This window comes from Leptospira brenneri, from assembly GCF_002812125.1.
In the GTDB taxonomy this organism is placed as follows: Bacteria; Spirochaetota; Leptospiria; order Leptospirales; family Leptospiraceae; genus Leptospira_A; species Leptospira_A brenneri.
Map to the genome: position 1 here is coordinate 287,672 of NZ_NPDQ01000003.1, position 230,686 is coordinate 518,357.

A 230,686-nucleotide genomic window follows, 5' to 3' on the forward strand; every position below is an offset into this window, starting at 1 on the left:
TTCTAAACTTTTTGTGAAAGAAGGTGACTATGTCAGTGCTGGGAAAATCATCTCTCGATCCGGTTGTACAGGGTATTGTTTTGGCCCTCACCTCCATTTCGAAATCATCAAAGACGGGAAAAACGTAAATCCCACAAAAATCATCAAAGGATTTTCTTACAAATGAGATCGGTATCTTCTTCTATGAACCAAGTAACCTTCACAAAAAAACATTCAACTTTACTAATATCACTTTGTTTTTTGTTTTTTATCGTAAATTTACTTGTTTCCTGTTCTCCCAAAATTGGTGAAGAGATCAATAAACGAATTGTTGATCCTTTTGATGAAACAAAAATTCTAAATGTTCATTTTGTCACCACTCGTCGTGAAATGACGGTGAAGGATAATTGTGATACCCAAAGTTTTGGATTCATTACCGACATCAACCCTCACTACGGAATTTGTTTGGTAAACATTCCATCCAAACATATCATTGGGGACATCTCTCTCGATAATGCCCAAGATAAAAACCAGTTCTTTCAATTCAAAGGCCGCATCAACACCGATGACAGAGAATTTTTAAATAAAATTAAATCCTCTGCTTCAAATGAAGTTTTGGTTTTTGTTCATGGATTTAATGTCAACTTTGATGAAGCAGTTCTTCGCGCGGGACAAATCAAATATGATCTTAAGTTTCCAGGAGAAGTAGTCGTTTATTCTTGGCCTGCGGGAGCGGATTCTGGGATTTTCGGACAAGTAATGGTCAAGTCAACTTACGACCTAAACTTTACAGAAGCCAAAATCAACAGAGAACCCTTCGCCAAATTTTTAACCGATATCACGGGGCTTGGTAAAAAAATCCATTTAGTAGTTCATAGTATGGGTCACCAAGTGGTTCTACCTTCTGTGGCAAATCTAGCCAAACAAGGAAAAAGTAAATTTTTATCAGAACTCATTTTGAATGCTCCTGACTTTGATAAAAACGAATTTGAACTCATCTTATCTGACTTAACTAAATCTTCAGAACGTGTTACCTTATATTGTTCTCCTGGTGACAATGCCCTTGTTGCCTCTCAAAAAGTAAATGGTGCTCCCAGAGCTGGAATGTGTTTTAAATATTCGGGAGTGGATGTCATCAATGTCAATGAAGTCGATGATCCAGTTCTTGGTGTGGGAGGACTTGGGCATGGTTATTATTCCTCGCGGCCCATCCTCACAGACATCTATCAAGTGTTACTTGGAGTTTCTGTAGAACGAAGACTGTTTATCCGCAAATCAGGCCCTAAAAACGGCGAAAACTTTGTCCTTAGGAAATAATTAAGAAATAAAAACGAAGAAAAGAATCCTCGAAAGTTTCTTTTTCATTCGATAATCCTTGCCTTTTTCAGAATGGTTCTTAGAATTTTTCTAGGTTATGAATTTGAAAAGAAAGGGAAGTCTTTTTTACTTTGGAGAGCGAATTCTCCTAGGAACAGCAGGCATCGTTACAGAACCACATTCTCATTATGCAGTATCCATTTTAGTTTCTTTAACCGATACCTTCCAATTGTATGACAAAGAAAATCTGGCAATCGAGTCTCGAGGAATCATCATCCCACCCAACTATTACCATAAACTGGATGGGTCCCATTCGGAAATGCTCATCATCCAATTAGATCCGAAATCAGATGAATACAAACGAATCGAAATGGACGAGACCCCGAAAACGATCGAAAAAGAAATCCGGTCTAAAATCAAGGCTCTCGCTGAACCACTATTTGGTGAGACATTGACCTGCGAATCGGCTCGTTCCATTTATAATCAAATTTTATCCCTACTTGGTTCCAAAACGATTTCCAAAAAATATGATGAACGAATTGAAATGGCGATCAAAAAGATCAAAAAAGAAATTCCAAGTCCAGTCACTCTTACAGAACTCTCTGAAATTTCGGGAATCTCTACCGACAGATTTATGCATCTATTTAAAGAAAATATGGGCATCCCTCTCCGTCAGTATTTATTATGGCAAAGGCTTCACATTGCCGCCAAACTTTTACAATCGGGAGAAAATCTCACAACTGCTTCTCATGCAGCAGGTTTTAGTGACCAAGCCCATCTATCACGAACCTTCAAAAAGATGTTTGGAGTCAAACCCTCTTTATTTTTAGGAAGTCAGTCTTTGAATAAGGTATGTTTTTGTGAAAATTAATTCGAGGATATTCGAATCTGAACCTGTTTTATTTTTTTGATCCAGATTCGAATATTTACTTATGATTCACGAAATCAAGGTTTGGTGGAGAGTATCCTCCCTCCACCGCCCTGTTTGCCATAGATTTCTTCTTATTTATGCAGCTTTATGTGAGAAGTCTTTCCAAACACCGCGTTCTTTTAGTTCTTTGTCTACAGCGGCTTTCAAATCCAATCGGTATCCGAGTTCAAAGAAAACATCTGCTACTACAAATAGAGGGGCGGATACAAGTGCTTGGAATAAATTATCAAAAAGAGCTGGTCTACTTTTTTCAAAAATAAAATGTCCGTAGAACTGCGCACCCCAACCAATCACTTGCCCTAAACCAAAAATGGTCCAAGCAGTGGTCGCAGGCAATTGAGTTGTGATCCACTCGGAGGTTACAAAAAGACCTCCAAACACTAGAGTCGCCACAAAAGCAAACAACACATCCAAAGTATAGTAATACCCTAGCACTGCTAGAGTGAAGACAAGGGACGCAGACACATGGAAGCCATTGTATTCAAAAAGGCTAAAGCGACTGAGGACAACAAATAGAGTGAAGGTGATCGTAGGGACACCAAGCACGTGGATGAGGACATTGCGTTTTTCCTGATGGTAAGCGGAATAGAACGCCATTTCTTTTGCAAATCTCAAGGGAGACCTCCGAGTGTAAAAACCAATCTTACCAGAAGATTTTCAAAGAGACTTGAACGAACCTGTCATAATTGTAAAAATTCTAAAAAATTATGAATTTCTACCGGAATCAATTAGGAGCTTTCGAAGTGCCAAATTCCTTTTAAAATCCGAAGCAAAGTCTTCGATTAAGATAGGAAACCGGTACGTCCAATTGGATCTGTCTGCCGTTCCTGGAAGATTGATGCGGTGTTTTTCCGGGTTTTCTAAAACATCGGGAACTCCCAACGCTAAATCCTGAAATAGTTGAACGGAAAAAAGACTACTCGTCTTAAAAACAAATTCCAGTAGTCCAAGTAAAATCTCATCATCTGATTCCGGTCTTTTTTTATCTAATCGGTCAAAGAAAAACTGAAGTTTGGATTCCTCATCTCCTTCATTTTTCCACCAGTCCATCACCAAACTAGTATCATGTGTTGATAATACAGAGATTGCATTTTTCCTATATGATTCTTCCTCAATGAACTCACCCGTCGTAAATGATCTTGTCCATCGAACCACATCAATTCCAATCATTTCTCTTTCAAATAAAGAATCACGTATAAAGGAAGGAACAGATCCCAAATCTTCCGCACAAGGAATCATAGAAGAAAAGGATTCGAAAATCTCTAAAATCTTTTCCCCTGATTCTCTCCAATGTTTTTCTTCTTCTTTGATGTGAAGTTCTGATAAAGGATAGAGTCTCGCTTTGGTTTCTTCAGGTAAGTTTTGATAACCAGCCTCTTTCCAAAAATCCCAATAGAAAATATAATGATCTGGTTTGAATTCATGAATGAGCCCAAGTGACTCAAATTCTTTCGGATCCAATCCTTCTTTTTGGAATTCATCTTTTGCGATTCCAAATTGGGGATGAAACCAACCATGAAGTGCCGTGGCATCTGCACTCGGGATGGACCAAATCCGATACATTCCAATCACATGATCAATCCGATAGAGATGAAAAAAATATTCTAAATAAGACAAACGATCTTTCCACCATGAATAGTTTGTTTTTTCTAGAACTTCCCAATTGAGAACAGGAAATCCCCAGGTTTGCCCTGTTTTAGAAAAATCATCTGGCGGAGCTCCCGCTTGCAAATCCATAATGAAAAATTCAGGATGTTCCCAAACATCGCAAGAATTCCTGGAAGTAAGGATTGGCATATCACCTTTCAAATACAATCCCATATCTTCATAATAGGTTTTCACTTCAGATAACTGATCGTAGGCGATTTTTTGTAAATACACCCAAAATAGTGCATCTTCTCTACGTTTGGAAAATATATATTCTTTGGCAAAATTTGGATCTTGGTATTCCTTAGGCCATTCCCACCAACCTTTATCCGTAAACTCTTCATATAAAAGGCGAAAGGCTGCATAAGAATAACACCAATGGTGTTTTTCCAAAAAATAAGTAGCCTCACTCATGGCTTCTTTTTGGTTTTCTGTATAATATTTACGAATGATTTCTAATTTTAGATTCCGAATGCGAATGGGATGGTTTTGTAAAAACCGAATCTCACGTTTGCGAGACTTGGAATTGAAACCTAGTTTGTGTAAAGATATGTAAAGTGGATCGATTGCAAAGGCAGAAATAGCACTGTAAGGTGAGTATCCAAATCCTGTATCGTTTAAGGGTAATAATTGAATGATACTAAAGCCAACATCTTTAGCCCAATCACAAAGTGGATATAAACTATAAATGTCACCACATTCAAATGAATGTTCAGAAATAATTGAGGGCAGAGATACAAGTACCCCTGCCCTTCTTTTTTTTACGTTTCGAAATGATTCCAAGTCTTTTAAGCGACTGTGATCTCTTTCGATAAGTATACGTCTTGGATGGCGTTGAGTAATGCAACCCCGTCCTTCATTGGTTTTTGGAATGCCTTTCTTCCAGAGATAAGTCCCATTCCACCAGCGCGTTTGTTGATCACTGCTGTTTTGATTGCATCCTGTAAATCGTTTTCTCCAGAAGCTCCACCAGAGTTAATCAGACCTGCTCTTCCCATGTAACAATTTGCTACTTGGTAACGAGTGAGGTCAATTGGGTGGTCAGAAGTAAGATCAGAATAGATACGTTTGTCTGTTTTACCATAAGAAGACTCTTGGTTTAACACATTGTATCCACCATTATTCTCAGGTAACTTTTGTTTGATGATATCCGCTTGGATAGTCACACCTAAGTGGTTTGCTTGTCCTGTTAAGTCTGCAGAAACATGGTAGTCTTTGTCTTTTTTGAACGCATTGTTTCTTACATAACACCAAAGAATAGTTGCCATTCCTAGTTCATGAGCCATTTGAAAGATTTTTGAAATCTCTACAATTTCGCGTCCAGAGTCAGCAGAACCAAAATAAATGGTAGCACCGATCGCAACACAACCTTGGTCGTACGCTTGTTTTACAGTAGCGAACAAAATTTGTTCACTTTTGTTTGGGTAGGTTAAAAGTTCATTGTGGTTGATTTTCAAAATGAAAGGAATTTTATGAGCGTACTTTCTTGCCACTGATCCAAGAACACCTAGAGTCGTCGCAACACCGTTACAACCACCTTCGATTGCCAATTTGATGATGTTTTCGCCATCAAAATAGATCGGGTTTTTCGCAAAAGAAGCACCAGCAGAGTGTTCAATCCCTTGGTCTACCGGAAGGATGGAAACATAACCAGTCCCACCAAGGCGACCGCTGCCAAGTAAGGTTTGGATGCTACGAAGCACAGGTACAGACCTGTCTGTCGGAGCAAAAATTCTATCAACCCAGTCAGAGCCAGGCACGTGGATTAGTTCTTTAGCGATTTTTGGCGATTTGAATCCAAGTAGGGATTCCGCGTCGTTTCCAAGATGTTTCGAGATTTCGTCGAAGTTCAAAGTTGTTCTCCTAAAAAATAAATTCTCGGGTTCTTCCAATGTGACAACATCTTTTTTTGCTCGTCGCCCATTCGCTTGGCCCTAACTTGAATTGAGAGGCGAATTTGAGAGGATCAGCACAATTTCGAATGTTTTTTTCCCTGGCTTGGCTTTTCCTCACACTCTCTTTGGGTGTGTGGTGGTGGATTTTAGGGTTCCGCCAAGCAAAAACCATATCAGAAATTTCTATCAGTGCAGAAAGACAGGTGGAACTCGACCGAGTGAACCGGATGTTACAATTGGAAGGATCTTTTTTTCTTTCCATGTTAACTCTTGGTGGAGTAACACTCGCTGTTTTATCTTACAGAGACCACAAACGTTCCAAACTCATTTCTGATTTTTTTTCGACGGTCACTCACGAAATGAAAACACCTATCGCCAGCTTACAGTTGCAAATCGAAGTCCTTCTCGAAGGAACAAAACATCCCGAACTCAAAAGAAAATTAGAAAAAATTTGGAAAGAAAACCAACGCATTGAATCACAAATGGGCAATGCATTTTATCTTGCGAGCCTTATGCAAGGGGAATCTTTGTACTTAGAAACACTTACTCTTACCGATTTACGTGAGTCCTATGCGCATCATGAACCAGATCTCCACTGGAATATTTTAATACCGGAAAAATCGAAAGTCCATCTAGATAAAAAAGCTTTTTTTGCTATGTTGAAAAACTTAAGTGAAAATGCTAAACGCCACGGAAAAGCAAAAACCATCAAACTGACTGTAACCAAAGAAAAAGAATTCATTCACTTTCTTTTAGAAGATGATGGGAATGGATTTGTCGGAAACAAAAAGAATCTCACTCTTCCATTTTTACGACATTCGAAAACCAGTGGGAGTGGAATTGGTTTGTATATCGTTAAAAAATTAATCGAAAAAATGAAAGGGTCTCTTGAATTCCCGAACAGTACGTCCGGATTTCAAGTAAAGCTGATCCTAAAAGAGGTTCCATGAAACCAAGAATTTTGCTTGTTGAGGACGACGAAGGCCTAGGTGAAACTTTAAAAGAACGATTGGAACAAGACAGATACCGTGTCCAATGGGCCAAAACAGCAACAGAAGCAGAAGGTCTATTTTCTCCGAGTTTATTTGATTTGGTGGTACTAGACTTAAGACTTCCTGATGGGAACGGGTTCCAACTAGCAGAACTTTTTGTATCCAAAGAAAAAGACATACCCTTTCTATTTTTAACAGCCCAAGCGGGTGCACAGGAAAGACTTCGTGGCTTTGAACTCGGTGCTGCCGAATTCATTCCCAAACCCTTTCATTTAAAAGAATTTCTCATTCGTTTGGAACGAGTGGTGGCACAAACTCGTCCTCATTTTGGTCAAAAATGGAAAATGAACCAAACAGAAATCCATTTGGATTCTTTTCTTGTAAAACTAGAAGACGGAACTTCCGTCCTTCTATCGAAGCGGGACTGCGCACTACTCGCCCTTCTCCTATCTGATATCAGAAAAGTTTTTAGTCGTTCGGAGATTTTGGACAATATTGTAGGGGAAGAGAGTTTTCCAACGGAACGAACCATAGACAATGCCATTGTCCGACTGCGGGATGCACTGGGCGAAGACTCGATCCGCAACGTGCGAGGGGTTGGGTACCAATGGGTGGCCGAGGTGGTCCCTCTAAAATAAGAATCCTTTGTTGGGGAATCGGGGAATTTTACCGATACTTTTAGAAATGAAACAAGGATTGGTCATTTCTATCGTATTTCTATCCTCCTTGTTTTCGATTTCCCTCGGGGCCTGGGAAACGGACATCGATTACAACTACGAATACGAAAAAAATGGCCCTTATACCAAATTTTCTGATTGGGTACCTTACAAACTCCATAAATGGGAACCAAAATATTTAGAAGATTTTTACGAATTATACAATCTAAAACAACATTATAATGATAATGAAATTAGAAAAAATATCTATTGGTTAAAAATCGCACTAGGAAAGCGGTTTCGCCACCCAAAACATTCCCTCTGTGAAACCAAAACAGAAAAAGAATATTATAAATATCGAAATTTGATGTTTATGCACATCAACATTCAAATCATGCGTTCCTATATGCGACTTGCTTCTAAATTCGACAAACGCCACGTTTATTTTTATAATTTGGATTTTGCCCACGAACTGAAAGAAAGTTTCACAGTTGCGGAAAGTTTCTACAAAGAAGCCATTCCCTACTGGGAAAAAGCAAAAGATTATGCGGACAAAGCCAACGAAGTCCCCGTTGATTTGGATTTAGGAACCATCGAAACAGAACGGTATGAAATTGTTACTGGCAAATTAGATTTCGGACATATCATCGAAAACCATTTGGATAGGCTCGATGGAAAAAAGAAAATTGTATCGGAGTATTTGGCAAAGTATCCAGAAGCTGATGCAAAAGTTTTAGATCTTGCCGACAGAGAGAACTAAAATTCCATAAAAAGAACCGCAATATCATCATGAATGATTCTGTCCTTATCAATGAGGCAATTAGCGATCATTTTTTTAAGTAAACTATCAGCAGAATCAGAAACTGAAATCATTTCAGAAAGTTCCTGTAAAAAAATATCAAGTCCAATATATCCACCGGCCTCTTCTTCCAATTCATAAATTCCATCAGAATACAAAAGCAAACAATCTCCTTCTTCAAAGGTTTTGGAAATGGTTCTGCCTTCCCAAGAGTCAAGAAGAAGGATGGGATACATTTCATCTTTTACAAGTTTCATCACACGTTCATTCTTTTTCCAAAAAACAACAGGGGGATGGCCCGCAAAACTAAACTCAACCCTTCTCTCTTTTGGAAACAAACGAAGGACACAAGCAGATATATGGTGTTTGAAAATAATGGTTTTTAGCTCCAAATGCATGGCAGCTAAAATTTCGGAAGGGCCGAGTTCTAATTTAGAATGTTTTTTAAAGGATACGGCAGCGATTCCTGAAACGAGTGCAGAAGAAATTCCATGACCAGAAATATCTCCAAAAAAAATATCAATACGATCTTCCGTTGTTTTTTCGTATAAAATTAAATCCCCACCGATTTCATCGTAAGGTAAAAACCGAGATTGAATTTTTACATTTGGAATTTCACCAAAATCCTTAGCAACCCAAGCTTCTTGGGTTAACTTAGCAAGTGCTAAATCCTCTTTGATATCAGAATAAAATCTTTGTAAGATTTTTTCTTTTTTCATGAGTTTGATTTCATTTTTAGCACGAACTAACCCTTGCGAAATAAAACCTGCAATCAAACCGAGTAACCGTTTGGTTTCCTCTGACCAATTGCCAACTTGTTTGTAAGTGGTAATTCCAAGAATTCCAATCACAGTTCCTTCATCTCGTAATCCCACAACAAGTAGGGAACGAACTTCCGCACGTTTGAATAAATCCAAATGCCAAGGTTCATCCACCATAAGAGAAGTATCCGCGATATGAATCACACCATCAGAAGCTAAAATCCCCAATCGTTCTGGATTCATTTTTGCGATAGGAAGTTTGGTTCCGACTTGGTAAAGAGAAGGCATTCCTTCCTGCACCCATTCATGAGATACGGACAAAAATTGTTTGTCTGGAGAAATTTCTGCGACAAACACTCTGTCCGCTCGGGAGTATTTACCGAGTTCTTCCAAAGCAAACTGGATGGCATCAGATACAAACTCAGCTTTCGAATGGACAAAGGTTTTAGAAACTTCCGTTACAATCTGGGAAAATTTCAAAAGCCCGGAAAGTTTGACTTCCGATTCCCTGATAGAAGAAATTTCAATTTGTTGGCCCCAAATCCGGACAAGATGTCCATCTTCCACTTGGCCATGGGAATTCATCAGAAAGACCCTTTGGTGTCCGTCGGATAACTCTACAAAGTATTCGTAATTCTCTAATTGGTAAAAATCACGAATGAACTGACGGAGTAAGTCTACACTTTCCAAACGGACTAAATCTTTTAAATACTTACCTATAATTTCTTGGGTAGTTTGATAACCGTAAAACTGAGCCAAAGGTAAATTACAATCTCTGACAATGCTATGGCGCCAAATAAATTCCAACTGTTCTTCTTTTGAAAGAGAGATGGGCATAGGAATGTCCAACTCATAACACCAAATGGCGTCTTTAGAAAGGCGGATGAAGCTCTCTAAATGTTGGTAACGACCATAATCGGGTGTCCGAGAACTCATCTAGATTCTAACCTCTAGGAATCTTCGACCATTGCCATAAAAAAAACATATTTAATTGGAAATCCGAAAATTTTCCGAATTCTCATCGGAAATTAACCGATTCCGTTGACCAAATCATGCGCTTTGTAGATAGTATTTCGAAATGGCGGAAGCTTAAATAGTGCAATTTTGCTAACTATATAAGCGAATGATTCAATTTACTTGCAAATCGTCTAATTTCAAGGCATGAGGTTTCGCTCAATATGCTTAGAAACTCCACGAAACCCTTATATTTAGGTCGAAATGCCTTGGTATAAATCTTGCATTTAAATGGAAATCAGATTACAACAATCAGACCGACCTCTGAAAGAAGGAGAATCAAATGCAGTTCGCAACCCCAAAATTTACTTCCGGAAAGGAAGTGGTTGAGTATGCCAAAAAAAATGGAGTCATTTTCTACGACTTCCGCTTCACGGATATCAAAGGAATGTGGCACCACGTATCGTATTATGTGAATTCCGTTGATGAAGATACATTCAAAGGTATCCCTTTTGATGGATCTTCCATTGCTCGTTGGCAGCCAATCAATGCTTCCGATATGCAATTACACCCAGAAATTTCTACGGCATTTTTAGATCCGTTTACCGCTGACAAAACAATCGTTATGTTTTGTGATGTATGGGATATCTACAAAAAACAATACTATGAAAAATGCCCACGTTCCATTGCAAAAAAAGCATTAGATTTCATGAACAAATCTGGAATTGCAGACACTGCGTATTTTGGTCCAGAAAACGAATTTTTTGTTTTCGACAGCTTACGTGTTCGCGATGAAATCAACTGCCAATACTATGAATTAGATTCCAATGAAGGGATCTGGAACACTCACTCCGAAATTCCAGGAAACAGCAATACAGGAAAAATCAACTTCAACTCTGGACACCGTCCTGGAACGAAAGGTGGTTACTTCCCAGTAGCTCCGATTGACTCACAAGTTGATCTTCGTGCAGAATTTGTAAAAACTCTAGAGTCCATTGGAATGGAAACTTTTGTGGTTCACCACGAAGTAGCACAGGCTCAAGGGGAAATCGGTGTTAAGTTTGGAACTTTAATTGAAGCCGCTGACAACGTTCAAAAGTTAAAATACATCGTTAAGATGGTAGCTCATAAACACGGAAAAACGGCTACTTTCATGCCAAAACCACTTTTTGGTGATAACGGTAACGGTATGCACGTTCATATCTCTCTTTGGAAAGGTGGAAAAAACCTTTTTGCTGGAGATAAATACCAAGGTCTTTCTGACTTCGCATTCAACTATGTTGGTGGAGTTTTAAAATACGCTAGAGCTTGTGCTGCATTCACTAACGCATCAACTAACTCTTACAAACGACTCATCCCTGGATTCGAAGCTCCTTCCATTCTAGCATACTCTGCTCAGAACCGTTCTGCTTCTTGCCGTATTCCTTTTGTGAGCGGTGAAAAAGCGAAACGTGTGGAATTCCGATTCCCAGACTCAACAGCTAACCCATATTTGGCGTTCGCATCGTTACTTATGGCAGGTCTTGCTGGAGTTACAGAAAAAATCGATCCAGGTCCTGCACGTGAAGAAGATCTTTTTGAACTTTCTTTAGATGAAATCCGTGAAAAAGGAATTCGTCAAATGCCTCACACACTTCGTGAAGCTGTGGAAGAAATGCTTGCTCAAAGAGAAATATTCAAACAAGGTGATGTGTTTTCAGAAACCTTTCTACAAACATACCAACACTACAAGTTTGAAACAGAAATTTGGCCATGGGAAGGTCGCCCTCACCCATACGAATTCCTCACTACTTACTCTTGCTAAGAGAAAAAGCCCCGGCAACCGTCGGGGCTTTTTTTTGTTTACCAATCTCATTCTCTCCAAAAAATGACAAAAGAACTAAAGATTTAGTTCAACCAAACGATCTAAGGTTATAGGGCGAGGTAGCTCAGATGGTTAGAGCACAGGATTCATAACCCTGAGGTCACGGGTTCGACTCCCGTCTTCGCTACCAAAGATCGAGAGGACAAGGTATGAAAAAAACAAACCGTTTGTTTTCAATTCTGGTTCTGGTATTATTTACTGGATCCATCCAAGCAGCTGACTTTCCTAAATGTAAAGAGGCCTGCGATAAGTTTTACAGCTGTACAGTGCAAGTGAATCCAAATGCTTCTGAAGAGCAAAAAAACACCCTTAAAAGAGGTTGTGAATTCAACTGTAACCGACCTAAATACTACAATAAAATTGCAGGCTGCTTATCTAGCGGTGATTCTTGCAAAGCATTCTCTTCTTGCATTATGAAAGAAATGCAAGGCAATAAATAACTACAAACCTCTAGAATCAAAAGAAATCAAGGTAAGGCTATCCACATAGCTCTTACCTTTTTTCGCGTACGAAATGGAACCGACTTAGTTGTCAGTTCCGGTTTTTTGTGAGATTTGTTTGGAGAGTGATTTGGCCTCATCCAATCGAAGGGAAAGGATCTTTGAGATTCCTGGTTCTTCGTTGGTGACACCAAAGATGGCATTGGCTCTAGAGATTGTGGACTGAGCATGAGAAACCACAATGAACTGAGTTTTGTCTTTGAACCGGTCAAGGATCTGACAAAATCTAAGTTTGTTTGCCTCGTCAAGTGCTGCATCAATTTCATCTAAAAAGCAGAACGGGCTTGGTTTTACCATGTAGATTGCAAATAGAAGAGCAATCGCAGTAAGAGACTTCTCTCCCCCTGAGAGCAAACGCAAATTCTGAACATGTTTGCCAGGAGGTTCAGCCATAATCTCCACTCCGGAATTGAGAGAGTCTTCTTTTTCCGTAAGTTCCAATGTGGCCCTTCCCCCATTAAATAATGTAGAGAAAGTTTCTTGGAAGTTCTGTTTGATTTTCTCAAAGGTTTCTTGGAAAAGTTTTTCCGATTCTTCGTTGATTCTTTTTAAAACTTCTTCGATATCTTTTTTCGAACTTTCAATATCGATTTTCTGTTTGAGATTGTGTTCGTAGATTTCTTTGATGTTACGATACTCTTCAATCGCCAGTGGGTTGATGGAACCAAGTAACTGGATCTCCGACTTGGAGGATCTAAGCCTTCTCTCTTCTGCTTTTTGGTCTAAATCAAGAGCCCCACGTTCCGTTTCCAATTCGGAATCAGTAAGAGAATAGTCATTATAGAGTTCTTCCACAAGAGAATCGATTTGCACTTTGAGAGCGGAACTCGTTCTTTCTTTTTCAGAAAGTAATGGCAAAAGGTTTTGAAATACTTCTTGGTTTTTAGTGATATTGGATTTGATTCCTGAAATCTCTTCCACGAGAGACTGTAAGGTTTCTTTCTCTGATTCCAAAATCCGACTCATAGAAAGAAATTCTTGGTAAGATTCTTCAATTTCTTTTTCTAAAACTTCGACTTCTTTTTCAAGGCTATCTTTCTTTTCTCGAATGACCGATTCTTGTTCCTTAGCACCTAAAATTCGTTTTTGGATTTCTTCAATTCGTTCATCCAAAACAGCAATTTCTTTCTGTTGGTTTTCCAAACGAGAGTTGGATTCGAGAAGTTTTTTCTCAATTTCTACAATATGAGTTCTAGTTTCTTCCCAATGATTCCTGTGCAGAATGATATTACTTTGATGGTCTCGTATACCGCGAGTTAGGTTTTCGTTTTCTAAAATTAAGTCTTCGATTTCTTGATCGATGGATTCTTTTTTAGAAAGGATTCCATCTTTATCAAAAAGTAGATTTCTAAAATCATCTTCTCGTTTCAAAAACCCTGATAGTTTTTCTGAGTACTGGCCAAAATTGATTTCTTGTAACCGTGAAATACCTTCAGAAACTTGGGTTCTTTCTAAATGGGAAAGAGCCAGCTCTAAGTTTTTACGATACAATTCTAAATCGGAAAGAAGTTCCAATTTGTCGGCATTACGAATCTCTTCACCTTCTTTAGATTCTCTTTTTTTATTTTCTAACTCTTGGATGAGTTCAAAAATTACCGTTTTTTGTTTGTCACGAAGGGTGATATGGCGTTTTTCATTTTCACCAATCCTTCCTTCTTTTTCCTCAATGGACTTTTCTTCTTCCTTGATGGACAATTCCAAAGAAACACGTCGGGATTCTAGGGTTTGGATTTCCTGTTGGAGAGTGGTTTGGATTTCTCTTTGGCGTTCGTTTTCAAGTTCAATCCCACGTTTCTCAACTTCTAGTTTGATTGTGGCTTGGTTTTCTGTTTCTAAAGCAGAAAGGATTTCTCCAATCCGAAGTTCATACTCCAAAATGAATGTTTTGTTTTTGGCTATTTTCTCTTTCTGGATTTGGCTTTTAGAAAGGTGATCGAATAATTTTTTATCAATTTCTGCGATCTCACGTTCCTTTGCTTCTTTGGTAGTTTCCTTTTCGGAAATCAAATTGGTTTCGTTTTGAATGAGAGATAAGATAGATTTGTTTTTTTCACGGATCTCAAGCAGTTCTTCGTCCGATTTTTTCATCCTACGTTTGAAATCTCTCAGTTTTAAAAACCTTAGGTTTTTATCGGACTCATCTAAATCAGATTTAAGTTTGAAATATTGTTCTGCTTTTTCGGATTGTTTTTCTTTAACTTCCAGGTCTTTCACCATGGAATTCATAATGTCTTGGATCCGAAGTAAATTCTGATTGGTATCATCCAACTTCTTAGTGGCTTCTTTCCGATCCAGTTTGAACCGAGACACACCAGCGGCCTCTTCAAAGATGGCCCTTCTTTCTTCTGGTTTGGAATTGAGAATTTGATCCACGCGACCTTGTTCCAAAATACTGTAACTCGACTTACCAATTCCTGTATCGAGAAGTGTTTTTTCGATATCCTTTCTTGTGGTCCTGATATCATTGAGATAGTATTCGTTTTCTCCATCAGGGTATAAACGACGAGTGATTTTGACAGAAGGATAATCTATGTTGAAAAAATGGTCATCATTATCAAACAGAATCGAAACCTCTGAAAACCCAGCAGGCCGCCTACTCTCTGTTCCGTGGAAGATGACATCGTCCATCTTCTCTCCTCGAAGTCCCTTGGCACTTTTTTCTCCAAAGACCCATTTTACGGAATCGACAATATTTGATTTTCCCGAACCATTCGGTCCGACGACAGCAGTAAACCCAGGATCGAAATTGATCTCCGTTTCATCCGCAAATGTTTTGAATCCAACAATACTTAGGCTCTTTAAATGCATATATGTTTCGCCGTTCGATTTCCCTGTTTCCCAGTTGACATTACTTGAGAGACATAAGAAAAAACCTTAGATAGTATTATGTCCCAAATTATCGATCCCATTTCCAGTGAAATTTTTGAAAGGAAGCCATACTTACGAAATTATTTCAGAAACTTCTCTTCTGAAAATCTCTGGGAATTGGGTTCTGCAAAGAAGGAAGGGGAATATTATGTCTCATTAAATGGAGAACCCCTATCCTCTTCCTTCTCTCCCCTAACACAAGCCATCCGTTTGCTCGATACCTATTCTTTAAAGTCTACCGACATTGTCATTTTGTTTGGACTGGGGAACCCTCACCTCATTCAAAAAATCAGTGAAACTTTGGCACCAGGTCAAATTTTAATTCTGATTGGAGACGACGAGACCCTAATCCCCGTTATTTGGGACGAGATTTTAAAACCAGTAATGACGATTCCCGGAAGACATCTATTTTCAGGAGAGGCATTTTTTCCTCTGTTTTTTAACTATCTTGAGTCCTTACCGATCGAACGCGTGAGTGGACTCAAAGTCATCCGTAACCCAACCGATACAAATCGAAACCCAATTTATCGTGAATTAGAAGAAAAAACCCAAACAGTATTTTCGGCAAAGATGAGTGACCTACTCACTAAGTTTGAATTTGAAAGATTATGGATTAAAAATTCCATTTGGAATTTGATTCATGTGGGAAAAACACCACCTGTCCGGTATCCAATTTCTTCACTTAAAGATCAATTTAAAGGTTTAACCGCCGTACTCGTGTCAGCTGGTCCTAGTTTACGAAAGAATCTAACTTGGTTGCAAAATGTGAGAGACAAGGTATTTGTTTTGTCTTGTGATACATCTCTCAAAGTTTTAATCAAAGCTGGGATAGAAGCAGATGGAGTTGTGACTCTGGATGCCCAAACCAATTCCTTTTTTCATTTTATGGGTGAGAGTCTGACAAAAATTCCACTTTTTGCGGACCTAGTTAGTTCCCCCACACTCCTTCGTGAACCAATGTTCAGGTCCGTTGTCCATTCCGTCACAGCCAAATACCAAGTCGATGCGGAAGGAGCTCTGGTTAGGGAAGTCACGGCAGGAGGAGAGCTCGCCGAACAGGTATTTAATGAAGTGGGAGATATTCAGTCAGGTGGGTCTGTGGCAACCACTGCTTTTGATATGTTACGTTTTATGGGATTTACTTCCGTGTATTTTCTTGGCCAAGACCTTGCCTATTCGGGAAGAGAGATCCATTCCACGGGAACCCATCATAACGAGAAATGGCTCACATTACTTAACAGAAAAAATAGTTTAGAACGAATCAATGAAGTGATCATTCGTAAAAGAGAAACTAGGTTTGTGCCAAAAGCAGGTGCAGAAGGCACTGTCCTTACCGATTATGTTTTGGATTTGTATCGACATTGGTTTGAAGAATCCGCAACCAGTGTTTCCGAAATGAAACTCTTCAATGTGAATGAAGATGGGGCAGAGATTGCTGGGATTCCGTCCGTTCGTCCAGACAAAGCGATAGAAAATTTAGAAAACACACCCAATCATAACTATCCTTGGCGAAAGATTGCCATTTGGCAGATGGGCTTCGAGGAAAAGAGAGAATTAGAAACAAGTTCGAAAAATAAATCTCTTTATCCCCAAAAGAAAGAAAAAACCAACCAGGGAAAAGAAGATCATCCAACCTACTTACATCCGAACGGATCTGAAAAACTTTTTCAAACCATTCAAAAAGATTTAGAATTTATGGAACAAGGTCTAAACCAATTTGAGGCGGATCCGGAAAAAAAACCTTTCCAGGATTCGGACCTTTGGATTTGGATTCGCGAACAGTCTTACCTAAGACGAATGGTTCGTAAAACTGAAATTTATATTTTGCGTCATAAAGATTTGGAGTTAGATCGTAAAAACCAACTTTTGATCCAATCCATCAAAAAAGAAATTAGGTATTTAAAACGAAGTCTTTACCCAATGATCGATTCATTTCCAGAAAAAGGATGAAATACAGAATTGTCTTCGAACTCAGGAAAATAATCAAAAAAAAGTTTTTGCGATACCACTCGGTAAGCAAAAGGGTTTTTCTCCGCATAACCATCTGTATAGGGAAGTGCAGGCAATTGGTGAAAATTAATCCTTTCTTCAAAGTTAATAAAATCACGACGGGTTAATTCTGGTCGAAGTTCCAAAACAGTTTCTTTTAATAAGTTCCAATCCAATTTAAAGCTCATCCTTGCCCCACGAAAGGCAGGAGAACGTTCTAATAAATTGACGAGACGTTTCACGGGACAATCTGTATGATAATACTTTGTTAAATATACTTTGACAAACCGAGCGGCAAGTCCCATTGGCTCCCAAATGAGTTCGGACTCTTTCGTTTCTGATTCTTCTTTTTTGATTTCACTAAGAACGACATGTAACTCTGGGACAGATTGTTTTCCCGTCATGATGAGAGAGGATTCTTCCATTCCAAACTCGCCGTAGTACAACCATTTGTAGAAGTCCTGGATTTCTGCTTCCGGATGATCTTCTACAAATTTAGTAAGAAGAAAAAGTTTTTCTTTTTGTGTGAGTACCGATTCTCGTTCAGTTTGCATTCTGTGTTGCTCGTAGTTCTTTGCCTAACACCAAACGTTTGATGTTTTCCCTGTGCGAATAAGAGATTAGAAAAAAAGTAGCAACTAATACAAAAAAGATAAGTGGTTGATATTCCGAATCAGGAATGAGTTTAGAGGATCCAAAATACCAAATTGGCATGGACAGAGTACCAAGAATCGACCCAAGAGATACAAATCCCGAAATCTTATAAACAATGAAAAAAATCACAACCGCACAAACTGTCACAATGGGAACAAGAGTTAGATACACGCCGAGAGCTGTTGCCACACCTTTCCCTCCTTTAAAATGAAGAAAGGGAGTGAAGGTATGCCCAAGGATGGCGAAAGATCCAAGTAAAATTTGAGTCGTAGTTAGGGAATAAGGAGACTCAAGATAAGAAGCGAAGAGAACAGGAATGGCACCTTTCAGTGCATCCAAAAAGAGAGCGATGATTCCATACTTCCAACCAATGACACGACCCACATTGGTCGCTCCAATATTACGGCTTCCGTATTCGCGGATGTCGATCCCGCGCACTTGTTTGGCTAGGAGAAACCCAACCGGAATGCCACCAAAAAGGTAGCTCAATAGGACTGCGGCAAGAATCATTCCCTGCCCTCCTTACCCTCGTTTCTGTTCCGAAGTTCAATTTCAACAGCCAGGCCATCGAGTCCGAACTCCGCTACTATACTCTTTCGGTAAAAGCTTAAAATATTTGACGGAAAGAGTTTCGTATCATTCACGAAGAACAGTATTTTAAAAGGAATCTGGGAGACTTGCGTGGCGTAATACACCTTCGGAGGTCGATTCGATGCCTTCTGAACCTTATTTTTGCCCCCCCACTTGCTTAACCAGTCATTTAAGGCACGGGTAGTGAGCTTTTTCTGGGACTTTTCATAGAGGGCAACCACGGATTCCAGAAGTTTGTGAGTCCTAACCTTCTCTTTCGCGGAGAGAGAAATCAGAGGACGTTCCTTAAGAATGGATAGTTTGGCTTCCATCCGGTCTTTATAGTGTTTCCAGGAATTGGATTCCTTTTCCGGAACCAGATCCCATTTGTTCACAGCCACAATCATGGGTTTTCCGAGTTCTTGGATTTCCCCAAAGATCTTTTTATCGAATTCACCGAGTCCCTTCATCGCATCGACAAGGAGAACCACAACATCGGCCTCCCCTAAGCTATGAAGGGTCCGTTTGTAAGAATAGAATTCCAAACTTTCACCCGTTTTGGATTTTCTACGAATCCCAGCGGTATCGATGATTTCCAATTTTTGGTTTTGAAAATAGAACTGATCGGAAACAGAATCTCTTGTGGTTCCAGGTACATCACTCACTACAGCACGTTTGTATCCAAGAAAGGTATTGAGGAGTGACGACTTACCAGAGTTAGGTTTTCCAATAATGGCAATTTTGCAATAAGGATCTTCCGGCATTTTGATTTTGTCGGGTAGAAAAAAATTAATCTTTTGATAGAGTAGATCAAAATTACGACGCCCGAGTGCCGAGATCGGTAGAAGTTCATTCAAACCCAGTTTGTAAAATGGTTCCAGATCGTATTCATCTTGTTCAGTATCTACCTTGTTGATCAGGGTCAGAACCATTTTGTCTTTTAAAATTTCGTCTTTTTTAAAGAGGTCAATCAACTTGTGATCATACTTACGTAAGTCTTTATGATCGATTACGTGTAGGATTAAATCCGAATTTCGTAAATGTTCAAAAGCGATATCGATGATCTCTTTGGAAATTTCATCAATATTTTCAATATCAAGCCCCGGCGTATCGGACAAAGTGAACGGAATTTTAAATTCAGATCTTTCGACTGTTTTTTGCAAAACGTCTCTTGTGACACCGGCAGTGTTTTCAGTGATCGCACTTTGTGCTCTGAGAATGGCATTAAATAAAGTGGATTTACCCACATTTTGACGACCAACGATGGTAACGACAGGAAGTCCTTTCATTTGCGTAAATGTTCCTTCATGGCTCGTTCCATATCGATTTTGGCTTCCTTCTTTTGAATGTCGTCACGTTTGTCGTAAAGTTTTTTTGGTTTGGCAAGGGCAATGTCGATTTTCACCAAACGATTGTTTTTAAAGAAACAACGAGTCGCCACAAGGACGAGTCCCTTTTCTTTAATCGACCTATCAATTTTTTCAATTTCTTTTGCTTTGAGGAGAAGTTTACGAGGACGAATTTCGGGATGATTCGCATAACCTCCGTTTTTGTATGGAGGAATTTGAAAGTTTTCTAAAAACACTTCCCCGTTCCGAACTTTGGCAAAACAATCGGTGAGGTTTCCTTTTTTTTCCCGAAGGGATTTTACCTCAGAACCTGTGAGTACAACACCAGCCTCGAACGAATCTAATAGTTCGAAATTAAACTTTGCCTTTTTATTGATTAAAGGATCGGTTCCGCGTGGTTTTTCGTCTTTTTTGGTTTTGCCCATGAATATACTTACGACCTGAGGGAATGGTGGATTTGCACTAATCTTGCAATTTCCGCCCCAATGAGATTCGGCATCGAATAAAAGTTATCGGCCGTAATCTGGAGGGAGTCCTGGAATACATGTTCCGCAATGTAACGAGACCCAAGTCCCACCCCTAAAAATACATAATTTTTGTCCTGGTTTTTTAGTACAGCTTCTTTCATCCGACGAGTGTCAAAAGAAGAAAGTTCATCCTCAATATAGGTTTTGGCTCTTTGGCCCCGAAAGTCGGAAAGGATGACAATGATCTTGGTTTGGGCATCGGGGGAAAAATAACGTTCTGCATTGGAAAGAACTTGGTATTCTGGAATGCTATCTCCATGCCAATTTTTACAAAGAGCGTTAAACACCTCTTCTTCTTTTTCTGCCGTATAATCTTCTTCTGCTGACTTTAGATTGTAAATATCCACCGTGTCTTTGGAGTTTTTGATATCACAGAAAGTATGGACACTCGTTTTGATATCGTGTTCATTTAGAATATGTAAACTCACAAGAAGAGCCGAAAGCATCGCAATCGAATACTCGAAGTTAAAGATCCTTCGGCATTTCGATACAAGAAAGGTCACTTCTACACCTTTTAGTTTTTCATCATTTTTTTCGATCGTCGTTTTATCGAAGATTTTGGTATCTCCCCGTCCGCTTTTGTAGGAGATGTATTTCCTTGCATCCACTCTCGATCCTTCGTTTTTATACATACGATGGATGTCGATTTCGGGATCAAAGAGTTGTTCTAAACTTAGTTCTACCTCTTCGAGTTCTTTTCCAAATACGGATTTAAATTCTTCGAGGCCAACCATAATGGAATAGTCCCAAAGGAGACGACGTTTTTTTAAGAATTGTTTATAAAGTTCTTCGGTTCGGTAACCCCAAGCGCCACCACCACCTTGTGGTTCGCCTTGGCCTTGGTTCCCTTGTGTGTCTTGTCCATACCAGGCGTCAGGTCCTTCTTTGGTGCTTCCTCCGGTTTCCGGAGTGTTGATCTCAATTCCACGTTTGGTTTCCGCACCAGAATTGAGTTTTTTGGCAACACCTGTTAGGGGATCCCTTTTATGAAGTTCAGGATCCCACCAATTTTTTCGATTTAGTCCTGACTCAACGGTAAACGTTTTTTTTTTCTCTTCGATTTCCTCGAAGAGTGTTGAGACAACTTCCACACCGGAAAGAAATCCTTCCAAAATGCGTTCGAGTTCCTTTCTTTCTTTGGGATCCGCAATTTGGTTGGTATAATAAATTTTTCCACCACGGATTGCAATGTCTTTAACATCCGTTTGGTTATAGCGGTAAATATGGTTTTTCCATTTTAAAAGGTTGGAGATACCAAAACGGTAAGGCATTAAGTTCGCCGAACCAATGGTCCGTTTTTCAGAAAGTTCCTTGGCCTTGAGGTGAAACCGAGCAAGACTCCGAGGAAGCACACCTTCAGGAAGATAAAATTCTAAAATTTCTTCTAAAACTTTCACATCTTCTAATTCAGGAAAAAGAATTGGTGTGAATCGGTTTCGGAAAGCACGCGAAATGGTTGTTACCGATTTAGAAGCACGAAAGGATTTCATTCCAAATACAATGGATTTTTCTGTAAGTTGGATGGGAAGGTATTCCCCCGATTCAGGAGGAAGTGTGAGAGACCTTGCATCATCGGTTAACATATTCATCTTTTCAACCAGTTCTGCTCCCGCAGACTCAAGACCCGAAATCAGAATGATATGACCTTTTCGAATCGAGCGTGTTAGGGGGCCGTCTACCCAAGTCACACTTTCGATATTCCCTTCTTCTGTAGGTTTGAGTGCTCCCACAACGTCTGAAGTATGCATTCCTTTGGATAACATTACCGATTCGAGTTCAATCCCAGTAAGTTCTGTAAAGAGTGGTAAAAATTCTTGTGGGTCTTGGTCTTCTCGGTATTCGATTAAAATATTTTCTTTGGCTTGGATGGCAGTGAAAACTTGGTCGAGAAAATGTAAAACAGGTTCTGGGGTTGGGTAAGTCGAAAGAAGTGAGATGGTTTTTTTCTCATCCCAGGTTTTGATTTCTTTATCGTTCCAAAAAATAGTAGAACTTTGAACATATCCTTTGGTTGGAACTAGTTTGACTGAACCGCCAAACTCGGATTCAATGAGTTCTCTTTGTTTGGCCTTGTCTTCTTTTTTACGGAAAGGTTCTTCGAATAAGTATAAAGCTTCTCGTGCTGCAACCGTTTTGTCCTTTGCACCAAATAAAACCAAACGGTTACAATACTTTTGCAAAGTCCTTAAGTTGAAGTGGTATTTTTCTAAATCACCCTTTCCGATCTCTCCTGATTTAATCCGGGCTTCCGACTCTAGACTGATCCGAATGATTTGTTTCAGAACTTCTTCCGAAAGCATGGGATAGAGTTTTTTTAAGATAAAAAACATCTCGTCCGGCGAATACGGATCTACATAAACAACAGCAAAGTGTTTTGTAATATCAAAAGGTAATGGTTTTCTTCCTTCAAAACCTTCACTTGGGTTTTGGGTTCCAATAAACCAAAATCCTGTTTTGCCATTTACCCTTTCCCCACTTCCTTCCAATAGGTCTAAGTAGTTCGATTCATAAACAGAGGAAAATCGTTTGATGATGTTGGGAGCACAAAGGTTCATTTCATCGGCAACAAAACTAAGCCCCTCTGAGAGAGCATTGGTGAGCGGACCATTTGACCAAGTAAATCCTTTCCCATCCAGAAGGATTCGGTAAGATCCAATCAGATCTTCGGGGAGGGTGTCTTCATTGAAACTGAACCGAAGGGTAGGTTGTTTACGAAGGGCATTGATATAATAAATAAGAGCGTTTTTTCCGACCCCGGCATCACCTACGAGAAGGACAGGGATCCCTTCTAGCATGGGGTATAGAATTTTTTGTAAGGTAAGTTTTACCGAGTCGGTTTCGACAAGGCTAGAAGGGAAAACGGGAAACTTACTCGTGGGCGGGAGAACCGGCACTTTCACATCAGCGATGGTAACAAATTCCATATCCTTCAGATTTCTACCCATTTCCTAGGTGTAAACCAAATTCTATTGACCCGTACCTCCCTAAAAAACCATGATGATTCCATGGATTTCGCAAATAGAATGTATGGGATTGACTCCTCCCCCATCCGCAAGGCCTTTGAACTTGCACGGAGTATCCAAAATCCGATCAATTTGAGTATCGGCCAGCCGCACTTCCCTTGTCCACCTAACATCATAGAGGTTATGACACAAGCAGCCAGGGATGGCAAAACTTCTTACACTCTCACCGGTGGAATTCCTGAGCTAAAATCTGCCATGGCAGAAAAATACCGAACCCAAAATAAAATTACTTATGCTCATGAAGACAGGATCCTTGCCACTTCGGGAATCTCTTCTGCTTTGTTTTTATTATTCAATGCCCTAGTCAATGAAGGGGATGAATGTTTAGTGATCTCACCCTACTTTCTCATGTACCCTGCTATGTTAAAGTTTTATGGGGGAAAGGTGGTTCCTCTAGAGGAAAGTTTTAAACCAGAAGATTTAGAATCTTTAAAATCTAGAAAATTCAAACTCATCATTTTTTCCAATCCTTCCAATCCCACAGGTAAAGTTCTCTCAAAAGAACAACTAAGGGCTCTAGCGAACCTCGCAGAAACTACGGGAGCTTATCTGATCAGTGATGAAATTTACGAACTCTTTGATTACGATAAACAGTTTTTCTCCATTGGATCGGAGTATGAAAAAACAATTACACTCACTGGGTTTTCCAAAACCTACAATATGACAGGTCTTCGGCTTGCGACCATCCTTGCTGAGGACAAGGTCATCAAGGCCCTTACCACCTTACAACAGTATACTGTTGTTTGTGCTCCTTCCATCACCCAATGGGCCGGAATCGAAGCCTTAAAAACAGATATGAGTGCGTACATCCAAGATTATAAAGAAAAACGTGATTTTGTTTATGAATCTTTAAAAGACTACTATCCCATCCAAAAATCAGGGGGAGCCTTTTATTCCTTCTTCCAAGTTCCCGTCACTGATGATGAGTTCATCCAAAGGGCTGTGAAAAAGGATCTCATTTTGGTTCCTGGATTTATCTTCTGTGACAAAAAGAATTTTGTCAGACTTTCTTTTGCTACGGAATGGGACACTTTGAAACGAGGAATGAAAGCCTTACAGGAACTTTCGAAAGAAAGTTAAACTGGCACTCTGCCAATCTAAGTGGATTAGAAACAAAGAAAGGATTTTTATGAACGATTCGAATTGGTTTTTCCTTTGGAGTCTTTCTGTCTATGGGATCCTTTTTTTCTTTGGAGCTAGTCTCGCCAGTTTCTATACCACACTTGCAGAACGAATTTTACTTTATTGTTACGGCAAAAAAAGAAAGGAAGTTCATGGCTTTTCTCGTTGGAAAACTATTTTTTCCAAACCAAGTCACTGTCCGTCTTGCGGACATTTGGTAACAAAAACAAATCTTATGCCGATTGTTGGTTGGTATTTGACTAAAGGCAAATGTTCCCATTGTAAAATAGAACTCCCAAAACTCTACCCTCTCACAGAATTTCTTTTTGGTCTAATGGCCATCTTTATCTATTTTGTATCAGAAGATATTTTGGGGACCATCACCCTTCTTTTCTTTTTCGGGCATTTACTGATTTCTATGATGACCGACGTGGCTAAATTTTCTCTCGATTATGAAAATCTTCCTTTTCTCGTAGGATTTGGTTTTCTCTCCAACTATCTTCTGTTTGGTGAATTTTTCACAATAGAAACTCTATGGGTCTATTTAGGTTTTTTCAGTTTTTACCTTTTCATTTACCTTTTGTTTCGCGGGGGAACTGGCCTGGGAGATGTGATTTTTTCGCCCGTGTTTGCCACCATTGCGGGCAATCCTTTTTGGATTTTATATTTTAACTCGGCTTACCTACTCGCAGTGGGATTTAGTTTTCTCCTTCGCAAAAAAGGAGAACCCTTAAAAGGGAAAAAAATTCCTATGGGACTTTATTTTTCTCTCGGATTATTTCTAACCTACTTTGCCAAATTACTTGTCCATTACTACAACTGGGAGGGATTCTCTATTTATGGAACCATTGAATGAATTACAAAACATGCGAAGGCTTTACACACGTTCTATTCTATCAGAAGAGACAGCCGGATCCAATCCATTAGAACTATTCCAACTTTGGTTTTCCGAAGCAAAAGAGGAAGGAGAACAAGAGCCAAATGCAATGAGCCTTGCTACAGTGGATCAATCAGGACAACCTTCCGTTCGAACTGTTTTACTGAAAGGACTCATCCGTGAAGAATTCCAATTCTTTACCAATTATGATTCGGATAAAGGAAAAGATATTGCTGAGAACCCCCGTGTGGCTCTCAATTTCTTTTGGCCCAAACTGGAAAGGCAAATTCGAATAGAAGGTCAAGCGACCCGTATTTCCAAAGAAGAGTCGAAAGCCTATTTCCAAGTAAGACCTAGAGAATCACAAATTGGAGCACTAACATCAAATCAAAGTTCGGTGGTTCCTTCCAGAGAATTTTTAGAAGAAAAGTTTGCCTCTCTTACCAAAGAATGGGAAGGAAAAGAAATACCAATGCCAGAAAACTGGGGTGGGTATTCTGTATTCCCTACCAAAATTGAATTTTGGCAAGGAAGGGTGGGAAGACTTCATGATAGAATCCAGTTTGAAAGAAAAGATAAAACAGAAACTTGGGTTCGTGCAAGGCTTTCTCCATAAGTCCAGAGCTATCAATACAGAAACCCTTCGAAAACAAATAAAAGAAATCAATCAGACATTTATTGGTCTCTTCCCTTTATCAAGGAAAAGACCAGGATGATTTTTGGCTAACCGTGTAGATTCAACAAATGTCCGAGTTTTGTTTTTTTAGTTTGTAAATAACGCGAGTTCTCTTCTACAGGATCTATCTCAATAGGAACTCGTTCGGTTACGTGCAAGTTGTATCCTTCGAGTCCCACAATCTTACGAGGGTTATTGGTGATGAGTTTCATTTGTTTCACTCCAATATCCCGTAAAATCTGAGCACCAATTCCATATTCTCTCAAATCAGGAGCAAAACCCAATTTTTCATTGGCTTCTACTGTATCCAGCCCCCCCTCTTGTAAGGAATAGGCTTTGAGTTTGTTGATGATTCCAATCCCACGTCCTTCTTGACGCATATAGAGTAGGACTCCATTCCCTTCTTTTTCAATCATGCGAAGAGCATTGTGGAGCTGCGGCCCGCAGTCACAACGTTGGGAAGAGAAGATATCGCCAGTCAAACATTCGCTATGAACACGAACAAGGACAGGTTTCTCTGGATCAATTTCGCCCTTTACCAAAGCCATGTGAACTTTGTCGTCAATCTGTGTGGAATAAGCTTTGATTTTAAAATCACCAAATTCGGTAGGAAGACTTGCTTCCACTTCTAAATGAATTAATTTCTCTTTGTGTCTTCGGTAACGAATTAAGTCTTCAATGGTGTAAATATTAAGACCATGTGTTTTTGCAAATTTTTCCAAATCAGGAATTCTTGCCATAGACCCATCATCATTCATAATTTCGCAAATCACACCACTTGGATAAAGACCAGCTAATTTAGATAAGTCGACAGCCGCTTCCGTATGCCCTGCCCTTCGTAAAACTCCACCAGTCACGGCTTGTAATGGAAACATATGACCTGGACGTATCAAATCTTCCGATTTGGTTTTGGGGTCTAGGAGTGCTTCGACAGTTTTGGCTCTGTCAGGTGCGGAGATTCCCGTGGAAGTTCCATGTTTCGCATCCACTGATACTGTAAATGCGGTTCCGTGTTTGTCACCTAAGGAAAGATCATCCACCATCTTTCCAAGACCCAAAGTTTGGAGTCTTTCCCTCTCCATGGGGACACAGATAAGACCACGACCATGGGTTGCCATAAAGTTGATTTTGTCTTTATCTGCAAATTGGGAAGCACAGACCAGATCTCCTTCGTTTTCTCTGTCTTCAGAGTCGACTAAGATGATCATTTTGCCTTGGCGGATTTCTTCGATTGCTTCTTCGATCGGACGTATCATGGGGAAAGGCCTCTATATACTAAAACTCTGAAAGCCGTTCCGAATTAAAGAAGATTCCCAAAGAAAGTCATTGATTTTTCCCCTTTCTTTTGTCTAAATGTTCCGGATCGGAGGGGATGTGGAACTGAAACTGAACACAACGGGAAAGATCAAAACCATCGAAATCGCGGGTAAATTTGACATCGAATCCACGGAGGAATTCGAATCTATCTTTGCAAAACTCATTGAACCACATCCGAGCATCGTTTCCATTGAAATGAGTCGCCTGGATTATATAGATTCCTCAGGCATTGGTTCTCTCATCAAAAGCCTTAACTCTCTCAAAAACAAAAAAGGAAAACTAGTCCTTGTGGGGATGAAACCCATGATCCAAAATGTATTTAAATTAGCAAAACTAGATATGTTTTTTGAAATTATGAATGCTAACGATTTCCAAACAAAGTACGTAGCAGATGATAATGATTCTGATATCGACAATCTACTAAAAAGAAACTAAGAACCTGATCTTTGGCTTAAATAGTTTTCGATATATTTGGCCAAAACATCCACTTCGACATTCAATCTCTGGTCTTTTTTCCAGGTTCCAGCATTGGTTTTTTCCATGGTTTCAGGGATGAGGATGAGTTGGATACTCCCATCCTTTACGTCCACAACAGTGAGACTGATCCCATCCAAAGTCACTGATCCTTTTTTTACAAAATAACGACGAAGTTCTTCTGGGATTTCCACCCAGAACTCTTCCACTTCTTTTTCAATTTGTTTTCGAGAAATCACTTTGGCCATTCCGTCCACATGGCCTTGCACCATATGTCCTCCAAAACGTTGTCCCATTGCCATAGCCCTTTCCAAATTGACAGAAGACCCTTCTCCTAACCGAGATAAGTTGGTCAGTTCCAATGATTTAAATGATGCATAAAATTTAAATAGATTCCCTAACTCAGAGAACTCAGTGACTGTCATACAAGCACCGTTGATGGCAATAGAATCCCCTAATTTTAAATCAGGTTTTTCCCATTCCGTTTCCACGGTAAATTGAATTCCCGAATCAATCGGTTCAATAGTGACCACCTTTCCGATAGCTTCAATAAGGCCAGTAAACATAAACTAGGTGCTCCTCTCTGGTTTTCTAATAAAAATACGGTTCGTTCCAACTTGGTATTCCGAAATCAAAAGTTCATTTTGGAAAACAAAAGGAATTCCATCAGGAAAAGATTTATCTTCGTTTCGGATTTCAATGATTCTATCCGTATCTGAGATCTCATCTTCTAAAAATTCAGGGAAAAAATTTCCAGATTCACATAACAAAGTATTAATGCCAAGTTCACCCAAAATTTCGAGAAATTTCCAACCTTCATTTCGACGTAAATAAACTCCTTCAAACCGAGATAGAGGTCTTATCAACCGTTCTAGTTCTACGTCTTCTTCTGTAATCTCATCTGAAATGATAAAAAAAACACATTTTTTTTCGCCATATTTTTCTGTAAGTGCCTGTTGGTTTGCAAAAAAAACATCCGATGGAAGTTTTTTAGGGTCCAAACAAAAAACACGATACGGTTGGTAGAGGTTTTCTTCTAAGTTATGGATTTGGTTTGTATCTTTTGCAAATTGTAAGATGGAAGAAAAAAGTCCAGAGCCGGCTTCAAAAAAAGGTTCTAGTTCGGTGATTCGAATTCCTGGTTTATGTGAGAGAACCATCTCTTCTGTAATTCGGAAGTTAAGTGATGGACAGTCAGAGAGAATGGTTCCTGGGCCAACGGCAACAGCATCTACTTTTGCGCGTAACAACTGTAAGTAGAGATCCACTTCCTGTGAACTCACCCGTTCTTTCTTTTTATCAAAAGAGGCAAAATTTCCCTCTTTTGATGTCGCGGATTTGATCCAAACCCATGGCCTCCCCGTTTGGATTCTGGTTAAAAACCCCTGTAAATAAGGAAGGGAAACCTTTGCAAGCATCGGATCTAGTGCCACTGAGATTCCGGATTTTGTATACGAACTCCAATCACCCGAGACCACAAGAGGATTGGGATCTTTCCATCCTAACTTTACCTCTTTTGGTTTTCTTTCGATCACCAAATCACGGCAAGGTGGTGTTTTTCCGAAATGGGTACAAGGTTCTAAACTAACGGAGAGGATGGTTTGATCAGAAGGGATCTGATCCTGTTTCTCTGAATTCGAAATTTCAAACTCGATTGAGTTTGTATTTTCCTGGGAACCCAAACTGGAAAGATTTGAATTTTCTTTTGGGTCTAAAATTGGTATTTTTGGATAACGGGAATAAAGTTCTCTTTCTGCATGGTTTCCACCAAAGGTTTGGGTGTGAGCGCTAGAGAGAACTTTTCCCTCGGTGTCAGTTAAAACAGCAGAAACAGGTGGATTGGCTCCGGTTTTTCCCATCGCCAAAAATCCAAGTAAGGAATGCAGAGAATAAGTTTCCTTCCGTTTCTCTGCATTCATCGTCAGTCGGTTATACGAATCTTTTTTTCCTGAGTTGGTCGTAAATCTCAGAAATGGGAGCCGCTATGTAAATCGAAGAGTAAGTTCCGACAAGAACCCCAAATAAAAGAACAAATGCAAAGTCATACAACTCTACAGCCCCACCCACAATGATTGCAATGACTGAAATCATCGTCGTAAAAGATGTATTGATTGTTCTACCTAAGGTTTGGCTGATCGAAACATTGATGATATTCGAAAGTGCTAAATTGTCTTTCCCATGTGCATTTTCTCGGATCCGGTCAAACACAACGATTTTATCATTAATGGAATAACCAAGGAGCGTGAGTAGAGCTGCAATGATAGGAACACTTGGTTTGATTTGTAAAAATCCGATGAGTGCCAAGGTCATAAGAATATCATGAACTAGTGCAATGGAAGAGGCTAAAGCAAACTTAAACTGCGAACGAATACTTAAATACAAAAGAATGATCGCAAGAGTTGTGAGTAGAAGTGTGATTCCGACTTCTGTCAACTCACCTCCGACAACTGCCCCCACTTGGTCTGCCGAAAGAACTTTTTCTTTCGGTAGTTTGTATTCATATCTAAGAAGTTGCACAAAACGGTCAATGGCAGAGGTAGAAGTTTCACGATTTTCTTCAGGAATTTCTTTATAAAGGGATTCGATCGTATCTAACGAACCAAGTCCTATATCTAACTGATAGATATTCTTTTCTTTTTCCAAAAGAATCACAACTGCTTCAATGTTTTTAGATTGAAAGTATCCATCTAAATCATTTCGCGTTTTATCTGCCGGAAGTTCAACAACCGTTCTTAAACCGCCGTTAAAGTCTAGTGAGTGAGCAAACCCACCATACTTAGTGAAGGTGATCACAAATCCGGCAACAATTGCTAAAAATGAAAAACTAAGAGTAAAGTATTTATACTTTGTAAAATTGATATTATACATTTGTAGTCTCCTTTTTTCCAAAGAAGAAAGGTCTTAAATTTAAGTGGTGAACACCCATTCTGTTAACAGCTAACTCCATAAACAATCTAGAGAGGAATAGAGATGTAAAAAGAGTGGTAACGATACCCCAACAAAGTGTGATCGCAAAACCTTTGATCGGTCCATTTCCAAGACGAATCATTAGAATCCCTGCAATGAGAGTGGTCACGTTCGCATCCATAATGGTCCAGAATGCGTTTTCGAAACCGCGAGTGACCGCAATGGAAAGTGCCCTGCCCTCTTCGATTTCCTCCCGAATCCTTTCATAGATAATTACGTTCGCATCCACCGCCATACCAGCGGTCAAAATAATCCCTGCAATCCCAGGAAGAGTTAAGGTAAAATCCATAAGAGTCAAAAGAGCAGCAAGGATGATTAAGTTTACAAGAAGGGAAAGGTCAGCAATGAAACCTCCCAAACGGTAATAAAGAATCATATAAGCCATTACTAAAAAGAATCCAATGGCAACCGCTTTTAAACCAACTTCAATCGACTCGATTCCAAGAGTTGGTCCAATGAATCTCATTTCCAAAACAGATAATGGAATCGGAAGTGCTCCTTCAGAGATTACGTTCGCCAAACGAATGGCTTCTTGTTCCGAAAAACTTCCCGAAATTTCTGCACGACCACCAGCAATTGGATCATTGATGACAGGATTAGAAATTACCTTATCTCCCCAAACAATTGCTAGGTTACGTCCGCGATTTTCCGAAGTGAGGTCAAAAAACTTTTCTGCACCGTTGGGAGTAAGAGTAAAACTCACCATCCATCCGTAAGAATTGGAATTATAGGATGGTTGTGCATTGGTCATATCATTTCCAGAAAGGGCAATTTTACGTTCCAAAACTACAAAACTACGTGGAAGGAGAGCCGACTTCGCAGAATTCCCACGAGCCCACATCGCATAAACTTTAAAGTCTTTCGGAATATTGTATTTTTTCTCTAAACCTTCCAAAAACTCATCTTGGGCTTTTTTTCCAGCTTTGTTTTTGACGAGCTCTTGAAAGATAAAGATGTCTGTATCTTCTCGTTTGCCCAGATCCATCATACGACGTTCGTTGTCGGCGATTTGACCTTTGAATACAAAAGGATTTGGTTCTTCTAAACGGTATTCCACAGTTTCCGTGTTTTGTAAAATTTCCAAAATCGCAGCCGAATTGGAAACACCTGGAAGTGAAACTTCAATAGCATCTTGTTCTTTTTGAATCCTTACTTGAGGTTCTGTTAGATTTTGAGTCGTAAGACGATTATCGATAATCATCTTTGCTTTTTCTAACTCTACGATTTTACGCATCGGAGAAAGATCAAAACTAGATTCAATTTCAGAAAGTCTGGATTTTGCTTTTTCTTTGTCTTCTGGTTTCGCTGTTGGATTTTTTAGAGTTAGATTTAACTCAGTTAATTCTTTTGCATAAAGGTCTTTGAGTTTCGAAGTATAATCCTCAAAATCACCTTTTAGAACCACTCGCATACCACCTTGTAAGTCGAGACCCAATTTGATGGATAAAGACTTACCACCTCGAATAGTATTTTCAATCCAAGTTGGTTCTAATTTATTTTTAGACTCACTTACTAAAGATTGATTTTCTTGGGAGATTTGGTTGATCTTTGCGGAAGTAATAAACCTTCCTTTCACAGTATAAAATGGATTTTCCTTGGGAGGAAGAGTTCCTTGTGGTTCGATGGTCCAACCAGAACCTTTGCCATAATCTTTCGCCCAACGTTCAAAGAGTGCATTCACTAAAATTTTTTGATCAGCTTCAGGAAGTGCATACACATCCTCTCTAACAACGATTTTTAAACTACGATCGGCAAAGTTCGGATACAGAATTGTAAAAGAAACCGCCAGAATCAAAAAAGGTAGAATCAATAGTCGATACGATTGCAAGTTAGTTTGCTCCTAAAATTATTATCTTCTATAAGAACGACTGCTAGATCCCGGGCGAGCGGATCTAAGTCTATAAAAAGCAAATAGTATGATAATCCCAAGGATCATCATTGCCTTTTTATATTTAGCAAAAAAATCAGAGAAATTAAAAAGAGATTTCCCCGTTTCCTTACTTGTAGATGGATTTATTTCTGATTGTGAACTTTCTGTTTTCCCAATTTTTAAATCGGCAGAAAAACCAGGAAGACCCGTTGGCTCCACAGAGGTTGTCGAATCCATCCACAATCCTTGATTGACAACCTCTTCTTCTTCAGTCAAAGAAGGCTGTTTTTCTAAACTGGGAAGAGATTTTTCTGTAACTGTGGGATTTTGGTTCAGATTGCTCACAACATTCGTGTTTTGTGGAAGAACATCTGTAGCGAGTTGGTTTTGTTTGGATTTCTTTTTAGATTTCTTCTTTTTGCCTGTACTCACCACTGCCGTATTCACAACGTTAGTTTGTTTTTTGGTTGTGGGTTGGACTGTGTCCTCTTTCGGCTTTGTGGTTGTAGATTTTGGTTTATCGTTTACCTTATCTAAAAAATCCAAGCCCTCTTGTGAATAGAGGGAAGCCGAAAAACAGATGAGTAAAGCACTAAAGAAGATACGCTTCATCTTAAGCTTTCTTCTTTAGAATGGCGCTAGTTTCAAAAGTAACGTTAGTGTTCGCAGCAATACTCAAAACAACTGTTTCATTATTGTCTTTGAACTCTACGATTTTTCCATGAAGGCCACTATTCGTTACAACATTGTCTCCCTTTTGGAGATTGGTGATCATTTCTTTACGTTTCTTCTCTTCTTTTTTGTTCGGAAGGATCACAAGAAAATACATAGCAACTAACATGATCGGAATGATGATGAGTGACTGTAGGGATGACTTTGCACCCTCTTCTTGGGCAAGGATTAGGATTTCTGGTGTTAAAAAGTTAAAATTGAGCATAGCTATTTATCCAATGTTTACAGGCCTTATGTTAAATTCAATGTTTCACGAACGAATCGGAGAACTTTTTTCTCTAAGATACTTGCTTTGGCCGTTTCATATCCTGTTTTGATATCCGAAACCGCACCGAGTAAATACATCGCGATTCCCGCATTTAGAGCCACCATGGCAGTTCCACCTGTGGATTCTTTAGGGTCAAGAACCGCGCGGAAAAGTGCTTCTGCCCCCTCCTTGGAGGAAGAGAACACTGTATTTCTGTCCAATTCTTTAGCGGTTAAGCCGAGTTCTCTAGGATGGAAAGAGAATTCTTTGGTTTCCTTCCCATCAAAATAGGCATAATCAGTCTCTTCAAAGATGGAAAACTCATCCAACCCATCCTGGGAATGACAGACAATCGCTCGTTTGGAGCCAAGCCTTCCTAAAATCTCCGCCATCGGCAAACAGAGAGACTTATCGTAGACCCCCACCATTTGGTGGGAAGGGGCAAACGGATTGGAAAGAGGCCCAATTAGGTTAAAAAAAGTACGAAATCCAAGGGCCGCGCGAACAGGTCCCGCATATTTCATTGCTGGGTGCCAAGCGGGAGCAAATAAAAACACAAATCCTGTGCGTAAAAATTCCTTCTCAGAATCGGCAGTGGATTGGTCCAATTTGTATCCGAGTCCCGATAAAATATCCGAACTTCCAGAGAGAGAAGAAACAGAACGGTTCCCGTGTTTGGCAACTTTGAATCCAAGGCTTGCAAGAGTGAGAGCAGAAAGAGTGGAAACATTCAAAGTTCCCTTTCCATCTCCCCCCGTCCCACAAGTATCTAAAAAATCAAAATCAAATTTCTTTGAAGGTTGGATGGCATGACCACGCATGGCACGCACAAAACCATACAATTCATCTGTAGTTTCCCCTTTCATTTTTAAAGCGGTGAGAAAGGAAGCAAGGACTGGTTCTGAAACCTTTCCATCCATCACTTCACTTAAAAAAAGTTCGGCATGGGTATCCACAAGGTGGTGTCCAGACACAACCTGTCCGAGAATTTCCTTAACTGTTGGAACGGTCATAAAAAATCCTTTTTAGATTTGAGAATGTTAACAACTGATAATTGGTCGCTATATAACGAAGACCAGATATGACTGTGATGAATGTTGTGAATAACATTCCAAAATAAGGAACAAAAGAAGCAATCGAATCAAAAAAATCGGTAAAACTTAAAGTATCGGAAGTGTTGACCATTTTACAAAACTCATTTGCGTGTTGTGCGGCCACTTCATAGGTAGAATAACCTGCAAGTTTCCCCATAGCATAAGTTTCATTGATCATCGCTCTTCTTTTTCCGGAACTCAACATAAACACAACAAGGATGATAAGAATGGCTCCCATCTGGAAGGCAGTTTTTACCTTTCCCATCATTGTGGTTCGAAGGCTATTCCCGGAACGTACGGCAATGTAACGAAGGAAGGTAATGAGCATATCGCGTCCGATGATCAGAACGACCATCCAAACTTCAATGGGTTCATGGATAAAAAGAAAGGTAACAAAACATCCAATGACTAAAAACTTATCAGCTAGTGGATCCAGAAACTTTCCAAACTCAGTTTGTTGGTTCCATTTACGAGCAAGATATCCATCGACTAGATCAGTCAGAGATGCAAGTGCAAAAAGTACAAAGGCAAAGATTTGGTATTCCCATTCCTTTTGGAACAAGGCAAAGATAAAAAACGGAAGTGCAAGAACCCGAAGGACGGTGAGCAAATTCGGGATATTGGCAATGGTTTTCCAATCTTCCAACTTAAGCCACCCAAGTCCCCGACATATCAAGTTCATAGAAAGAATCGACTCGCACCTGACCAAACTGGCCAAGTTTCAAACCATCTTCTTCTACATAGACCACTTCATCAATTTCAGGTGCATCTTGGAAACGACGAACGATTGCTCCTTTTTCCAAAACTTCATCCACAACAGCAGGATAAAGTTTTCCAATTCGATTTTGATGGATGGATTTTAAAGTTCCAAGGTAGGCTTCGCGAACCATATTCACACGACGAGCAATCTCTTTGTCTTTGATTTGCCCATCCATAGTAGCACCCTTTGTTCCCTCTTGTGGGGAATAAGGAAATAGATTTACTTTTTCCGGTTTTACATCTTCCACAAAACGAATGATCTCTTCCACATCGTCCATGGTTTCACCCGGGAAACCTAAGATAAAGGAAGTGCGAATTTCTAGATCAGGACGAAGGTCTCTTGCTTTTTGAAACAAGGATTTGAAATAAGAATATTCACCCGTACGATTCATCGATTTTAAAACAGACTTGGAAACATGTTGTAAGGGGCTTTCCAAATACGGGGCAATTTTGGGAATTTCTCCATAAAGATCGAGTAACTTTTCTGTTTTTTTGTCGGGATAAAGATAGAGAAGTCGGAGAAGCTCGAGTCCATCCACATCCGCCACAGAACGAACCAAATCTAAAAGTTTGTCTGTATCTTTTCCATAAAATACTGTATCTTGTGAAACAAGACAAATTTCTTTGGAGCCTGCTTTGACAGCCAGTTTGGTTTGAGTGAGAACATCTGAGATTTCTGTATCCCGATATTTTCCTCGTAAATTAGGAATGATACAAAAGTGACAACCTCGGTTGCATCCATCAGAAATTTTTACATAAGAATATGGTTTGGAATAGTTCTCAATTCCTTTGCTTGTGGTAAGTCTTTCTAGTAAGTCTTCGTTAAATTCGGAAAGATCTTTGAATTCGAGAGGGAAACTTTTACGCAGGATCTCACCCGCTTTATCATACTTTCCTGTTCCAAAGTGAAGGTCCACTTCAGGGAGGTCGTCGGAAATTTCCTTTCCCGCACGTTCTGCAAAACAACCCACAACAACTAACTTTTGTTTACTTTTCTTTTTGATATCAATGGAATCCAAAATGGTTTGGATGGTTTCTTTTGTTGCATCTTGGATAAAAGTACAGGTATTGACCAAGTGGAAGTCACTGGCTTCTGGCCCTGCTGCAGGAAGGAGACCTTCTTTCAGGAGGGACTGGTGCATGGCCATGGAATCTACGGTGTTTTTAGGACAACCGAGAGTCGTGATAAAAAACGACTTCGGTGTCTCTTCCGTTTTTTCTTTAAGTTTTGGCATTATTCGCCTAACTCTCCAATGATGGATTGAGTGGAATCATAAGGATTTGGTTTACGAATGAAAATCTTTTTCACAAGTTTTCCTGGTTTTCCAAGAACAGAACGTTCTTTTCCATTTTGAACCATTTCTACGGCCCCACCATCACCCACTTTGATTTCGAGTCTGTCACGAGCTTCTAAGTGTTTGACTTCGCCAGCAGAAACAAGTCCCCTCTCCCCCATCTGACCATCTAACACAAATTCCACGTAACTTGGTTTGGAGAAAAATAATGTCACTTGGATCGGAACGTCTCCTACTGGAGATTTGACCGCAGCACCTTCTCTTTCTTCTTTTAAAGTCACAAGAACTTTAGCTGATTTTTCCGTGACCGCTTGAGTAACCACACGGATATCACGACGAAGGGAAGAAAGTTCTTCAATGCGGTAAGAAAGGATGGTTTCCTCTCCTTCTGCTGTTTGGAAAAAATATACATTTTTTTCAGGGAAGATATTAAACCCAAGGTTTGCCTTTCCATTGGAAACACCCTTGATAAACATCTTACATTGTTGGTTGTTCACACTGAAACTCACACCACGGTCTTCTGTTAAAATAAAAGGTACACTGGCATTTTCAGGAACACTTTGTGAAACGAAGTTAATCCCAGAAGGAATGTCGGAACTGGCAACCGTTTCTACAGTGGATCCCACTTCTGTTGTTTCCTCATCCATTGATCCCGATCCGGAATCTTCAAAACTAATATAGATAATATAAGCTGAGATCACAAAAAGAAAAATGGAAACTAGGCTAATGATTTTATTTCGATCTAAGTTTAAGGGAGTCGTTGTTGGACGAGTGAGCTCTTCCAAAGGTGCTTGTGATTCTTCAATTTGTTCTCCACGGTAGAGATTGAGAAGCATAGCCGCATCTAACTTTAAATAACTGGCATAGTTTTTTAAAAACCCAAGAGCAAAAGTCTCCGCAGGAAATTGAGAATAGTCTTCCGTTTCTAAAGCGATAATGTATTTCGCGGCAATGTTTGTTTCTTTAGCGACATCTTTAACGGAAAGTTTTTTATCTTCTCTAGCTTCTCGTAGTATTTGACCGACTCGTTTTGTGTTCAAAATGATATCCTCTTTTTAGTTCTCGGAGACAAGTGGGTTGTTTACAATTTTTGCGTTTCCGCTCATGTGAAAATTGAAAACTCCATCTTGGATTTCTTCAGAAAAATTAATATTGGAAAATGAAATGGTGGTTACTTTCCCGCGACCATCGGTAGCGACTGCTTTTTTGATTAAGTAGGATTCTGAATCTACAAATAGTTTCATCTTTTCGAACCCACCAATTTTCTCTCTTTGGTCTAGATCCAAAACAAAGTATTTGGTCGCATCACCCATAGAACGAGGCTGTTCAATGGTATCAAATTTATAATGGTATTTACGAAAGAGACGGTTCAGACCATCGGGACTGTTCGTTGTAAAGATGGGACCTGATGTATTTTTACGATCAAGAGTTAAATCCTGTTTTCCCACAGCACCTAATCTCTTGATAAAGATATGCAGAGTTTTTCCATCAGATACGATTTCGTCTCCTTCCGGTTCTGCGAAGTTATATCTGATCTTTCCGGGACGTTTGTAGAAACATTTCCCTCGCATCTGTTTTTCTTTTTTGTTGTCTTCTGTTTTGATGAGAAAATCAGCTGAATAAGAATTGATATCACTAAAGTTCTTCTTTATCTTTTTCACCACTTCGGAGGGTGAGTGCCAATTGTGAGCCGGACTTGTTTGGGCACCAAGAGAAACACCCAATACAAGTAACAAAGATCCGATCCATACTTTCATAGATTCCCAGTTTTTCAGACAAACTTCTCTTGTCGATGATTTACGCTGAACGCAGGATTTCTCGGGGTTTGGCCCCTACTTGTGCCGAAACATACCCGCGCATTTCCATAAGCTCCATAAGCCTTGCCGCTTTGTTGTAGCCGATTCGCATCCGTCTTTGTAAGTAACTGGCACTGGCTTTTTTTTCCGTGACGACAATATTCCAAGCCTCATCAAAAAGTTCCTCATCTTCGTCAGAGGCCATTTCGACACTGGTTTCATCATCCCAGTTCATTTCCACATAGGCCGGAGCCCCTTGTTTTTTGGCCTCTTCCACGATGGAATCAATTTCTTTCTCTTCGATAAACGGAGCCTGGATCCGAAGCAGGTCACTCGAAGTCGGAGAACGGTATAAAAAGTCCCCTTTTCCGAGGAGGGTCTCAGCCCCACTGGTATCCAGAATGGTTCTTGAGTCCGTTTTTTGCGCCACTTGGAAAGCCACCCTTGCCGGACAGTTTGCCTTGATGACACCTGTGATCACATCCACAGACGGTCTTTGGGTTGCCATCACCAAATGGATTCCCACGGCTCTTGCTTTTTGGGAAATACGCTGAATTTGTTCTTCGAGATCCTTTCCTGAAACCATCATGAGATCCGCAAGCTCATCAATAAAGATCACAATGTACGGAAGTTTTTGAAATCCTTTGGCATGAGCATATTCATCCACTTTTTCATTAAAACTTTTAAAGTCCCGACTTTTCAATTGGGAGATCATTTGGTAACGGCTCTCCATTTCTTGGATGGCCCAAGAAAGTGCCTTGGTTGCTTTTTTCGGATCAGTGATCACTGGCATGAGAAGGTGTGGGATTCCTTCGTAAAGAGTCATCTCCACCATCTTCGGATCGATCATAATGAATCTTACTTCTTCTGGTGACCTTGTGCAGATAAGACTTGTGATCATCGCATTGATACTCACCGACTTACCAGAACCTGTGGTTCCCGCTACAAGTAAGTGCGGAAGTTTGGCGATATCAATCATCACAAGTTTCCCTGAGATATCTTTTCCGATACAGATCGAAAGGTCTTTGGCCTTTTGTTGGAGGATGGTATCTTTTAAAATCTCAGACAAAAACACATCTTCTCGAATCCGGTTAGGTACTTCGATTCCGATGGAAGCCTTGCCTGGAATTGGTGCCACGATCCGAATGTTTTTCACCTCGAGGTAGGCACGAATTTCATCAGACAACGAAACAATTCGATTCAGTTTGATTCCATTCGGAATGGTAATCTCATAACGAGTGATGATGGGTCCCCTTTCTTTGGTAACTACCTTGGATTCAATTCCAAAATGGCCAGTGGACTCTTCGATTTTACGAGAGATGAGATCGAGCTCCGAATCATTCTTTAAGATATTGGCCACAGGAACCTGGTGCGATACAAGAAGCCTTGGAGAAATATAATACTTTCCTTTTTTTAGTTTGGGTTTCGGAACCATGGAACCAAACATAAGCTCCTGTTGTTCCACTTTCTCTTTAGATTCTGGTTTTTTCTTTCCAAAATTTCCGGAACTCAAGTTAGAACGAACGAGAGGAGAACTTTCCTCGACAGCCAAAGTTTCCAAGGTTTCTTCTTCATATTCGTATGCATCTGTAGTCTCATCTTCTTCTGAAGATTCGTCCCCGCTCGCATCCCAACCTGTTTCTTCCACAAGAGACAATCGAACGGATTCTGGAATGTGAATGGCTTCCGATTCGATAAGAACTTCTTCCTCTGAATGTTCGGACGCATCGTCTGGTTCCGATTCGACGACATCAACCAAATCTTCTTCTGAGTGATACTCTTCATCCATTTCTTCTTCTCTACGATGCAAAGAAGGAGTGGCAAAACCAGACTCACCCAATTGAAAACCCTCTCTAGCAAACGAAGATTGAATCGGCTCCAGTTTAGGAAGTTCCAAACTACCTAGATCAACCTGAGGATCCAACTTTGGTTTCCATTTTGCTTCGGGAAATTGAAATAAAATTTTTGACTCTCTTTCACTTTCTCGTTCTTCCAATTCCTCAGAAAGTCGTCTATTATCTGTTAGTTTTAGTTTAGAGATTAGAATTTCATTTTTTTCTTTTTCTGCGAGTAAATCCAATTTGGACTCCTGCTTTTGAAAACGAAAGACCTTCTCCGATTCATCAAAAAAACCTTCAAATGAAGATACATTACGATAACGAACTTTAGGTGATTTTTTAGAACTTGGAATTCCAGCGGAACCTTTCCCAAGTCCCAAGGAATCTCTTTCTTGATTTAAATAAGAATCAGAAGAAAAACTTACTTTCTCGGAACGGGAACTTGAGGTTCGATTCCCATCTCTTTTTCCATCCGCAACCACATTCCAAAAGTGTTCGGCAATGTCCTCTTTGGTTTCTTCTTCTGTTTGGACTTGGAACCATTGTTTGCCACGAAATTCTTCTATGGGGCCACGACGTGTCGAAACTACTGATTCTAAAAACTGAGGAAGTTTTAAATGGGGAAGGTCATTTCTTCCCCCAAACATTCTATAAATTCCATTGGAGTATTTGTTGATGGCATCAAAGGTAAAAGACCAAGCTCCGTCCTCAAGCCAGATCACAGCAAAGTATAAGTATAAAAAGAAAACGACAAGAATGCGGCCTGTCTCTCCAAAGAGATAAGAAAAAACCCAAGAGAAAAATTGACCCAAGATTCCACCGCTATCTCCCACGTGACCCAAAGGTGTTTCGAGTAAGTTCAAACTCACAGTAGTCGCCACAAGAAAAAGTGGGAAAAAGAGTGCCTTCCCTAACCGATCAAAGTCAGGGTTTCGTAAAGAAAGAACACCTAACATCAAAACAAAACCTGCGAGTAAAAAGGAGGACTTACCTAAAATATAAAACAGTGTAAAGGCGATGTAATGCCCGAGCCTTCCAAACCAATTGAAAAGCGATCCGTCCTCTCCTTCCTGAAAGGAAAAAAGCGAGAGAAGTAAAAACACGCCAGAAAATACAAATAGATACGGAAGGAAGTCTTTACGAGGCAAAGTCCATCCCCATACGGATTTTTTAGGGTCCATACGGGAAATATCGGACGGTTTTGAGACATAGACCGAAAAAAATTGGAAGCAGAAAGGTCCAAAATTTAAGGTAAAATTCTACCCCTTAAAATTCGTAAAATTGGCATCAAAATTGAAATTGGCGTTCCGGATGGCGGCCATCACCTCTTGCAAATCGTCCTTTTTTTTGCCCACAACCCGAACCGAATCCCCTTGGATGGAAGCCTGAACCTTTAGTTTTTGGTCTTTGATGAGGGTCGTAATTTGTTTGGTTTGTTCTTTGTCCAAACCGTTTTGGATTTTCACCTTTTGGCGCACCGTTTGGCCTGTCGCTGCCTCAATTTTGGATTCAAAATCAAAGGCCTTGAGGCTGATTCCCCTTTTGGCCATTTTGGTTGTCAAAACGTCGATGACCTGTTTAAGTTTGATCTCGTTTTCCGAGGTCAAAACCAAACTATCTTCGGTAAGTTTGATTTCCGAATTCGAACCCTTAAAATCAAACCTGGTTTGGATTTCTGTCATGGCTTGAGCCACAGCATTCTGCAATTCCGGTCTTTCTAATTTTGATACAATGTCAAATGATGGATCTTGTGCCATATGAATTCTCCTAACCTAACTTGAGTTTTTATCCTAATTTCTTTTTGGAAAGCTCCAAAGCAAATTCCAATGCAGCCTGAAGACTTTCTGGTTTTTTACCACCACCTTGTGCCATATCAGGTCTTCCCCCACCTTTTCCATCTAACAGAACCAAGGTTTCTTTTAAAAGATCTCCACAGTGGATCCCTCTTTCATTCAGAACCTTATTACACATAAACACTAAGGTACTCACATCTCCATCGCTGGATCCAAATAGACAAAGGATTTCTGGTTCTTTGGCTTTGAGGCTATCGGCAAGATCCTTCAATGACTTTGCATCCACAGAAGAAAAAACTTCCGTAACCACCTTTCCCTTTGCCAGTGAATGTGCTTTTTTGAGAAGTCCATCCACAAGTTCTGGATTCATTTGAAACTGGAGTTGTTCCTTTTTCTTTTTGGCTTTAAAGAGTGCACTGGATTTTTCTTCCAGTTCTCTTTCTAGATCCTCACGAAGTTTACGTAAAAATAAAACGGTAGAATTTCCTTCTTTTGCAAATCGATTTTGTAAATCTTCAGGTGCTGGAACCACTGTTGTAATTCCAAACTCTTTTAGATCACCAAATGTTTCTTTGGCGGATAAGTTATGAGTTTCTACTTTTGCTGCGATTGTTTGGAACTCGGACAAAAAGTATTCGATGACAGAATCCCCACAAATCGCTTCTACCCTTCTGTTACCGGCCCCTGGACTTCCTTCTTTGATGATGGCAAAGTATCCAATTTCTTTTGTGTTCGATACATGAGTTCCCCCACAAAATTCTTTGGACTTATCACCCATAGAAATCACACGAACCAAATTTCCATACTTCTCATCAAACATGGACAAGGCCCCAGATTTTTTTGCGGCCTCAATATCCAACACTTCCGTATTGACTGGAATTTTTGCATTCACAGCTTCGTTCACATCTTTTTCGATAGAGATGATCTCCTCTTCCGAAAGAGCTTTGGGATGAGAAAAATCAAATCGTAAATAATCCGAAGAAACAATGGAACCTTTCTGGGCCACATGTGTTCCCAAAATTCTTCGGAGTGCACCGTTTAACAAATGTGTACCGGAATGGTGGTTGGCTAGGTTTTGCCGCCGAGAGGTATCAATCTCTGCTTCTAAATTTTCTCCCACAGAGATGGTTCCTTTTAAGATCATGCCTAAATGCAGGAAAGTTTCGTTTTCTTTTTGTGTGTCTTGGACTTGGAACTGGAATCCTTCTTTTTTTAAATATCCCCAGTCTCCAATTTGCCCACCACCTTCTGCATAAAACGGTGTTTTATCAAGAACCACAACGGCTTCTTCCCCTTGTTTGGCGGAAGTTACAGATTTACCATCCACAAAGAGATATAAAATCTTGGCCGAGGACTTAGCTTCCGTATATCCTAAAAATTCGGTTTTGAGTTCTGGAGTTGCCGTAAGCCCAGTTAAATACTGAACCTTTTTTCCTTTCCAGCTGGCACGAGAAAGGTCACGATCTTTTTCCAGTTCTAATTCAAATCCTTTATCATCAAAACTAAAACCACGATCTTCCACTAGTTCCTTTGTCATCTCACGTGGGAACCCATAAGTGGAATACAAACGAAAACCTTCCTTCCCCGTAACAACAGTTTGTTGATTCTCCGACAAATGACCCAAAAGAGATTCGAGTTCCTCAAGTCCCACTTCTAAAGTATGTAAGAATAACTCTTCTTCTTTTTTTAAGATGGATTCGATGTCTTTTGCTTTGTCTTTTAATTCTGGATATCGAACCGAATATAAATCTCGAAGGGTGGGAATGAGTTTGAATAAAAACGGTTCGTGAATCCCTAGTTTCCGTGCAAAAAGTGATGCTCTTCGGATGAGCCTACGGATCACATACCCACGTCCCGTCCGGTCAGGATAAATCCCATCACCTAACGAAAAAAACACGGAACGTGAATGATCGGTAATCACTCGAAAAGATTGTTTTGTGGATTCGTCGTAAGTTTTCCCAGAAAGTTCTTCGATTTTACGAATGATGGATTTTAGTTCATCCGTGTCATAAACCGAGTCCACTTCTTGTAATAACATGGCGACCCTTTCGAGGCCAGATCCAGTATCGATCCCAGTTTGTTTTAAAGGGAGGAGTTCCCCAGAAACAGTTTGGTTAAATTGGTTAAATACCAAATTCCAATATTCTAAATAACGATCACAATCACAACCCGGTTTACAATCGGGATTGTTCCCACAATTGGGTCCCCCTTTTTCTGGACCCCGATCCAAATACAATTCCGAACAAGGACCACAAGCCCCACTATCTCCTGCAGGTCCCCAAAAGTTGTCTTTTTTTCCAAGGCGAACAATTCGTTCTTCCGGAACACCTTGGTCCATCCAAATCTTTTTGGCTTCATCATCATCTAAGTAAATCGTTACCCAAATTTTATCTTTGGGAATGTGTAGATGGTTTAAAGAAAAATCTAACGCATATTCAATGGCTTCTTTTTTGAAATAATCTCCAAAGGAGAAGTTACCAAGCATTTCAAAAAAGGTACAATGCCTTTCTGTTTTTCCCACGACTTCTAGGTCAGTAGTACGAACACATTTTTGTACGGAAGCTGCACGGGTATAAGGTAACTCTACGGCTCCCGTAAACAAAGGTTTGAACTGAACCATTCCGGCGGTTGTAAATAAAAGAGTGGGATCCCCTTTGGGGATAAGGCTTGAGGAAGGCACAATTGTATGGCCTTTCCCTTTAAAGTAACTAGTATACAACTCTGCAATTTCGCGGACAGTTTTCGACATCATACACTTACAGCGAAATCGGGTTTGCCTCCTAGGGCAAGGAAATTAGAAGTTAACTCTGCCTTAATTCCTTATATTGGAGAAAAGAAAAAAGTCCAAAACAGAGAAATCCCGCGCCAAGAAGACCAAATGTCATTTGGGAACCGACCGTGTCCGCCAATAATGCCGAAAGAAATCCAGAAACAGCCGGCGTAAACTGGAAACAAACCGTATAAAGTGAAAGGACTCGTCCCCGAATTCCATCCTCAGTCCGTTTTTGCAAAATGGCTGGAAGGAGGCTAGAAAGCACCCCTCCGGACACCCCAAAACAAAACAAAAAGAAAGAAGTAATATAGGCCTTTCCAAAAGGAACAAATCCCAAAAAGGAAAGGGAAGAGAGAGAAAAAACAATGAGTAAAACCAAACCCTTTCGTTCTAGATGGTGGAAGAGAATGGTGAGAACCCCGCCAAGAAAGAGTCCAGGCCCAAGAAAAACGAGAACCGTTCCGCGAGCAAGCTCCCCTAACCCAAGTTCCATGCGTACATACTTCGGCAAAACCACTTGGATGGGACCGAGTGCTAGCATACTAAGAATGGTCATGTACATGACCTGCCTAGATACCTTGTCCCCTTTTAGAAATTCCCAAATGGCATGGAAATTTTTGGTAAGGGAAGGAAGTCCTTTCTCCTGTTTTTGTTTTACTTCATGATTTGTAATCTTTAACAAAGTAAAGGCGACCATGGACAGAAGATGAAACCCAGAGATCCAAAGAAATAAATTTGGATAATCGTTGAATTCTCGAAACCAACCCACAGCCAGAGGACTCATTCCAAAAGCAAAAATCAAAAGAAGATTACCGGCTATGGTATGAAAGACCAACCGATGAGATTCCATTACCTCACGTAAAATAGCCATTCTTCCTGGAAGGACGGTTGTCATTCCGATCCCATTCACAAAAGCCAGAGGGAGTAACCAAATAGGATATGATTGGAAAAACTTAGTTTCGGTTCCCAAAAGAAAACTCGCGATAAAAAGAAAGAACTGAAAACTCACCACCACCCATTTTTTGGAATAATGATCGAGTAAGTAACCCGTGTATAAGAAAAAAATCGGAAAGGGCAAAAAGAGAAAAAAGAAAACAATCCCAGAGAAACCTTTCATCGCCTCTAAGGTTTGGCAAAAAATGACAATGGAATATAAAAAACAGCTACTGGCAAAAGTGCCCATAGCAAAGGCAAAATAGAATACGAGTTGGTTCAAATTGTACCTACCTAAAAAAAAAGCCTCCCGTAGGAGGCTTCGTATCGGAAAAAAAGAGGAATTCCGATTAACGTTTTGAGAACTGAGTTCCTCGACGTGCTTTGCGTAGACCGTATTTTTTACGTTCCACCATACGGCTATCACGAGTGAGAAAACCTTCTTTTTTCAAAGTAGGTTTTAAAGACTCATTGAAAGCCACAAGTGCACGAGCCACTGCATGTCGGATGGCTCCTACTTGACCAACAACACCACCACCAGTTACATTGAGTGCGATATCATACTTGTCACGAGCATCTAAAACGAGAAGAGGCTCAAGAGCACGACGAACTAAGTGTTCGCCATTTTTGATATAATCTTTTACATCTTTGTGGTTTACTGTGATTTTACCTGTTCCAGATGCGATTTTTGCACGTGCAACGGATGTTTTGCGTCGGCCTACTGCCCAAACTGCTTTTTGCGCCATATTATTTCAACTCCAGTTTTAGGGGCTTTTGAGCTCCCAAGTTGTGGTCATTGCCAGCAAATACACGGCAATTTCTCAACATTTGATCACCTAACTTAGATTTAGGTAACATTCCTTTCACAGCTTCCATGATCACTCTTTCAGGATTTTCTTGGATGAGTTTATGGAAAGCAATGGCAGTCATACCACCTGGGTAACGTGAGTGGTGGTAGTAAATTTTTTGTTCTCTTTTGCGACCAGTAACAGCCACTTTAGAAGCATTAACGATAATGATATTATCACCACAATCCTGGTTAGGAGTGAAGGTAGATTTGTGTTTTCCGCGAAGTCGGGAAGCTACTTGACTTGCCAATCTTCCGAGAGTCTTATCAGTTGCATCCACAACAAACCACTGTTTTTGTACGGCTTCTTTTGCGATAGAAGGGGTCTTGTGGGCTTTAGACAATAGTTCCATAAGTACGAGATTTTCCTCTTTTATGTCAGGATTTTCGGTTTTCACACCGGGTCAAACAAATTTATTGGGATCTAACTTTGAAAGAATCTGAAATTATACGCACTTTGTTTGGAACCACCCCTCCTCCTGAGGATGACTGTTACTTTCTGGCTCCGAACCGTCTGGTGACAACGGACTCTTTGTCCGAAGGCACTCATTTCCTCCACGACTGGTCCTCTCCAGAGATTTTGGCAAAGAAACTCGTGGAAGTGAATGTATCCGACATCATTGCCTCTGGCGGAAACCCAAAAGAGTGTTTTCTCAACCTTGGTCTCTCTCCCCTATCCCGTAAAAAAGAATGGATTCGAGCGTTTTCGAAAGAACTTCGTAAATCTTTAAACCAATATGGGATGAAACTGGCAGGAGGCGATACCTTTTCTGCCTCCAAAACCCAACTCACACTCACAGTTGTCGGAACCGTGGAAAAACCCTGGCTCCGTTCTGGGGGAAAACCGGGAGATTATCTGTATATCACAGGTTCCCTCGGACAAAGCCAACTGGGATATCATTGTTTACGGAAAAAAAAGAGAGAGAAGAAATACAAAGAAGCCATAGAACGCCACCTATCACCAAACTCTCGCTTCATGGTATTCCCGTATTTACAAAACTTTAGAATCAATGCCTGTATGGACATTACTGATGGACTCATTCAAGATGCAGAACGACTGGCACATGCTTCTCACGGGAAATTAAAGATTCAAATGGAATCCCTTCCCTTGGATCCTTTGGCATTAGCAGAACTTGGACTGGATTTGTGTTTGGGTTCTGGTGAAGAACTAGAACTTCTATTTTTGTCCCCAGATATTTTACCAACAAAACTAGCGGGCGTTCCTGTCACTATGGTCGGTAGGCTGGAAAAAGGAAAACCGGGAATACAATTTAAAAAAGAAGGAAAAACCTACCTTCCCAAATCGAAAGGATTCCTTCACTTTTCTGAGGAAGAGTAAGGAAGGAAAATCTTAAACTCAATTTTAATTTCTTTAACTTCGCTGACATGATCAATTAAGTTAAAAGCAGAAATCGTCCCACCAAATTTCTGCACTGTTTGTTTTACAAAACTAAGTCCAATTCCAAAATCCAAAGACCCATGTTTTTCATAAACATTTTTGTTCAATCGAAAAAACGGTTCAAAGATCAATTCCAGATGTTCATTGGAGATTCCAGTGGAAACAAATCTTTCGTCTCCATAGGAATTGACGATCGACAGATAAATCCCATCGTCATCAAAGTTGAGTATAAAATAAATTTTACTAGATGCACCAGAAAACCTCATTGCATTTAACAAAAGTTCATGTAGTATTTTCTGAAAATAAAACTGATTCCAAATTATTTTTTTGGAATTCACTTTTTTCCCCTTATACTCTGGAATAAGAAGACTATGATCTCTTAAGGAAAGAAGTGGCTGCACTTCTTCTCTGAGGTTTAACATCTCATTAAAAATTTGTAAAGGAGATACAGACTCCAATTCAATTCGATCAAAAATGACATCTTCGATTTCAAGCAACCTGTCTAAAACTTTTTTTGAATAAGCAGCATTCTCTTCTAAAATACCAAGAATATCAGAATCGATAATGATTCCGCCCCCTTCTGCTTTGGGCATTGATTTGATCACATCAATGATTTGAGTTAATACACCAAACCCTGCACCTTGGGCCAAACTAGTGCGTAATCCATAGAAAAGATTCCGATGTAATTCATTTACATTCAGATCTCCCTTCTTGATGCGGGCATTTTTATAACTGTACCACTCAAGAAGTTTCTCTAAGGAAACGATTTTTTCCCTTTCATATTCTGAGTGTTCATATTCATTTTTTTTATTGGAGAGTTGGTATTTGATTCTTGATACCAGTTCTTCGGGGTGGACAGGTTTAATTAAATACTCCTGCACACTTTCTCTCATTACATCAATGATTTGTTTAGGATCTTCTGTCGATGTGATGATTAAAATAGGTATGTTTTTATTGATCTTACGAATTTCTCTAACAAAATCTAAACCATTTCCATCAGGCAATTGTAAATCCGTGATCACGATATTATGGCTTTGAAAATGGTTTTCTGCAAAGTATTCTAGGGCAGTTTTTTTCTCGGTAAAACAAGTAACATCCATTCCTTGTTTTTGTAATATTCCACTATATAATAAACTGATAGAGGGATCATCCTCAAGAAGGATTACTTTGATGATTGAATTTTTTTTTCTCATCGTAGGAGATGAGACGAAGGAAAAGGAAAAAGGTAAGCAAAAACACTTACCTTTTTTCTAATTATACATTCTCTGTATTCGATTCTCCGCTGAAACTATCCCTAGAATCATCATTTGTGTTATTTGAATGTTCTGATGAGGAAGTTTCTTGATTCACATTTTGATTCTGGTTTTGGTTTTGATTGGGAGAACCACCACCTCTTCTGTCTCTGTGTTTCTTTCTTGGTGGGCGTTTTTTATTCCCTTCTTTTTTACGATTCTGTTGTCCGAACTGATGGCTATCTGGTTTCGGTCTTTGTCGTAATGAGATTTCCCAAAAGAATGCAGTTTGAACAGCAGCTTCATTTCCTTCTGAGATCGCAACGATCTTATAAACCATAAACGCATCATAGAAGTAGTCCTTCTTTTTAAAAAAGGAATTTTGTCTTTCTTTTTCATCGTCAGTGACTTGGAAACGAGGTTGGCTGATAAATATCTTAACCAAATTGTCTTGTTCACGTTTAGGAATTCCCATTCGTTCAAAAACAGGTTGAAGACTTTCTTTGATGTTATGCGCTAGGTGGCCACGATCATTTTCATAAAGATCTTTTACGATATCATAGAAAATTAACGAATAAAAAATAGCAGGAGTCATCTCTTCTCTGGCAGAGAGGAGTTTGTCTGTAACTGCTAGTCTTTTACCAAGTGGTGTTTCCATAAAATGTTCACGCCACTCTGCATCTGTTTTTTTCAGTTTATCTGCAGGTTCTTTGAATAATACATCGAGCAAATGGTTCTCCGCAAGGCCTTCGAAAATCATCGAAGTTTTCCAAGTTCGAAACATTTTATTGTATTCTTCTAATAGTCTAGCAGTGGAAGACTTCTCGAGTTCCAAACGGTTCTTTTTGATTGCCAGTTTGGTTTTTTTCTCGATGTCGAGTCCAAGTAAAACAGAAAATTTAACAGCCCGTAACATACGAACGGGATCTTCTTTGAAAGAAATGTCTGGATCCCCAATGACCCGAACGATTTTCTTTTGGATGTCTTCAAATCCACCAACGTAATCCAAAATGGAATCGTTTTTAGGATCGTAGAACAAGGAATTGATGGTAAAGTCGCGTCTTGCCGCGTCTTCCTTTGCTGTACCGAAGGAGTTGTCTCGTTTGATGAGATAATCGTTTTCTGCTTTGTGTTTTTCCAAACGATGTTCCGGTAATGATCGGAACGTTGATACTTCAATAATTTTACCTTTAAAAATGATATGTACAATTTTAAATCGTTTACCGATGATTCGGCAGTTATTGAAGATCCTTTTGATTTGGTTTGGAGTCGCACTTGTGACTATATCAAAGTCTTTCGGGCGTTTGCCCATAAGCAGATCTCTGACCCCTCCACCGACTAAATAGGCCTTGTAACGAAACTTGTTCAATCGATTGATGATTTTGATGGCATCTTCATCGATATTGGCCCTGCGTATGGAATGGGATTCTCGATAGTATCTCTTTCCCTCCGGGTACATCAAAAAGGAATCGACAGAGTCGGCTTTCTTTCTGAAAAGAGAAGTGAGAAATTTAAACATATTGGATTCATCCACTTTCCCTTGAAAAATGGCCTGGGCAAGGAAAAAATTGGCTGAATAACGAACATTGGCAGAAACTTACGTCACAACCGCCTATGAAAGGCTCCAAATTGCACACTTACGTTGGCGAAAACGCGCCCAGAAGTGGATTTCCCGTAGCCGGGAAAAAGTGAGTTTTGTCCTCATCCCGAATGATGAAAAACCCTTTGCCCAGATCGAAATCTCCATTGGTATGCTCGGGTTTTTATTCGGACTCTCCCTTTCCCTCGTCCTCCTCTCCTTTGGGCTTTTGGTTTACTTTTCCTTTTTCTTTGACAGAAACCTCTCTTTGGAGAAAAAAACCGAAACCCAACTAGTTTCCTTTTTGTTCTACGATCTTTTGTCTCAAGACTTAAGAGATTCGGTAGAGGAACTGGAATCCACAACAGAATCATTGAATTTACTGGCCTGGGAAGAAATCCCCGAAAAGGAGATGATCACTCAAGACTATTTGCTCAAAGAAGAATTCCATAAAGATGCGAGTGAACTTGATTCTAATCTCCTATTATTCCAACAGGTAGTCACCACCTACACACAGTTTGGTGTTAGGTTAGGAAATTTAGTCCCTAACTTCCAAAATGCGATTGATTACCTTTCCATGAGAGAAAGTATTTTTTATTCTATGCCGAGGGGTCGTCCTTTAAGACCTGGGGTGGGAGTTGTTACCTCTACCTTTGGGTATAGGAGTGACCCTTTTGGAATTTTACCAGTGGGAGAATACCACTCAGGGATTGACTTTGCTGCGGGCGAAGGGACACCGATTTATGCCACAGGCCCTGGAATCATTGCTGTCGACACAGCGGTTGGTGGTCTTGGAAAATCAGTTCGTATCAACCATGAAAATGGATTTTTTACCCTTTATGGACACTGCTCTCTCATCTTAGTAAATCCAGGAGACCGGGTCAAACGGGGAGATAAAATTGCTCTAGTAGGCCAAACAGGAAAAGCAACCGGAGCGCACGTCCACTACGAAGTTCGGACTGGTCTCGATGCTCCTCTTGATCCAGAAGAATACATCAACTTAGATTAAAACAATTTTGAAAAGGAAAAGGACTAAGGTGCTTTTTCTGATTGTGAATGTTTTGATGGGAAAGAAATAAACCGGGTTCGAACCTCTGTTTGCTCGTGGACCACCACAAGCAAGAGACAAAGGTCGAACCAGTTCGAAATAAATATTTAGAATTTTCCGATTAAGTTAAAATCAACGGAATACACACCAGCACCACCAAGTACAAGTGCCACGAGAAGACCTGCAGCTAAGATATGGAATTCATATCCTTCTCCTTGTTGGTTTCCGTTCCAATTGATAAAAAATCCATTTTGTCTATGAGCAAGGACTGCTGCACCAATCATGATGATCGCAATAGAAGCCGCTGCAAATTTAGTTAAAAAACCAACGAGTAAAAGCACTGGACCGAAGGATTCTCCAAGAATGATCAGAACCGCTAGGATTCCAGGAAACTTGAGTTGTCCTGTGAAAAATCCGTAAGTTCCTTTGAATCCGTATCCACCAAACCATCCGAGTAGTTTTTGGGCACCGTGTGGGAAGATCACAACGAAAGCTGTGATGCGTAGGATGAGAGGGACAATATCCCCTGAAGTAGAAAATAGATAATCGAACATATGGTTCTCCTTAATTCAATAAAATATAGTTTAATATTAAACTATATTAAGTCAAACTATTTTTCTAGATTCATTCCAAGAAAATACGATTCTCTCAAAGTTCAAAATAACAAGAAGATTATCTGCTATAACAGACATTTTTTCTTGAATTCTTCAATTTTTACCCAGAAATGGGTGAATATATGGGTCAATCTACAGACAAAAAGGCTCTTTCTCTCTTCTCACTCGTTTGTATGGCCATCGGTCTGACCATCGGTGGCGGGATTTTTGTACTGACAAGTGTCCTCAGTAAAAAACTGGGAACCACTTTGCCTTACTTCTACCTTTTGGCCTCCTTTCCTATGTTCTTTATCATCTTTCCCGTGGCAGTACTCGGAAGGTATTTTCCAACAAACGGAGGAATCTATTTTTATCCGAGTCGACTCGTTTCCCCGCGATTTGCCTTTCTCATCACTTGGATTTTTCTAAGCACTGCCAGTTTCGGACAAGTTCCCTTATTTACTCTTGCATGTTCGGACATCTTATTTCAAATTTTTCCCTTTGTTTCCAAAGACCTTTGGGCTTTTTTGATTCTTACTGTTTTCTTTCTCTTGAATGTACTCGGACTAAAACCCGTACTTTTTGTACAGAATCTACTCGTCTCTATTTTAATTTTTCTACTTGGGTATTCGATCTTCCGACTGACTGACCTACAAACTGCATCTTTAATTTCGATCAATTCCTTTCCTAGTTTTGGAATTGGTTTAGAAACCATATCGATTCTTTGTTTCACCTACTTTGGATCCAACGCCATTATAGAACTAGGTAATGAGACAGGAAAACCCAAACATCTACTCAAAGCTTTTTTATGGGCATTCCCCATTGTTGTATTTATTTATTTCAGTTTTAGTTTTGCAATTTCGACTCTTGGCACTGGGAACCTTGGTTCAGGCAATTCGGAATACCTTTTCAGTTTAATTCAGAACCGTTTAACACCTACGGAGTATAAAGTTTTTCTTTTGGGAGGGCCTCTCCTTGCCGTAGTGACTTCATTAAATGGAATTTTTCTCATCCAAACAAAGTCTTTTATTGGTTTGATAGAAGATGGATGGTTTCCCTACTTAAGGAAAGGATCGGAGTCACCTTCCTATATTAAGATTTTTACAATCATCTACATTCTTTCCGGATTAGGTTTATATCTACAATGGAATTTAGAAACATTGGCGACCTATTCTACCGTTGGTTGGTTCTTTGTGATCCTTGCTCAGTTGTTTTCGCTTTATCCTGCAAAACAGATTTTAAAGGAAAATAGTTACTTCCCTAAACTTTTTTTTAAAACAGAATTTGCGGTCATCACCGTTCTCGGATTTGGATTCGCCTTTCTTTTAACAGGAATCCTTTTGTATCGTTTGTATGAAGATGAGAAGTTACTTGGTTTTATTGTGGTGATGGGACTCGGTATTTTGTATTGTTATCTCATTTCAAAATTTGGAAAACAAAAACTAATCGAAAAACAAAACAGAAAACAGGAAATACTCAACCTATATTTAAAATCGGAGGATATATATGAGTAGAATTAGCCTTACTGAATATGATTCTGCAAACCAAGAAGTAAAAAAAGAATACGACTACCAAATCAGTAAAAATGGAAGGATCACCAATATGAAGAGAACTCTTCTTCATTCCTTACCATCCTACCATGCTTATATGGAATGGTATGTATTGAAGGATGAAATTCTTCCTTTCCTCGGAGAAAGACCTTTTACAATTTTTTCTCACGCTTTATCGGCAGAAACAGATTGTTTGATTTGTTCTACTTTTTTTCGAAAGATCATCTTTGATTGGGGAGATAATCCTGACACAATCCAGTTCAATGAATTAGAAGAACTTCTTGTTGAATTTGCTCGCGAAATTGTAAAAAATTCCAATGCTGTTTCCGATTCCATTTTCCAAAAGTTACGATCAAAATTCGATGAAAAACAAATTGTTCTTCTGACTGCTTTTGCAGGAATCATGATTGCAACAAATATCTTCAATAACGTATTAAAAATCCCTCTCGACGAAGTATTAAAACCATATACCAAAACAGGAAAACAAAATCATGACTAAAGAATTCGAAAACCAAGTTGTATTCATTACAGGAGCTGCTCATGGGCAAGGAAGAGAAACCGCTCTTGCCTTTGCAAGAGAAGGAGCCAAGGTTGCTGCTTTAGATGTTGCCAAACCTTTAAGTTATCCTTCTTATGCTTTTGGAACAAACGAAGAACTAGTCTCTTTACAAAAAGAAATCGAATCTTTAGGAAGTGAGGCCTTAATCCTAACAGCCGATGTGCGAAACTCAAAAGATGTAGAAGCCGCCGTTCTGGAGACCATTTCAAAATTTGGAAAGATTGATGTATTATTTAATAACGCAGGGATTTGTGCTTATGGTTATTCTCACGAACTCACAGAAGAGGCTTGGGACAGTATGATTGATATTAATTTAAAAGGAGCTTGGGTCGTTGGGCGGTATGTGATCCCCCAAATGTTAAAACAAAAATCAGGTGTCATCATCAACAACTCATCCATTGCTGGTTTACGAGGAATGAATCGTCTTTCTCATTATGCGGCTTCCAAATGGGGTCTTACAGGTTTGTCAAAATCATGGGCTATCGAACTTGCTCCTCACGGAATCCGGGTCAATTCCCTACACCCCACAGGAGTCAATACTCCAATGAACGATGGTTTGGCGGCCATGGAAGGAGCCACTCCGATCGAAATCGCGGAAAGGTCGGCAGGGAACCTTCTTCCCGTTCCCTGGGTCGAAACGGAAGATGTGGCAAATGCAGTTCTTTTCCTTTCCTCAAAGAAAAGTCGCTACATCACAGGTTCCGAATTTGTATTAGATGCAGGGTTACTCACCCGGTAATTTTAACGCGAACGAAAGGGGTTTTTCTGGGCATTTTACAAAGAAATTCTCCTTTTCCCATAGGGAGTAAATTTTACCCTTTCCCCTATGTTAGATCGAATTCCGATTCCGAATCCCTTTGGTTGGGAGGGTTTGTCCACTTTCAGCCTTCTTATGATGTTAGCCTTTCTTGTTGGTTCCTACCTTCTCCCCAAAGAGTTGGAGAGAAGGAAATTAGATCCGAGCCATTCCGATTGGTTGATTTTTCTTGGGATTTTGGGTACCCTTGTGGGCGCCAAAATTTTCTTTATTTTCGAAATTTGGGACCAAGTCTTTATCGATGTTCCAGGTTACGATGGAAAATATAGTTACCCTCTCACTCACTGGAATGGATTTCCAGGTCACCCAGGACTTTGGTCCTCTCTCTTTAGTGGTGGTGGGCTTGTATTCTTCGGTGGCCTTCTTTTCGGTTGGCTTTTCATCACACTTTACTTCCGCCATCACAAACTAGATATCGGAGCGTATTATGATGCAGTGATTCCTGCCATTAGCATGGGTTACGCGATCGGCAGACTTGGTTGTTTTGTGAGTGGAGATGGATGTTATGGTTTTGCCACTGACGCTCGGATTCCGTTTTTTGTTTTTGATTTCCATGGGGCTCATCCCTCTGGTGTTCCCGTTTGGAACACTCCAGTTATGGAATCCATTATGGCCTTTGGATATTTTGCTTATTTTCAATTTTGGGCCAGATACCAAAACTTTCGTAAATGGAGTATTGGTGCGCAGTTTCTCATCATCCACGGGTTTGCAAGACTCATCATCGAGTTTTTACGAGTGAATAAAGCAGTGATTCCTTTCATTGATCCACCAACTCTTGTGAACATTCCTGATGCCAATGGAAACCCAACTTTCCTCACGGGTTATTACTGGCATGGATTTTCCCAATCACAGTATATATCCATTGCCCTCATCCTTTTCGGTGTGTATTTATTTGTGTCCAAAAAACTTTGGTTAAAGGAAGAAACAAAAGTATGAACCCTTCTCCATTTTTCGAAATCGAAAAAATAAAAAACGTAGCCGTCCTTTGGTTAAATCGTCCTGAAAAACGAAATGCTATGAATTGGCCTTTTTGGCGAGACCTCCCCGATATGATTGACCAAATCAATGCTGATCCGCAGATTCATTGTTTTGTGATCGCAGCCAAAGGAAAGTCTTTCTCTACAGGACTTGACTTAGAAGAATTCTTTCAGGAATTCAAACATGTATTCCAGGGAGAATTTGCAGATGGAAGGGAAAAACTCTACCAACTCATTACCACGATGCAGAAAGGAATCAATGCGATCTATAATTCGAAAAAACCATCGATTGCACTGGTTCAAAAACATTGTATTGGTGGTGGACTTGATTTAGTATCTGCCTGTGACATTCGTTATGCTTCAAAAGATGCGAGTTTTTCTTTAAGAGAATCCAAAGTGGCCATCGTTGCGGATATGGGTTCGTTACAAAGACTTCCCCATCTCATTGGGAATGCACATACAAGAGAATTAGCGCTCACAGGAAAAGACATCACTGCAGAAGAAGCGCTGCAAATGGGACTTGTAACAAAGGTAACAGAAGATTTCGAATCCCTATTCCAAGCAGGAATGAAAGTTGCTGAAGAAATTGCAGAAAACCCAACCATTGTGATTCGCGGAGTCAAACAAGTGCTAAATCATGGAATTGGAAAAACCATTGAAGAAGGTTTAGATTATGTAGCCGTGTGGAATGCCAGTATGCTGGATTCCAAAGACTTTCGTTCGGCCATTGGTGGGTTTATGGAAAGAAAACGACCTGTTTTCAATCCAGAAACCCGGGTGAACTAATTAACAGTAGATGTCGAGTAACCGTTCGCTTTTTGCCGCAGGGCCTACTTTTTCTTCCACAGCCAACTTCATGAGTTTTTCAGTGAGTTGGTTTTGGGCCTGGAAAATTTCCTTCGGCAAATTGACGACTGAGTTAATAGGTGTAGATGGAACCATAATAGGACCTCCTTTTACAATCTTTACTCCCTATTCTACCCATCGGCGAATCCCTTATTTTCTGAAGTAAAAAACACCGAATGAGTTCTTTTTTTTCCTTAATCCGTGAAGCGAAACTCCTGGAAGAGGAAAAGGAATTCACGCGGGCCTTTAACGTTTATGCAGAAAGTGAGTCGCATACAACGAATGAATCTTCTCTCATCAAAATCAAAGCCAAAAAGGCTTGGTGTTTGTATGCAGTAGGAAACCCCAAAGAAACAGAAACTCTCTTTCAGGATATCATCCAACATTACCCTTCGCATCCCTTAAGTATCACAGTATACTCTCGTTATCTGATTAAATTAAAGAAATTTAAATCGGCCAAGGTTTTACTCCAAAAAAGTATTCTCCAATTTCCTTCCTATTTAGAAAATTACCTACTCCTTGCTTCTCTTCTAAAAGATATGGAACGTTCCGAGGAAGCCATTGGAGTTTTGAAAAAAGCTCTTTCTCAGGAACACTTAAGTAATGGTCGAGGAATTGATAGAAAAGACATTTGGGCCGAACTTGGATCTTTGTATTTTTCAAGGGGAGATTTTAACTCAGCTCTTGCCTCTTTAAAAAAATCTCTCAAAATGGTGGAGCCCGAGGAATTTCTTTACTATGATCTTTTGGCACTTTGTTACTTGGAAGCAGAAGATCAAGAAAATGCACTGACTTCTATCAGAACTCATATTGAATACTGTAAAGAAATTGATCCAGAAACACTCATTATCTTAGCAAGGGCACATTGTAGGTTAGGAAAGTTAGAAGAAGCTGCCAATAATCTCATCCAAGCCTACTCCATTGAAGATTCCTTATACTTAAAAGCTGCTGACTTTATAGACTTTGCACCATTACTTAGAAATGGTTTTTTTACAACCTTGGAGAACATTGAATGGGAAGAACCATAAAACAAGAGTTTGGTTCATTAAAAGAAGAAATTCTAAATGTAAAATTGATTCTAACAAAAGAACGTGAATATGAACGTTCTTTGTTTTTAGAAAAAGCAGGCGATACTAAAATCATCAAAACTGCAGAATTGGAAGATTTACGTTTTGTTGCAGGAAATACCTGGAGAGCAGACTTTCAAATTTCCCCTTCCAATAAAGCAAAAGAATGGTTAAAACCAGGGATTCCTGTGCTCCTTAAATGCGAAACGGAATCCATATTTGGAAATATCTATAAAGCATCAGACACTTCACTCACTGTTCAAATTCGAGGAGATTACGAATGGGAAGAGAGTGAGTTCCAAATTTCAAAATGGTTCCAAGAGTCAACTTATGATTTGTATAACGATATCATTACCAAAGTATTGACCGATAACAGTAGTGATTCTCATAAAAAATTAAATTGGATTTTAGGTTTTGGACTCGGTGAAAAACCAACCCCTCCCAAATCCATGATAAACCAATCACCTCTAGACAGAATCTTTCAAATGAATGATTACGGTGTCATCTTTGGTCCACCAGGAACTGGGAAAACCAGCTTACTCATGCGGGCTGTCCTGGAAATCAAAGCACGAAAAGAATCCGTATTAACACTTTGCCCCACTAATTTTGCTTGTGATTATATCGTAGAGCTTGCTCTAAAAAAAGGAATTAAAGTCATTCGTTTGGGTAACTCTACCAAAATTAAAGATGAAGTATTACCACACCATATTGATCACCTCATCCAAACTCATCCTGACCAAAAACAAATTCACAATTGGCAAACAGAACTAAAGGTTCTCCAAAAGAAAACAAACTCTTGGAAACGTAACTTTGGAAAAGAGGAAAGAGAAGAAAGAAAAGCACTGAGACAAGAAGCTAAATTTTTACTATCTACCATTAGGGAAGCAGAATCCAATATCCGAACCAAATTACTAGATGATGCGGAACTGATCGTATCCACTTTTTCTGGTTTTGGGAATGAATGGGCAAAAGGAAAAGTTTTTGATTATGTATTTGTGGATGAAGCTACACAGAGTTTAGATCCTGGATGTTATATGGCTTTATACTCTGGGAAAAAAACATTTTTTTTTGGAGACCCAAAACAACTTGGTGCTAGTTATTCCCACCCGGAACATGAAGCCGTCCATAGCTTTCTGGAAAAAGCGGTGGCTTTTGATTCTGGAGAACGAATCATTTTTTTAGAAAAACAATTTAGAATGAAACCGGAAATCTTGGGATTTCCCAACCAAACCTATTACGAAAGTAAAATCCTCACGCATCCCGAAGCTACCTGGACAAAGGATACGAACATTTCCGAAGTTTTTGGTTCGAATCCTCCTATCCTATGGATTGATACTGCAGGAAGTGATTCAGAAGAAGAAACAGAAGGAGAAGAACCTAGTTTTTTCAATCATACAGAAATCCAATTGGTATCGAAACTATTCAACTTAGGAATCGAAAAAAATCAAACAACAGTAATTTCACCTTACAGAGGACAAGTGGAAAAACTGATTCAGGAATCTAAAGGAAACTGGGTTACACAAACCATTGACTCCTTCCAAGGTAGAGAATCCGAAATTGTAATCCTTAGCCTTGTTCGGTCCAACCAAGATGGGGAAATAGGTTTTTTACTCAATCCCAAACGTTTGAACGTGGCCTTAACCAGAGCCAAGTCACATTTAATTGTCATTGGAGACTCTGGAACGCTTTGCCAAAACAAAGAATTCCAAGACCTTTATTCCTACATTGAATCGAACGGGGAAATCCGTTCCATTTATGAATTTATGGACTAAAACCTACAGCACAACCCACTTCGATTCTTCCAAAGTATAAACCAAACGGTAAGCTCCATCAGAACCAGGAGGGATTTCCGTGATCGGTTCAAAATCAAAATCAGTAGTTTCATCGGCATTTTCTTTGACAGCACTGGTTACGAGGATTTCCCAAGCTTTGGCAGTATCCTCACCTAACTTTGATGCTGCGTTGACTTCAGATCCAAATACGTCTGTATCTCCAATCTTTAAAATCTTTCCATACCCAAGTCCCACACAAAGTAAAATCTGTTCTTCTGCACTTCTTCCTTCATTATATCTTTTACAAGCCTTCTGCATGTGGATGGCACATTGAATTGCTTTGTTGGTATTACGAAAAAGAACCATAAGGCTATCTCCTTCGTCTTTCATCAAAATTCCATCGAATTCATCCAGAACAGGAATTAGGATTCTTTGTGACTCGTAAATGGTCTGTAAAAAATGGATGATCCCAAATTTAGCAACCCCACGGGAAAATCCAGAAAGGTCTGTGAACATCACACACCATGTTTCCCCAAAAAGATCCCAAATTCGTTTATCAATAAATTCTTGGTTGGATCCAGGTATCAGTCTTTCTTCTAAAAGTTTTTCCAATCTTTCTTCGGATGCGGAGGTAGCAATGGCTCGTTTTTGTCCCATGCGAGCGAGTATAACAACAAAAAGGAGAATGTCAAGAAACGTAAAAACAAAAGGTAGGCAACGCCGGCTCAAGATTTAGTTTCATGCGGAATCTAGTAACATAAATTTTTTATTTTAAATTTCTATTGATCACATTCCATTCTATTTGTTTTTCTGACTAAACCAATTGGTAAGGAAATAGGAGATTGTATGAACGATATCAAAAGTTCGCGAACATCGTTTTGGGTGGGATGGGTTTTAAGTGGCCTTGTGATTGCTTTTTTGCTCTTCGATGCTTGGGGCAAACTTGCCGAACTTGAAATTGTATTAAAGAGTATGGTTGAGTTAGGTATACCAGTCTCTCTTTCTGTAACCATTGGAACCATCCTTCTTGTGATCACCATCTTATATGCGATTCCGCAGACTTCTGCCCTCGGTGCCCTTTTACTTACAGGATATTTAGGTGGCGCTGCGGTGATTCATCTTCGTGTAGGAAATCCACTTTGGAGCCATACTCTATTTTCAGTTTATGTAGGAATTCTTCTTTGGGTGGGTCTTGCCCTAAGAAATTCAAAAGTAAAAGACTTGTTCTGGGGTTTTCCAACAAAGAAATAAATTCCCCTCAAGGAAACATAAATCCTTTTTTCACGAACTATTGGATCATTAAGGTATTTATGTTTCCGACAAACAACTATTCTTCTCCAATATACTAAACAAAAGCACAAACAGTTGGGTATAAACCCTTCACCTAACTTCTAATTCTATTTTTTTTACTGTAATACAAAAAACATAAAATAGAAATTCAGTTAGCTATGTTAGACAAACAAAAAATCAGATTACCGATTCTTTCACTGAAATTATATTTTATTTCCCTGGTTTACCTTATCTTTACTTACAACTGCAATCCAAATCAAAACACCAGTCGCTTAACTGACGTAATTAAGATAATACTTCTCAGTAATGCGATAAGCACTTGCGAAGATGATCCCTTACTTTGCACTCTCTCCGAATTCCAATCTGCACCCGCCACTGAATTAAACGAGTGGCTTGGCTTACAATATGCAAATGGTCAATTCGTAGCGGTAGCTTCTGACGGAACAAACCAAGTAATGCGATCAACCGATGGTAAATCCTGGAGTCCTCATTCTGCTTCCGCTAATGCTCAATGGCGCTCCATCACGTATGGCAATGGAATCTGGGTTGTCGTCTCTAACAATGGACAAAGACTTATGACTTCGCATGATGGAATCGTTTGGACAAATCGAATAATGACACAGGAAAATTATACATCGGTCAAATTTGCCAATGGAAAATTTATAGCAGTCTCCACGGGAACCACGTGGGCGATATCCATAGACGGAATTACCTGGACAAATATAAATTCTCCTTCCGTAGAAGACTGGAATGACCTTATTTATGGAAATGGAATTTGGGTTGCTGTCTCAATAGGAAGCCGTAAACTTGCGACCTCTTCAGATAACGGGATCACTTGGACGACACACCACTCCCCAGGATTGGTTGACGACTTAACTTCTATTACCTTTGGGAAGGGAGTCTTTGTCGCCGTAGCTAGATCAGGGATCCGTCAAATCTTAGTATCATGGAATGGAGTAGATTGGTTCTCTTACGCTGGGCATGATGATGGCTATTGGGAAGAAGTGCATTATGCTAACGGACTCTTCATCGCATCCGCAAGTGGCGGATCAGGTAGTCGGATTATGAGTTCTACCGATGGACTTTTTTGGACCAGTAGAATCCCCACTGCACCCAATCCGTACAAAGCCATTGGTTTTGGAAACGATACTTGGGTCATTCTAGCAACAAATGGAACTCTGGAATCTCGAGTCCAATGGGCCACTTGGAAAAAGAATTAGAGAATTATATCCTTAAAGATTCTATAGTTTTTTCATAAGATTCACAAAAGAAAAGTCCTCTATGGAAAAAACAAAAAAAAAGACCCTTGGTTTCCCTTGGGTCTTTTTTACGAATAGTCGGTAGAAATTTTCACCCACCAAACATATCTTAGTAAAATTCTTAGTTTTGTTTGAGCATGTTTTTGTTTACGTAAGGAACTTCTTCCAAACCTTTTGTTAGGTCAGAAAGCGGGATCTTATCTTTTGGAAGATCCTTTAAACTTCCATACTCGTACCCTCTTGGATAGTGTTCTTTGTCTGTTGGGCTGTAAAAAGGATTATATTCCTTTACGAGTCCTTTGGAATATCTCCAAACACTATTTTCTGGGTTTTGGCTCACAACAAAACAACGAGGACTCATATAACCTTCGTTTTTTGCCGTTTGCACTTTGATAAAGTACTTTGGTGCCCATACGTTATGATTACGAGAACCAAATACCTTTACCACAGTTCCAGTCGGAACAAATTCCACCACTTTCGAGTTAGAATCTGCTTCGGAATACAGAGGAACCGTAAAATCCAAACTTGCTTTATTCGTTTTGGCATCACAATTTTTATGCCAAACTACTTCCGCGTTTTTGGAACAAGCTGTGAAACTTGCACCAATGATCATCAGTAATACAATTTTGTTTTTCAATTCCATTCTCCTATTGGTTGTGGTGGAGGCATTCACTCAATCGAGGATCTCCCACCGGAACTAAGCTGTGTTTTTCCAACTTCTTGAAGATAAAGAAACCGAAAATTCCCACCACACCCACTGTTCCACCAAATGCTAGAACGAAGTGAAGGATCGAAAATTTTTCAAAGTTTGCAGGGAATACCAACCAGAAAAGTTCGAAGAACTGAGTCACAAGAATCCAAGTAGCAATTTTCCAAAGGAAGTTGATGTCTCGTTTGTTGGGACGGTTGAGTAAGAGAAGAAAAGGAATCACGAACTTCACAAATGGAAGTGCGAGAGTTGCATAACCCCATCCACCAGTCATACGCATTTCATAAAAGAAAGTTTCTTCTGGAATGTTTGCATACCAAATGAGCATGAACTGTGAGAAACCCACATAAGCCCAGAAAGTCGTCATCCCTAAAAGGAATTTCGCAATGTCATGGTAATGGTTTTCATTCACTGCTTCGCCAAGGAATCCGTTTTTCTTGAGGATTGCGATGACAATCAAGTAAGAAGCAAGGGATGTTTGGAAAGCTCCTGCAAATGCATAAACACCAAACATAGTGGAGAACCAGTGTGGAGTGAGTGACATGAGAAGGTCAAATGCCATAAAACACCAAGACAACGCAAAGAAAAGGATGAACCCACCAGAAATCTTTGCCAAAGTTTTGGTTGTATCAACAACCTTATCTTTGTCCTGGCCAACTGATTTTCCATGAAAGATATAAGCAAAAATACTCCAAACACCAATGAAAAGCACACAACGAATGATAAAAGCCGTTGGGTTTAAGTATCCAGACTTGTGGTGGATGAGGTGATCGTTTTCACGAACAGTAGCATCTGCCCACTCATAAAGATCATGCATTCCAAAGATCACACCAATGAGGAGAAGTCCTGCAATGGGAGTGAAAAGTCCGTAAGTTTCAAAAAGTCTTCGAACTGTGACAGACCAATGAGACCCAGTTAAGTGTTGGATTGCTGTAAAGAAAATTCCTGTGATGGCAAGACCCACAACAAAGTAAGTTCCAATGAGTAAAACATGGTAACCTAAGTTAGTGTGATGGAAATGACCTGCTTCGTCCATGTGACGAGATGTTTCATGACCGAAACCGAGGAAAGCGATGAGAAAACTCACCACTCCCACTCCGATCATGGCAATGAGGGCATTACGAACGGTTGCCGGCAGTTTGAACTGCAGTAATGTTTCGTCTAGTTTAGCTGCTTTTGTCGAGCTCATAGTTTCCCCTAGTTCGCCTTTTTATTTTGAACTTCATATTCTTGAAGTTTTCTTATGTAAGCAATGAGCTTCCATCTGTCTTCTGGTTCGATTTGGTAAGCATAACTTCCCATAAGTCCACGACCCATAGTGATGATATGATAAATTTGTCCATCGGACCAACCTTTGATCTTATCGGAAACAACAGAAGGAGGTGATTGTTGGAACCTAGGTGCAGGACCTACAACTGTTCCATTTCCTAAACCTTGTACCCCATGACATGGAGTGCAATAAGTTTGGTAACGTTTTTCACCAATCATTAAATCACCTAAGTTTGCTTTGGCGATTGGATTTTTTAATCCTTTGTCTGCTCCAGGAAGAGTGTCAGGAGTAGCTTCTGCTGCATACGGATACGGAAAGTAACCTACAGGAATTGCACCTTTGGGTGGAATTCTGGAAGCAGAACCGTTGGTCGCAAAAGAATCTGCTTCTTGCGACTCACGTGCAGGAGAATCATACATACTAGGAAAGTATTCATAAACGGGAGTTTTATAATCGCAATTCACGAGAACAAGGAGTCCCGCCACTGCTAAAACTCGAAAGATGTTTTGTTTCATTTTTGGTTCTCCGGTTTTACCACGGTTACTTCCGATCCACCAAGGCCTTTTACGAAAGAAACAACTTCTGATTCGTTATATCCTTTAGCAGATTTAGGAATCCAAAGACCAAACCTATGTGATGTCAAATCCGGATGAAGGATACGACGGGTTGCTTTGGGAATACCGCTTAGAAAACATAGTGTAGCTACAGTGTAAATCCCTGCAGAAAATACAGTTAATTCAAAGATGATTGGCACATAGGCAAACCATGCATTGAGAGATTTTCCAGAGATATTGAGAGGCCAGTCATGGGCATGAGTGAGATATTGAAATAAAATCCCAATCGTGCATCCAAAGATACCTGCAAAGAAAGTGACCCAAGGAAGTCCAGATCTTGGAGTTCCCATCGCTTCATCAATCCCGTGAACAGGATAAGGAAGGATACAATCAAATCCTTTGTAGTCTTTTTCTTTGGCTTTCTCAGCCGCGTGCATGATTGCTTCCGGAGTCTCGAAAATTCCGAGAACTCCTTCATCCATTTCTTTATATTTGTGAAACTGTTCTAATTTTGGAAGATACATACTAGTGGTGTGCTCCTTCTTTTTGTGGCATCACAGTTTTTACTTCAGCAATCGCAATCACTGGCATAATTCGGCACCAGAGAAGGAAGAGCGTAAAGAAGATACCGAAAGTTCCGATTAACATTGCATAGTCGAAAAGAGTTGGTGTATACATCGCCCAACTGGACGGTAAGAAGTCTCGGTTGAGTGTCATCATGATCACAAATCGTTCAAACCACATACCCACGTTTACCACAAGGGAAGCCACAAACATCACTGGGATATTGTAACGAAGTTTGCGGAACCAGAATACTTGCGGTGACAATACGTTACAAGAAATCATGATAAAGTACGCCCAACCGTAAGGACCAAATGCTCTGTTCCAGAATGCGAACACTTCGTATTCGTTTCCAGAATACCAAGCGATGAAAAATTCTGTTCCGTAAGCAAGACCTACGATAAGACCTGTTACCATCATAATCTTGTTCATGTTGTCCAAGTGTTTCATGGTGATGTAGTTCTTAAGATTGAATACTTCACGAGCAATGACCATCAGTGTTACCACCATAGCGAAACCGGAGAAAATCGCACCGGCAACAAAGTATGGAGGGAAGATGGTCGTGTGCCAACCAGGAAGGATGGAAACCGCGAAGTCAAAAGATACGATGGTGTGAACCGAAAGAACGAGTGGAGTGGAAAGAGCTGCGAGAATCATGGAAACGATTTCCAAATGAGACCAAGATCTTGCCGATCCTACCCAACCAAAAGCAAGAACGTTGTATAAGTTCTTTCTCCAAGTTTCCGTAGCACGGTCACGTAGTGTTGCTAAGTCAGGAATGAGTCCTAAATACCAGAACACCATAGAGATGGAAAGGTAAGTTGATACCGCAAACGTATCCCAAATCAGTGGGGAACGGAAGTTCACCCAAAGTGGACCTCTTTCGTTTGGATAAGGAAAGAGCCAAAACCCGAGCCAAGGACGACCAACGTGAAGGATGAGGTTCGATGCCGCAACGAGTACGGCAAAGATGGTCATCGCTTCCGCGGCACGGTTAATCCCTGTTCTCCAACCTTGACGGAAGAGGAATAGAACCGCAGAAATCAAAGTTCCTGCGTGACCGATACCAATCCAGAATACGAAGTTAACAACGAAAAATCCCCAACCTACTGGGTTATTGATCCCGAGTAAGTAAAGACCTTCATAAAACAAATAACCAATGATGGCTACGTCGATCAGGGTGATCGTAAGAACCAAAAGAAAAGTATTCCACCAAAGTTTGGTAGGAAAATCTTCGTTTGGTTTTGCGATATCAACGGTTACATCTTTAAGCGACTTCCCGCCTGTTACCAGGTCGGGGATATCTAATTTATCTCGAACTGCTTGTGCTAATGACATTCCCTTGTGTTCTCCCTGTTAAACGTCGTTTCGAACACGAGTCAGATAGTTGACAGCAGGTCCGATGTTTAGGTATTCCAGAAGTTTGTAAGACCTAGGGTCTTTCAAGAGCTTCGCTACTTTTGATTCAGGATCGTTTACGTTACCGAACACAATGGAATTAGAAGAACATGTTTGTTCACATGCTGCTTTTACTTCCCCATCTCGAAGAGTTCTTCCTTCGTTTTTCGCTGCGATTTTTTTCTCAGCAACTCGAGAAGCACAGAAGTTACATTTTTCCATAACCCCACGAGAACGAACGGTGACATCTGGGTTCAGACCAAGATTTCTTGGAGGGCGAGCCTTAAAGGTAGGTGTTGCTTCTCCAAGTAAGTTGTGTTCATTCCAATGTTCCAACCAGTTAAAACGACGCACTTTGTAAGGGCAGTTGTTTGAGCAGTAACGAGTTCCCACACAACGGTTGTAAACCATATCATTGGTTCCTTCCGAACTGTGAACAGTTGCAGCTACTGGACAAACTGTCTCACAAGGAGCGTTGTCACAATGTTGGCACATTAATGGTTGGTGCGCAATTTCAAGTGATTCTGGTTTTTCAGGATCACCGATGTAGTAACGGTCAATACGAAGCCAATGCATCTCACGACCCATTCTTACTTCGTCACGTCCTACCATTGGCACGTTGTTTTCAATATTACATGCAACAACACAAGCACCACAACCAGAACAAGAAGTAAGATCCACAGCCATACCCCATTTGTATCCTGGGTATGCAAATTGGCTTCCTGGTTGGTCAGAAGGAGCATTCGCACCTTGTGCTCGTTGTAATTTTCCATCGATTAAGATTTTTGGAATCTCAGGTTCAGGAATTCCTGCACTTGGATTCTTTGCATAATCTTGGAGTTTTGCGGAAATGATAAGAGGTCTTTCTTTCCACTCAACACCCATCATCACACCAGGACTCATCATGTGGTGGTCTTGTGTGGTAGCGAGTTTGTATTTCTTTCCTGTAGGAGAGAGAGTGATCGAAAGTCCAGAGTATACGAAAGATCCGTTTACTTCTGATGCAAGAATGGATGCATTTTTACCCACTCCGTTACCGATCTCACCCACACTGGTTCTTCCGTATCCAAGAGCAATTCCCACTGCTTCTGGATGAAGACCTGGTTGGACAAGTGCCGGAAGTTCGAATGATTTTCCGCCCACAGTCACTGTGACTACGTCATTCAATTTAATCCCCGACGAACGAGAGTATTGTGGGCTAATCGCAACATAATTGTCCCAAGTTACTTTTGATACTGGATCTGGAAGTTCTTGGAGTTGGGAGTTGTTTGCTCTTTCACCTGTTCCGAGAGCAGAACTTTCGTAAAGAGAAACAGTTAAACCCGACTTAGAAGCCGCAAGCGGTGCGATGGTTCCTTTGAAAGAACGACCTGCTTTGTCTGCTTTTGGATTTCCAGAAACAAGAACTCCTTTTCGGAGTAAGTCTTCCCAGTTTGTTTTTTTCGAGTATTTTGTTTTGAGGTATTCGTAGAGGGAACTCGCACCAAGGAGAGATCCACCAGCCCAAGTGATGAGCATGTCTTCGAAAGTTCTCGATTGGAAGATCGGTCGAATGGTAGGTTGTTGGATGGCAACAATCCCCGCCACAGACTCGTTATCTCCCCAAGACTCAAGGAAGTGAGAAACAGGAGCAAGCCAGTTAGAAGCAAGTGCCGTTTCATCCACTCGGTCAGAAACTTGAACTACTTGTGCTGCTTCATGAAGGAGTTTTTTCCACTCATCTCCATTCGGAGCTTCGTAAACTGGATTCACACCAAGAAGAATGACCACACCAGCCTTTCTTTCTTTTAAGTCTTTTGCGAGAGTTTTTAAATTTTCTGCGTAATTAGAACGTCCTTCTTTCAAAGGATTTCCAGCATCGATCGTTTTTCCATCGTTACCAAGCATACTGTTTAGCATGTTGACTGCGATTTGAAGATCAACAGCATCCTCAGTGAGGGTGTTGGATCCGCCAGCAACGATGATAGACTCACCTTTTGCAGAAGCAAGAGCTTTGGCTGTGCGTAAAACCACTTCTTTGGAAATTCCAAGTTCTGCCGCAGAAGTTTCTACATTAATTCCAGAAACACCGACAGCACCACCCACTCCCAAATCAGAAAGAGCTTTTGCAATCACAAGAGCAAACTTTCTTTGGTCACCAGGTTTGATTGGAACTCTTTGGTCTGCATTAGAACCCGTCATAGACGGATGAGTTTCTGCCGCAATGAAAGCATTGAAGGTCTTAGCAGTTTTATCTTGTAAGTCTCTTCTTTTAGAGAAGTCATTGTGGTAGTTTGTGTGATTTAAAAAGTCACTATCGATAGAAAGGATTACTTTTGCTTTATCGAAATGGTAGTTTGGTAAAACTGCCTTTCCGTAAGATTTCTCTTGAGCAAGAGTGATCGCATCATCAGAAGAAGCGAATGCTACTTCGATGTGTTTTCCACCACCAACTGATTTTAAGAATTCAGAAATGAACTCTCCCGTTGCCGGAGAAGAAAGAGGATTTGTGACAACAATGGTTTTTCCTTTGTTGGCATTTAGTTTCTCTTTTACATCCTTATCTAATACGAACCAGTCGCTAGACTTTGCTGATCCATTCACCACTTGTTGTGGTTCTTTGGCACGGTCAGCATCATAAAGATCAAAAATAGAAGCTTGGCCTGAAGCACAAAGAGCACCTTCCGAAATAGGATGGTTTGGATTTCCTTCGAGTTTCAAAGGTCGTCCGTCTTTTGCTTTTACAAGAACACCGCAACCAACAGAACATCCACCGCAAACTGATGCATAGTGATAAGAATGTCCATGTTTTACGAAGTCATATTGTTCTACTTCGTTATTGTCTGGGTTCTTAATGGTGAGGTTCACATAAGGAACAATTTTCTCAGCAGGTTTTTGGATACAACCAACAGTAGTCATCACTACGGAAGCACCCATAAACTTTAAGAATGTTTTACGATCGAAATCACCCTTTTTGATTTTTGCAATCAGGGGATCTGGAGATTTATAGAACTCTTGCTTTTGCAATTCACGTTCGCGAGAAGTTCCGCGAAGTTCATAAGATTGCCAAAGCGATTTTTTTTCTTTTTGGAAACTATCGTCTTTCATCATAAATTATTACTTGTCTCCCGATTATCTGTGGCACGTAGAACAATCGTTAGGAGCATTGTTCTCTCTATGGCAATCAACACAAAATCCCATATTGAGGGACTTGGACTGTCTAACCTTTACCATCTCTGCCATGTTACCGTGGCATGTGGAACAATCAACACCACGTTGTACGTGTCTTGAGTGGTTGAAGAATACAAAGTCTGGTTGGTCATGGACCTTTACCCAGGACACCGGAGTGTTACTGTCGTATTGTTCTTTGAGCCATTTAACATGTTCTTGGTTGCCCGCTACGTTACCTGCTCCATGGCAGTTCATACAAGTGGAACTTGGGGGAACTGTGGCATGGGCCGAATTTTCAACACCAGTATGGCAATACTTACAGTCGATTTTGTTATCGCCGGCATGTATCTTATGGTTGAAGGGGATGGGCTGGTCGGGTGAATAGCCCACATAACGGCTAGGTGAAAAAATCAAATATGCTAGTGCTGCAATTGCAACGATAGGCACAGAGATCTTGAGTATTTTTATATTCATTCGCAGATTTCCTGAATCCGTTTACACTGTCTTCTGACAAGGAAAGGTAAAATCAGAAAAAAAGCAAGTATGTAAGGGTTTTGGTTGCGAAAAAACATTAAAAGAGACATAATCCGAAATTTTTAATGAACTTTTCTTATTGAAACCGAGTCTCAATTAACTTGACCAAACCACCAAACAACAGTTATTTTATTTAAGAAAACGTCGAATTGATCCATGTAGGCCTTAGTTTTACAAAAGACCTAAGGCGCGATCAAAACAAATCAATGATGCGAGATCGTGAATCGTTTTGTGATCGAACGTAAAGTGTCTGCTGCATGAGAGAGGTTTTTAGAGGAAGAAGCCACCAAATCAGAACCAGAAGCAATGTGCATGGTTTCGTTATTGATCCCAAGGACTGATTCAGAAATCTGTTGGATGGCCCTTTTCTGCTCTTCTATGGCCCCTCTGATGGATTCAGACTCACGACCCACCTCAGCTGAGCGCTCATCCACCTCTTGGTTGTAACTCAACTGGGAATTGGTAGCCTCAGAAAGGCGTTTCATTACACTTTCCACTTCTGCAATGTCCCTGATGATGAGATTGAGGAGTTCCACAGAAGAGCGAATGCCTTTTGCTCCCTCCTCCAATTCCTTACTATTCTTCCCAATCATATCCTCTATGGCTTGGATGGAATGGGCTGTTTTGTCAGAAAGTTTGGAAATCTCCTCGGCAACGATGGCAAACCCACGCCCAGCTTCTCCAGCTCTCGCAGCTTCGATGGCTGCATTCAGTGCGAGTAAACTAGTTTGTTCTGAGATTTCATCAATGATGCCAATGACTTCTTTCATTTCAGAAGATGATTCCAAAATGACACCGATGACTTCTTTCATCTGGTTCAAAGACTCACCACCTAGTTTGGCTTGTTTGGTAATGTTCTCTGTATTGGCAAGTGCAGCCTTGGTATCTTTTTCAATTTGGATGGCACCTTTGGAAAGTTCCATAATCTTTTGATTAAACTCTAAGATATTATTGTGTTGTTTGGAAGTGGATACAGCGGTTGTTTCCATACTCGCGACAACCTCTTCTGTAGTGGCAGAGATTTCTTCTGATGATGCGGCTGTCCCTTGCGCCATATCAGAAAAACTAGCAGAGGATTCTCTTAAACTTTCGGATGAGGATGCGATCTCTTCGGTAACCTTTTGGATTTCACCCAGAGAACTACGAATGCTGGTAATGAATCCATTCAAAGCTAAATTCATCCTTCCGATTTCATCATCGTTGGTTAGGGTCAAACTTTCCGTTAAATCTCCCTTAGCCATTTTATCTAAAATCAGAACCGAATTTTCTAAAGGCAAAAGTCGTTTTCGTAAGAACCGAAAGATTCCAAGGACAACAAAAGCGGTAATCAAAATAACAACAACGACAGCGATGATGGCAACTTGGATGAATCCAGAATTCATATCGGATTTGGGAAGTACAACACCAATGATGGTATTCCACTCTTCCAATCGTTTGATGAGAAAAGCATAGTCTTTTCCATTTTCAGTATATTCGAAATAAGCCCCGTCTTTCGCTTCCAAAATGGGGCGGCCTTCTGGAATTTTACTTAAATCTAATTTTAGAATTTTCGATTTGTCTGGACCTGCAAAAACCACTCCCTTGGTTGTGATGGCTGTGATATAACCATTGGCTCCTACATGGATACCTTCCCCCATTCTTTTAGAAACTTGTTCTAAATTCAATGCAATCCACAGAATACCTACAAGTTTTCCTTTATCTTCAATCGGAAAAGAAACAAGACTTACCGGCAAACCAGTGATAGGTGATTCTTGGACAGAACCAATCAAAAACTCTTTTTTGAGCGCCACAACAACATGGTCTCCTGTTTTATCCTCTTCTAATTGGTATCCGATAGATCTCGGAATTCCTGCTGCAAATATTTTGGCGTTTTGGACCGGTACTGATAAAAATATATTTTCGTATTCGCCTTTGGCATCTTCCATAATCCCAACCAGAAGATTCGTTGCAAATTCTGCCTTGCCCGTTTGAAAGGATTCTATGATCTCTCTTTGTTTGGAAAGAAGTCCGGCAATCCGGAGTTGTGATTTGTAGTAATTAGAAAGTTCGGCACCTGCACTTTTTCCGGCATTTTCCATTTCCCCTCGGTATACCTTCACCAAAAGTGCCCAGTTCAAATACAGGATGAGCGCCGAGACAAGGACCGACAAAACCAAAATGGAGAGAAAGGTATAGAGACCCAAAATGTATTTTAAACTTTTCATATACAACCGTATGTGACGTGCATTCCAAAAGATTTGATGGTATTGGAAAGAACTTCTTGAAATAAATTTCCAGTTCAAAGCGTATTTTTGGTACAATTTGAAACATTGTTCAGACAGGAAGAAAAGTTCAGGGAAAGTAGAAAGAAAAGAGATTTAAGGCAAAAAAAAAGGCCCTGATTGACATCGAAGGGCCCTAAAAACCAGACTTACACAATTTAGCCTAGTTATACTTTCGAATTTTTAGAAGATTTCCCCTGAATTTTTTTTAGCCAAACCAAAGAAATTTTCTTTGTGACAAGGCTCCTAGTCTCTTTTTTCAAGAAACCGACTGTAGGTGTGGCCACTTTAAAGGATTCCCTCTCGAGAACCGGCTCAATTTGGTATCCTGGTCCCGCCATTTCCTGCAATTGGGTTAGTTTTTCGGATGGTAGGATGAGGAGCCTTTCTGGTTTTTCGGACCAAAGTCTGTCCAATTTATCCTTATCGTATACATTTCGAAAATTTCGTTCGGCATAAAATCCATAAGAACGTTTGGAATTGGACATCCAAAATGTATATACAACTGGTTCGTTTGGTTCCAGTTCTTTGATTTTGACTCCAAATTCTTTGGATGGTTGGTAACTTGTGAGAAGTGGATAAAACTCTAAACTAATGGCGCTGAAAAACAAAGTGGCACCCACAAGAGTGACAAGAATTTCAAGAGGGATGAGCTGCGCCGACAACATGATAAATAGAATTCCTATGACACCAAATACATAATAAAGGATACCGACTTCAGCCACAAATATAGGGATGAGAAAGTATCCAACCAAATACACAAGACCTGCGATGAGAAAAGAAGGACGAAGTCTTTCCACATTGGAACGGAACAAACTTTCCTCCATGATTTTCCCAAAGTATAGAGCAGCTCCAGGTAAAATCCAATAAGTATATTGTGGGAGTGGGTAACGAGAAAATGAAATTAAGAATAGAAAAAGAAATACCCAGAATGGAATGACAAAGTCGATTTCTTTGTATTCGTTTGCACGAATCTTTCTCAGGATTTCTTTCCAACCAAATGATTTTACATATTGGTAAAAACGGTAAGAAATGTATACGATGAGGGGCAGTAACCCACTAAAAAATGCCCAAGAAAAGGATTTATAAAAGTAAAATGGATCAAAGTTGATATCATACATATCTCGGTAAAACCGGCCGAAAGATTGGATCCATATAAAAAAAACAGGTCCGTATGAATTAAAACTTTGATAAAGAAAATAACACCAGAAAGCAGGAAGGGACACTAGGACAAAAATTCCAGTAGGAATTCGCATCGACAAAAGTAACTTCCAATCTCTACGAAATAAAATATCCCCGCCAATGGAGATCGCAGGAATAAAAACAGAAATTGGTCCTTTGGTGATAAAACCCATAGACATCATCAGATACATTAGATAGAAGTAGTTTGGATTTTTTTTCCTTCCTAAATAATAGAAATGATATGTAAAAACTAAGTAAGCTGTTAGATACACATCAATCTTCGGGTCTACCACCATAGCATAAACCCCTGGAGCTAGTAGGTAAGCAAAAGATGCTAAGTATCCTTGTCTTTCTTTTCCACCAGTTAAGATGGTGATTCGGTAAATGGAAAAAACGGAAAGTAAAGTAATTAGAATCGCAGGGATACGAAACGCTATATTATTAATTCCGAATAAAGAAAAAGAAGTGGCTATAGTCCAAAACGTAAGAATCGGTTTGTCCAGGTATCTTCTTCCATTATCAATGAGTGTAAAAAAATCATTGGATAATACAAGTTCGCGACCAATTCCAGCATACTGCGCGCTATCAATATCAATCACATCCAAAGGAAGAGTGAACAAAATGGGAATTGACGCAATAAGTAATAGAATTCTGTAAAAAATTCTTTCGGATGGGGTAAGGGATTCTTTCATTCCAAAGTACCAATTTGTCTTAAGCATTGTCCAAATCCTTTGCAGGAATTGGGTTCTTGGTCATAACACTGTAAGATGTCGCTATTATGAGTGGTACATCCGTCCATACACTGGATTCGACCAGTACGTTTGACATCTGGAGCTAAGGTAAGTTTTAATTCTTCCTCAGTACAGGAAACAAATACCTCACATGCTGCTTGGCATTTTTTTTCCACTATATCTTGGCAGTTTGCAAATGCGAATGTCAACGCAAGAGCTAAGATCCATTTACCGTGTTTCACTTCGAATTCCTTTTAGTGCTAACATTCCACAAGCGCCATTGATGTCCCGACCGGGACTTCTGCGATTGAGAATGGGAGCTGTTGTTTTTGCTTTGAGATGCATGACAAATTCTTTTACTTCGTCATCAGTGGGTCTTCGCCAACCCGTAAAATCTGTATTGAGCGGGATCACATTGATTTTGCATTTGTTCACTGAGCGGGCGATTTTTGCGAGCCGTTCTGCATTGTCACGACCCATATTGACATCAGGGATCATTACATATTCAAAAGTTATGGCGCGATCCAGTTCCTTAGTAAATCGTTTCGCGGAGTCGATCAGTTTCTCTAACGGATGTTTGTCGTTCACATCCATCACAGAAGATCGGGCATTGGGGTTGGGATGATTTAGAGAAATAGCAAAGTTAAATGGTTCTTTGTTTTCGATAAAACGATTGATCCCGGTTGTCACACCGGCCGTCGAAATGGTAATCCGAAGAGCACCAAGCCCAAACCCATCTTGGTCTCGGAGGATATGAGCAGCCTTCATCACGGAAAAATAATTGTGCATCGGCTCCCCCATTCCCATAAACACAATATTAGTAGCCCGGTCGCCTACGAGGCGCTCCACCTGCAAAATTTGGTCGAGGATTTGCCAAGTGTGAAGGTTCCCTTTGTATTCCAAAAGTCCAGTCGCACAAAACTTACAGTTGAGGGTACATCCAATTTGAGAGGAGATACAAATGGTTTTACGACCGCCGTCTCCAGAAGGAATCCAAACGGCTTCGATTTCCTTATTTTCTCCCACATAGAAAGTAAACTTTCTAGTTCCGTCTTCTTTGGAAGCTAGGTCCCTACCGATTTCGATTTCAGGGTATAAAGTATGTTGTTTTAATTTTTCGCGGACTTCTTTGGAAAGTGTGGTGAACTGGTCTAAGTTCGTATAACGACTCTTATAGATTCCGGTATAAATTTGTGCCGCTCGGTATTTTTCCAGACCCAAGGAAACACATAATTCTTCTAGTTCTTTTTTGGTTTTCCCTTTGAGAACCGGTATTTCCTCTTTCATTTGTTTGGACTTTCCACCTTTAGCCAATCTTTTCGGTGCCCCCTCTCGGGACAAGGATTTCCAGGGCTTCTTTAAGTGATAACCGAGATCCTCAATGGGAACAAGCCTAAAATTGAATCCGAAAACCAAACTGACAGAAATTACTGTATCTAAATGGACATTGACTTACACACTGTGATTCAAAAGCCTAGTATCTAGTGAGGAAAATATACGAATGAATAGCGACGCCTTTATGGAATATGCCTTTATCGTCATGGTCGCACTGATAGGAATCGAGATCTTTGTTTCCTATATCAAGGGAAAACAATACTACCGATTGAACGTTCTCATTGCTGATGTGAGTACTGGTGTCATTTTTGCGCTCATTGGAGTGGTGATTCTACTCGGAGCTTTGTATGTTTATGACAAAATAGAAACAAACTTTTCGCTTTCAGCACTTGGTTTCCATTTCTTTCCATTAGAAAGTCCATTTCGATTTTCACCAAGTTTTTCTGTGAACTGGCCTGCCCTCGGAGCTTGGACCTTTGCTGTTGTCTTTGCAGATTTTATCTATTACTGGTTCCACAGACATTGCCATGAAATCAACTTGTTTTGGGCAACACATGTCACTCACCACTCCACACAAGAAATGAACTTATCAGTAGCATTTCGCGGGAATGGGTTACAAAGAATATTTGAATATATTTACTTTTTCTCAATGGCTCTACTCGGAATTCCTTGGGAAATGTTTTTACTAGCCCACCGAATTCTCAAAGTTTACCAATTCGTAGTGCACACTCGTTTTGTTGGGAAGTTAGGATTTTTAGAACATTTTATGGTGACTCCTTCGAACCATAGAGTCCACCATGGAATCCAAAAAAAATACATCGACCGTAACCACGGTGGAATCTTTATCATTTGGGATAGAATGTTTAAATCCTTTGAATGGGAGACCGAAGAACCTATCTATGGACTTACAAAACCCGTAAACTCATTCAACCCAATTACCGTCAACTTACATGTGTTTAAAGATATGTTCTTACAAGTTTTGGAATGTAAATCCCTTGGTGACGTTTTTAAAACCATCTTTGGACCTCCCGGTTGGAAACCTAATTACCTCATCACTCCAGCGGACGAAGCCCCAGAACCTACTAAGGTAGTGAAATACGATCCCAAACCACCCATGGGAGTTATGGTTTATGTGGCACTACAAGCGGCGGTTCTTATGGGAGTGGGTCTTGTGATTTGGAAGGTAGCAAAAATCAATTTAGAACAAGATATGACAACACTTGGGATTTTATCTGTTGTGATCGTTTTTAGTTTATTCTCCATTGATCGAACTATGGAAATGAAACGATGGTCAAGAAGGACTGAAGTGGTAAGGAATGTGCTATTTATCATTGCCTTTGTTTCTGCTCTTCTTTATTCCAATATACCTAATATTGAAATCTTTGCCATCCCACTCACCAGTCTCTCGTTTGTATCCTTGGCTTGGATCATTCTCAAACGAAAGACTTTCTTTGATCTCAGTAATATATCTAATACTTGGTATTAGATATTTCTTTCAAAGCGGACTCCGAAGGGAACAATTTGTTCGACTTCAGGAGTTCGTCTCCCAGGTTTAGATAGGCCTTGGTTTTATCCCCATGTTTTTTACATAGGTTGATATCCTGATAGCAGAGACCAATGTCAACAAACGGTGGTTTTATGGTTTTAGTTTCTCCCTGTCCACCAGATACCGATTGATAGTATAAAAAGTCATCTTCGATCCACCCAAAGATATTTCCGTAAGCAAAATAGGCAGACGAACCTTTTACTTTTCGTAAGTCTCGCCCCATCACACTAAAGTAAACTTCTCGTTCCATAAACCCAAGGATAGTTGGAATCAAATCCAATTGTGAAGTAATATCCTCTCTGAGCTCTGGTTTGATTTTTCCGGGAGCGTAAATGAGAAGCGGAACATTTCTATCCTCGTAATAATTCAGGAACCGATGGTGGCTATGGTCGGAAACAAAAAAGAAAATTGTATCCTTAAAATAAGGAGCTTTTTTGGCTTTTTCCATATATTCATTCAATGCAAAATCCGCATAATGGAGGACATTTAAGTATTCGCTATCTTCTGTTTCTTTTCCAAACAAACGATACTTTTCATCAGGCACTTTGTATGGGTAATGAGTGGTTCCGGTATGAATGACCGATACAATGGGTTTTTCTGATTTTACAAGAAGAAGTTTCTGGTGCATAGCATCGAGCGAGGCTTCATCTAAATAACTCCAAGGACCCGTTTTGTATTCGGGATTTTTTTCTAACTCATTTTTACCCAGAAGTGTATCAAATCCCCAGTGGTACATGATACTTCCTTTATTATTAAAACTAAGATCGGTTCCTGTTACAAATAAAGTTTCATACCCAATCGTTTTGGCAATATTCCCTAACCCAGAAAACCGGTTTAAAATTTGTGGTGTGCGAACAGCAGTTAAACCTGGCCTGTCAGGAATTCCACCCATGAGAGCCATAAGCCCATTGGTAGTCCTTCCCCCACTCGCAAAGAAGTTTTTAAAAAACATCCCTTGGCGAATCAGTTGGTTGAAGTAAGGTGTGACCACTTTCCCTTCTACTTTTCCCGTACCAATGATATCAATGAACTTACCTGTCCAACCTTCAAGAACAATGACTACGATATGAGGCAAAGGTTTAGAAGTAGATACCGTTGTTTTACGAAGGAGAGGGTATTCCTCACTGACAAAGTTTGCTCCTGGATAAGCCACCTCTTCTCTTACAAGTGCGCTCGCCTCGCTTAACTTCATAAAGTGGCGGTCATCCACCTTTGTCATCTTCAGATCGGTAATCACAGTAAAACCTGGGTTGAGCACCAAATCATTGATGATGGTTTCTTTTGTAATGATGGCATCACTGGTTCGAAGAGGACTTGTTTGGATTCCCCCACGAATTCCCAGAACCAGAAGGGCAAGTACCACTAGGAATTGAAGGGCGGCCCATTTGTAATGTAAATTCAAATGCGAATAAGGAAACTTGGATTGGATTTTATAAATTCCAAAACCAATCCCCAAAATAGCAAGAAGCCCTACCAAAAACAAAAGAGGATTCTGAGAAAAAGCAGAACCCACAAGTGGTAACATTTCAAATCCAAGGTAAGCGAAGGCTTCATAACCTAAGTGTTTGTTTCCATTTTCATAATAGATTAGATCTGCAATGAGTAGGAAAAGCAAAAGGATGATGAAGACAACGGGCAGTGTTCGCCAAACCGTTCGGTAAACTCGATTTCTGTTTAGGAAATGTAAACTGGAATAGAGCAAACTAAAACCAAGTAACACACATAATACGGAAATATCAAATCTGGCACCTTTTACGAATGCCTTTAAAATGATCCAAACAGATTTGTCTTGAATTCTGTAAGAATACATTGTCAAAAAAGCGACTCTATAAATCGTCAGAAAGACAATCCCAAGTCCAGCAAGGAGTAAGTGAAACCGAATGTAAAACGGCAATCTAGAAAATAGTTTTTTCATAAATTAGAAATGAAGCAAATTCCATAAAGTAAAAGAGTGATCCATCAGAACATTGAACTGGTTCAATGATTACGGTTTTACCATTTTATAAATGGTTCCCGATTGGTAATCAGCGATAAAGATTTCCCCATCATTGTCCTTACCAAAGGTCGGAATGAGTAAGTTCCACTTTCCAAGTGCAATCGTTTCCGTAACCCTTGTGTTATCCCCTGGTTTAGGAACAGGAATTGCCCAGATTTTGCCTTGGATAAAATCGCCAAATACATACATTCCCTTTAAGGCAGGAATTTCTGATCCAGTATACACATATCCACCAGTGATGGATTGGCCTTCGTCACGACCGTATTCATAGAATGGAGGTTCATAAAGGGCAGGATTACAACCATCGGTAAAACAATGGAATCCTTCTACTTGGTTCCATCCATAGTTTTTACCAGAAAGGATGATATCGACTTCTTCATAAGCATCTTGGCCCACATCAGCAACAATCAAACGCCCGTCAGGCGAAAAACTCATTCGCCAAGGATTACGAATTCCATAAGCAAAGGTTTCTGGAGCATAACCGGCCTTTCCTACAAACGGATTGTCCGATGGGATCGAATATTGTTTTTTTGAGACGGGATCTGCCTTAGGACTGATTCTTAAAATAGATCCAAGAAGAGTATTTGGATTTTGGCCGTTGTTTTTTGGATCGGCTCTCCATCCACCATCCCCAAGTCCTATGTATAAATGTCCATCCAACCCAAAGGCCAATTGACCCCCGTTATGATTAGGATAAGGTTGCTCGACTTGTAACAAAACTCGTTCGTTTACAAGTTTCATTGTATCGAAGTTGTTTGGATTTTCTACCACCCATTCGGAAACAATGGTAATGTCTTTGTTGTTGATCGCTTTAACGTAATTAGTATATAACTTTGGTTCTTTGGAAAATTGGGGGTGAAAGGCAAGGCCGAGAAGACCTTCCTCGCTGTCAGTAATGACTGGAAAATTGGCAAGGACACGACTTGTCTTTTTTTCTCGATGAAAGAGGATCATATTCCCTGTTTTTTCTAGAGCGAATAAAAAGGGAGTGTCACCCGGTGGAAACTGGATGTCTGTTGGCTCCTTCACTTTCACAACTTCTTGCAAAGAGATAGCCACCTGTTTGCGATTTGCATCGACACCAATAAAAAGTGGTTTGGACCCGAGGACTTGGCCATCGGTTTCATACTTTTTATTGTAATTTTTCATAACACTGCGAATCAAATCATCGCAAGAAAGTGTCATGGAGAGAAAGGAAAACAAAACAAAGATTTGGATTTTCATAATACTTAGGGTTCCCCACATAAGATAATTGGCTTGGATTTGTATCCGCAATCAAAAAACTGATACGAATCTATGAAACTCTTTCGAATTCTTTGTATCCCGCTCTTCCTTTACTTTGCCTATTTGCAATTGAATGACCCGGACCCCTACCTTTGGTTCCCGATTTATGCAGCCGTTGCCGTCATTGCCTTCGCCGGTTTGTTTCGCAAAGTTCCCAATTTTGTAGGACAGATCCTCATTCCCGTTTATTTGGTTTTAGCAGTGTATTACGCCACCCAAACTCCCTATTGGGGAATGGAAGTAGAAGAAGTAAGAGAATGTTTGGGGCTTCTCATTGCAAGTGGCGCACTGGTTCTATTGGTATTTAAAAAATAATAGATTTCATTTCTGTTTCTCCATTTTGGTTTGGGAAACAGAAACGAAAGGGGATTTGGCGAAATTTATGTTTCGGCAATCACTTTGCCGTCTTCCAAAATCATTTTGATGAGTTTTGTCATTTCCACAGAATATTCCACATCCAAATGTTTGGTCACACCTTCACAAAATCCATTGATGATGAGAAGTTTGGCGTCATCTTCATTCATCCCGCGAGATTGGAGATAAAACAACTGGTCATCATCAATTTTAGAAACAGTGGCTTCGTAGTTCAGAGTTCCCTCTTCCCCAGAAACATCGTTATAAGGATAAGCATGGGACTGAGAACGGTTGTCCATCATCAGTCCATCACATTTGATATGACTATAAGATCCTTTGCTAGATGGGTCAAACTTCACAAGACCACGGTAAGAGTTAATTCCTCCATCAAGAGCCACACCTTTTGCTAAGATATTGGATCTTGTATTTTTTCCTACATGGATGATCCGAGCCCCCGTGTCTTGCACTTGTCCACTTCCCGCAAATGCTAAGGAAAGAACATCTCCCGTAGAATGATCCCCTTTTAAGATGATCCCTGGGTATTTGATGGTATTGGCACCAATATTACAATCAGTCCAAGTGATATGAGCCGCTTCTTCGCAGATCCCACGTTTCACGGTCCAGTTGTACATATTCTTTTTCCAGTTTTGGATGGTGGTATAAAATATTTTCGAATTCTTTTTGGCAACAAGCTCCACAACCGCAGTGTGAAAGTTGGTTCCTTTGTCTTGGACAGATGTACAACCTTCGCTGTATTCTAAATGCGCTCCCTCATCGGCAATGAGGAGTGTTCGTTCATATTGTCCGGAACTAGCAGCCGTTACTTTAAAATAAGCCTGAAGAGGCATAGGAGTTTTGACTCCTTTAGGAATGTAAGCGAACGAACCACCACTAAACACTGCTGAGTTCAGTGCAGAAAATTTATTATCACCAATGGTAACAACAGTTCCCAAATACTCACGAACGAGTTCCGGATATTCTCTAATAGCAGTATCGATATCACAGAAAATGATTCCAAGGTCTGTGAGTTCTTTTTTGACATTGGCATAAATGGTTTCGGAATCGTTCATGGTTTCGATTCCGGCTAAGTACTTCCTTTCGTGTTCCGGAATTCCTAATTTTTCAAAACTACGTAAGATTTCTGGATCCACTTCGTCCCAAGATTTTTTCTTCTTTTGGTTGGAACCTACGTAATGCACATAGTCATCGATATTGATATGAAATTGCGGGATGAACCCCCAAGTCGGCATAGGTTTCTGTTCATAAACTTCGAAAGCCTTCAAACGAAATTCAGCGAGCCAACTTGGTTCGTTTTTAATATGGGAGATTGATTCAACAACTTTACGAGTGAGTCCCTTTGGAAAATTATCAGGTTTGTAAAATTCTAAAGGTGCCTTATCTAAACTGGCTGTTGATTCCATTGTTTCTCCCTTCTCTACTTCTAGAGTTTTCTAATTAATTGACAGAAGCGAAGTAAGCTTTGGATCCAGTAGGATCAGCTTTCATCGTTTTCTTTCCTTCGTCCCAATTCGCAGGGCAAACTTCACCGTGTTTTTCCACAAATTGGAAAGCTTTGATGAGTCGAAGTGCTTCTTCAATGTTACGTCCTACAGGAAGGTCGTTAACAGTTGCTTGGCGAATGATACCCGCAGGATCAATGATAAAAGTTCCGCGAAGCGCAACTCCAGCATCTGGACCAGACTCAATGAGAACTCCAAAAGATTTTGCGATTTCTTTTGTCTTGTCAGCGATGAGTGGGTATTTGATCTCTCCAATACCACCTTCTTTTCGGGCTGTTTTTTTCCAAGCTAAGTGCGAAAATTCGCTATCAACCGAAACTCCCAAAACCTCGGCTCCGATCTTTTTAAAGTCTTCGAGTTTTGCATCGTATTCAATAATTTCTGTCGGACAAACAAAAGTAAAATCGAGCGGATAGAAAAATAGTACCACCCACTTTCCTTTGTAATCTGACAATTTGATTTCTTTAAAGCTGTCCCCGATCACTGCAGTTGCTTTAAAATCTGGGGCATGCGATGTCACTTGTGGCATAAAGTCACTCCTTAGAATTATTCTAAGTACAGTATTTAGATTCTGTCTAGATGTTTTTGGGTGAGCGACAAGTTTTCCAAAGACCATTCTTCGGTGGCTACGGATTCTACAAAACGACGATCATGACTCACCACCACGAGAGCCGCGTTTAGTGATTCCAAGGAACCCTCCAGTGCCTCCAAAGATTTTATATCCAAATGATTGGTAGGTTCGTCTAAGAGGAGGATTTCTGGATTTGCATCCAGATGGAGAGAAAGAAATATCTTTTTGATTTCTCCCGGACTAAACCGTTCCGACTCAAACACACGTTTGGGATCACTTCCTAGTTTATGAACTCCCGATAAAATTTTTGCTTTTTCTTCGGAAGACCGACTCTGAAATTCCCATTGTAAATTTTGAATTTCTTCTTCGGTAAATTCTTGAGGTAAATACAAATAAGGAATTTGTTTTTGTTTCAAATCTTCTACCAAAAACCTTAAGAGAGTTGATTTACCCGATCCATTTTTTCCCGTAATTGCAATTTTAGAACCAGGTTGGATGTTCATGGGAGTCTCCAAACGTAAACTCATAAATCCAAAATCTAAGTTTTGATCCTCACAGAAAAACAACTGTTTCCTTTTGGATGTTTCTGATTTCCAAACAATTCCTAAATTTTCTTTTTCGGGAAGTTTTGTAAAAATTTCTTTTTCCCTTCGTTCAGAATGTTCCATTCTTTTATCTAACTGTTGTTTGAGTCTTCCGGCTTGGCCATCCTTTCCTGTCACTCTTGCTAAGTTTTTTTTATGACGGCCATCATGGTCATGAAGATCGAGTCCTTTCTTGGATCTATGTTTATGAGAAAGGCTCGCCTCTTCTCTCCTCCGTTTCAGTTCGGCATCTAGTTTTTTTCTTTCATGACGCGCCATTTCCCAATCATGAATTCTTTCGCGAGCCTCCCTTTCCATCTCCCTTTTCCCTTCTGTATAATTTCCCGGGCGTTCGAGATAAAAGTTCTTCTCTAGGAAAACGCAGTGTGTCACAAGATCATCTAACAAAGATCTGTCGTGACTGATTAGAATTCCAATTCCCTGAAACTGGGAAAGGGCCGTACGAATGATTTGGATGCTTTCTGAGTCTAAATGATTGGTTGGTTCATCCAAAATCAAAACTTCTGGATTTTCAGAAAGGGCCAGTGCCAAAATCAGTCTTCTTTTTTCTCCAAAACTTAAAAGATCATAATCCTTTGGTGATTCTAAAAATACATTTAGTAAGTTTTTATACCGACCAGATTCTTTGGAATGATCGTATAAAAATTCTTCCAAAATTTCTTTCTCTATATAGGTATCTTGGGAAACATAACGAACAGAAGCATTCCCTTGGATGGTTCCAAGGTCTGGATCCAATTCACCGGCGATGAGTTTCGCTAAACTTGATTTTCCAGTTCCATTTTTACCAACAATTCCTGTCCAACCGGGACCAAAGTGCAGGTTTAAATCTTGAAATAAAAATTCTGATTGAGACTCGTAACGATAACTTAAATTTTGAACGGTTATATGACGGGACATGCGACTAACTCCTGTTTTCCAAATGTGGAGATAGGTAAGCAAGTCTTGTCCTAAAAGATTAGAAGAAGTGTGGATTTATAATTTTGATTTTGCTTACCTATTTTACTTAAGCCGCAATCTCATCGGAGTGTACCTCTGTTCTGTTTGTTAGACTGATCGAATGGGAAAAGTTGTCAAGAGTTAGTTTCCTTTTGCCATTAAGAATTTTTCCATAAACTCGGTAATGTCTCTGATGTTTCTGTTGATCATCTTACGAAGTTCAGGAGGGATATTTTGGGATTTGATCACTCGGTAGTAGTTCAGAGCATTTTTCAACATCTTACGACGAGCAAACTCTTGTGCCTTCATCAGCATAGGTTTGTATTTATAATAAGAATATTCCATAATCGAATAATTCTTCGACAAACGAAATGCATGGGGAATCTTTCCAAAGTCATAAGTCAGTGTTAAGAATGGTGCGTCATCAGCTTCGGGAGGTTTTAGTTCCAAAACCCCATGGATGATTTTTTCTGGTTCATCCTCTGTGGCTTTTTCAGCCATCTCATCCAGAGGGATAGGAGACTCTTCGTCTGCAATCTCACCTAAGTCCCCATCTACAATTTCAATCTCAGGAGCTTCCGCATCTTCTAAAGCCGGACCTTCTCCCGGAAGACCAGCCTCTTCTCTTAACTTCCTTTCCCGGAAAACTTCATCAGCATCAGGAAGACCAATTTTTAAATCTTCACTGACAAGCGGCCTATTGGTAAGTTCCACTTGGATCGGTAGATCTGTTTCAATGATGGTTTCTGACTTCTGTTTGTTTGGATCTTGCGCTTCCGGTAAGTCGGTCTTTGGTGAAATTAACTTTTCTGTTTGCGGATCAACAGGATCAGGAAGTTCTAATTCTTTGCGTAGTGAATCCGTAGTGGATTCAAACCAATCTGGCTCATCAGGAGAAGGTTTTTCCGAAGGATGGAGGAGAGGATCTTTATTATCTCTTCTTAAATCATCCGCGTCAGGTAAACCAATGGGTTCGAGGTCCCATGCATCCGGTAATTTTAAACCTTGGTTTTCCGGAAAGTAAGGTTTTAATAAATCGTTGAGAGAAGCTTCCTCCCCTCTTGCTTCCAACTCCTTAGCTTTCTTTTCTATTTTTTTTAAGGCTTGGTTTTTTAAAAAATCTTCCCTTTCCTGAAACCGATCTCTTTTCCTTCTGTCTTCCCCTGAACGTCTGTCTTTCCTACCCGCAAGATTGGTTCTTCTGTCAGGACTCTTCCTTCTCTCCTCACCAGACCTGCGGTCCACAAGAGGAAGGTCTTTGAATTGTTTCCAATCATTAGAAAAAAATGTATCTTCAGGAAGATCCAGTTCAGAAACATCTTTTTTAGAAATCTGTTCAGCAAGCGACTGTAAGTCGATTGGTTGCCTTTCGGCTTCTGGACTTCTTTGAACACCTGGCATGTCTGGGGGAACATAGAAGGGACCAACAATCCCTGATCCTGGTGGTGCCACAGGAAAACCCGGAGGGCTTCCCGCAAGTCCTCCGGTCGTTAAACCTTGGTTTAACGATTGTAAAAGCTGATCCTGGTTTTTTATCGCTTTTGGATCAAAACCAGGGCTCTGTGGTGAAGATTGTAAAAACTGATAAACAATTGGATGGACTAATTGATTTCCCCCAGCAACTGTTTGATTCACTTGTGGACTTGAAAATGAACTCGGAGGTGGTTGTTTTTCTCCTGGCCTTGTGGTTTCAGGAGAACCGGGAGGGATTGGTGGTGGTGGCAACTGACCCGACGTCTGTGGTGACGCCTGCGGCATTTGTGGAAAGTTAGGTGGTGGACTACTTTGTGCAAACTGAATGGCGCGAGCAATCGACTCTGCAAACAATTCAGAAACTTCTTTTAATGCACTGACTAAATCACTTAGATCTTTGTCCGGTTTAACACCCAGTCCCGATTTCGGATCCTTTTTTTTGGGTTTTTCTTTTCCTAAACCATCTGGTTTGGATTTTTCGTCTTTCCCTGGTTCTCCTGCTTTGGCTGCGGGAGGATTGTCTTCTAAAAACTCTTCAAGATCCTGAATGTTTTTCTTTATCTTTTCTTTGATTTCAGGATCAGGAATTCTGTGACCTGTCCTTTCAAAAATTTCAATCGCCTCTTCCACTTGTTCCGCTTCCACAAGTGCTTCCGCATTGAGAAGTGGCCTTCTATGAAAACTATACTTCGAATTTTTTGAGATGATATCATCGGCAGAAAAACTAATGTCTGGAGATTCTCTTCTGGGACGTTCTCCCGAAGAAGGAGATTCTGAATTTTCTTCGCCAAAATCACCTAACGGTAGATCGCTGAGACTTTTAGGTGGTTTTTGTTTTTCCCTTCGATTCCGTCCTGACTTTGGCTCCTTACTTCCGCCAATTCCTGGTTCGCTGGTGCCATCTTCTTCTAACTCGAAATCAGGTAATCTTTCGGAAAGAGGTTTTGGTTTGGATTTAGGTTCTTTGGAATCTGTTTGAAAATTTAGTTCCTCCCCGCGACCACCACGGGAACCTTTCTCTACTTTTGATGAGCCCCTCTGAGACTTCGGACTCTCTTCTTCCTCTAGGTTTGATTGTCTTTGTTTTTGCCTTCTCTTTTGGCGTGGACTTAAGTCCTCAGAAGGCCCACCTCTCCCCTCGTTCCTAGCGATATCATTGAGGTCGGCACCAGTGCCAGACAAACCGAGTAACATCATGAGGGTGGTTAACATAAGAAGGTTCTACTCTTTATTTTCGAGGTTTTCTATACGGTAATTTAAGGTACAATCCAAGAATATTCGATTTATTGGCATTTTACGCAAGTAATTGGGCCAAACTGACCGCAAGTTCTTTTTATGCTTGACACAAGAGAAATTCTTGCGTTCCATGGTGGCATGAAATCCGTTGCGAAAAAAAATCTCAGCTTTGCCTCCTCACCGGACAATGCAGACGGGTTGCAGTTAAAAATCACTTTCGATGAAGACACAAAAACTGCCTTCGGTGATTATACCTGCCCCGAAAAATACCAGGGTTTACCGGATCAAATCCACCCAGGTATTATTTCTACCATCTTAGACGAAATCATGGTCAAGATCAACGAAGCGATGAATTTCGAAACCACAACTGGTGAACTTACCATTCGTTTCTTACAACCAGCAAAGGTAAATGAACCGTTACACTTACGTGGATGGTTTGTGAAAAAGAACAAAAAAATTATCGAAAACCGCGCTGAAATAGAAAATGAGATCGGCAAAATAGTGGCCCGCGGAAAAGGTAAATATATCGAAGCTGAAGACTGATTTATGCCGATGTGGTGGAATTGGTAGACGCAGTGGATTCAAAATCCACCGATGGTAACATCATGCCGGTTCGATTCCGGCCATCGGTACCAACAGTAATTTAGTTCGAATACCTCTCACAAGCCTTTTGATAAAAATCCTCTTCGATGCGATCAATGGCTTGTAAGACGAGGGTTATCTCTCTCTCCTTCATCTCATCAAAGATCTCTCTTCCTTCTTTTAAGATCGATATACCTAAGCGAATTCCCTTTTTATCATCTTCTGTATAAATAGTTCCTTTCGATTCCATTTTGATCAGGATGTCTTCCATGATGACTATGATTTTTCGGATGAGTTCTGCATCGGAGAAAACTTTGAAGAGTGCTCCAATATCTTTTCTAAAAGCATCTGCCTTCTTTTTTTCTACTTTTGAGATGAGTTTCTCCATAGCAAATTCAGATTCTAAAAAGACTGCCTGGTTTCCCTCTTTATCCAACTCAAGAACGAGTTCTTCTTCGAACTGATGGGCTGTTACATAAGACTGCAAAGCTGCAAGTCCTGCTTTGAGTGCCAAAGGAAAGTGTTTTCCAAACCGAAAGATAGAGAGAGCCAAATTTCCAAGGATCCCCCAAATTTTTGTGGGATGATTCACAAAACCAGATAACGCATCAAAGGCGGCATCTAGCTCCTTACGTTTCGAATATTCTGGATACAAATATTCCAAAAAAAACTTAAGTAACTGATCAATTTTAGAACGAGAGATAGAACCAAACTCAGGATAGAGTTTTAAATTTTCCGCAGAATACCTTTTTTGTAAGGCTTTCTGATACATCAAAATCAACTCTTGGAAAAGAGGATGGGTGAGGACTTTCGAAGTTTCTTTTTTTGGTTTCATCTTCTAATTATAAAACCTCATCGAAATAATTCTCATACCTTTCCCAATTGACTTTTTTTCCTTTTGGGTGGTAAGGTAGTTCCGATTTTTTTTTCACATCCAGACCAACAAACAGTGAATAAATGCCCACAGCTAAAGAAATCGCGGTTTCTTTTTTGTTTTGGGTTAAGTATTTGATATCGCGACTCCGATTTACATATCCAATTTCAATAAAGGCACAAAGGGCATTGGTGTAAGTTGGTAAACTATAAGTGGAGATATATGGTTTTTGGATGGGTCCAAGTTCCGGGTAGGGAGAATCCTTTTCTTTGAGTTGGATGGGAAGCCCATACTGGACAAAACGCATTAGTTCTTTTGTTACATAATGGTTGTCTCCACCAAAACCTTCTCGCCCCCCCTCCCTTCTCCATTCTTCTTTTTTGCCCTTTTCTCTTTCCCAAAACTTCCCCGTTTCCGAGAAATCACTATGGTTTGTGGCGTATGGCCCTGGTTTTCCAATTTGTTTTTCCCAGTTGGAATCGTCCGCGTATCGCCAGCTAACCATATTTTGGCGATATCCTTCAAATTTAAGACTGTCAGTATCCTTTCCATTTTTTTTGGACCAATACCCATGTAGATAAATCCAAGTATCGGCCATAGCATTTTCTAACTTGGACCAACCTGACTGAAAGACCAACCATTCAGACCAAGGACCTTTCACAAAAGTATTTGGGGATTTTTTCTTTTCCGAGATTTTTTTGATTTGTGAAAATGTTTTGTAACCAGGAGTGAGAACAGCCCCCATCCCACCTGTTTGGCCTTTACTTGCCGGATTCAAATGCAAAGACAAAACGAGCCATGGCTTTTGTTCATTAATTTTAGACAACCGACCTTTCCGTCTGACACCCGTTTTCGGGTCTGGAAAGTCATACAAACGATATGCGGCATTGGGATCATCAGAACTCGGGTCATCATCAAAAGAAGATTCGCGAGTGAGTTTACTTTCTAGAACTACCCTTGTGAAATCGGATTTTTTAGAAAATAGTTTTAAATAACCTTCAAATTCTTTCCAACCAGCTTCAGTTTCCGTTAATTTTAAAATTCTATGGACTTCTTTTGCAAGTTCCAGTACAACCTTTCTTTCGGTAATGTTTCCGTGTTCGGTTCCTTGTTTGTAGGTTTCTAAGTAAGTCTGGGTGACACTGTCGTACTTATCTCCATGTTGTGTCTTAGGATCTTTGGCAACTCCACCATGACCTGGATCAACAGCGATGCGATATACTGGCACTGCTTCCAAAACAAGGGAAAACATACAGAAGCTGGAAATGAATAATAATTTTCGAAACGGGAGAAAGGACAAAAAAACCACGATGGGTCATTCTCCGCCCGCATACGAACGGAGAAAAGAAAAAGATTAAGGACTATTTTGTAGTTTGGCCTTGGCTAAAGATTTGATTTCTGTTATCACTCAAGTCTTTACCATATTTATCAGTGATGACTTTTTTGTCGGCTTCTGCTTCCTTGAAGTCAGATAAAATCTTGATTCCATAATCCTTGGCAATTCGGTAATGTACGATGGCATCGTAGAACCTGTCCTCACGAGTCATATCAGTTGCTAAACCCAATTGTCCATAAGCAATCCGAAGTTTTTGTTGGCCTTCCGCAATTTCACGGTAAGGAATGACGACTTTGGATCCTTCTTGGGAATTCTCCACTAGTTGTGCTTGTTCTTGGCCTGTGATCAAATCGGCACACTCAGCGAGCAAATTTTGTGTTTTGGCATCATAGTTCTTTGAAAATTTTCCAAGAAGTGTCGCAATGTCTTTTTCCAAAGTTACCATTGCTTTTCCTGAAGCGATGTAAGCACGACGGTAATAATAACGTAAAACCACCTGGTAGTCTTTTTTGATTTTTTCTAATGCAGTTTTAGAATCAGGAACTTCATCACCAAAATTAGCGGTCACAATGGTTAAGAGTTTGATCGCATTGATGACTCTGTCTTTGTTATTTTCTGAAATATTTTTATACTGTTTGCGTTCTAAGTTATTTCCTTGGTCGAGTTTGTCGAGTTCCTCAAAGGACTCTTTTCCTTTTTCAGGAGCTCCTGACTCTTGCGCAGAAATTGACAAACAAAAGAAACAAAACAAAAGGATGATGAAACTATTTTTTAACACGAAACTTGCTCTCCTTAAACCAAGGAGCAGAATACACGGAGAAGAGAAGGTTTGACTACTATTTTTTATCCTTTTGGAAAAAGAGTAATCCATCACCAACGGGATATAAAGTATAACGAGAAACTTGGGATTTTACCTCATCCCAAAGAGTCATTACAGCTAAATCGGATGGTTTTTGGGGGTCTGGACTGAGAACCCGTCCATGCCATAACATATTATCAAATAAAAAATAAGATCCAGGTCTTGCTTCTTTCCAAAGAATACGAAAGATTTCCGGGTAGGTAATTTTATCACAATCCACAAAAAAAAGATCTGATTGGATCCACTCATCCTGTTCTCTTTGCAAATATTCCAGAACAGAAGCAGTCACTCGCTTAACGCGAATTTGTTCCCAGATCCCCATTTTTTTTGCGTATTCATCGAGTAAGGCGGCTTGTGCCTCATGACGATCTACAGTTACAAACTGAGAGTTCAGAGAACCAACAGCCATCCAAAGTGTGGAATAACCAAGGCCTGTTCCCAATTCCAAAACTTGTTTTGGTTCGACTAACGATACCAGATGAGACAAAACTCCACCAGTGGCCGCTGTCACAATGGGTATGTTTTTTTCTTTGGCATAGGTTTCCATTTCCGAAAAAACTGGGTTTGGTTTGTACACCAAACTAGAATCAATATAAGATTCAAGTTCTGGAATAAAAATGCTTGGTCTTGGTTTCATGATTTGGGAGGTAAAAAAAGAGAAATTCGATCTTTGAGAATGGGAGGAACTTTTTTACGGAATAAATCGTTTAACTCGCGATAACTATATCTTTTCGAAGGATGGATGAGGACAATGGCTTCGTTTTCAAAAGCAGAAGCATGTTCTATAATTTCATCAAAATGGGTATGTCCCCATTCTCTTGCACGACTCACATCTCTTTTATCACAATAATAAGTGCATTCCATAAAGAGAATTTTACTTTTGCGAACATCTTCGTTTTCCAAAACGTATTCTATTTTTGTATCTCCGGAAAATGAGACCAAAGGAACAGAAATTTCTTCTGTAGGATCTTCTCCCTGCTCTTTTTTCCTTCTAATTTCTTCCGAACTAAGACTAGTCCATTCTTTCTTTAACTTACGTTTGGTTTCATAAATGGTATAACCTTGAGAAGGAACTCGGTGGAAACTAGGCCAAGGTTTAAAAAAATAACCAGGTTTCAAATCCACCCGTTCCCCAAAACCAAGACCAATCAATTCACAATCATAATCAAAGTCTTCAATTTCAGAATAGAGTTTGAGAATTTGAGACATTTTTGGTTCTAATGATTTAGGAAGGTAAACTTTAGGAACAGAAAGTTTACGAAGACTCCTTTGCGATACATAGTAGGGAATCCCACAAGAATGATCCAAATGCGCATGGGATAATAAGATTCTACCAATATGAATTTTATCTGGATTGATATATCCAAAATCAAACATAAAGTCTAAAGAGGGACAAATGATAGAGGTTCTGATCCCTCCTTCCGAGATCCCTTCAAACTTAATCCCTTTGTATTCGAAACTAGCGGTTAACATCAATCTTCTGGGTTCAAAACCTTAATAGGTCCTTTTAGGGAAGATTCTAAAACCTTCGGACCAACAACGGTCACAATGAGTTTGTCCGATTGGAAGTAGAGTTTTCCTACTCTCTTCAAATCATTAAGAGTCAACTGATCGATCTCTCTTCGGAAGTTCTGTAAATATCCCTCAGGCATATTATGATCACGCCTTCTTACTTCACTAGCAAGAGTTCTTTTATCATCTTCAAATTGAAATACAAACTGATTGATAATCGCATTCTTTGCTCGGACAAGTTCTTCTTCGGTCAGTGAATCAATGATTTTTGGTTGGATGAGCTCTTGCATCAGAGAAAGAACTTCCTTGGCTGATTCCGTTTTGGTCATGGCAAAAAACTGAATGGTTCCGTAGTTTTCTTGAAAATCGGTATTACTACCTGCCGAGTAAGCAAGGCCCCTATTGTTTCGAATTTCTCTCATATAATAGGAGTTAAATCCCCCTGCCCCAATGATATAATTCAAAACCTGGATGGCATAAAAATCGGGATGATTGTGTTCAGGCAAAACTCCCAACATAGAAATGAATGTTTGGTTGACATCCTTCACTACCAAACGAATTTCTTTTCCTTCCTTTTTTACATTTTCAGAGAGTAAAGAAGGAGTGATTATTTCAGATTCTAGTTTTTTAGATCCTTCTAATAAACTTGGGAAAAAACTTTCCCAGGCCTTCAAATCATAATCACCAGTCACAAGAAACCTACGTTTTGGCTCCTCTAAAATCTCTTTTTGAAACTCGGTAAGATCCGAAAGCTGCAAAGATTCCAAACCGGAAATTTTCATCGAAGTACCGGCTATGGTAGCACGAAAGAGTGCTTCTTTTGCTTTCCTTGATCCAAGGGCAGTAGGATTATCGTTTCTTCGTTTGATCTCTTCAGTGAGTTTCCCTTTTGTGGTCATCACAAGTGATTCCTCTAAATGTGGTGCCGTAAAAAAGGATTTGATGACCGGTAAAACTTCTTTCTCTGTAGATTTTAGATAAGCGATACTAAATACTGTTTTTTCATAATCAATCGAAACAGAAAACGAAGCTCCGTAAAACTCCAATGTTTCGAGAAACTTTTCTTTGGGAAAAGTCGCAGAACCAGAGAGCTCCCAACTATCTTCTAAAAGTTTTGCCGTCTCAACCGCGCGTTTTCCTAAATGTTTTTTTCCATGATATACATAGATATCTGCATAAACAATGGGGAACTCAGCGTTTTTTAAAGAAAATATTTCTACACCAGACGACTGTTTCACGGAAGTAATTTTTGGAACTTCAAATTCTAAAGGTTTGAACTGTAAATCACGAACAAACTCACCCATCTCCCTAGCAGAAAGACCCAAAAAACTAAAACCAATTAAAATTAAATAAATACGTTTCATTCTGATTTTTTCCTTACATCTTCCAATACACCAACAACCACCCTATCTTTTGAAAGATAAGTAGGAATTAGAGTTTGAATGTCTTTGGATGAAGTTTTCATAATCGAAGAATATTGCCGGAAAAGCCCAGTCCAATCCCCATATAACAGTTGATAGTAACTAAGAAGGTCCGCAATACTTGCATTTTCATCCAAAGTTTTGATAAAGTCAGAAACCATTTGGTTTTTCACTTTATCAAGTTCCTCTGCGGGAATTCCATTTTCTTTGATTTTTGTTATTTCTTCCCAAATGATTTTTTCGATTGTTTCTGGTTTTGCGTCTTCTTTTGGTTTCACAAAAAATACAAAATAGTTTTGGTATCTTTCTCCTGGATAACCGTTGGCTGCCCCCACACTGAGAGCTAGTTTCTCTTCTAATACAAGTCGTTTGTATAACCTAGAACCCGTTCCCGCAGTGAGGACTGTGGACAAAACATCAAAGGAAGAATTGTCTTTATGAGGATAAGGAGGTTTTAAAAAACCCATCATCATCTGGCTTCCCGAAGGATGATACACTTTGAACCTTTTTTCACCAGGAAAAGATTTTTCTTCCACTTTATAGGTTGGTCTTGGTTTTCCTGGTTTTAAATCAGAAAAATATTTACGAATGATGGTTTCTGTTTCTGCAAAATCAAATTGTCCCACAACAGAAATGACCATACGATCGGGAGTGTAATGTTTTTGAAAAAATGCTTTGGTATCTTCTATTTTTAAAAAAGGAAGGCCGGTGGAATAACCAATCACAGGTTTTCTGTAAGGATGACTTTCGAAAGCGATCGAAAAAAACTTCTCACGAAGGACACCCGCACCACTATCATCAGTTCTCATTCTACGTTCTTCAATGACAACATCTCTTTCTGTATAGTATTCTCGTAAGATTGGGTGTTTCAAACGATCGGACTCAATTTTGGCCCAAACTTCTATCCGGTTATTGGGAAGTTGGATTTGGTAGTTGGTAACATCTTGTGAAGTATAGGCATTGAATCCAACCTCACCATTTTGTTCATAAATATAAGAATCTTCGTTTTTTACGATAAACTCATCTTGTAATTGGATGAGGTTTTTTAATCGGCGCTCTAAAGTATCTTTTTCCTCTTGTAAAGAAGGAGGAATCGTTTCTCCGCGCGTTGTGAGATCGCGAATTTTAAGTTTCAGATCATCGAGTTCAGTTCCCCAAACTTCAATTTGTTTTTGGTATTTTTCTTCTTTTGCAAAATCAGTGGTGCCCACTGTTTTGGTTCCTTTAAAAAGCATATGTTCCAAAAGGTGAGCAGTTCCTGCTTCTTCCGGTGTTTCGTCCACAGCACCTACAAGGAATTTAATGTACAAGGCTACAGTTGGAGAAGTTCCCCGTTTCATCATCACAACCGTGAGTCCATTGTCCAAACGAATGGTCTTTATCTTTTCTCGGAACTGAGATTCAGATGTCCCAAAGAATTGGTCCTGGGAAAAAACTGGCAAAATTTGTAGTAGGAAACAAAGGAAAAAGATTCGTAATTTCGACATCATCTACTAGTCTTGAAGTTGGAAATGGTTCGTAAACTTCTAATTTTAAGCTTCTTTTGTTCATGCCGCCTCTTCACCATTGCAGATCCCAATTATGTGGAACGAGCTCTTCTCAATGAAACGGATGAAGGATTCATTTCACGGGAATTCTTCCAAATCAAAGTAGAAATTCCAGTTACTTACAAAGAACTCTCTGGAGTCGAAAGGCGAGAAGATTGTAAACGAAGGGCCTTTGTGGAAAGAGAGAGATTGACTTTGCCCTACCTTGTCAAGATCCAAAGGCAAAAACATAAATTTGGTGAAGGATTTAACGAATATGCAAAGTCCTTGGAAGGAAAGGATAGAGAAACTAGGTTACTGAGTAATGCCCCTCAAAATCCAACAGCAGCCACTAGCGGAACGACTACCACCACAACCACACCAGGATCCACGACCACTTTACCAAGCCAACTCACCACCCAAGGGCAAATCGCTACAAATTCCTTACAAACACAACAAGGCTCTGGACAAAACCTAGGCGAAGTTAGGGGGAATCCCCAAGAGCCAAAAGAAAACATGATTGAAAACACACATAACTTCGGATGGTTCTTTGAAGGCCTTACGCTTTACAAAGAAGATTACACCGATCGCACAAAATGTGCTTTCCTATTCCGCAACATCCAACCTAAATTAATGGAACGTGTGGAGACAACTCCGCTCCCAGAACCTAGGAAACTGTAAATGAACAAAACAATATCAAGGATGATCCTTTCTTTTGCCATTCTCACTCTTGTTTGGAATTGTAAGTCCAAAGAAACTAAAGAAGTCTCGCAACCTAAAGATTCAGAAAACGAAGTGATTCTTGAATTTACGAAAGCCAAGGAAGGTTTTCTTTCTGAGTCTTTATTCCAAGTAGCCGTATCAAGTGTACTCGAAACTGAATCTGGAAGAATCGAGGAAGCAAAAACCATTGCGGAACAAAAATCTCTGAACTTATTAAAAACTTATACCATACCAAATCTTTCTGATAAAGGAAGAAAAGAACTCAGAGATATTTCCAAAGAAGGAAAGATTGTGGATAAAAACGTTTCTGTTGGTGGAAGGTATTTTTTCTTATACCAAATCCAAAAATCCAACTTGAAACGTCTTGTTACTAAAGACTTAGAATGAACTTCAAATTTCTAATTAGATAGAAAACGATTTGTTTACCTTAGCGGGAATACAAATGTTTTTCACAAAATTACAATAAAACAATTTAGCATCTAGTTGCAATTTACCCTTACCTTCTACTTGGAAGGTTAAGGGTTTAAGATATTCAAAGTATTCTGGTTTTTTGGGATGGACTGGTCCTTTTAGTTTTAAATCAGCATTTAAAACTTTTAAACCATCCGCACCTGACAGAAGTAAACGGTGTGGCGCTTCCATTTGAAATCCAAAGTCTTTTGGTAAAAATAATTCTAACTCATATTTCCCTGCTGCCTTCTGTTTGACAGAAATTTCAATGGGATGCGATTCTAAGGAATCAGCTTTTAATTCACTGGCTGAATCATAACAACCTACAAGTCCCAAAGAAACCAAAAGAGAAAGTAAGGCAAAAGTTCGAATTTGTTTCATACAAAGATTAGACTTACAAAACTTTTCGTAAAACCACACATCGGTTGGAATTTGTGCCTTTTTCGTTATTGGAAACTTGCCAACAATTAGAAAGTTTCGTAAAACTTTGGGTATGGACATAGGTTTTATTCCAAGTAAGTCCCGTTCCTTCCGCCATCCTCACCACGTCTTCATCCAAATAAAGAATGGAATTTCCTTTTTTCACCTCACCCACTTCCATCACCATATAGGCCCCTTTTTTCAGAACCCTTGCTGATTCCTTTAAAGTTGAACGGATGAATTCATTCCAGTCATTCAGATTGCTGAAGATACTGAGTTTTCTATCTTTTGACTTCCTGATGTCAAGAAACCAGTGGCGTAACCAATTGTCTCCTTCGTAATCCACTTTATCAAGAAACGGGGGTGAAGTCACAATTAAATCCACAGATTCTGAATCCAAATTAGGAACCGAGTTCGCCGAATTCAGTGAATACAAATTGTTTTTCGAAAATTCATGATAGAACGGTGGAATGGGCATCGCCAAATCTCGTTTCATCTTTTGATAGATTCGAGGTTTGATGGGACGGTAGTCTGGAGTTTGGCCACGTTTGATATTATTCTTGGCTTGTGCTTCCGGCGGAATCGATACTTGAGGGAAAGTATAAACGGAAAAGAAACCAGTACTATGTCCATGGAGTCTAGACAATGCAATGAGAGAAATGAATTTCATCTCTACTGAAAAATCCTCCGCCATATATTTCTTTAGGTTTTTAATTTCTCTTAAAGTTCTAGGATGAAAAAAAGGAAGAAGATTGATATCAAACGGATCATCTTCCACTTCTTTATCTAAATCCAAAGAGTTTAATTTTTTTTCTAGATCTTCAAGTTTAGGAACATATTGCCTAGCACTGGCAAGAAAAATAGACAAAGGATGGATATCGTTATGAACGGCAACATGGCCTTCGATATTTGCTTGGATGGCAGTGGTTCCCCTACCACCAAACGGATCATATACGACCCTATTTTTCTTTTTTAAGAATTCCTTCATAAAAAAAGAAGGAAGTTCTGGTTTAAATGATGCTCTATAACTTACGGTATGATGAATGGAATGTCCTTGACGTTGTTTTGCAGTCCAAAACTCACCAAATACAATTTTTTCCGAATCCTTTAATAATCTGCCTGCTCCTGCCATCCTTTGCAAAAGCCTCCTCTCTCTTTATAGAAAGATCGGAGGAAAGGTGATCTTTAAGTTGGATTTTTATTAAAACCTATGGGACATAGTCTTGATAATCAGGGAAGAAAGAAAGTATATCATTTTGAACTTCAGATTTAACAAGAACTTGGGAATTCCCTCTTTCGTCCAAATAACTAATGCTATGTGCATGCAAAAGTTGACGATGGAACCCAAGTTCCTTCAGTAAAACATCACTCAAACCAGACTGAACAAAATCCAAAAACATGGTTTCTCTTGGGCCATATAGTTTATCACCCAAAATGGGAAATCCTAAATAGAGAAGGCTTACACGTATTTGATGGATCCTACCTGTAATCGGGCGCACGAGCACCAAACTAATATTTTGCGAATCGTTATAAGAGAGAGGAAGGAAATTTGTAGAAACAGATTTGGCTTCTGAAAAATCATAAGGAGAGAATTTCATTTTTTTACGGATGGCCGAATCTAAATCTTTTCCGATAAACCCTTCTAAACAAACTTCCTTCTCAAATCGCCCTCGCACCACGGCCAAATATTCTTTTCTCACTTCTCGTGATTCAAATTTCTTTTGTAACCAAGTTCGACTCTCCTCTGTTTTGGCAAAAATCACGATCCCTGAAGTTTCCCGGTCGAGTCTATGTACGGGAATCACAGTAGGATAAACCATCTCCAACAGATTCAGGAGGGTTCGGGTGCGATACCTTCCGGCAGGATGCATGGGTAAATTTGCTGGTTTATCAATAAAGAGAAACTCTTCTGTTTCCTTTAAAATTTTATAATTTGTATCTACTTCCGGCTCCTGGATCCTACCGGGAATTGGTTCGTAGGTGACAGTATCCCCTTCTGAAAGAACCAAATCTGCCTTTGCAATCTTTCCCTGGACTTTGACACGATTCTCTTCGAGTAAAAAAATCCACTCGGGAGGGCTATGGTAAGGAAACTTGGTCGTGAGAAACTCAAATACAGTTTTACCCGTAAAAGGATAACGAATGAGTGAGTGATAAGCACTCATTGGTTAAGATTCAGGAAGGGGATTTTCGTCTAGAGGTTCTTCAAAAGAAGATCCAAAAGGATCCCCTGGTTCATCCACTGCACCCACAACAAGCGTATCTTCTTCAGAAGAATCAGAGTCAACCGGAGTATCGGAAGGTTCAGAGGCAACCACGGTTTCTTCTTCTTTTCCGACATTGAGAAAGGCTTCTAAAACTTCTACGTCCTTTTCCGTTAGGTTATAGAACTGACAACCCACCCGGAAATTTGTTTCCTGGTTACGAATGTTTTTGATGATCCCACGAATGGTGACTCGTTTTCCAGCTTCCAAATTCAAATCGAAAAGAATGGTTCCATTCAAAGTTACTGATCTAGAAAAAGAACGAGAAGGAGCATGGATAAAACTAATACCACCCATACTTAAATCCATCACCTGACAAACATCACGTGATTCCTGAAAAACCCCAGTATTAATGATATCACGACTAACAGCATTTGAAAAAGTTTGGATCTGCTTATAAATTTCCAAATCAAGAGGTTTTTCTGCCAATACTTGCACATAACCTAAATGTACATAACCTTTATATTTGATGGGGACGCAGATTTCAGAAGTATAAGAATCACCAATTTTTGAACTATCGAAAATTCTCAAATACTCATCGAATGGAAAAAAATCGGGAGATGCAGTAGACTTTTCCTTACGATCAATAATAAAAATATCTTTATCATAATGATGCATCAGCCTTAATCGGTTGTCCATCCGACCTGCAAAGAAAATAGAAGATAAAGGGAAGGCTTTTATTAATTTTGTTCGGTATGCGAGAAGAATGGCATCTACCTTTTTATCATCAAAACCGATCGCTTTTGATACATCGTTTACGTTAATGATATTAGAAACCACCATTCCTGTTTGGGTTTGGCTAGTGTCCACACGAGAACTCTGTCTGGTAGCTGCAGTGATTTGAATTTTAACAGGTGTTAGAATTTCAATTCCATTACCATCTCCACCAGCAACAATAAAATACGCCAAAAACTTACTACCATTGTGAACAACGGTAAGTATCCGATCCCTATTTGGAAACTTAAGATTGGTATTGATGATGAGAGCTTTGTTTTTTAAGGCAATAATTTTGACAGGATATTCATTCTCCGCATTGATAATGTAAGCAGGTAATTTACCAAATAAAGCGGTAATTACCTTCAGAATCCCTTCGGGGTCTTTGATTTCCTTATCCATACTCAACCGTGAAGTTTATGAAGCAACATAGTTCGCTTGATGTCCACCAAAGTTTTGGCTCCGGTAACACTCATGGATTGTTTTAGTTCTTCCGAATATTTTTGTAAAAGGAAACGAATTCCCGCATCTTCTCCCCCCACAAGAGAAATTGCAACAGGTCTTCCGAGTAAAACTGCATCAGCACCAAGGGCGAGCATTTTGAAAACATCCATCCCAGAGCGAATGCCCCCATCGACAAGAAGGGGAATTTTTCCTTTGACCGCTTCTGCAATTTTTGGCAGGATACGAGCGGTACCTGGCATTCCGTCGAGTACCCTTCCCCCATGGTTAGAAACAACAATTGCTGAAAACCCGCCTTCTACAGCGAGTTTTGCATCTTCAGGATTCATAATTCCTTTGAGAATAAAAGGTAATTTAGTTTTTTCTTTGAGTTTGATCAACCGGTCAAGAGGTCTTGTGATACTAGATAAATTCTTTTGAACCATGGTTTTGAAATTCACCGCATCAATGTCCATCCCTAGTGCGAACACACCGTCGGCTTCTGCTTGTTTAAATCGATCCACTAACATTGATTCATCTTCTCTTGGTTTGCAGATCAATATTCCTTTCCCTGAGACCTTCTTCAAAGCTTCCAACATGATTTTGTATTTTTCTGGAGAAGCTCCATCACCAAGCCAAGCAAGACTGCCATTTTGTGCAAAGGACCGAACCACTAAATTTGCGTAATCTGCATCGGTCATCACAAAGTTCATATTGGTTCCGACTCCTGTCATAGGAGCTGCCATGATGGGAGTTTTTAAATCTAAACCCAAAAACTGAGTTTGGATTTCCGGAAGGACATGGTCTCTGATATAACCTGGTAAAATAGAATATTCGGAAAGGGCGACACTATTGTCATGAAAGGTTTCCATTCTCCCCACCCCACCCATTCCAGGAATGCCTGAGGCACAGTTACTTCCATCACACTGTTTACATACCCAACAAATATCTTTACCAAATCGAATTCTTGCCTGGTCATTTATTTCTTTTTCCGTTATGGAAAACTGTTCATCGACTTCGAACCGAATGGTGTCTTTTACTTTTTCAAAAACGAGTTCTGCATCTTTTAATGTATCAGCAACAATAATGACATGGCCCGACTTATCGATGTTATTTGTAGGTTCCTTAATGATGTCACCCGATTTGGATTGGATAAATACCTCGGAAACTCCATCTATTTTTTTGGTTTCCTCTACCCCACCAATAGAAACTAATTTCCCTGGTTTAGAAAGTAACGAACGTTCAATGGAAACCCTTGAAAGAACAGGATCTAAATTGTCTGGAGTTTCACCCAGAGAAATAAGAAGAGCTGCTCGGTTTAAATTTACACCCGTGGACAATGGATAAGTAAATGCAGACATAAAACCACCGGAAAGCCTCGCGGCAATTTCCCCAATTTTGACACCTTCTTTGGTGACCTTAATGTCACCTTTACCAGCACCGAGATGGATACCAAGAGCACGCATTCCACCCGCCATTACACGTTCTACTTCGTCCAAAATTTCTTTTGACATCGCCGAAGGCATGTTATGCCCTATTTCAATAAAATATGGTTCCCGTTCAATAATCCTGTCGGCAATTCCAGTCATTCGAATTTGGCCTTGGAAAGCCAAAGCATCAACGGAAAGTTCTGGCCCTTCCATATATTCTTCCAAAATCAATTCACCAGTAGGACAAAACCGTTTCGCATGACGAAAAGCATTGGTAAGGTCATCTCTAGTATTTACTTTAATGACTCCCCTTGCCCCCATATTGTCTGCAGGTTTCATTACCAATGGAAAAGTTAAAGAATCAAGGGCGTCTTTCGCATCTTGCAAAGACCAAACAGGTGCAAAACGAGGGATAGGCATCCCAAATTCTTTTAACCTTTGACGCATCTTAACTTTATTAGATGCCGCTTCTGCATCCACAAATCGAATCCCTGGAAGTTGTAAGGCAGAAGCCACAGCAGCCACTGTCATACTCGCATCGGTTCCGGCAGTAATCACACCATGGATTTCTGTATTTTGTGCAAACTTTTTGGATTCCCTTACCATTCCTTCCACATCTTTTGTGGACATCAGAATGGATTCGTCTGCGATTTGAAAACCAATGGAAGAAGGATTCATATCAGCAACCACAGTATGGAGTCGCATGGTTTTGGCTGTTTGGATGATGGGAACTTGTAACAACCCCCCGCCAATAATGAGAATGGTTTTTCCCTCTACCGATTTCAAATGGTAACGCTCTCCGCCTCTAAAACAAAATTTGTTTTTACTTTTCTAGTGATAGAACCTTTCCGAATGATTCCACCTGCCAAAAGATAATCCCCATTAGTAGAATAAAATGTTGCCGATTGTCCAGGAGTGACACTTTTTACATCTTCCAAAAATTCCACCTGCCAAACATCACCAAGCGAAGTCACCTTACAGTGAACAGGTGCGCTCCTATAACGAATTTGCACTTTCATTTCCTTGGTTTCTCCCATTTCCATAGGTGCCAGAGCTTGGTAAGTAATTTCTTCCAAAACAAATGATTCCGATACAGTTTCTTCTTCTTCACCCAAAACCACTGTTCCATCATCTTCAATAGAAAGAACATAAAGGGGATTTTTCCATGCGATCCCAAGACCCTTTCTTTGGCCGATGGTAAATCCTTCTTTTCCTTGGTGTTTACCGATGATTTGACCGGAAGCTAATTTAAAAAATCCAGGAGTAAACTCCATCCCCTTTTTTTTCAAAAAAGACCTATAATCATTTTCAGGAATAAAACATATTTCTTGGGATTCTGGTTTTTCTGCGACGGGAAGACCCATTCGTTTTGCGATTTCACGAACTTGCGATTTATCCATCTCTCCCAAAGGAAAAACTGTATTTTTTATATTTTCTTGAGACAAACCGTACAAATAGTACGCTTGGTTTTTTTTCATGTCTACTGCATTCTGGATGGCAAAACGTCCATCCACTTCCACAACACGAGCGTAATGACCAGTAGCTATCTTTTCTATCCCTAGAGTTTTTGCTTGTTCAAAAAGAGCACCAAACTTCACAAAGGTGTTACATTCTACACAAGGATTTGGTGTCCTTCCATCTTTATAATCATTAATAAAACGGTCGATGACTCGTTCCCCAAACACCTTTTCCATTTTGATCACATAAAATGGAATGTTTAAAGAAAGTCCTACATCACGTGCATCACGAATGTCTTCGGGAGAACAACAGGATTTTTTGGTGGTATCACAGGCGGGAGCTTCATATTCCCAAGTACGTAGGTTGACTCCAATCACGTCGTAACCGGCTTCCATTAGAAGTCCTGCAGCCACTGCGCTGTCCACGCCACCACTCATTGCTACTATGATTTTTTCTTTTTCTTTCACCTTAGTTACCTGCGTGAACAATTCCCACACGACCCCGAGAAAAGTCCCAGAACAAGGGACGAGTCCGGAGGATGTCAAGACCGATCACCCAAACCTCTTCCCTATCCTTGTCCCCTGGTAAAAGGAAATTCTCAAGTGAAATTCCTGTGAGAAACTGGACTTGTTTGTATTCTTCTCGGATTCCTGACTTAGCGATCAAATACAAGGGAGAATCTGCTTTTCGGTGCTCTGCCGTTTGGATCTTATTGCCCGCAAGAAATACCTTTTTTTCACCCAGGAAGAGGTCCCTTGGCCCTTTGGGAAGAAGATTCAAGGAAGAACCACTATCCAAAAGACCAAAGGAAGAATGTCCTTCAGGGTATTCAAATTCCGCATAATAATGATCCATCTTTCTTTTGGTATTCAGGATTTTTAGATCGGTGGAGAGATAGGCATCGGGGTGTTCGCAGAAAGGAGAATCTCCCGGAAAACGTTTCAGTTCTTCTCCAAACCAAAAGATACAAGTTCCCGAAAAGAAATCAAGACCGAGAAGACCGGATAAGGATTCCGGTAGAATTCCTTTTTTATTTTTTAAGGTAAAACGATGACCACCCAAATTGAATTCGGTTTCTAGTTCCGAGGAAGCAGATTCATAAAAACTGAGATCAGAACCAGTATCCCATAAAAATGAATACGTCTGACCTTTACCTTCAATTCCAGAGAGTAAAAGATGAGTTCCCATATCCACAACAGAAATACGAATGTGTGGAGGTAATATTTTGGTTGTGGGGAACTGATATAAAACAGGTGTTTGGTGAGAGCGAATGGGACCAGGAATACAGGCCCCTAAAAACAGAATAGAAAGGATTAAACTAACTTTTTGATACAGCGGGAGTTTTGACATCTAGTGTAATCTACAATACAATCTCGATATTCAATCCCCGTGTTTTCATCTTTGGTCTTGTATTCAATAAAACAAGAGTATGGTTGAAAATCAAACGAAGAAAGACCCAAGGCCCGATTGCGAATGGATTCATACACATCGGAAGGAACCGATGGAGAAAGATCGTTGAGTAGGTATGCCGGCTCTGCCATACTCTACCCATCGGCAAATTTCCTAATCTTTATAACAAATTGTGCGATTTCTACCAGAATGTTTGGCCTGGTAGAGTGCCTTATCAGCCCTTTCGATCAAATCTTTATTACTTCTGTCCGTGATACGAAAACTAGAAACTCCCACTGATAAGGTAACTTTTAGGTCTGTTCCATCATTTGGATTTTTAACGACCATAGACTCTACAGCTTTCCTGATTTCCTCTCCCTTCAGCATCGCCTCTTCTTCAGTGGCTGCCGGCATCACAAGACAGAACTCTTCCCCGCCGTAACGGGCTGGGATATGATGCCTTTGGGCTGCATTAATCAACTGTTTTGCGACCTCAATCAGGACCACGTCTCCGGCTTGGTGACCGTAAGTATCGTTAAAATTTTTAAAATGATCCACGTCCGTAAAAAGCAAACAAAGTTTCGTTCCTTTTTTTCGACAACGATCCATTTCTTCTTTGAGTTTGGTTTGAAAGTAATGATGGATTTTTAAACCCGTCATCATGTCCACAGTGGCCAGTTCATACAAACGAGCATTGTCCACAGCGATCCCTGCGAGATTGGCAAGGGTGGTCATAAATTCTTTTTCATCTTCCGAAAACTCTTCGGAAGTCATCTTGTCCCCAAGAACCAGAAGGCCGTTGACTTTTCCTTTGGCGTTCAAAGGAACAAGAATCTCGGCTCCCATCTTTCGTAGGTAGGTAATGTCAGGAATGGACTTCAAGGAATCCATAAGTAGGATTTGATCCATCGTAATGGCTTTTGGTTTTTCTTCAAAATAATGGATGAGAGGACTATCGATCTTTACTTCGTAGTTTTGCTCTTCCGAACTTAACTCAAAACCCTTGATCGACTGGGGTTCTAACTTAAAAAGACCCAAATCAATTTCTGGTTCTAAGTACATAGCTGCGTGGAGAGTTTGCAACTGCGCCAAACAAATGTTAAGAATAGCATCAATTAAGTATTTATAATCTAACGTGGAATTTAGGGCACGGGAAATTTCCAATAATTGCTTTTGGTCGTAGATTTTTTTTTCGTAATGCTCAAAAACGATATCAGTGTTTTCTTTAAAAGACAAAACGCACCGCCAGAATTCTGTATAAGATAGGAATCATTCGTCTTTTTTGACTACTGTAAAGTAAGATTTTGGCGGAAACCGATAAATTTATATTTAGTTAAAAATAGAAAAGTTTTCATATCAATTACGTTGACAATTTAAGAATCTTTAAAATAATGGTCTTATACCGCGCGGTGGAGCAGCTGGTAGCTCGTTGGGCTCATAACCCAAAGGCCACAGGTTCGAATCCTGTCCGCGCAACCGTTATCATCCTTTCCCTAATTCCTTACTTCTCTCCGTCGCTCGTTTGATTGCATCTCTTACGGCGGTTGAGAATCCCCCTCTTTCTAAAGCATCGAGTCCATGGATCGTAGTTCCTCCAGGAGAAGTCACCCAGTTTCTCACTTCCATGGGGTGAAGGCTCGCATCGCCACTACGCAAACTGCGAAAATACACAAGAGTTCCTTCAATCGTTTCCATAGCCAAAGCTAAAGATTCCTCATAACTGAGACCCTCTTGGAGTCCCCCCTCTGTCATGGCTTGTAAAAAGGTAAGTACATAAGCAGGTCCTGAACCTGAAAGTCCAGTGACTGCATCCATCAAAGACTCTTTTACCACCCGAATGCTTTTGCCCATCCCAGCAAACAGACGTTCTACGTCAGATACAACATCATCTTCACTGAAATAAGCGAGAGCCCCTCTTTCCGAAACGAGAGGAAGGTTGGGCATCACCCGCACCACCTGAGAACCCTTTGGGGCTGCTTCCGAAAGTTTCGAAAAGGAAACCCCGGCCGCGATGGAAACAAAGGTCGCGGATTTTGAAAACTCTTTTAAGACCGGTTCCACAAGATTCGGTTTTACTGCGATGACAATCACTTCCGCTTCTTTCCGAACCCCTTCCAATGTTCCCACGAGAGTGACACCAGAAACGGGAGATTCCTTTAAGTTGGGATCAAACCCATACACCTTGGTTCCTTTTTTGACAAGGGCAGAACCAATGGCTGCTCCCATTTTTCCAAGGCCCACGATCCCAACTGCTTCAAATGGATTCTTTTCCATAATCCCTCTCTCCAAAAATCTTCGACCCAACCCTTAAATAGTCTGATCCTAATTCACAGGCAATTTCATAATCGCCACTCATTCCCATAGATAATTTTTTATCCGGAAACTGACTGTTTCTAAAATCTGCTAACTGGGAAAACACTTCCCTAGTTTCGCTGAGATCACCACTCGAAGGTCCCATTCCCATAAACCCTTCCCAGATACAAAATTCATTTTGATAACTGGTTAGGGAATCTTTCAGCGAAAGAAGATGACTTAGACTTAGTCCATGTTTGGTATCTTCTCCCGTAAGGTTTGTTTGTATAAAATAACGAATCAGTGTTTTTTCTTTTTCGGCACGTTTCAGAAGTTCCTTTAAGGAAGAGAGACTCCCCACACCATGTGTATGAGAGAAAATACCAAATAACTTACGTAAGGTTCCGGATTGTACAGGACCAATATGGTGTAATTTCACAGAAGTGACTGCTTCAGGAAACTCTTCTCTGAGTTGAGTGAATTTTGTTATGGCTTCCGGGATATAGTTTTCACCGAACTCGCGAATCCCTTGTAAATAAGCCTCTCGCACCACTTCATAGGGTTTGGTTTTGGAAACGGCGATGAGGACGGGGGATCTCTCTGGAAACAAATCTTTTAAAGATTTCTGAATCGAGAGATACGAAGAACCGTAATCGGACACGATTACTTAGCTAGTGCTTTTTCTAAAGACTCAATCCGACGTTCGATTTCCACAAAGCGTTTTTCGTTTCGATCGTTTTGAGTAGAAAGTTTTTGTTCCACAGTTCGCATCCGTACTTCCAAAGAAGAGGAACCTGTTTCCTCATATTGATTCTTTTTCGTTTTTTGCGAATAAGAAGATTCTTTAGATTTAGTTTTCTGTTTTTTAGAAGAAACAGAGTTTGATTTTTTACTACGGCTTACATAAGTTTTGGAAGGTTTCGAAACTTTTGAATCTTGTTTTTTTGTGACCTTTTCAAAATCTTCTACATCAACTTTGGGTTGTTTGGTGGAAGTAACAGATTCTTTTACTTCAGAGGCTGAATCCTCTTTTTTTGAGACCTTTTTATTTTTTTTGGTTTCTTCTTTAGGAGATAAAGATTCTTCCACTTGGTCTAATTTTTCTTGTAACCGAGTCGCTGGTTCTGTTTTTTCTTTGGACTTGGTGGAAGCTGCCACTGATACAGAACGTGGTCTTTCCGCATCCGGTTCCATATCCTCTAAACTTGGTAGTTCCGGAAGTTTGGATCCGTCTGAGATGGAATCTTGGGACTGGTTCCTCGAGAATTCTTCTTTAGGTGCCGGGATCCCCGTATTTTCTCTTTCGATCTCCCGGTCCACCATCTCCACTTCTTTGTTTTTTCCGATGGTTTGGAGTTTTTGGTAGATTTCGTTTCTATAGATAAATGCAAAAATGAACGATGAAAGAAGTAGGACCACTAGAATGGCAGTTGTGAGTATTTTCAAATTGTCGCGGCGGCCCATGACGTGCGGATTCCTTTCCTTTGATAGAAATAGAGTACACGTTTTTGGGTTTTCGCAAAGTGAGAAATCATGAAAATTACAAAAAAATTTACATTCTGTTTGGGTTTCCTACTCACAATTTCCAGTCTTTTGTCTCTTCCGAGACCACATGATCCAGATGAAGCGGGTCGAGTGCAGATCCTAAAATCAGCACTTGAGATCGATACAAGTTACCTTCTCTTTCTTGTGGAAGACTTTGAAGGAGAAAGGCCTTGGGATTTTTACCGTGTGGATTCGTTTTTAGCAGTCACACAATTTGCAGCGTCAGTTCCCAAATCAGAAGCCTTTTTCCAAGAGGCAAAAATCCTAAAAGAATCAGGTTATCCCAACCTCCAAAACCAAACGAGTTTCCTTTTGCAAAGTTATGTAGAAAATCCAAGGCTCGACCATTGGGAAATCAGACCCAAAGAACCAATTGGATTGCCTCTAGGAATGCCCATCCAGGGAATCCTTTGGGTGTATTCAGAAGGCCACCACATCAATTTAAGTATGGGGCTTTCTCAAAAAAAATCCAAAGATTTGTATTTTGATTTAGGCACTCTCAACTTTGTGGGCTGGAGAAGGATTGAATTTAAAATCAACCTTCCCAAGGAAAACACAAGACTCATCCAATCCATGTCCTTCCCTATTTCTTTTGCTTCTTTCCGTTTGAAAAGTCTGGCTTCACAAAAGAAAGGAGAGTTTCATTTATACTTTGACAATTTGAGTTTTGTCATTGATAAAAGAACTTTCATCTACCCTGGTTCGGAAGTGAACGACACTTGGGGTAACAAACGCTAAATGGTATATTTTTTTTACGACATCCTTGTTTCCTGTATTGATTTTATCTTAAAGTTTCTTTCGTTCTTTCTAAAACTGGTTCGAGAAGAATTACAAAAAAGAAAACGGATTCTAAACCAAATATTTTCAAAATCTGCTGAGGGTAAATTTGTGATCTGGCTACATGCGGCCAGTGTCGGAGAGCTTGACCAAGCCAAAGCCCTGACGGAAACCATTCGTAAAAAAAACAAAAATGTTTTTATCATCCAATCTGTTTTTTCCTCTTCCGTAAAAGAAACTTCCTTTACTGATCCACTCGCCGATGTTTATTTTTATCTCCCTTTAGATCGTGCCCATGCCTATGACAAAATTTTTTCTCATTTTCAACCGAAGGTTTTATTCATTATGGCTTGGGATACTTGGCCAAATCTTTTAAGAAAAACATCACAAATGGGAACAAAGTCGTATCTTGCCTGTGCCAGTTTGTCTTCCCAGTCTTCGCGAAAAAACCCATTTGTACGTTCTTTGACAAAAGCTTCCTTCCAATACCTAACAGGAATTTATCCCAGTCATAAACTTATGGCCAAAGAATTTGAAGGTTTGGTTTCCACAAATACCGACTTTTCTGTATTAGGTGACACAAGATTCGAATCCGTTTTAGGAAAATTGGAATCCAAATCCCCAAACCCCAATTTTACGAAATTTGTCTCTGAACAAAAAGATTTTCTTTCTAAAAATAAACCGGTGATTCTTGGTTCCACTTATGGAATCTGTGAAGAACGATTTTCTGCTTATTTGAAAGGACATTCTGATGAGGCGTATTATTGGATTTTTCCTCATAAATGGGAAGAAAATCGGCTCTTAGAATGGATTCCAAAATTAGAAAGATATGGTAGCGTCGCCGTTTTTTCCAAACTGACTCCAGGCAAACCCCTACCGAAATTCATTCTTTTTGACCTGATGGGAATTTTAGCTTTTGCATACCAGTATGGAAGTTTTGCCTATGTTGGAGGCGCTTGGCTGCATCGAGTGCATAATACCATTGAACCCGCTGCCCTTGGTCTTGCTGTCATCACCGGTCCCAAAATCGCAAATGCACCAGAAGCAATCGTTATGCAAGAATTAGGTGGACTTTTCAAAACAGAAACAGAAGACCAATTTGTAGAAAAATTTGCCCTACTTGTAAAGGACAACTCTTTAAGAGAAAAGATGGGAAAAGGGAATCGAAACTTTGTTGTAGAAAATAGAGGTGCATCGGATAAGATTTATAACCGAGTTTTCTCCGATGCCCAAAATTAAAATTGCAGCAGTTACGCTAAATACCACTCCCCTCGATTTTTTGGGGAATTATGAATCCATCACAAAAGCAATCGAGAGTAGAGAAACAAAAGAGGCAGATTGTATTCTTTTTCCGGAACTTTGTATTTCGGGTTATGGATGCGAAGATGCTTTTTACAAACCAGATGTTTGGACTCGTTCGGAAGAAATGATTCGAGAACTCAAAACCTTTTCTAAAAACCAAATCATTATTGTTGGTCTTCCCGTCTTTGTTGGTTCTTTTTTATATAACTGTATGGCGGTGCTCTATGGTGGTAGAGTTGTCGCACTTGTTCCCAAATTAAACTTAGCAAACACTGGCGTACATTATGAACGGAGATGGTTTCATTCGGAATCAGAATTTTTAAATAGAACCATTCCGTTTGCTGGAGATGAAGTTCCCTTCGGGCATTTTATCTTTCAAAGAGGCCCTTGGAATTTTGCAGTGGAGATTTGCGAAGATAGTTGGTCGGTCCAAAAACCAGCCTCCTTTTACAGTTTACAAGGGATCGATGTTTTGTTCTCTCCAGGGGCTTCTCATTTTGCCATAGGTAAACAGACCATTCGAAAGCAAATTTTTGCCGAATCCAGTAGAAACCAGTGTAATTTACAAGTGTTCACCAATCTGGTTGGAAATGAATCCGGTCGGATTATCTTTGAAGGAGGGGCAATCTTTGCCTCTCTTGGAAACATAAAAAAAGAAGGACCAAGACTTTCCTTTTCCCCCTTCCAAGTAACCTCTTTTGATTTTGATCCCTTGGAAATTCGGGCTGCCAAAGCCAGGTCCTTTCGGGATTCAAAACCAAAATCGCAATCCACAGAAATTCCCAGAATCCAATTGGATTCTTTTAGAAATGAGACAAATTCTCATGGTTTTTCCATTCTCGACAAAAGAAGCGAGGCAACAAAAGAAGAAGACCTAAGTTCGATTGTTTTTAGTCCCTTTGAAGAATTCACTAAGGCCGTTTCTCTTGGTCTTTATGACTATTTACGAAAATCAAAAACAAAGGGATTTACTCTTTCTCTTTCGGGAGGAGCAGACAGCGCCACCTGTGCCCTCCTTGTGCATACCATGAAAGAAATTTCCAAATATGAAAATGGGGATTCTATATTTTCCTCACTTGGGATTGATGAAGACAACTTACTTGTAACCATCTACCAAAAAACAGAAAACAACTCGAGTCTCACAGAAGAGATTGCCAAACAATTAAGTGAAGAACTGGGTTGTGCGTTTCATTCCATCACCATTGACCAGGCTGTGGACACATCCATAAAACTCATAGAATCCGTTCTTGAAAAAAAACTAAACTGGAAAGAACATGATTTGCCCTTACAAAATATCCAAGCAAGAGTTCGTTCCCCTTTGGTTTGGTTACTTGCCAATTTAAATGGACATCTACTTTTATCCACAGGAAATAGAAGTGAAGCTGCTGTTGGTTATACAACGATGGATGGAGATTCATCGGGTTCACTTGCTCCACTAGCAGGAGTTAGTAAAGAATTCTTACTCGACTTTTTAGATGATATCCAAAAAGAAAACAATCGTTTCCTTTCTCCAAAAGAATCAATTCGCATTTTACGAAACACAAAACCAACAGCAGAACTAAAACCTTTATCAGAACACCAAGAAGATGAAAAGGATTTAATGCCCTACCCCATCTTACAGTCCATCGAAAGAAAACTGGTATTTTTGGCAAAAGGAGAATCCGATTGTCTAGAAGGTTTGAAACAAGAATTCCCTTGGGAAGGAACAGAAAAACTTTCCGAATACATAAGGAAATTTAAAAAACTTTTTATGACTTCGCAATGGAAACGAGAGAGGCTTCCTCCCTCCTTCCATCTGGATGAGTACGGCCTGGATCCAAAATCCAGTTACCGTTACCCCATCCTATCAAGCGAAACTTAAATTAGGGAGAAGAAATCCCCGCCTTTTGGTAGGCATTCGTCGCTTCCTTTTCCACCTGTTCGTTTTGAAATTGAATACTTTTCAAAATCTCTTGGAACTTTTTATCCATCTCTGGATCGTCTCCCCCTTGAGATTCAATGAGGTAGTTGATAATTTCCAAACGATCTTTTCCTTGTTTTCGAACATGATTGTAATACAAAGTAATGTCCGTTGCATTCGGAGTCCCACCAAACACAGAGTTTGTGGCTCTTGTTAACTTTTGGTTAAACTCAGACTGCTTTTGTTTGTCCTCGGGTGTGAGTCGCTTCGGAATCAAGTCGTTATCGGGAAACTGTTCCCTAAGTTCCTCAAAGGCCTGCATGGCTTCTGGGGGATAAGGTTTTCCTGTTTGTGGATTGATCGGAACTTCACCGGCTTCTGAACTAGCAAGGTTACTATCTTCCTCATAACGCATTCCACCTGCATTATAATAGTCAGAATCGAAGATCGAACCAGAATCTTCCCCGCGAACCCCCAAACGGTTGGTTCCTTTGGGATTGTTAGATCCTCCCCCAAATAAGGCAAGGGCCTGTGAACTTCTTTCTTTTTTACGGCGAGCCTCTTCTTCATCCTCTCCACCCATTACGAGTAGGATGAGAAAAAAGAGCCCAATCAGAGAAATGGAGACAAAGAGTAATTTTTTTTGGATTCCCATAGATTGAATTCCTGAAAACTTGGAAGGGAAACTAGAAACAGAATGCGTTTTCCTTCTTTACATCCACTTTACTTTTTCTGCATATCTTTTCTCTCTTTTTTTGGGTGTGGAATTAATACCGATACACCCGTAGCCCCTTTTGTTTTCCTGGTTCCGCCCAGTGTCCCACAAATCCTTTCCGTCGTAGCCGTAAATAGTAATATTACCAATGACTTCCAAACAGATGTATTCAATTATAATCTGGATCCAAGGCCAGAATACATCCTGCGCTATTATGTGACCAACAGAGAACCTCAATTTTTGGGTTATAACCTCTATGTAACCACTGCCTTCCCTGGAATCATCCAAACCGTCCAGGGAGAATGGTTGGAGGACGGGGTTCAACCGAGCTTTCCCCACCTTCCCTATGAGGCTTCCACAGAATCATCAAAAATCGTAACCAAACGAATCCGCTTTGCCGTTCCACCGCCAGGAGCTGAATTCTTTCAAAAATGCCAAATCTATAACTTTACTTTGAGGTCGATGCTCACGGGGGGACTCATTTCCAACCCATCCACCACTTCCAGTACTTGCGCCATTCCGAATAAGGTAAATGACATCCAAACTCTCTGTGCAGTGGGCACTGGTTGCAACACTGCTTTTTGTGCCAATGCGGCTTGTGGAACCCCGAGTTCTTGTGCACTAGGAACTGCTTGTAACCCTTGTACCAAAGGGAATAATGATCTTGGCTGCGCTTGCCCAGCGGGACAATCTCCCCCAGGATGCCAATACGTTGGCCCGTAAACAGGAACCAGGCTCTCTTTATGTTGTGGCGACCCCGATCGGAAATCTGGGGGACATTACCCTTCGTGCTCTAGAGATTTTTAAAACGGTGGATCTTGTCCTTTGTGAATCTGCCAAAGAAACCAGATCCCTTTTTTCCAAGTTGGAAATCTCGACCCCTGTCCTTGCCCTTTACAAAGATAGTTCGGAATCTCCGTATGCGAATGTCCTAGAGCAACTAATGAGCGGGAAATCGATGGCCTTGGTTTCTGATGCTGGAACCCCAGGAGTTTCGGATCCAGGAAGCCAGATGGTGCGAACCGCAAGAGAAAAGGGAATTTCCATTGTTCCCGTGCCAGGTGCCTCTGCCCTTACCGCTTTACTTTCTGTTTCCGGTTTTCAGGTCAATCCCACATATTTTTTGGGGTTCCTCTCTGAAAAACCGAGCAAAAAACGCCGAGAATTAGAAAGAGCTTCTGAAATTGATGGACTTGTGGTTTTTTATGAATCTGTCCACAAACTCCCAAGACTCTACCCAATGCTTGAAGAACTCTATCCTGATACGGAAGTTCTTGTGGGAAGGGAGTTGACAAAGACCTTTGAAGAGGTACTTTATTATGCAAATCCTAGGGAATTGGCAAAGAATCCGCCAAACGCCAAAGGCGAGTTTGTTTTTCTCTTAAATCATAGAAAAAAAACACTTAAGGGAAATTCAGATTCCTCCGATATGTGATGTAGGAAGAGGACTAAATATATGAACGTCGATAAAGTAGGACGAGTTGGTGGGTATGGGTACGAACCCAAAAAAACACAAAGCCCAAAAGAAACAGAGGCGCAAGCTCCTGTAGATACAATTTCCATTTCTGATGCTGCGAAAAAAATCGCTTCAGAAGCAAAATTACAAGCTGAAGTAAAACAAATTGCGAAACAAATCGTTCAAGCACCTCCAGAAGAGGATCGCTCTGAGAAAATCAAAGCAGTAAAAGAACGATTGAAAAACGGTGATTATGATAACCTCTCTGCAGAGATGTTAGATAAAATTTCCGACCAAATCGCGACAACTTTCCTCGGACAACAGTAAAAAGGACGGGAGGTGAGGGATCCTTTTTTATTGTCCTCTCCGAGGATTTCTCTAACTCCGCCGAATCATAATTAGGGGATCGTATGCCAGTTCTCCCCGAATGGATCAATTTTCAATTTCCGCCAAAAATTCACTTCGAAATCGATTGTGGATACAAACTCGGTTCTTTTGTCAAAAACATTGGCTCAAGGGTGGTTCTCATCACCACTCAAAAAGAATTAGAAAACGCCGAAGAACTTTCTATCATCAAAACCAGTCTTGAAAAACACGCTGAAGGTGTGATCATCTATGATGACATCGTTGACCGTGTTCATTTTAAAGATTTAGATTCTTGTGCTCACTTTCTTAGAATTTCGAATGCAGATTGTGTTGTGGCTTATGGTTCCTTTGAATCAGTGAACGCAGGTAAGGCGGCGTCCCTACTCGCAACCAACGATCTTTTTGCTGAAGAACTACTCATTGGGAAAAAACAACCTAAGAAAAAAGGCCTTCCTCTCATCGTTGTTCCTACAAAACCCCTACTCGGCAATGAATGTTCTCCTTTCTTTTCGATTGTGGATGATAAAGATAAAAATAGAAAGTATTTTGCACATGAATGGGCCTTTCCGGAACTCATTGTTTCTGATCCCAAAATTGGGGCTGGTATGTCTAGTTCTGAAACTGCAAAAACGGGAATCTCTATCTTATCTGCTGCCGTGGATAGTATCCTTTCTAAGTATGCCAATGAAATTACCTCTTCCACTGCTCTGCGTTCCATTGAACTTATTTCCAAAAACATTGTACCGGCAATTCGTGAACCAAGAAACTTAGGACCAAAAAACTCCATTTATGCGGCAAGTCTCCTCGCAGGAATTGCCCAATCCACAAGTAGCCTTGGACTCTGTTATGCTTTATCATTGGCAGTAACAACAGTTACCAATTTAGATATCTTTCAAAGTATGTCGATTCTCCTCCCTCACGTGATGGAATACAACCTCACATCCTCAGCAGGAAAATACGTGATGATTGCGAGAGCTCTGGATGAAGATGTCACCAATATATCCGTCATTGAAGCTGCCATCAAAGCGGTAGAAGGAATTCGTAAAATCTATTTGGAACTTCGTATTCCCCAAAGGTTGTCGGAATACGAAGTGAAAAAAATCGATCTTCCTGGGATTGCCACTCTGGCAGCAACTTACTCATTTCTTGATTGTCTCCCAAGAGAACTTCCCAAAAATGAAATTGAAACCATCCTTGTGGCTGCGTTTTAGGTTCCCTTGATCCAACTGACGGAATTCGAAAAAAAACTATTAGAAACCTTTGCACTCAGCGACCGTGATGCAAGAAGACTACAGAGAGTCATCCAAGACTTATCCATTGTTGTGGGAATGGAGCATGAAGAGATTTATGACTTCATGCGGTTTGGTGTCGAAAATGAGTTGGAAATTTTAAAAACAGATTATAATTGGGAGCACTTTCGAATCCGGATTCAGAAGAAACTGAAAAAATCCCCACCCCTTTGATTTACCGACAAGGAAACAATTACCATTTCTTTTTAGCAAACACCGACTCAGTCGCCAGGTTCCAAACATCTATAGAACCCTTTTATCCCATCCCCAGAAAAAAAATCCCAGAACTACCGTCTGTCACAACGGAACCCATTCTCTTTCCTCAGTTTCTCTACCAATTACAATACAATCGCCAAAGTCTGGAGCCAAAACCAGTCCTAACGCCAACCTACATGGGAAGCAGGAAGATACGAATGGAATCGGAAACAAAACCCAAACCAGGTTTCCCAGAGCCAAACTTTGTTATCGGTGGAATCACTTCCTCACCCTCTTTTCTTTTCCGAGGGAAAAGAGATAAATTCCAATCGGCAAAGTATTTATCTCTTCGCGATATCATCCATCCAGAACTCACAGAAAATTTAGTAAGGGAAAAAATTGAATCCCTCTACTTCGATGCAAAAAGTAAAACCTACCTTTTCCGTTTGGTATCGATTCTTTTTTCAGGAACTCCCAAGGAAGAAGAAACCATAGTTTCCAATCTCTTTCGTCATGAACCAGAATTTGCGAAATTCTTAAACGAACAGATGTTTACCGTAGAAATGATTCCTTTAATTCATGGATCTTTTTTGCAAGAAATCCTAAGAAACCATGATGAGAGGTTTATCAAATACATTCTCCCCAGTCTCTCCAAACCCGTATTAGAAGTGGTTCGTTCTTCTATCTCTAAAAATAAAATGAAACAAATTTTGGATGGGCCCATACAGAAACCACCCGAAGGTGAGGATTTGGTTTCTATCATAGAAACAGAACTTTATAAACGTTTTGCAAGGAATATCTATTACCCGGAAGGTTCTATTTTTACTTATCGAGAATCAGGGGAAGAAGAACGAAAAGAAGAGATTCCTTTTACGAACACAGAGAAATTTAATTTTTTTATCGATGGTGGTCTACTTAGTTTTTATGGGAGAACAACGACCACACTCTTTTTCAAAACCAATGACTGGATCGAAAGTTTACGATTTGATTTCTTTTTGTCTCGTAAAGAAATCGAAACCTCCGAATTTCACAGACTTCCTCCCGATTTAATCCTAGAAGTTCCATATTATCCCACTGGAATTTTTCTTGTTGGTGGAGGGATCACCAAAGAAAGGAAACCTTTTGAGTTTTCTCTTCTTTGGTTTGATTACTAAAATTGGTGTTTAGGATTTGCTTTTATTCTGGACGAAACAGTTTTTTTTGCAAGAATTACACATGGCCCACAGAACATTTCAACTTCTAAATCGAAATCAACTCTCATTTTATATTTCAAGTTTATTATTTGTTTGTTACTATGTTTTCTGCTACCTTGTTCCGCCGCAGCCAAACGATTCCAACCAATTGCACGAATGGCTTCTGGAATCGAAAACATATCTCCAAATTGCAGATGAGGTTTTAATCTTTGCAGTTCTTGCGCTTCTGCCTTCCATTTATATTTTAGGAAATCCATGGAAAAAAGAGACACAGCCCACTATTTTGTTTAGCTCTGGTTTATTTTTCCTTCTAGTGATACCGATGTTTGTTCTCTTGGATTTGCTGATCGGTCGGCTGGTATATCCGGTTAACTCTTATCCGCTAACGAAAGATTCGATGATTGTTTATTTAAGTTTGATCACCGGAACAGAACATATGATTTCTCTTGTTATGGCCTTGGCCATTCTCTTGTTCAGTATTTCTTTTCGGAAACAAACGAAAGGTGGAATGGTTTTTGTGGTTGGAATCGTAACGTTTGGACTCCAAATCATTGCAAGTTTCTCCTGGCTCATTTCGCCAGGATTACTCCTTCTTTGCCGACTTAGTTTTCCGATTTGGTTAGTTCTCGCTGGATTTCTTCTTTCCAAAAACAAAAACTAAAAAATCAGATAAAAACTATTCCCAACTAACAGTGACTACATCCAAAATCTACTAATTGATTTCTAGTTTCCTGTTTTCACCCGAGCGATGGCCCAGTTCCATTTATCAATTTCTTCTTTTCGTTCGCCTTCTTTCATCTTAGGAACAAATTGAGTCGTTTTGGTTTCTTCCTTTCTAAGACTCGCTACCGATTTGAAAAATCCACGTTCGAGTCCTGCAAGGTAAGCTGCACCGAGAACCGTTGTGTCGACATTCTGTGGCCGGATCACTTTGGTTCCGAGGATGTCCGCCTGGAATTGCATTAGCCATGCATTGGAAGTGGCCCCTCCATCCACACGTAAAAATTTCAAAGGTTTTCCTGTTTCTTTTTCCATTGCATGGGCAAGTTCATAAGATTGTAAGGCAATAGCTTTGAGAGCGGCTCTTGTGATTTGAGCCGGTGTTGTATCACGCGAGAGTCCAAAGATGGCACCGCGAGCTTCTTGGTCCCAATGAGGAGCTCCAAGACCCGCAAAAGCAGGAACAAAAACTAAATCATCTTTGGTTTTGATTGCCTTAACCAGTTTTTCAGAATCTTTCGAGTATTCAAAAAATTCCAAGTTATCACGGAGAAACTGAACCACTGCACCACCGATAAACACTGAACCTTCTAAACAATAGACCGTTTTTCCTTCCGGACCAAGTGCGAGTGTGGTGATTAAACCTTGGTTGGAAATTCTAAATTCATCACCTACATTGAAGAGTAAAAAACATCCTGTTCCATAGGTATTTTTAGCTTCTCCTGGTTCTGTACAAAGTTGTCCAAAAAGTGCACCTTGTTGGTCTCCCACGAGTGAAGAAATCGGAATTCCATCGGGGAGAGATTTTACACTGGATGTAAATCCAAATAAATTTCTAGAGTTAAAAGCCTTAGGCAACATAGACATAGGAACTCGTAAAATTTCACAAAGTTCTTCATCCCATTCTTTCGTTTGGATATTGAATAAAAGAGTTCTAGATGCATTGGTATGGTCTGTTTTATGTTCTTTGTGTCCAGTGAGTTTGTATAACAACCAGGTGTCGATGGTTCCAAATAATAAGTCACCCTTTTCTGCTTTGGCACGAGCACCTTTCACATTGTCTAAGATCCATTGGATTTTCGTTCCCGAAAAATAAGCATCCAACACAAGTCCCGTTTTATTTCGAAAGTTCGATTCTAAACTTTGTTTTTTTAAATCCTTACAAATATCAGAGGTTCTTCTGCACTGCCAAACAATAGCGTTGTAAACTGGTTTGCCGGTCTTTTTATCCCAAACTACGGAGGTTTCCCTTTGGTTTGTGATTCCAATGGCAACAGCATCTTTAGGATTTAGGTTTCCATTTTTTATCGCGACTCCAATGAGTTTTTGAGTTTTTACCCAGATCTCTTCTGGATCATGTTCTACCCAACCTGGTTTCGGGTAGTATTGTTTGAATTCTTGGTAAGCAGATGAAATTACTTTTCCTTTATCGTTAAAACAAAATGTTCGGATCCCGGTAGTCCCTGCATCGATCCCAATGATAAAACTTTTTTTTGCCATATTAAACCTCTATTTCCAAACCTTCATAAGCCATAATGATTTCTAATTTTCCGTGGGGATCAAACATCTCTTTATATTTGAGAGCTCTTAAATACACTAGATCTAACTTTTCATCATCATAAGAAGGATCGTGGTGAAACATTACTAACTTTTTTACTTTGGCGCGAAGAGCAATGTCTGTTGCAATCGAAGCCGAACTATGGCCCCAATCAATTTTTTGCAAAGACTCTTCGAAAGTATACTGAGTATCAAAAACTAAAACATCCGCGTCTCGAAAATAATCAATATAGGTATCAATATTTTCCATTTCTTCTAAATTGAACTCTGCGTCAGATGCAAAGATAATGGCTTTACCTTCTTCCGTAAACCGATAAGAAAAACTTCCACCAGGATGACGAACGGCTTTACTCAGTGCGTTGATATTCGGACCTAAGGGAATGGTTACCCCTTCCTCTAAGTACTGAAACGTTTTTTTAGCTGCATAGTGATCGAAGGAAACAGGAAAATGTGTGAATACAAATTGATGTTCCAATCTTTGTTCTGCATCATTCATACAAGATATGAATTCAAAATGATTACCCGGTAAAAACAGAGGAACAAAAAAAGGAATCCCTTGGATATGATCCCAATGTGTATGTGTCAAAATCCAATACGCGTGACCCGCACCTTTTCCAAATTCAGAACCCATGATCTGGTTTCCGAGTTCTCGCAGTCCAGTTCCCCCATCAATGATGATAAGATTCCCTTCCTTGTCACGAATTTCTACGCATGTCGTATTACCACCGTAAGTCGAAGAAGAAGAGAAACTTAAAGAATTGAGAAAACTATGAATACTTTGTTCGTTTTGAATGTCAGTGGGACTAGCCAAAGAGAGGATTTTTTCTATTTTATGTTTTACGTTTTCAGGCCGAATGGGTGAACCTATGGATCCGCGGACACCCCAAAACTTGATTTTCATTGTTCTTTTTCTAGAGGCCTTTTTTGAAAAATCAAACGTTTTTTGATTGTATTTGGCTCTTTCAGATGTTGTCTTAACTGAAGTTATGTTTCAGTATGAAATCAAACAAGACAGCGAAAAGGCCTTTATCCTTTTTGAAGGTTCCCTATCCTTAAAAGATAGTCCAAAACTAAGTACGGATATCAAATCCCTAATAGAATCAGAGAAGATTAGAGAACTTGTTTTCGATTTTAAAAATTTGAGTTACCTGGATTCTTCTGGAGTCGGAATCCTACTTCGTACCTACAGCTGGACAAAGGAAAAAGACAAACAAGTGCGAATCATCAATCTTTCTGATGAAGTTCGCACCATTTTTACAATTGCCAACCTTTTAGATATTTTCCAATTAAAAGAGGAAACCTAAACTCGGTAATCCTGGATGGTTTGGATGAGAAAGGAAACAATCCCAGAAAATACATAAAAACCCACCGCTCCATACATCACATAAGGCCATCTGTAAAATCCGATCGCAAGTAACAAAAGTCCAAGACCTAGAACACTAACTCCTAACTTTTTCCAAGAGAAAAGCCCCCTGATGGCAACTTGTGGTTTGCTATATCTTAAAGTAGAAACCATGAGTAAGGCAGTGATCACAAAAAAGAGAACGGCCGTCCAAACAGGAACTTGAGAAACAGAAAACACTAATGGGAAAATTCCGATTACCACCCCAGCGACTGGAGAAGGTAAACCGTTAAAAGATTTAGGATCATGAGCTACATTGAAACGAGCCAAACGATACGCAGCACAAATCGGATACAAAGCAGCGATGAACATACCCAAAGGAAAATAATCTGGTTTGTCGAAGATATCCAACTTAATATCGTAAAAGAACATTTTGTACGATAAAAAACCAGGAGCAATTCCAAAGGTTGTGAGATCAGCAAGACTATCTAAGTCAGCTCCAAGTTCACTCGTACAGTTGAGCGCACGTGCCGCCATTCCATCAAAACCATCGAATAACGCAGCCAAGATGATAAACACCCCAGCCAGCGTAAAAAGTTCATGTGAATTGGTCTGTGTTGGATTAGTTTCTGCCACAAGTAGCATCGAAACAAATCCTAAGGTTAAGTTTCCGAGAGTGAGAGTATTAGGAATCCAGGTCAATTTTAGTTTCATATTATTTGTTCAAAGTTTCGTTTGGGACTGACTTTGAAGTCGAGCCCCACAAAAGATTTTTTTTTCCAAAGATGGTATCCAAGACATGCCACCATCGCTCCGTTATCTGTGCAGTAAATTTTTTTGCCAGGATAAAATAGATCAAAACCTGACCTTTCCTTTTCTTTTTCCAGTTCATCCCTAAGTGTCTGGTTCGCAAGAACTCCCCCGGCCGCAACCACAGTCCGAATTCCGGTTTTATTTATGGCTTTCCGAATGTTGCGAGTGACGAGCTCAAAAGCAGTTCTTTGGAAAAAATAGGAGATTTTTTCCAAAGGGGGATTTTCAGGATGGGCCTTTAGGTAATAAAGGACTGCTGTTTTTAAACCACTATAAGAGAAGCGAAGGAGATCCTCTCCATCCTCTTTTAAAAGTTTTGGAAAGGGATTTCCCTCCCCCTTGGTTTGGATGTAAGCATTTGCCTTTGTTTCTATATATGGGCCACCGGGATACGGAAGGTTTAACACAGCACTGACCTTATCAAAGGCCTCACCAAGCGAATCATCTCTTGTATCAGCGAGGATCTGCAAATCACCAAATCCCCGATAAAGATAAATCGAAGAATTTCCCCCAGACAATAGGACCCCGAGCCAAGGAAAAGGAGGAAGGTCTCTCTCGAGCCCAATCACAGCAAGATGCGCTTCCAGATGATTGACTGCGACAATCGGAATTTTATACACAAGCGAAATACAACGAGCAAGCTGTGCGCCAATCATCAGAGAGCCAACTAACCCAGGATAACTGGTGACAGCCACATATTCTAAATCAGAATACTGGATTCCCGATTCTTCCATAGCAACAGCAAGGAGAGAATTGATTTTTTCTAGGTGGGCTCTGGATGCAATTTCGGGAACCACTCCCCGATATGGGGAATGTGAATCGATTTGACTGTAAACTTTGAGGGAAAGTAATTCTTTTCCATCGCGAACGACTGCAATGGAAGTTTCATCACAACTGGATTCGATCCCGAGCCCGTAGGTCATTATTTTAAAACGCGAATGGCTTCAGCAAGTTGGGTATCTAAATCCAATCTAGGTTTGGAATTAGAAGAACCCGCTCTCATTTCATTGAATAAAAATATACGCGTTACTGAATCGGAGATCACAATATTTTCTTTTTTAAGCAGACTTGCAAAATCACTTAAGGCAGCTTCGTTGTAATCTGGGTGTGTTTCTAAAAAAGGTCGGATCAAATTCTTTTTAAAAAGTTTTTCCAAAGCATATTTTTCATCTTCACTCGCTGCCGTTGGATTTACGACAAAATCAGGAGTGATGCCTTTACCGTGAATCGATACTCCAGAAGGGGTATAGTATTTTTGAATGGTGATAGCAACACCTGTTCCTCCCGACAAAGGAAAAATCGATTGAACACTTCCTTTCCCAAAACTTTGAGTGCCAACCACTACAGCACGTTTGTTGTCTTTTAGAGCCCCTGCTAGAATTTCGGAGGCACTCGCAGAGCCACCGTTCACAAGAATCGCAATTGGAATGTCTAAGAACTTTTTATCTTTTTTATCCGCTTTATAACTTTTAACAAGAACTCCACCTCGACCTTTTACGGACACAATGTCCGCCTCAGGAGGTAGAAATAAATCTGCCAAATCAATGGCTAAATCCAAAAGTCCACCTGGATTCATCCTTAGATCGATCACCAATTTTTTTGCGCCAGCCTCTTTCATTGCAGAGACAGCAGAGGCAAATTCTTTCGCGGTGGTTTCTTTCCCCATAAACTGAACAAGTTTGATATAACCCGTTTCCGTTTCGGGAAGGTAATGTGATCTTACATAACGAATTTGAATGAGTTCTCGAACGAGATTCACAACGAAGGGTTCTTTGATTCCCTTTCTTTCAATTTTCATAGAAATAGAAGAACCTACTTCTCCCCTCATCATCCCAATCGATTCAGAAAGAGAAACAGACTTTGTACTTTTACCGTTGATTTCTATAATTTTATCTTGAGGTTGGAGGCCTGCTTTCCATGCGGGAGTTCCTTCAATCGGAGCTACGATAATAAATGCATTTTCTTGAAAACTGATTTCTACACCAATCCCACCAAAACTTCCTTTGGTTTCATTTTGTAGTTCACCAAACTCATCCGTATCCAAAAACCGAGTATGCGGGTCACCTAAACTTTGTAAGGCTCCGAGAATAGCACCAGTGTAGATTTTTTTTTCTTCTTGTGGATCTACATAATCGTTTTCAATATAAGAGACCACTTCATGAAGAATCTGTAAGTATTTTTCTCCATCAGTGGAGATCGCTTTTACTTTTTCTGTGGTCGCAAAAAAGACAACTACCACCAAAGAAAGCGTAATACCAATCCAAACCAAACGTTCCGATATTTTAATTTTATTCATTTCCATAAATTGACTCGTAGAGAGCTTTGTTTTCTTTTTTTAACATTTCTTTGGCCTCAGGGATGGACAAACGATAGACTTCGCAAGCCTCTTCAAAAAGGGCACTGTCCGTAGGCGTGGGTCGTTTGGTATCTGCCATCAGTCCCGTCTGGATTCGGTTTTGAGCAAATCTCTCCAGAACCCGTTTGAGATCATAGGCATCGATTTCTTGTTTTTTGGGTGCGCAAGAGAGGAAAATAAAAAGGATTAAGAATGTTGGTACAAAGAGGAGATGTTTCAGCATCCCCTCTAAACTCACTCCAAACCAGGCTTTGGTCAATCAGTAAATGCGATAGAGACCGATTAGTTTCCCAATTATCGTCGCCTTTTTGGTGCGAATGGGTTTTAATTTTGCGTTTCTTGGCTCCAAACGAATCATATCAGTTTCTTTATAAAAAACTTTGAGAGTGGCTTCGTTTTCAATCATTGCCACAACGATTTCTCCGTTCCTAGCCGTATCTTTTTTTTGAATGATGGCAATGTCCCCATCACTAATCCCCGCCTCTACCATAGAGTCCCCCTTCACCCGAAGGGCAAAGGTTCCCGGTTTGGCTGCCATTCCGTCCGGAACGGCGATGTATTCTTCTATATTTTCTTCTGCCAGAATGGGAGAACCGGCAGCCACTTGGCCAAGTAAAGGAATACCCGAGGCTCGTACGAGGAGCGCTTCTTCTGCATTCCCTTTTAGAAGTTCAATGGCGCGACTTTGGTTTTTCGAAGTCCGAATGTAACCTTTCTTCTCAATCGCCTTTAGGTGATCGTAAGCACCTTTGGCAGTGATTCCAAACTGGTCTCCAATTTCACGGATGGTGGGTGGAAACCCCTTCTCGCGCACTGTGTCCGTTATGAATTGAAGGACAGATTCTTGTTTTTCCGTGAGATCTTTCATACTAAACAGATAACTAGGAAATAGGTGTTATGTCAACAAAAAACTAGGAGTTATAATTTTAAATACTCACTTTTAAGAACAAAACTTCCTTCTTCCACAATGGCTTCACCCGGCTCCACTCCATTTGTAATTTCCACCCAGTGGTCATAAGTTTTTCCCACACCCACTTTTTTGGCAGAAAAAGATCCATCACCGTTACGAACAAAGATGAAATTTTCTCCTTCAATTTTGTGGATACAATCAGCAGGGATCACCTTAGCTTTGTTTACCGAAGATTCCACCATTGCACCCACAACAGTTGCCGTTACACTTTGCCCAGGACGAAGTCTTCCCCGAGAGTTTCTAACTTCCAAACGAATCTCAGCAGTTTTTTTGATGGGATCAATCACATCACCCACATGAGAAACCACTGCTTTTAAGGAATCATCTTTAGACCCGATGGGGATCACTTTTGCTTCATTTCCCATTCGAATGGAAGCTAAGTCTTTCTCATATACTTCCAAATTGATCCAAAGTACAGATAGGTCAGCAACAGTAAAAAGATTATCGCGGGCATTCACAGCTTGTCCAATGATAGCTTCCCTTTCGGTTACGGTTCCTGAAATAGGAGTTCTGATGTATAAGTTTTTGGAATTATATTTACCAGCTTCTAGATTTGCGATTTCAGATTCGTTTAACCCTAAGTTTTCCAAAGCATTTCTTGAAGTTTCCATTTCTGCTTTTACAGATTTATAATCCATAAGAGACATTTCATATTCTTTAGCAGAAGTTACCTTTCTTTCATATAAATCTTTGGCTCTGTCTGCCTGTACTTTCAAAGCTTCCAGCCTTGCTCTTGCTTTTAAATAATTGGCTTCTGTAGTTCCAAGTTCAACCGATTGGATGGAAGCAAGGGCAGTACTTTTTTTAACATGTTCCCCTTCTTTCACATAAACCTGTACAATTCGTCCGCTCACACGAGATCCTACTTTTGCTACACTATTCATGTCATAGGAAACAGTTCCCGGAAGTTGGAGTTCTTCCTCCAGAGCCTTTTCTTCCAGATAAACAACCGAAAATGGGTGGTTCTTTTGGATTTCAGCAGAGATAATAAACTTAGATTTATCATCCGTCAGAGCTTCTGTTTTTTTACCAGATCCAAAAAACTTGGAATACCCAAAATAACCTAAACTTGCCACAAGCACCAAAATGCTTAAGGATCTAATGTTCTTAAAATTGAATTCTTTTTTCATATAAACTTAAAACTCCGAGCTATCCATCTTTCCGATAGAAGCTTTGTATCCTTCCAAAGCATTGTAATAGAGATAAATGATTTCGTAATAACTACGAAGAACACTGAGATAGTTTTTCTCAGCTTCCAAAAATGTTACTAAATTGGATGCACCTCTAATGTAAGCAAGCCTTGACTTCTCTTGTACCTCTTTGTTTTTTTCCAAGAGGCCCATTTTTTGGTAATCGAGTAATTGAGATTCCCTTGCTTGTAATTCTTTGATTGCTGCCGAAATTTCAGAAATGATTTCGTTCCGTTTGGCATCCACATCAAAGCCGAATTTTTTATAAGATTCTTCTGACTTTAAAATTTCCCCTTGTTTACGATCAAACAAAGGAAGTGGTGTTGCCGCATAGATACCGGTTACGTTTTCATTTCCTTTATTTAAAAACTCAACACCCAAAGTTAAAGGAGGAATGATTTCTCGTTTTTTTAATTCGATATTCATCCTTTCTCTTTGTTGGCGAATCTTGAGAGCAACTAAGTCTGGTCTTTCTTCAATATCAAAATCGTTTAAATCGATTCCAAACTCACTTGTTGAGATAAACTCCAATCTTCCCTTAATACTCAATGGAGAATTAACATCAGAGATTCCAATCAAAACTCTTAAATTTTTCACCACCTGGGCGCGAAGGATCCGAGCGTTTCGGTATTCCCGTTCAATTTGTACTCTCTCTAAAGCCAAACGATCATATTCTAAAAAGGAAATGTCTCCCTTTTCGGCCCTAAGTTTAGTTAAATCCAAAAGGTCTTGGTAATTTTCCAAAAACTCTTTTTGATAATTGATCTGCTCTGTTACATAAAGATATGTCCAAAAGTTTTGGCGTAAACGAAGTCGAAACAAACGGTCAAAATCACGAAAACTTGCAATGGTCCCCAAGAACTCTTGTTTGGCGACCTTTTCACGTTGAGGAATGACCCCACTCATATCAAAGGGTTGGTTGTAGATAAGTGAAGTTTCTGGTTTTCCCGTCGCTGCATTGGCAGAGGCTCCCATAAACTGTTGTTGCATATTGATAATTGGATTGTAATACAAACTTGCGGTGATGATATCACCTCTTGCCATACCAATATTTTGTTTTTCACGAAGGTAAAGAGGATTACTTGTGACGGCAAATTTTTCCAATTCATCCAAGTTCCACTTTTCTTTGGAATCCTGGGCCCTTGAATCTTCACCTAGGAAAAATAATTCATCTTTCGAATGGAGTTCATACACTGCTTTTTCTTTCGAAAAAACAGAGATGGAATGAACCCCGAGAAAGATAAGAACGATAAACTTACTAATAAACTTCATACAGTTACAAATTTCTTTATATAATCTTCGATCCCAAATTGAATCACTTTGATTGCTTCTACCCGGTCGTATACTTCAGTGATCTCGACTGTTCCTGTGGAAGGAGAGTTTGGATCTAATTTATATGTTAAGAAGTAATGGTGAAGTTTGTTGATGAGTGCCTTCGGAACCTCAGAGATATCTTTGATTTGACCGAAAACTTCATCTCCTTTGAGAACAGCGACGATTTTGTCATCCGCTTCACCCTTATCAATCATCCGCAGTCCACCGATCGGAATCACGGTTAAAATCATATTTCCATGAGTGATGGGATTTACACTGAGAACACAAATGTCAATAGGATCTCCATCACCAATGATATCCGCTCTACCCACGACTTCCGAACAATGTTTTCCAGAAGCTTCCCCCGAAAATGTTCTGGGAATGAATCCATAAAGAGTTGGGGAACGGTTACTATACTTTTGTGGTCTATCCACACGGATGAATCCAGAGGCTTTATCAATTTCATATTTGACTGTGTCTTGTGGAGTGAGTTCAATGAATACATCCAATTCATCAGGAGCCTTTGGTCCTAATTCCAATCCATGCCAAGGGTGTGCTACGTAATAATTCGGTTTCATCTAAGTCCTCTTTCTTTTAGATTTCTGATTTTGTTTATTTGTTTTAGAATCTTCTTCCATTATGGATTCATTTGGATCCGCTTCATAATGATGAGAATGTCCATGGTCTGTGTGAATTTCTGATGCTTTGTATTTTTTCATCTCTTCCACAAAGTATTCGTTCATCTTACGTTCTCTTTCCATTTGTCGGATTTCTTGTCTTTGTGCGAGTTTGACTAAAAACTCAAAAGCAATCGGAAGTAAAAAACGAGAGAGGATGGTCGCAACAAGAACCCCACCCATAACCACTGTGGCTAGTGGTCTTTGCACTTCCGCTCCAGCACTGGAAGCAATCGCCATCGGTAAAAATCCAATGATGGCCACAAGTTCTGTGGTTGCTACGGCGCGGAGTGTATAAACGGCCGCTTCCACAACCGCTTTGGATGGATCACGTGTGACCTTCAATTGGTCTTTTAATGCCGAGGCATAAACAACTCCGTTTAACACGGATATACCGGCAGCAGCAATGAATCCAACCCCGGCGGGAATCGAAAATGGAAGCCCACGGAAAACGAGAGAAAGGATTCCTCCAGAAAGTGACAAAGGCACTAAAATAAATACTCCTAATGCATAGTAGACACTTCCAAAGGCAATAAAGAGCATCGCAAAAATAATGGCTCCCGCAATCGGAATCACGATAGCCAATCGGTTTTTCGCACGAGTGAAGTTTTCGAACTGGCCACCCCAATCTACATAGTAACCTTGAGGAAGGCCTGATTCAATGGATTCAGTGGCAGATTGTACATCATTCACAAACCCAATCATATCTCGTCCCCGTACGTTCACTTCCACAAGGATCCTACGTTTGAGCCCTTCGTGGTATAAAGCGGCAGGACCTTCTGTCATTGTGATGTCAGTGACTTGGCCAAGAGGAACCGTTCCTCCCAATTCTGTCATAACAGGAACGTTTTCAATGACTCCAATATCGGTAAGATCGGCATCAAGTCTTACGATGAGATCAAAACGTTTGTATCCTTCATAAACCTTTCCGGCATTGGCACCCACACGAAGTGTTTCAATCGTAGTCAAAACCTCTTCTGCCCGAACTCCATAGCGCGCCATATTCCCACGATTCATTTTAATCTCTAGGAGTGGCAACCCAAGTAATTTCTGAACTCGTAAATCAGCAGCTCCTTGGATCTTTTTGATTTTGGATGCATAATTGTCAGCGATGGATTTTAATGTTTTAAGATCATCACCATAAATTTTAATTACGATATCCGCTTTGGAACCAGATAACAAAGCATTGACGCGGTTTTCAATCGGTTGTGACAAACTAATATAAGAAGAAGGAACATTCTGGTTCACAGAATTTTTCATCAGCTCCATTAGTTCTTCGCGGTCGTGTGTAGAAGTCCATTCTTTGCGGGGTTTTAGTTTGACCATCATCTCCCCTTCTTCTGAACCAATGGGTTCAGCAGCCGACTCACCACGACCTTGTCTAGAGACCACACTTACCGCTTCTGGAAATTTTAAAATTACCTTCTCCATTTCCAAATTCAAATCCCGAGAGTGATTGATCGCCGTTGACGGCAATCGTTTGATATCAATTGCAATCTCCCCTTCATCGATCCTTGGTAAAAATTCTGAACCAAGAGTGGATGCGAGAACAAAGGAAAGTAAAACCACACCAATCCCTGCATAAGTAAATTGGCGTTTGAATTTCATCCCGTAAGTTAAAACTTCTGCATATTTTAACTGAAACTTATCCCAAAAGGCCGACTCATGAAGGATTGGTTTTTTATAAATATAAGACATGAGGGCTGGAAAAGTTGTAATCGAATACAATAACGCAGCACCTAACGCAAAAGCAACGGTAATTGCCATAGGACGGAACATCCGACCTTCCACACCTTCTAGTGTCATTAGGGGTAAATAAACAAGTAAAATGATCCCCACACTAAAAGCAGAAGCCCTGACCACTTTGATACAAGACTCCATAATGACTTCTTCCATCCCATCTTCCATGTCTTGGGCAGAAGTTTTAGATAATAAAAAACTTTTACGGAGTAAAAATCCATGGAGTGTGGACTCGAGCATCACAATGGAACCATCCACAAGGAGACCAAAGTCGAGAGCACCGAGCGACATCAAGTTTCCGACAATTCCAAAAGCATTCATTAAAATGGTTGCGATCATCATGGAAACAGGAATGGCAAGGGCGACGGCAAAGGCTCCCTTCACCGTTCCCAAAGTCAAAATCAAACAAACGAGAACGATGATGGCCGCTTCCACCAAATTGGTAAATACAGTGGAAAGAGTTCGGCCAATGAATTCAGAACGGTCGTAATAAACTTTAATTTTCATCCCCGGAGGAAGTCGGGATTCAATTTCTTTCATCTTCTCTTTTACGCGGCTTACCACTTGGAGGGAGTTACTGCCGAGTAACATCATGGCGGTACCACCAACCACTTCGCGTTTGCCGTTCATTGTACTCAGACCAAAACGAAGAGCAGGCCCTGTTTCCACTTTTGCAATTTGGCTGAGAATGAGTGGAATTCCATCTCGAGAAGTTCTCACAGAAAGTCTTGAGATATCATCAATGGATTTGAATTGGCTTTCGCCCCGAATCACAAACTGCTCTTCGTCTTTTTGAATGTATCCACCACCTAAGTTGACGTTGGCACCTTCCAGAGCTTCGGTGATATGAGAAAGAGTTAAATTGTGAGATAACAACCGTTTGGGGTCAATTTTGATTTGAAACTGTTTGGCATCTCCTCCCACAACATTCACGTCAATGATCCCTTTGACGGATCGAAGTTGTCTTGCCACTTCCCATTCCATAACGGTTCGGAGTTCTTCGGGAGTGTGACTTTCGGACACTAGAGCAAATTCATAAATATCACCAAGACCAGTGGCAATCGGCGAAAGTTCAGGCCTTCCGTAAGACTTTGGAATAAAGTTTTCTGCCTGTTTTAATCTTTCATTCACAAGTTGCCTTGCAAAATAGATATCCGTTCCGTCTTCAAAGATCACGGTAACAGAACTGACTCCTGTCCTTGAGATCGACCGGATCTCGGTCACTTTTGGCATCCCGTTAAACTCAAGTTCGATGGGATAAGTAATAAATTGTTCCACTTCTAAGGGAGAAAGGCCGGGAACCGAAGTCACAGCAGATACCTGGACATTCGTTACATCCGGAATGGCATCAATCGATAGATTCAAAGCATTATAAAAACCTACGATTGTGAGAGCGACAGTCAAAACGAGAACCATCGCTCGTTTATGAATGGAAAACTGAATGATTTTTTCTAACATAATTCCTATTTCAAATTTGGTACTCCCCGAAACCAAAAAATAGGTATCGAGGCTAAAGCTAATCTACATGCAACGATTAAGCCAAAAATGGAGGAGGGAGGTAAAGAAAGTGAAATAAGATGGGGATTTCAGAAAAAAATACAGGTTCTGTAGAGATTGTGGACCAACGAAGGACAGAGACCTTCAGCTGGGACAGTTCTCGAGGCATAGGCACCAATTTTAAAACTTTATTGGATACTTTGCTGGATGTAATTAGAACACGAGTCGTTTCTTCTATCTCGTAGGATTGGTATTGAAAGTCCAAATCTTCGAGAGGAGAAACAAACCGGTCATCGACCAGATTCAGATTGATGAAAACCGCCAAAAGTAGGATGAATCCTGACTTCCAGAAGCGCCTAATTTTCACTGATTTTTCTTACTCTTGAGACCCAGGTTCAAGAATCGACCCAGAGACTCAAGAGAAATCCCCCGAAATACGAACTTTTTTCCATTTCCTTTTGGTTACAAATAGATAGAGTTGCCAAAACGCGGATGTCAAACGAGACTATCCCTACCAATGAAAGACGAATCTATAGACACGATCATTAGCGACGACATTACATTTCGCGGAACACTTTCCTTCAACCAAACACTAAAAATCAAAGGTCAGTTCAAAGGCACGATTACCTCCCAAGGAAAACTCATCATTGATGAAACTGGTGATGTAGAAGCGGATGTAGAAGTAGGAAGCCTTGTGGTTCATGGAAACCTCAAAGGCAATGTAGACGCAAAAGAAAAAGTAGAACTTAAAAAAAATGGTAAGGTCGTAGGTGATATCAAAACACCAGGACTCGAAGTAGAATTCGGTTCCAAAATTATTGGCAATTGCATCATGTAACCAAGGTTCACTTCGGACCACTACTCTCCGAAGTACGAACCAAAGTTGAATCCAAACGGCCTCTCTTACGTTACTTAGTGGATAGAAGAGAGGGACTTCGGAACATCCATCCTAAGGAACTTCTTACTTCTGATTTTTCTTGCCTCCATTCTCCCTACTCTCTACCTGATTTATCTGATGCTATAGAACTTTTACTGAGTTTTGCCAAAGCCGGAAAAAAAATCCTACTTTATGGGGATAGAGATTCAGATGGAGTGAGTTCCACTTGTTTACTTGCTTTCTTTTTAAAATCCCACCCCCAGTTTTCTGATATCAACTTAGAAGTGATGGTTTCCTCGGAAAGTGATCCCTATGGTCTTTGTAAAGAAGCTGTTCTCAAAATCAAAAAAGCAAAACCTGACCTTCTTGTGACTCTCGACTTTGGTTCTAGCCAAGCAGATGAAATCGAAGAACTAACCAATATGGGAATCCGGGTCATAGTTCTTGACCATCATGAAGTTCCTGTTCGCATTCCAACTAACTGTGCCTTGGTGAATCCAAGAAGAACCGATTCGGTTTATCCAGAAAAAAAAATCTGCACTGCGGTTCTTTCTTTTAAGTTAGTATCCGCAATTCTCTTTCGCCTAAGTCAAGAATTCAATCAAATCTATGTAAAAACGGATACGATTGAAGGAAGTGACCAAAAAGAAACATTATACTTTCAAAATGGAATTAGGATCAGTGAAGAAATTCTAAAATCATTATCTTTGGATGAAAAAAACTTCCTTCCCTATCCGGAAGATTTTTTAACTTCTATTCCTGTAGATGCAGAACGAAAGATTTTCTATTACCAATGTTCCAAAATCCCTGATTTTTTTTCCAATTTAGAAGAAGAAACTGATCTCGCAGGGATAGGAACCATAACGGATATGATGCCTCTCACGGGAGAAAATAGGCATTTTGTCAAATTGGCTTTAGAATCACTCACCAAACTTTACGCAGGTGATAAAAAACGAAAAGGTTTATCCGAACTATTAAAAGAATTAAGACTTAGCCCACAGGGTGTTACCACAAAAGACCTTGGTTGGTCCATCGGTCCTGTTCTGAATTCTGCAGGGCGAATGGGGAAAACAGAAGAAGCCGTTTCTTTACTTCTCTCAGAAACAGTAGGAGAGGCAAAAACGAAGGCAAAACAACTTCTTTCCATCAATGAAGAACGAAAAGAAAGAACCAAAAGAAATATGGACCGGGTCGAACGTTATTTTGCAAGAAAACCAGAACGAACCACCAAAGATTTGGTTTTTTGTTATGAACCAGACATGGAACCAGGTGTCAGTGGGATTGTTGCCACAAGAATGGTGGATACATATAAAAAACCGGCAATTTTTTTAGCACCTGACAATGGTGATGCGAGAGGAAGTATTCGTTCTTATGGAAAAGAAAATGTTTTAGAACTTTTAGAATCTTTATCTCACCACTTCTTACATTTTGGAGGGCATCCAGAAGCAGGTGGATTTTCGATCCAAATCGATACAATTCCGACCTTTGAATCAGAATTATATGATGCAGCCCAAAAATGGTTATCTCAAGATAAAGAAAGAGAAACCATTCATTCAATTGAAACCGATTTTACTGTTCTTACAGAGGAAATGGGAGAGCGTCTGCTAAAAGAATGGAAAGACTTGGAACCTTTTGGCCAAGGAAATCCAGATATCAAACTCGGAATTCGAAATGCTAAGGCAATCCACCTAACACCACTCAGTGGAGGAAAACATGTTCGTTTCCATTTGATTGGGAGTGGATCTTTAAAATATATGATTTGGAATAAGGGAGAAGAATTCCAAAAATTTATGTCAGAACATGGAAGTTTTGATTTAGTGGGAAGTTTAGAAGAAAATTTTTACCAAGGAAGAACCACCTTACAATTCATTGTGGAGTGGTTTGGAATTTCGAAAGATAACCCCACCGATTGATTTTTCGGTTGGGGTTTTTCATTTTTTAAAAATCTAATCTAAAAAATTTTTTAGTAGATCAAACGTTTACAAGCACTTTGGATTCATCTACATAGACAGGAGTCCATCCAGAATTGTCTTTAAAGTAACGAACTGCTTTGATTCTTAAATTTTGGTCTAAGGTAAACCAGTGGTTGGTATTGGCCGGGATAGAAAGAAAATCTCCCTTACCAACATGGACTTCAAATTTTTCACCGTCGATGATAAATCCAAAAACCCCACTCCCATCTATAATATAACGTACTTCTTCATCTGTATGGATATGAAGTTTATCAAATTTAGCTAACATATCCTGAATTCCAGGAACCTCATCATGGAGGACCACAAGATCATTGGCCTTATACCCATGTTCTTTCTTTAGTTGGTCAAAACGATATTCCAATCCAGAAAGAACTTCTTCCTTTTCTGCGTCGTTTAGGCCTTTTTGCGCCAGGATCAGATCCAATGCTTCCGGGGTTTTAAAAGATTCATACACAAGTCCCTTGGAAACGAGGAAAGCTTTGATCACATCGCCATCGGTTAAGGTTTCTGATTTTTTTACAATAGTTGCCATATGAAAGTACCTACTTATCGACTAGCCTCTAAACCCTGTAGAATCCAGCAAGACGTTTTTCGTTATCCTGGAACTATTTCTGCTATAGCAGACTCAGGGTTCTACAACAAAGCACCAGGTTGGAAAAAGAGCCAACCAGCTGCAAAAAATACACTGAGTAAAAATACCAAAAATCCTAGGGTAGGCATACTGGGTAGGTCACGAACGCCTGCAACCGCCCCTGTTTCTTGTTTCATATAGGACTGGATGGTTATTTTCATATAGTAGTAGAATGCCACACAAGAGTTTGCCACGGCCCCAAAGAGTAAGATGCGGTTGAATAGTAAGTCCGACTCAGCAATCTTTTGCAAAAGGAAAAGTTTGGTCCAAAACCCGATAAGGGGAGGAAACCCAGCAAAGGATAAAAAGACAATGGAAAGAGAAAGGGCCGTTAACGGATGTTCTCCGCTTAAGTGGGAAATTCCTTCTACCGTTACTTCGTGTTTGCCTTGCTCTAAATAGGAAATAATGGCAAAAGCTGCCAAATTCAAAAGAGAATACGAAAATAGATAGTAGAGAGCTTCAAGCCCTGCTCCCGCAACAATCCCTGCCACAATATAACCCGCATGGGAAATTGATGAATAAGCTAACATACGTTTAATGTTTTCTTGTTTTAGGGCAACAATATTCCCCCAAGTCATAGAAACTAGGGCAATCACCCCCATAAGAATTTTCCAAGACTCACCGATCGCACCGAGTGGAACATGATTGAACAATACAATGATTAGTCCCAGAGCCGAAGCCTTTCCTGCGCTCGCCATAAAACCTGTGATTGGAGTTTGAGAACCTTCATACACATCAGGGGTCCAAGAATGGAAAGGAACAAGAGCCGCTTTAAAAGAAACTCCTACCAAAAACAAACCAAATCCTAGTTTAGAAAAATTGGATTCATATCCCTTCAAAAAAAGCCCGCGAAGTGCACCATCCAGATTAGTTGTACCTGACCCACCATATAAAAATGCGATGCCGAGCAACATAAACCCAGAACTAAAAGATCCGAGTAAAAAGTATTTCATCGCACTTTCTAAAGAAGACACGGAAGAACGAGCCATTCCAATCATCACATATAAAGAGAGGGATAAAATCTCTAGTCCCACAAAGATAACAATAAAATCATAACCAGAAGTAAGAAACATCATTCCTGACAAACAGAATAGAAGGAGAGGAAAAAACTCTGGAAATAAGGTTTTATGTTGAGAAAGGAAAGGTGGAGCAATGAGAAGAGTGATGAGACCCGCAAGTAAATAAATGGCACTCAACCATACAGTAAGAGGACTAAGAGAAACTTGCGATCCAAAAAACTTACCATACCCAGGAGAGGTAGTTGTATGATACAAAGCATACATGGCTCCCAGAATTCCCAGCAAAGAAAGAATCCAAATTGGTTTCGGATCCTCTTCTTTGGGAATCAAAAATTGAACCACAAGAGAAAGTAATGCCACTCCGCAAAGAATGAGCATGGGAGAAATTGCGATTAGATCATTGGCAGAAGGAGTATATGACATTGGTTAGTTTCCTATCGTCTCTTTCGGGGTTGGTTCCAACGGGAAATCAGACTCGATTGATTTCTCCAAATTGTCTAAATTTTCATGTAAGTCTGGCGTTTCCGCTTTTAAGGAAACAAGGGTCGGAAGAGCAAACTTTGACCGAAAAGATCCGAGTCTTTCTTCGAAAGAAAGTGGTTCGGCTCCCAAACTAGTGTAGTCGGAAAACTTTCTACTTACGTTTCCACCAAGAAAGTCTTTCCCTTTTTCTTTTCTTTCCGCGATGGACTGAACCGAAGCTGCGTTTAAATATACATTAGAGGAAGATTGGAGAATTTCTAAAAACGGTTTTGGATAGATTCCAATCCAAAAAATAAAGATCACAAGTGGAGATAAGATCCCGACTTCTCTAAAAGTTAAATCTTTATAAGGTTTGGCTTGGATGGTTTTACTTACTCCAAATAGGAATCGTTTGACAAACCATAAAAGGTATAAGGCTCCAAGCACGACACCTGTAGCCGCTATTCCGCCCAGCCAAACATTGGACTTGATGGCTCCCATAAGAATGAGAAACTCACCCACAAATCCATTGGTTCCAGGAAGGCCAACAGAAGATAAAACAGCAATGAGAAAGAAGGTTGAGAAAACCGGCATTTGTTTGGCAAGACCACCAAACTCACTAATGTTTCTTGTATGAGCTCTTTCATAAATCATACCTATCATAAGAAAGAGCATCCCTGTCGATACACCATGTGAAATCATCTGAAGCATCCCACCGATCACACCTTCATTTGTGAAAGAAAAGAGTCCTAAAATACAAAATCCCAAATGCGATAAGGAACTATAAGCAATGATTCGTTTGATATCAGTTTGGACAAGGGCAGCCATAGAACCGTAAACAATTCCGATCACAGCCAAAATCTGAACTCCATCTTGGGAGAAAAGACTTGGTTCTGGAAAAAAAGGAATACAAAACCGAATGAAACCATAAGCTCCAATTTTTAATAAAACCCCTGCCAAATCCACCGAACCAACCGTAGGCGCTTGGGTGTGAACATCCGGCATCCAAGTATGAAATGGGAAAAGTGGAATTTTAACAGCAAAAGCTAAGAAAAAACTAAAAAACAAAAACCATTGGAGAGGTTCAGAATACATCCCTAGATCAGCAGTTGCTAAAGATTCAATGGAGGTTTTTCCCGTTTTGAAGTAAAGAGTGAGAATACCACCTAACATAAACAAGGAGCCAGCCATAGAAAACAGAAAGTATTTTAAGGCAGCCTTTGTTCGGTCTTCCCCACCCCAGATTCCGATCATTAGAACCATCGGTAAAACCATTAGTTCCCAAAACACATAATAAAGGACTAAGTTCCCGGCCGCAAATACCCCGAGAACTGCTGTTTCCAAAACGAGTAAACAAATATGAAACTCTTTGATTTTTTTGGGAATGTTCGACCAAGAAGCAAGGCTCGAAAGGAAAAACATAAAAGCAGTAAGTCCAAAAAGTAAGAGCGAAACTCCATCAAGACCCACATGATAATCAACACTTAGTTTTCCGGAAAGAATCCAATCGGGAATCCAGTGAACGAACTGTAGTCCTGACTTAGTCGGATCATATAAAAAGAAAAGTCCCACCGAAAGGATCGTTGTAAATGCAGATGATAATGCAGAGATAACAACAACGGTTCCCATTCGTTTTTGAAAAACGATAACGGCTGCAGAAAGAATTGGTAAAAAGATAATGAAGGAAAGAATTTGTTCCGGCACTTTACACCCCCCTCGTTAATAAATACACTAAGATACAAAATGTTCCAATGACTACATACAAAGCATAATCTCCAATGAATCCCGATTGAAGACGGCGAAGGCCATTGGCGATGAAACCAAAACTAAGTCCAATGTTTAAGAAAAAACGATCCAGGATTTTGATATCAAAAAAGAAAGCAATGCCTTTCGAAACAAAAAGAAAAGGCCGAACCAAAACCAAATCATAGATCTCATCGATATAATACTTATGGAAAAGAATTTTTCGAAAGCCAGTATGTTCTTCAACAATAGGGTTTTGTTTTCTTTGGTAAAGAAAATACGCTAAGATAAGTCCGATCGTTGCGATTCCTACCGAAAATGCAGCAAGGGAAAGTTCGACGTCTCGAACAAGTGACTTGTGTTCCGCAAGACTCCCCTTTAATGAAGCCAACTCATAACCTTTGCTAAGGACAGGAGCAAAATATCTTTCTAAAGTATCAATATGCAAAAAGAAATGTGGTGTTTGTAGAAATCCAACAATGGCAGCACCGATCGCAAGGATCACGAGTGGAAAGGTCATCGTCCAAGGTGATTCATGGACTTTGTGATGTGAGTCTGTATTGTCTTTTCCAAAGAAAACAACAAAAACCAGACGGAACATATAAAACGAAGTGAAAAATGCAGCAACAATCCCCATTGTCCAGAGGATGGTTCCGTAAGCACCATAAGTGTATGCTTTTTCTAAAATTAAATCCTTTGAGAAAAATCCAGAGAAAGGAAAAAATCCTGCAATGGCAAGAGTTCCCAGTAGAAAGGTAAAGGAAGTGATTTTGATTTTGCCAAAAAGCCCTCCCATATGTTTGATATTTTGTTCATGATGCAAAGCATGAATCACTGAACCTGCACCAAGAAATAATAACGCCTTAAAGAAAGCATGAGTCATTAAATGGAAAAGACCTGCCACATAACTCATACTTCCCATTGCAAGAAACATAAATCCAAGTTGGGACACTGTAGAGTAAGCTAAGATTTTTTTAATATCGTTTTGTAAAGTGCCGATGGTGGCAGCAAATAGAGCTGTCGTGGCTCCGATACAAGCGATAAATAATGAAGTTTCTGGTGCGAGTAAAAATACAAAGTTGAGTCTAGCAATGAGAAAGATCCCTGCCGTTACCATCGTGGCAGCATGGATGAGAGCGGAAACCGGAGTGGGACCTGCCATCGCATCAGGAAGCCATACATAAAGTGGGATTTGAGCCGACTTTCCCATAGCCGCAATAAAGAAAAATAGTGCGACGATATTAGCATAATTGGAAAACTCACCTAACCCGCTTAAGTTGGTTTGGAGTTCCAAATACTGCAAACTTCCACCAAACCAGAAGAGAAACCCAGTTCCTAAAATAAAACCAACGTCTCCAATTCTATTTAAGATAAATGCTTTCATCCCGGCTTCCGCAGCCGAACTTTTGTCATAATCGAATCCAATGAGTAAATAGGAAGAAAGACCTACCCCTTCCCAACCAAGGAAAGTCAGAACCAAGTTGTCACTTAAAACAAGATTCAACATACAAAAGATAAACAGGTTCAAATACGCAAAAAACCGATTGTAACTTGTATTCCCTTTCATGTATCCCATGGAATACAGATGAATGAGTGATCCAATTCCCGTAATGATCAGAGTCATATAGAGAGAAAGTTGATCAATTTGGTATCCAAAGGATGATTTAAAACTTCCTACAACAATCCAATCAAAAACAGGAACCAGATGTGGTGCGGTTCTTTCCATAGGACGAAATTCGTTAAACGCACCTAAGGTGATGAGAAAAGGAATGAATACTGCCAAGGTCCCAATGGCGCCAGCCATTCTATGAGGGATTCTTCCTTTTAGAAAACCATTAAAAAGAAATCCAACGAGAGGAAGAAAAACAACTAAAGGAAATATCTCTAACATAGGATTACCATCTCATCGATTGGAGTTCATCCACATTGGTGGATTTTTTATGCCGGAAAATGGCAATCACAAGGGCAAGACCCACTGCCGCTTCTGCCGCAGCAATCGCCATTACAAAAAATACAACGGTTTCACCAGATATATGGGAAAGAGCTTTGGAAAAGGTAACAAAAACTAAATTGACTGAGTTTAAAATCAATTCCACTGACATAAAAATAATCACAATGTTCCTTCGAATCAGAACTCCCAAAACTCCGATGGAAAATAAAATCCCAGCAAGGCCAAGGATAAAAGATATGGGGATACCATTAACGATTGGGTTCATAGGACATTATCCTTTGTTTGTTCTACTTCTGTAGCTTTCTTTTTAGCGAGGATCACCGCACCAAGAACCGCAACAAGTAGTAAGATAGAAATCATTTCGAAAGGAAGAAGATAATCTAAATATGTGGAAGCACCCACAACACCTACGTTTCCTTTTGCATTCACTGTACCGGTTCCTTGAATCGGAAAAGAATATTCGGAAAGTTCATACCCTTTCCCCATTTGGTCTGAATGAGGAACCCCAGTAGTGAGTGCAGAATACAATAAAAAGAAAAAACCAAAAACAAAAACAGAAAGTAAAACCAAACGAATTGGATGTTTTCTATAACGAGACAAGGTTTCTGCTCTTTGAGAAAGTAACATCAGAACAAAAACCACAAGAACCATAATCGCTCCTGCATAGACTAACACCTGCATAGTGGCAATAAAAAGTGCCCCCATAATCCCGTATATCCCAGCCAAAGCAAAAAAAGTAAATACAAGAGAAACAGCGGAGACAACTGGATTTTTTTGGAAGATAACACTGAGTGCAGTAATGACAGTTACCGTTCCAAAAAAAATAAATAATAAAAAAGATGGAGAAGATTCTATGTTCATATAAATAATTTCAACCATCCTTCTTTCCAATATACCGTATAAATTGCGGCAAACATAACGGCAAAAAGTCCCCAAGGGATCATCTTTTTCCAACCCAGTTTCATCAGTTGGTCATAACGAAAACGTGGGAGAGTCCAACGAACCCAAATAAAGAGAAAGGCAAAAAAGAGAACTTTTAAAACAAAAAATCCGAGTCCAATGAAGGCCTGATAAGGAGAACCCGCACCCAATTGAAAAGGAACATTATAACCACCAAAAAAGAGTAAGGTGGTTAGGCATGACATCGTAATCATATTCATATACTCTGCCAAAAAGAAAAGGGCGAACTTAAAAGCACCATACTCCGTATGAAAACCAACTACAAGTTCTGACTCCGCTTCCGCAAGATCAAAAGGAAGGCGATTGGTTTCCGCAAACATAGCGGTCACATAAATAAAAAAAGCAACAAACCCAGGAGGGGTAAGGATATTCCACATATCTTTTTGTGAGTCACTAATGTCAGTTAGTTTCAATGAACCAGTCATGATTACAATCACAACGATCGAAAGACCCATTGGAAGTTCGTAACTAATCATCTGCGCCGTCGAACGAACTCCACCAAGTAACGAATATTTATTGTTACTTGACCAACCAGCAATCATAATCCCATACACAGAAAGTGAAGAGATGGCGAGCATATACAAAACCCCAGAATCGGGATTGGCAATTTGTAAATCAATGATGGTAACACCAGTAAGAGCCGTTAACCACTCTGGTGCTGGTAAACTTCCACCAAAAGGGATCACAGCCCAAGCCATAATGGCACAAGTCATCGAAATGCTGGGAGCGAGAAGATACATTCCCTTTGAAACGTTTTTTGGGAAAATTTCTTCTTTGGCGATAAACTTAATTCCATCGGCAAGAGGTTGAAAGAGTCCAAAAATACCGGCTCTGTTCGGACCTGGACGATCCTGAATAAAACCAGCAAACTTACGTTCTGCGAGCGTATAATATGCTACACCAGTCAAAATAACAAAAAACAATGAGAGGATCTTAATTCCCCAAGCAAGTATGAGAGCCCAGTCCATAGTGTTTCGGTGACCTTTAGTGAGAAATACTCACTTCCTTTTTCAATCGCGCCGAGAACTCGCCTTTAAACTTTGTCATTGTCGGACGGACTGCCATAACACAAGCATCCGCTAACGGACAAATGGTGGTTCCACCTTCCATATTTCTAGACAAAGAAAAAATGAGTTCTACATCTTTTTCTGTTCCTTCTCCAATCTTTATTTTATGGAGAAGGTCTTTTACCCAATGTGTACCTTCACGACAAGGTGTACATTGGCCGCAAGATTCGTGAGAATAAAATTCTGCTAACCTGTATGTGGTTTCGACAAGATCAGCTTCTTCGGAAAGAACAATCACCGCACCCGAACCTAACATTGATTTGAGAGAAGCGATGGACTCATAATCCATGGTTGCAGTCATCACTTCTTCTGCATTTAGGATTGGAGAAGAACTTCCTCCAGGAATCACTGCTTTTAAAGTTTTATCGTTTTTGATTCCACCACAGATATCATAAACGAGTTCCTTCATCGGAGTTCCCATCTCCACTTCGTAAATCCCTGGTTTTTTCACATGTCCACTGACTGCAAAAAGTCTTGTCCCCGGAGATTTTTCTGTTCCGATTTTTTTATATTCATCACCCGTAATACGAATGATATGCGGGACATTACAAAATGTTTCCACATTATTCACAACAGTAGGACAAGCATAAAGTCCAGACACCGCAGGGAATGGAGGTTTGAGTCTTGGGTGGCCCCTCCTTCCCTCAAGGGAATTGATGAGTGCGGATTCTTCTCCGCAAATATAAGCACCAGCACCAGAATACACAGCTAAATCAAAATCATATCCAAGACCTAAAATGTTTTTTCCAAGAAGACCCGCCTTATAGGCTTCTTCTACAGCCTCTTCTACAATACGAATTCCTTTATGAAATTCACCTCGAATGTAAATATAACCTTGATGGGAATCGATTGCTTTTGCAGCAATGACCATCCCTTCAATCAACATATGTGGGAATTTTTCGATGAGAAGTCGGTCCTTAAAAGTTCCAGGTTCCCCTTCGTCCCCATTACAAATTAAATACTTGGGTTTGTCTGTTTTTGGAATGAATCCCCATTTGTTTCCCGTTGGAAAACCAGCACCGCCGCGACCACGAAGACCGGAGTTTTTAACATCGTTTACAATTTGTTCGGCGGTCATCTCGGTCAGGGCTTTTTTCTGACTTTCATACCCACCAACAGAACGGTAATGATTTAATGTATGAGAATCAGGAGAAGCAATATGAGTCGTGAGTAGAGTTTTTAATCCCATTTTATACCTGCTTTTCCAATTCGGAAATGATCGCTTCGATTTTTTCAGGAGTTAGGTTTTCGTAGTATTTGTCATTGATTTGCGCCACTGGCCCAAACCCACAGGCACCTAAACATTGCACTTCATCCACTGTGAATTTTTTATCCTTTGTTGTTTCTCCGGCTTCGATTCCTAGTTTAGAACAAACATGTTCAGTAATGGAATCGGACCCAGATAGATAACAAGAAATGTTTCCACAAATTTGAATATGAAACTTCCCTACCGGCTTTTTATTGTACATGGTGTAAAAAGTAGCCACTCCATGTACATGCGCCAGAGAGATAGGATCCCCAATTCGATCTGCAATGTATTGCATTCCTTCTTTATCCACAAAACCTTTGTCAGCTTGTAATAAAAAAAGACATGGTAAAATTAACGAACGTTTACTCGGGAACTGAGGAATGAGTCGTTGGAATCTTTTCTCCGAATCTTGTGAAAATTGATAAGCCATTAACAATCTAACTCCCCTGCAATGACATTGAGTGAAGACATAGTGGCAATGGTATCAGCAAGAAGGCCCCCTTTCACAAGTTCCGGGAAAGCTTGGTAATACCAAAAACAAGGACGTCTTACATGCACTCTCCAAGGAGATTTTTCTCCTTCTGACACTACATAAAACCCGAGTTCTCCATTGGCCGCCTCGGTGGACATATAGTATTCGCCTGGAGGAACTTTCACTCCGTGCATGATGATTTTAAAATGATAAATGAGTTCTTCCATATTGTTGTACACTCGATCTTTCGGGGGAAGAAAGGTATGAGGAACATCGGCGTGATACGGGCCTTCAGGGATTCCATCGATTAGTTGTTCAATGATTCGCATCGATTGACGCATCTCTTCCATACGGACCAGAGTTCTATCCAATGCGGACCCATCTTCTCCCACTGGAATGTCAAAATCGACTTTATCATAGAACATATACGGATCATCTTTTCTAACATCCCAAGGAACACCGGCCGCGCGAAGGTTGGGTCCAGAAAATCCATAAGCAATGGCACGTTCTGCCGAAAGACCACCAATTCCAGCAGTCCGTTCGTTAAAAATTTTATTACGAATGAGTAGGTCTTGGAATTCATCCAAAGCAGGTTTTAAACCCTTGATGATGGTTTTGATTTCGGATTGGAATTCTGGATAGATATCACGTTCCATTCCACCCACACGGCAAAAGGTTGTTGTTAACCGAGCACCCGTTAGCTTCTCTAAAATTTGATATATATTTTCCCTATGGTGGAATAAATGCAAAAGTCCAGAAAATGCGCCAAGATCCACACCCATAATCCCGTTACAAATGATATGATCCATAATCCGAGAAAGTTCCGATATAATCATTCGAACGTAAGTGACTCGTTCTGGAACTTGGATTTGCATCATCTTTTCAACAGTAAGGATCCAACCAATGTTATTGAGGGGAGTGGATACGTAGTTCATACGATCCGTACAAACTAAGAATTGGTTGTAATCGTAACGTTCACCGAGTTTTTCAAAACAACGATGCACATAACCAATCACGGATTCCGTATCTACCACACGTTCTCCATCAATTTGAATTACGTTTTGTAAAATTCCATGAGTGGCAGGATGACTTGGCCCAAGGTTCACAAGTAAGTGGCCTTCTGGTAGGTCTTTGAATTTTTTGCCAAAGTGTTCGGCTGTTTTTTCGTACATTACCATAATGATTTCCTACCGCCTAACTGGCAATATCCTCGTTTACGTGAATGGTGAGTAAGTCTTCAATGAGATAATCTTGGCCCGGACCTTCTAATGGATAATCCTTACGAAGAGGATGACCAATAAAGTTATCAGGCATAATGAGGCGTTCCATTTGTGGATGACCTGTGAAGGAAATTCCCATTAGATCATACACTTCTCTTTCTGGCCAATTGGAAGCAGGAAAGATTCCCGTTAGGCTCGGAACCTCTTCCCCTTCACCCACAGGAACTCGAAGCTGCAATCGAAAGTGTTTGTTTTTGGGAGAACGAAGTAAATAAACCACTTCAAATCGTGGTTCCCTTTTTCCTAACCAATCTACAGAAGTAAGGTCATTCAGATAAGTGAAGGCAAAATCTGGATGGTTCTTCAAAGCCTCTACCACTTTTGGCAGAGCTTCCTTTTTGATGCTAAAATAAAGTAAATTCGTGTTTATGTCCCTTTGCGGAAGTAAAACATCGGAAAACTTAGAAGTAAAGTATTCGGTAATTTTTTCTTTCATGCCACTACAAGAGGTTTGTTGCGTTCGTTGATTTCTTCGATTTTTCTCATGACTTCTTGGCGTCTTGCTTCCAAACCTTGGCCTTGCACTTTCTTTTGAAGTTTGACAAGGGCATCCAGAAGAGCTTCTGGTCTTGGTGGACAACCAGGAACATACACATCAACGGGAAGAATTCGGTCTACACCTTGTAACACACCGTAGGTGTGAAACATTCCGCCTGAAGAAGCACATGCACCAACTGAAATCACAAATTTTGGTTCCGCTAATTGGTCGTATATCTGTCGTAAGACGGGAGCCATTTTATAAGTGATGGTTCCAAGAACCAAAATCATATCTGCTTGGCGTGGAGAAAAAGAAGGACGTTCTGCACCAAACCGAGCGATATCATAATCCGCACAAGAGGTACTCATGTATTCAATTCCGCAACAAGCAGTGGCGAATGGATAAGGCCATAGAGAAAAACTTTGTCCCCATTGGACAACATTATCGAGTGTTGCCACTTGGAACATATCGCCAAACATCTCACCTGGTTTGGATAGTGTTTCTGTTAATCCCATTCCAATGCTCCTTTTTTCCATATATAGTATAGACCCACGACAAGTATGAGCAAAAAGAAAAACATCTCCAGTAAGAAGAAGGTTCCAAGACCTGCTTCTTTAAAGCTGATTAAGTTCACTGCCCAAGGATATAAAAAGACAGCTTCAATATCGAAGAGGATAAAAAGTACGGCTACTAGATAGAACTTGATGTTGAAAAGTCCTCTAGCATCACCGTAATACGTAACCCCGCATTCAAATGTATCTTGAGGTTTCGATTTTTTCTTCGGATTGAGAAGGAAGGCAAGAGCCAAGATCAGAGCGGAGAAACCGACTCCTAGCAAAAGTTGTAAAAGGATTGGAGCAAAACTATCAGGTGCAGAACCCATTCCTTGAATGATCTCATCCTTATTTTGAATTGTCAAGGCGAGATTCTTTTCGAATCATTTTTCTCATTCATCGTTAGTAAAACCAGATTATTTGAGAATGGCTCTCAAAAATTACCCTCTTCCAATTGCGCTTAAGGCAAGAACGAAAGCCAATGAAAAATGAAATCTGCTTAAGATCGTAACTAATTGGAAAAGGAAAGTCAGTGAAGAAATTGCCTACCTCACTTTTGCCACAAAGGTTATTTTTCATTTGTAATCCCGACCAATTTCAAGTTCCAACCGGAACTACTACCGATCCATTGCGATTATGAAATCACCATAAGATCAGACTTTGTACCGACTCGCGCCTTAAATGATCCAGAATCTTCGCGGTTCCGATAAAAACATATACGTTATAGCGAAATATTCATCCGTAATAGCGAACTTGGTCTTGCGGAAATCCACTAGGCTCTTTTTCTGAAACGATAGGAGCCTAAGCGATGTTCACAGAAACGAGACCCAGTTACAACCCATATGAAATCTCCAGAGAGTCTCATGAAATTTTGGAATCCATTTCCTCTTTGGTTTTAGCACCACCTTCGGGTGATTTTTTTCAAACTAGAGTATTAAGATTAGCGAACGTTTTCCACCTATCAGCTGTTTGGATTTCTGAATATAAAAGGGAAACTTCCCAATTCCAAACTTTAGCATTAGTTCATTTAGGAGAACTATCTGCTACGAAATCATATAACGGAAATATTGCTCCATGTTCTGAGACAATTGATTCCAAAACTTACTACCATACAACAGACTTAGAAAGTAGATACCCTGGTTTTGAATCTGTATTGTCAATCAAAGGGAATCATTATTTAGGTTACCCATTAAAATCGAGATCAGGCGAAGTGATTGGAATTATTGGTATTCTCAATCGAAAACATATTTCACATCTGGGACGAATCATTCGGATTTTAGAATTACTTTCCATCAGGACTTCCCAGGAATTAGAAAGAAGAAAATCGGATACATATATTTCTCATGCGATTGAGTCTGTTTATGCACTCAGTCATTCCTTAAAAGAAATCCATAGACTTACAACATCTCACTTCGAATCCATTGAAGATCTTTTTTCCGGGTATCTCAAAACGGGACTACAGTTATTTCATTTTCCGGTTGGGATTATTAGCAAAATAGACCAAGACAAATACAAAATTTTACAAATTGAAGGAGAAACAAATCATCTAAAACCAGGCGAATCCTTGAGGACAGTTGATACATTTTTCTTAAAAGCAATCCAATCAAAGAAAACAGTTTTCTCAGAAGATATTTTTTCTTCAGATGAAAACCTAGAAAAAACTCTATTTTTTAAAGAATATGGGTTTTTGAAATTTTTAGAAGTCCCCATCATCATTGATAATAAAGTACAAGGATCCATTGGTTTTTTTTCTACAAAGGTAGGAGGGACTCCCATTGAAAATCATTTTATAGAAGTCATTGAGATGATGAGTAAAAGTATAGCCCATGAAATTGAAAAACGAGAAGTCGCTGAAGAAATCAAAAGAATCAAACTCCACCAAGATGGAGATTATTATTTAACTTCCTTACTTGTGAAACCTTTAGGTGGAACGGCCATCGAAAGTTCAAATGTAAAAATCGAATTCTTAACAAAACAGAAAAAAGAATTTTCGTTTCAAGGAAAACAAGGAGAAATCGGAGGTGATTTATCTGTTGCTCATACAATCAGTTTACGTGGTAAAAAACATACGGTTTTTATCAATGCTGATGCTATGGGAAAATCTTTACAAGGTGCTGCTGGTGCCTTGGTTTTGGGTGCGGTGTTTCGATCCATCATAGAAAGAACTAAAAATAGAGAAGAATACCAAAACAGATTTCCTGAACAATGGTTACGAGAAGTATTTGATGAACTTAACAAAACCTTCGAAAGTTTTGATTATACAATGCTTGTTTCTCTCATTTTAGGTTTGGTAGAAGATGAATCAGGATTACTGTATTTTGTGAATGCAGAACATCCTCATTTAATTCTATATAGAGATGGAATTGCAAGTTTCATTAAAACAAAATATAGTTATCTTAAAATTGGTGCCACCCTCCCCCAAGACAGATTTGCAATTAATACCTTCCAATTAGAAAGTGGAGATGTTCTTTTTGGTGGATCAGATGGAAAAGATGACATTTTAGTACATGGAGCTTGCAGTGGTGAACATTTTCTAAATACCGATGAAAAATTATTTTTAGAGCATGTAAGAAGAAGGGAAGGTAACCTCTCTGGAATCGTACGTTCCATCCAACAAACCGGAGACCTGACCGACGATTTGTCACTTTTCCGATTAGAATTTAATTCGAATTCAGAAATAAAACCAAAAACAAAACAAAGTGATTTAGATCAGATTTCTAAATTCAAACAAGAAATCCGAAAAGGAAACCTGGTCGCTGCACAAACACTTTTGGAAAGTGCTTACGAGCTAAACCATCGTAATTTAGAAGTATTACAAAGTTTAGTAAAATTTAGAATCGCAAACCAAGACTACGAACAAGCAGTCAAATATGGCGAAGAATATTTATCCCTAAAAGCTGATGGGAATCATATCCTATTGTCCTTATCATTTGCTTATCAAAAATTAGGCAAAATCAACAAAGCAATCGAATATTCAGAAAGGCTCATCCTTCGAGAACCTCAACACTTAAAGAATACAACTCATTTGGCTGTTTTATATGGGAAAAAAGGTGATTTTGAAAAAGCAAAAGAATTTTTAAACTTTGTCATCGAATTGACGAACGACAAAAACCAATTGGAAAAATTAGAAAAGTATTTAACGAGAATCGAACATGTTCATACCAAACAAAAAAGAAAACTTTTAGCAGAATGAACTTTTGAAACTAAACCAATTTAAAAAATCTTATTCCACTAGGAATCATTGATAAAGAGGAAGGAATCATTTCCTGTCACCCCAGAGTTTTTTCAATTGGTCTTTTAAGTTTTTTTCCATCCCTTGATTCGTTGGTTCATAAAACCTTGGAGGATTCGGATAAAAAGATTCAGGAAAGTATTTTTCTTTTACAAAGTGGTCAGGATAATCATGTGGGTACTGGTAATCTTTCCCTGCACCTTCTTTTTTATGAGTGGCTGTGGGTGCATTCCGAAGATGGTTGGGAATTTGAAATTCCCTTTTCCTTTCTCTTACCAATTGTAAGGCTTGGTCAATTGCCAAATAACTAGCATTCGATTTAGGAGCAGAAGCGAGAAAAGTCGTACACTGACTAAGAGGAATCCTTCCCTCCGGCATTCCCACTCGTTCCACTGCTTGCCAAGTAGCGATTGCTAAAGGGAGAGCATGGACACTGGCATTCCCTACATCTTCGCTTGCAAAAATCACAAGTCTTCTAGCGATAAAGAGAGGATCTTCCCCTCCTTCGATCATTAAGGCCAAATAAAAAAGAGCGGCATCGGGATCACTCCCACGCAGCGATTTGATAAAAGCAGAGATAATATCATAATGGCTTTCACTATTTTTATCATAAAAAATTACATTTTCACCCAAAATCTCAGCTAACTTTGATTCATCGATACTTCCCGTATCTTCGGTAAAATTTAAAATTCGTTCCAGGTATCCAAGTAGCTTCCTGGCATCACCTGAACTTCTACGAAAGAGTTCTTTTTTCAAATCATCAGGAAATTTTCCTTTATGATTTAATTTAATAAGACAGGTTTCAAAAATAGAATTTTCTTCTTCTTCCGATAAAGTGGTCAGTCGGTAGACAAGCATTCGCGAAAGGAGAGCTTTATTCACTCGAAAGCTAGGGTTCTCAGTGGTAGCCGCAATGAGAATAATCTCCCCTTCTTCCACAGCAGAAAGAAGGGCATCTTGTTGGGAGGAAGAAAAACGATGGATCTCATCCAAAAACAAAACAATAGTTCCGCGACGTTTGGCTTCATCCAAAACTTCTCGCACTTCTTTCAGTCCACTGGTCACACAACTTAAATAACGTTTTTCCAAACTCCAGGTTTGTGTCAGAAGATGGGCTAAGGTAGTTTTTCCAGATCCAGGAGGACCATAAAATAAAATAGAAGTGGGTTTGGGAATGGATTTTAGAGACTGAACCACCTGAGTTTGGCCCACAAATTCAGACCAATCTTTAGGCCTGACTGCATGGGCCAAAGGAACCTGTTTGTTTTGGGAAAAGAGGGAATCCACTTTAAGTTTGATCCAATTCTTTTTTCACAGCCATATAACAATTATATATGGTTTCGTTGCAAACATCGCAACCAGAATTACAACAAATCAGAGACCGCTCTGAAACCTTTCCATCCACTAAATTTTTGACAAAGGCTGCCGTCCGATCTGGCAAAAAGAAAAACCTTACCTTTTCTAAAATGACTTCATCCACCGATTTAGGAAACAAACGTTCTTCCGACATCTATCCCCCTGTGATCCATCCAAGATACATAGCGTAAAAATATATAGTGACTCGAACAAAGCGAAAAAGTGATCCAAGTAAAAATAGCGAATAACGCATCTTAAATGTACCGACGGTATAAGCCATCCAAGAATAAGGAATGGGAGTGAGGGCACTTAAAACCACAGCCCCAAACCCGTATTTTCGGATATAAGGCAGGAGTTTGTCTTCGTAATGCAAAACCATCTGCCTTCCCAAATGAAATTTAGGAATGAGATATAATCCGACTAGGTAGGCAAGAGAACCTCCGAGAATACTGCCAAAAGACATGGATAAAATTGTTTTTAAAGGATCCATCTCACCCGTAATTGCAAGCATCAGAAAAGCATCAGGAGGAACGAAGGCAGGGAGACTATCGGAAAAAATCATCCCAACAAACAAACCCCAATATCCGAAAATCCGTACAAAGTGTTCGCTAAACCCAAGAAGTTCTTTACGGAAAAAAAACGCCAAACCAAAAACGATCACAAGTACAATCACAATAGAGAGGATGGTTTGAAAGATAAGACTCTTTAGATTGATTGAGGCCTCTTTTTCTTTTGACATAAAATTAAAATTTAACCCCTATTACTTTGACAAAACAAACATTTACTTTTCAGATTCTTTAAGGATGAGATTTTTATTGGTTTTGATCCAATCTTCAATTTTTGTAATCGAATCTTGAATCAAAGTTTGCAAAATGTTTCGTTCTTCCGAATTAAAGTTTTGTAAAACAAAATCGGCAACTTCCATCCCACCTTTCTCTGGTTTTCCAACTCCAAATCGTAACCTGTGAAAATCCTGAGATCCTAATTTTGCAACTATATCTTTTAGTCCATTGTGGCCAGCAGTCCCACCGCCAATTTTATTTTTGATTTTTCCAAAAGGTAAATCGACTTCATCTTGCACGACTAATATCTGCGAAGGAGGGATTTTATACAGGTTGGCTAAAGTTTGCGTAGCCTTTCCTGAAAGGTTCATAAATTCCAATGGTTTTAAAAGATGAATTTTATCCCCTTCCCAAGAGTGGGTAGTCTCTGCATATTTTTTAGAATCTTTAAAGGATTCGTTGAAACGAGAAGCGAGAGCATCTAAAACCATAAAACCAATATTATGGCGAGTGTTTTTGTATTTATCTCCTGGATTCCCAAGACCTACAATTAAAAAATGAATCATACGTTTCCGAGTAAAATATGTAACAACCGTTCTGTGGCTTTTACGGCAGCCACTTGTTGGTCAGAATCAATTCCAATGGTTCGAATAGGACTTGAGTCTCCATCTTTTTTCCAAGTAATAACAGTTTCCACAAGAGCATTGGTATTGCCACCGGGGGGGATTCTAACCTCATAATCAGAAAGTTTAGGAATTTGGATGCCTAACTCTTTTAAAATTTTACCAAGGGCATTCATAAAAGCGTCATAACCACCATCGCCTTCCCCTTTTGCCTCATAATGTTTTCCCTGGTAGTTGACCTTTACTTCGGCTTTGGGTTTAACACCTAACCCACTGGTTACAGTGCAAGACTCAATTCGGAAACTAGCTTCTAAATTTTCTCCAGTGATATCGGAGATGATATAGGGAAGATCTTCTTTGGTGACAGTTTTATTTTGATCCCCAAGTTCAATGACTCTCTCTAATACTTTTTTTTCGATCTCGGGGGAAAGAACCATTCCCAATTGTTTTAGATTTTCGGTGATACTCGCTTTACCAGCTAACTTTCCCAATGCGTAAACTCTAGCTCTACCAAATCTTTCTGGCAAAATAGGATTCGCGTATAAATTTCCTTTTTTGTCCCCATCAGCATGGACACCTGCGGTTTGCGTGAATACATCTTCTCCCACAATGGGGCGATTATCGGAAATCCGTTTTCCAGAAAATACTTCCACAAGTCTTGAGGAATTTGTAATTTCTCTTTCCACAATAGAGGTTCTAAACTTTGTTTTGTCATGTAAAGCAGTGACAACTGCTTCTAATGGCGAATTCCCTGCTCTTTCACCAAGCCCATTCACAGCAACATGTAAACCCCGAACACCAGCGGAGACTGCCTCCAAACAATTAGCGACCGCTAAATCATAATCATTATGTCCATGAAATTCAAACCAAAGTTCGGGAAACTCTTTTACTAGATCGGTAATGGCAGTGCGAACCTCGAAAGGCGACAATACTCCGAGTGTATCTGCTAAATAAAATCTACTCACCGGAAACTTAGAAACAACACTCAGATATTCTAATACATAATCTCGCGAATGGGTGTAACCATTCGACCAGTCTTCCATATATACATTTACGGTGATTCCGGACTTCTTCGCATACTCTACCGTTTTTTGGATGTCGGCAAAATGTTCGGCAGGTGTCTTTCGTAACTGGTTTGTTAGGTGGTTTAGTGACCCTTTGGTCAGGAGATTCAGAACACGAACCCCCGTTCCCTTCATCCATTCAACCGTTTTATCAAAATCAACAAATCCTAAAATTTCGATTCGGTTTTGTAGACCTTCTGACTTGGCCCACTCTACTATTTTTTTAACTGCTTCAAATTCACCGGGGGAAACACGAGCGCTGGCAATCTCAACTCGATCCGTTTTTAAGTCTTTTAATAAATGTTTGGTGATATTTAACTTTTGTTGCCAAGAAAAAGAAACACCATTGGTTTGTTCCCCATCTCGTAAAGTGACGTCCAGAATTTCGATTCGAGAATTAGATTCGGTCATGATTTCAATCGGTTGATGTATTCTTTGGACGGAGCGAGAATTTCCACAATCGTTGCGCCCGGGTTTGACCGAAACATCGGATCGGTCTCCACTAGTTTCAGGAAATCGCAAGTCCCTATGTAGTCAATCGCCATTCGTTTGAGGATTCCTTCTCCAATTCCATGTAAAATTTCTACATAGGATTCCCCTTCCATAAAAGCATCATGGAGCTCTCGTTCTAGTTTGATACGAGCCTCTTCAAATCGAAGTTTGCGGATGTAGATTGTACGCACCTTAAGTCCAAAAAATGGGACTTAGGTCAAATTGCAACAGAAACGAACAGCTTCGAGTAATTCTCTGGTGTTCCAAGGTTTGGAAAAAATTGCGTAGGTTTTGGCCTCTTCTTTGACACGATTGATGGCATCGCGGTCAGCATGGCCAGAGATGAGGATGGATTTGATTTGTGGGTATTTTTGGTGGACTTGGATGAGAAATTCATCCCCCCGCATTCCGGGCATTAACCAATCAGAGAGAATCAAAATCACCTCAACACCAGAACTACAAAGGTCATCGATCACTTCCATAGCTTCTTCTGGATTTTGGGCCGTTTCGTAGGTATAACTCCCACCAATCTCACGTTTTAGTTCTTGTACGAGGGATAAAAGCAGAATCGGTTCATCATCAACACAAAGGATTGCATTTTTCTCATGTTGTAGCTGTGTTATACTCAATCTTTCTCTCCTCTTTGTACTTTTGGCAAAGACACTGTAAACGTGGTTCCATTCTCATCTGACGAAAACTCAATCGAACCTTTCATTTTTTCTACGATTTGTTTGCAAATGTCAAGCCCAAGCCCAATTCCTTCCCCATGTTTTTTTGTAGTGAAAAAAGGTAGGAAAATTTTATCGCGAATTTCCGGTGCAATTCCTTTTCCTGTATCTTGGATCGATGTGATGACAGAAACCTCGTCTGAAGAAACAGATATCTTTAATTTCCCTCGATAGTCCATGGCTTGTAATGCATTATTAATGATATTGATCCAAACTTGATTCAGTTTGTCTCTTTCCGCCAAACAATAATCAGTTGCGTTATATAATTTAGTGATTTCAACATCATTTTTAATTTTCGTTTGGTAAAGGGTGAGGATGGAGTCGAGTTCTGAAGGAATATGAACATTTTGAAAGTTTGTTTCTGTCTCCAATCGATCAGTATATAAATAATGTTTGAGTGCATTCACAACATGAGATGCTTTTTCAGTAGCAGTTTGAATCACATAAACCAAACGATACAAACTTCCTAAAACAAGAACATTCTGAAGTATAATTCCCGATCTGGGTTTCTTTAACATTTTTAATAGTGGTTCTTCAAATTGAAGAATTCCAAGGGAAGTAAGGTCCTCCACTACCTCTTCTGGATTTTCAATTTGGTATGAATTTAAAATTCCCAATCTTTCTTTTTTTTCCGTTCGATTGAGAATCCCTGAATTACGAGTTCCAAAAGACACACTCAAATGAAGCAAATACCGAAAATCTTCTCTTTCAGAAACATCTAAAGATTCTAAAAAATCTGGTAAGTTGATAATATCGTTTTTTAAAATCTCCGACATAGCACGAACACTCGATGTAATGGCACCAAGCGGAGTGTTTAACTCATGAGTGATCCCCGCTGCAAATTGTCCAAGAGCAGCTAACTTTTCACTTAACAAAAGTTGTGTTTGCGTTTTATGTAAATCGATTAGAATTTTTTCTTTGGTTTCGATCATCTCTACAAGACTACGATTACTTTCGATGAGTGCCTCTGTTCTTTGACCAATTTTATCTTCTAAATTGGAATTGGTTTCCATCACCAAACGTTGGCTTTCTTCCACTCGTTCAAAACTTTGTTTGAGTTCGGAAGACATAAAACGAAATGCTTCCGATAAATCTTTCAGTTCTGCAATCATACTTTCACCAACGGGAATATCCCAGTTCCCTTTGGCTAAAGATTTGGATGCTTTTGCAAAAGATAAAACTGGTCTTGTCACAAACTCGGCAAGCACAGCTGCGAGCACTAAACTGAGTAAAATTGCCCAAGCAAAAACCATCGCGGATTCACTATTTCCAGTGATCACTCCACTTTGGTAAAAGGAATAGGGAAACAGGGTAATTAGATACGTTCTTTCTTTTATATTTGGATGATGATAAATAGTCACCATTGCATTCCAATTCTCGCGCGAGAGTGGTTTTTTTGTGACCATGGCAAAACTAAATTTTTTTTCCGTAGTATTGATTTCGTTCCCCAGTTTTTTTAATTCCACCCGAACTGTTTCTTGTAACCTTGTTTTTCCCTGATCAACAGAAAGAGATGCTAATGGATTCAAACTTTCATCTAACAAAAAAACACGGCCTTGCGCATTCACCTTAGAATCATCTAACACTGATACGAGATCTTTAGGATTAAAATCTTGATTTGATGATTTGGGAAGCGCCGACAAATAACGATCCAAACTTAAATTGATATTTTTTGACCACTGCCGATGCAAAACCTCTACCATTTGAAAAGCGGAGTTCTCTGCATTTTTTAAAGTAACGTAAGCAGTCACTCCCACAAGAACTAAAACCAAAAATACAAAAGGAGCAACAATGAATAACTGTAATGAAATTCCGGTTCGAACGTCTGGTTCAGGTTGGATGATCTCCCAATCTGTTGGCCCAGACTTCCATATCTTTTGCGGATCACTTAAAGTAACCTCTTTCACCTGACCTGGGACTTCTGCCCAAAACAAACCAAATCGCCTGACAACTGGATAAGTGACCAACATAACAAATGGTGCCAAAACCCAAGTGATTCCTGTTGTGAAAAGGAGAGCGGAGCTCACTGTATGATAGGAAATTTCTGCTCCAAATTGTTCGGAACATAAAAATCCCCATAAAAATGGTTCGAGAAATAAAAAGATCAAAACAAAAACAAAATAGTAAACCCAAACGCGCAACTTACGGAAGTCAGGTGACTTACCAATCATTTGGTATGACAACCAAAATATGGTTGGGTTGATAAAGTAACCAGGTAACCAGTCCCACAAAAATTCTGGAGGAACACCTTCAATGAGATCAGAAAGCCCATAAGCAAAAGGAACCGCGAGAAGTGCAGGATATCCAAAAAAGTTCAAACAAAGGAAAACGGATAAATCTTTTAAACTTTCTAGGGTTTGAGCCCCAGGAATGAGAACAATGGAACTCCCCAAATAACCCGTCAGGAAGATAAAAACAAAAGTGATGAGAAACCAATAAAAACTAGTTAGGTTCCAATTCCAGACCTCTCTGGAAATTCGAAAGAGTTTTCCATTCCGAAAGGTAAATCCAGTAAAAGCAAATATGGATAATATCGAACCAAGTAAAAAGGCAAATCGGCCCCAAACCTCCAAAATAGGCAAAGGGATGTTTGAAACGATCTGTTCAATCCAAACAATGATTTCGGCCATAGCCCGTGAATCGTAACGAATTATGATTCTAAGTAAAGCAAAAACTTTTTGACTTTGGAGGCAAGAGAGGAAGGAAATTCTGTATCCAAACTAGATAAAGTAACCCACTTACTTTCTACACCCAGTTCCTTTACTAGTCCCGCAACCAAAGCCCGGTCTTCCCAAGGAAGAGAAAAAACAGAAAATTTCATTTTGTGATGGGTGATGGTATGTTTGAACTCACCAATGGGTGAGGAATCTTTTGGGAGTGATTTTTTTAAGGATAAAAAGAAGGGAGTGGATTCATAAGTTTCTTCGGGAACCTCGCCGGTAAATCCATATGGCAAATGGAACATTCCTTTTAAAAAACGCATTTTGGGTTCTCTTACGAGTAAAATGCAGTTTTGATTCCATAAAACCAAAATTTCCCCTTCGAGGGTAATCTGTTTTTTGTCTTTTACCCTAACTGGGATTTCAGAAGTTTTTTGATGGATTCTAGCAAAACAATCTTCCGAAAGAGGACATAACAAACATTTAGGTGATTCCGGCAAACAAAGAGTGGCACCTAGTTCCATCATGGCTTGGTTGTGATCCCCAGGATGTTCTAGATTTAAAAATTCATCCGCTTTCTTTTGTAAGTCACCATCAGCCTTAGGACTTAAAATATTTTCCGTATAACCATAGTAACGAGACAAAACACGTTTTACATTTCCATCCAAAACGGCAAGAGGAAGGTCATAGGCAATCGAAAGGATGGCTCTTGCAGTATAGTTTCCAATTCCAGGGAGTTTTAAAACTAAGTTAAGGTCTTTCGGAAAGGCACCATTATAATTTTGAACGAGAAAGATGGCAGCTTTTCTTAGATTCCTCGCTCGACTGTAATAACCAAGACCCTTCCAATGAGCGAGAACCTCGTCCTCTTCTACTTGAGCCAGAGATTCTGGATTCGGGAATCGTTTGATAAAGGATTCATACAAAGGCAACATCGCGTTAACGCGAGTTTGCTGAAGCATAACCTCAGAAATCCAAATGGGATATGCTTGTTTTTTTTTGCGGAATGGTAGATCCCTTTTATGAATCAAATACCATTCGTGGAGTTTTTTTCCAGGGTTCAAATTTCCGAGTCTTGGATGCTATAACGAAGGAAGGTATTACAACTTCCCTCTTCTGTGTACCGAACTAGGTCATAGTCTAAACGAGTGGAACGGAAGAATTTAGAATGAGCCAACCTTTCGCGTATTTCTTGACGGATATGGTCCCGAGCTTCTTGTCGTTTGTCATAGTAGGCAGGCGATAGAATTTCACTTTTATAGGACAGGCTTCCCTCGCGGTAAATCGCTACCGTGACTTGTACCCGGTATTTTCTCTGTAAGACTTGTTTTACTTCGGTGTTCATCGTATCCAAAATCGAAGGGGTATTCTTCCTAAATTGATTTTCGGTCTGGAGTGGGGTGAAATTGAAACCATCAGTTTTTTTTCATACTGCTTGCCCAAAATTTCGAATTTAATTTCCTAGATAATGAGAACATAAGATTCAAATGAGCACCAAATATAACGAATCGCCATTTTTCTACAAAAGACGCCCTACCCGAGAAGTGATGGTGGGAGGTGTTGGAATTGGGGGAAAAAACCCAATTCGCATCCAATCCATGATTACGTCTAACACAAGAGATACGGAAGCTAGTATCAAACAAATTGCTGATTTAGAAAAAGCTGGATCCGAAATTGTTCGCCTAACAGTACCTAGTCAAGCGGATGCCGACAACCTACCCAATATACGCCAAAGAATGAAAGAATTGGGACTAAAAGTTCCTTTGGTGGCGGACATTCATTTTACACCACAAGTTGCGCTCAAATGTGTGGAATGGGTTGAAAAGGTGCGAATCAACCCTGGCAATTTTGCAGACAAAAAGAAATTCGAAATCATAGAATATACAGACAAAGACTACAACGAAGAACTGGAAAGAATCGAAGAAGTTTTCACTCCTCTTGTCCTTCGGGCCAAAGAACTCGGTGTGGCCATGCGAATCGGAACCAATCACGGAAGTCTTTCTGATCGTATTATGAACCGGTTTGGTGACACTCCCCTCGGGATGGTAGAATCTGCTTTAGAATTCATTCGTATTGCTGAAAGAAATTCTTACCAAGACATAGTTGTTTCTATGAAGGCTTCTAATCCTCAAGTAATGATTCAAGCCTATCGGATGTTAGTTACCAGATTTTACGATTTAGGAATGGATTACCCTTTACATTTAGGAGTTACCGAAGCTGGTGATGGAAAAGATGGAAGGATCAAATCTGCAATTGGAATTGGAAGTTTACTCGAAGATGGACTGGGGGATACCATTCGTGTGTCTCTTACGGAAGATGCCATTTATGAAATCCCAGTGGCCAAAGAACTGGTTCGTAAATACAACGAAAGTTTTTTAAAAGAAATCAATCAGGAAACTCAAACCCATAGACCAGAGGAAACAGGCTCAAAAAATCGCGAAACCATCTATACAGAATTTCGTGATCCCTTTCAATACTCAAGATTCTATTCGAAAGAACTCAGTTTAGGAGAAACAAAACTCGGAGACTCATCACCCGTAAGAATAGAAACCTGTTTTCCTTTTTTTGGTTCAGAATCGGCAGAAGAAGTATTAAACCTCATCCAAAGAGAAACAAAATCAGGTCGAATTCCTGAACTCATCCATTTTGCCATCCAGTCTGAAATGGATTTAATCTCTCTCGGAACCATGACTCGTAGAGGATCTTTTCCTCTTCCTGTTTCCGTAGAGTTATCCCGAGAACTTACTTACCAATACGATAGTTTGGCAGAAGAACTTTACCGCATTCAAAAATGGGTAATCGATCCAAATATTTTTTTCAAAGAATCAGAAGAATCTTGGGACGACCTTTTGGATTTTGTCACACGTTTTGCCAAAGATAAAAGAAGTGTTGAATGGTGTATGGATCCCAAAGACATTCACCTAACAGAAAAAATTGTTAGAGAATCCCAAAAGAGAAAAATTCAGAATTTAATTTTCTCAGTAAAAAATGGAGACTTACTAACGGTTCGTAAATTGGCCTACCACTTGCGAGAGTCTGACTATCCAATTGCACTCATCACAGACTCAAAAACAAAAGAAGACCTTTTGTATGAATCCTCCATCCAAGTGGGAGGAAGTTTACTCGATGGAATTGGAGATGTAGTCCGTTTATCATTTGGTGATGGCGAACCAGAGGAGTCCTTACATTTAAGCTTCGATATCTTACAGGCAACAAGACTTCGTTTAACAAAAACGGAGTATATTTCTTGCCCCTCTTGCGGTCGTACAATGTTTGATTTACAATCCACGACTGCCCTGATCAAAAAAAAGACAGGCCACTTAAAAGGTGTAAAAATAGCGGTGATGGGTTGCATCGTGAACGGTCCTGGTGAAATGGCAGATGCCGATTTTGGATATGTCGGTGCTGGAATTGGTAAGGTTCACCTCTACAAAGGGAAAGAAATTGTCAAAAAAGGCGTTTCGGAAGTGGAAGCCGCCGACCAGCTCATTGATCTCATTCGCGAAAATGGAATGTGGAGTGATCCAGAATAAAAAGTAGTTCCCCTCTTTCCACGGATATGAACCATTTCCTCCGTGGAAGAAAAAGAAACCCAAGAGATCCTCACAAGGATTCAGTCGATGGAGAAAGAACTTTCTTTTTTAAAAGAAAAAGTATTATCCCTCTCAAACCCCAAAACTCAGAAACAAGTCTCTCCCCCTGTTTCAAAACCAATTCCGATAGAAACAAAACCAAAAGAAGTTTCCTTAAACGACGGGCCGAATTGGTTTGTGGAATGGATTGGAGAAAATCTTTTTGTTAAGTTAGGAGTTTTTTCCTTATTACTCGCGACCATCTGGTTTTTCTATTTAGCCATCGAGGAATATTGGATCAATGAATCCGTTCGTATTTGGGTCGGACTCGTTTCTGCCATTCCGATTTTACTCTACGGATATCGTGTTCGAAACACAAGGCCTTACCTTTCTCCCAGTCTTATGGGACTTGGAATTGCAGTTCTCTTTTCAGCATATTATTCGGGTTATTTGTTGTACGATTTGTACTCTACTGAAACTTGTTTCGTTGGGTTACTCATCATCAGTTTAACAACTGTGGCAATCGCTCATGCACAAAAAAGTGAAGTGTTATTTGGATTTGCATCTTTTGGTGCTTTCCTTGTTCCCATCCTTCTTTCCACGGGCCAAAACTCTTATCCATTTTTATTCACATATTTACTCCTCTGGAATATTTTATTCTTTTGGGTCAGAAAAGATACGGGTTGGAAGATCATTCCTTTAATTTTACTAGCAGCCAACCACCTAATCTTTGCTGGTTGGGCAAATGAGAACTTAGTCGATGCCAAACCATTTCTTCCAATTACATTCCAAATCGCTGTTTTTCTTTTATTCCTTTTAAGAGAATTTCAAACTTTAGAAACTACAAAATCGAAAGAGCCGATTCTAACCTTGGTTGCCATTGGATTTACCTTGGCACTTGGGTATGTTCAGTCCTTTTGGGCTTTTAGCATATTTTATCCAGTAGCCAAACCATTTTTACTCACCTTAATCCTCATTCTGTTTTATGGTTTGTATGAAAGGTCTCTTCGAAGAACGGAACTCAGTATCGAAAAGAAAAAAATCTACGATTTGATTGGTCTCTTTGGACTCCCTTTTATCGTTAGCCTCATTGTCATCGGCACATCTGGAAAACTATTAGCATTTAGTTTAATTAGTTTTGCCTTCCTTGTGACAGTTGCATCAACCTATTCCAAACAACTATATATGTATTTTGCAGCATTTCCTGTTTGGTTCTTTGCGCTGTTTTATGTTTTTGCTTTTACCTACCGCTCTCAAAACGAAATTCCATTTTTAAACGGAAGGTTTTTGATATTTGCAACAGGTTCAGTGTATCTAGTGCTTTCCTATCTTTATAGTAGAAAGTTTTCTGATTTGTCTAAACTCTTTTTATACACGGCTTATCCATATTGGTTACTAGGAACCTTTGTTGAAATTTCATTAGGATTCCCTGAAGAGAAAAGGTTATTCCTATATACCATCAGTTTAATTGTCTATGGTTTGGCTGCTTTATCAGTCGGATTTCTAAAAAAAGTCCAACCTCTAAAAATTGTTGGATTTGGATCTCTCGCACTGGTGATCATTAAATTCTATTTATATGATTTCTGGAATTTGAGTTTGGGTTATAGAATTCTCGCAGGTTTATTCTTGGGTGTTGCTTTGATCGCAACAGGAACATTATACAATCATTTCAAAAAGGAAACAAAATGAAGACCAAATATTTACTCCCCATTTTATTCATCAGCATTATGACATCAGAAGTAATGAGTCGTCCACTGGCGGTTCAAAATTTTAAATACAAAAAGGATATAAAAATCTCAGGCAATCTTTCTCCGAATGGAATTGTCAAACTTACTTTAGATGAAGATATTTATAAACATTCTTTTTATGGGGATCTCCGAGTGACTCATAATGGAGAGATCGTTCCTTACCACATTCAAAATGCAGAAGAAGTTTCCAAAAATACGGAAAAAGTAAAACCGGAACTTCTATTTTCCAACAAAAAAGATAATCTGGAAATTTATGTGATAGAACTTCCCAAATTACCAGAAGGAATGAATTATACCAAACTTTCGGTAAACAATTCCTATGATTATGAAACCTCCGTTACACTTAAATTAGGTGACAATCCTGATCAATTTTTCGACTCCAAGTCAGTTTTCCTATATAAATATGGAAACCAATCTACTAGTGAAATTGATTTAGGTGGCACAAAACATAGATTCATTCGTTTAGAAGCGGAACCTGGGTCCGATTTAAAATTTCCTTCCGCTTATCGCGCAAAACAAAACAAAAACTTATATTGGGAAAAATCACATTCAGTAGCAAACCCGGAACTTGCCGATAACCTTTGTAAGTTTTCTTTCGCCAATGAATCGCAGTCAGCATTTCAAATTTTAAAACTAGAATTTGAAGAAGGAAATTGGGAACGCCAAGTGACTGTTCGTGCGAAAATTGACAAAAAAGAATGGGATACAGTATTTGAAGGAACGGTAAGTCACAATCAAGCAGAAGGTGTTAATACCGAAATTCCACTTTCAAGGACCATCAGCCGCGAATTTGAAATTCAAATTTATGATGGGGAAAACGAAACCTTACATTTGAAAAATGTAATCACAGTCCAACCCTTAGAAGAAGTTTATTTTTTTGCTAACAATGAGGGAAATAAGGATGGGTATGCACTCTATTACGGAAATCCATACCAATGGTCTGGTAACTTTGATCCTTACTCTTATCCATCCGGAGATGAGATCAAAAACAATGATTCAAAAACTGCCACCTTGGTAGCAGAAATAGAAAATCCTGATTTCAGTTTCAGTGTGCTCTATCCACCTGTTTCAGGTTATCTGGCGACTGGATTTTTTTATTTAGGTGTTGCCGCCTTGTTATTTCTTTTATTTTCGATTCTGAAAACCAAACGTTCCGTTCTCGCAGAATCAGAATCTAAATAAAACGCTCCTATCTATCTTACAGAGAATTTCATTTCTTTGTAAGATAGATTCTATTTTAAGATAACTACAAAAAAACTTTTTTTATCGATGATTAAGTCAAAGTATTACGATTTTTTTCCCAAGATTCCAAAATAGGATTCATCATGGAAAACCACAGAGGAGGAACTAAAGCAATTAGAATCATCACTTCATAACCAAAAGGTAATTGCGGAGCCTCTTCATAATGACGAAGTGCTTGGTATCTTCTGCCAGCATTCGCATGGTGATCGGAATGCCTCTGCAATTGAAATAAAAGAGCATTAGAAACAAAATAATTTTGATTCCAAGAATGAACTGGCAATACTTTCTCAAATTTACCAGGAGTCACTTCTTTTCGTTTTAGACCATAATGTTCAATATAGTTGGTCATTTCTAAAAGAGAAAATGCAATTAAGGACTGTAAAACTAAAAACACCAGAATATCAAAACGAATGTTTCCACCGCTCAAGTAAGATCCAAACATTACCATACTAACCAAAAAAGAAATTGTAATGATCAAATACCAAATCATTTCATTTCGATAATGGAAAACTCGAAAACCTAACTTTGCTAATCGTTTTTTCTCTAACTCCCAGGCTGATTTGTAGGCACCAACCACTGTTTGAGGATAAAATGAATAGAAGGACTGATTTTTCTTGGAAGAAGCGGGATCATTCGGTGTAGAAACATGAGTATGATGACCTCGGTTGTGTTCGATATAAAAATGCATATAACAAACAGTCATATAAATCATCTTAGCAAGGAATGGTTCATACCGAGTGTTTTTATGACCCAATTCATGACCAACGGTGATTCCGATCCCACCAGTCACAACTCCCAGAGCGAGAGCAAATAAACCAAATTCCAAAATGGAATGAGGGTAAACAGCTATCCGATAAACAGACCAAATCACAAGCGCAAGTTGGACATAAGCCCAAACTTCTGTTAAATAACGAAAAAAAGGATCGTTTTGTAATTTAAGAAAATTTGGTTCAGATGGATTTAAATCATCTCTTCCAATCACTAAATCCAAAATTGGTAAAATGATAAAAACACTAATGGGTACGATTAAATAGGAAACTCCCCCAATCATTTCTGAAATCACGACTAATACTGGCAAAAGAAAACAAAATAAAAAACTGAGTCGTTTGGTGAGAGTCATACATAGCTCCTAGTTATTTGTTTTGGAATAAAGCCATTAAGTTCCCCAAACTCTCAAATAGTTCCGGCCATTCTGTTTCATTGGTTGTCTTATTTTTCAAAAATAAAGCACCGATAAAAAAAGATAAAAAAGCCTTACCTGCTTTTATGTTTGTATCCGAAGGAAAAAAACGATCCAATGCTGTTCGGTATGCAACAAAGGAATCTTCCACTAACTCTGCCAATTCGCTAGATTCACTTAACTGTCTTTTAACATCAACTGCCAGTAAAACCAAGTTCATAAAGTGCTCTTCTCTTTTGGAGACAAAGTTCATAATGTCTTCCAAACTAAACTGAGTTTCCGATAACTCTCGGATTTCCTTTTCATCGATCGCAACGAATTGTTTCACCATTGATTCAAAGAGAATCTCTTTCGTTGGAAAGTAATGGTAGAGGGTTCCAGTAGAAACACCTAACTCTTTGGACAATTCTCGCATCGAAACCGAAGAAACACCTTTGGACACAAAAATGGGCATACACTTAGTCAATAGTTCTACCCGATAGAGATCGTGATCGACTATCTTTGGCACAAAGAATATCCTTTATTTATATCGAACGATTGATATAAATAATTACTTATAACACAGTTTGTCCATTCTTTTTTCTTATTTATCAAATATTGAGCCATCTCTTTCCTTAATTCCATATAGTCCTAGATATTTCCCTATCATCTCCCCCATTCAGATCTGTCAATTGCGGAATTAGAAACAGGCACCAATGAATCTAAAGAAATTTGAATCGAAGGGTATCGATTTGGATCGAAATGTCGGAGAAAATACCCGCGAATCTTCACCAGAAAGAAGGGGACGGTAGAGAGGATTTTAGTAAGAAAAAGGTTCAAACCAGAGTTTTGAATGAGTGGATCTTGGGAAATTACGGGGGAATGGAGAAAGAAAGCGAGGGTATCAAGAAAGGGAATGAAAAGGGAAAGCTGGTTCCTTTGGAAAGTAAGTTTCCCAAGGAACTGGAGTTCAAAATTCACAGGCGAGAAAAAGTAAGTGACTTACCTTTTCTACAGGATCTCTTTCTCCTTAATTGGCGAAAAGTGATGTCCAATAGAAAGAATTAAGAAAACTAAAAAACAATGATAGGAAAGAAATCCAATGAATCATAAACTACACGCATTTACTTTATCCGTCCTCCTCCTATTTTTTCTAGGATGTACGGGAACAAGGCCAGACTACCTAGGAATCAAATTGGAAAAATTGGCAGACTGCCCCACAACACCAAACTGTGTGAGTAGTTTTGCAAACCCAGATGACAAGGAACATTACCGAAGTTCCTTATCCTATAAAAAACCTCTAAAGGAAGCTTATGCAGCATTAAAAGGGAAAATTGAATTAACACCAAGAACCAAAATCATTCAGGAGAATCCGAATTATATTTACGTTGAGTTCACTTCCAGACTGATGCGTTATGTGGACGATGTGGAATTTTATTTTGATGAAAAAAACAAACAACTTCATTTCCGTTCAGCATCCCGTCTAGGGAAATCAGATTTTGGAGTGAATCGTAGTCGGATTGAATCGATACTAAAAGATTTAGAAATCTAACAAAATTTAACTTTTGCTAGATTTTCTAAATTTTTAATTTATCGTTAACTTTTTTTATGTTTCGCGTGGATTTCCTGAAGGGAATTCACGGAAAAACCTTTATCTTTCATCTCCACCAAACCATGGATTAATGCCTTACCTGCTTGTGCCGTAGTCAAACAAGGAACCTTGTATTTGATCGCAGCTTGCCGGATAGTAAAAGCATTTTCTCTCGTAACTCTCGAAAGCGGAGTGTTGATGATTAAATGAATTTTCTTCTCTTTGATGTAATCGATCACATTCGGAAAGTATCCATCGTAAATTTTGTTAATTTTGCTAGAGAGGATTCCGTTATCAGAAAGAAACTTATGTGTTCCCTCTGTTGCAATGATATTGTATCCCAAGTTAGATAAGGATCGGACTGATTCGAGTAACTCTTTTTTTGTTTTATCATTAATCGTTACAAAAACCGTTCCGTGTTTAGGAGGTTCTTCACCAGCCATGATCTGAGCCTTAACAAAGGCTTCCCCTTTTGTGGTTGCAACCCCCATAACTTCTCCCGTGGACCTCATCTCAGGACCAAGAATGGTATCCACACCAGGGAACTTACTGAAAGGTAATACTGCTTCTTTTACAGTGATCATCGGTGCTGAAAAACGTTTTCCTAGTTTAAAGGACGCCAAAGGTTCACCTAACATAAGTCTTACTGCAATTTTCACAACAGGGATACCTATCGACTTTGCCACAAAAGGAACAGTTCTAGATGCGCGCGGGTTTACTTCCAAAACATAAAGAGTTTCATCTTTAATTGCGTATTGAACGTTAATCAAACCCTTAACATCTAACTCCAATGCCAAACGGTAAGTTGCTTCCTCAATTTCTAACAACATACGTTGGGAAATTGTTTGAGGAGGTAATACACAGGCGGAGTCACCTGAGTGAATTCCCGCTTCTTCGATATGCTCCATAATTCCCGCGATGAATACATCTTTTCCATCGCATAGAGCATCTACATCGACTTCGGTTGCATCTTGTAAAAAGGAATCAACAAGAAGTGGTCTATCTTCCGATACCTCTTCTGCTTCTTCCATGTATTTATCTAATTCCGATTCTTCATTTACAATGAGCATCGCCCTTCCACCCAAAACATAGGATGGTCTAACAAGAACCGGATAACCAATTTTTCTAGCGATTTCTCTTGCTTTATCTTTGGAAGCAGCAATACCGTTATCAGGAGACTTTAAGTTTAATTTTTCCAATACTTCAGCAAATCGTTTACGGTCTTCTGCTCGGTCAATGGAATCAGGACTAGTTCCTAATATGGGAACTCCACGTTTTTCTAATGACTTTGCCAACTTCAACGGTGTCTGTCCACCTAACTGGACAATAACGCCATCAGGTTTTTCCTTTTTGAAAATTGCCATTACGTCTTCAAGACTCAGTGGTTCAAAATACAAACGATCGGAAGTATCATAATCAGTAGAAACTGTTTCTGGATTGGAGTTTACCATGATGGACTCGACTCCCGCTTCCTGTAGTGAGAAAGAAGCGTGGCAACAGCAATAATCAAACTCGATCCCTTGCCCAATTCGATTGGGTCCACCACCAAGAATCATTACTTTTTTCTTAGAAGTTACCTCAGCTTCATCTTCTTCATCATAGGAAGAATACATATAAGGTGTGAAGGCTTCAAATTCTCCTGCACAGGTATCAATTCGTTTATAAACTGGATGGATATTTTTTTCTTCTAAGTATTTTTCAATGACCTCTTCTTCTTCCCGAAGAGTTTTTTCCACTCTAGCCTTTGTGATTTCAATAGCGGCACCGCTACGAACTTGTGCGAGGATCTGTTCTTCTTTGGAAAGAAAAGCAAGTTGGCGATTGGAAAAACCTGCCTTTTTCATTTCTTCAATGATAACGAGCCCTTCTTTTCGGAACCTGTTTTCTAACTGAAATAATTCTTCGAACTGATAAAGAAACCATGGATCAATTTTACAAATATCAAATATCTCTTCAACACTCATCCCAAAATCAAAAGCCATCTTTACATAGAAGATTCGTTTGTCGGTAGGACGTTTCACCTTTGCTGTGAGCCAAGTTTTTCTTTCCTCTTTCGGAACAGACTCCCATTCCAAAAGTTCTTTCAAATATCCATCGCTTCCAAAACCAAAACGATCTGTTTCTAGGGAACGAAGTGCCTTTTGAAAACTTTCTTTGAAGTTACGACCAATGGCCATTGCCTCTCCAACAGCTTTCATTTGAACACCAAGAGTGGTGTCGGAACCAGGGAATTTTTCAAATGCAAACCTAGGAATTTTGGTTACAACATAATCAATCGATGGTTCAAAACTTGCTGGAGTGACACGAGTGATATCATTTCGAATTTCATCTAAGGTGAATCCAATAGAAAGTAATGCGGCAATTTTTGCGATTGGGAATCCCGTTGCCTTAGAAGCCAAAGCAGATGATCTGGAAACGCGGGGATTCATTTCAATTACAATGACATCTCCATTTTCCGGATTCACTGCAAATTGAATGTTGGATCCACCAGTTTCGACTCCAATTTCCCTGATGATATCAATAGACATATCTCTAAGTCTTTGGTATTCTCTATCACTTAATGTCTGTTGTGGTGCCACTGTGATTGAATCACCAGTATGAACACCCATCGGATCTAAATTTTCAATAGAACAAATGATAACAACGTTGTCGGCGAGATCTCTCATCACTTCCAACTCAAATTCTTTCCAACCCATCACAGATTCTTCAACTAACACCTGCGAAATGGGAGAAGCAGAAAGACCTTGTTGTGCTTTTTCTTCAAATTCCGATTCTTCGTAACAGGTTCCTCCACCCGTTCCACCAAGTGTAAATGCTGGTCGAATGATGATAGGAAATCCAATTTCATCTTTTGCTTTTCTGGCGGCTTCCATATCAGAAACCATAAAAGACTTAGCTACACGGATTCCGAGTTTCTCCATCGCGAGTTTAAAAAGTTCACGATCTTCCGCTTTTCGAATGGCGTCTACTTTCGCACCAATCAGTTCAACATTGTATTTCTCAAGCACACCTTCCCGATGAAGGGCAAGAGCCAAGTTCAAGGCCGTTTGACCACCTACTGTTGGTAAGATGGCATCTGGTTTTTCCTTTTTGATGATTTTTTCTAAAACAGGAACCGTTAATGGTTCAATGTATGTCGCATCAGCCAGATCGGGATCGGTCATAATTGTGGCCGGATTGGAATTTACGAGAATCACTCGAATCCCCTTCTCTCGAAGCGCTTTGGTCGCTTGTGTTCCAGAATAGTCAAACTCACATGCCTGCCCGATGACGATAGGTCCGGATCCGATGATCAAAATTGATTTTAAGTCGTTACGTTGCGGCATAGTTTCCTCTTTTCTTATTCGTTTTCATTTATTTCGGTTAAAGAACTTGGTATTAAATACTCTCCTGCGAGAGTCGCCTCTTCCCATTGAATCACCGTTTTATACAGCGCATCTTTCATTTTAGCAGCCATAGGGTGATTGGGATAGAGATTCTTCTGATTCAGAGGATCTTTTTTTCGATCATACAATTCAAAAAGGACACCTTGTCGTGTCGGGATATATATTAATTTGAAATCGGAATTTTGAACCGATCTATGTTTTGAAAATGCAATGGTTTCTCTGTAAATTGGATCGGTGATCATAATCTGGTAATCTTCTTCCGGGATCACTTGGTGGAGAGAAAGGATATTCGGATAAGGAATTCTTTGTTTTTGGAAAAAATGATCTCCTGCATCAGAAAACCAAATTCCGGTTTCTGCATAAACCAAACGATCTTCCGTCCAATTGGTATTTCCAAGTATGGGTAATAAAGATTGTCCAGGGTAGTTTTGTTTGGTTGAGATTCCAAAAAATTCCATCAAGGTTGGATATATATCCACACTGGAAGTAATTCCAAAAAATTCATGATTTGGTTTTTTAAGACTCGCAGAGTTTGGAAACTTGATCATCAAAGGAACACGAGTGACAGCTTCTCCACGGAGGTGTTCCCCATGACCTTGGCCATGGACATCTTCATACAATGCTTCCCCATGGTCAGCAGTTAGAATGATGATGGCTTCGTCATAAATTCCTTTTTCTTTTAAATCAGAAATGATATCCCCAAACTCGGCATCGAAAGCATAAACGGCACTATCAAATAATCCTCTAATTTGTTTTGTTTCCTCTTCGTTGGGAACCGTGGAATTTGTGGGATCAACAAATTTTAAATATTTATACTTACCATAATAATTAGGATTTGTAAAAGTTTTATAATAAGGATAGGCAGGTGTGTAAGGGAAATGAATGACACTAGAAAAATATGTTACCGAAAATGCATCATCACCTTCCCTTTTCAAAATCGAACGGAAACGATCTATAATTCGACGTCCATCACCCCAAGTGGAAAGTCCGTCCATTTCCTCCAAATACATCCCACCGGAAAACCAAGAACCAGTAAGAAAAGGTAGAAGAAATAGTTGTGATTCCGCAGTCCTCTGAACCGTCATGATACGTGCATTAAAATTCGGAGCAAGTACCTCATCAAAACCAAAATTAGCACGGGGGAAAATATCAGCAGCAAAACTACCAATGGCATAACTTCGATATCCGATTTCTTTTAATCTTTGTTGGATTGTCAGAAAAGCAGAAGATCCGATTCTTTGTTTTTCTTCAGGAGAAGGAAACATATCGCGAACCTTATGGCTCATCGCATATTTCCCAGTTAATAAATCAGCCCAACTAGGGAAAGTTCGGGGAATGGTTGTATGATGGTCATGGAACACATAACTATCTTTTGCAAACAAATCAATGTTAGGAGTAATACTTTGCCCATTTAATTTATGCGCAATTTTATCATAACGAAGAGAATCAGCAGCGATGATGAAAACAGGAGGTTTTCCTTTTTCTTTGGAATGAGTGAGTGCCTCAATCTGATTCCAAAGCCCAGGAACCAAATAAATAAAAAACAAAAGGAATACAATCAAACCATAGGACTTCACATGAATTCTTTGGTAATGTTTCCCTTGCCAAAAAAGAATGGCAAAATACAAAATCCCAATCATGTACTGACCTGATGTATGGATAAGTCCAAGCACAAGGACATGAACCAAACTAAAAAAACTTTCTTTGTTTTTATGAAAGTAGATTTGTCTAAAAAGGATCAAAACAAATCCAAAAATAAGAAATCCCAATACAAAACTAAAATAACCAGGACTTGTATGATCCGTTAAAAAATAAAGAAAAGGAGCAAAAGACGGATACCGAAAGAAAAAGAACTCACCATAAATTTGTGGAAAACTTACCATCGAATGACAAAGAGCCAAAGATTCGATTAAGATTACCCAAGCAGATAACTCATACCAAGGAACGTCAGAACGTTTTAAAAAATGATAGGTTAAATGAATCAGAGAAAAAAGACTTAGGTGCAAAAAGAGAAAAACAGAAAAAACTTTTACCGTTGTAGAGAGGTAAACTCCAAAAAAAGCACCTAAGTACTGTTTCAGGAAGTCACCTACATCGACTCCCATGATGGTAAAACTTGTATTAAAGATTAAAAAAAATAGATAAAAAAAAACGGTAAACCAAAGGGTAATTTTGAGGATTCGGATCGGGAATAGAGGGGCTTGGTTCGGACCCATTAGAGTCATAATTCCAGGCCCACTTTATCCGTAAACTTTTCCTAGTCCTTATTTTCCGAAATCCTCACAGTTTCATTCGGCCATTCCGCATGGGTTTCGGGAGAATACATAGCCTCGACCCGAGTGGCCGGCAATTGAAACGTTCCCGTATGGTTCAATCGGAAGCTATGTTCCAAGGTATGGGTACCTTTCGGCAGGTATTCAAAATACGCTCTGTACTGAGACAAAGTTTTTTCTTCAAAACTTAAATAATAGGAAAAGTCTCCCGTATTTGATCCTTGCGAAATGATAGATTCACGCCCAAATCCCCGACCCAAAGGTAAGGATCCCGGCGGAATCGGATCTTCCACAACCACCCAAGTTTTATCGGAATCTGCTTGGATTTCTATCGTCACTCGGATCGTATCTCCCTTCGATAGGACTCCTGGTTTTGCTACTTGGACAGGTTCCCAAGTTCGTTTCAACCTGTACCCACTCGAGATGGGAGCCTTTAGAGGAAGGATAGACTTCACTGACCATTCCACCCAAGGTTTCCCCTTCCCATCATAACTGACGGATACTGATTCCGGTGTTGTGCCAATGGTTTGTGAAACCGTCTGTTTTCCGTTAGGTTCAAGACTTAAACTTTCTTTTAAGGATTGGATTTTTAATTTTCCGCCGGAAACTTTTTCCGATTCCAAAAGTTTACTCACTCGATCAAAAACTAAAATGGAATATGCGTTTCCAAGTGTGGTATCGTAACTTCCTTTTTTTTGCATCTTCACAAAGGCTTTGATAAGACGAGGCATATCTTTTTTATAACTTGGTTCGGAAAAAGCCCAAAGCAGAAGTTTTGCCATTGTATAGTCTCGACTTCCCAAAATCCACCATGGGTTGGTAAACCCAGAATCTGCTATTATAAGTTCTGATCCCTGAATGTTCAAACGGGAACGTAAAACACTTGTCAAACGAGACTTTACAGAACTATCTCCACCATTCACTCGACCCAAAATTTCGGAAAGATCAATGAGTGAAGCTGTAGGTAAAAACTCAATTCCTTCAAATACGGGACGCACTTGTTCCCATTCATAAGTTTGGTATCTTGTTAATGCTTCCCAAACAATGATTTTTCGGACCACAGAATCTGCACCAAACTTGTATCTTTCTCCCTTAACCCGTCCTTCTAAATAGCCTTGTAAACCAAGGATCATTTTACCCAAGGCCTCTTCTGGAATATTTTTGTTTGTTAGTTGTGCTGAAGTGAGGATATAAGCAGTCAAAATTTCACTGCCATGTTCCATACGGGCAAAGTATTTCACAAGCCCGTCATAATCCAAAAAGGAATTTAAGTCCGCGAAGACTTCGTTCCATATAGGTTCTGATTTTAAGCCAATTGCTTTGGAAACCCGCTGTTCCATACATTGGTAAGGATAATTTTGGAAATAGGTTTGAATTCCTGAAAGGCTAGTGAGAATTGTAGGAGAAGCCTTCCATACCATTTTACCAGAGTTTGGTTGTGATCCTTCGGGAACCCTCACCGTTTCCTGAATCGGAGATTCATACAAAAATAGTCCTGCTTGGTAAACTCTTTCTGTATCTACCGGCAAAACTGTTTGATCCACAGTTAACCTATCAAGGACAACTCCAGTCGGTGAAGAAACTTCTAAACTAAACTTTCGTTTGGTGGTATCCGGAACAATTAAATCCCAAAACACAACCTTAGTTTCTCCGGGAGCGAGGATCGCTGATTTCGTTTCTAAATCTTCTTTTGTTTCTGTGCCATTTTTTAAATCCGTAACAGATAACCTTAAACGAAGTTGTTCTTTTGATTCGCCTGCACTGCGAAGGGTTACTTCATGACGAAGAGAATCTCCTAACCGAACCACAGGTGGAATCCCCGAGAAGGATTGGATTTTTTGTGTGGTTTGGATTTTGCTCATCCCAGTGCCAAATTCCTTTGCACCAGAAGTGGCAACGGCTACGATTCGAAAACTGGTCAAAGAATCATTGAGAGGAAAACTAAACTTTAGTTTTCCATCTTTTCCCACAATGGCCTTCCCCTTCCAATAAACTAAGGTATCAAAAAGAGAACGAGTGGATTGTTTTCCACCTCCCCCTCCCTCTGGTTTTGCTTTCAGACCAAAATGTCTTTTTCCGATGATTTGCGACTGAGCGGTGGAAGTCCCCACAGAATGAGGTCTTGTTCCCATCATGGTATCCAGAAGATTCCAAGTAGGATTTGGAGAAAGTTCAAGGAGAGCTTCATCCACAACAGCCAGAGTGACTTCCGTAGATTCAGAGGGAACCTTACCATCTGCCGTTTTGATTTCTAACTCTACATTCGCTGTTTCTCTCACTTGGTATAACTTTTTATCTGGGCTGACAGAAACGGACAAAGTGTATGGTTTGGATCCTACTTTTAACATCGTAAGACCAAGTCGGTATCCCGGTTTTGCTAAGTCCACAAGTCCTGTTGGTTTAGGATCTCCCACTCGGCCTCGAACAAGCAGAACGGAGACAAATACATTGGGTGCATATTCCTTTTTAATCGGAATGGAAATCAGAGGATCTTTTCCGGATACCTGCGTGACAAAATAATCTAACACACCTTCTCGTTCTAAACTTACGAGAGCTGTGGCTTCCCGAAAAGGAGAACGAATTTGAACCTTAATGGTTTCTCCAACATCAATAGAACGTTTTTCAGGTAAGATGTCCATACGATTGTGGTCACTAACATCAAACCAGGCTTCTTGTTTGGAGCTGACCCAAACACTGTATCCGGAACTGGTCGGATTTCCTTTTTGGTCTTTGGTTTCTGCGAGAAATACAATGTCACCGACAGATGGTGATTTTCCTTCACAAATGAGAATTCCTTTCGAATCGGTTTTGCCTTCACAAAACTCTCCGAGCTTTGTCACCTCTTCATAATGTTCATAAGCATAAAAACCACCCACAAGTCGTTTGCGATTAGAATAAAATTCTCTTTTATAGGCAGTGACTTTGATTTTTTGTGAACTGATCGCTTTGTCTTTTGTATCAAGAGCAACTAATTGAAGTTTTACGTTATCTTCCGTAAACATCCATCCATCCGGTAAAATTCCCAAATGTACTTCGGACGGAGAAACAGGAAAACTTCTGGACACAGTTTGGATTTCTCCTGAAGGATCCGCATATTCCATTTCCACTTGGAAACTTCCATACCCTGGAACTGGCTTCAGTCCGCCAAAGGTATATTGTAAAAAGCCTTTTTCGTCGGTTTTTAAAGAAGTCGATAAAACTTCTGGTTTTGTTTCCTCGACCTCTTCTTCTTCATACCCACTGGTTTTCCATTTTCCTTCCTTTAAAGATTCCGGTGAAAAAGAAAATGCAGAATATTCTTCTTTTGGAGAATATTGACTGGGTACAACTTGAGAACGAATTTTAACAGGGAAATTTCCGGCCCCTCCACCAGAAAGGTATTCCAAACCGAATAAAACTTTGGACTCTTTGGGAGAAACTAACTCTTGTTTATCTCCAGAAAGCTGAATGTTTCCTTTGACTACGGGAAGTCGAAATTCTTCCACTCTGAACTGAGCGACATTTTCCCCATAACTTGTATCCTCATTGGAGTAAGGATAATAAACGATATAAACACCATGTTTTGCGTTCTTTGGAATTTTAAATTCAGATTCTGCATGGCCAGGAAAAGACCAAACGAGGGGTAAAGGATAGGACTCACCTGAACCTTCATGTTTTACGATGACTTGTGTTGGGTATTCTTTGGGATCTGCTGCGATGAGTCCCTTATTTCCAAAGCCACGCCGAACGTGTTTTAGGTGAACCGTTTCTCCTTTTTTAAACAAGGTCCTGTCGAGCACAATGGATTTAATTTCCTTAGAGTGGCCAGTTGTCGCATTGGGGAGTTGGTAACGCCAACTTTCAATGCCTTTATCCCAAGTACTGGAGGTGAAACTGATATCGTCATTTTTTTGAACAAAAACAGTAAGGCCAGAACCTAACTCATGATAACCGCAATAAGGTACATCCTGGAAATTCAAATTTCCAAACAACATACTTCCATCTTTTCCGGTGATCCCGGCTCCGCGTAAGTTCCCTTTGCAGTCCAAAATTTTGATTTGAACTCCTGGCTCTGGGAGACCTTGGTCGAGGTTTGTCACCCAAACTAAACTTGTATCCTTTCCCCATTTAAAATGAGCAGAAAGATTTGTCACCAGAGCCGCACTCGAGACATACATCTTCCCTTTTTTTTCGAGAAGACTATTACCAAGAATATCACTGGCAAGTTCTACCACATAAAACCCAGGAGTTTCCAAAGGAATCCCGACCACTTCCATTGGTTTTTTCCCATTGGGTTTCGGCAGTGAAAAAGAAGAAATTCCAGCATTAGCCGGAGAATTTTGAAATACAGATTGTTCTCTTTCGCGAGAAGCAAGTATTTGAAACCATTTTTGGATTTCTAAAATATCCATTGTTTTTTGGCTTTTACCACTTGTGCCAAGGGAAACAGATTTTAAAGGAAGGTTTGCTTCTAAATTTCTAAGAGTTACAGGTAACGCAGGTTTGGCTTTTGATTCCAAAATTCCAAATTTTGCACTAAACTTTGCGAGCGGCGGAAATTCATCTGTTTTGAATTTTAAAGGAAAGGAAGCCTGGTTCGACAAACTTCTGTTTGTATCATCTACGAGTTCAGGGATTCGGATTTCGAATTCACCATTTTCAGGGAATGGGCCAGGGAAACTAACCCATTCATAAAATTCAGTTCCTTTTTCCGTAAAGGGGGAGATAGGATATTCCTTTCCTTCTTTGGAAACTAGTTTAATTTTCTTTAATAAAGAAAGTGGAACCGCTGAACTAAACGAAAGAGAAACAGGAAGGATAGGAATACAATCTGCTTTTGCATTCACTCTCTCACAACTAAACCGAGCTGAAAATACAGGCCTTACTGTAAAAGGAATGACTTCATCTTCTCGGATCTCACCACCCCAAACAGATTTGGTTCCTTTCCCAAGCACTAGTTGGATTTGTCTTTCGGGAAGGAAGGTTTGTTTTGATTTCAAAAGAATGGTTTCTTCTGAATCTCTACTTTCTGTTGCTCTAAGGATTGATTTTCTCTCCGACCCAGTAACGAGAACAATCGGAATCCTATTTCCTAATTCTTCCGAACGAAAGTACACGTATTTTTGGAAAGAAGCTAAATCTGGTTTTGCATCTAAATGTAAAATGAAAATTTGATCTTCGGTAATCAAAGAACCGTTGTAAGGTGAGGAATACTCAACAGAAGGCCCACCAGTATGAAAAGAAAATAAACTTTCTCCTTGTACCGTTTCCCCACTCAAAGTTTTAGTTCCGGATTTCAATTGGAAGGAACACTCAACACCACCAGGCACTTCCTTTTCAAATTCATAAACCCAAGTTGTAGAATCAAGAAACCGGCTAGTTCCGGTGAGTGGGCATTGGATTTGGAAAATATCTACTTTGGGGCGGATGTCACCGAGGGCCACCATGGGTTTCGTAAAACGAACGGTCACTTGTTTGGGCTGTTTGACAAATCCATTCGGAGTAAAAAATTCAATACTGGCTGGTTGGCTTTGTGTGAAATCAGAACGAACCAAAAATAAGGAAAGGAGAAGGAGGACAGGATACCGGAACCGGACGAACATGGAGAGAATTTAGGAAGAGGAATTAGTTTGGAAAGAAAAAAAAGAAAATCAGGGATATTGACCCCTCCCTGCGGGTATCATAAGGAGAAACATCTATGAACAGTATTTAGACCGAAGTGAGGGGAAAAAGGTTCCTTTTTTCTAAGACTTTTAGGCTAGAACTACAAATTCTTCTAATAAAATTTCTGTATTGATGGAAAGAATCAATGGCTTACCCAACGGTAACCAATTCCAGGTTCGGTCACAAGCCAACGCGGATCACTCGGAGAATCTTCTATTTTTTTTCGTAATTGTGTGATATGGACCCTAAGAGAGTTCATCTCATTTAACGCCTGTTCTCCCCATATTTTTTTAATCAAAACTTCATGAGTGATCACCTTACCTGAATTTTTAATGAGAAAGGTAAGGATTTGAAATTCTGTAGGTGTTAGTCGGATTTGAGTCTGATTTTTAATGACTCGGTAATTTAGAAAATCGACGACGAGACCTCCACTATCCCAATTGGCCGGAGTTTCTTCTACAGGAAGACGACGAAGGGCTGTTCGAATCCTTGCGAGTAATTCTCCCATACTAAAGGGTTTTGTGATATAATCATCCGCACCGGCATCTAGAAGAGCAACTTTATCTTCCTCTGCATTCATCACAGATAAAACAAGAAATGGAATCTCTGAAAATGCTCTTACCTCTTTAATGACATCCAATCCACTCCCGTCGGGAAGTTGCAAATCTAACAAAACTAATTTTGGAGAGTTTAGAGCAATCGATTCAATGGCATCCTTTTTCGATACAGCTTCTATGGTGGTATAACCTTTGGCCTCAAGCGCAATGCGCAACATCTTTCGAATGGCGCCATCATCATCAACTAAAAGAATTAGATCCTTCACAATCTATATTATCATGGCACAGAAATGGGTACGTCAATGAGAAAGCGAGCTCCACCGTCTTTTCGGTTCATTGCCTCAATGGTTCCACCATGTAACTCTACAATGGATTTAGAAATAGCAAGACCAAGGCCAGTTCCAATTTTACCAGAAGATTCTCCCCGATAAAACTTTTGGAAAATATACGAGGAATCTGCAGGAAGACCTTTTCCATTGTCTTCCACAATCCACTGAAGATGATTTTCCCTTTTTTGTAAGGAAACCCAAATTGTTGAGCCACTTGGGGTATACAAACAAGCGTTATAAAGCAAATTAAAAATAGCATGAGAAAAAAGAACCCGATCAAGTTCAATGGGAGTATCCAAATCATTGATAAGAATTTTTATCAAATGATTGGCTTTATTTTTCCCTAAGAAAGATACTGAATCATGGATGATCTCAGAAGGATGAACTTTTTCTTTTTTTAAAGTCAAATAGCCAGATTCAATTCTACTAATATCAAGAAGGTTTCCCAAAAGCAGATTTAAAACGAGGGAACTCTCTTGGATCTCTTCAATCAAATTCTTTCTGGCAGTAGGATCGGAATCAATTTCAGGATCTAACAAAGCCGAAGCAGACCCTTGAATCGAAGTTAGCGGAGTTTTTAACTCGTGAGAGAGAGAATTAAAAACTAAATTGTATAATTTTTCAGATTCCTTCAGTAAAAAATTTTTTCTAGAATCTTCAGAAAGAGTATCTCTATCAAGTGCTAAGGCAACTTGATTGGCAACCGTGTTTAAAAGAACTTCTTGCTCCAAACTAGGTTCTTCTAAAGAAGTCACACGAATCACACCAGTAATTCCTCCAGGAGAGACCAAGGGATAAAAAGTGATGTTGGATAAAGATAAGGTTTCTGTGTATTTACCGGCTGGTTTTCCGTTTTTAATGGTCCAGGTCGCCACTCCCAAATCTTTCTGATCCTCTATGGCTGGAACAAATTCTCCATTTTGATAAAAATGAAGTTTTACTGGGAACGGGAATATTTTTTTAAAAAAATTATCTCCGATTTTGATGATTTCCGGGGCAGAAGATGTTTTCGATAAATCATGAGTGAGTTCATATAAAATAGATAACTTCTCTTCTCTGGATCTAAGTTTTGTTTCGTTTTTTTTAAGTTTTGCAGTCAAACCTCCATTAATGAGAGCAATGAGCATAAAGATGACAAACATAAGAGCATCTTCTAATTTCGAAATGTAAAATGTATAAAGTGGAGGGATAAATAAGTAATTCCAAAAGGAAGCGGAAAGAATTGCAGCAAGTAACACAGGACCGCGACTAAAAAACATTCCAAGAACAGCCACATAAAACAAATACAGAATGGATATGGCCCAGTATCCTATATATGCATTTAAAACTTGGTTACACAAAGTCACAAATAAAGTTAACGCAAATACAGATAGATATTGTCTGATTCCAGACGAAGGAATTAGTTTTTTATAAAAATCGAACTGAAAGGAACGATCATCTTGAAAAGGAACCACTATGATTTCTACATCTCGGAGGGATTTAATGATCTTTGTTGTGATATTTGTATGAAAGGGATCTAGGAATCTATTTTTTCTTGAGCCCCCAATCACCAAACGATGGATACGTTTTTCATGAACGGCAGAAACGATCCCCACTACGGGATCAGATTCAAAAGAGTGAACAACTTCTGCACCTAATTCTTTGGCAAACCGAATATGTGATCGGATGGAATGAAAGGACTCAGGATTTTTATTTTCTTCATTTTCTGAAAAGAACACATACAATTCAGAATTTCTTTCCAAAGCCAATCTTTTTGCATTCCGAAGAAGTGTTTTAGAGTTAGGGTTTGCTGAGATCGCAACCATAATCCTTTCCCTTCCTTGTGGCATTTTCTTCTCTACATATTTTGCCGTATAAGACAGAGATAATTCACGAAGGTATGTTAAATTTTCTTTTCGAAAAAAGTTTTCCTTTGCTGAAACTACTTTTTCTGGGATATAAACTTTCCCATCCGACAATCTCTTTAATAATTCATCTGGAATGATATCAATTAACACAAGTTCATCGGCTCTTTCAAGAATGCTATCAGGAATGGTTTCTTTTACAGGGCTTTGAATGATTTTTTCGATAGAATCCACCTGACTCTCAAGATGTTGTACATTCACGGTAGATAACACATGAACTCCCGCATCGAGTAAGCTAAAAATATCCTGATATCTTTTTTTATTCACAGAGCCAGGAATATTGGTATGAGCAAGCTCATCAACCAGTACGTAACTAGGTCTCTCTTTTAAGATTGTCTCTAAGTCCATTTCTTCCCATACTTTGTCACGGTACTCAATTTTTTTTAGAGGAATCCAATCCAGACCTTCGATCAATGCCTTTGTATCCGACCTACCATGACTTTCCACGATACCAATCCGAACATCTTCCCCTTCTTCTTTCAAATGGTGGGCTTCGGTTAACATAGCATAGGTTTTTCCAACACCAGGAGACATCCCGAAGTATACCTTCAGGATACCTTTTTTCTTGGGTTCTTCTTGGTTAGCAAGAGATAGAAAATCTTCGGGACGTTTTCCTTCATTCATGGATCAATTGTTTCCATTCTAAATTTAATTTTGTTACGTTCACTCGTTCCCGACCGATAAACCCAAACAATGGATATTCCGTATATTTAAGAACTAATTTATTTAAAGTTTCTATAGGTATTTTGGTTTGTCTGCTAATCCATTTTGTTTGTTCATAAGCGCAACGAGTCGAAATATGTGGATCCAGTCCAGAAGCGGAAGCATACATGAGTTCCGAACATTCTTCTGTATTCATTCCTAAGTCGTTTAATTCTTTTTTTCTTTCTTCTACCTTCGTCTTTAAATCCAAACTAGTGGGACTCAAATTAGAGGCCCCACTCGGTAAGGTGTTAAAACTAGCGGCACTGGGACGATACCGAAACAAAATCGGTGAATGCAGTGACTGCGAAAATAGTTCAGAACCAACCACTTTTCCATTCAGCAACAACAAACTCCCTTCCACTTGCGATGGAAAGATGGTCCGAGAGATACCAGTGACAGCAAGTGGATACAAAAAACCAAACGCAAGTAAGGATAGAAAAAAGAACCTGATCGCAATTTCCAACTGATTGGATGTTTCCTTTGATTTCATAAATAACCTCCAGATAAAATTAAATCAATGAGTTTGATTCCAAAAAAAGGAAAGATCATCCCTCCCCCTCCATAAATGACAAAATTGCGAAGTAAAGCCGCATCTGGTGATTTAGGTATATACTTCACACCACGTAAGGAAAGTGGTATGAGTAGTGGAATCACAAGAGCATTGAAGATCACAGCCGACAAAATGGCATGATCTGGACTTGACAATTGCATAATGTTTAACGGTGCTAATGGTAAAAATAACGCAGGTAAGATGGCAAAGTATTTTGCAATATCATTGGCAATACTAAAAGTAGTGAGTGCCCCCCTTGTCATAAGAAGCTGTTTTCCAATTTCGACAATTTCAATCAGTTTACTTGGGTTACTATCTAAATCAATCATGTTGCCTGCTTCTCTTGCTGTTTGAGTTCCCGTATTCATGGCAACTCCCACATCGGACTGAGCCAGAGCCGGTGCATCGTTGGTTCCATCTCCAATCATAGCCACCAAATACCCGTTAGCTTGCTCATCCCGAATTCGTTTTAACTTTGCTTCTGGTGTGGCTTCGGCAATAAAATCATCAACACCAGCTTCCGCCGCAATCGCAGCAGCTGTCAGTGGGTTGTCCCCCGTAATCATTACAGTTCGAATTCCCATCCTACGCAACGTCGCAAAACGTTCTTTCAGTCCTCCCTTAACAATATCCTTTAGTTCGATGATCCCGAGTAGCTGATTTCCTTCGGAAACCAAAATCGGAGTACTTCCCTTTTTTGCAATTTCCTCTGATACCATTTGCATCCCCCCAGAGACAGTTCCTCCTTGGGATTCTAAATGTTTTCGAATGGAATCAAAAGCGCCCTTTCTTATATTACGAATCAGTTTTCCATTTTCCGAAATTTCAACACCACTCATTCGAGTGGAAGCGGAAAAAGGAATCCAATTTACATCTAAGGATTTTAAGTTTCTTTCTCTAATCGCATACTTCTGTTTGGCGAGAACAACGATGGATCTTCCTTCGGGAGTTTCATCCGATAATGAAGAAAGTTGCGCAGCATCTGCGAGCTGTTCTTCGGTAATACCTTGAGAAGGATAAAAACGATGGGCCTCTCTGTTTCCGAGAGTGATTGTCCCCGTTTTATCCAGTAACAAAACATGAATGTCACCTGCGGCCTCTACTGCCTTTCCACTTTTGGCAATGACATTACAGCGAATGAGTCTCTCCATTCCTGAAATCCCAATCGCACTCAAAAGTGCGGCAATGGTTGTAGGAATCAAACAAACAAATAGTGCCAACCAAATCGAAAAAGAAAAATCCCAATTTTCACCGAGTTGTTTTCCAACAAAACTTGAAATCGGAACAAGTGACAAAACACCTAAAAAGAAAAGAATCGTGAGTGCAAAAAGTACGATCCCTAAAGCAATTTCATTCGGAGTTTTTTGTCTTGTTGCTCCTTCAATCATAGCAATCATTTTATCAATAAAACTTTCTCCGGGTTTAGAAGTGATTCGAATGTATAAATGATCAGAAATGACTTTCGTCCCTCCTGTGACCGCTGACCTGTCTCCTCCACTTTCCCTAATGACAGGGGCCGACTCTCCCGTCACTGCCGATTCATCTACACTAGCAATTCCTAAAACAACTTCCCCATCGCCAGGTATCGAATCTCCTGCATTCACAAGAACAATGTCATTGATTTTCAAATCCGTTGAAGGAACTTCTATATAACTTTGACTTCCTATCGATTCCACTTTTTTGGATATGGTGGACGATCTAGTTTTTCGTAAACTATCAGCCCTGGCCTTACCCCGCCCTTCGGCCACACTCTCTGCAAAATTTGCAAAAAACAAAGTGAGAACTAACCAAAAAAATATAGGCAGTTCCCTCTGAAGCGAAGTCCCAAGAAATGCATAGTAAAGAATTTGAACAAAAAGTATCAAAGTTCCTATCCAAACAGTAGCCATCACTGGATTTGAAAATGCATTTTTCGGAGAAAACTTTTGTAAAGCATTCCAGAAAGAAATACGAAGCAGTTCTTTCGATATTAGATTTTGAGTATTCATCATCAATTCCTCTTAAAAAAATATACCTTTTTCGACTAATAGATGTTCTAGTATTGGTCCGAGAGCCAAAACCGGGAAAAAAGAAAGTCCACAGACAATGAGTATGACACTAAATGTCAAAACGCCGAATAACACAGTATCTAACCTAAAGTTTCCTTCCGAAGATAAAGTGGTGACCTTTCCTCCCAAACTACCTGTAACCACAACCACAGCATAAATCACACTAAACCTACCGATTAACATAGAGAATCCGATAGATAAATTTCCCCATAAATTGTCAGCACCAAACCCAGCAAAGGCAGAACCATTATTTCCTGCAGCAGAACTATATGTGTAAAGGATTTGGGATAAAGCATGTGGACCTTTTGCCGAATAACCGGATTCCAAAAAGATGGTGATCATGGTTCCGATCAAAATACAAGCAGTAGGTGCAAGGATTCCAAACAAAGTCCATTTGATTTCATAACTACCAATCTTTTTGCCAAAGTATTCAGGGGTTCGACCAGTCATGAGTCCTGACAAAAATACAGTAAGGATCAGAAATAAAACCATTCCATACATTCCTGTTCCCACACCTCCAAAGATGATCTCACCTAACATCATTTGGAAAATGGCAATCCCTCCAGCCAGTGGTGAATAACTATCATGCATGGAATTGACAGATCCGTTGGAAGCGGCCGTTGTGGAGGACATCCAAAGAGTGGATTCTGTCAGAGTAAACCTAAACTCTTTACCTTCCCAAAACCCAGGATGGTTCCATTCCGAATAAAAAATACCGACAAAACCTAAGATAAAAAAAGCCAACATCACAAAGAACACAACCCAAGCATGTCGAAATGAGTTTGTGATTTTTCCATATAAAAATACACAGGAAGCTGGCAAAAAGAGAATCGAAAACATTTGAATGAAGTTCGATAGAGGTGTTGGATTTTCAAATGGATGTGCGCTATTCACACCAAAAAATCCCCCCCCATTGGTTCCAATTTGTTTGATAGCAATTTGCGAAGCCACGGGCCCCAAGGGAATGGTTTGGTTTTGCCCATCTAACCCAACTACTTTTAACGGATCTTGAAAGGATTGTATGACCCCTTGGCTCACAAGTAAAATCCCGATGATAAAAGACAGAGGAAGTAGGATGTAAAAGGTAGAACGAAATAGGTCCTGCCAAAAGTTCCCAAACTTAGTTTCCTTAGAAGAAACAATAGACCGACTGACAAACGCTAGGACAGAAATCCCAACACCGGCACTGAGGAAGTTTTGCGGAACGAGTCCCACCATTTGAGAAAAATTGCTTAGTTGGCTTTCTCCAGAATAAGCCTGCCAATTGGTATTTGTAATAAAGGAGATGGTTGTATTCAGGGCAAGATCCCAGTTCATACCAAGAAGTGCGAATGGATTCAAGGGCAGTAAATTCTGATACCTTAAGATTAAAAACAAAATCCCTCCTCCCAAGGTATGGAAGACAATCATACTTTTTAAATATTGTTTCGGCGTTTGCGAGGGAGGATCACCAGAAAAGAGAAACCGCTGAAAAATAGATTCGACTGGTAAACGTTTGGCGTTTAAAACAATCGCCATGTAGTATCCGACAAAGGGAGAGAGAAGAACCAGTAACCCAACAAAGAAAGGGAAATAAAGTAACTCATTCATAAGTAAATTCTCTCACAATTGTTTCCAATTGCAAAGAGCTGTTTACTTAAGATGGTAGAGTCTGGTATTAAGAAAAGATTAAGATGTTTTTTCCTTCCAAAATGGAAAATAAACCACTACTGCCCAAACCAAAACAAGAAATAGAAAAAACAGAAGGGAAAAAATGCACTTAGTAAACATCTCTGTTTCCATTGGCCCTCGCCAAACAAGGTAAACGGAGTCCTTGGCCAAAGGAAGATCTTCCAGATCCCAAATGGGTTCTCGTAAAACAACCCCACCCGAAAATAAACTAGAGAGATGGCATTTGATATCTTCTTTTGAATAACAAATAGCATATAACGGAGGTTTGATTTCTTTACCGGAGACCGAACGAACCAGTTTGTATTGGAACCGAATCACAGGTCCATAAACAGAACCTCCAGACCTTCTTCGCACCAAAAGAGGAGAACGAAATTCTCCTGCTGTTGATTCATCCAAATAAAAATCACGTAAGAATAAATAACGGTAGTTTAGATACTGAGACGTTTCTTCCGGTAATACTTCTGTCTTTGCCGTGATACCCAATCCATATCCAATGGAATCACCTAAAAACAAAACAGAGTTTACCCCTGCAAGTAAGGATAAAAAAACAGCCAGTAGGATCTTAAAACCTGTTTTTTTAGAAACTAAAATCCCCAAAAACAAAACGGGTAAAAATAAAATGAGGATGGCCCATACAGAAATGGAAAGTGGGAAAAATGCACCAAAAGGAAGTAGAAAAAAACCAAATCCAAAAATAAAAGAAAGCCCTATCCAGAAAATAAAAATGGAAGGAAATGGTTCTTCGTTTGGTTCGCGTTTTTTTCTGTTTTGATTTTCAACGAAACCAACAAACATCCGTTACTCCTTTACCTCAAATGAACTTCGAATGGTTTGCCAATAGTTCTCTGCCGTTTCCTTTTCTCTTTTAGGATAAGATAAGGAAAGAAAATAACCTCTAGGCGCTTTATAAAGATAATATTCTTTCATTTCCATTGCAACAGAATTTCCAATTTCATCTACCTCCGTCCATTCACTCAAGTATTCCGATTTGGTTTCGGTTCTTTTAAACCCTAATTTGCGAATGAGGGCAGGAGTAAGAGAACGCATGGAATCCCAAAAACGAAAGTAGTTTTTTGTATCTCGAAGGGGCCTTGTTTTATCAAAACTAGACCCAATAGACAAAATGATTTTAGGAAGTTTTTTTTTCTTTTTCCCTGATACCTGGAGAGTAAAAGCTTCATCCCATTCGGTTTGTCCTTCCGGTAAATAATTGGAAAGAAATTGTACAAATCGTACCATTCGATAAATAGAATCTCTGTTTTCACCATAAACTCCAAGGCGATTTCCAAAAAGACCCTCATAACGAAGTTCTGAAGAAAATCGAATTCGATACCGAAACGATTCCGATTCTAAAACCAATTGGTCTTTGGGTTTTTCAGAGGTCACATAACATCCATAAGGGTCACTTACCAAATCCAAAGGAATGGTTTGGTCTGACCACTCATTGGCCGCACGATTTGTGATTTCATTAGAACGCACAAGCCAATTAGGAAAAAAACCTGGTTCCTTTTCCCTTTGTAACCTGTAACAGAGATGGATTCCTTTTCCAAGAAACACTACATCCTTTTCTTTACGAACCTCATAGAGGGCTTCTAGTTCCTTTGCTGCAATGTCTGCTTCTGTGATGATTGGAAATTCTTTTATATATTCATCATCAATCAGAAACCGCATTTTGCCTGCGGGTGTGACTAGAAAGTTGCGACCATGAGAATCTTTTTTTTTGACTGTGGATTGTTTGTTTCTTTTTTCAGATAAAAAACGGTGAAAACTACGGCTTTCTTCCTCTTCCGCATCAGGGATCCAAGGTTTCTGTAAAAGAGGATCAACAATGATCTTAGAGTTTGGTTCCGAACCAAGAGAGAAATAAGGAACCATAAGAAAAAAAGTTAGAACCCCTAACTTAAAACTAAAGTTAAAAAATAGAAGAGAGTATTTCTCCCCTATCATGTTTATACCTGAAATTTAGATTGGATAAAATTGAGAGCCATAGTAAAGATTTTAGAGAAGTCTCTTTTATGGTTTTCGTCCGCCACTCGCGACAATATTCCTTTTAAAAGAGTTTGTACTTGGGTATAATTCGGAACTTCGTAAAATGCTTTTTGGATATGTGGCCATGCCATCTTCACCATTTGCATAAACTCAGGATTTCCTTTTTTAAATTCCTGAATCATACGATCTAACGTAAGTTTTACGATCTGAAAGTTTTTTAGTTTTTTAGTAATCCCAACTAAAACTTCACGACTCAAATCAGACTTAGAACTCATCATTTGGAAAAGAGAATTCCAATCCACGGCTTCATTTTTTTGTTCTTTGAGAACTTGAGTGCGTAAAGACACAACAGCCTTTTCAAACTCAGAAAGCCCACGTAACCAGTTTTGGTATCCAACCTGGTCCGACTTAGTTTGGTATCCTGTAATGGTTTGTACGAGATCCATAAACTCTTTGACATTAAAAGATTCTAATCTTGCTAAATTAGGATCGGTAGGTGTCGCAATTTCTGGTTCTTCAAAATCAACATCTATATCCTGTGAAAAATCATCTGAGTCAACCGTGTTGGATCCAGAACTTTGGTTGGATGTCGAATCAGAATCATCAAATTCCAAATCTTCAATTTCGTATTCGTCGGAACTTGATTGGTTACTAGTTTGGGCAGTTTCTACGGCGGGATTGTCTTTCGGGTCAGGACCAATTTTTACTTCTAATAATTCTCCTGTGAGGATATCTCCAAAGGTCTCCACAATTTCCAAAAGAATGGATTTGTCCTTTTCGGGAATGAGAGATTGTTTTTTGGCAACCGGTATGGGAGGAGCATTCGCAGTGGCCAAAGCATCGGTAAGAGAGAGTGGTTCTTTTTCTGATTCCGCACTGGAAGGCATAGCAAGAGCGGCTTTTGCCGATTCTGCCATAAGCCCTTTGGGTTCGATGATTTCCCCTGTCAGCGGATTTTCAAGAACAGTCAGAATTCCTTTTTGGGCAAAAACAAAATCTTTTGGATGCGTGACTTGGAGTCGTTCGACGATTTCTTCTGCAATGGATGCAAAACTCGGTGCCGGAGCATTTTCGAGTTTTTCCAACTCCTGGGTTTTTAACTTTTCTTGGACTTTGTTTAGAACTTCGATAAAATTAGAATTTAAATAAGCAGATACTTCATTTTGAGGTACACCTAACATCGTTGCAAATTGTGGGAGGTGTTCAAAGAATTGGTCGGTTTTTTTGATATTTCCCGTCATGTAGGATTTGATCTGCTTGGCGACCTCTTCCACTTTTGCCGGATCCATTTTCCTTGCTTTGAGTAGTTTTTTGAAAATATCGATATGGGCGTGGAAATAGGATAAAAACTCCCCGTAAGCGGTGAATTCAAACTCTCCGTGCGCTTTTTTTTCTAAAACCTTTTTAGGACCGTCTGACATATAGAATCTCATCCAATGCATAGGAAAAGTCACAAGGGTCAAGATTTTTACGAACCGATTGACGAAATGCAGGGAGAACGGAGTTTAGGAATATGAATCGTTTTTTTGTTTTGGTAGTGTTATGTTTTGTCATGATCTTCTCTACATCTTGTCAAAAGAGAGAAGACAAAACGATAGAAAGGAACTTAATGACCTTTATTTTAACTTGTACGGGAGGAAGCCTGGAAGCTTGTAATGCTGGTTGTGCAGGAAAATACCCGGACGTGACTGGTGACAACTACCCGGCTGCTTCTGCTTGCTTTACTGCTTGTTCTACCAACTGTAACTTATCCACCACTCTACTTTTACTTACCAATAAGTAGTAAAAAAAGGGTTTTTAGTCTAAACCTTTACGTTCCATAGACAAGGAAACTGGCGGCTACAATGCCTGCCGTTTCCGTCCGGAGTACCCCACCAGGTAGGGTAAGCTTAGGAATACCATTGGCTTCCATCCACTTTTCCTCATCCGCATGAAATCCACCCTCAGGTCCAATGACGGGAATTTTTCCCGTAAGTAGATTCGTAACAAACCTTTGGGTTCCGTGCGGATGAAAGACCACCAAACTTTCTTTATGTGAATTCATCCATTCCCCTGCAGGTTCAATAGAAAGATTAAGGAGTTCCGTTTGTTTGGACTGAGAGGCTGCTTCCTTAACAATCTTTTCTGCTCTCTCTAAATTGAATTCCTTACGAATGGAATGTCGAAAAACAAGAAAAACAACCGAATCAAGGCCAATCTCCGTTACCTTTTGTAAAAAGAAATCAAATCGGTTTCCTTTCGGAAGGGCGATCGCAACCGTTTTCTTTTCTGTTTTCCTGGCGAGATGAGTTTCTTTTAAAAATTTTAATTCTTTGGAATGAGGTGAAAACTGATAGTCATAAAGGCCACCGACTCCATCGCGAATTTGGATGGTAGTTTCTTCTTTACTCAACCGCAAAGCTCGCAAATGCGCGAGCTCTTCAGGAGAAAGTAAAATGTTAGGTTTTACAGAAAACCCGGTGCGAAAAAGAATAAGACCAGGTTCTAACAAGGGTTTATCGGCTAAGGTTGTCGACGGCAAATAATGAATTATCTGGATTTACAGATTTGTCCACTTCTTGGATTTCCCAAACAGTGATACTACCTGTATTCAAATCCAACATTTCCAAACGAGATGCTTTTTGAATTTCTTCTACTTTTCCAGAAGTTTCTTTTACCTTCACTGGTCCGTATTTTAAGTTCAAAGTTTTAAATAAAATTCCATCGCGGTCATGAAAGTCAACGCGGTATGGTTTTAGATCTTTTTTACCCACAAGGAGAACTAACTTTTTATAAAAATAAGGTAAAATCGGTTTTAAAGAAATTCGGTAATATACTTCTCCACCAATTTCCAAATCCCCATTCACAAGAGGGTTGTAATTGGCCTGATACGAATAACCAGAAAGATCTACATAAAAAAAACCAGTCCCCATAAGGGCCTCATATTTTTCATCATCTGTTTTACGAAAAAGTTTGGCACTTAAGACATTGAAGAAAAAAACATTCTCCCCTTCATCCTTAGTTAAGAGTTTGGATTCAAGGCCCCGCCCCTTTCGATCAAATAGGAGGAGTGCATCTTCTCCATTAAAAAACCGATTGATCTTCCAAGTTTCCGACGTTCCATTCCTACGAATCAGGACGTAAGTCCCTTTGACAAGGCCTTTCCCAAAATCCATCTCTCGGTCAAGCCTTGCCAAAAGTTCCTGTGCCGATAAACTGGCATCAGGTGGCGCTTGTGCCTCTAACGAAGCAATTCCAATCAAAAATATAAGTAACCAATGTTTTCGCATGTAAAATTTTTATTCTGCTCTCATGGAAGGTTTTGTATAAGAATACAATCCATGTACGCTTCCTTGTGCTTGTGCTGATTCTGTTCTTCTTTCAAAACGAAGTTTGCCCTCTCGCAAAGCTTTGTGAAGGTCTGGGATATTTCGAAATCCCATATCTTGAAAACTTTGTCTGAGTCCTTGAACAAGGTAAGGAATGAGGTTAAGAACGGATCCTTTGTCCACAACGTATCCAGAAACACCTTGTGCGACTTTGATCTTTTGAGACTCAGAGAAGTATCTTTTGTCTCCACCTTTACTCATTGCTTCTAAACTTGCCATTCCCCGGTATTTCTTTAGACGAATTCCATTTTCATAAAAATACTCACCCGGTGCTTCTTTTGTTCCTGCAAACATAGAACCCATCATACACATGGAGGCACCAATCGCTAACGCATTGGCAATGTCGCCGATATTGGAAATTCCACCGTCAGCAATCACAGGTACACCGTGGCTCTGCGCATACTCAGCCGTTTTGAATACAGCAGTGGCCTGGGCACGACCCACAGCCATCGTATCTTGAGTGATACAAATGGATCCGGGTCCCATACCAATCCGAAGTCCATCAGCCCCGGCAGCAATTAGGTTTGCCGCTTGTGCTTTGGTGACAACGTTTCCACCAATCACATCAATATTTGGAAAATTAGATTTAATCCAATGAATCATTTCCATTTGGTAACTGGAGTTTCCTTGTGCGGAATCAATGATAATTGCATCCACACCCACTCCAGCCAGAGCCGCCATCCGATCGCGTGACTCCGGTAAGGTGGAAAGTGCCGCCCCTACTCTTAGTCTTTTTTGATCATCTTTGGAAGATTGAGGAAATTCTTTATTTTTTTTAAGGTCACTACGACAAATAAGAGCAACCAACTTCCCTTGTTTGTCGACGATAGGGAGTTTTCCTTTTTTACTTGTCCGAAGGATATTATTGGCCTCTTGTAAACTAATTCCAACACTTGCGGTGATGAGTTCTGTTGTCATCACTTTCCCAAGTTTGATGCCTCGATCTCTTTCAAAATCCACATCTCGATTAGTGACAATACCAACTAACTTTGTACTAGCGGTTCCATCTTCTGTGACTGGGATTCCACTGAATCCATACTTTTCTTTGACTGCATCTAAATCAGCCAGTGTATGTTCAGGTGAGAGTAAAATTGGATCTTTGATAAATCCATTTTCATATCGTTTTACTTTTCGAACAAGATCCACTTGTTCATCGATGCTATTGTTATAATGGATGATTCCAATTCCACCCATTAGCGCTTGTGCAATCGCCATTTCCGACTCAGTGACTGTGTCCATAGGGGAACTCATGAGTGGTCTTTTCAGTGAAATATTTTTGGAAAGTTTGGTTTCGAGTTCCACATCGCTGGGATTGAAGTCTATATAACCGGGGAGTACCAAAAAGTCCCGATACGTGAGTCCCATGTTGACCGAGAAGAGCTCTTGTCCGCTGACTCCGTCGAGAAGCTCAGATCCAGGTTGGGGTTGATTTGACATAATTATCCTTCCTTTTTCTACTTTAGGCAAGAAAACTCTCCGTGCAAGAGAATTTCAGGAGAAAATTGTCCGATAATAGTGAGTAACACGACCTTTTATGGATACACTAGAAAGAAGTAAGCGATCATTGGATGTTTTTTCCGACACGGAAAAAAAACTCCATGTTTTGACGAAATTTTTATTAAACCAAGAATTGAATTTAAAGGACAATATTCATTCTGGAGAGAGTTGTTTTTTAAAAAAAGTTTCACAAGACGGGAACAAAATACTAGTCAGCGTACGTCCAACCATGTCTCTCTCTGTGGGTCAAAAAATCACTCTTTATAAAATCCTGGGAAGATACCTCCACTTAGAGTGCACCGTCGAACAAGAAAAGGCGGAGTCTCAATACGTTCTCCATTTAGACAAAATTGCCATTGCTAAAAAGGACAGGGAAAGTTCACGAATTCCTGTCCCTCCTGGTTCAGCCTGGATTACCAATGTAGTTTCCAGCAAAGCGAAAATCGAAACAGATATGTTCCATGTCCCTACAGCGGTAAAAGTAAACTTCCAGGACTATGAAACAAAACTAAAAAACACTGTGGATTTTATCAAAATTTCCACATTTAATTCGAGTGATGACAACGAAATCATCCGCCAAATCAAAAAAACGAAAAAAGGACTCCTTCTGGAAGACGCTGCAGATAGGAAGTGTTACGAAGAATCACCGAACGAAGATTTTTTAGTTTTTGCCGATGAAATTGATTTGGACATAGGCAAAGAAATCAATAACAGAAGAAACCAAAAGATTAAATCCGAACTCATCCTTCCCATCCTTTATTTAACCGATGAAGAAGAGTCCATCCCCATTGGTTACATCCAAATGCAAAGTAAAACAGAAACCTTTGATTTACTGAAAGCAATGGAGATGAAAACGATTTGTTTCGAAATGGTAGATAGAATCCGTCATTCCAATATGATCAAATCCGATGGAAAATTTCCAGTGATTGATATTTCCGAAGGTGGATTAAAAGTCATTGTGGATCATCCTGATCTCATGCAAAGTTTACCCAAACTTTCGGGATTTCAGTTTGATATATTTTTTAAAATGCAATCTCCCCTCACAGCCTTTGGAATGATCAAAACCATTACAAAAAATGAGGAAGGCCATTTGACAGTGGGACTTGCGATTGCTGGTCACTCTTCCAGGTCTGGTGAGAAAAAAAGATTTTTAGAAAACGTAGAGTTCTTTCGTAAACAAATTCAAAAATAGAATTTTAAAGTTCTCCGTAACCCAAAACTTCGAAGGACCATCTTTCTTCTAAAGGCCTTGCCGAAAAAGTAATGGCCTCCGGATCCATTTCTTCTTTTAAAAATTCAAAATCAGATTGGTCGACTTCTGATCCTTCAATCAAATAAAAAGCTTCTTTTTTGGGATTGATCTTGCGGATATTTTGGTTAGAGATTTTTTCATAAATCAGAAAAGATAGGGAGTCCCCATTCCTATCTCTCCATTTCTTTAACTCAGTATGATTTTCATCGAATAAAAACACCAAACGATGTTGGAGGTTCTCTCCCCTATGGGCAAGTGTTCTCGATAAATAAGAATTTCTTTTGGATTCCAATTGAGATACTAACTTAGATACTTCATCCGATTTCGGAACACGAACGAGTTCCATGACAAAGTCGATCGTACAAAATGGTTCAGCACCAATTCTTTCTTCGATTAAAGTTTGGATCCTTTTCAGATCTACCGAAAGGTCTTCCGTGTGAAACCAAACACTGTGATGGCGACTTCCCGACCAAGTAGACAATCTCTTTTCTAAACTAGAAATATTTTGTTGAGAACTGATGATCTGGGAATGTTTTAAGTCTACATCCACTCTGTCATTACAACCAGGTTTTGTTTCACATAAAAATGGTCGAGGGAATTCATCAAGTCGCCTTTCCAGTAAGTCTTCTGCGAAATACAATGACTCTGTCAAGTCTCTAGGGCTAAAGGTGGGAGTTTCTATGATCCGATATGGTGGTGTTGGCATAAAAGAAAGACCTTCTTTTTCAGCATCCCTTCGCATCGCCGTACCTGGCAAAACAGACAAAGGAAAGGCCTGGACCCATTCCCCAAGTCCATGTTCCAAAAAGAAATGGATTCCTCTTTCGACATCATCCGGTTTATCTCCCGGTAATCCAATGATCAGATCCAGAAGAAGTTCCATCCCTTCTCCGGCCAGCATCTTTGCCACTTCCGCTACTTTATGAGGACTACCGTAACGTTTCACTCGTTTCAAAGTGTCTTCGTTGACAGATTGGAGTCCAAGTTCCACTCGAGTAAATCCCGCCTTACGAAGTTTAGTTGCTAGTTTCGGGGTCACACCTTCCGAACGAAGTTCAGCAAACATTGACATACGACCATCAGAATTCACTTCCGCTATGGCATCTAAAAAGTTCTCAAAACCTGGTCTGTGGTTGAAAGTAGGATCTAAAAATACAAGTTCCCTAGCTCCCTTTTCTTTTAAGTTTGTAATGAGTTTGATGGTTTCTGGAATGTCTAGGGTTCTTAAATTTTGCGAAGATTTAGGATAAAAACAATAAGTACATTGTGACTTACAACCACGAACAGTTTCTAAATAAGTAGACCTTTTTGGGTCCACTAACAAATGTCCGGTTGTATAAGGGGATGGAAAGTCTGTCAGAGGAAAATCAGCAGCCACTGGTTTTCCAAAAGGGCTAAGGCCCCCTTCTTTTTTTCTATAAGCTACATTGTCCAATCCTTCTAACGAAGACTTGGACAAAACGGTTCGCATCAGTTTACGAAAACTATGTTCTGCTTCCCCTGAAACTGCGATATCATAACCCTCTTCGCCAAGGACATAGGGATTGTCTTCGTTTACCTCAGGCCCCCCAATGAGAATGGTTGTTTCTGGATTTCTTTTTTTAACTTCTTTCGCGATATAAAGACTACGTTCCGTATTCCATAAATACAGAGAGAGTCCTAAAAAATCCGGGCCTTCCTTTGTGATTTTTTCAACAAGTTCCTTATCTCCCAGAGAATCTGTATCTTCTGGAGAAACCACAAAGGGACGAATCCCTTGTACAGGATCTTCTTTGGATTCAAGACAACTTGCCAAACTAGCAGCTGCTAAAGGTACATTTCCCGTGGCTGCATAGTAGGAAGGAGGCGGAACCGGTAATTGCAAAAATTGTATTTTTGCCATAGCTCTTGCCAGTATCCACCCAGAGAGGGTTTTTCGCAAAACCTTTCAGGATCTAGAAACGACTACATCGATAAATAAAATCAAGTTTTCCGATAGATTTCTAGCAAATGTCCGTAACATCATCCGCTCTGATATATCGTGGTACATTTGAGAAAGGGTCCAAGCATCTCGACTGGTTTTGGATTTATGCAAATGTTCAAAAAAATAAGGACGAAAGGACCAGTTTTTACCCAGGAAAGAATAGTCAGGTACCATAGTTCCCGTGGCATCTCTGGAATAATTGGGAGAAACCTGAAACCCTAAAGGATTGGTGATGTACATCCGAAAAAAATCTCCATCTCCAAAAACACTGGTTTCAAATCCACCTTTCCATTCCCAAATTCCATTTTCTTCGGTAAATCCCATCATGATTTCAGATAGTTTATCTTTCCAAACATTCTCCCATTCGATTTGCCGATTCATTTCTCCTTGTTTGCGGGCATGAAAGTATTCCAAAGAGGATTGCATCTCGGTTCGATAATCAAATCGTTTTGCAAAAACAGGTTCTGGTTTGGCAAAATAAAAACCTTGGATGTATCTGGCTCCATAGTTCAGTGCATTATAAAGTTCGTCTTCCGATTCAATTCCTTCAAAAAGAAGACTACTCCCCAGAGATTCACCAAGTTTCGAAAGATTTAATAAAATTTCTTTGAAGTTTCTAGAGAAGGTAGACCGCCTTAACATTTGTAAGTCGACCTTTATGATTTCTGGATGGAAAAGTCCGATTCGGTCTAAGTTACTTGCTTCTGATCCGGCATCATCCACAGCAATGGAAAAACCCTCTTGTCGATAGAGATTCAAAACCGGTCGTAAAAGTTCTAAGTTGTGAGGAAATCTTTCTTCTGTGATTTCGATGACAATCCGCTCTGGATCCACACCCACTTCTCTGACCATTTGTATTGTTTGCGGTAAGGAAATCTCTAACTGAAGAAGGGCATGATACATTAAATTAGGAGAAATGTTGATAAATAATTTTGTTTCAGGTGGAGCTTCTTTTGCAAACTTCTGTAAGGCTGCAAAACGAATTTCTTCATCCACTTTTTTCTTTAAAAAAAAGATTTCATCATACCCAAAGGTTTGGGATAAAAAGAATTCACCAAGGCTTACTAATCCTTCCGGTGTGGAAAGACGTCCCAGTACTTCATAACCGTATATGCCAGTAGATTCCGATGAGAGGATGGGTTGGAAGACGGGAAGCAAAGTTCCTCCTGACAACCATTCTTTCCATTCACGTAGGAATTTATGACTTTCTCTTTCTGTAATCATAGATGGATACACTGGATATACTGCAAGATCGGTACCAGTAAGCATTGTAGGGAATATTACTGCATTCTGCTCAAAAAAAAGACATTAGGGATTTGGAGAAGAAAAAATAGAAGGAAATTTGCTTAAATCATAAGCAAGATGATAAAAAAAAACCACCCAAGTTTCCCAGGGTGGTTTCCGCGTTGAGCAAAAATTACTTAATGTCTCTAGCTTTTGTTTTGAATGACTCATCCAATTTTGGCTTTTTAGAAGGTTTTGGTTCTTCTACAACTGGCGTTTGTTTAACTTCTTCAGATGCACAGTTAATCATAAATACGGCCAAAAAAGCAATGATCAGCATATACGAAATTTTTTTCATGTTTCTGCTCCTTAGACTAAATTGCCGTGTTTCGTAAAAAAGTCGAGGAAAAAACGGCCATTCTTAAAATGGAGGGGATATGCTTCAAAATAGTCAGTTCTTTGTCTTTGAAGGGATCGATGGTTCTGGGAAAACCACTATCTCCCGTTTGGTTTCCGAAGCCCTCCTTAAAAAATCCATCCCCAACCTTTGGCATAGAGAGCCAACGGACAGTGTGCACGGTAAAAAGATCCGAGAATTTTTGTTAGGCAACCTAAAACTTAATAAAGAAGAACAAATAGAAGTGTTTATTGCCGACCGTGAATGTTCCGTAAATGAGGTCATCTTACCGACGTTAAAGAATGGCAAATCAATTGTACAAGATAGATATTATTTTTCCACCGCAGCTTACCAAGGTAGAGACGAAGAACATGCTGCTGACATTTTATACAGAAATGAAGACAAAGGATTTCCAGAACCCAACCGAGTTTATTTTTTAGACCTTTCTCCTGAAGAAGCACATGAAAGAAGAACGTCTCGCGGTGGAACTAAAGAAGTTTTTGATGTCGACTCAGAACAAATTAGAATTTACCAAAACTATTTAGCAATCCTACCAGAATCCACCATCTTTGTAGATGCGACAGCAGACCTGGAAGAAGTCGTTGCATTTTGTGTTGAAGACATTTTAAAGTCACTGGAAGGTTAACCTATCCTTTTCGCACCATATACACCATCATATCACCGATCTCAAACCATTTCACCGCTCGGTCCATAATCCATTTTCTAAGTTTGAAGAAAAAACTTGCCCCAGCTCGCGAAGTCATTCCACTCCCATAAGAAAAGGAAACTGGGTTTTGGTATCCCAAAGTTAGTAATAGATTCTTTAAACCTTTATAAGAATAATAATATAGATGTTCTGGGACATTCAAATACCGCCACTTGAGACCTGCCAGTTTGGCAAGGATTCCATAACGACAGGTGGATAAAATCAGCACTCCTCCTGGTTTCAAATGTTTTCTAATTTTCTCCAAAGTTTCTTTGGGTTTGTGAAGGTGTTCAATCGTAGCCCACAGGGTAATGAGATCAAATTGGTTTTGGAATGTGAGATCCCAATCGAGAAAGTTTTCCTGAAAGATATTTAATTTTAGAGTTTCGCGAGCAAAACGAACCGGGCCATCAGCAATTTCGATTCCATAAGCCTCATAACCTCTATCCTTTTGGTAGGCCACAAAGTAACCCGCAGCACATCCAATGTCCAAGGAAGAAAGTTTTGTTCCCAGCGGCAAACTAGAGATTCGTTTTTTCTCCCAGGAAAAAAAATCCAAATCCTTTAGGTTGAGCCTGAAAACTCGAGAAATCTCAGTGCGGAGTTTGTCAGAGTAATAATTGTCATAACCCCTCTCCGTCCTTTGGGTAAAATAAGAATCATCATAGTATTTTTTTACCTCAAGGAAACTTGGTTGTGGGTTCACTTGCACAAGATGGCAGGATTCACAAGAAACAATCGAAAAGGACTCACCCAGAGGACTTTCTTTGGTAAAAATGGGAGAAAAGCGGGTCTGTCCGCAGGTATTACAAGGGATTGGTTCCACAAGTAATCTATCGGACAGATTTTGAAAAAACGGAAGTAGTTAGAAAACGAACCAAATGAAGAAAAAAAGCAAAACCACAAAGTACGAGAATGATGCTAGAAGATGTGGGAAAATAAATCAATTCTCCGTTTCGTTCGAATCCAATAAGTGAAATTAAAAATCCAGAAATGGTCGCAAAAACAGAAAACAAGGCACAGACAAGGGTCAGAAGTTTTAAAGAACGAATGAGAGGGAGTAAAGCAAATACAGGCAAAATCAAGTGGGCAATGCTATAGAAAGTTCCAAGTAAATTCACAGCCACGGTAAGGGAAGCCGCTAAGATAATATAAAAAAGAAGATCAAAAGGAAGAGGATTTCCTACTTGGATTTTGTATTCGTCCCGATCAAAACTAATAAAAAGGAACCTTCTGAAAAAACTTAAATAGAGGATAAAAAAGAAAACAGCGATATAAATTCCAAAGGAATCAGCACGAACTTGGGAAGTTAAGATATCTCCAAAAAAAGCTGCCATCAAATGGTTTTGTACATTTCCACCAAGAGCCAACATAACTTGCGAAGCCGCAGAAAAGAATACAAAGAGAATCCCGAGAACGACCTCTTCTTTCATTCCAAAAAGTTTTCTTACATACAAAAGAGGGAATACTAAAATACATGAGAAGATCACTGGAAAAATTTCTCCAGGCCACTCCATAAACAAGGATAAGGCGACAGAAAAAGTCACAGCCTGGGAAAGTGTTACCCCAAAAAAAGTCATCCCACGGAGTACAATCAGAATTCCAAGAACTGATAACAATGCTCCGACAAGGCTACCCACAACCATTTGTGGTAAAAATAAATCCCAACTAGAAAGTATATTAGTCATGATGGTGGCAGTTTGGTGGCCTTTCTCCACTGGTGATATTGTAGAGTTTCCCCTCGTCTATTTCAAAAATTTCGTCGAACCCAAATCCCCAATCATGTTCCAAACTATGAGTAATAAAAAAGAGAGACCTGTTTCCATCTCTTAGGTATTCAGACAAAACTGTTTGGAAAAGTTCACGGGCATTGTGATCCAAAGAATCCATCGGTTCATCCAAAAATATCAAATTGGCTTTTGTTAAGAGAGACCGAAGGATGAGAACTTTTTGTAATTGTCCCCCACTACAGAGGGAAATTTGTTTTTTTAAATAAGAACTAACGCCAGTTCTTTCAATTAAATCTAAATCTTCTGGAGCAAATTTCTTTTTGGGCAAAAAACTAAGTCCGATGTTCTTTGGCATTAAGAGAACATCTTGTACGGACAAAGGAAATTCCAAAGACATTCGTTTGGCTTGAGGAACATAGGAAGTTGTGATTTGTTTTGAAAACTGAATGGAACCAGAAAGTGGAGGGAGTAAATCTGTCAAAGTACGAAAGAGTGTTGTTTTTCCAGCACCATTTCCTCCCACAAGGGCATAGGTTTTGCCGGAATGGATATGCAAATGAATGTCCGATACAACAGGAAATTCTTTTCTATAACCCACAGATAACGAATCCGTGTGAATAAAGGTTTTAGATCCTTCATTTTTTTCTATACTATTTGGTTTTATCACTGGCATCGCGTATTTTTTGTAACATCAACCGAAGTGTGTCTTCGTAAGTATTGGCCTCTGGGGTTCCCCCAACAGAAACCGGCAATGTTACCACCACAGACCCCGGAACCTTCGAAGATACATACTCTGCATACTTTGGATTGTGATAGGGTCCAATCAAGATAATTTTTATCTTTTCTGCTGTCATATAACTGATGACTTGATCCATATAACGAACAGAAGGTGGAACGCCAGGACGTTCCTCAATGGTTAAGTTGGCATTGAATTTAAAACGAGATGCTAAATAAACAAACTGGTCATGGAAAACGGCTACTTTGAGTCCAAAGTATGGTTCCATTTTTTTCATTTCCTCTTTTGTGAGTTGGATGAGTCGTTTTTTGAATGTATTAAAATTTCCTTCGTAATAATCGCCATTTAGAGGGTCCACCCGCGTGAGGGCATTTTTAATGTTTTGAGCCATTTGGATGGCATTGATGGGATCATTCCAATAGTGAGGATTTCCATAAATATGCATATCTCCCATGGAACGGTCCATCATCACCGTTGGTTCCCCCAGAATTTTCACTCCGAAAGAAGTATCACAATACCCAGGTTGTCCTTTTTGGATTTTGATATTACGGGACTGTTGTTGGAGATAAGGAATCCAACCAATTTCTAAATCAAGGCCAATCACACAAAGTACATCGGCTTCACTCAGTTTCACAAGAAAGTCTGGTCTTGTCATCACAAAGTGTGGATCATCTGTTCCTCGAATCATTCCGGAAACGTCAGCCCGCTCTCCCGCGACTTGTTCGGCAATGTATTTGATATCGGGAAGACTTGTGACAAGAGATACCTTTGCTGAAAGATTCGATGCAAAAAGAACTGAGATAAAAAAGTTTAGTAGAAGAAATTGATTCAATTGTTTTTGAAACTTTGTCTGTAACATATACACTAATTTCCTTAATAACTATGTGCGGGATGAGAACCAAGAACGGCAACGGTTTGGATATAAAAACGATATTCCCTGGATTCTTCTTCTGATGATTTGGAATAATCTTGAATGAAACGTCTTTCCAAAGAACCTCTTATCTTTCCAAATTCAGAACTATGAAAAGTCATTTGTAAGGACTGGGCCTCTATGGCATTCTTTGCCGGATCCCCATTTTTGTCGACAAGGGACTTATCGGTAAAGTAATCATAACGAAACCCAACAGACCAAAGCTGGTGGAATTTAAAATCAACAAATACATAAGCTCCCCATTGGTCTTTTGTGGGAGATTTGAATTTTTGGAAAGTCACCGGATCCATATTACTTGGGAAAACTTCTTGTTGGTACCAACCCTCACCCATTAACATAATCTCACTTAAATTAGACCGGTTCCAACGAAGCACAGCATCGGCTCCATAGAGTAACCTTTGGTTTTTTCTCTCGGTTGTGGGTTCAAATCGGATCCCAGAAAATCCAAACTGAGTTCCCCAGTTGTTACCAAAATAATAAAAATGTTTTAAATGGGCATAAAGAAGCGGGTTATTTTTTTGAACTCCCGCATCATGGGAATGCCCCCATTTCCTTCCGTTGGTAGCACCTAATACGAGTTCTTGTGTGATCCACTTCCAAGGAAATAAAATACTAAACTCGGCTCCTGTATCAATGGCAGATTCCCAACCAATGAATTTTTCATGAACAATCGGAGTCATGGTAAAGGCACGGTCATGAGAATGGATTTTATTCAAGCGACCCACATCGATAAACATCTGCCCTGCTTTGAGAGAAGTGTTGAAGGGCAAAAAGGGAAACTGCACCCAAGCCTCATGGACTTCAAAAAAATATTTTCCATTCTCACCGTGAGCCGCACCAATAAAATTTGCACGCATCCACTGGTCCACGGCCCCGTTAAACCCAAATTCGGCGGTGCGAATGTCTAGTTGGTTATCAATTCGTTCTCCCGTTCCCCGTGGTTTGTTTCTATCCCAAGCGCCAACAATGTCAATGGCAGCGTAAGCATCCATCATAAGATTCTGTGCAGACCGATTGATCTGTTGGTTGGATTGGACAGGAGAGGAAATTCCCCGACTGCCTTCGGTTCCCTTTTCTCGTTTTTCTTGGTCTTGTAAGTCTTTTTCTAAATCCGCTTCCCAATCGGCCACCGCTGTGTCAGATTTAGGCTTAGAAGAAGTCGTAGTCTTTTTGTTAGCTGGTTCTTTGCCCTCCAGCTCCTTCTCCCACTCCGTAGCCTCGGCAAAAAGAAGAGCAGAAAACAATAGGGAGAGAATCACTCCCCCCTTTTTGATTTTAGAAAAACGATTGTTTGCTTTCACTTGATCTTATATTGAGTTGAATCAATTCTACTGAAAGGAACCTGCCGTTCCAATGGTAGTAGTATAGATTGTAATCGATTTTATCGTAGCCTTGTCGATTCGCAATCCAATTCTATCTCCGCCAAAATTAGCAGTCACGCCATCATCAGAAAATTGGTAAGCATTTCGGTCTGCTGTGGCGCAGGACATTGCCCAACCAAACACATGAGCCGCCCCACTTTCCTCGTGTACTTCCAAACAAAGTGTTTTTTCAGCGGATACAGAAGAAGCCCATGGTGTAGGAGCCGGATTACCAAAAGCGGAATTAGAACCAAGTACTGAAAGTTTATTCACAGATGTTGGCATGATATGAAAGCCAGGTCCACTTAAATTCGTCGTAGAAGGTAGTATCGCATCAATACTAGAATCTCCTTGCGAAAGCACGTAAACAATCTCGATACTTGCTTTTTTATCACCACCAAGGCTGGATAAACTAGAAGCTGTGGAATAAACTGTCGAACTAGATCCGGTTCCCACAAGGCCACCGCTGAGAGAAACAGAGGAAGAAGAAAATCCACTACCAGCAAGAGCGGCATTGGCATCACCCCGACAAGATGTAAAGTCAATCTTTCTACCATTTACTGGAGAGGAAACATCAGTAACCGTACAACCGGCATTCAAAAGAAGAGCAAAAAGAGCATCATTATTATCTTTCTTATCATTTTGAAAGAGTTCTGCACAATTGAATACAGAGAGTGCAATGATAGAAAATAGGAAAAGTTTAACAAATTTCATAAATACCTCTGTGGGACAATTATTTGCAACACTGTTGCAAATGCAACCACGTTTCATTTAAAAAATCGGCTTTCTGCGTTTCGGTAGAGAATTTTTTGTTTGGCCAAATCACTGATCTGCAACTCTAAAAGCCGAGAAATGGGGTGGTTTAGGTTGTAAGGGATGTTGGGAAAATCCGATCCAAAATAAATTTGGTCCTGATAGGTTTCCAAGTAGGAAACTGCAAAATCCACATCTTCCGCTTTCCCCGTCGCAAGAAAGTCCACAAAGACCATAGTTGTATCTAGTGCCAAATTAGGATATGAATCAAGTAACGAAGCATAGGCGGAAATTTCATGAGCGCCCATATGGGCCACGATCACCACTAACTTAGGATAGGTTTCAAGAAATGGTTTGAAAAACTCGATACCAGTAAACTCACCGGGAAGTGGTGCGGTTCCTGTATGAATGAGAATCGGGATTTGTTTTTCTTGCAAATACGAAAAAGTATCGGCAAGTTCAGGACGGTTCAAATTGAGTTTAGAGACTTCGCAGTGGAGTTTAAAGCCGGAAAACCCATAATCTTCAACTGCTTTTTTCACATAACCAAGCACACCCTCCTCTGGATAAAAAGTTCCAAAGGGAATGGCACCCTCCCAATTTTTGTAATTGGTATAAGTCCAATCATTTAAAGAAGAAGCCATACCGGCTTTATGAGCATAGTTTAAAGTGGTAAATCGTTTGATCCCATTGTGGTGGAGGCGTTTCACTCGTTCCGCTTCGGGAAGCCTGTAACCAATGGCCCAGTTCACATTGTCAAACCAACGCCAAATCAGTTTCATCACGGTTTCAGGAAAAAAATGAGTATGGATGTCGAAGATATAAGGAATGCCTAAATCACGAATTTTCTCTAAATGATCGGGGGTTTCAGAATCTAAGATGGGTGGGAAAGAATCTCCCCTCCAAGAAAAAGGAGAAGAGATCCGAGTGTCCTTTTGGTTTGAGGCCAGAGGGGATCCCTCTCCTTCCATAAAACAAGCGTAACAGGGAAGAAGAGGATTTTTACTTTTTGGTTTAAGCAGTGACTGGTGCTTTTTTCTTTCCACGAATTTTCGTTAGGTTAGAAGCTAAGATCGCTGCACTATCAAGGATATAAGCATCCGTGATCGATTTACGATAGTTTCTTCTTTCTACTTTTGAACGACCAATACTTCTTTCGAGTAACAAACTGTTGTGGAAACGAGCTGCTGACTCTACTACTTCAAAAGCCAATTCTTCCCGAAGTGGTGTGGATTCAATTTCTGCAAACTCTGCCACAACCAATTCAAATTGTTTGAATAAATCGTTTAGGCCTTGGCTTGCCGAAAAAGTTGCCATTTCCGATTTCAAGTATTCACGGTAGATTCCTGTTTCTGTCATCCCAGAAACAATCCCACCAATACAAGCAACCGTTTGGAGTTGAGTGGTTCCTTCATAAATATTGGTGATACGCACATCACGGTAAAGTCGCGCTACATCATAATCTTCCGTATACCCAGATCCGCCATGGATTTGCATTGCGTCATAAGCCACAAGGTTTGCCATTTCGGTGATATAGTATTTGGAAAGTGGAGTGAAGAGTGAGGCAAGTTTTTCCCATTTTTTAAAGGTTTCATCTTTTCTGATGTCCTTTTCAGAAAGACCTTTCATCTTTCCTCGTTCTTCTTTCCAACGATACTGGTCTACTGCGTAACTTGCTTCATACAAAATGCAACGCATCGCAGCCACTTCCCTTTCGCTACGTTCCAACATTTTTTTCACAGCTGTGATGTTGTTGATTGTTTTACCAAACTGCACTCTTTCTTCTGCATATTTTTTACCTTCGAAGTAAGCAGCAGTCGCAATCCCCATCGCTTGGGCCGCAATATTGAGACGTGCTTGGTTCATCATGGCCATAGAATATTTCACAAGGCCTTTTCCCTCTTCCCCAATCAGAATCCCTGGACTATTTTCAAAAACCACTTCGCAAGTAGGGGAACAGTGAAGTCCCATTTTCTTTTCAATGGAAGCCACAAATACATCTTTGGAGTGTACTAAAAAGAAAGAGAGTCCACGAGCCCCACTCGTAGTGGTTCCAGTTCTTGCAAGAGTGAGAATGATAGATGGTGCATTACCAAACCCGCAGGCATGTGTGATAAATCTTTTGGTTCCGGTGATCTTCCAAGATCCATCTTCCCCTTTTACTGCTTTAGTTTGTAAGTTAGGAAGGTCAGAACCGTAGTTAGGTTCTGTGAGAGCCATCGCCCCACAAAGTTCGCCAGCCGCCATCTTGGGAACAAATTCATGGATCATTTCTTCTGTTCCAAATCGTTCTACCGTTTCCGCGAGGTTCATACAACCAAGAGTGATGGCAAGAGATCCGTCTCCACGAGAAACACATTCGGATAACATCGATTGTACGACAGAAGGAAGGCCAAGTCCACCGTAATGTCTGTGGATTCCGTAAGGGAGAAGTCCTGCTGATTTGATTTTTTCCACCACATCGAGCATGGCTTTTGGAAATCCCACTTGTCCGTCTTTGTATTTGAGTCCCTCTTCATCCATTTCTTTGGCGATTTGAGAGATATCGTTTCCGGCAATGTCACCACCGGCTTCTAGGGTAGAACGGTAGAATTCAATGGCATCTTCATAATTGCCGGGAGCGAAGGTAAGTTCTTCTTTCCCCGATTTTTGGTATTCTGCAAAGTCTTCAAAACCTTGTTCGTATTGGTCTACCACCTCGTTCCAAGGGGTAAGGGAATCAAAATGATCAATAAGGTCATCGTTATCGTTAAAATAGTTATTCGAAATCATAGAGTCGGCTCCTAAATAGGACTTTCACTCAAAGATCAAACTAGTGAGAAGAATTACAAATAGTTTTCCCACCCCACAACCTGAACGAAATGAGGGGGTGTTAAGTTAATGGTGTTAGACAAGGATCATTTGATCCGGTTTGCCAAAGTTTGGATGTCTTCAATATGTTCCGAAAGGACTCTTGTATTTTCTGCCACGACTTGGATCGCATCCTCAATACTTTCTGCGGCTCGCATCACTTCCTGGTTCCCCAAGGTTTGTTCTTTAGCAATGGTTTCAAGTTGAGAAGAAAGTTCTTTGAGTTCCTTTTGTGATCCGATTACTCTTGCATTTAATTTTTGTAAGCCGATAAATTGTTCGTTAAAACTCACCACTTTCTTTTGAATTTCGCTCATTTCCTTTTCTTGGTTCTGTGCGAGTTCACTTGCATCTTTGGCAGAGGAATTTCCTTTGAGTAAATCTGATTTTGATTTGAGAATGGTTTTAGAAATGATACTGGCATTCGTTGCGGAATTGTCAGCAAGTTTGGCCACTTCTTGGGCCACAACAGCAAACCCACGTCCATGTTCCCCGGCTCTTGCCGCTTCAATGGAGGCATTTAAGGCAAGAAGGTTTGTTTGGTCAGCGATTTCCTTCATGATTTGGTTTACATCTTCTACCTTTTGAAAGCTAGTACTTACCTCTGCCAAAATGGAATTTAAGTTTTCCATAGAACCTGTTACCAAATTACTAAACTTGGAAGACTCATTGATTTGTTCTGAAATGGTATCCATCTCTACACGAACCGAATTGACAATTCCTTCTAGGGTTTGACTTTCTTCGTTTAAGGTTTCGATTCGGTTGTATTGGTCTTTCACAAAAGAAAAGGAACTTTCGGTAGACTGCGAAATTTCCGTTAAAGAAGCAGAGATTTCCTCAATGGAAGCCGCTTGGTTTTGAACTAAACCATTCAAATCATTCGCAAAAATTTTTAATGAAGCAACCGATTGGTTTAAACTTTCACCGGTTTCAACCATAGCTTCTTTTTGTTTTTGCATTAGTTTCGAATTTGTTTCCGATGTATTTTTTCCCGAGATTGCTTCATCTCGAATGGAAATGAGTAATCCAACCATTTTACCGATTACAACAGTTGCCATGATCAGAAAAAAAACTTTTACAATTTCCACAGGCAAAGAAATAGAATATGCCATTTTATGTGTATCGTTGCGGTCAATAAACTCCATTCCAGTCATCCCAGCAAGAACCAAAGATCCAATTTGAACCACAACAAGCATAGCACCTAAAACATAAGTTTGGCGGGATGAAAAAAGAAATCCAGAATACAGTAAAATAAAAAACGAAATGATATAGTTTACCCCATCTTTCAATGCCGAAGAAGCAATGTCCAAATCAAGGATACTTTGTCCCCAAGTATTAGAGCCAATGAGAATGATATCGATCAAAACGAACCAAAAAGCATGAGGATCTTTCCCTTTTTTTAAAAGGATAAACTGAGTGAGAGCCACCATTCCATAAAAGAAGGTAGTGAACAACATCATCACAAGTTGGTTTGTATGAAGTGAACCCAAACTTCCAAGAATTCCTAAAAGAAAAATGACGAGGAGAGTGACTCGAATCGAATTGATGGTCTTTGCGGCCTTTAAGTAATAAGGATCCAATTGCATATCTAAAGATTTTGAACTTAGTTCATAAAATGCAAGAATTTCCTGATATTTTTAAGGCAAAGTCCTAGATTCCGCCCGAAATGCAAACGCAACAAAATTGCATTTATCCGTTGACAGAAAATTCCTAATTCAAAACTAATGCAACTATATTGCATTAAGGAAATTCTAATGACAGCAAAAATCCCAGTCACCGTCCTCTCTGGTTTTTTAGGGGCAGGCAAAACCACCCTACTCAACCACATTCTCGCCAATCGCGAGGGCTTACGAGTCGCCGTGATCGTAAACGATATGAGTGAAGTGAACATAGATGCAAAGTTAGTTGCTTCTGGTAGTTCTCTTAGTCGCACAAATGAAAAACTGGTCGAAATGTCAAACGGATGTATTTGCTGCACACTCCGAGAAGACCTACTCTTAGAAATTACAAAGTTAGCAAAAGATGGAAAGTTTGATTCGATTTTGATTGAATCCACAGGAATTGCAGAACCACTTCCCATCGCGGAAACCTTTACCTTCGAAGATGAGGATGGTGTGAGTTTGTCAGAAATGGTAAAACTGGATTCTATGATCACAGTTGTGGATGCCTTAAATTTCTTGAAGGACTTTCAAAGTTTAGATTCATTAAATGAACGAAAATTAGGTGCTGGTGAAGAGGATGATAGAGACATTGTTGACTTACTTGTCGATCAGGTAGAATTTAGTGACACGATTATCGTAAACAAAATCAGTTTGTTATCAGAAGAAAAGAAAAACAGATTACTCACAATTTTAAGATCTTTAAATGCTGATGCAGAAATCATTACAACCGACTATAGTAAAGTTCCTTTATCAAAAGTTTTAAATACAGGACGGTTTGATTTTGATAAAGCAAGCCAGTCACCTTTATGGTTAAAAGAACTTCGCGGAGAACATGTTCCCGAAACAGAAGAGTATGGGATTAAAAGTTTTGTTTATGGAAACAGGCGTCCCTTCCATCCGGAACGATTTTACAAATGGCTCCATTCTGAAAAACCAGGAGTGGTTCGTGCCAAAGGTTTTGTTTGGCTTGCTAGTAAAATGGATTGGGTAGTTCTCTACTCACAAGCAGGAAACTTATCTTCTTATAAACCAGAAGGATATTGGTGGGCGAGCATTCCAGATGAAGATATCCCTGATGATCCCGATGTTTTTGAAAATCTAAAAGCACATTGGTTAGAACCTTGGGGTGATAGACGCCAAGAAATGGTTCTCATTGGAAGGGATATGGATGAAAAAAAAATCCGCGAGTCTCTCGATAAATGTCTGTTAACTGACTCAGAATACAAACAAGGTCCGGAAAAATGGGCAAGATATGAAGACCCATTTCCTGACTGGGATGCCATGATTGCTGAATCAGAAGAACAAGAAAGTGGAACAAATTCATGATCGTGTATTTAGGTGATATGCCCATAGAAATTATGGGCATACTATCATTAAACATGGTCGTTCCTTCATGTATTCTGCCTCTCTACTTTAGATAAATTTTTGAATCCAGTGAATCCAAGCACAACAATCGCAAAGACCACGAGTAAAAACCCGGTGATGTTCATAATATTTGTATCAATCGAGTCAGAGGTAAAAACGATATCAATCGTTCCATGAAAGAGGGCCGCCATAAGAATACTTCCTCTAGAGGAATTATAAAGCCAGGTCAAAAGAATGGCTCCTGTAAATAAGGACATGAACCATCCAAAAATTCCGAACACGTTCATTGCCATAAAACTAGGTCGATATAAAAAAAGAGGAGTATGCCAAGCTGCCCATAAAAAAGTAAGGACCAAAGTTGCATTGAATGCATTTAATTTCTTTTGTAATTTAGGTAAGGCATAACCTCTCCATCCTGTCTCTTCTCCAAATCCATAGATGATGATATTATAAATAAAAAAGGAAAAAATTCCAAATTCAGGAAATTCACTGCTAACACCTAGTCCTTTAAAACTAAATCGAGAGTTCATCAAATCATTGATCACTGTTGCAAGAAGGAGAAGAAGGAAAGGACTAAATCCAGCAACCAGATACCAGACCCAATTGACTTTCCATTGAAACATTCGAGAAAGTAAGTTTTTTACACCAAAACTTCCCTGTTCCCATTGATTCAAAATAAAGGCAGCAATCAAAGGACCAAAGGCACCCAAAGCATGATGATAGGGTAAAACCGGTAAAAAATGAATTCCAAACTTTGGCAAATACAAAGGAAGCCAAATGGTCCAGGAAATCAAATAAGCTAACACAAAATATAAAATTAACGATTTAAAATATTCTTTCATAAAATCCTAATTGTATCCAAACAAAATCATTCTTTAAAATTACAAACTTCCTTTGGCCCAATCGTTCCATTCCCTAGCTGTACGAAACTTTTGCCCAGTAACAGCCGTAAGCGCATAGTAACTCAGTTTTCGTTTTTCTGCATCCTTTCCATTTGCAAAAGTCAAAAGAAGAGGAATGGATTTTTTATCTTTCCGTTTGGCAATCTCTTCCATAGCGGGCCTGTACACTTCAGCGTCATTGGATTTGGTTGCTTCTTCGATGACAAGGCGAGCTTCTTCGGTAGGAATGAGTGCGATAGTGGAAAGGATTTGCGGAGCCATTTTTGGCCTATCCGAAAGTAGTTCTTTTAACTTTGGCAAACTACTGGGATCTGCAATCGAACCAAGTGCTTCTAAAGCATAAACCATCAACTTGGCATCTCCTTTATCGAGAGCTTTGATCAGATCAGGAACGGCTTCTTTGGCACCAAGAATTCCAAGTGACCAAGCAGAACCATACGGACCCTCTGGTTCTCCCGATAATAAAATTTTTCTAAGTATGGGTATAGAGGCTTTATCACCAATCCAACCAAGTGCTTCCGCAAAACTATCTCGTTCGGGAGTGGATGATTTTTCTAATAACTCTTCAATCCGAAGTCTTCCCTCTTTATACCTTTGCCGACCAACAATCTTTGCAGCACTTCCGAAGTTTGTTGTATCTTTTCCATTTAACAAACTAAAGGCTAACTTTGCTGCTTCTTTGGAAGGAATGGAACAAAGCACATCCGTGGCATAAAGTCTGGTTTCCGAATCTTTGGAACGCAAAGACTCGAAGACTTTAGGAATCACAACTGGATTTCCAATTTCGATGAGAGCCATCGATGCATTTTCTTTTCCTTTGCTATACGGTAGGTTCAAAGCATTAACAAGCACTTCATTTGCTTTTTTAGCCTTGATTCTTCCAAGAGCAAGATAAGCCGCTGCAAGGCTGGGAGATTCATCTTGTATTTTTGTAAGTCCAAGCAAATAAGATTCCGCAGATGAAACCTTTAATTTTCCGAGTGCCATGGCATAGGTTTTGTCTTTTTCACGATCTTTGTTTTTTAACGCCAAACTTAAAATCTCTGGACCAATAAAGTTTGCCCCAATTTGAACCAAAGCATCCACAACTTGTAATCGAAGTGTGGAATTATCATCATCTAACAAGGGAAAAATTCTTTTTCCGACAGAAGGATCTTTCATCCGAGTCAGGGCATCCAGATAAACATCCTTAGGATTTTCTAAGTCCGACCACATCAGATTCACAATAGCACTAGAAGATGATTTATCTTTTAAATCTCCAAGAGCAATGGCGGCACCTGCCCGGACTCCCGGTTCCTTGTCAGATAAAAGTTTTTTTAGTTTGGGAACGGCCGATTTTTCATCACGACTTCCGAGTTGGATTGCCGCTTGGGAACGTGTGAAAGAGTCCGAAGAATCTAGTTTATCTAGTAGTTCTTTTGTAGAAGGTTCGTCGGACACAATTTCCTCGAAAGAGCTTGTATCTTCCTTCACCGGACCCGGATCACAATTCAAAATAAGGATAAAAGTAAAAAAATAAAAAAGGAAACTGCCTTTCATTTGCATGCCAGACAAATTTATAAATTCAAAAATCTGCCTACAAGTTTTAATTCCAAAAGCAGAGCTGAATTTTCTCTGAAACCTCAAACCCTGCCATTTTTCTCCCTTTTTTAGTGAAACTTATAATGATAATAAAAATCGAATCATACTGGCACGATCCGAAACATTCAGTGCTAAAAAGTACTGTTTACTTTTTTCTGCTTCTCCTCCATGCCAAAGGATGGCTTCATCTAGCGTTTTTGCACGACCATCATGTAAGTATCTTGCCCTTCCATTAACAGCGCCAAATAACCCGATCCCCCAAAGTGGAGCCGTCCTCCATTCTCTTTCATTAGCCTCTCCATCTGCTTTCCCATCACTCAAATCCTCTCCCATATCATGTAAAAGTAAATCAGTATAGGGTCGAATGGTTTGGCCTGCGAGTTGTGGATAAGCTGCGTTAGAAGAGGTTACCATTTTTTCCACATGACATTTGTTACACCCTGCTAAAAAAAAATGTTTTTTACCCGTAAGAATTACCTGTGAATTTGCATTACGACGAGTAGGCACTGCAACTAGTTGCATATACTTGGTAATGGCTACAATTTTCTCTTCGGTCACTTCTGGACTACCACCATTAGTCGCACTGGCACAGGTAGTTTGTGAAGAACTACAATTTTCCCCCGAAAACATGGGGCTCGTAATCCCAATATCACCAGAAAAAGCAGCGGAGTTTTGGCGTTTGAGACTGGGTGCATTTGCCTTCCATCCGAACCTTCCAAGAGACCTCCCACTTCCCACAAGATCCCAAATATAATTAGGCCTTCCGGAAATTCCATCACCATCTAGATCCATAGGGTCTGCATAAGAAAGGATAGTTGCTTCTGAAACAGCTTCCAAAAGTCCAAGTCCTATTACTTGTTGTGTCAACCGAACTGATGTTTTATGGTTTGAATCAAAAGGGCCATATCCGAGCCCACTGAATACTAAATTAGGCCTTCGCAAAATATAAGAACTTCCATCCTGATACGTTCCAGTGATGGTATCATACTCAAAATGAACTTCCCCTTCTGGAGTTACACCAGCCACCGCATTAGGTTGGAACTGTGTCCCATAAACTGGTTCTGGATCATTCCCCTTAGTGCCAACACCTAACCTTACCAAGGTGAAATTCAAAGGATCTCCATCATCTTCCACTGCTCTTCCGTTACCCGCGTGACATCCCAAACAAGAATTCGTGTGAAAGAATGGACCAAGACCATCACGGTCAGGCAAAGAAGCAGAAAAACCTGCTGTCCAAGGAACTTCAAAGACAGCTTGTCCTACTGTAAAATCAGATACAACAGATAGTGGTGAATTTTTTCCAAATTGGAGGAAGGCACGAGCATCGGTGACAAAACTTGTCATCGCCTTTCCTCCTGATAACTCTTCCCCTTCTTCAAATTCCCATGGTAACTTTCCCGATTGGTTTAAACCGAGTAAGACCAAACAAGAAGCATCCTCACAAAGTTTTTTTTCATTCGGACATTCCAACACCTGGGTAGAATTGATCACGTCCGATAAACCGAGATTCGCAGAACACACGTTCGCCTCAGCGAACGCACATCCATAATAAAAAGAAATAAACGCAAAAAATAAAAAAAGTCTAATCAGCACGAAAACTCCATATTTATTGTGGAATCGTAAGAAAAATAGGAGTTGTTGCTGCCCAAGTTTCCTGCAAATCGGATCTGCCAATCGAACCTTTAAAATTCCAACCCCAACCGTACAAACTGCCCGATTTAAGGATGGCAAAGTTGTGCAAAGCTCCACACCCAAAGTATTGGATGTCTTTCACACCAACAACAATATCACCTGGTGTATAAATTTTTGCGGGAGTGGTAAGGCCTGTTCCTAAATTTCCGCTGGAGTTTGCCCCCCAACCTTTCACTGTACCATCATTTAAAATGGCGAAACTTTGTGTTCCATTGGCCCAAACAGAAACAACATTATAGAGTCCAGTCACTACAGTGGGAGTGGGAACAGGAGCCGGTGATCCACTTCCTCCAATTCCTAACTGACCACTGGCAGCAAGGCCCCAAGCATAAACCGTTCCATCATTTTTTAAAGCCAGGAGATGATCTCTACCATTAGCAATATGAGTGATCCCAGATAAAGAACTCACTTTTTTAGGAGTAGAAGTTACTTCCGTTGCAGTTCCAACTGTTCCATCTCCTAAATTTCCATATTGGTCGCGTCCCCAAACATAAACATCACCTGACTTTGTCAAGGCGGCTGAGTGTTCAGAACCTCCAATCACTTGGATGACATCTGAAGGTAGGCCAATCACGTTCACTGGACTTGAAGAATAAGTTCCCGCACCTCCGGTTCCGTTACCGAGTTGGCCTACCGAATTCGAACCAAAAGCAACAACAGTTCCATCCGATTTTAAAACAAGAGCATGATCAAAACCATAAACTGCCATCACAGCATTGGTAATTCCCGGAACTTTTCTGGGAGGATTTCTAGGTCCTGCATCAGTTGCGGCAGCTTGTAAGTCCCCAATATTTCCCATACCAAGTTGGCCCACAGCATTGGCTCCCCAAGTCCAAACAGATCCATCATCAGTGATGGCAATGGAACTGTTTTGGTTGAAGCCAATCGAAACTACATTAGAGATTGTGGATAGTTTGGTAATGTTAGGATTGGTAAGGTCACCAGTAGAAGTTCCCGTACCTAACTGACCAAAATTATTTCGTCCCCAGGTGTAAAGGTTTCCACCAACCACATAACCAGAGTGAGATCCACCAGCCGAGATTCGATTTCCAAAATAAGTAAGAATTGTTTTTTTTGCAGAAACCCCAGCTTCATTTGTACAATGAACTTGGATTTTATTGGCACCAAGCAAAGGTTTTATGGATACAGAAGAAGTAAGTTCTCCTTTTCCTGCTGAAAAGTTTCCTTTGTCTGTTTTATTTTGTAAAACATGACAAGTTAAGGAATCTGAAGTTTTTATATTTAATGGTAAATCATAAGTTTTGACGATACTTCCATCTTTGGGAGAAAGGATTTCAAATTTAGATCCGACCTCTCTTTGGTTAGCCAAAGAAACTAAAAAAATCGTATCCGTTAGATGCGAGATATCTTCGATGGAAGGTTCCAAGTTTTCAGCGGAAGAAAGTTTAAAAGTACCCAGAAGTTTTCCATTCGCATCCTTTACTTGGATTTCATAACTACCCGCTCCAAGAGCAAGTTGCCAAGATCCGGCATCCGATGTTGTAGACAAGGCTCTCGACCCTGTATTTCTTACGCTCGCAGAAGTAGCGATTTCTAAACTAGCATTGGGAATCGGATTTCCGGCTCCATCCGTGAGTGTTCCGGAAATGGTCGCCTGGTTCAGACCTAAACCGAGTAGTGCCAGAGCTGAGGAATCAGCTTCTTTGGCCTTGCAAAAACTGGCAAAGCCAAAGAAGAGGACAAAAATCAGCGATTTTCCGAGGATATTTCTTTTTGTGTTCATAGAATTGGTTCTCCTTTAGAGGATTGAGCTCCGTACTGAAACCGAGTCTCAAATTCAACTAATTTTTTGAACGATGTTCCTGTCAAGCAAAGAGGAAAATTTCCAAACGATTGTCGAGCTGGGCAAAAAGGCGGTAGGTTTTTAGCAAAAAAAAAGAGGACAATTTGTCCTCTTTGCAATGATGCAGATGGTTCGGGATAAGCGAATTATGAATTCGGAACTTGGCTTCTCACTTCTTTTAAGGCAGTGAGTTCTGTTTTCCAAAGTTTTAAATCTTTTTCTGCAGAAAGTTTTACATCACCGGAAGGGTGTTTGTTTTCGATCCAATATTCAACCATTTGGATTCTTGATTCCAATTCATTGATTTTAAAATCGAAATACGCTCTTTGTGTTTTGGCAGAAGGTCTGTCTGATGGATTCGGCTCTTCACTTGAAGGTTTCTCTGACCATTTCTCTCTTGCGATCGATGCAGAAAAACTCGCATCCATCGCAGTAAAGGAATCCAACATTTCTAAATGTTCCTTTTCCTCGGCTTCTGTCATACCCGTTTTGATTTCGCGAGGAATGTAAAAGTTCTTGGGATACTTGGCCGCAAAATCTCTCCACTCCTCTTTGATCTCTTCTTTACGGTTTGGCTTTTTTTCCAATGCAAACGGCCATAGAACCTCAGCCTGTGCCAATTCCAATTCTTCTGGATTGGGAGCGTCGGAAAATTCGGGATCGTCAAACAACGACTTGGCGTGACTTTCTGAATTTCCGAAATCGGAATCGGTGACTTCTGTCCCATGATTTGTTTTGCGGGAAGAAAATTTCCAAATCGCAAAAGAAAACAATACAAACAAAAATCCACAAACCGAAATGATTGCTATAAACCGTTTGTTCATCGTTTAACCTCTTAAGTAAAGATAGAAACTACCCAAGAAATTGCCTGACCAAAGATATTTTCGGTCAGGAATTTTTTTAAGTCTACAGGGTTTCTATTGAGGGAATCATAATACCAAGCCGTATATTCACTCACTTGCGGGATAGAATATCCATAACGAGTATTAATTGATTTAATCAACTCATTTGCAAATAGCGAGTGGCCATACATATTTGGATGAACTCCATCTAAACCAAAGACTCCTGGTTGGTTGGGAAGTGGCCAATTGGCACGGGCATTTCCAGGAGACCATCCGGAAGCACTACGAATCGGTCGTCCATTTTCTTTAAGATCATCAAAAATCACACGTAAGTCTGCCACTGCAAATCGCATCGTAGCACCTTGCGCTTTGATTTCGTTGTTTAACATATTCAAAAAATTAGAAATCGTTGCGATTTCATTTGCATCTAAAACTTGGTTGGGATCTGATACTGAGTTTCTAAAGAATGCTTTTAAACCAGAATAGTTCGCACGACCATTCGGATCTTTATAATTCTCAAGGAAGGCAATGGAAGTTACGTTCGGAACTGTAAAGAGAACTCCCCCTTGTAAACTTCCCATAACCGACATTCTACGGAAAAATTCACGAATATCTCTTTTGAATCTAGTTTCATCTAAACAATCAGTGGATGTATGTAATGCAGTACAAAGTACATGGTTGGCACCAGCGGATCCAAAGAGGAAGGTTGGTTTTACTTTTTCCATGACTTCTGTTTGAGTACCTGCGTCTCTCAAACCAAATCGATGGAATTTGTCTGGTTCCTGGCAATCAGCAACCGTCACCCAACGGTAAGTGTACCAATACCATTTTGCCCAATACCATTCTTTTTCTTGTTTGGTCGCAGTAACGTCTTCGCATTTACCAGAAGTTTTGAGTAGTGAAGTGTATTCCGCTCCAGTAATCCCGGCGTGTGTTGGTAAAGATACAGTCGATGCATTTCCTCCAATGATGCTTTCTGCAATACAGAAAATACCGCAGTCCCATTTGAGTACGTCTTCTAAGTTTACATAAGGTCCTTTCAAGACATTATAAGAAACAGAAGCCCCCGCTTGTTTCGAAACCAAAACGGGATACGCCCAGTCTTGTGTTTTTTTCTCTACCGTTACCCCAAAGAATCCTTGGCTGAGGGAATCTCCTACAACCCCCACTCTTTGAAACATCTGGCTTTGGCTTTGCGCGGAAACGGATCCAGCGAAAACCAAGGACACTAAGAGTCCTAATGCTCTATTTACGTTCATATTTCCTCCCAATCGGAACATTTTTAACATATTTTATACAATTGCCACAAAATTATGGCTTTTTGAACGAGTGTCAAATAATTTATTTCCGAACCATTGAGATTTTTTGAACAAAGTTCACAGTTTTAAAAAAATTCTGCCCTGATAAATATCAACCAAGCTAAAAATAAAACAATTTGCCCTCCTGACCCCTGTTTTAGAACGTTGTTTAATTAAGAATGAGAATTAATCTCATTTATAAAGAGAGAGGATATCTATGAACAGGAAACAAACTCTTATATTCGTACTTTTCCTTGGCTTCACACTGCAGTACTGCAGCATTCTGATGCCAGAAAAAGAAGATAACAATAACAATATGCTGGCGGTCTTAGCTCTAGCAGCCAATGCCCCAAGCCAAACCGCCTTTCTGGAAACCTATTCCCAAATTGCTTTCCAGAATTATAGTGATTCGTATACGGATGTGGTCGCTCTCCGCCAAAAGGTAGCAACATTCACAGGAAAAGCATCCCCTACCCTTGCGGAACTGAATGAAGTCAAAACCTATTGGAGAAAGGCGAGAAGAAGTTACTTACAAACAGAAATCTTCCGTTTTAGCCAAGGCCCCATTGATAATCCGGCGCTCACTGGCGGTGTGGAACTCGAACCACTTGTGAATGCTTGGCCTCTTGATGAAGGTTATATTGATACAGTCGTTCTCACGGGAGCAATCACCAAACAAGGACTGATTGATGCAAACGAAGGAGACTGCGCGACTGGAACTTGTCCCGATGGAGACCCAGCCAAAAATATTTCTGTAGGTTGGCATGCGATTGAATACCTTCTTTGGGGAGCAGATGCAGCAAATAACTTCACGCCAGGAACTACTGTTACACAATCAAACTTCACAACAGCAAATGGGTCAGGAAGTGCAGCAGCAAAAAGATCGGCTTACCTACTTTATGCAACAGAAATTCTAGAATCACATCTTTTACAACTAAAGAATGCTTGGGATCCTTCTGTTTCTGGATCTTATGTTTCTAAATTCAAATCTAGTTCCACTTCCTTTGAAAATGTTTTACGAGGGATTGCACGTTTCTCCGGTGGAGAATGGGGTGGAGAAAGGATGACTGGTGTATTCGGTGGGGAACAAGAAGAAGAACATTCTTGTTTTTCAGACAATACAAAAGCAGATTTTTATTACGATGCTCAAGGATTAAATAATCTTTACAATGGAACTTATTCAGGATCACAAACCATCAACGGTTATGGATTAAAAAATCTTTTAGGTGGTGAATCAAATTACATTAAAGAACGAATTGATACTGCTCAATTATTCTGCCTAAATGAATTTACAGAAGATGTTTCCTTAAATCAGGCATGTAACAGTTCCATTATTTCTAGTAGATTTGATCGAATGATTGCGACTGTAAACATATCTGGATCTGACACAGAAAATGCTGATTACAATATCTTCCGATACCAAATCCAACCAGCAGTTCAAGAAATAGCAAAAGCACTCCAAAGATCTGCCGCAAGTTTCGGTGTCTCTATCGGAGATGATGGCTTAGTTCTAGAATAAATGAAAAAACAAATATGAAATTAAAACACCTTATCCTAATCACAATTGTTTTATCTTTTTCTTCATGTAAAGAAACAGATAATGATAAAACCACAACTGCACTTATCCTTGCTTCTCTATTATCATCTCCTCAGTGTTCTACGGGAGATTTTTTAAATGATCCATGCGAACAATATAGCGGTGGTGACACTACCACTTTTGATTCTACAGAATCTGCTTTTGATTTAGAGGCTGCCAACGTAGTCGATCCCAGACGTTCCATCGATTTCCAAGATGGAAATGCAAATTTCAATCGAACCTGGCTTCCCACTGGTAATTCCGCAGTCGCAGGACTTGGGCCAGTCTTTAATAACCGTTCCTGCCAAGGTTGTCATGTCAAAGATGGACGAGGACGACCTCCTGCTGACGGAACTAGTTTAACATCTATGCTCATTCGACTCAGTGTTTCCGGATCCCATCCAACCACTGGTGGTCCCCTTCCCATGACAAACTTTGGAAACCAATTGAATACAGAAGGGATTTTAGAATATGGAACGGGAATTCAAATTCCAAAAGAAGGTACTGTTACCATTACCTATACAGAAGAGGCAGGAAATTTCCCAGATGGTGAGACCTATTCTTTACGAAGACCAAGTTATGCGATCACTTGGAATGTGGGTGGTGGAGCGACTCAAATCAATGTTGCGAGTCCAGGACAACCCTATCATCCCACAAACAATCCTTCTGGAACTTATTTGATTTCTCCAAGAACCGCTCCCATCCTTCCTGGACTTGGACTTCTAGAAGCCATTCCGGAAGCTACCATCTATTCCTTTGCCGATGCAAACGATTCCAATGGAGATGGAATTTCAGGAAGAGCAAACCTTGCTTGGGATACAACACAAGCAAAAGCATTTCTCGGTCGCTTTGGTTGGAAAGCAAACCAACCTAACCTAACACACCAAAATGCTAGTGCCTTTCTTGGTGATATTGGACTCACAACTCCCGTTTTCCCCAGTGAAAACTGTGCAACCGGACAAACTGTATGTGCCGCAAGTCCTGCAGGGAATGGGGTGAATCCAGAGATTTCTAGTGAACGTTTATCGCGTGTTACCTTTTACACAAGTTTAGTGAGTGTTCCCGGTAGACGTGGTTGGAGGTCGGAAGATGTGAAAAAAGGAAAAGAACTATTCATTCAAATCGGATGTTCCTCTTGTCATATTCCCAGAATCAAAACAGGGGATCACTCCATTCCAGAAATTGCGAATCAAGAAATAAGACCTTATACAGATTTGTTATTACATGACATGGGAGCTGGACTCAGTGACAGCCGTTCGGACTTTTTGGCAACAGGAAATGAATGGAGAACCACTCCACTTTGGGGACTCGGTCTCATTGAACGAGTGAATGGACATGAACTTTTACTCCATGACGGAAGAGCGAGAGGGATTCAAGAAGCAATCCTTTGGCATGGTGGCGAAGGCGAACAAAGTAAAAACAATTACAAACTTTTACCAAAAGAATCTAGAACCAAAGTCCTTAGTTTTTTAAAGTCTTTATGAAACCAATGAAAAATACTTTTAAAATTCTAACATTTGGATTCTACATTTTGTTATATAGCTGTGGAGTGAATTCAGATAAAGCTTCGGAAAAAGCAGAAATTCTTGGTTTGGTAGATACATATTTAAAAACCTATACTACCTCAAGTTTGCTTGCAGATATATCAAACAATCTAATCATTCCGAAATACACAACACTGGATACCAAAGTTTCTGCCTTACAAACAGCAGTCACAAACTATACAGCAACACCCGACGCAACCAACTTAAACCTTGTTCGCACTGCATGGACAGAAACTGATTTAGCGTACAGGCAAATTGAATGGGCTTATTTTGGACCGGCCTATATTCCTTACAATGTTTACCTTTATTTGGATAGTTTCTCAAGAGCTTTTCCTATTGATCCTACTTCCATCGAATCTAGAATCACTTCTAATTTAGCACCGAACGGATTAAGAGTGGATGGACTTGATGCAGTTGAGTATTTACTCTTTAAAGACAATATAACAACCACGAATACTGCTTTCTCTGATAACAACAGAAAAACATATTTAACTAAACTTGTCCAAGATATCAAAACACAAACAGGTTTACTTCTTTTCCATTGGGATAAGTCGAGAACTTCTTCCTTCTATTACTCCTTCACCAATGCAGGCAAAGGAAGTAGAGATTATCCCAATACCAAAGACGGACTCACAGAACTCACGAATCAAATGGTATTTTTTTGTAACACAATCGTAGATATCAAGATTGCGGAACCATCGGGATTACGAGCCACCAACTTAGGTGTCAAAGATATCACGAAAGTAGAAACTCCCTATGCAAACTTAGCTTTTGATTCTTTATTACAAAATCTCCAAGGATTTTCTGATCTTGGGAACGCAGGATTATATAAATTTCTGAGTTTAAGGAGCGAAACCGTTGTCCCACGATTAAAAGAACAAATCAAAATTACAACGGCATCTGTTAACTCTTTGAAAACAAAATACGGAACCTTTCCCAATGCCATCACAACTGGTGGTAGTGATGTGGAACTCATGTTAAATGAATTTAAGAAGTTAAGAATCATTATCTCAACAGAAGTCATTAGCGCTCTTGGTGGGACCATTGGAGTCAGCTCAAATGATGGCGATTAAAAAATTACTCGGGCCCGTCCCCTCTTATTCCTTACATTTTTTTCGGATTGCCTATGGATTTGCGACGAGTATCCTCATCTTTCGGTATTTTTATTATGGATGGATCCATTCGTATTTTATCAAACCGACTTTTTTCTTCAAACATTTTGGCTTCGAATGGATTCACCCGCTTCCTCCTGTTTTCACCTTTCTTCTCTTTGGAGTTTTACTTTTAACAGCTCTCGGGATTTTTCTGGGATATTTTTTAAGATTCAATTTGTTTATATTCACAATCGGATTTACATGGTTTCATTTTTCCGATGCTACCATTTATTTGAATCATTATTATCTCATATCCCTTCTTGGTTTTTTATTGTGGTTATCCCCCGTTACAAAATCCAACCTTCCCTTATGGCAATGGAAACATTGGATCCAAACTTTAGATCCGATTCCAAAACTTTGGTTGTATGCTTTTCGTTTGCAGATGGGACTAATTTATTTTTTTGGTGGGGTGGCCAAACTCCAACCGGACTGGTTGTTCGAAGCCCTTCCCTTAAAACTTTGGCTCTACCAATCGGAAGGAAAATTACCATTTCTAGATCCCTTCCTTGGTCTATCCATCACTGCTTATCTTTTTTCTTGGATTGGAGTGATTTTTGATTTAAGCATACCCTTTTTACTTTGTACAAAGAGGTTTCGGTTCTTAGCTTGGCTTGTGGTTTTATTTTTCCACTCCTTTACTTCCTTTCTCTTTCCCATTGGCGTGTTTCCCATCGTAATGAGTTTATCTTCTTTGATTTTTTTTGCACCGGATTGGCCGCTTCGCCTTCTTAAAAAAGTTTTTAAAAATCAATCACTAGATTTGATCGGAAACAAAATTACAGAAGAAAAAACAAATTCTTTAGGAAATTCTAAATTCAGATTTAAGGAATACTTACTTCTCATCTACCTCAGTTTGCAGGTAACCATTCCTTTCCGGCATATCTTATATCCGGGCCAAGTGATTTGGACAGAAGAAGCCATTAAATTTTCCTGGCAAGTGATGGTAGCAGACAAAGTAGGAGCGGCTACTTTCTGGGTTCAAGGTCAAAAGATAGACCCTAGAGACACCCTCACTGATTACCAATATAGGATGATGACCATCCAACCAGAACATATCTTACAATTCGCAAACTACTTACAACAGAAAGAATACGAAAAGTCAGGAAGGAAAGATATACCAGTTTATGTGCAGTCTTATGTTTCCATTAACGGAAAACCGGCACGACCTTTATTTTCACCTAACGAAGATCTAACCAAGATCAAAGTCAATTTTTCCCCCTTACAAGGACTCCTTCGATGAAATCTAAATCCTTAAAACCATTCGTATTTCTAATTCTATTCTTTGTGCTAAAATTCAAAATTTTTTCTCAAACAAATGCAGAAGAAAAAGATTCCAAACCACAAAAAAATGATGGGATTCATGTCATCGGGAGTAAAAAAGAAGACTTAAAAAAAATTCCAGGATCGGCATATATCATCGATAAAAAATATCTGGAAGAGGCTTCTCCTACAGATCCAATGGAAGCACTCAGAAGATCACCAGGGGCTAGTGTTCGTTTCCAGGATGCAGCAGGACTTACACCTAACATTGGTTTTAGAGGTGTCAGTAATGAAGAATCAAGGAAAACTTTAATTTTAGAAGATGGGATTCTCACTTCCCTTTCTCCTTATGGACAACCAGAAAGCTATTACTCTCCTTCCATCGAAAGAATGGAAAGGATCGAAATCATCAAGGGGTCTGGTTCCATTTTATTTGGTCCAAACACAATCGGAGGGATTGTGAACTTTGTCACCAAACGCCCCCCTGTCGAATCTACTTTTTACACAAGAAATGTAGGAGGTGAAAACGGTTATTTATCAACTTATAATTCTTATGGTAAAAGTTTTGACTCTAGTTCTTTTGAGGTCTCTTTACTTAGAAAACAAGGAAATGGATTTCGCAATTACCAAAACTTCGACGTAACAGAAGGAAATGTAAAATGGATCCAAGACTGGAATGAAAAACATAGCACAACCATCAAACTTGGTTACCATATGCAAAATGCCCAGTCCACATATTTGGGAATTTCGCAAGGACTGTTTCGTATGGATCCCAAAATCAATCCAGCGGAATATGATGAAAAACAATTAAACCGTAGCCAGACGATCATTTCTCACAACTGGAAACTGGCAGAAGACCATACGCTCATCATCCGAGGGTATTTTTCACAAGCGGAACGAAACTGGGCCAGACAAGATTTTTTATCCGGAAAATCACTTTCGGGAGGATACCTAAACGCACCACAAGATACACTTCGTACGTATTCTCCCGGAATCATTGGAAATCGTCCAGGGGATTCCATATATATGCGAGAGTCGTACATAAGCCGGGATCAATCCTTTATGGTGGGAGGTGTAGAGACAAAACTCGAATCTAAATTCTCTACTTTTGACCTCAAACATGAAACAGATTTAGGAGTTAGGATCCATGGAGAAAATAACCTAACACAAACCAATCTCAAAAAAACGGATGATCCTCTAGGTTATCTTTCAAAGGCAATCATCCAAGAAGAGTCTTTGGTTACAAACCTAGCACAAACTACATTACCAAACTTTAATCTCAATCGCCAAGAACGTAAAATCGAATCCTTTGCTGCTTACTTCCAAGATCGAATCCAACTCTCTGAAAACTGGAAACTCATCCCTGGTGTTAGATACGAAGAAGTAAGACAAAAAGCCATCACAACAAGAAGACAAGCCAATAGCGAAGATTACCAATTGGGTGCAGTTCTCCCTGGCGATATTTCCGTGAATCGTCGTAGTTCGAGTGAATCCAGAACCCATATCATCATTCCTGGACTTGGGATTACTTATGATATTACAAAAAAATTCATCTGGTTTTCAGGTGCTCATAAAGGATTCTCTCCTCCTACGTTTGGAACCTCATTTAGTCCACAAGGGAATGACTACCGTCTCAAACCAGAGACTTCCACAAACTATGAAACAGGAGTTCGAGGAGACATTACATCCTATTTGTATACAGAACTAGTAGGATACAAAATGTACTTCAGAGACCAAATCATCAACGTAAACGAAGTCGGTGGTGAAACAGGGATTCGACCCGCAAACACTGGATATTCGACACATACGGGAGGGGAATCTGTCATTGTTTGGGATCCTGCCAAAATGCAAAAATCGGAATGGAGAACTCCTATCGAACTCATTTATTCTCGAATTGAAGCAAAATCTAGAAGTTTTAATCCTTTCCCTGTTTCACAAACCAGTGATGGAAAAGAAACAATCGAAATCCTCCCAGCCTATACAGTGAATAACTACCAATACATTTCCACAGACACAACTGGTAACTACTTACCTTATGTACCAAAAGAAACCATCACTCTTGCTGCGAGTGTTTCCTCTCCTAATGGATATTATGGAAGATTGGAATACCAATATATAGGAAAACAATATTCGGACTTACTGAATACGAGAGATGAATCAGAAGATGGAAACAAAGGAATTATACCCAAAGTAGAATTATGGAATACCAGTCTCGGTTATAGATCTCCAGACAGATGGTCCGTATTCATCAACGCAAAGAACATCCAAGACAAACAATATGTTTCAGGGAGACTGCCAACAGGAATCCAACCAGGACCATTTCGCCAAATTAATATTGGTTTTAGTTTGGAACTTTGATATCGGAATTAGGTCGTTTACCTGTAAAACCTTAAAACCTTTTTGGAATATTCAAAACTAGAAATAAGTGCCGACTCTATCAAAATTTCCAAGTGCCGATAGGATTGTGGTTTCTTCCCAAACATCCAAAACGGCACCATTGGCTTTCATATAAACCAAAACATCCTCCCTATCTAAAGAAGGAATTTTAGTTAACTCCCGCAAAACAAGAGATAACCTATCAGGGTTTCTTTTGTTCGGAGAAAGTTCTGCTTCTAATTTAAAATTAAATCTTTCTCCCAAGTTTTGACAAAAGGTTTCCCAGATACGAATGGATTCTAAAATAGATTCTAAACGAATTCTATTTTCGGTTTCTTTTTCCGTTTGTTCAGCGGACTGTTTGATTCCAGAAACCATCATCATCCTAAGATAATAATAAAGAGTATGGCTATTGAGTAAAATTTTACGAATTTCGTTCTCTCGAAGGTTTGAAAATATACCGAGAAGAGTCTGCATTGTCATATTCTTCTCTTCTAATAAATCAAAGTAGGCTTCCCAGGTCTGAGGATCCAAATTAGACAAAAGATGGATCTTTAAAGTGGGATCTCTATCCATTTCTTCCGCTAAAGATAAAATTCGTAAACTCTGTGCAGAACCAAACAAAGTCCGGACTTGTAAAAAATAAGAATTGGAGTCAAAATTACCGGTTAAAAACTGTTTTCCATATCCAAAATAAATAAACTTCATCAAAAGTTCTGGAGTTAGATTGTCGTCGTTCAGAAAATGTTTAGAACCTTCCTCTGATCTTAGTAACCATAAATACTCGAAGACCAAATCACAAAACTCATCTTCCGCTAACATGTGATCGGCTAAAGATTTTAGATCCTCTCCTTTTTCAATGGACTGAAAGAAATCTAATAGTTCCGTAGGGGATGCATTTTTCCAAAACTCAGATGCCTTCCATCGCATCCTCAATTTGTACTAGGAAAATCAAATGATGTCAATAGTATTTTAGAAAGATTCAAATTTCAGTTTTTATTAATATACATTCCAGTAACTACTTCGTAATAAAGGTTCACAAATCTTTCCGTTAGCTCCAGGATGAATGACTAAAACTTGGTCATTTGTGTGGGGAATAGAATATATATTCCCGTTAGGTGCATAGACTGCGTCTCCCCATTTATTTCCAGTTCCAAATCCCGTATCGTGTGCGGTCATCGTTAAAGAGTCGGGATCAAGAACTATGTAATTACTATTGTCTGCAGGAATAGCATAAATTTTTCCATCAGCAGCCAAAATACCACCTCTCCATTTTGCTAATCCGGCAACAACAGAAGGCAACAAATTCATGGAATCATTCACGGGATCAATGATTAAAAAATCAGATTCGTCCGATGCAATCGCAAAAATTTTTCCGTTAGGTGCCAAAACACCATGTCTCCACTTATTTGTAGAATTGAATGCTTTAGGATAAGGGAGCACATAACTCCTTTCTGAGTATGGGTCCATTACAAATATATAATTGGATAAAACTGGGAAAGCATAGATTTTTCCATTTGGGGCAAGAACCCCTCCTTCCCACATATTGGACTCAGCCAAAGGAGAGGTAATGGTGCGAGTTGTATCTGTTTTAGGATCAATCACAAGGATTTTACTAGAACCCATAGGAATTCCATAAATCAAACCGTTCGGGGCAAGCACTCCTCCCCTCCACTTTCCAAGCCCTGTTTCGGGAGCTAGGATCGTATAACTCTCATTTGTTTCTGGATTGATAACTAAAATTTTATCTGAATCTCTTGGAATGGCATAAATTTTTCCGTTTTGTGCAAGCACTCCCCCTTCCCAAAGAGCAGTACCGGTCAGTCCAGAAGAAAAACCAGAAGCAGTATTTGTACTCGGATGAATGACAAGAATTTCAGATTGGTTGTATGGTATGGAATAAATGTTTCCGTTGTTTGCAAGTACACCACCGAGCCACTTCGCAGTACCAGTATAGGCAGGAGTAAAGGTTGTAAAACTAGTACCAGAGGAACCGAGTGCCGCCTGTTTTTTCATTTCTGCAGAAACATACTTCCAACGTCTAGGTTGAATGATGGCAAGGGGATCCATTTCGCAAATGGATCGGTTGGGAGCCACAGAACCGCAATACTCCCGATCATCATCCACAAGAATCCGTGCTAGATAAAAATCTTTGAAAGATTCCGAATCGGGATCGCAGCCATTTTCTAGACTTGCGAGTTTACAAGAGAAAAATAGAAGATGAATGCAGAAAGTAAGCCAAATGGAAGTTAGGGATTGGTGGGGCTTCAAGTTAAGAGATCTCTTCTGGAAATGAGAGTTTTCATCGATCTATAAATTGTCAAACGAAAGAAATTTCCTAAATCAGTGAATCGAAATTAACCGTTGCTCCTATTTTCCTTAAAATAGAAAGGGAATTCGATTTTTAGGTTTCAAAGCAGGAAGACCCCTTTTTACCAGAATCCCAAATTCCATACAAAACACCTCATTACCCTACCCGTGGTATGTGTTCTCCATAAATAAACAGAAGTTTTGTGGATGACAATCAATTCAGTTTCCTTTATCACTATTCCGTGAAGTTATCCCAAAACTTAGTTTTAGATTTATTTCAAAAGCAAATGATTCTTTCGAAACGTTTCTGTATCTGCCTATTGATACTTTTCAGTATTTTGCATTGTGATGATAAAAACACTACCGAAGAATTCCAAAACGGCTTTATCATTAGTTTTGCAATCGGTGTTTTGCCGGGCCTGGTTAATAACTGCCCTGGTGTTGATTTGGTAGTTGAAAAAGGGATCGATTATCCAATCTCTGTAGAAAAAGACAAAATTTCTTGGTTTCAATTTTCACAAAAAGGAAACCTAACTCCCCCAGAAGAAACAAGAGACTATTATTTTACGATTACCAAAGATAGTGCCGCTTCGATCAGTTTGATTTCATGGACATCTTGTAAAAATTTTTCCTCACCTTCACGGAATGGACTCACACCCGACTCCGAAACACCCACAGAACTAAAATTCAAAATCGGAAAAGATTCTTTCCGATTTGCCGAGACAAATCGATACAGACTAGAATTAAATTCCCCAAACCAAACCAATGTTACGGTTAGACAAAACTGATGCCATTTCATTCGACTAGATCCAACGAGTTACCTTTTATGAAATTATTCCAAACTCTAGTTTTACTGACTGTGTTAGTTTCTATCCTTTCCTGTGGCAAAAAACCTCCCATAGAAGAGAAGCCCGATCCCTTAGTCCAGTTATTCGTAATCAATGTTTTCAATGAATACTATTCAAACTCTTGCAAATTTCCTTCTTTAATTTTGAAGAAAGGAGAAACCTATACAATAGATTTAAGTTTATCTAGTAAGAAGTGGTTTAAATTTTCACCCGAAGGAACAACACCTCATGCTTATTCCACTAATCCAGTTTCGAACCATTCCTTTTTTATCGAAAAAGAAGCTGGAACGGAAGTTTTATGGTTCACGAGTGACTCTTGTGAAACATCACCGAGTTATACTTATGATAGAACTCCGATCACGACAAGTTCCACAATGCAAAAATACGAACTATGGAATTCGGACTTAACTGGGATTTATAGAACCCAACCGCAAGTCATAAAGGGTTACTATATACAACTCATTGCGGGAAACCCGAATATCACCATTCGGTTCCAATAATAGATCCGTTCTCTCTGAATCCAAAATAAAAGTTGTCAATGGACCAGGGCCTTTCAGTATCCTATGTTAGGTTCCAAGTGATGAAACGACTGATCCGATTTTCCTTTCTAATGCTTTTTTTTTACTCGATAACTTTATGCAAACCCCCTGAACTTACCAACCAGTGCGATCCAAAATCCGAATCTTATTTCACAGCCTCAATCATTCGGTATCTCATTAGCGATAGCTCTCCCTCTTGTTTGCCAGGATTTCCCAAACCCGCAATTCCCATTTGGGGAGCGCATAGCGAAATACCCTCGCTTGTCCAAATCATGGGAATGGCAATCCATGATAACAAACTTTATTTAGGTGGGACTTTCTCCTTCCTTGGACCCAATACCGGTGGGGCCGCCATTTTAAATACAAGCAACGGATCACTCGTTGATTCGAGCAGTTGTCCCTATCTAGATCTTCTATCCAATAGCAACGTTGCCATTTCCGATGAAAGAGGCGGCTTTTATCTAGCGGGAAATTTCACCCATATCCAAGGAGTCGCCAAACAAAGTTTAGTTCATATAAATTCCAATTGTAAATTAGATACAAATTTTGATGTAGGAACAGGAACTGGTGGAGCGGATATTCGCGACTTATTGTTAGCTGGTGAAAAAATCTATATTGCCGGAAGTTTTTCTACTTGGAATGGTTCCCCTCGCGGTTAT

The 230,686-nt window shown here is 39.8% G+C and carries 201 protein-coding genes and 3 tRNA genes (2 of these 204 cut by a window edge); 62 read left to right on the plus strand and 142 right to left on the minus strand.

All coding sequences use genetic code 11. The annotated features are described in order from the left end of the window. The 3 genes from CH361_RS08010 to CH361_RS08020 form a co-directional block, all read left to right on the plus strand. A protein-coding gene (locus CH361_RS08010) for a M23 family metallopeptidase (protein WP_165782236.1) crosses the window boundary here: on the plus strand, nucleotides 1–166 show its 3' end. Its footprint begins 959 nt before the window's first position; 166 of the gene's 1,125 nt are visible here — the last part of the coding sequence; the start codon falls outside the window, past its left edge; the stop codon is at nucleotides 164–166. Then, the gene (locus tag CH361_RS08015) at nucleotides 163–1,296 is read left to right on the plus strand and encodes an alpha/beta hydrolase (protein ID WP_244279707.1); all 1,134 of its coding nucleotides are present in this window, start codon (nucleotides 163–165) and stop codon (nucleotides 1,294–1,296) included. Before CH361_RS08010 ends, CH361_RS08015 begins: the two co-directional genes overlap by 4 nt. Before the next feature lie 97 nt (nucleotides 1,297–1,393). Then, nucleotides 1,394–2,167: a helix-turn-helix transcriptional regulator gene (locus tag CH361_RS08020; protein WP_100790299.1), complete on the plus strand. Its 774-nt coding sequence runs from the start codon at nucleotides 1,394–1,396 to the stop codon at nucleotides 2,165–2,167. Between the two features lie 135 nt (nucleotides 2,168–2,302). Here the strand turns inward: CH361_RS08020 and CH361_RS08025 are convergent, their stop codons facing one another. From CH361_RS08025 to CH361_RS08035, 3 genes are all read right to left on the minus strand, one after another. Continuing rightward, entirely contained in the window at nucleotides 2,303–2,842 is a 540-nt protein-coding gene (locus tag CH361_RS08025) for an Mpo1 family 2-hydroxy fatty acid dioxygenase (protein WP_100790300.1), read from the minus strand. Between the two features lie 90 nt (nucleotides 2,843–2,932). Next, nucleotides 2,933–4,657, minus strand: coding sequence for a 4-alpha-glucanotransferase (locus CH361_RS08030; RefSeq protein ID WP_100790301.1), 1,725 nt, complete (start codon nucleotides 4,655–4,657; stop codon nucleotides 2,933–2,935). A gap of 5 nt (nucleotides 4,658–4,662) precedes the next feature. Next, nucleotides 4,663–5,727 carry a class I fructose-bisphosphate aldolase gene (locus tag CH361_RS08035; protein WP_100790519.1) on the minus strand — a complete coding sequence of 355 codons (1,065 nt, stop codon included), beginning with the start codon at nucleotides 5,725–5,727 and terminating at the stop codon, nucleotides 4,663–4,665. Nucleotides 5,728–5,855: 128 nt separating this feature from the next. Between CH361_RS08035 and CH361_RS08040 the strand changes: the two genes are divergently transcribed. Genes CH361_RS08040 through CH361_RS08050 form a run of 3 tightly spaced genes read left to right on the plus strand, consistent with a single transcriptional unit; the run spans nucleotide 5,856 to nucleotide 8,177 of the window. After that, nucleotides 5,856–6,719, plus strand: a complete 864-nt coding sequence (locus CH361_RS08040; protein ID WP_100790302.1) for a sensor histidine kinase — start codon at nucleotides 5,856–5,858, stop codon at nucleotides 6,717–6,719. Then, complete coding sequence (locus tag CH361_RS08045; protein WP_100790303.1) at nucleotides 6,716–7,399, plus strand: response regulator transcription factor; 684 nt, start codon at nucleotides 6,716–6,718, stop codon at nucleotides 7,397–7,399. Before CH361_RS08040 ends, CH361_RS08045 begins: the two co-directional genes overlap by 4 nt. A gap of 46 nt (nucleotides 7,400–7,445) precedes the next feature. After that, complete coding sequence (locus tag CH361_RS08050) at nucleotides 7,446–8,177, plus strand: hypothetical protein (RefSeq protein WP_100790304.1); 732 nt, start codon at nucleotides 7,446–7,448, stop codon at nucleotides 8,175–8,177. On the opposite strand, the gene CH361_RS08055 is transcribed toward CH361_RS08050, so the two are convergent. Next, complete coding sequence (locus CH361_RS08055) at nucleotides 8,174–9,913, minus strand: PP2C family protein-serine/threonine phosphatase (RefSeq protein WP_100790305.1); 1,740 nt, start codon at nucleotides 9,911–9,913, stop codon at nucleotides 8,174–8,176. The two genes, CH361_RS08050 and CH361_RS08055, sit on opposite strands and share 4 nt — an antisense overlap. Nucleotides 9,914–10,274: 361 nt before the next feature. On the opposite strand from CH361_RS08055, the gene glnA reads away from it, so the two are divergent. The 3 genes from glnA (at nucleotide 10,275) to CH361_RS08070 (ending at nucleotide 12,235) form a co-directional block, all read left to right on the plus strand. Then, complete coding sequence (gene glnA / locus CH361_RS08060) at nucleotides 10,275–11,735, plus strand: type I glutamate--ammonia ligase (RefSeq protein ID WP_100790306.1); 1,461 nt, start codon at nucleotides 10,275–10,277, stop codon at nucleotides 11,733–11,735. A gap of 113 nt (nucleotides 11,736–11,848) precedes the next feature. Continuing rightward, nucleotides 11,849–11,925: transfer RNA gene (locus tag CH361_RS08065), tRNA-Met, on the plus strand. A 19-nt stretch (nucleotides 11,926–11,944) separates the two neighbouring features. Further along, a complete protein-coding gene (locus CH361_RS08070) occupies nucleotides 11,945–12,235 on the plus strand; it encodes a Cys-rich protein (protein ID WP_100790307.1) in 291 nt (96 codons plus the stop codon). An 84-nt stretch (nucleotides 12,236–12,319) separates the two neighbouring features. On the opposite strand, the gene CH361_RS08075 is transcribed toward CH361_RS08070, so the two are convergent. Next, a complete protein-coding gene (locus CH361_RS08075; RefSeq protein ID WP_100790308.1) occupies nucleotides 12,320–15,103 on the minus strand; it encodes a chromosome segregation SMC family protein in 2,784 nt (927 codons plus the stop codon). Nucleotides 15,104–15,181: 78 nt separating this feature from the next. Here CH361_RS08075 and CH361_RS08080 point away from each other — a divergent pair, with 78 nt between their 5' ends. Continuing rightward, complete coding sequence (locus tag CH361_RS08080; protein ID WP_100790309.1) at nucleotides 15,182–17,113, plus strand: motility associated factor glycosyltransferase family protein; 1,932 nt, start codon at nucleotides 15,182–15,184, stop codon at nucleotides 17,111–17,113. Here CH361_RS08080 and CH361_RS08085 read toward each other — a convergent pair. From CH361_RS08085 to CH361_RS08105, 5 genes are read right to left on the minus strand one after another with little or no spacing between them, the layout of a single operon-like run. Beyond that, the gene (locus CH361_RS08085; RefSeq protein ID WP_100790310.1) at nucleotides 17,077–17,706 is read right to left on the minus strand and encodes a hypothetical protein; all 630 of its coding nucleotides are present in this window, start codon (nucleotides 17,704–17,706) and stop codon (nucleotides 17,077–17,079) included. The genes CH361_RS08080 and CH361_RS08085 overlap by 37 nt on opposite strands. Then, on the minus strand, nucleotides 17,696–18,316 hold the full coding sequence (gene plsY / locus CH361_RS08090) for a glycerol-3-phosphate 1-O-acyltransferase PlsY (RefSeq protein WP_100790311.1): 621 nt from the start codon (nucleotides 18,314–18,316) through the stop codon (nucleotides 17,696–17,698). Before plsY ends, CH361_RS08085 begins: the two co-directional genes overlap by 11 nt. Next, nucleotides 18,313–19,665 (minus strand): ribosome biogenesis GTPase Der, encoded by a 1,353-nt coding sequence (gene der / locus CH361_RS08095; protein ID WP_100790312.1) that lies wholly within the window; start codon nucleotides 19,663–19,665, stop codon nucleotides 18,313–18,315. The genes plsY and der overlap by 4 nt, the downstream gene beginning before the upstream one ends. Next, nucleotides 19,662–20,150, minus strand: coding sequence for an SsrA-binding protein SmpB (gene smpB / locus CH361_RS08100; RefSeq protein WP_100790313.1), 489 nt, complete (start codon nucleotides 20,148–20,150; stop codon nucleotides 19,662–19,664). Before smpB ends, der begins: the two co-directional genes overlap by 4 nt. Before the next feature lie 8 nt (nucleotides 20,151–20,158). Then, nucleotides 20,159–23,176, minus strand: coding sequence for an AAA family ATPase (locus CH361_RS08105; RefSeq protein ID WP_100790314.1), 3,018 nt, complete (start codon nucleotides 23,174–23,176; stop codon nucleotides 20,159–20,161). Between the two features lie 81 nt (nucleotides 23,177–23,257). Between CH361_RS08105 and CH361_RS08110 the strand changes: the two genes are divergently transcribed. From CH361_RS08110 to pdxH, 3 genes are read left to right on the plus strand one after another with little or no spacing between them, the layout of a single operon-like run. Further along, nucleotides 23,258–24,355 (plus strand): pyridoxal phosphate-dependent aminotransferase, encoded by a 1,098-nt coding sequence (locus CH361_RS08110; RefSeq protein WP_208861415.1) that lies wholly within the window; start codon nucleotides 23,258–23,260, stop codon nucleotides 24,353–24,355. 49 nt (nucleotides 24,356–24,404) lie between these two features. Continuing rightward, entirely contained in the window at nucleotides 24,405–25,253 is an 849-nt protein-coding gene (locus CH361_RS08115; RefSeq protein WP_100790315.1) for a prepilin peptidase, read from the plus strand. Then, a complete protein-coding gene (gene pdxH / locus CH361_RS08120) occupies nucleotides 25,246–25,890 on the plus strand; it encodes a pyridoxamine 5'-phosphate oxidase (protein ID WP_425268677.1) in 645 nt (214 codons plus the stop codon). Before CH361_RS08115 ends, pdxH begins: the two co-directional genes overlap by 8 nt. Before the next feature lie 107 nt (nucleotides 25,891–25,997). Here the strand turns inward: pdxH and CH361_RS08125 are convergent, their stop codons facing one another. Further along, a complete protein-coding gene (locus CH361_RS08125) occupies nucleotides 25,998–27,206 on the minus strand; it encodes a bifunctional 3,4-dihydroxy-2-butanone-4-phosphate synthase/GTP cyclohydrolase II (RefSeq protein ID WP_100790317.1) in 1,209 nt (402 codons plus the stop codon). Nucleotides 27,207–27,324: 118 nt separating this feature from the next. On the opposite strand from CH361_RS08125, the gene CH361_RS08130 reads away from it, so the two are divergent. Then, nucleotides 27,325–27,702 carry an STAS domain-containing protein gene (locus tag CH361_RS08130; RefSeq protein ID WP_100790521.1) on the plus strand — a complete coding sequence of 126 codons (378 nt, stop codon included), beginning with the start codon at nucleotides 27,325–27,327 and terminating at the stop codon, nucleotides 27,700–27,702. On the opposite strand, the gene CH361_RS08135 is transcribed toward CH361_RS08130, so the two are convergent. The 17 genes from CH361_RS08135 to rplM form a co-directional block, all read right to left on the minus strand. Then, nucleotides 27,699–28,307 carry a riboflavin synthase gene (locus tag CH361_RS08135; RefSeq protein ID WP_100790318.1) on the minus strand — a complete coding sequence of 203 codons (609 nt, stop codon included), beginning with the start codon at nucleotides 28,305–28,307 and terminating at the stop codon, nucleotides 27,699–27,701. The genes CH361_RS08130 and CH361_RS08135 overlap by 4 nt on opposite strands. 3 nt (nucleotides 28,308–28,310) lie before the next feature. Continuing rightward, a complete protein-coding gene (locus tag CH361_RS08140; RefSeq protein ID WP_100790319.1) occupies nucleotides 28,311–29,660 on the minus strand; it encodes a dihydrofolate reductase family protein in 1,350 nt (449 codons plus the stop codon). A gap of 10 nt (nucleotides 29,661–29,670) precedes the next feature. Further along, nucleotides 29,671–30,609: a protein translocase subunit SecF gene (gene secF / locus CH361_RS08145; RefSeq protein WP_100790320.1), complete on the minus strand. Its 939-nt coding sequence runs from the start codon at nucleotides 30,607–30,609 to the stop codon at nucleotides 29,671–29,673. After that, nucleotides 30,602–32,536 (minus strand): protein translocase subunit SecD, encoded by a 1,935-nt coding sequence (secD, locus tag CH361_RS08150; RefSeq protein ID WP_100790321.1) that lies wholly within the window; start codon nucleotides 32,534–32,536, stop codon nucleotides 30,602–30,604. Before secD ends, secF begins: the two co-directional genes overlap by 8 nt. Before the next feature lie 21 nt (nucleotides 32,537–32,557). After that, entirely contained in the window at nucleotides 32,558–33,190 is a 633-nt protein-coding gene (locus CH361_RS08155) for an SRP-less Sec system protein (protein WP_100790322.1), read from the minus strand. A gap of 1 nt (nucleotide 33,191) precedes the next feature. After that, complete coding sequence (gene yajC, locus CH361_RS08160) at nucleotides 33,192–33,515, minus strand: preprotein translocase subunit YajC (RefSeq protein WP_100790323.1); 324 nt, start codon at nucleotides 33,513–33,515, stop codon at nucleotides 33,192–33,194. A gap of 26 nt (nucleotides 33,516–33,541) precedes the next feature. Next, nucleotides 33,542–34,570, minus strand: coding sequence for an anthranilate phosphoribosyltransferase (gene trpD / locus CH361_RS08165; protein ID WP_100790324.1), 1,029 nt, complete (start codon nucleotides 34,568–34,570; stop codon nucleotides 33,542–33,544). Beyond that, a complete protein-coding gene (pgsA, locus tag CH361_RS08170) occupies nucleotides 34,551–35,297 on the minus strand; it encodes a CDP-diacylglycerol--glycerol-3-phosphate 3-phosphatidyltransferase (protein ID WP_100790325.1) in 747 nt (248 codons plus the stop codon). The genes trpD and pgsA overlap by 20 nt, the downstream gene beginning before the upstream one ends. A 1-nt stretch (nucleotide 35,298) precedes the next feature. Next, on the minus strand, nucleotides 35,299–36,645 hold the full coding sequence (locus CH361_RS08175; RefSeq protein ID WP_100790326.1) for a MiaB/RimO family radical SAM methylthiotransferase: 1,347 nt from the start codon (nucleotides 36,643–36,645) through the stop codon (nucleotides 35,299–35,301). Further along, nucleotides 36,645–37,745, minus strand: coding sequence for a helix-turn-helix domain-containing protein (locus CH361_RS08180; protein ID WP_100790327.1), 1,101 nt, complete (start codon nucleotides 37,743–37,745; stop codon nucleotides 36,645–36,647). Before CH361_RS08180 ends, CH361_RS08175 begins: the two co-directional genes overlap by 1 nt. A 15-nt stretch (nucleotides 37,746–37,760) precedes the next feature. Next, a complete protein-coding gene (locus CH361_RS08185) occupies nucleotides 37,761–38,462 on the minus strand; it encodes a LolA family protein (protein WP_100717950.1) in 702 nt (233 codons plus the stop codon). A 40-nt stretch (nucleotides 38,463–38,502) separates the two neighbouring features. After that, nucleotides 38,503–41,520, minus strand: coding sequence for a DNA translocase FtsK (locus CH361_RS08190; protein WP_100790328.1), 3,018 nt, complete (start codon nucleotides 41,518–41,520; stop codon nucleotides 38,503–38,505). Nucleotides 41,521–41,598: 78 nt separating this feature from the next. Next, nucleotides 41,599–42,096: a YajQ family cyclic di-GMP-binding protein gene (locus tag CH361_RS08195; protein ID WP_100790329.1), complete on the minus strand. Its 498-nt coding sequence runs from the start codon at nucleotides 42,094–42,096 to the stop codon at nucleotides 41,599–41,601. A gap of 28 nt (nucleotides 42,097–42,124) precedes the next feature. Continuing rightward, nucleotides 42,125–44,884, minus strand: coding sequence for an alanine--tRNA ligase (alaS, locus tag CH361_RS08200; RefSeq protein ID WP_165782237.1), 2,760 nt, complete (start codon nucleotides 44,882–44,884; stop codon nucleotides 42,125–42,127). A gap of 49 nt (nucleotides 44,885–44,933) precedes the next feature. Continuing rightward, complete coding sequence (locus CH361_RS08205; RefSeq protein WP_100790331.1) at nucleotides 44,934–46,121, minus strand: MFS transporter; 1,188 nt, start codon at nucleotides 46,119–46,121, stop codon at nucleotides 44,934–44,936. Between the two features lie 67 nt (nucleotides 46,122–46,188). After that, a complete protein-coding gene (gene rpsI / locus CH361_RS08210) occupies nucleotides 46,189–46,584 on the minus strand; it encodes a 30S ribosomal protein S9 (protein WP_100790332.1) in 396 nt (131 codons plus the stop codon). A 1-nt stretch (nucleotide 46,585) separates the two neighbouring features. After that, nucleotides 46,586–47,038, minus strand: coding sequence for a 50S ribosomal protein L13 (gene rplM, locus CH361_RS08215; protein WP_002973943.1), 453 nt, complete (start codon nucleotides 47,036–47,038; stop codon nucleotides 46,586–46,588). Nucleotides 47,039–47,115: 77 nt separating this feature from the next. Between rplM and thiL the strand changes: the two genes are divergently transcribed. Next, complete coding sequence (gene thiL / locus CH361_RS08220; protein ID WP_100790333.1) at nucleotides 47,116–48,024, plus strand: thiamine-phosphate kinase; 909 nt, start codon at nucleotides 47,116–47,118, stop codon at nucleotides 48,022–48,024. Here the strand turns inward: thiL and CH361_RS08225 are convergent. Together CH361_RS08225 and pcnB are read right to left on the minus strand one after the other, a co-directional pair. Further along, nucleotides 48,003–49,277, minus strand: a complete 1,275-nt coding sequence (locus CH361_RS08225; protein WP_100790334.1) for a hybrid sensor histidine kinase/response regulator — start codon at nucleotides 49,275–49,277, stop codon at nucleotides 48,003–48,005. The two genes, thiL and CH361_RS08225, sit on opposite strands and share 22 nt — an antisense overlap. A 61-nt stretch (nucleotides 49,278–49,338) precedes the next feature. Beyond that, on the minus strand, nucleotides 49,339–50,835 hold the full coding sequence (gene pcnB, locus CH361_RS08230) for a polynucleotide adenylyltransferase PcnB (protein WP_100790335.1): 1,497 nt from the start codon (nucleotides 50,833–50,835) through the stop codon (nucleotides 49,339–49,341). 67 nt (nucleotides 50,836–50,902) lie between these two features. Between pcnB and CH361_RS08235 the strand changes: the two genes are divergently transcribed. Next, the gene (locus CH361_RS08235) at nucleotides 50,903–51,904 is read left to right on the plus strand and encodes a M23 family metallopeptidase (protein WP_100790336.1); all 1,002 of its coding nucleotides are present in this window, start codon (nucleotides 50,903–50,905) and stop codon (nucleotides 51,902–51,904) included. 146 nt (nucleotides 51,905–52,050) lie between these two features. On the opposite strand, the gene CH361_RS08240 is transcribed toward CH361_RS08235, so the two are convergent. Further along, entirely contained in the window at nucleotides 52,051–52,497 is a 447-nt protein-coding gene (locus CH361_RS08240; protein WP_100790337.1) for a DoxX family protein, read from the minus strand. 182 nt (nucleotides 52,498–52,679) lie between these two features. Between CH361_RS08240 and CH361_RS08245 the strand changes: the two genes are divergently transcribed. The 5 genes from CH361_RS08245 (at nucleotide 52,680) to CH361_RS08265 (ending at nucleotide 57,225) form a co-directional block, all read left to right on the plus strand. Beyond that, complete coding sequence (locus CH361_RS08245) at nucleotides 52,680–54,050, plus strand: APC family permease (RefSeq protein WP_165782238.1); 1,371 nt, start codon at nucleotides 52,680–52,682, stop codon at nucleotides 54,048–54,050. Further along, entirely contained in the window at nucleotides 54,043–54,585 is a 543-nt protein-coding gene (locus CH361_RS08250) for a carboxymuconolactone decarboxylase family protein (RefSeq protein ID WP_100790339.1), read from the plus strand. Before CH361_RS08245 ends, CH361_RS08250 begins: the two co-directional genes overlap by 8 nt. Beyond that, nucleotides 54,578–55,384: a mycofactocin-coupled SDR family oxidoreductase gene (locus CH361_RS08255; protein WP_100790340.1), complete on the plus strand. Its 807-nt coding sequence runs from the start codon at nucleotides 54,578–54,580 to the stop codon at nucleotides 55,382–55,384. Before CH361_RS08250 ends, CH361_RS08255 begins: the two co-directional genes overlap by 8 nt. Nucleotides 55,385–55,471: 87 nt before the next feature. Beyond that, the gene (locus tag CH361_RS08260; RefSeq protein ID WP_100790341.1) at nucleotides 55,472–56,398 is read left to right on the plus strand and encodes a prolipoprotein diacylglyceryl transferase; all 927 of its coding nucleotides are present in this window, start codon (nucleotides 55,472–55,474) and stop codon (nucleotides 56,396–56,398) included. Next, nucleotides 56,395–57,225, plus strand: coding sequence for a crotonase/enoyl-CoA hydratase family protein (locus CH361_RS08265; RefSeq protein WP_100790342.1), 831 nt, complete (start codon nucleotides 56,395–56,397; stop codon nucleotides 57,223–57,225). Before CH361_RS08260 ends, CH361_RS08265 begins: the two co-directional genes overlap by 4 nt. Here CH361_RS08265 and CH361_RS19685 read toward each other — a convergent pair whose 3' ends face one another. Beyond that, the gene (locus CH361_RS19685; RefSeq protein ID WP_165782239.1) at nucleotides 57,226–57,381 is read right to left on the minus strand and encodes a hypothetical protein; all 156 of its coding nucleotides are present in this window, start codon (nucleotides 57,379–57,381) and stop codon (nucleotides 57,226–57,228) included. 80 nt (nucleotides 57,382–57,461) lie between these two features. Here CH361_RS19685 and CH361_RS08270 point away from each other — a divergent pair, with 80 nt between their 5' ends. Both CH361_RS08270 and CH361_RS08275 read left to right on the plus strand, forming a co-directional pair. Beyond that, the gene (locus CH361_RS08270) at nucleotides 57,462–58,313 is read left to right on the plus strand and encodes a tetratricopeptide repeat protein (protein ID WP_100790343.1); all 852 of its coding nucleotides are present in this window, start codon (nucleotides 57,462–57,464) and stop codon (nucleotides 58,311–58,313) included. Then, nucleotides 58,298–60,124, plus strand: coding sequence for an AAA domain-containing protein (locus CH361_RS08275; RefSeq protein ID WP_100790344.1), 1,827 nt, complete (start codon nucleotides 58,298–58,300; stop codon nucleotides 60,122–60,124). The genes CH361_RS08270 and CH361_RS08275 overlap by 16 nt, the downstream gene beginning before the upstream one ends. 3 nt (nucleotides 60,125–60,127) lie before the next feature. On the opposite strand, the gene CH361_RS08280 is transcribed toward CH361_RS08275, so the two are convergent. Further along, nucleotides 60,128–60,781, minus strand: coding sequence for an adenylate/guanylate cyclase domain-containing protein (locus CH361_RS08280; RefSeq protein ID WP_100790522.1), 654 nt, complete (start codon nucleotides 60,779–60,781; stop codon nucleotides 60,128–60,130). Between the two features lie 189 nt (nucleotides 60,782–60,970). Between CH361_RS08280 and CH361_RS08285 the strand changes: the two genes are divergently transcribed. Continuing rightward, nucleotides 60,971–61,375, plus strand: a complete 405-nt coding sequence (locus tag CH361_RS08285; protein WP_100790345.1) for a DoxX family protein — start codon at nucleotides 60,971–60,973, stop codon at nucleotides 61,373–61,375. A 197-nt stretch (nucleotides 61,376–61,572) separates the two neighbouring features. Continuing rightward, complete coding sequence (locus CH361_RS08290; RefSeq protein ID WP_100790346.1) at nucleotides 61,573–62,634, plus strand: DUF6242 domain-containing protein; 1,062 nt, start codon at nucleotides 61,573–61,575, stop codon at nucleotides 62,632–62,634. A 160-nt stretch (nucleotides 62,635–62,794) separates the two neighbouring features. Here CH361_RS08290 and CH361_RS08295 read toward each other — a convergent pair whose 3' ends face one another. From CH361_RS08295 to rlmN, 11 genes are all read right to left on the minus strand, one after another. After that, on the minus strand, nucleotides 62,795–63,310 hold the full coding sequence (locus CH361_RS08295; protein ID WP_100790523.1) for an Lsa16 family lipoprotein adhesin: 516 nt from the start codon (nucleotides 63,308–63,310) through the stop codon (nucleotides 62,795–62,797). A 10-nt stretch (nucleotides 63,311–63,320) separates the two neighbouring features. After that, nucleotides 63,321–64,571: a hypothetical protein gene (locus tag CH361_RS08300; RefSeq protein WP_100790347.1), complete on the minus strand. Its 1,251-nt coding sequence runs from the start codon at nucleotides 64,569–64,571 to the stop codon at nucleotides 63,321–63,323. A gap of 8 nt (nucleotides 64,572–64,579) precedes the next feature. Next, on the minus strand, nucleotides 64,580–65,167 hold the full coding sequence (locus CH361_RS08305; protein WP_100790348.1) for a c-type cytochrome: 588 nt from the start codon (nucleotides 65,165–65,167) through the stop codon (nucleotides 64,580–64,582). After that, nucleotides 65,164–65,730, minus strand: coding sequence for a DUF3341 domain-containing protein (locus CH361_RS08310; protein ID WP_100790349.1), 567 nt, complete (start codon nucleotides 65,728–65,730; stop codon nucleotides 65,164–65,166). Before CH361_RS08310 ends, CH361_RS08305 begins: the two co-directional genes overlap by 4 nt. A 1-nt stretch (nucleotide 65,731) precedes the next feature. Continuing rightward, complete coding sequence (nrfD, locus tag CH361_RS08315) at nucleotides 65,732–67,105, minus strand: NrfD/PsrC family molybdoenzyme membrane anchor subunit (RefSeq protein ID WP_002974485.1); 1,374 nt, start codon at nucleotides 67,103–67,105, stop codon at nucleotides 65,732–65,734. An 18-nt stretch (nucleotides 67,106–67,123) separates the two neighbouring features. Further along, nucleotides 67,124–70,252, minus strand: a complete 3,129-nt coding sequence (locus CH361_RS08320) for a TAT-variant-translocated molybdopterin oxidoreductase (RefSeq protein WP_208861417.1) — start codon at nucleotides 70,250–70,252, stop codon at nucleotides 67,124–67,126. A gap of 24 nt (nucleotides 70,253–70,276) precedes the next feature. Beyond that, nucleotides 70,277–70,789: a cytochrome c3 family protein gene (locus CH361_RS08325; RefSeq protein ID WP_100790351.1), complete on the minus strand. Its 513-nt coding sequence runs from the start codon at nucleotides 70,787–70,789 to the stop codon at nucleotides 70,277–70,279. Between the two features lie 263 nt (nucleotides 70,790–71,052). Beyond that, complete coding sequence (locus CH361_RS08330) at nucleotides 71,053–73,131, minus strand: methyl-accepting chemotaxis protein (protein WP_244279709.1); 2,079 nt, start codon at nucleotides 73,129–73,131, stop codon at nucleotides 71,053–71,055. Between the two features lie 146 nt (nucleotides 73,132–73,277). Then, entirely contained in the window at nucleotides 73,278–74,984 is a 1,707-nt protein-coding gene (locus CH361_RS08335; RefSeq protein WP_100790525.1) for an ArnT family glycosyltransferase, read from the minus strand. Further along, the gene (locus tag CH361_RS08340) at nucleotides 74,981–75,265 is read right to left on the minus strand and encodes a Cys-rich protein (protein ID WP_100790353.1); all 285 of its coding nucleotides are present in this window, start codon (nucleotides 75,263–75,265) and stop codon (nucleotides 74,981–74,983) included. The genes CH361_RS08335 and CH361_RS08340 overlap by 4 nt, the downstream gene beginning before the upstream one ends. Next, on the minus strand, nucleotides 75,252–76,310 hold the full coding sequence (gene rlmN / locus CH361_RS08345) for a 23S rRNA (adenine(2503)-C(2))-methyltransferase RlmN (RefSeq protein ID WP_100790524.1): 1,059 nt from the start codon (nucleotides 76,308–76,310) through the stop codon (nucleotides 75,252–75,254). The genes CH361_RS08340 and rlmN overlap by 14 nt, the downstream gene beginning before the upstream one ends. A gap of 214 nt (nucleotides 76,311–76,524) precedes the next feature. Between rlmN and CH361_RS08350 the strand changes: the two genes are divergently transcribed. Next, on the plus strand, nucleotides 76,525–77,844 hold the full coding sequence (locus tag CH361_RS08350; RefSeq protein ID WP_100790354.1) for a sterol desaturase family protein: 1,320 nt from the start codon (nucleotides 76,525–76,527) through the stop codon (nucleotides 77,842–77,844). Here the strand turns inward: CH361_RS08350 and CH361_RS08355 are convergent. Together CH361_RS08355 and CH361_RS08360 are read right to left on the minus strand one after the other, a co-directional pair. After that, the gene (locus tag CH361_RS08355; RefSeq protein WP_100790355.1) at nucleotides 77,828–79,819 is read right to left on the minus strand and encodes an LTA synthase family protein; all 1,992 of its coding nucleotides are present in this window, start codon (nucleotides 79,817–79,819) and stop codon (nucleotides 77,828–77,830) included. The two genes, CH361_RS08350 and CH361_RS08355, sit on opposite strands and share 17 nt — an antisense overlap. 69 nt (nucleotides 79,820–79,888) lie before the next feature. Further along, nucleotides 79,889–81,124, minus strand: coding sequence for a PQQ-dependent sugar dehydrogenase (locus CH361_RS08360; RefSeq protein ID WP_100790356.1), 1,236 nt, complete (start codon nucleotides 81,122–81,124; stop codon nucleotides 79,889–79,891). Between the two features lie 72 nt (nucleotides 81,125–81,196). Between CH361_RS08360 and CH361_RS08365 the strand changes: the two genes are divergently transcribed. Then, nucleotides 81,197–81,499 carry a transmembrane 220 family protein gene (locus CH361_RS08365; protein ID WP_100790357.1) on the plus strand — a complete coding sequence of 101 codons (303 nt, stop codon included), beginning with the start codon at nucleotides 81,197–81,199 and terminating at the stop codon, nucleotides 81,497–81,499. A gap of 65 nt (nucleotides 81,500–81,564) precedes the next feature. Here the strand turns inward: CH361_RS08365 and sufB are convergent, their stop codons facing one another. The 4 genes from sufB to CH361_RS08385 form a co-directional block, all read right to left on the minus strand. After that, entirely contained in the window at nucleotides 81,565–82,959 is a 1,395-nt protein-coding gene (gene sufB / locus CH361_RS08370; RefSeq protein ID WP_100790358.1) for a Fe-S cluster assembly protein SufB, read from the minus strand. 34 nt (nucleotides 82,960–82,993) lie between these two features. Continuing rightward, nucleotides 82,994–83,587: a peroxiredoxin gene (locus tag CH361_RS08375; protein WP_100790359.1), complete on the minus strand. Its 594-nt coding sequence runs from the start codon at nucleotides 83,585–83,587 to the stop codon at nucleotides 82,994–82,996. 35 nt (nucleotides 83,588–83,622) lie between these two features. Further along, complete coding sequence (locus CH361_RS08380) at nucleotides 83,623–85,131, minus strand: ATP-binding cassette domain-containing protein (protein ID WP_100790360.1); 1,509 nt, start codon at nucleotides 85,129–85,131, stop codon at nucleotides 83,623–83,625. A gap of 180 nt (nucleotides 85,132–85,311) precedes the next feature. Continuing rightward, the gene (locus tag CH361_RS08385; RefSeq protein WP_100790361.1) at nucleotides 85,312–87,855 is read right to left on the minus strand and encodes a hypothetical protein; all 2,544 of its coding nucleotides are present in this window, start codon (nucleotides 87,853–87,855) and stop codon (nucleotides 85,312–85,314) included. Nucleotides 87,856–88,017: 162 nt separating this feature from the next. On the opposite strand from CH361_RS08385, the gene CH361_RS08390 reads away from it, so the two are divergent. Together CH361_RS08390 and CH361_RS08395 are read left to right on the plus strand one after the other, a co-directional pair. After that, nucleotides 88,018–88,422: a PaaI family thioesterase gene (locus CH361_RS08390; RefSeq protein WP_002973585.1), complete on the plus strand. Its 405-nt coding sequence runs from the start codon at nucleotides 88,018–88,020 to the stop codon at nucleotides 88,420–88,422. A gap of 5 nt (nucleotides 88,423–88,427) precedes the next feature. Next, nucleotides 88,428–88,514: transfer RNA gene (locus CH361_RS08395), tRNA-Leu, on the plus strand. An 8-nt stretch (nucleotides 88,515–88,522) separates the two neighbouring features. Here CH361_RS08395 and CH361_RS08400 read toward each other — a convergent pair. The 7 genes from CH361_RS08400 to CH361_RS08430 are packed head-to-tail and all read right to left on the minus strand — an operon-like array spanning nucleotide 88,523 to nucleotide 95,953. Then, the gene (locus tag CH361_RS08400; protein WP_100790362.1) at nucleotides 88,523–89,296 is read right to left on the minus strand and encodes a hypothetical protein; all 774 of its coding nucleotides are present in this window, start codon (nucleotides 89,294–89,296) and stop codon (nucleotides 88,523–88,525) included. A 7-nt stretch (nucleotides 89,297–89,303) separates the two neighbouring features. Beyond that, nucleotides 89,304–90,644: an N-acetylmuramoyl-L-alanine amidase CwlD gene (locus CH361_RS08405; protein ID WP_100790363.1), complete on the minus strand. Its 1,341-nt coding sequence runs from the start codon at nucleotides 90,642–90,644 to the stop codon at nucleotides 89,304–89,306. A gap of 52 nt (nucleotides 90,645–90,696) precedes the next feature. After that, nucleotides 90,697–91,449, minus strand: a complete 753-nt coding sequence (locus CH361_RS08410; protein WP_100790364.1) for a hypothetical protein — start codon at nucleotides 91,447–91,449, stop codon at nucleotides 90,697–90,699. A gap of 58 nt (nucleotides 91,450–91,507) precedes the next feature. Then, nucleotides 91,508–92,167 (minus strand): O-methyltransferase, encoded by a 660-nt coding sequence (locus CH361_RS08415; protein ID WP_100790365.1) that lies wholly within the window; start codon nucleotides 92,165–92,167, stop codon nucleotides 91,508–91,510. After that, nucleotides 92,164–93,003, minus strand: a complete 840-nt coding sequence (locus CH361_RS08420; protein WP_100790366.1) for an MBL fold metallo-hydrolase — start codon at nucleotides 93,001–93,003, stop codon at nucleotides 92,164–92,166. Before CH361_RS08420 ends, CH361_RS08415 begins: the two co-directional genes overlap by 4 nt. Continuing rightward, nucleotides 93,003–94,406: a M16 family metallopeptidase gene (locus CH361_RS08425; protein ID WP_100790367.1), complete on the minus strand. Its 1,404-nt coding sequence runs from the start codon at nucleotides 94,404–94,406 to the stop codon at nucleotides 93,003–93,005. The genes CH361_RS08420 and CH361_RS08425 overlap by 1 nt, the downstream gene beginning before the upstream one ends. Then, the gene (locus CH361_RS08430; protein WP_100790368.1) at nucleotides 94,403–95,953 is read right to left on the minus strand and encodes a M16 family metallopeptidase; all 1,551 of its coding nucleotides are present in this window, start codon (nucleotides 95,951–95,953) and stop codon (nucleotides 94,403–94,405) included. Before CH361_RS08430 ends, CH361_RS08425 begins: the two co-directional genes overlap by 4 nt. Before the next feature lie 21 nt (nucleotides 95,954–95,974). On the opposite strand from CH361_RS08430, the gene CH361_RS08435 reads away from it, so the two are divergent. Both CH361_RS08435 and CH361_RS08440 read left to right on the plus strand, forming a co-directional pair. Beyond that, nucleotides 95,975–96,670: a hypothetical protein gene (locus CH361_RS08435; RefSeq protein ID WP_100790526.1), complete on the plus strand. Its 696-nt coding sequence runs from the start codon at nucleotides 95,975–95,977 to the stop codon at nucleotides 96,668–96,670. Next, nucleotides 96,671–97,099, plus strand: a complete 429-nt coding sequence (locus tag CH361_RS08440; protein ID WP_100790369.1) for a lipoprotein — start codon at nucleotides 96,671–96,673, stop codon at nucleotides 97,097–97,099. Between the two features lie 15 nt (nucleotides 97,100–97,114). Here CH361_RS08440 and mpl17 read toward each other — a convergent pair whose 3' ends face one another. From mpl17 to CH361_RS08485, 9 genes are all read right to left on the minus strand, one after another. Next, complete coding sequence (mpl17, locus tag CH361_RS08445; RefSeq protein WP_100790370.1) at nucleotides 97,115–97,543, minus strand: cell surface protein MPL17; 429 nt, start codon at nucleotides 97,541–97,543, stop codon at nucleotides 97,115–97,117. Nucleotides 97,544–97,556: 13 nt separating this feature from the next. Beyond that, nucleotides 97,557–98,714: a DNA methyltransferase gene (locus CH361_RS08450; protein WP_100790371.1), complete on the minus strand. Its 1,158-nt coding sequence runs from the start codon at nucleotides 98,712–98,714 to the stop codon at nucleotides 97,557–97,559. A 76-nt stretch (nucleotides 98,715–98,790) separates the two neighbouring features. Continuing rightward, nucleotides 98,791–99,747 (minus strand): RluA family pseudouridine synthase, encoded by a 957-nt coding sequence (locus CH361_RS08455; protein ID WP_100790372.1) that lies wholly within the window; start codon nucleotides 99,745–99,747, stop codon nucleotides 98,791–98,793. Between the two features lie 3 nt (nucleotides 99,748–99,750). Beyond that, nucleotides 99,751–100,962: a PilZ domain-containing protein gene (locus tag CH361_RS08460; protein WP_100790373.1), complete on the minus strand. Its 1,212-nt coding sequence runs from the start codon at nucleotides 100,960–100,962 to the stop codon at nucleotides 99,751–99,753. 2 nt (nucleotides 100,963–100,964) lie between these two features. Next, on the minus strand, nucleotides 100,965–103,217 hold the full coding sequence (locus tag CH361_RS08465) for an alpha-hydroxy-acid oxidizing protein (RefSeq protein WP_100790374.1): 2,253 nt from the start codon (nucleotides 103,215–103,217) through the stop codon (nucleotides 100,965–100,967). Continuing rightward, nucleotides 103,214–104,356 (minus strand): tRNA 2-thiouridine(34) synthase MnmA, encoded by a 1,143-nt coding sequence (gene mnmA / locus CH361_RS08470; RefSeq protein WP_100790375.1) that lies wholly within the window; start codon nucleotides 104,354–104,356, stop codon nucleotides 103,214–103,216. Before mnmA ends, CH361_RS08465 begins: the two co-directional genes overlap by 4 nt. A 1-nt stretch (nucleotide 104,357) precedes the next feature. Next, on the minus strand, nucleotides 104,358–105,239 hold the full coding sequence (locus CH361_RS08475; protein WP_100790376.1) for a hypothetical protein: 882 nt from the start codon (nucleotides 105,237–105,239) through the stop codon (nucleotides 104,358–104,360). Then, nucleotides 105,203–105,430 (minus strand): hypothetical protein, encoded by a 228-nt coding sequence (locus CH361_RS08480; RefSeq protein ID WP_100790377.1) that lies wholly within the window; start codon nucleotides 105,428–105,430, stop codon nucleotides 105,203–105,205. Before CH361_RS08480 ends, CH361_RS08475 begins: the two co-directional genes overlap by 37 nt. A gap of 22 nt (nucleotides 105,431–105,452) precedes the next feature. Then, nucleotides 105,453–106,514, minus strand: a complete 1,062-nt coding sequence (locus tag CH361_RS08485) for a sensor domain-containing diguanylate cyclase (RefSeq protein ID WP_100790378.1) — start codon at nucleotides 106,512–106,514, stop codon at nucleotides 105,453–105,455. A gap of 167 nt (nucleotides 106,515–106,681) precedes the next feature. Here CH361_RS08485 and CH361_RS08490 point away from each other — a divergent pair. Then, nucleotides 106,682–106,754: transfer RNA gene (locus tag CH361_RS08490), tRNA-Met, on the plus strand. Between the two features lie 6 nt (nucleotides 106,755–106,760). Here the strand turns inward: CH361_RS08490 and proC are convergent. From proC to CH361_RS08505, 3 genes are read right to left on the minus strand one after another with little or no spacing between them, the layout of a single operon-like run. Then, on the minus strand, nucleotides 106,761–107,552 hold the full coding sequence (gene proC, locus CH361_RS08495) for a pyrroline-5-carboxylate reductase (protein WP_100790379.1): 792 nt from the start codon (nucleotides 107,550–107,552) through the stop codon (nucleotides 106,761–106,763). Beyond that, the gene (locus tag CH361_RS08500; RefSeq protein WP_100790380.1) at nucleotides 107,533–108,231 is read right to left on the minus strand and encodes a YggS family pyridoxal phosphate-dependent enzyme; all 699 of its coding nucleotides are present in this window, start codon (nucleotides 108,229–108,231) and stop codon (nucleotides 107,533–107,535) included. The genes proC and CH361_RS08500 overlap by 20 nt, the downstream gene beginning before the upstream one ends. A gap of 2 nt (nucleotides 108,232–108,233) precedes the next feature. Continuing rightward, nucleotides 108,234–109,034, minus strand: a complete 801-nt coding sequence (locus CH361_RS08505; protein WP_100790381.1) for a hypothetical protein — start codon at nucleotides 109,032–109,034, stop codon at nucleotides 108,234–108,236. Nucleotides 109,035–109,103: 69 nt separating this feature from the next. Here CH361_RS08505 and CH361_RS08510 point away from each other — a divergent pair, with 69 nt between their 5' ends. The 3 genes from CH361_RS08510 to nadE are packed head-to-tail and all read left to right on the plus strand — an operon-like array spanning nucleotide 109,104 to nucleotide 113,055. After that, entirely contained in the window at nucleotides 109,104–109,853 is a 750-nt protein-coding gene (locus tag CH361_RS08510) for a flagellar filament outer layer protein FlaA (RefSeq protein ID WP_100790382.1), read from the plus strand. Beyond that, entirely contained in the window at nucleotides 109,854–111,131 is a 1,278-nt protein-coding gene (locus CH361_RS08515; RefSeq protein WP_100790383.1) for a 3-deoxy-D-manno-octulosonic acid transferase, read from the plus strand. It abuts the gene before it with no gap. After that, a complete protein-coding gene (gene nadE, locus CH361_RS08520) occupies nucleotides 111,118–113,055 on the plus strand; it encodes an NAD(+) synthase (RefSeq protein ID WP_100790384.1) in 1,938 nt (645 codons plus the stop codon). The genes CH361_RS08515 and nadE overlap by 14 nt, the downstream gene beginning before the upstream one ends. Before the next feature lies 1 nt (nucleotide 113,056). Here the strand turns inward: nadE and CH361_RS08525 are convergent, their stop codons facing one another. Beyond that, nucleotides 113,057–113,749: an LIC_20245 family lipoprotein gene (locus tag CH361_RS08525; RefSeq protein ID WP_100790385.1), complete on the minus strand. Its 693-nt coding sequence runs from the start codon at nucleotides 113,747–113,749 to the stop codon at nucleotides 113,057–113,059. Between the two features lie 42 nt (nucleotides 113,750–113,791). Here CH361_RS08525 and CH361_RS08530 point away from each other — a divergent pair, with 42 nt between their 5' ends. From CH361_RS08530 to CH361_RS08555, 6 genes are all read left to right on the plus strand, one after another. Next, nucleotides 113,792–114,532 (plus strand): LIC11073 family putative lipoprotein, encoded by a 741-nt coding sequence (locus tag CH361_RS08530; protein ID WP_100790386.1) that lies wholly within the window; start codon nucleotides 113,792–113,794, stop codon nucleotides 114,530–114,532. Beyond that, nucleotides 114,522–115,244, plus strand: coding sequence for a 16S rRNA (cytidine(1402)-2'-O)-methyltransferase (rsmI, locus tag CH361_RS08535; RefSeq protein ID WP_100790387.1), 723 nt, complete (start codon nucleotides 114,522–114,524; stop codon nucleotides 115,242–115,244). The genes CH361_RS08530 and rsmI overlap by 11 nt, the downstream gene beginning before the upstream one ends. Nucleotides 115,245–115,265: 21 nt before the next feature. Then, the gene (locus tag CH361_RS08540) at nucleotides 115,266–115,592 is read left to right on the plus strand and encodes a flagellar biosynthesis anti-sigma factor FlgM (RefSeq protein ID WP_100790388.1); all 327 of its coding nucleotides are present in this window, start codon (nucleotides 115,266–115,268) and stop codon (nucleotides 115,590–115,592) included. 83 nt (nucleotides 115,593–115,675) lie between these two features. Then, nucleotides 115,676–116,842, plus strand: coding sequence for an iron-containing alcohol dehydrogenase (locus CH361_RS08545; protein WP_004789281.1), 1,167 nt, complete (start codon nucleotides 115,676–115,678; stop codon nucleotides 116,840–116,842). Between the two features lie 6 nt (nucleotides 116,843–116,848). Then, a complete protein-coding gene (locus CH361_RS08550; protein WP_100790389.1) occupies nucleotides 116,849–117,094 on the plus strand; it encodes a hypothetical protein in 246 nt (81 codons plus the stop codon). Nucleotides 117,095–117,333: 239 nt separating this feature from the next. Beyond that, entirely contained in the window at nucleotides 117,334–118,269 is a 936-nt protein-coding gene (locus tag CH361_RS08555) for a FliG C-terminal domain-containing protein (protein WP_244279713.1), read from the plus strand. Here the strand turns inward: CH361_RS08555 and CH361_RS19825 are convergent. Continuing rightward, nucleotides 118,266–118,565 (minus strand): hypothetical protein, encoded by a 300-nt coding sequence (locus CH361_RS19825; protein WP_244279715.1) that lies wholly within the window; start codon nucleotides 118,563–118,565, stop codon nucleotides 118,266–118,268. The two genes, CH361_RS08555 and CH361_RS19825, sit on opposite strands and share 4 nt — an antisense overlap. A gap of 140 nt (nucleotides 118,566–118,705) precedes the next feature. Here CH361_RS19825 and CH361_RS19830 point away from each other — a divergent pair, with 140 nt between their 5' ends. Beyond that, on the plus strand, nucleotides 118,706–118,969 hold the full coding sequence (locus CH361_RS19830; protein WP_244279717.1) for a hypothetical protein: 264 nt from the start codon (nucleotides 118,706–118,708) through the stop codon (nucleotides 118,967–118,969). Between the two features lie 62 nt (nucleotides 118,970–119,031). On the opposite strand, the gene glpK is transcribed toward CH361_RS19830, so the two are convergent. Together glpK and CH361_RS08570 are read right to left on the minus strand one after the other, a co-directional pair. Continuing rightward, nucleotides 119,032–120,528 (minus strand): glycerol kinase GlpK, encoded by a 1,497-nt coding sequence (gene glpK / locus CH361_RS08565; RefSeq protein ID WP_100790392.1) that lies wholly within the window; start codon nucleotides 120,526–120,528, stop codon nucleotides 119,032–119,034. Nucleotide 120,529: 1 nt separating this feature from the next. Next, a complete protein-coding gene (locus CH361_RS08570) occupies nucleotides 120,530–121,486 on the minus strand; it encodes an MBL fold metallo-hydrolase (protein WP_100790393.1) in 957 nt (318 codons plus the stop codon). A 52-nt stretch (nucleotides 121,487–121,538) separates the two neighbouring features. Between CH361_RS08570 and CH361_RS08575 the strand changes: the two genes are divergently transcribed. Then, complete coding sequence (locus CH361_RS08575; protein WP_244279718.1) at nucleotides 121,539–121,889, plus strand: STAS domain-containing protein; 351 nt, start codon at nucleotides 121,539–121,541, stop codon at nucleotides 121,887–121,889. Here the strand turns inward: CH361_RS08575 and CH361_RS08580 are convergent. The 10 genes from CH361_RS08580 to CH361_RS08625 form a co-directional block, all read right to left on the minus strand. Continuing rightward, nucleotides 121,886–122,641 (minus strand): CDP-alcohol phosphatidyltransferase family protein, encoded by a 756-nt coding sequence (locus CH361_RS08580; RefSeq protein ID WP_100790394.1) that lies wholly within the window; start codon nucleotides 122,639–122,641, stop codon nucleotides 121,886–121,888. The genes CH361_RS08575 and CH361_RS08580 overlap by 4 nt on opposite strands. Continuing rightward, nucleotides 122,638–123,663, minus strand: a complete 1,026-nt coding sequence (gene tsaD, locus CH361_RS08585; RefSeq protein ID WP_100790395.1) for a tRNA (adenosine(37)-N6)-threonylcarbamoyltransferase complex transferase subunit TsaD — start codon at nucleotides 123,661–123,663, stop codon at nucleotides 122,638–122,640. Before tsaD ends, CH361_RS08580 begins: the two co-directional genes overlap by 4 nt. After that, entirely contained in the window at nucleotides 123,663–125,027 is a 1,365-nt protein-coding gene (locus CH361_RS08590) for a S41 family peptidase (RefSeq protein ID WP_208861418.1), read from the minus strand. The genes tsaD and CH361_RS08590 overlap by 1 nt, the downstream gene beginning before the upstream one ends. 1 nt (nucleotide 125,028) lies before the next feature. Then, complete coding sequence (locus tag CH361_RS08595) at nucleotides 125,029–125,355, minus strand: LA_1448 family UV-C exposure upregulated protein (protein WP_244279720.1); 327 nt, start codon at nucleotides 125,353–125,355, stop codon at nucleotides 125,029–125,031. Next, a complete protein-coding gene (lexA, locus tag CH361_RS08600) occupies nucleotides 125,356–125,964 on the minus strand; it encodes a transcriptional repressor LexA (RefSeq protein ID WP_100790396.1) in 609 nt (202 codons plus the stop codon). A 50-nt stretch (nucleotides 125,965–126,014) separates the two neighbouring features. Further along, nucleotides 126,015–127,196, minus strand: coding sequence for an efflux RND transporter periplasmic adaptor subunit (locus tag CH361_RS08605; RefSeq protein WP_100790397.1), 1,182 nt, complete (start codon nucleotides 127,194–127,196; stop codon nucleotides 126,015–126,017). Between the two features lie 6 nt (nucleotides 127,197–127,202). Beyond that, nucleotides 127,203–128,528, minus strand: coding sequence for a TolC family protein (locus tag CH361_RS08610; RefSeq protein ID WP_100790398.1), 1,326 nt, complete (start codon nucleotides 128,526–128,528; stop codon nucleotides 127,203–127,205). Further along, a complete protein-coding gene (locus tag CH361_RS08615; RefSeq protein WP_100790399.1) occupies nucleotides 128,525–129,148 on the minus strand; it encodes an inorganic pyrophosphatase in 624 nt (207 codons plus the stop codon). The genes CH361_RS08610 and CH361_RS08615 overlap by 4 nt, the downstream gene beginning before the upstream one ends. After that, complete coding sequence (locus CH361_RS08620) at nucleotides 129,149–132,445, minus strand: efflux RND transporter permease subunit (protein WP_100790400.1); 3,297 nt, start codon at nucleotides 132,443–132,445, stop codon at nucleotides 129,149–129,151. 76 nt (nucleotides 132,446–132,521) lie between these two features. Beyond that, complete coding sequence (locus tag CH361_RS08625; RefSeq protein WP_100790401.1) at nucleotides 132,522–132,851, minus strand: hypothetical protein; 330 nt, start codon at nucleotides 132,849–132,851, stop codon at nucleotides 132,522–132,524. Nucleotides 132,852–133,001: 150 nt separating this feature from the next. On the opposite strand from CH361_RS08625, the gene CH361_RS08630 reads away from it, so the two are divergent. Next, entirely contained in the window at nucleotides 133,002–133,322 is a 321-nt protein-coding gene (locus tag CH361_RS08630; RefSeq protein WP_002973855.1) for a bactofilin family protein, read from the plus strand. After that, nucleotides 133,310–135,274 carry a single-stranded-DNA-specific exonuclease RecJ gene (gene recJ, locus CH361_RS08635; protein ID WP_100790402.1) on the plus strand — a complete coding sequence of 655 codons (1,965 nt, stop codon included), beginning with the start codon at nucleotides 133,310–133,312 and terminating at the stop codon, nucleotides 135,272–135,274. Before CH361_RS08630 ends, recJ begins: the two co-directional genes overlap by 13 nt. Nucleotides 135,275–135,332: 58 nt before the next feature. On the opposite strand, the gene CH361_RS08640 is transcribed toward recJ, so the two are convergent. From CH361_RS08640 to CH361_RS08700, 13 genes are all read right to left on the minus strand, one after another. Beyond that, the gene (locus CH361_RS08640) at nucleotides 135,333–135,866 is read right to left on the minus strand and encodes a cupin domain-containing protein (RefSeq protein ID WP_100790403.1); all 534 of its coding nucleotides are present in this window, start codon (nucleotides 135,864–135,866) and stop codon (nucleotides 135,333–135,335) included. Nucleotides 135,867–135,967: 101 nt separating this feature from the next. Beyond that, a complete protein-coding gene (locus tag CH361_RS08645) occupies nucleotides 135,968–137,410 on the minus strand; it encodes an NADH-quinone oxidoreductase subunit N (RefSeq protein WP_100790404.1) in 1,443 nt (480 codons plus the stop codon). Between the two features lie 3 nt (nucleotides 137,411–137,413). Further along, a complete protein-coding gene (locus CH361_RS08650; protein WP_100790405.1) occupies nucleotides 137,414–139,153 on the minus strand; it encodes a complex I subunit 4 family protein in 1,740 nt (579 codons plus the stop codon). Between the two features lies 1 nt (nucleotide 139,154). Beyond that, the gene (gene nuoL, locus CH361_RS08655) at nucleotides 139,155–141,083 is read right to left on the minus strand and encodes an NADH-quinone oxidoreductase subunit L (RefSeq protein WP_100790406.1); all 1,929 of its coding nucleotides are present in this window, start codon (nucleotides 141,081–141,083) and stop codon (nucleotides 139,155–139,157) included. A 4-nt stretch (nucleotides 141,084–141,087) separates the two neighbouring features. Further along, nucleotides 141,088–141,408, minus strand: a complete 321-nt coding sequence (gene nuoK, locus CH361_RS08660; RefSeq protein WP_100790407.1) for an NADH-quinone oxidoreductase subunit NuoK — start codon at nucleotides 141,406–141,408, stop codon at nucleotides 141,088–141,090. Continuing rightward, entirely contained in the window at nucleotides 141,405–142,022 is a 618-nt protein-coding gene (locus CH361_RS08665) for an NADH-quinone oxidoreductase subunit J family protein (RefSeq protein ID WP_100790408.1), read from the minus strand. Before CH361_RS08665 ends, nuoK begins: the two co-directional genes overlap by 4 nt. After that, the gene (gene nuoH, locus CH361_RS08670; RefSeq protein ID WP_100790409.1) at nucleotides 142,001–143,071 is read right to left on the minus strand and encodes an NADH-quinone oxidoreductase subunit NuoH; all 1,071 of its coding nucleotides are present in this window, start codon (nucleotides 143,069–143,071) and stop codon (nucleotides 142,001–142,003) included. Before nuoH ends, CH361_RS08665 begins: the two co-directional genes overlap by 22 nt. 16 nt (nucleotides 143,072–143,087) lie before the next feature. Further along, nucleotides 143,088–144,359, minus strand: coding sequence for an NADH-quinone oxidoreductase subunit NuoF (gene nuoF, locus CH361_RS08675; RefSeq protein WP_100790410.1), 1,272 nt, complete (start codon nucleotides 144,357–144,359; stop codon nucleotides 143,088–143,090). Nucleotide 144,360: 1 nt separating this feature from the next. Then, a complete protein-coding gene (locus CH361_RS08680) occupies nucleotides 144,361–144,849 on the minus strand; it encodes an NADH-quinone oxidoreductase subunit NuoE family protein (protein ID WP_100790411.1) in 489 nt (162 codons plus the stop codon). After that, nucleotides 144,849–146,069 (minus strand): NADH-quinone oxidoreductase subunit D, encoded by a 1,221-nt coding sequence (locus tag CH361_RS08685; RefSeq protein ID WP_208861410.1) that lies wholly within the window; start codon nucleotides 146,067–146,069, stop codon nucleotides 144,849–144,851. The genes CH361_RS08680 and CH361_RS08685 overlap by 1 nt, the downstream gene beginning before the upstream one ends. Nucleotides 146,070–146,085: 16 nt before the next feature. After that, nucleotides 146,086–146,607, minus strand: coding sequence for an NADH-quinone oxidoreductase subunit C (locus tag CH361_RS08690; RefSeq protein ID WP_100790413.1), 522 nt, complete (start codon nucleotides 146,605–146,607; stop codon nucleotides 146,086–146,088). Continuing rightward, entirely contained in the window at nucleotides 146,604–147,164 is a 561-nt protein-coding gene (locus CH361_RS08695) for an NADH-quinone oxidoreductase subunit B (protein ID WP_100742528.1), read from the minus strand. Before CH361_RS08695 ends, CH361_RS08690 begins: the two co-directional genes overlap by 4 nt. Next, nucleotides 147,155–147,532 (minus strand): NADH-quinone oxidoreductase subunit A, encoded by a 378-nt coding sequence (locus CH361_RS08700; protein WP_100790530.1) that lies wholly within the window; start codon nucleotides 147,530–147,532, stop codon nucleotides 147,155–147,157. The genes CH361_RS08695 and CH361_RS08700 overlap by 10 nt, the downstream gene beginning before the upstream one ends. Nucleotides 147,533–148,011: 479 nt before the next feature. Here CH361_RS08700 and CH361_RS08705 point away from each other — a divergent pair, with 479 nt between their 5' ends. Next, entirely contained in the window at nucleotides 148,012–150,396 is a 2,385-nt protein-coding gene (locus CH361_RS08705; RefSeq protein ID WP_100790414.1) for a SpoIIE family protein phosphatase, read from the plus strand. 66 nt (nucleotides 150,397–150,462) lie between these two features. On the opposite strand, the gene CH361_RS08710 is transcribed toward CH361_RS08705, so the two are convergent. Genes CH361_RS08710 through CH361_RS08755 form a run of 10 tightly spaced genes read right to left on the minus strand, consistent with a single transcriptional unit; the run spans nucleotide 150,463 to nucleotide 159,485 of the window. After that, complete coding sequence (locus tag CH361_RS08710; protein WP_100790415.1) at nucleotides 150,463–151,722, minus strand: replication-associated recombination protein A; 1,260 nt, start codon at nucleotides 151,720–151,722, stop codon at nucleotides 150,463–150,465. A 1-nt stretch (nucleotide 151,723) separates the two neighbouring features. Continuing rightward, nucleotides 151,724–151,945 carry a hypothetical protein gene (locus tag CH361_RS08715; protein ID WP_100790416.1) on the minus strand — a complete coding sequence of 74 codons (222 nt, stop codon included), beginning with the start codon at nucleotides 151,943–151,945 and terminating at the stop codon, nucleotides 151,724–151,726. Then, nucleotides 151,946–152,530: a YqaA family protein gene (locus CH361_RS08720; protein WP_100790417.1), complete on the minus strand. Its 585-nt coding sequence runs from the start codon at nucleotides 152,528–152,530 to the stop codon at nucleotides 151,946–151,948. Between the two features lie 42 nt (nucleotides 152,531–152,572). After that, nucleotides 152,573–153,139 carry an aminoacyl-tRNA hydrolase gene (gene pth / locus CH361_RS08725; RefSeq protein WP_100790418.1) on the minus strand — a complete coding sequence of 189 codons (567 nt, stop codon included), beginning with the start codon at nucleotides 153,137–153,139 and terminating at the stop codon, nucleotides 152,573–152,575. Then, nucleotides 153,136–154,671 (minus strand): (R)-citramalate synthase CimA, encoded by a 1,536-nt coding sequence (gene cimA / locus CH361_RS08730; protein WP_100790419.1) that lies wholly within the window; start codon nucleotides 154,669–154,671, stop codon nucleotides 153,136–153,138. The genes pth and cimA overlap by 4 nt, the downstream gene beginning before the upstream one ends. Further along, nucleotides 154,668–154,943 (minus strand): Smr/MutS family protein, encoded by a 276-nt coding sequence (locus CH361_RS08735; RefSeq protein ID WP_100790420.1) that lies wholly within the window; start codon nucleotides 154,941–154,943, stop codon nucleotides 154,668–154,670. Before CH361_RS08735 ends, cimA begins: the two co-directional genes overlap by 4 nt. Nucleotides 154,944–154,964: 21 nt before the next feature. Then, the gene (locus tag CH361_RS08740; RefSeq protein ID WP_100790421.1) at nucleotides 154,965–155,381 is read right to left on the minus strand and encodes a response regulator; all 417 of its coding nucleotides are present in this window, start codon (nucleotides 155,379–155,381) and stop codon (nucleotides 154,965–154,967) included. Beyond that, the gene (locus CH361_RS08745) at nucleotides 155,378–158,110 is read right to left on the minus strand and encodes a HAMP domain-containing sensor histidine kinase (protein ID WP_100790422.1); all 2,733 of its coding nucleotides are present in this window, start codon (nucleotides 158,108–158,110) and stop codon (nucleotides 155,378–155,380) included. Before CH361_RS08745 ends, CH361_RS08740 begins: the two co-directional genes overlap by 4 nt. 20 nt (nucleotides 158,111–158,130) lie before the next feature. After that, on the minus strand, nucleotides 158,131–159,204 hold the full coding sequence (gene mutY, locus CH361_RS08750) for an A/G-specific adenine glycosylase (RefSeq protein WP_100790423.1): 1,074 nt from the start codon (nucleotides 159,202–159,204) through the stop codon (nucleotides 158,131–158,133). Continuing rightward, nucleotides 159,201–159,485, minus strand: a complete 285-nt coding sequence (locus tag CH361_RS08755; protein WP_100790424.1) for a hypothetical protein — start codon at nucleotides 159,483–159,485, stop codon at nucleotides 159,201–159,203. Before CH361_RS08755 ends, mutY begins: the two co-directional genes overlap by 4 nt. 142 nt (nucleotides 159,486–159,627) lie before the next feature. Between CH361_RS08755 and ispG the strand changes: the two genes are divergently transcribed. Genes ispG through CH361_RS08770 form a run of 3 tightly spaced genes read left to right on the plus strand, consistent with a single transcriptional unit; the run spans nucleotide 159,628 to nucleotide 164,642 of the window. Beyond that, nucleotides 159,628–161,673 carry a (E)-4-hydroxy-3-methylbut-2-enyl-diphosphate synthase gene (gene ispG, locus CH361_RS08760; RefSeq protein WP_100790425.1) on the plus strand — a complete coding sequence of 682 codons (2,046 nt, stop codon included), beginning with the start codon at nucleotides 159,628–159,630 and terminating at the stop codon, nucleotides 161,671–161,673. Between the two features lie 42 nt (nucleotides 161,674–161,715). Further along, nucleotides 161,716–163,401: a DUF2339 domain-containing protein gene (locus CH361_RS08765; protein WP_100790426.1), complete on the plus strand. Its 1,686-nt coding sequence runs from the start codon at nucleotides 161,716–161,718 to the stop codon at nucleotides 163,399–163,401. Further along, nucleotides 163,398–164,642 carry a hypothetical protein gene (locus tag CH361_RS08770; protein WP_100790427.1) on the plus strand — a complete coding sequence of 415 codons (1,245 nt, stop codon included), beginning with the start codon at nucleotides 163,398–163,400 and terminating at the stop codon, nucleotides 164,640–164,642. Before CH361_RS08765 ends, CH361_RS08770 begins: the two co-directional genes overlap by 4 nt. Before the next feature lie 91 nt (nucleotides 164,643–164,733). Here CH361_RS08770 and CH361_RS08775 read toward each other — a convergent pair whose 3' ends face one another. Beyond that, nucleotides 164,734–165,822, minus strand: a complete 1,089-nt coding sequence (locus CH361_RS08775; protein WP_100790428.1) for an alkane 1-monooxygenase — start codon at nucleotides 165,820–165,822, stop codon at nucleotides 164,734–164,736. 13 nt (nucleotides 165,823–165,835) lie between these two features. After that, nucleotides 165,836–166,336 (minus strand): TetR/AcrR family transcriptional regulator, encoded by a 501-nt coding sequence (locus CH361_RS08780; RefSeq protein WP_100790429.1) that lies wholly within the window; start codon nucleotides 166,334–166,336, stop codon nucleotides 165,836–165,838. A gap of 627 nt (nucleotides 166,337–166,963) precedes the next feature. Between CH361_RS08780 and CH361_RS08790 the strand changes: the two genes are divergently transcribed. Next, nucleotides 166,964–167,413, plus strand: coding sequence for a DUF1499 domain-containing protein (locus CH361_RS08790; RefSeq protein WP_100790431.1), 450 nt, complete (start codon nucleotides 166,964–166,966; stop codon nucleotides 167,411–167,413). A 44-nt stretch (nucleotides 167,414–167,457) separates the two neighbouring features. Here the strand turns inward: CH361_RS08790 and carB are convergent, their stop codons facing one another. The 11 genes from carB to CH361_RS08845 all read right to left on the minus strand — a co-directional run bounded on the left by carB (nucleotide 167,458) and on the right by CH361_RS08845 (nucleotide 189,928). Continuing rightward, nucleotides 167,458–170,778 (minus strand): carbamoyl-phosphate synthase large subunit, encoded by a 3,321-nt coding sequence (carB, locus tag CH361_RS08795; protein ID WP_100790432.1) that lies wholly within the window; start codon nucleotides 170,776–170,778, stop codon nucleotides 167,458–167,460. A 14-nt stretch (nucleotides 170,779–170,792) separates the two neighbouring features. Continuing rightward, nucleotides 170,793–173,054: a sulfatase family protein gene (locus CH361_RS08800; RefSeq protein ID WP_100790531.1), complete on the minus strand. Its 2,262-nt coding sequence runs from the start codon at nucleotides 173,052–173,054 to the stop codon at nucleotides 170,793–170,795. A 41-nt stretch (nucleotides 173,055–173,095) separates the two neighbouring features. Then, nucleotides 173,096–178,693 carry an alpha-2-macroglobulin family protein gene (locus tag CH361_RS08805; RefSeq protein WP_100790433.1) on the minus strand — a complete coding sequence of 1,866 codons (5,598 nt, stop codon included), beginning with the start codon at nucleotides 178,691–178,693 and terminating at the stop codon, nucleotides 173,096–173,098. A 203-nt stretch (nucleotides 178,694–178,896) separates the two neighbouring features. Then, nucleotides 178,897–179,577 (minus strand): response regulator, encoded by a 681-nt coding sequence (locus tag CH361_RS08810; protein WP_208861411.1) that lies wholly within the window; start codon nucleotides 179,575–179,577, stop codon nucleotides 178,897–178,899. A gap of 11 nt (nucleotides 179,578–179,588) precedes the next feature. Further along, nucleotides 179,589–182,168: a sensor histidine kinase gene (locus CH361_RS08815; protein ID WP_100790435.1), complete on the minus strand. Its 2,580-nt coding sequence runs from the start codon at nucleotides 182,166–182,168 to the stop codon at nucleotides 179,589–179,591. Next, nucleotides 182,161–182,739, minus strand: coding sequence for a potassium-transporting ATPase subunit C (locus tag CH361_RS08820; RefSeq protein ID WP_100790436.1), 579 nt, complete (start codon nucleotides 182,737–182,739; stop codon nucleotides 182,161–182,163). Before CH361_RS08820 ends, CH361_RS08815 begins: the two co-directional genes overlap by 8 nt. Further along, on the minus strand, nucleotides 182,736–184,787 hold the full coding sequence (gene kdpB / locus CH361_RS08825) for a potassium-transporting ATPase subunit KdpB (protein WP_100790532.1): 2,052 nt from the start codon (nucleotides 184,785–184,787) through the stop codon (nucleotides 182,736–182,738). The genes CH361_RS08820 and kdpB overlap by 4 nt, the downstream gene beginning before the upstream one ends. A gap of 12 nt (nucleotides 184,788–184,799) precedes the next feature. After that, a complete protein-coding gene (gene kdpA, locus CH361_RS08830) occupies nucleotides 184,800–186,437 on the minus strand; it encodes a potassium-transporting ATPase subunit KdpA (protein WP_100790437.1) in 1,638 nt (545 codons plus the stop codon). A 78-nt stretch (nucleotides 186,438–186,515) separates the two neighbouring features. Next, the gene (locus CH361_RS08835; protein ID WP_100790438.1) at nucleotides 186,516–187,313 is read right to left on the minus strand and encodes a hypothetical protein; all 798 of its coding nucleotides are present in this window, start codon (nucleotides 187,311–187,313) and stop codon (nucleotides 186,516–186,518) included. 3 nt (nucleotides 187,314–187,316) lie between these two features. After that, a complete protein-coding gene (locus CH361_RS08840; RefSeq protein ID WP_100790439.1) occupies nucleotides 187,317–188,465 on the minus strand; it encodes an LIC10775 family protein in 1,149 nt (382 codons plus the stop codon). A 2-nt stretch (nucleotides 188,466–188,467) separates the two neighbouring features. After that, nucleotides 188,468–189,928 (minus strand): hypothetical protein, encoded by a 1,461-nt coding sequence (locus CH361_RS08845; RefSeq protein WP_100790440.1) that lies wholly within the window; start codon nucleotides 189,926–189,928, stop codon nucleotides 188,468–188,470. A 92-nt stretch (nucleotides 189,929–190,020) separates the two neighbouring features. Here CH361_RS08845 and CH361_RS08850 point away from each other — a divergent pair, with 92 nt between their 5' ends. Continuing rightward, on the plus strand, nucleotides 190,021–190,290 hold the full coding sequence (locus CH361_RS08850; RefSeq protein WP_100790441.1) for a hypothetical protein: 270 nt from the start codon (nucleotides 190,021–190,023) through the stop codon (nucleotides 190,288–190,290). 27 nt (nucleotides 190,291–190,317) lie between these two features. On the opposite strand, the gene CH361_RS08855 is transcribed toward CH361_RS08850, so the two are convergent. Genes CH361_RS08855 through guaB form a run of 3 tightly spaced genes read right to left on the minus strand, consistent with a single transcriptional unit; the run spans nucleotide 190,318 to nucleotide 193,312 of the window. Beyond that, nucleotides 190,318–190,998 carry a 16S rRNA (uracil(1498)-N(3))-methyltransferase gene (locus CH361_RS08855; protein ID WP_100790533.1) on the minus strand — a complete coding sequence of 227 codons (681 nt, stop codon included), beginning with the start codon at nucleotides 190,996–190,998 and terminating at the stop codon, nucleotides 190,318–190,320. Between the two features lie 4 nt (nucleotides 190,999–191,002). Further along, a complete protein-coding gene (locus tag CH361_RS08860; protein WP_100790442.1) occupies nucleotides 191,003–191,776 on the minus strand; it encodes an outer membrane lipoprotein-sorting protein in 774 nt (257 codons plus the stop codon). 9 nt (nucleotides 191,777–191,785) lie between these two features. Continuing rightward, entirely contained in the window at nucleotides 191,786–193,312 is a 1,527-nt protein-coding gene (guaB, locus tag CH361_RS08865; RefSeq protein WP_100790443.1) for an IMP dehydrogenase, read from the minus strand. A 97-nt stretch (nucleotides 193,313–193,409) separates the two neighbouring features. Here guaB and CH361_RS08870 point away from each other — a divergent pair, with 97 nt between their 5' ends. Continuing rightward, on the plus strand, nucleotides 193,410–194,564 hold the full coding sequence (locus tag CH361_RS08870) for a DUF1577 domain-containing protein (protein WP_100790444.1): 1,155 nt from the start codon (nucleotides 193,410–193,412) through the stop codon (nucleotides 194,562–194,564). A gap of 4 nt (nucleotides 194,565–194,568) precedes the next feature. Here CH361_RS08870 and CH361_RS08875 read toward each other — a convergent pair whose 3' ends face one another. From CH361_RS08875 to CH361_RS19690, 3 genes are all read right to left on the minus strand, one after another. Continuing rightward, the gene (locus CH361_RS08875) at nucleotides 194,569–196,506 is read right to left on the minus strand and encodes a B12-binding domain-containing radical SAM protein (protein WP_100790445.1); all 1,938 of its coding nucleotides are present in this window, start codon (nucleotides 196,504–196,506) and stop codon (nucleotides 194,569–194,571) included. 45 nt (nucleotides 196,507–196,551) lie between these two features. Beyond that, the gene (locus tag CH361_RS08880) at nucleotides 196,552–197,811 is read right to left on the minus strand and encodes an EAL domain-containing protein (RefSeq protein ID WP_100790534.1); all 1,260 of its coding nucleotides are present in this window, start codon (nucleotides 197,809–197,811) and stop codon (nucleotides 196,552–196,554) included. Between the two features lie 193 nt (nucleotides 197,812–198,004). Next, nucleotides 198,005–198,169, minus strand: coding sequence for a hypothetical protein (locus CH361_RS19690; protein ID WP_165782241.1), 165 nt, complete (start codon nucleotides 198,167–198,169; stop codon nucleotides 198,005–198,007). A 79-nt stretch (nucleotides 198,170–198,248) separates the two neighbouring features. Here CH361_RS19690 and tmk point away from each other — a divergent pair, with 79 nt between their 5' ends. Beyond that, entirely contained in the window at nucleotides 198,249–198,854 is a 606-nt protein-coding gene (tmk, locus tag CH361_RS08885) for a dTMP kinase (RefSeq protein ID WP_100790446.1), read from the plus strand. A 1-nt stretch (nucleotide 198,855) separates the two neighbouring features. Here tmk and CH361_RS08890 read toward each other — a convergent pair whose 3' ends face one another. From CH361_RS08890 to CH361_RS08930, 9 genes are all read right to left on the minus strand, one after another. Beyond that, the gene (locus CH361_RS08890) at nucleotides 198,856–199,740 is read right to left on the minus strand and encodes a class I SAM-dependent methyltransferase (protein WP_100790447.1); all 885 of its coding nucleotides are present in this window, start codon (nucleotides 199,738–199,740) and stop codon (nucleotides 198,856–198,858) included. 7 nt (nucleotides 199,741–199,747) lie between these two features. After that, entirely contained in the window at nucleotides 199,748–200,602 is an 855-nt protein-coding gene (locus CH361_RS08895) for a metal ABC transporter permease (protein WP_100790448.1), read from the minus strand. Then, nucleotides 200,595–201,317, minus strand: a complete 723-nt coding sequence (locus tag CH361_RS08900; protein ID WP_100790449.1) for a metal ABC transporter ATP-binding protein — start codon at nucleotides 201,315–201,317, stop codon at nucleotides 200,595–200,597. The genes CH361_RS08895 and CH361_RS08900 overlap by 8 nt, the downstream gene beginning before the upstream one ends. Then, nucleotides 201,295–202,239, minus strand: coding sequence for a metal ABC transporter substrate-binding protein (locus CH361_RS08905; RefSeq protein WP_100790450.1), 945 nt, complete (start codon nucleotides 202,237–202,239; stop codon nucleotides 201,295–201,297). Before CH361_RS08905 ends, CH361_RS08900 begins: the two co-directional genes overlap by 23 nt. 14 nt (nucleotides 202,240–202,253) lie before the next feature. Next, nucleotides 202,254–203,612, minus strand: a complete 1,359-nt coding sequence (locus CH361_RS08910; protein ID WP_100790451.1) for a TonB-dependent receptor — start codon at nucleotides 203,610–203,612, stop codon at nucleotides 202,254–202,256. A gap of 27 nt (nucleotides 203,613–203,639) precedes the next feature. After that, nucleotides 203,640–204,386: a hypothetical protein gene (locus tag CH361_RS08915; protein WP_100790535.1), complete on the minus strand. Its 747-nt coding sequence runs from the start codon at nucleotides 204,384–204,386 to the stop codon at nucleotides 203,640–203,642. 53 nt (nucleotides 204,387–204,439) lie between these two features. Beyond that, nucleotides 204,440–205,396, minus strand: coding sequence for an amidohydrolase family protein (locus CH361_RS08920; RefSeq protein WP_100790536.1), 957 nt, complete (start codon nucleotides 205,394–205,396; stop codon nucleotides 204,440–204,442). A 43-nt stretch (nucleotides 205,397–205,439) separates the two neighbouring features. Further along, nucleotides 205,440–207,197 (minus strand): acyl-CoA dehydrogenase family protein, encoded by a 1,758-nt coding sequence (locus tag CH361_RS08925; protein ID WP_100790452.1) that lies wholly within the window; start codon nucleotides 207,195–207,197, stop codon nucleotides 205,440–205,442. Nucleotides 207,198–207,322: 125 nt separating this feature from the next. Continuing rightward, on the minus strand, nucleotides 207,323–208,861 hold the full coding sequence (locus CH361_RS08930; RefSeq protein WP_100790453.1) for a methyl-accepting chemotaxis protein: 1,539 nt from the start codon (nucleotides 208,859–208,861) through the stop codon (nucleotides 207,323–207,325). A gap of 168 nt (nucleotides 208,862–209,029) precedes the next feature. Here CH361_RS08930 and zigA point away from each other — a divergent pair, with 168 nt between their 5' ends. Then, the gene (gene zigA / locus CH361_RS08935) at nucleotides 209,030–210,262 is read left to right on the plus strand and encodes a zinc metallochaperone GTPase ZigA (protein ID WP_100790454.1); all 1,233 of its coding nucleotides are present in this window, start codon (nucleotides 209,030–209,032) and stop codon (nucleotides 210,260–210,262) included. A 65-nt stretch (nucleotides 210,263–210,327) separates the two neighbouring features. On the opposite strand, the gene CH361_RS08940 is transcribed toward zigA, so the two are convergent. The 6 genes from CH361_RS08940 to CH361_RS08970 form a co-directional block, all read right to left on the minus strand. Further along, the gene (locus tag CH361_RS08940) at nucleotides 210,328–211,143 is read right to left on the minus strand and encodes a CPBP family intramembrane glutamic endopeptidase (RefSeq protein WP_100790455.1); all 816 of its coding nucleotides are present in this window, start codon (nucleotides 211,141–211,143) and stop codon (nucleotides 210,328–210,330) included. 39 nt (nucleotides 211,144–211,182) lie between these two features. Continuing rightward, nucleotides 211,183–212,748 carry a HEAT repeat domain-containing protein gene (locus CH361_RS08945; protein WP_100790456.1) on the minus strand — a complete coding sequence of 522 codons (1,566 nt, stop codon included), beginning with the start codon at nucleotides 212,746–212,748 and terminating at the stop codon, nucleotides 211,183–211,185. 114 nt (nucleotides 212,749–212,862) lie between these two features. Next, the gene (locus tag CH361_RS08950) at nucleotides 212,863–214,305 is read right to left on the minus strand and encodes a di-heme oxidoreductase family protein (RefSeq protein WP_425268676.1); all 1,443 of its coding nucleotides are present in this window, start codon (nucleotides 214,303–214,305) and stop codon (nucleotides 212,863–212,865) included. Between the two features lie 85 nt (nucleotides 214,306–214,390). Then, nucleotides 214,391–216,220: an RCC1 domain-containing protein gene (locus CH361_RS08955; protein ID WP_100790458.1), complete on the minus strand. Its 1,830-nt coding sequence runs from the start codon at nucleotides 216,218–216,220 to the stop codon at nucleotides 214,391–214,393. A gap of 206 nt (nucleotides 216,221–216,426) precedes the next feature. Next, nucleotides 216,427–217,104: a hypothetical protein gene (locus tag CH361_RS08965; protein WP_100790460.1), complete on the minus strand. Its 678-nt coding sequence runs from the start codon at nucleotides 217,102–217,104 to the stop codon at nucleotides 216,427–216,429. An 11-nt stretch (nucleotides 217,105–217,115) separates the two neighbouring features. Further along, nucleotides 217,116–218,381 carry a hypothetical protein gene (locus CH361_RS08970; protein ID WP_244279728.1) on the minus strand — a complete coding sequence of 422 codons (1,266 nt, stop codon included), beginning with the start codon at nucleotides 218,379–218,381 and terminating at the stop codon, nucleotides 217,116–217,118. Nucleotides 218,382–218,637: 256 nt separating this feature from the next. Here CH361_RS08970 and CH361_RS08975 point away from each other — a divergent pair, with 256 nt between their 5' ends. From CH361_RS08975 to CH361_RS08995, 5 genes are read left to right on the plus strand one after another with little or no spacing between them, the layout of a single operon-like run. After that, entirely contained in the window at nucleotides 218,638–219,939 is a 1,302-nt protein-coding gene (locus tag CH361_RS08975) for an imelysin family protein (RefSeq protein ID WP_100790462.1), read from the plus strand. 14 nt (nucleotides 219,940–219,953) lie between these two features. After that, nucleotides 219,954–221,480: a di-heme oxidoreductase family protein gene (locus tag CH361_RS08980; RefSeq protein ID WP_100790463.1), complete on the plus strand. Its 1,527-nt coding sequence runs from the start codon at nucleotides 219,954–219,956 to the stop codon at nucleotides 221,478–221,480. Then, on the plus strand, nucleotides 221,477–222,613 hold the full coding sequence (locus CH361_RS08985; RefSeq protein WP_100790464.1) for an imelysin family protein: 1,137 nt from the start codon (nucleotides 221,477–221,479) through the stop codon (nucleotides 222,611–222,613). The genes CH361_RS08980 and CH361_RS08985 overlap by 4 nt, the downstream gene beginning before the upstream one ends. Then, nucleotides 222,603–223,934 (plus strand): HTTM domain-containing protein, encoded by a 1,332-nt coding sequence (locus tag CH361_RS08990; protein ID WP_100790537.1) that lies wholly within the window; start codon nucleotides 222,603–222,605, stop codon nucleotides 223,932–223,934. Before CH361_RS08985 ends, CH361_RS08990 begins: the two co-directional genes overlap by 11 nt. Beyond that, complete coding sequence (locus CH361_RS08995; protein WP_100790465.1) at nucleotides 223,931–226,312, plus strand: TonB-dependent receptor family protein; 2,382 nt, start codon at nucleotides 223,931–223,933, stop codon at nucleotides 226,310–226,312. Before CH361_RS08990 ends, CH361_RS08995 begins: the two co-directional genes overlap by 4 nt. 57 nt (nucleotides 226,313–226,369) lie before the next feature. Here CH361_RS08995 and CH361_RS09000 read toward each other — a convergent pair whose 3' ends face one another. Together CH361_RS09000 and CH361_RS09005 are read right to left on the minus strand one after the other, a co-directional pair. Next, nucleotides 226,370–227,260 carry an LBF_1199 family protein gene (locus CH361_RS09000; protein WP_100790466.1) on the minus strand — a complete coding sequence of 297 codons (891 nt, stop codon included), beginning with the start codon at nucleotides 227,258–227,260 and terminating at the stop codon, nucleotides 226,370–226,372. 69 nt (nucleotides 227,261–227,329) lie between these two features. Further along, nucleotides 227,330–228,601, minus strand: a complete 1,272-nt coding sequence (locus tag CH361_RS09005; protein WP_100790467.1) for an NHL repeat-containing protein — start codon at nucleotides 228,599–228,601, stop codon at nucleotides 227,330–227,332. A 326-nt stretch (nucleotides 228,602–228,927) separates the two neighbouring features. On the opposite strand from CH361_RS09005, the gene CH361_RS09010 reads away from it, so the two are divergent. The 3 genes in view from CH361_RS09010 to CH361_RS09020 are tightly spaced (at most 38 nt apart) and all read left to right on the plus strand, a layout consistent with a single transcriptional unit that may run on beyond the window. Next, on the plus strand, nucleotides 228,928–229,428 hold the full coding sequence (locus CH361_RS09010; protein WP_208861412.1) for a hypothetical protein: 501 nt from the start codon (nucleotides 228,928–228,930) through the stop codon (nucleotides 229,426–229,428). After that, nucleotides 229,428–229,988 (plus strand): hypothetical protein, encoded by a 561-nt coding sequence (locus tag CH361_RS09015; protein WP_100790469.1) that lies wholly within the window; start codon nucleotides 229,428–229,430, stop codon nucleotides 229,986–229,988. The genes CH361_RS09010 and CH361_RS09015 overlap by 1 nt, the downstream gene beginning before the upstream one ends. A 38-nt stretch (nucleotides 229,989–230,026) precedes the next feature. Beyond that, nucleotides 230,027–230,686, plus strand: the 5' portion of a protein-coding gene (locus tag CH361_RS09020; RefSeq protein ID WP_100790470.1) for an NHL repeat-containing protein. Its footprint extends 1,659 nt past the window's final position; only the first 660 of its 2,319 coding nucleotides appear in the window; its start codon is at nucleotides 230,027–230,029; the stop codon falls past the right edge of the window.

Coding starts and splice junctions, on each gene's coding strand:
- CH361_RS08700 (WP_100790530.1), bottom strand. CDS start 147,532: ATGGGTTCTGCACCTGATAGTTTTGCTCCAATCCTTTTACAACTTTTG.
- CH361_RS08755 (WP_100790424.1), bottom strand. CDS start 159,485: ATGAACACCGAAGTAAAACAAGTCTTACAGAGAAAATACCGGGTACAA.
- CH361_RS08745 (WP_100790422.1), bottom strand. CDS start 158,110: ATGGCCGAAATCATTGTTTGGATTGAACAGATCGTTTCAAACATCCCT.
- CH361_RS08280 (WP_100790522.1), bottom strand. CDS start 60,781: ATGGGACAAAAACGAGCCATTGCTACCTCCGCATCCGAAGAAAGATTG.
- CH361_RS08425 (WP_100790367.1), bottom strand. CDS start 94,406: ATGAAACGTATTTATTTAATTTTAATTGGTTTTAGTTTTTTGGGTCTT.
- CH361_RS08870 (WP_100790444.1), top strand. CDS start 193,410: ATGGATACACTAGAAAGAAGTAAGCGATCATTGGATGTTTTTTCCGAC.
- CH361_RS08780 (WP_100790429.1), bottom strand. CDS start 166,336: ATGCCCATTTTTGTGTCCAAAGGTGTTTCTTCGGTTTCGATGCGAGAA.
- CH361_RS08920 (WP_100790536.1), bottom strand. CDS start 205,396: ATGGAAGGAGAGGGATCCCCTCTGGCCTCAAACCAAAAGGACACTCGG.
- lexA (WP_100790396.1), bottom strand. CDS start 125,964: ATGAAAGATCTCACGGAAAAACAAGAATCTGTCCTTCAATTCATAACG.
- CH361_RS08135 (WP_100790318.1), bottom strand. CDS start 28,307: ATGTTTACTGGCCTTATTGAAGCTATCGGAAAGGTGGTCACTATTGAA.
- CH361_RS08045 (WP_100790303.1), top strand. CDS start 6,716: ATGAAACCAAGAATTTTGCTTGTTGAGGACGACGAAGGCCTAGGTGAA.
- ispG (WP_100790425.1), top strand. CDS start 159,628: ATGAGCACCAAATATAACGAATCGCCATTTTTCTACAAAAGACGCCCT.
- CH361_RS08040 (WP_100790302.1), top strand. CDS start 5,856: ATGTTTTTTTCCCTGGCTTGGCTTTTCCTCACACTCTCTTTGGGTGTG.
- rplM (WP_002973943.1), bottom strand. CDS start 47,038: ATGGAACTATTGTCTAAAGCCCACAAGACCCCTTCTATCGCAAAAGAA.
- CH361_RS19830 (WP_244279717.1), top strand. CDS start 118,706: ATGATTGTTTATTTAAGTTTGATCACCGGAACAGAACATATGATTTCT.
- CH361_RS08300 (WP_100790347.1), bottom strand. CDS start 64,571: ATGAGCTCGACAAAAGCAGCTAAACTAGACGAAACATTACTGCAGTTC.
- CH361_RS08325 (WP_100790351.1), bottom strand. CDS start 70,789: ATGAATATAAAAATACTCAAGATCTCTGTGCCTATCGTTGCAATTGCA.
- CH361_RS08610 (WP_100790398.1), bottom strand. CDS start 128,528: ATGAAGTTTATTAGTAAGTTTATCGTTCTTATCTTTCTCGGGGTTCAT.
- CH361_RS08105 (WP_100790314.1), bottom strand. CDS start 23,176: ATGGAATTTGTTACCATCGCTGATGTGAAAGTGCCGGTTCTCCCGCCC.
- CH361_RS08775 (WP_100790428.1), bottom strand. CDS start 165,822: ATGACTCTCACCAAACGACTCAGTTTTTTATTTTGTTTTCTTTTGCCA.
- CH361_RS19825 (WP_244279715.1), bottom strand. CDS start 118,565: ATGGATTTCCTAAAATATAAATGGAAGGCAGAAGCGCAAGAACTGCAA.
- CH361_RS08015 (WP_244279707.1), top strand. CDS start 163: ATGAGATCGGTATCTTCTTCTATGAACCAAGTAACCTTCACAAAAAAA.
- CH361_RS09000 (WP_100790466.1), bottom strand. CDS start 227,260: ATGCGATGGAAGGCATCTGAGTTTTGGAAAAATGCATCCCCTACGGAA.
- tmk (WP_100790446.1), top strand. CDS start 198,249: ATGCTTCAAAATAGTCAGTTCTTTGTCTTTGAAGGGATCGATGGTTCT.
- plsY (WP_100790311.1), bottom strand. CDS start 18,316: ATGATTCTTGCCGCAGTCCTATTGAGCTACCTTTTTGGTGGCATTCCG.
- CH361_RS08260 (WP_100790341.1), top strand. CDS start 55,472: ATGTTAGATCGAATTCCGATTCCGAATCCCTTTGGTTGGGAGGGTTTG.
- CH361_RS08290 (WP_100790346.1), top strand. CDS start 61,573: ATGTTAGACAAACAAAAAATCAGATTACCGATTCTTTCACTGAAATTA.
- alaS (WP_165782237.1), bottom strand. CDS start 44,884: ATGATGTCGAAAACTGTCCGCGAAATTGCAGAGTTGTATACTAGTTAC.
- CH361_RS08645 (WP_100790404.1), bottom strand. CDS start 137,410: ATGTCATATACTCCTTCTGCCAATGATCTAATCGCAATTTCTCCCATG.
- CH361_RS08400 (WP_100790362.1), bottom strand. CDS start 89,296: ATGAAACCAAAAAAAGAAACTTCGAAAGTCCTCACCCATCCTCTTTTC.
- CH361_RS09010 (WP_208861412.1), top strand. CDS start 228,928: ATGATTCTTTCGAAACGTTTCTGTATCTGCCTATTGATACTTTTCAGT.
- smpB (WP_100790313.1), bottom strand. CDS start 20,150: ATGGGCAAAACCAAAAAAGACGAAAAACCACGCGGAACCGATCCTTTA.
- CH361_RS08510 (WP_100790382.1), top strand. CDS start 109,104: ATGAAAATTACAAAAAAATTTACATTCTGTTTGGGTTTCCTACTCACA.
- CH361_RS08860 (WP_100790442.1), bottom strand. CDS start 191,776: ATGCGAAAACATTGGTTACTTATATTTTTGATTGGAATTGCTTCGTTA.
- CH361_RS08440 (WP_100790369.1), top strand. CDS start 96,671: ATGAACAAAACAATATCAAGGATGATCCTTTCTTTTGCCATTCTCACT.
- CH361_RS08185 (WP_100717950.1), bottom strand. CDS start 38,462: ATGAAAGTATGGATCGGATCTTTGTTACTTGTATTGGGTGTTTCTCTT.
- CH361_RS08415 (WP_100790365.1), bottom strand. CDS start 92,167: ATGAAACCAAGACCAAGCATTTTTATTCCAGAACTTGAATCTTATATT.
- CH361_RS08435 (WP_100790526.1), top strand. CDS start 95,975: ATGGTTCGTAAACTTCTAATTTTAAGCTTCTTTTGTTCATGCCGCCTC.
- CH361_RS08115 (WP_100790315.1), top strand. CDS start 24,405: ATGAACGATTCGAATTGGTTTTTCCTTTGGAGTCTTTCTGTCTATGGG.
- CH361_RS08190 (WP_100790328.1), bottom strand. CDS start 41,520: ATGGACCCTAAAAAATCCGTATGGGGATGGACTTTGCCTCGTAAAGAC.
- CH361_RS08680 (WP_100790411.1), bottom strand. CDS start 144,849: ATGGCTTATCAATTTTCACAAGATTCGGAGAAAAGATTCCAACGACTC.
- guaB (WP_100790443.1), bottom strand. CDS start 193,312: ATGTCAAATCAACCCCAACCTGGATCTGAGCTTCTCGACGGAGTCAGC.
- CH361_RS08320 (WP_208861417.1), bottom strand. CDS start 70,252: ATGAAAGACGATAGTTTCCAAAAAGAAAAAAAATCGCTTTGGCAATCT.
- CH361_RS08225 (WP_100790334.1), bottom strand. CDS start 49,277: ATGAGAAAAAAAAATTCAATCATCAAAGTAATCCTTCTTGAGGATGAT.
- rlmN (WP_100790524.1), bottom strand. CDS start 76,310: ATGAAAGAGGAAATACCGGTTCTCAAAGGGAAAACCAAAAAAGAACTA.
- CH361_RS08450 (WP_100790371.1), bottom strand. CDS start 98,714: ATGGCAGGAGCAGGCAGATTATTAAAGGATTCGGAAAAAATTGTATTT.
- CH361_RS08525 (WP_100790385.1), bottom strand. CDS start 113,749: ATGGGAATCCAAAAAAAATTACTCTTTGTCTCCATTTCTCTGATTGGG.
- kdpA (WP_100790437.1), bottom strand. CDS start 186,437: ATGAATGAGTTACTTTATTTCCCTTTCTTTGTTGGGTTACTGGTTCTT.
- CH361_RS09015 (WP_100790469.1), top strand. CDS start 229,428: ATGCCATTTCATTCGACTAGATCCAACGAGTTACCTTTTATGAAATTA.
- CH361_RS08805 (WP_100790433.1), bottom strand. CDS start 178,693: ATGTTCGTCCGGTTCCGGTATCCTGTCCTCCTTCTCCTTTCCTTATTT.
- CH361_RS08505 (WP_100790381.1), bottom strand. CDS start 109,034: ATGGGCCGCCGCGACAATTTGAAAATACTCACAACTGCCATTCTAGTG.
- CH361_RS08460 (WP_100790373.1), bottom strand. CDS start 100,962: ATGGATAAGGAAATCAAAGACCCCGAAGGGATTCTGAAGGTAATTACC.
- CH361_RS08990 (WP_100790537.1), top strand. CDS start 222,603: ATGGCGATTAAAAAATTACTCGGGCCCGTCCCCTCTTATTCCTTACAT.
- CH361_RS08915 (WP_100790535.1), bottom strand. CDS start 204,386: ATGAAATTTGTTAAACTTTTCCTATTTTCTATCATTGCACTCTCTGTA.
- CH361_RS08270 (WP_100790343.1), top strand. CDS start 57,462: ATGAGTTCTTTTTTTTCCTTAATCCGTGAAGCGAAACTCCTGGAAGAG.
- CH361_RS08375 (WP_100790359.1), bottom strand. CDS start 83,587: ATGCCACAAGTGACATCGCATGCCCCAGATTTTAAAGCAACTGCAGTG.
- CH361_RS08175 (WP_100790326.1), bottom strand. CDS start 36,645: ATGCCAAAACTTAAAGAAAAAACGGAAGAGACACCGAAGTCGTTTTTT.
- CH361_RS08840 (WP_100790439.1), bottom strand. CDS start 188,465: ATGATAGGGGAGAAATACTCTCTTCTATTTTTTAACTTTAGTTTTAAG.
- CH361_RS08140 (WP_100790319.1), bottom strand. CDS start 29,660: ATGAATGCAGAGAAACGGAAGGAAACTTATTCTCTGCATTCCTTACTT.
- cimA (WP_100790419.1), bottom strand. CDS start 154,671: ATGACCGAATCTAATTCTCGAATCGAAATTCTGGACGTCACTTTACGA.
- CH361_RS08250 (WP_100790339.1), top strand. CDS start 54,043: ATGAGTAGAATTAGCCTTACTGAATATGATTCTGCAAACCAAGAAGTA.
- CH361_RS08955 (WP_100790458.1), bottom strand. CDS start 216,220: ATGAACACAAAAAGAAATATCCTCGGAAAATCGCTGATTTTTGTCCTC.
- CH361_RS08310 (WP_100790349.1), bottom strand. CDS start 65,730: ATGTATCTTCCAAAATTAGAACAGTTTCACAAATATAAAGAAATGGAT.
- CH361_RS08985 (WP_100790464.1), top strand. CDS start 221,477: ATGAAACCAATGAAAAATACTTTTAAAATTCTAACATTTGGATTCTAC.
- CH361_RS08930 (WP_100790453.1), bottom strand. CDS start 208,861: ATGCAATTGGATCCTTATTACTTAAAGGCCGCAAAGACCATCAATTCG.
- CH361_RS08770 (WP_100790427.1), top strand. CDS start 163,398: ATGAAGACCAAATATTTACTCCCCATTTTATTCATCAGCATTATGACA.
- CH361_RS08965 (WP_100790460.1), bottom strand. CDS start 217,104: ATGAACAAACGGTTTATAGCAATCATTTCGGTTTGTGGATTTTTGTTT.
- CH361_RS08900 (WP_100790449.1), bottom strand. CDS start 201,317: ATGCCAGTGATAAAACCAAATAGTATAGAAAAAAATGAAGGATCTAAA.
- CH361_RS08895 (WP_100790448.1), bottom strand. CDS start 200,602: ATGACTAATATACTTTCTAGTTGGGATTTATTTTTACCACAAATGGTT.
- CH361_RS08975 (WP_100790462.1), top strand. CDS start 218,638: ATGAACAGGAAACAAACTCTTATATTCGTACTTTTCCTTGGCTTCACA.
- CH361_RS08665 (WP_100790408.1), bottom strand. CDS start 142,022: ATGGTTGAAATTATTTATATGAACATAGAATCTTCTCCATCTTTTTTA.
- secF (WP_100790320.1), bottom strand. CDS start 30,609: ATGTATAATATCAATTTTACAAAGTATAAATACTTTACTCTTAGTTTT.
- CH361_RS08355 (WP_100790355.1), bottom strand. CDS start 79,819: ATGAAAAAACTATTTTCTAGATTGCCGTTTTACATTCGGTTTCACTTA.
- CH361_RS08620 (WP_100790400.1), bottom strand. CDS start 132,445: ATGTTAGAAAAAATCATTCAGTTTTCCATTCATAAACGAGCGATGGTT.
- CH361_RS08820 (WP_100790436.1), bottom strand. CDS start 182,739: ATGAAATCAAAGGAAACATCCAATCAGTTGGAAATTGCGATCAGGTTC.
- CH361_RS08640 (WP_100790403.1), bottom strand. CDS start 135,866: ATGGCAACTATTGTAAAAAAATCAGAAACCTTAACCGATGGCGATGTG.
- CH361_RS08905 (WP_100790450.1), bottom strand. CDS start 202,239: ATGTTACAGACAAAGTTTCAAAAACAATTGAATCAATTTCTTCTACTA.
- CH361_RS08385 (WP_100790361.1), bottom strand. CDS start 87,855: ATGTTAACCACCCTCATGATGTTACTCGGTTTGTCTGGCACTGGTGCC.
- CH361_RS08240 (WP_100790337.1), bottom strand. CDS start 52,497: ATGTTCGATTATCTATTTTCTACTTCAGGGGATATTGTCCCTCTCATC.
- CH361_RS19685 (WP_165782239.1), bottom strand. CDS start 57,381: ATGGTTCCATCTACACCTATTAACTCAGTCGTCAATTTGCCGAAGGAA.
- CH361_RS08580 (WP_100790394.1), bottom strand. CDS start 122,641: ATGAAACTAAAATTGACCTGGATTCCTAATACTCTCACTCTCGGAAAC.
- CH361_RS08155 (WP_100790322.1), bottom strand. CDS start 33,190: ATGAAGCGTATCTTCTTTAGTGCTTTACTCATCTGTTTTTCGGCTTCC.
- CH361_RS08630 (WP_002973855.1), top strand. CDS start 133,002: ATGAAAGACGAATCTATAGACACGATCATTAGCGACGACATTACATTT.
- CH361_RS08020 (WP_100790299.1), top strand. CDS start 1,394: ATGAATTTGAAAAGAAAGGGAAGTCTTTTTTACTTTGGAGAGCGAATT.
- CH361_RS08195 (WP_100790329.1), bottom strand. CDS start 42,096: ATGGCACAAGATCCATCATTTGACATTGTATCAAAATTAGAAAGACCG.
- CH361_RS08245 (WP_165782238.1), top strand. CDS start 52,680: ATGGGTCAATCTACAGACAAAAAGGCTCTTTCTCTCTTCTCACTCGTT.
- CH361_RS08085 (WP_100790310.1), bottom strand. CDS start 17,706: ATGCAAACTGAACGAGAATCGGTACTCACACAAAAAGAAAAACTTTTT.
- CH361_RS08980 (WP_100790463.1), top strand. CDS start 219,954: ATGAAATTAAAACACCTTATCCTAATCACAATTGTTTTATCTTTTTCT.
- glpK (WP_100790392.1), bottom strand. CDS start 120,528: ATGGCAAAAAAAAGTTTTATCATTGGGATCGATGCAGGGACTACCGGG.
- CH361_RS08265 (WP_100790342.1), top strand. CDS start 56,395: ATGAACCCTTCTCCATTTTTCGAAATCGAAAAAATAAAAAACGTAGCC.
- trpD (WP_100790324.1), bottom strand. CDS start 34,570: ATGACCGTTCCAACAGTTAAGGAAATTCTCGGACAGGTTGTGTCTGGA.
- CH361_RS08615 (WP_100790399.1), bottom strand. CDS start 129,148: ATGAAACCGAATTATTACGTAGCACACCCTTGGCATGGATTGGAATTA.
- CH361_RS08530 (WP_100790386.1), top strand. CDS start 113,792: ATGCGTTTTCCTTCTTTACATCCACTTTACTTTTTCTGCATATCTTTT.
- CH361_RS08970 (WP_244279728.1), bottom strand. CDS start 218,381: ATGAACGTAAATAGAGCATTAGGACTCTTAGTGTCCTTGGTTTTCGCT.
- CH361_RS08875 (WP_100790445.1), bottom strand. CDS start 196,506: ATGGCAAAAATACAATTTTTGCAATTACCGGTTCCGCCTCCTTCCTAC.
- CH361_RS08420 (WP_100790366.1), bottom strand. CDS start 93,003: ATGTTAACCGCTAGTTTCGAATACAAAGGGATTAAGTTTGAAGGGATC.
- CH361_RS08080 (WP_100790309.1), top strand. CDS start 15,182: ATGTCCCAAATTATCGATCCCATTTCCAGTGAAATTTTTGAAAGGAAG.
- CH361_RS08125 (WP_100790317.1), bottom strand. CDS start 27,206: ATGATACGTCCGATCGAAGAAGCAATCGAAGAAATCCGCCAAGGCAAA.
- CH361_RS08695 (WP_100742528.1), bottom strand. CDS start 147,164: ATGGGATTAACAGAAACACTATCCAAACCAGGTGAGATGTTTGGCGAT.
- CH361_RS08390 (WP_002973585.1), top strand. CDS start 88,018: ATGAAATCCGTTGCGAAAAAAAATCTCAGCTTTGCCTCCTCACCGGAC.
- CH361_RS08720 (WP_100790417.1), bottom strand. CDS start 152,530: ATGTCAAAAGAAAAAGAGGCCTCAATCAATCTAAAGAGTCTTATCTTT.
- CH361_RS08815 (WP_100790435.1), bottom strand. CDS start 182,168: ATGAATGAAGGAAAACGTCCCGAAGATTTTCTATCTCTTGCTAACCAA.
- CH361_RS08515 (WP_100790383.1), top strand. CDS start 109,854: ATGGTATATTTTTTTTACGACATCCTTGTTTCCTGTATTGATTTTATC.
- CH361_RS08455 (WP_100790372.1), bottom strand. CDS start 99,747: ATGAGTGCTTATCACTCACTCATTCGTTATCCTTTTACGGGTAAAACT.
- CH361_RS08275 (WP_100790344.1), top strand. CDS start 58,298: ATGGGAAGAACCATAAAACAAGAGTTTGGTTCATTAAAAGAAGAAATT.
- CH361_RS08055 (WP_100790305.1), bottom strand. CDS start 9,913: ATGAGTTCTCGGACACCCGATTATGGTCGTTACCAACATTTAGAGAGC.
- CH361_RS08365 (WP_100790357.1), top strand. CDS start 81,197: ATGAAACTCTTTCGAATTCTTTGTATCCCGCTCTTCCTTTACTTTGCC.
- CH361_RS08475 (WP_100790376.1), bottom strand. CDS start 105,239: ATGTCAAAACTCCCGCTGTATCAAAAAGTTAGTTTAATCCTTTCTATT.
- pth (WP_100790418.1), bottom strand. CDS start 153,139: ATGATTCATTTTTTAATTGTAGGTCTTGGGAATCCAGGAGATAAATAC.
- nuoK (WP_100790407.1), bottom strand. CDS start 141,408: ATGAACCCAATCGTTAATGGTATCCCCATATCTTTTATCCTTGGCCTT.
- nuoL (WP_100790406.1), bottom strand. CDS start 141,083: ATGTTAGAGATATTTCCTTTAGTTGTTTTTCTTCCTCTCGTTGGATTT.
- zigA (WP_100790454.1), top strand. CDS start 209,030: ATGACAGCAAAAATCCCAGTCACCGTCCTCTCTGGTTTTTTAGGGGCA.
- CH361_RS08110 (WP_208861415.1), top strand. CDS start 23,258: ATGGATTTCGCAAATAGAATGTATGGGATTGACTCCTCCCCCATCCGC.
- CH361_RS08835 (WP_100790438.1), bottom strand. CDS start 187,313: ATGTTTGTTGGTTTCGTTGAAAATCAAAACAGAAAAAAACGCGAACCA.
- CH361_RS08070 (WP_100790307.1), top strand. CDS start 11,945: ATGAAAAAAACAAACCGTTTGTTTTCAATTCTGGTTCTGGTATTATTT.
- CH361_RS08255 (WP_100790340.1), top strand. CDS start 54,578: ATGACTAAAGAATTCGAAAACCAAGTTGTATTCATTACAGGAGCTGCT.
- nrfD (WP_002974485.1), bottom strand. CDS start 67,105: ATGTCATTAGCACAAGCAGTTCGAGATAAATTAGATATCCCCGACCTG.
- CH361_RS08430 (WP_100790368.1), bottom strand. CDS start 95,953: ATGATGTCGAAATTACGAATCTTTTTCCTTTGTTTCCTACTACAAATT.
- CH361_RS08850 (WP_100790441.1), top strand. CDS start 190,021: ATGAATCGTTTTTTTGTTTTGGTAGTGTTATGTTTTGTCATGATCTTC.
- CH361_RS08845 (WP_100790440.1), bottom strand. CDS start 189,928: ATGTCAGACGGTCCTAAAAAGGTTTTAGAAAAAAAAGCGCACGGAGAG.
- der (WP_100790312.1), bottom strand. CDS start 19,665: ATGAAAGGACTTCCTGTCGTTACCATCGTTGGTCGTCAAAATGTGGGT.
- CH361_RS08360 (WP_100790356.1), bottom strand. CDS start 81,124: ATGAAAATCCAAATCTTTGTTTTGTTTTCCTTTCTCTCCATGACACTT.
- sufB (WP_100790358.1), bottom strand. CDS start 82,959: ATGGAATCAACAGCCAGTTTAGATAAGGCACCTTTAGAATTTTACAAA.
- CH361_RS08335 (WP_100790525.1), bottom strand. CDS start 74,984: ATGAAAGAATCCCTTACCCCATCCGAAAGAATTTTTTACAGAATTCTA.
- pcnB (WP_100790335.1), bottom strand. CDS start 50,835: ATGTTTAAATTTCTCACTTCTCTTTTCAGAAAGAAAGCCGACTCTGTC.
- CH361_RS08800 (WP_100790531.1), bottom strand. CDS start 173,054: ATGGGTCCGAACCAAGCCCCTCTATTCCCGATCCGAATCCTCAAAATT.
- CH361_RS08605 (WP_100790397.1), bottom strand. CDS start 127,196: ATGAAAAAAGAATTCAATTTTAAGAACATTAGATCCTTAAGCATTTTG.
- carB (WP_100790432.1), bottom strand. CDS start 170,778: ATGCCGCAACGTAACGACTTAAAATCAATTTTGATCATCGGATCCGGA.
- CH361_RS08880 (WP_100790534.1), bottom strand. CDS start 197,811: ATGATTACAGAAAGAGAAAGTCATAAATTCCTACGTGAATGGAAAGAA.
- CH361_RS08545 (WP_004789281.1), top strand. CDS start 115,676: ATGCCAGTTCTCCCCGAATGGATCAATTTTCAATTTCCGCCAAAAATT.
- CH361_RS08690 (WP_100790413.1), bottom strand. CDS start 146,607: ATGAAAGAAAAAATTACCGAATACTTTACTTCTAAGTTTTCCGATGTT.
- CH361_RS08570 (WP_100790393.1), bottom strand. CDS start 121,486: ATGAAAATCAAGTTTTGGGGTGTCCGCGGATCCATAGGTTCACCCATT.
- nuoH (WP_100790409.1), bottom strand. CDS start 143,071: ATGGACTGGGCTCTCATACTTGCTTGGGGAATTAAGATCCTCTCATTG.
- nadE (WP_100790384.1), top strand. CDS start 111,118: ATGCCCAAAATTAAAATTGCAGCAGTTACGCTAAATACCACTCCCCTC.
- CH361_RS08540 (WP_100790388.1), top strand. CDS start 115,266: ATGAACGTCGATAAAGTAGGACGAGTTGGTGGGTATGGGTACGAACCC.
- CH361_RS08925 (WP_100790452.1), bottom strand. CDS start 207,197: ATGATTTCGAATAACTATTTTAACGATAACGATGACCTTATTGATCAT.
- CH361_RS08285 (WP_100790345.1), top strand. CDS start 60,971: ATGAACGATATCAAAAGTTCGCGAACATCGTTTTGGGTGGGATGGGTT.
- CH361_RS08715 (WP_100790416.1), bottom strand. CDS start 151,945: ATGTCGGAAGAACGTTTGTTTCCTAAATCGGTGGATGAAGTCATTTTA.
- proC (WP_100790379.1), bottom strand. CDS start 107,552: ATGGAAAAGAATCCATTTGAAGCAGTTGGGATCGTGGGCCTTGGAAAA.
- glnA (WP_100790306.1), top strand. CDS start 10,275: ATGCAGTTCGCAACCCCAAAATTTACTTCCGGAAAGGAAGTGGTTGAG.
- rpsI (WP_100790332.1), bottom strand. CDS start 46,584: ATGGCGCAAAAAGCAGTTTGGGCAGTAGGCCGACGCAAAACATCCGTT.
- CH361_RS08790 (WP_100790431.1), top strand. CDS start 166,964: ATGAATCATAAACTACACGCATTTACTTTATCCGTCCTCCTCCTATTT.
- CH361_RS08480 (WP_100790377.1), bottom strand. CDS start 105,430: ATGGCAGAGCCGGCATACCTACTCAACGATCTTTCTCCATCGGTTCCT.
- CH361_RS08075 (WP_100790308.1), bottom strand. CDS start 15,103: ATGCATTTAAAGAGCCTAAGTATTGTTGGATTCAAAACATTTGCGGAT.
- CH361_RS08305 (WP_100790348.1), bottom strand. CDS start 65,167: ATGAAACAAAACATCTTTCGAGTTTTAGCAGTGGCGGGACTCCTTGTT.
- CH361_RS08945 (WP_100790456.1), bottom strand. CDS start 212,748: ATGCAAATGAAAGGCAGTTTCCTTTTTTATTTTTTTACTTTTATCCTT.
- kdpB (WP_100790532.1), bottom strand. CDS start 184,787: ATGAATACTCAAAATCTAATATCGAAAGAACTGCTTCGTATTTCTTTC.
- CH361_RS08685 (WP_208861410.1), bottom strand. CDS start 146,069: ATGGTAATGTACGAAAAAACAGCCGAACACTTTGGCAAAAAATTCAAA.
- nuoF (WP_100790410.1), bottom strand. CDS start 144,359: ATGGGATTAAAAACTCTACTCACGACTCATATTGCTTCTCCTGATTCT.
- CH361_RS08940 (WP_100790455.1), bottom strand. CDS start 211,143: ATGAAAGAATATTTTAAATCGTTAATTTTATATTTTGTGTTAGCTTAT.
- CH361_RS08350 (WP_100790354.1), top strand. CDS start 76,525: ATGAATAGCGACGCCTTTATGGAATATGCCTTTATCGTCATGGTCGCA.
- CH361_RS08995 (WP_100790465.1), top strand. CDS start 223,931: ATGAAATCTAAATCCTTAAAACCATTCGTATTTCTAATTCTATTCTTT.
- yajC (WP_100790323.1), bottom strand. CDS start 33,515: ATGCTCAATTTTAACTTTTTAACACCAGAAATCCTAATCCTTGCCCAA.
- CH361_RS19690 (WP_165782241.1), bottom strand. CDS start 198,169: ATGAAAAAAATTTCGTATATGCTGATCATTGCTTTTTTGGCCGTATTT.
- CH361_RS08555 (WP_244279713.1), top strand. CDS start 117,334: ATGGAATCGGAAACAAAACCCAAACCAGGTTTCCCAGAGCCAAACTTT.
- CH361_RS08050 (WP_100790304.1), top strand. CDS start 7,446: ATGAAACAAGGATTGGTCATTTCTATCGTATTTCTATCCTCCTTGTTT.
- CH361_RS08705 (WP_100790414.1), top strand. CDS start 148,012: ATGTTCACAGAAACGAGACCCAGTTACAACCCATATGAAATCTCCAGA.
- CH361_RS08380 (WP_100790360.1), bottom strand. CDS start 85,131: ATGTCCCGTCATATAACCGTTCAAAATTTAAGTTATCGTTACGAGTCT.
- tsaD (WP_100790395.1), bottom strand. CDS start 123,663: ATGACCTACGGGCTCGGGATCGAATCCAGTTGTGATGAAACTTCCATT.
- mpl17 (WP_100790370.1), bottom strand. CDS start 97,543: ATGAAACAAATTCGAACTTTTGCCTTACTTTCTCTTTTGGTTTCTTTG.